219 protein-coding genes, 3 tRNA genes and 7 pseudogenes (1 of these 229 only partly in view) are annotated in these 224,718 nt (G+C 71.8%); 102 read left to right on the top strand and 127 right to left on the bottom strand.

Going from position 1 to position 224,718, the window contains the following annotated elements; translation table 11 throughout:
* The 10 genes from CHC05_RS15015 to CHC05_RS14970 form a co-directional block, all read left to right on the top strand.
* A protein-coding gene (locus CHC05_RS15015) for an inositol-3-phosphate synthase (protein ID WP_089249076.1) crosses the window boundary here: on the top strand, positions 1 to 176 show its 3' end. It extends 958 nt beyond the left edge of the window; the window shows 176 of its 1,134 coding nt (coding positions 959-1,134); its start codon lies beyond the left edge, outside the window; its stop codon occupies positions 174 to 176.
* Complete coding sequence (locus CHC05_RS15010; protein ID WP_089249074.1) at positions 176 to 1,036, top strand: SCO3242 family prenyltransferase; 861 nt, start codon at positions 176 to 178, stop codon at positions 1,034 to 1,036. Before CHC05_RS15015 ends, CHC05_RS15010 begins: the two co-directional genes overlap by 1 nt.
* Positions 1,033 to 1,875 carry a sugar phosphate isomerase/epimerase family protein gene (locus CHC05_RS15005; protein ID WP_089249072.1) on the top strand — a complete coding sequence of 281 codons (843 nt, stop codon included), beginning with the start codon at positions 1,033 to 1,035 and terminating at the stop codon, positions 1,873 to 1,875. Before CHC05_RS15010 ends, CHC05_RS15005 begins: the two co-directional genes overlap by 4 nt.
* Positions 1,872 to 2,477 carry an EboA domain-containing protein gene (locus CHC05_RS15000; RefSeq protein ID WP_089249070.1) on the top strand — a complete coding sequence of 202 codons (606 nt, stop codon included), beginning with the start codon at positions 1,872 to 1,874 and terminating at the stop codon, positions 2,475 to 2,477. Before CHC05_RS15005 ends, CHC05_RS15000 begins: the two co-directional genes overlap by 4 nt.
* Entirely contained in the window at positions 2,477 to 3,325 is an 849-nt protein-coding gene (locus CHC05_RS14995; RefSeq protein WP_089249068.1) for a TatD family hydrolase, read from the top strand. The genes CHC05_RS15000 and CHC05_RS14995 overlap by 1 nt, the downstream gene beginning before the upstream one ends.
* Positions 3,325 to 4,518, top strand: coding sequence for a metabolite traffic protein EboE (gene eboE, locus CHC05_RS14990; RefSeq protein ID WP_089249066.1), 1,194 nt, complete (start codon positions 3,325 to 3,327; stop codon positions 4,516 to 4,518). Before CHC05_RS14995 ends, eboE begins: the two co-directional genes overlap by 1 nt.
* Complete coding sequence (locus CHC05_RS14985; RefSeq protein WP_089249064.1) at positions 4,515 to 5,939, top strand: alkaline phosphatase family protein; 1,425 nt, start codon at positions 4,515 to 4,517, stop codon at positions 5,937 to 5,939. The genes eboE and CHC05_RS14985 overlap by 4 nt, the downstream gene beginning before the upstream one ends.
* Positions 5,940 to 5,969: 30 nt before the next feature.
* Positions 5,970 to 7,037 (top strand): polyprenyl synthetase family protein, encoded by a 1,068-nt coding sequence (locus CHC05_RS14980; protein WP_089249062.1) that lies wholly within the window; start codon positions 5,970 to 5,972, stop codon positions 7,035 to 7,037.
* A gap of 186 nt (positions 7,038 to 7,223) precedes the next feature.
* On the top strand, positions 7,224 to 10,052 hold the full coding sequence (locus CHC05_RS14975) for a carbohydrate-binding protein (protein WP_089249060.1): 2,829 nt from the start codon (positions 7,224 to 7,226) through the stop codon (positions 10,050 to 10,052).
* 55 nt (positions 10,053 to 10,107) lie between these two features.
* Positions 10,108 to 12,213: a ThuA domain-containing protein gene (locus CHC05_RS14970; protein ID WP_089249538.1), complete on the top strand. Its 2,106-nt coding sequence runs from the start codon at positions 10,108 to 10,110 to the stop codon at positions 12,211 to 12,213.
* Between the two features lie 99 nt (positions 12,214 to 12,312).
* On the opposite strand, the gene CHC05_RS14965 is transcribed toward CHC05_RS14970, so the two are convergent.
* The 3 genes from CHC05_RS14965 to CHC05_RS14960 form a co-directional block, all read right to left on the bottom strand.
* On the bottom strand, positions 12,313 to 13,488 hold the full coding sequence (locus tag CHC05_RS14965) for a sigma-70 domain-containing protein (protein ID WP_089249058.1): 1,176 nt from the start codon (positions 13,486 to 13,488) through the stop codon (positions 12,313 to 12,315).
* 372 nt (positions 13,489 to 13,860) lie between these two features.
* Positions 13,861 to 14,172: an MFS transporter gene (locus CHC05_RS42065; protein ID WP_218824552.1), complete on the bottom strand. Its 312-nt coding sequence runs from the start codon at positions 14,170 to 14,172 to the stop codon at positions 13,861 to 13,863.
* Entirely contained in the window at positions 14,166 to 15,080 is a 915-nt protein-coding gene (locus CHC05_RS14960) for an MFS transporter (RefSeq protein WP_218824551.1), read from the bottom strand. Before CHC05_RS14960 ends, CHC05_RS42065 begins: the two co-directional genes overlap by 7 nt.
* 70 nt (positions 15,081 to 15,150) lie before the next feature.
* Here CHC05_RS14960 and CHC05_RS14955 point away from each other — a divergent pair, with 70 nt between their 5' ends.
* Positions 15,151 to 15,609, top strand: coding sequence for a MarR family winged helix-turn-helix transcriptional regulator (locus CHC05_RS14955; RefSeq protein ID WP_089249056.1), 459 nt, complete (start codon positions 15,151 to 15,153; stop codon positions 15,607 to 15,609).
* 241 nt (positions 15,610 to 15,850) lie between these two features.
* On the opposite strand, the gene CHC05_RS14950 is transcribed toward CHC05_RS14955, so the two are convergent.
* Entirely contained in the window at positions 15,851 to 16,495 is a 645-nt protein-coding gene (locus tag CHC05_RS14950; protein WP_245870854.1) for a DUF559 domain-containing protein, read from the bottom strand.
* 432 nt (positions 16,496 to 16,927) lie between these two features.
* Complete coding sequence (locus tag CHC05_RS14945) at positions 16,928 to 17,842, bottom strand: ketopantoate reductase family protein (protein ID WP_179266193.1); 915 nt, start codon at positions 17,840 to 17,842, stop codon at positions 16,928 to 16,930.
* 74 nt (positions 17,843 to 17,916) lie between these two features.
* On the opposite strand from CHC05_RS14945, the gene CHC05_RS14940 reads away from it, so the two are divergent.
* Complete coding sequence (locus CHC05_RS14940) at positions 17,917 to 18,603, top strand: SMI1/KNR4 family protein (protein ID WP_144022600.1); 687 nt, start codon at positions 17,917 to 17,919, stop codon at positions 18,601 to 18,603.
* Between the two features lie 201 nt (positions 18,604 to 18,804).
* Entirely contained in the window at positions 18,805 to 19,812 is a 1,008-nt protein-coding gene (locus CHC05_RS14935; RefSeq protein ID WP_089249050.1) for a sugar phosphate isomerase/epimerase family protein, read from the top strand.
* Between the two features lie 61 nt (positions 19,813 to 19,873).
* On the opposite strand, the gene CHC05_RS14930 is transcribed toward CHC05_RS14935, so the two are convergent.
* Entirely contained in the window at positions 19,874 to 20,200 is a 327-nt protein-coding gene (locus tag CHC05_RS14930) for a hypothetical protein (protein ID WP_089249048.1), read from the bottom strand.
* Between the two features lie 267 nt (positions 20,201 to 20,467).
* Between CHC05_RS14930 and CHC05_RS14925 the strand changes: the two genes are divergently transcribed.
* Positions 20,468 to 20,543 (top strand) — tRNA-Asn (locus CHC05_RS14925).
* 5 nt (positions 20,544 to 20,548) lie between these two features.
* Here the strand turns inward: CHC05_RS14925 and CHC05_RS14920 are convergent.
* The 12 genes and pseudogenes from CHC05_RS14920 to CHC05_RS14870 form a co-directional block, all read right to left on the bottom strand.
* A complete protein-coding gene (locus CHC05_RS14920) occupies positions 20,549 to 22,408 on the bottom strand; it encodes a 1-deoxy-D-xylulose-5-phosphate synthase (RefSeq protein ID WP_089249046.1) in 1,860 nt (619 codons plus the stop codon).
* Between the two features lie 4 nt (positions 22,409 to 22,412).
* Positions 22,413 to 23,417: an adenosyl-hopene transferase HpnH gene (gene hpnH / locus CHC05_RS14915; protein ID WP_089249044.1), complete on the bottom strand. Its 1,005-nt coding sequence runs from the start codon at positions 23,415 to 23,417 to the stop codon at positions 22,413 to 22,415.
* Positions 23,418 to 23,420: 3 nt separating this feature from the next.
* On the bottom strand, positions 23,421 to 24,392 hold the full coding sequence (ispH, locus tag CHC05_RS43435) for a 4-hydroxy-3-methylbut-2-enyl diphosphate reductase (RefSeq protein ID WP_425426766.1): 972 nt from the start codon (positions 24,390 to 24,392) through the stop codon (positions 23,421 to 23,423).
* A 63-nt stretch (positions 24,393 to 24,455) separates the two neighbouring features.
* Positions 24,456 to 24,923: pseudogene (locus CHC05_RS43430) on the bottom strand (phosphorylase family protein); the annotation flags it as partial.
* Positions 24,920 to 26,851, bottom strand: coding sequence for a squalene--hopene cyclase (gene shc / locus CHC05_RS14905; RefSeq protein WP_089249040.1), 1,932 nt, complete (start codon positions 26,849 to 26,851; stop codon positions 24,920 to 24,922). The gene shc and the pseudogene CHC05_RS43430, both read right to left, overlap by 4 nt.
* 13 nt (positions 26,852 to 26,864) lie before the next feature.
* Positions 26,865 to 27,875, bottom strand: coding sequence for a polyprenyl synthetase family protein (locus CHC05_RS14900; protein ID WP_089249038.1), 1,011 nt, complete (start codon positions 27,873 to 27,875; stop codon positions 26,865 to 26,867).
* Positions 27,872 to 29,251, bottom strand: coding sequence for a hydroxysqualene dehydroxylase HpnE (gene hpnE / locus CHC05_RS14895; RefSeq protein ID WP_089249036.1), 1,380 nt, complete (start codon positions 29,249 to 29,251; stop codon positions 27,872 to 27,874). Before hpnE ends, CHC05_RS14900 begins: the two co-directional genes overlap by 4 nt.
* Positions 29,248 to 30,105, bottom strand: a complete 858-nt coding sequence (gene hpnD / locus CHC05_RS14890) for a presqualene diphosphate synthase HpnD (RefSeq protein ID WP_089249034.1) — start codon at positions 30,103 to 30,105, stop codon at positions 29,248 to 29,250. Before hpnD ends, hpnE begins: the two co-directional genes overlap by 4 nt.
* Positions 30,102 to 30,965: a squalene synthase HpnC gene (hpnC, locus tag CHC05_RS14885; RefSeq protein ID WP_179266192.1), complete on the bottom strand. Its 864-nt coding sequence runs from the start codon at positions 30,963 to 30,965 to the stop codon at positions 30,102 to 30,104. Before hpnC ends, hpnD begins: the two co-directional genes overlap by 4 nt.
* A gap of 127 nt (positions 30,966 to 31,092) precedes the next feature.
* Positions 31,093 to 33,228, bottom strand: a complete 2,136-nt coding sequence (locus CHC05_RS14880; protein WP_144022599.1) for a bifunctional phosphatase PAP2/O-acyltransferase family protein — start codon at positions 33,226 to 33,228, stop codon at positions 31,093 to 31,095.
* A gap of 70 nt (positions 33,229 to 33,298) precedes the next feature.
* Positions 33,299 to 34,261 carry a DMT family transporter gene (locus tag CHC05_RS14875; RefSeq protein ID WP_179266191.1) on the bottom strand — a complete coding sequence of 321 codons (963 nt, stop codon included), beginning with the start codon at positions 34,259 to 34,261 and terminating at the stop codon, positions 33,299 to 33,301.
* A gap of 69 nt (positions 34,262 to 34,330) precedes the next feature.
* Entirely contained in the window at positions 34,331 to 35,089 is a 759-nt protein-coding gene (locus CHC05_RS14870; RefSeq protein ID WP_089249028.1) for an SDR family NAD(P)-dependent oxidoreductase, read from the bottom strand.
* Between the two features lie 122 nt (positions 35,090 to 35,211).
* Between CHC05_RS14870 and CHC05_RS14865 the strand changes: the two genes are divergently transcribed.
* The gene (locus CHC05_RS14865; RefSeq protein WP_089249534.1) at positions 35,212 to 36,438 is read left to right on the top strand and encodes an NAD(P)/FAD-dependent oxidoreductase; all 1,227 of its coding nucleotides are present in this window, start codon (positions 35,212 to 35,214) and stop codon (positions 36,436 to 36,438) included.
* Here CHC05_RS14865 and CHC05_RS14860 read toward each other — a convergent pair.
* Genes CHC05_RS14860 through CHC05_RS14850 form a run of 3 tightly spaced genes read right to left on the bottom strand, consistent with a single transcriptional unit; the run spans position 36,419 to position 41,992 of the window.
* Positions 36,419 to 38,965 (bottom strand): ATP-binding protein, encoded by a 2,547-nt coding sequence (locus CHC05_RS14860; protein ID WP_144022598.1) that lies wholly within the window; start codon positions 38,963 to 38,965, stop codon positions 36,419 to 36,421. The two genes, CHC05_RS14865 and CHC05_RS14860, sit on opposite strands and share 20 nt — an antisense overlap.
* 5 nt (positions 38,966 to 38,970) lie before the next feature.
* Entirely contained in the window at positions 38,971 to 41,490 is a 2,520-nt protein-coding gene (locus CHC05_RS14855) for an ATP-binding protein (protein ID WP_089249024.1), read from the bottom strand.
* Positions 41,491 to 41,521: 31 nt separating this feature from the next.
* A complete protein-coding gene (locus CHC05_RS14850; protein WP_089249022.1) occupies positions 41,522 to 41,992 on the bottom strand; it encodes an MOSC domain-containing protein in 471 nt (156 codons plus the stop codon).
* A gap of 31 nt (positions 41,993 to 42,023) precedes the next feature.
* Here CHC05_RS14850 and CHC05_RS14845 point away from each other — a divergent pair, with 31 nt between their 5' ends.
* Positions 42,024 to 42,410 carry an ATP-binding protein gene (locus CHC05_RS14845; protein ID WP_218824550.1) on the top strand — a complete coding sequence of 129 codons (387 nt, stop codon included), beginning with the start codon at positions 42,024 to 42,026 and terminating at the stop codon, positions 42,408 to 42,410.
* Here CHC05_RS14845 and CHC05_RS14840 read toward each other — a convergent pair.
* Both CHC05_RS14840 and CHC05_RS14835 read right to left on the bottom strand, forming a co-directional pair.
* Positions 42,407 to 42,793 carry a VOC family protein gene (locus CHC05_RS14840; RefSeq protein ID WP_179266190.1) on the bottom strand — a complete coding sequence of 129 codons (387 nt, stop codon included), beginning with the start codon at positions 42,791 to 42,793 and terminating at the stop codon, positions 42,407 to 42,409. The two genes, CHC05_RS14845 and CHC05_RS14840, sit on opposite strands and share 4 nt — an antisense overlap.
* A gap of 9 nt (positions 42,794 to 42,802) precedes the next feature.
* A complete protein-coding gene (locus tag CHC05_RS14835; protein WP_089249020.1) occupies positions 42,803 to 43,375 on the bottom strand; it encodes a GNAT family N-acetyltransferase in 573 nt (190 codons plus the stop codon).
* A 119-nt stretch (positions 43,376 to 43,494) separates the two neighbouring features.
* Between CHC05_RS14835 and CHC05_RS14830 the strand changes: the two genes are divergently transcribed.
* Positions 43,495 to 43,764 (top strand): hypothetical protein, encoded by a 270-nt coding sequence (locus CHC05_RS14830; RefSeq protein WP_144022597.1) that lies wholly within the window; start codon positions 43,495 to 43,497, stop codon positions 43,762 to 43,764.
* Between the two features lie 12 nt (positions 43,765 to 43,776).
* A pseudogene (locus CHC05_RS14825) lies at positions 43,777 to 44,223 on the top strand (DUF5995 family protein); the annotation flags it as partial.
* Here CHC05_RS14825 and CHC05_RS14820 read toward each other — a convergent pair.
* Together CHC05_RS14820 and CHC05_RS14815 are read right to left on the bottom strand one after the other, a co-directional pair.
* A complete protein-coding gene (locus CHC05_RS14820; RefSeq protein ID WP_089249014.1) occupies positions 44,220 to 45,023 on the bottom strand; it encodes an ABC transporter permease in 804 nt (267 codons plus the stop codon). The pseudogene CHC05_RS14825 and the gene CHC05_RS14820 sit on opposite strands and share 4 nt — an antisense overlap.
* The gene (locus CHC05_RS14815; RefSeq protein ID WP_089249012.1) at positions 45,020 to 45,982 is read right to left on the bottom strand and encodes an ATP-binding cassette domain-containing protein; all 963 of its coding nucleotides are present in this window, start codon (positions 45,980 to 45,982) and stop codon (positions 45,020 to 45,022) included. The genes CHC05_RS14820 and CHC05_RS14815 overlap by 4 nt, the downstream gene beginning before the upstream one ends.
* Before the next feature lie 134 nt (positions 45,983 to 46,116).
* Here CHC05_RS14815 and CHC05_RS14810 point away from each other — a divergent pair, with 134 nt between their 5' ends.
* Both CHC05_RS14810 and CHC05_RS14805 read left to right on the top strand, forming a co-directional pair.
* Complete coding sequence (locus CHC05_RS14810) at positions 46,117 to 46,815, top strand: VOC family protein (protein ID WP_218824549.1); 699 nt, start codon at positions 46,117 to 46,119, stop codon at positions 46,813 to 46,815.
* A gap of 14 nt (positions 46,816 to 46,829) precedes the next feature.
* Positions 46,830 to 47,684: an NAD-dependent protein deacetylase gene (locus tag CHC05_RS14805; RefSeq protein ID WP_089249008.1), complete on the top strand. Its 855-nt coding sequence runs from the start codon at positions 46,830 to 46,832 to the stop codon at positions 47,682 to 47,684.
* Here CHC05_RS14805 and CHC05_RS14800 read toward each other — a convergent pair.
* Positions 47,657 to 48,274, bottom strand: coding sequence for a dihydrofolate reductase family protein (locus CHC05_RS14800; RefSeq protein ID WP_089249006.1), 618 nt, complete (start codon positions 48,272 to 48,274; stop codon positions 47,657 to 47,659). The genes CHC05_RS14805 and CHC05_RS14800 overlap by 28 nt on opposite strands.
* A gap of 108 nt (positions 48,275 to 48,382) precedes the next feature.
* Here CHC05_RS14800 and CHC05_RS14795 point away from each other — a divergent pair, with 108 nt between their 5' ends.
* Positions 48,383 to 49,120: an SDR family oxidoreductase gene (locus CHC05_RS14795; RefSeq protein ID WP_218824548.1), complete on the top strand. Its 738-nt coding sequence runs from the start codon at positions 48,383 to 48,385 to the stop codon at positions 49,118 to 49,120.
* On the opposite strand, the gene CHC05_RS14790 is transcribed toward CHC05_RS14795, so the two are convergent.
* On the bottom strand, positions 49,117 to 53,028 hold the full coding sequence (locus CHC05_RS14790) for a hypothetical protein (protein WP_089249002.1): 3,912 nt from the start codon (positions 53,026 to 53,028) through the stop codon (positions 49,117 to 49,119). The two genes, CHC05_RS14795 and CHC05_RS14790, sit on opposite strands and share 4 nt — an antisense overlap.
* A gap of 246 nt (positions 53,029 to 53,274) precedes the next feature.
* On the opposite strand from CHC05_RS14790, the gene CHC05_RS14785 reads away from it, so the two are divergent.
* The 3 genes from CHC05_RS14785 (at position 53,275) to CHC05_RS14775 (ending at position 58,897) form a co-directional block, all read left to right on the top strand.
* Positions 53,275 to 53,886 (top strand): hypothetical protein, encoded by a 612-nt coding sequence (locus CHC05_RS14785; RefSeq protein WP_089249000.1) that lies wholly within the window; start codon positions 53,275 to 53,277, stop codon positions 53,884 to 53,886.
* A gap of 5 nt (positions 53,887 to 53,891) precedes the next feature.
* Positions 53,892 to 58,349, top strand: a complete 4,458-nt coding sequence (locus tag CHC05_RS43275) for a helicase HerA domain-containing protein (protein WP_245870853.1) — start codon at positions 53,892 to 53,894, stop codon at positions 58,347 to 58,349.
* A gap of 474 nt (positions 58,350 to 58,823) precedes the next feature.
* A tRNA-Ile gene (locus CHC05_RS14775) sits at positions 58,824 to 58,897 on the top strand.
* 397 nt (positions 58,898 to 59,294) lie between these two features.
* On the opposite strand, the gene CHC05_RS14770 is transcribed toward CHC05_RS14775, so the two are convergent.
* The 5 genes from CHC05_RS14770 to CHC05_RS14750 are packed head-to-tail and all read right to left on the bottom strand — an operon-like array spanning position 59,295 to position 65,111.
* Positions 59,295 to 60,791 carry an aldehyde dehydrogenase (NADP(+)) gene (locus CHC05_RS14770; RefSeq protein ID WP_089248998.1) on the bottom strand — a complete coding sequence of 499 codons (1,497 nt, stop codon included), beginning with the start codon at positions 60,789 to 60,791 and terminating at the stop codon, positions 59,295 to 59,297.
* Positions 60,788 to 61,921 carry an L-talarate/galactarate dehydratase gene (locus CHC05_RS14765; protein WP_089248996.1) on the bottom strand — a complete coding sequence of 378 codons (1,134 nt, stop codon included), beginning with the start codon at positions 61,919 to 61,921 and terminating at the stop codon, positions 60,788 to 60,790. The genes CHC05_RS14770 and CHC05_RS14765 overlap by 4 nt, the downstream gene beginning before the upstream one ends.
* Positions 61,918 to 63,252: an enolase C-terminal domain-like protein gene (locus tag CHC05_RS14760; RefSeq protein ID WP_245870852.1), complete on the bottom strand. Its 1,335-nt coding sequence runs from the start codon at positions 63,250 to 63,252 to the stop codon at positions 61,918 to 61,920. The genes CHC05_RS14765 and CHC05_RS14760 overlap by 4 nt, the downstream gene beginning before the upstream one ends.
* Before the next feature lie 3 nt (positions 63,253 to 63,255).
* The gene (kdgD, locus tag CHC05_RS14755; protein WP_089248994.1) at positions 63,256 to 64,170 is read right to left on the bottom strand and encodes a 5-dehydro-4-deoxyglucarate dehydratase; all 915 of its coding nucleotides are present in this window, start codon (positions 64,168 to 64,170) and stop codon (positions 63,256 to 63,258) included.
* A 5-nt stretch (positions 64,171 to 64,175) separates the two neighbouring features.
* Positions 64,176 to 65,111 carry a LysR family transcriptional regulator gene (locus CHC05_RS14750; RefSeq protein WP_089249524.1) on the bottom strand — a complete coding sequence of 312 codons (936 nt, stop codon included), beginning with the start codon at positions 65,109 to 65,111 and terminating at the stop codon, positions 64,176 to 64,178.
* Between the two features lie 98 nt (positions 65,112 to 65,209).
* On the opposite strand from CHC05_RS14750, the gene CHC05_RS14745 reads away from it, so the two are divergent.
* The 4 genes from CHC05_RS14745 (at position 65,210) to CHC05_RS14730 (ending at position 68,994) form a co-directional block, all read left to right on the top strand.
* Positions 65,210 to 66,199 carry a tripartite tricarboxylate transporter substrate binding protein gene (locus CHC05_RS14745; RefSeq protein WP_089248992.1) on the top strand — a complete coding sequence of 330 codons (990 nt, stop codon included), beginning with the start codon at positions 65,210 to 65,212 and terminating at the stop codon, positions 66,197 to 66,199.
* Complete coding sequence (locus CHC05_RS14740; protein ID WP_218824547.1) at positions 66,196 to 66,696, top strand: tripartite tricarboxylate transporter TctB family protein; 501 nt, start codon at positions 66,196 to 66,198, stop codon at positions 66,694 to 66,696. The genes CHC05_RS14745 and CHC05_RS14740 overlap by 4 nt, the downstream gene beginning before the upstream one ends.
* Before the next feature lie 16 nt (positions 66,697 to 66,712).
* Complete coding sequence (locus CHC05_RS14735; protein WP_089248988.1) at positions 66,713 to 68,227, top strand: tripartite tricarboxylate transporter permease; 1,515 nt, start codon at positions 66,713 to 66,715, stop codon at positions 68,225 to 68,227.
* A 341-nt stretch (positions 68,228 to 68,568) separates the two neighbouring features.
* Entirely contained in the window at positions 68,569 to 68,994 is a 426-nt protein-coding gene (locus CHC05_RS14730; protein ID WP_089248986.1) for a hypothetical protein, read from the top strand.
* 22 nt (positions 68,995 to 69,016) lie between these two features.
* Here the strand turns inward: CHC05_RS14730 and CHC05_RS14725 are convergent, their stop codons facing one another.
* Complete coding sequence (locus CHC05_RS14725) at positions 69,017 to 69,496, bottom strand: DinB family protein (RefSeq protein WP_218824546.1); 480 nt, start codon at positions 69,494 to 69,496, stop codon at positions 69,017 to 69,019.
* 50 nt (positions 69,497 to 69,546) lie between these two features.
* Between CHC05_RS14725 and CHC05_RS14720 the strand changes: the two genes are divergently transcribed.
* From CHC05_RS14720 to CHC05_RS14710, 3 genes are read left to right on the top strand one after another with little or no spacing between them, the layout of a single operon-like run.
* Entirely contained in the window at positions 69,547 to 69,864 is a 318-nt protein-coding gene (locus tag CHC05_RS14720) for an ArsR/SmtB family transcription factor (RefSeq protein WP_089248984.1), read from the top strand.
* Positions 69,861 to 70,385, top strand: a complete 525-nt coding sequence (locus CHC05_RS14715) for an SRPBCC family protein (protein ID WP_089248982.1) — start codon at positions 69,861 to 69,863, stop codon at positions 70,383 to 70,385. Before CHC05_RS14720 ends, CHC05_RS14715 begins: the two co-directional genes overlap by 4 nt.
* A complete protein-coding gene (locus CHC05_RS14710; RefSeq protein WP_089248980.1) occupies positions 70,385 to 70,765 on the top strand; it encodes a VOC family protein in 381 nt (126 codons plus the stop codon). Before CHC05_RS14715 ends, CHC05_RS14710 begins: the two co-directional genes overlap by 1 nt.
* A gap of 82 nt (positions 70,766 to 70,847) precedes the next feature.
* Here the strand turns inward: CHC05_RS14710 and CHC05_RS14705 are convergent, their stop codons facing one another.
* Together CHC05_RS14705 and CHC05_RS14700 are read right to left on the bottom strand one after the other, a co-directional pair.
* Positions 70,848 to 71,387, bottom strand: a complete 540-nt coding sequence (locus tag CHC05_RS14705; protein ID WP_144022596.1) for a hypothetical protein — start codon at positions 71,385 to 71,387, stop codon at positions 70,848 to 70,850.
* 145 nt (positions 71,388 to 71,532) lie between these two features.
* A complete protein-coding gene (locus tag CHC05_RS14700) occupies positions 71,533 to 72,531 on the bottom strand; it encodes an ArsR/SmtB family transcription factor (RefSeq protein WP_089248976.1) in 999 nt (332 codons plus the stop codon).
* Positions 72,532 to 72,591: 60 nt separating this feature from the next.
* Here CHC05_RS14700 and CHC05_RS14695 point away from each other — a divergent pair, with 60 nt between their 5' ends.
* The gene (locus CHC05_RS14695) at positions 72,592 to 73,473 is read left to right on the top strand and encodes an oxidoreductase (protein ID WP_089248974.1); all 882 of its coding nucleotides are present in this window, start codon (positions 72,592 to 72,594) and stop codon (positions 73,471 to 73,473) included.
* 13 nt (positions 73,474 to 73,486) lie between these two features.
* Here CHC05_RS14695 and CHC05_RS14690 read toward each other — a convergent pair whose 3' ends face one another.
* From CHC05_RS14690 to CHC05_RS14660, 7 genes are all read right to left on the bottom strand, one after another.
* Positions 73,487 to 75,802 (bottom strand): transglycosylase domain-containing protein, encoded by a 2,316-nt coding sequence (locus CHC05_RS14690; RefSeq protein WP_245870851.1) that lies wholly within the window; start codon positions 75,800 to 75,802, stop codon positions 73,487 to 73,489.
* Positions 75,803 to 75,843: 41 nt separating this feature from the next.
* Complete coding sequence (locus tag CHC05_RS14685) at positions 75,844 to 76,635, bottom strand: ATP-binding cassette domain-containing protein (RefSeq protein WP_245870850.1); 792 nt, start codon at positions 76,633 to 76,635, stop codon at positions 75,844 to 75,846.
* Between the two features lie 38 nt (positions 76,636 to 76,673).
* Complete coding sequence (locus CHC05_RS14680; protein ID WP_245870849.1) at positions 76,674 to 77,600, bottom strand: ABC transporter permease; 927 nt, start codon at positions 77,598 to 77,600, stop codon at positions 76,674 to 76,676.
* 98 nt (positions 77,601 to 77,698) lie between these two features.
* A complete protein-coding gene (locus CHC05_RS14675; RefSeq protein ID WP_245870848.1) occupies positions 77,699 to 78,919 on the bottom strand; it encodes a substrate-binding domain-containing protein in 1,221 nt (406 codons plus the stop codon).
* Between the two features lie 107 nt (positions 78,920 to 79,026).
* Entirely contained in the window at positions 79,027 to 79,791 is a 765-nt protein-coding gene (locus CHC05_RS14670) for an SDR family NAD(P)-dependent oxidoreductase (RefSeq protein ID WP_089248966.1), read from the bottom strand.
* Between the two features lie 58 nt (positions 79,792 to 79,849).
* Positions 79,850 to 81,013 carry a GDSL-type esterase/lipase family protein gene (locus CHC05_RS14665; protein ID WP_089248964.1) on the bottom strand — a complete coding sequence of 388 codons (1,164 nt, stop codon included), beginning with the start codon at positions 81,011 to 81,013 and terminating at the stop codon, positions 79,850 to 79,852.
* The gene (locus tag CHC05_RS14660) at positions 81,010 to 81,603 is read right to left on the bottom strand and encodes a TetR/AcrR family transcriptional regulator (RefSeq protein WP_245870847.1); all 594 of its coding nucleotides are present in this window, start codon (positions 81,601 to 81,603) and stop codon (positions 81,010 to 81,012) included. The genes CHC05_RS14665 and CHC05_RS14660 overlap by 4 nt, the downstream gene beginning before the upstream one ends.
* A gap of 166 nt (positions 81,604 to 81,769) precedes the next feature.
* Between CHC05_RS14660 and CHC05_RS14655 the strand changes: the two genes are divergently transcribed.
* Positions 81,770 to 82,570, top strand: a complete 801-nt coding sequence (locus CHC05_RS14655) for a HoxN/HupN/NixA family nickel/cobalt transporter (RefSeq protein ID WP_089248962.1) — start codon at positions 81,770 to 81,772, stop codon at positions 82,568 to 82,570.
* Here the strand turns inward: CHC05_RS14655 and CHC05_RS14650 are convergent.
* From CHC05_RS14650 to CHC05_RS14625, 6 genes are read right to left on the bottom strand one after another with little or no spacing between them, the layout of a single operon-like run.
* Positions 82,469 to 83,023 (bottom strand): GNAT family N-acetyltransferase, encoded by a 555-nt coding sequence (locus CHC05_RS14650; protein WP_089248960.1) that lies wholly within the window; start codon positions 83,021 to 83,023, stop codon positions 82,469 to 82,471. The genes CHC05_RS14655 and CHC05_RS14650 overlap by 102 nt on opposite strands.
* A 59-nt stretch (positions 83,024 to 83,082) precedes the next feature.
* Positions 83,083 to 83,796: a copper homeostasis protein CutC gene (locus tag CHC05_RS14645; protein ID WP_089248958.1), complete on the bottom strand. Its 714-nt coding sequence runs from the start codon at positions 83,794 to 83,796 to the stop codon at positions 83,083 to 83,085.
* A gap of 8 nt (positions 83,797 to 83,804) precedes the next feature.
* A complete protein-coding gene (locus tag CHC05_RS14640; RefSeq protein ID WP_179266189.1) occupies positions 83,805 to 84,548 on the bottom strand; it encodes a helix-turn-helix domain-containing protein in 744 nt (247 codons plus the stop codon).
* Positions 84,549 to 84,579: 31 nt separating this feature from the next.
* On the bottom strand, positions 84,580 to 86,301 hold the full coding sequence (locus tag CHC05_RS14635) for a gluzincin family metallopeptidase (RefSeq protein WP_089248956.1): 1,722 nt from the start codon (positions 86,299 to 86,301) through the stop codon (positions 84,580 to 84,582).
* On the bottom strand, positions 86,298 to 86,714 hold the full coding sequence (locus tag CHC05_RS14630; protein WP_089248954.1) for a hypothetical protein: 417 nt from the start codon (positions 86,712 to 86,714) through the stop codon (positions 86,298 to 86,300). The genes CHC05_RS14635 and CHC05_RS14630 overlap by 4 nt, the downstream gene beginning before the upstream one ends.
* A gap of 34 nt (positions 86,715 to 86,748) precedes the next feature.
* Complete coding sequence (locus CHC05_RS14625; protein ID WP_089248952.1) at positions 86,749 to 88,074, bottom strand: hypothetical protein; 1,326 nt, start codon at positions 88,072 to 88,074, stop codon at positions 86,749 to 86,751.
* Between the two features lie 120 nt (positions 88,075 to 88,194).
* On the opposite strand from CHC05_RS14625, the gene CHC05_RS14620 reads away from it, so the two are divergent.
* The 3 genes and pseudogenes from CHC05_RS14620 to CHC05_RS14610 all read left to right on the top strand — a co-directional run bounded on the left by CHC05_RS14620 (position 88,195) and on the right by CHC05_RS14610 (position 91,644).
* Entirely contained in the window at positions 88,195 to 91,047 is a 2,853-nt protein-coding gene (locus CHC05_RS14620) for a hypothetical protein (protein WP_089248950.1), read from the top strand.
* A gap of 112 nt (positions 91,048 to 91,159) precedes the next feature.
* Positions 91,160 to 91,282, top strand: a pseudogene (locus CHC05_RS14615) (SigE family RNA polymerase sigma factor); the annotation flags it as partial.
* Positions 91,283 to 91,341: 59 nt separating this feature from the next.
* Positions 91,342 to 91,644 (top strand): hypothetical protein, encoded by a 303-nt coding sequence (locus CHC05_RS14610; RefSeq protein WP_089248948.1) that lies wholly within the window; start codon positions 91,342 to 91,344, stop codon positions 91,642 to 91,644.
* Here the strand turns inward: CHC05_RS14610 and CHC05_RS14605 are convergent.
* Genes CHC05_RS14605 through CHC05_RS14580 form a run of 6 tightly spaced genes read right to left on the bottom strand, consistent with a single transcriptional unit; the run spans position 91,641 to position 98,008 of the window.
* Positions 91,641 to 92,102, bottom strand: a complete 462-nt coding sequence (locus CHC05_RS14605) for a hypothetical protein (RefSeq protein WP_144022595.1) — start codon at positions 92,100 to 92,102, stop codon at positions 91,641 to 91,643. The genes CHC05_RS14610 and CHC05_RS14605 overlap by 4 nt on opposite strands.
* A gap of 10 nt (positions 92,103 to 92,112) precedes the next feature.
* Positions 92,113 to 93,648: a glycoside hydrolase family 13 protein gene (locus CHC05_RS14600; protein WP_089248944.1), complete on the bottom strand. Its 1,536-nt coding sequence runs from the start codon at positions 93,646 to 93,648 to the stop codon at positions 92,113 to 92,115.
* Positions 93,645 to 94,889 carry an ABC transporter ATP-binding protein gene (locus CHC05_RS14595; protein ID WP_089248942.1) on the bottom strand — a complete coding sequence of 415 codons (1,245 nt, stop codon included), beginning with the start codon at positions 94,887 to 94,889 and terminating at the stop codon, positions 93,645 to 93,647. The genes CHC05_RS14600 and CHC05_RS14595 overlap by 4 nt, the downstream gene beginning before the upstream one ends.
* Positions 94,890 to 94,901: 12 nt before the next feature.
* Positions 94,902 to 95,732, bottom strand: a complete 831-nt coding sequence (locus CHC05_RS14590) for a carbohydrate ABC transporter permease (RefSeq protein WP_089248940.1) — start codon at positions 95,730 to 95,732, stop codon at positions 94,902 to 94,904.
* On the bottom strand, positions 95,729 to 96,685 hold the full coding sequence (locus tag CHC05_RS14585; RefSeq protein ID WP_089248938.1) for a carbohydrate ABC transporter permease: 957 nt from the start codon (positions 96,683 to 96,685) through the stop codon (positions 95,729 to 95,731). The genes CHC05_RS14590 and CHC05_RS14585 overlap by 4 nt, the downstream gene beginning before the upstream one ends.
* A gap of 15 nt (positions 96,686 to 96,700) precedes the next feature.
* On the bottom strand, positions 96,701 to 98,008 hold the full coding sequence (locus CHC05_RS14580; RefSeq protein WP_179266188.1) for an extracellular solute-binding protein: 1,308 nt from the start codon (positions 98,006 to 98,008) through the stop codon (positions 96,701 to 96,703).
* A 136-nt stretch (positions 98,009 to 98,144) separates the two neighbouring features.
* On the opposite strand from CHC05_RS14580, the gene CHC05_RS14575 reads away from it, so the two are divergent.
* Complete coding sequence (locus CHC05_RS14575) at positions 98,145 to 99,161, top strand: LacI family DNA-binding transcriptional regulator (protein WP_089248934.1); 1,017 nt, start codon at positions 98,145 to 98,147, stop codon at positions 99,159 to 99,161.
* A 57-nt stretch (positions 99,162 to 99,218) separates the two neighbouring features.
* Here the strand turns inward: CHC05_RS14575 and CHC05_RS14570 are convergent, their stop codons facing one another.
* Positions 99,219 to 99,515: an antibiotic biosynthesis monooxygenase family protein gene (locus CHC05_RS14570; RefSeq protein WP_089248932.1), complete on the bottom strand. Its 297-nt coding sequence runs from the start codon at positions 99,513 to 99,515 to the stop codon at positions 99,219 to 99,221.
* A 5-nt stretch (positions 99,516 to 99,520) separates the two neighbouring features.
* Positions 99,521 to 99,910 carry a nuclear transport factor 2 family protein gene (locus CHC05_RS14565; protein ID WP_089248930.1) on the bottom strand — a complete coding sequence of 130 codons (390 nt, stop codon included), beginning with the start codon at positions 99,908 to 99,910 and terminating at the stop codon, positions 99,521 to 99,523.
* Between the two features lie 33 nt (positions 99,911 to 99,943).
* Between CHC05_RS14565 and CHC05_RS14560 the strand changes: the two are divergent.
* Both CHC05_RS14560 and CHC05_RS42470 read left to right on the top strand, forming a co-directional pair.
* Positions 99,944 to 100,876, top strand: a pseudogene (locus CHC05_RS14560) (RNA polymerase subunit sigma-70); the annotation flags it as partial.
* Positions 100,877 to 100,933: 57 nt separating this feature from the next.
* Positions 100,934 to 101,623, top strand: coding sequence for an MIP/aquaporin family protein (locus tag CHC05_RS42470; protein ID WP_089248926.1), 690 nt, complete (start codon positions 100,934 to 100,936; stop codon positions 101,621 to 101,623).
* Positions 101,624 to 101,764: 141 nt separating this feature from the next.
* Here the strand turns inward: CHC05_RS42470 and CHC05_RS14550 are convergent.
* The 6 genes and pseudogenes from CHC05_RS14550 to CHC05_RS14525 all read right to left on the bottom strand — a co-directional run.
* Positions 101,765 to 103,243 (bottom strand): annotated as a pseudogene (locus tag CHC05_RS14550) (alcohol dehydrogenase catalytic domain-containing protein); the annotation flags it as partial.
* Between the two features lie 71 nt (positions 103,244 to 103,314).
* On the bottom strand, positions 103,315 to 103,683 hold the full coding sequence (locus CHC05_RS41455; RefSeq protein WP_089248922.1) for a hypothetical protein: 369 nt from the start codon (positions 103,681 to 103,683) through the stop codon (positions 103,315 to 103,317).
* A gap of 95 nt (positions 103,684 to 103,778) precedes the next feature.
* Positions 103,779 to 106,223, bottom strand: coding sequence for a M14 family metallopeptidase (locus CHC05_RS14540; RefSeq protein ID WP_089248920.1), 2,445 nt, complete (start codon positions 106,221 to 106,223; stop codon positions 103,779 to 103,781).
* A 254-nt stretch (positions 106,224 to 106,477) separates the two neighbouring features.
* Entirely contained in the window at positions 106,478 to 107,353 is an 876-nt protein-coding gene (locus tag CHC05_RS14535) for an RNA polymerase sigma-70 factor (RefSeq protein ID WP_089248918.1), read from the bottom strand.
* Positions 107,354 to 107,368: 15 nt separating this feature from the next.
* Complete coding sequence (locus tag CHC05_RS14530) at positions 107,369 to 108,571, bottom strand: NAD(P)/FAD-dependent oxidoreductase (protein ID WP_089248916.1); 1,203 nt, start codon at positions 108,569 to 108,571, stop codon at positions 107,369 to 107,371.
* A gap of 132 nt (positions 108,572 to 108,703) precedes the next feature.
* Positions 108,704 to 112,369: a S8 family serine peptidase gene (locus CHC05_RS14525; protein WP_218824545.1), complete on the bottom strand. Its 3,666-nt coding sequence runs from the start codon at positions 112,367 to 112,369 to the stop codon at positions 108,704 to 108,706.
* 135 nt (positions 112,370 to 112,504) lie between these two features.
* On the opposite strand from CHC05_RS14525, the gene CHC05_RS14520 reads away from it, so the two are divergent.
* The 3 genes from CHC05_RS14520 (at position 112,505) to CHC05_RS14510 (ending at position 115,347) form a co-directional block, all read left to right on the top strand.
* A complete protein-coding gene (locus CHC05_RS14520) occupies positions 112,505 to 113,482 on the top strand; it encodes a helix-turn-helix domain-containing protein (protein ID WP_089248912.1) in 978 nt (325 codons plus the stop codon).
* Positions 113,483 to 113,708: 226 nt separating this feature from the next.
* Positions 113,709 to 114,359 (top strand): 5'-nucleotidase C-terminal domain-containing protein, encoded by a 651-nt coding sequence (locus tag CHC05_RS14515; protein ID WP_179266187.1) that lies wholly within the window; start codon positions 113,709 to 113,711, stop codon positions 114,357 to 114,359.
* A gap of 28 nt (positions 114,360 to 114,387) precedes the next feature.
* Positions 114,388 to 115,347 carry a metallophosphoesterase family protein gene (locus CHC05_RS14510; RefSeq protein ID WP_089248908.1) on the top strand — a complete coding sequence of 320 codons (960 nt, stop codon included), beginning with the start codon at positions 114,388 to 114,390 and terminating at the stop codon, positions 115,345 to 115,347.
* 59 nt (positions 115,348 to 115,406) lie between these two features.
* On the opposite strand, the pseudogene CHC05_RS14505 reads toward CHC05_RS14510, so the two are convergent.
* Both CHC05_RS14505 and CHC05_RS14500 read right to left on the bottom strand, forming a co-directional pair.
* A pseudogene (locus CHC05_RS14505) lies at positions 115,407 to 115,811 on the bottom strand (MOSC domain-containing protein); the annotation flags it as partial.
* A 77-nt stretch (positions 115,812 to 115,888) separates the two neighbouring features.
* Complete coding sequence (locus CHC05_RS14500) at positions 115,889 to 116,437, bottom strand: DUF6529 family protein (protein ID WP_089248904.1); 549 nt, start codon at positions 116,435 to 116,437, stop codon at positions 115,889 to 115,891.
* 109 nt (positions 116,438 to 116,546) lie between these two features.
* On the opposite strand from CHC05_RS14500, the gene CHC05_RS14495 reads away from it, so the two are divergent.
* Positions 116,547 to 117,587: a GDSL-type esterase/lipase family protein gene (locus CHC05_RS14495; RefSeq protein WP_089248902.1), complete on the top strand. Its 1,041-nt coding sequence runs from the start codon at positions 116,547 to 116,549 to the stop codon at positions 117,585 to 117,587.
* Here the strand turns inward: CHC05_RS14495 and CHC05_RS14490 are convergent.
* Complete coding sequence (locus CHC05_RS14490) at positions 117,582 to 118,478, bottom strand: helix-turn-helix transcriptional regulator (RefSeq protein ID WP_218824544.1); 897 nt, start codon at positions 118,476 to 118,478, stop codon at positions 117,582 to 117,584. The genes CHC05_RS14495 and CHC05_RS14490 overlap by 6 nt on opposite strands.
* A 66-nt stretch (positions 118,479 to 118,544) precedes the next feature.
* On the opposite strand from CHC05_RS14490, the gene CHC05_RS14485 reads away from it, so the two are divergent.
* Positions 118,545 to 118,826, top strand: coding sequence for a hypothetical protein (locus tag CHC05_RS14485; protein WP_089248900.1), 282 nt, complete (start codon positions 118,545 to 118,547; stop codon positions 118,824 to 118,826).
* Here the strand turns inward: CHC05_RS14485 and CHC05_RS14480 are convergent.
* On the bottom strand, positions 118,813 to 119,181 hold the full coding sequence (locus CHC05_RS14480; protein ID WP_089248898.1) for a YciI family protein: 369 nt from the start codon (positions 119,179 to 119,181) through the stop codon (positions 118,813 to 118,815). The genes CHC05_RS14485 and CHC05_RS14480 overlap by 14 nt on opposite strands.
* A 93-nt stretch (positions 119,182 to 119,274) precedes the next feature.
* On the opposite strand from CHC05_RS14480, the gene CHC05_RS14475 reads away from it, so the two are divergent.
* A complete protein-coding gene (locus CHC05_RS14475) occupies positions 119,275 to 120,312 on the top strand; it encodes a permease (RefSeq protein WP_179266186.1) in 1,038 nt (345 codons plus the stop codon).
* A complete protein-coding gene (locus CHC05_RS14470) occupies positions 120,309 to 121,046 on the top strand; it encodes a TIGR03943 family putative permease subunit (RefSeq protein ID WP_089248894.1) in 738 nt (245 codons plus the stop codon). The genes CHC05_RS14475 and CHC05_RS14470 overlap by 4 nt, the downstream gene beginning before the upstream one ends.
* 3 nt (positions 121,047 to 121,049) lie before the next feature.
* Here the strand turns inward: CHC05_RS14470 and CHC05_RS14465 are convergent, their stop codons facing one another.
* Complete coding sequence (locus tag CHC05_RS14465; RefSeq protein ID WP_144022594.1) at positions 121,050 to 122,165, bottom strand: hypothetical protein; 1,116 nt, start codon at positions 122,163 to 122,165, stop codon at positions 121,050 to 121,052.
* A 110-nt stretch (positions 122,166 to 122,275) separates the two neighbouring features.
* Between CHC05_RS14465 and CHC05_RS14460 the strand changes: the two genes are divergently transcribed.
* Positions 122,276 to 123,388, top strand: a complete 1,113-nt coding sequence (locus tag CHC05_RS14460; RefSeq protein ID WP_089248890.1) for a hypothetical protein — start codon at positions 122,276 to 122,278, stop codon at positions 123,386 to 123,388.
* 7 nt (positions 123,389 to 123,395) lie between these two features.
* Here the strand turns inward: CHC05_RS14460 and CHC05_RS14455 are convergent.
* Positions 123,396 to 123,689 (bottom strand): annotated as a pseudogene (locus CHC05_RS14455) (RidA family protein); the annotation flags it as partial.
* A 38-nt stretch (positions 123,690 to 123,727) separates the two neighbouring features.
* Here CHC05_RS14455 and CHC05_RS14450 point away from each other — a divergent pair.
* The 3 genes from CHC05_RS14450 to CHC05_RS14440 all read left to right on the top strand — a co-directional run bounded on the left by CHC05_RS14450 (position 123,728) and on the right by CHC05_RS14440 (position 125,999).
* Entirely contained in the window at positions 123,728 to 124,708 is a 981-nt protein-coding gene (locus tag CHC05_RS14450) for a helix-turn-helix transcriptional regulator (protein WP_089248888.1), read from the top strand.
* Positions 124,708 to 125,547 carry an EamA family transporter gene (locus CHC05_RS14445; RefSeq protein ID WP_245870846.1) on the top strand — a complete coding sequence of 280 codons (840 nt, stop codon included), beginning with the start codon at positions 124,708 to 124,710 and terminating at the stop codon, positions 125,545 to 125,547. The genes CHC05_RS14450 and CHC05_RS14445 overlap by 1 nt, the downstream gene beginning before the upstream one ends.
* 179 nt (positions 125,548 to 125,726) lie before the next feature.
* On the top strand, positions 125,727 to 125,999 hold the full coding sequence (locus CHC05_RS14440) for a hypothetical protein (protein ID WP_144022593.1): 273 nt from the start codon (positions 125,727 to 125,729) through the stop codon (positions 125,997 to 125,999).
* On the opposite strand, the gene CHC05_RS14435 is transcribed toward CHC05_RS14440, so the two are convergent.
* Entirely contained in the window at positions 125,941 to 126,480 is a 540-nt protein-coding gene (locus CHC05_RS14435; RefSeq protein ID WP_179266185.1) for a restriction endonuclease, read from the bottom strand. The genes CHC05_RS14440 and CHC05_RS14435 overlap by 59 nt on opposite strands.
* Before the next feature lie 169 nt (positions 126,481 to 126,649).
* Between CHC05_RS14435 and CHC05_RS14430 the strand changes: the two genes are divergently transcribed.
* Positions 126,650 to 127,555: an aminoglycoside phosphotransferase family protein gene (locus CHC05_RS14430; protein WP_089248882.1), complete on the top strand. Its 906-nt coding sequence runs from the start codon at positions 126,650 to 126,652 to the stop codon at positions 127,553 to 127,555.
* On the opposite strand, the gene CHC05_RS14425 is transcribed toward CHC05_RS14430, so the two are convergent.
* The 4 genes from CHC05_RS14425 to CHC05_RS14410 are packed head-to-tail and all read right to left on the bottom strand — an operon-like array spanning position 127,521 to position 130,403.
* Complete coding sequence (locus CHC05_RS14425; RefSeq protein ID WP_218824543.1) at positions 127,521 to 128,162, bottom strand: class I SAM-dependent methyltransferase; 642 nt, start codon at positions 128,160 to 128,162, stop codon at positions 127,521 to 127,523. The genes CHC05_RS14430 and CHC05_RS14425 overlap by 35 nt on opposite strands.
* The gene (locus CHC05_RS14420; protein WP_089248880.1) at positions 128,159 to 129,199 is read right to left on the bottom strand and encodes an alpha/beta fold hydrolase; all 1,041 of its coding nucleotides are present in this window, start codon (positions 129,197 to 129,199) and stop codon (positions 128,159 to 128,161) included. Before CHC05_RS14420 ends, CHC05_RS14425 begins: the two co-directional genes overlap by 4 nt.
* A 14-nt stretch (positions 129,200 to 129,213) precedes the next feature.
* A complete protein-coding gene (locus tag CHC05_RS14415; RefSeq protein WP_089248878.1) occupies positions 129,214 to 129,534 on the bottom strand; it encodes a GYD domain-containing protein in 321 nt (106 codons plus the stop codon).
* A 5-nt stretch (positions 129,535 to 129,539) separates the two neighbouring features.
* A complete protein-coding gene (locus CHC05_RS14410; protein WP_089248876.1) occupies positions 129,540 to 130,403 on the bottom strand; it encodes an alpha/beta fold hydrolase in 864 nt (287 codons plus the stop codon).
* A gap of 52 nt (positions 130,404 to 130,455) precedes the next feature.
* Between CHC05_RS14410 and CHC05_RS14405 the strand changes: the two genes are divergently transcribed.
* From CHC05_RS14405 to CHC05_RS14395, 3 genes are read left to right on the top strand one after another with little or no spacing between them, the layout of a single operon-like run.
* On the top strand, positions 130,456 to 130,785 hold the full coding sequence (locus tag CHC05_RS14405) for an ArsR/SmtB family transcription factor (protein ID WP_089248874.1): 330 nt from the start codon (positions 130,456 to 130,458) through the stop codon (positions 130,783 to 130,785).
* Complete coding sequence (locus tag CHC05_RS14400) at positions 130,785 to 131,438, top strand: cation efflux transmembrane domain-containing protein (protein WP_089248872.1); 654 nt, start codon at positions 130,785 to 130,787, stop codon at positions 131,436 to 131,438. Before CHC05_RS14405 ends, CHC05_RS14400 begins: the two co-directional genes overlap by 1 nt.
* A 21-nt stretch (positions 131,439 to 131,459) precedes the next feature.
* Entirely contained in the window at positions 131,460 to 132,086 is a 627-nt protein-coding gene (locus tag CHC05_RS14395) for a DUF305 domain-containing protein (protein WP_245870845.1), read from the top strand.
* Between the two features lie 3 nt (positions 132,087 to 132,089).
* On the opposite strand, the gene CHC05_RS14390 is transcribed toward CHC05_RS14395, so the two are convergent.
* The 3 genes from CHC05_RS14390 to CHC05_RS14380 all read right to left on the bottom strand — a co-directional run bounded on the left by CHC05_RS14390 (position 132,090) and on the right by CHC05_RS14380 (position 134,782).
* A complete protein-coding gene (locus tag CHC05_RS14390; protein ID WP_089248870.1) occupies positions 132,090 to 133,367 on the bottom strand; it encodes a glycosyltransferase in 1,278 nt (425 codons plus the stop codon).
* A gap of 115 nt (positions 133,368 to 133,482) precedes the next feature.
* Positions 133,483 to 134,028 carry a GNAT family N-acetyltransferase gene (locus CHC05_RS14385; protein WP_218824542.1) on the bottom strand — a complete coding sequence of 182 codons (546 nt, stop codon included), beginning with the start codon at positions 134,026 to 134,028 and terminating at the stop codon, positions 133,483 to 133,485.
* 49 nt (positions 134,029 to 134,077) lie between these two features.
* The gene (locus CHC05_RS14380) at positions 134,078 to 134,782 is read right to left on the bottom strand and encodes an alpha/beta fold hydrolase (RefSeq protein ID WP_089248866.1); all 705 of its coding nucleotides are present in this window, start codon (positions 134,780 to 134,782) and stop codon (positions 134,078 to 134,080) included.
* Between the two features lie 171 nt (positions 134,783 to 134,953).
* Between CHC05_RS14380 and CHC05_RS14375 the strand changes: the two genes are divergently transcribed.
* Positions 134,954 to 136,450: an AfsR/SARP family transcriptional regulator gene (locus CHC05_RS14375; protein WP_245870844.1), complete on the top strand. Its 1,497-nt coding sequence runs from the start codon at positions 134,954 to 134,956 to the stop codon at positions 136,448 to 136,450.
* Between the two features lie 11 nt (positions 136,451 to 136,461).
* On the opposite strand, the gene CHC05_RS14370 is transcribed toward CHC05_RS14375, so the two are convergent.
* Positions 136,462 to 139,485: an AAA family ATPase gene (locus tag CHC05_RS14370; RefSeq protein WP_245870843.1), complete on the bottom strand. Its 3,024-nt coding sequence runs from the start codon at positions 139,483 to 139,485 to the stop codon at positions 136,462 to 136,464.
* A gap of 186 nt (positions 139,486 to 139,671) precedes the next feature.
* On the opposite strand from CHC05_RS14370, the gene CHC05_RS14365 reads away from it, so the two are divergent.
* Positions 139,672 to 140,463: an alpha/beta fold hydrolase gene (locus CHC05_RS14365; protein ID WP_089248862.1), complete on the top strand. Its 792-nt coding sequence runs from the start codon at positions 139,672 to 139,674 to the stop codon at positions 140,461 to 140,463.
* 13 nt (positions 140,464 to 140,476) lie between these two features.
* Positions 140,477 to 140,986, top strand: coding sequence for a monooxygenase family protein (locus CHC05_RS14360; RefSeq protein WP_089248860.1), 510 nt, complete (start codon positions 140,477 to 140,479; stop codon positions 140,984 to 140,986).
* Here CHC05_RS14360 and CHC05_RS14355 read toward each other — a convergent pair.
* Entirely contained in the window at positions 140,983 to 141,288 is a 306-nt protein-coding gene (locus CHC05_RS14355; RefSeq protein ID WP_218824541.1) for a hypothetical protein, read from the bottom strand. The two genes, CHC05_RS14360 and CHC05_RS14355, sit on opposite strands and share 4 nt — an antisense overlap.
* A gap of 163 nt (positions 141,289 to 141,451) precedes the next feature.
* On the opposite strand from CHC05_RS14355, the gene CHC05_RS14350 reads away from it, so the two are divergent.
* Positions 141,452 to 141,892 carry a VOC family protein gene (locus CHC05_RS14350; protein WP_089248858.1) on the top strand — a complete coding sequence of 147 codons (441 nt, stop codon included), beginning with the start codon at positions 141,452 to 141,454 and terminating at the stop codon, positions 141,890 to 141,892.
* Here the strand turns inward: CHC05_RS14350 and CHC05_RS14345 are convergent.
* On the bottom strand, positions 141,861 to 143,102 hold the full coding sequence (locus CHC05_RS14345; RefSeq protein WP_089248856.1) for a beta-ketoacyl-[acyl-carrier-protein] synthase family protein: 1,242 nt from the start codon (positions 143,100 to 143,102) through the stop codon (positions 141,861 to 141,863). The two genes, CHC05_RS14350 and CHC05_RS14345, sit on opposite strands and share 32 nt — an antisense overlap.
* 26 nt (positions 143,103 to 143,128) lie before the next feature.
* Positions 143,129 to 143,803, bottom strand: a complete 675-nt coding sequence (locus CHC05_RS14340; protein WP_089248854.1) for a type 1 glutamine amidotransferase domain-containing protein — start codon at positions 143,801 to 143,803, stop codon at positions 143,129 to 143,131.
* A 111-nt stretch (positions 143,804 to 143,914) separates the two neighbouring features.
* Here CHC05_RS14340 and CHC05_RS14335 point away from each other — a divergent pair, with 111 nt between their 5' ends.
* Together CHC05_RS14335 and CHC05_RS14330 are read left to right on the top strand one after the other, a co-directional pair.
* Positions 143,915 to 144,409 carry a CGNR zinc finger domain-containing protein gene (locus CHC05_RS14335; protein ID WP_089248852.1) on the top strand — a complete coding sequence of 165 codons (495 nt, stop codon included), beginning with the start codon at positions 143,915 to 143,917 and terminating at the stop codon, positions 144,407 to 144,409.
* A 1-nt stretch (position 144,410) separates the two neighbouring features.
* Positions 144,411 to 144,695 (top strand): LysR family transcriptional regulator, encoded by a 285-nt coding sequence (locus CHC05_RS14330; RefSeq protein ID WP_089248850.1) that lies wholly within the window; start codon positions 144,411 to 144,413, stop codon positions 144,693 to 144,695.
* Here the strand turns inward: CHC05_RS14330 and CHC05_RS14325 are convergent.
* Positions 144,685 to 145,629, bottom strand: a complete 945-nt coding sequence (locus CHC05_RS14325; RefSeq protein WP_179266184.1) for a nucleoside hydrolase — start codon at positions 145,627 to 145,629, stop codon at positions 144,685 to 144,687. The two genes, CHC05_RS14330 and CHC05_RS14325, sit on opposite strands and share 11 nt — an antisense overlap.
* Before the next feature lie 122 nt (positions 145,630 to 145,751).
* Here CHC05_RS14325 and CHC05_RS14320 point away from each other — a divergent pair, with 122 nt between their 5' ends.
* Complete coding sequence (locus CHC05_RS14320) at positions 145,752 to 146,075, top strand: putative quinol monooxygenase (protein ID WP_089248848.1); 324 nt, start codon at positions 145,752 to 145,754, stop codon at positions 146,073 to 146,075.
* A gap of 1 nt (position 146,076) precedes the next feature.
* On the opposite strand, the gene nadE is transcribed toward CHC05_RS14320, so the two are convergent.
* The gene (gene nadE, locus CHC05_RS14315) at positions 146,077 to 146,907 is read right to left on the bottom strand and encodes an ammonia-dependent NAD(+) synthetase (protein ID WP_089249502.1); all 831 of its coding nucleotides are present in this window, start codon (positions 146,905 to 146,907) and stop codon (positions 146,077 to 146,079) included.
* Positions 146,908 to 146,997: 90 nt separating this feature from the next.
* Between nadE and CHC05_RS14310 the strand changes: the two genes are divergently transcribed.
* The 7 genes from CHC05_RS14310 (at position 146,998) to CHC05_RS14285 (ending at position 152,045) form a co-directional block, all read left to right on the top strand.
* Positions 146,998 to 147,525: a SigE family RNA polymerase sigma factor gene (locus CHC05_RS14310; RefSeq protein WP_089248846.1), complete on the top strand. Its 528-nt coding sequence runs from the start codon at positions 146,998 to 147,000 to the stop codon at positions 147,523 to 147,525.
* Complete coding sequence (locus tag CHC05_RS14305) at positions 147,522 to 148,625, top strand: lactonase family protein (protein ID WP_144022591.1); 1,104 nt, start codon at positions 147,522 to 147,524, stop codon at positions 148,623 to 148,625. Before CHC05_RS14310 ends, CHC05_RS14305 begins: the two co-directional genes overlap by 4 nt.
* Positions 148,626 to 148,841: 216 nt before the next feature.
* A complete protein-coding gene (locus tag CHC05_RS14300; protein ID WP_144022590.1) occupies positions 148,842 to 150,176 on the top strand; it encodes a hypothetical protein in 1,335 nt (444 codons plus the stop codon).
* Complete coding sequence (locus CHC05_RS14295; protein WP_144022589.1) at positions 150,140 to 150,544, top strand: hypothetical protein; 405 nt, start codon at positions 150,140 to 150,142, stop codon at positions 150,542 to 150,544. Before CHC05_RS14300 ends, CHC05_RS14295 begins: the two co-directional genes overlap by 37 nt.
* A gap of 27 nt (positions 150,545 to 150,571) precedes the next feature.
* On the top strand, positions 150,572 to 150,742 hold the full coding sequence (locus CHC05_RS41450; protein ID WP_179266182.1) for a hypothetical protein: 171 nt from the start codon (positions 150,572 to 150,574) through the stop codon (positions 150,740 to 150,742).
* Between the two features lie 20 nt (positions 150,743 to 150,762).
* On the top strand, positions 150,763 to 151,137 hold the full coding sequence (locus CHC05_RS14290) for a VOC family protein (RefSeq protein ID WP_089248838.1): 375 nt from the start codon (positions 150,763 to 150,765) through the stop codon (positions 151,135 to 151,137).
* An 83-nt stretch (positions 151,138 to 151,220) separates the two neighbouring features.
* Positions 151,221 to 152,045 carry a polysaccharide deacetylase family protein gene (locus CHC05_RS14285; protein ID WP_089248836.1) on the top strand — a complete coding sequence of 275 codons (825 nt, stop codon included), beginning with the start codon at positions 151,221 to 151,223 and terminating at the stop codon, positions 152,043 to 152,045.
* Here the strand turns inward: CHC05_RS14285 and CHC05_RS14280 are convergent.
* The 5 genes from CHC05_RS14280 to CHC05_RS14260 all read right to left on the bottom strand — a co-directional run bounded on the left by CHC05_RS14280 (position 152,036) and on the right by CHC05_RS14260 (position 155,051).
* Positions 152,036 to 152,338, bottom strand: coding sequence for a hypothetical protein (locus CHC05_RS14280; RefSeq protein WP_089248834.1), 303 nt, complete (start codon positions 152,336 to 152,338; stop codon positions 152,036 to 152,038). The two genes, CHC05_RS14285 and CHC05_RS14280, sit on opposite strands and share 10 nt — an antisense overlap.
* A 56-nt stretch (positions 152,339 to 152,394) precedes the next feature.
* The gene (locus tag CHC05_RS14275) at positions 152,395 to 153,000 is read right to left on the bottom strand and encodes a GNAT family N-acetyltransferase (RefSeq protein WP_245870842.1); all 606 of its coding nucleotides are present in this window, start codon (positions 152,998 to 153,000) and stop codon (positions 152,395 to 152,397) included.
* Positions 153,001 to 153,102: 102 nt separating this feature from the next.
* On the bottom strand, positions 153,103 to 154,014 hold the full coding sequence (locus CHC05_RS14270; protein WP_089248832.1) for an NAD(P)H-binding protein: 912 nt from the start codon (positions 154,012 to 154,014) through the stop codon (positions 153,103 to 153,105).
* A gap of 48 nt (positions 154,015 to 154,062) precedes the next feature.
* Positions 154,063 to 154,275 carry a helix-hairpin-helix domain-containing protein gene (locus CHC05_RS14265; RefSeq protein ID WP_089248830.1) on the bottom strand — a complete coding sequence of 71 codons (213 nt, stop codon included), beginning with the start codon at positions 154,273 to 154,275 and terminating at the stop codon, positions 154,063 to 154,065.
* Positions 154,272 to 155,051, bottom strand: coding sequence for a GntR family transcriptional regulator (locus tag CHC05_RS14260; RefSeq protein WP_089248827.1), 780 nt, complete (start codon positions 155,049 to 155,051; stop codon positions 154,272 to 154,274). Before CHC05_RS14260 ends, CHC05_RS14265 begins: the two co-directional genes overlap by 4 nt.
* 111 nt (positions 155,052 to 155,162) lie before the next feature.
* Here CHC05_RS14260 and CHC05_RS14255 point away from each other — a divergent pair, with 111 nt between their 5' ends.
* From CHC05_RS14255 to CHC05_RS14245, 3 genes are read left to right on the top strand one after another with little or no spacing between them, the layout of a single operon-like run.
* Entirely contained in the window at positions 155,163 to 156,254 is a 1,092-nt protein-coding gene (locus tag CHC05_RS14255) for a M20 family metallopeptidase (RefSeq protein ID WP_089248825.1), read from the top strand.
* Positions 156,247 to 156,444, top strand: coding sequence for a hypothetical protein (locus CHC05_RS14250; protein ID WP_089248823.1), 198 nt, complete (start codon positions 156,247 to 156,249; stop codon positions 156,442 to 156,444). The genes CHC05_RS14255 and CHC05_RS14250 overlap by 8 nt, the downstream gene beginning before the upstream one ends.
* A gap of 7 nt (positions 156,445 to 156,451) precedes the next feature.
* The gene (locus tag CHC05_RS14245; protein ID WP_089248821.1) at positions 156,452 to 157,021 is read left to right on the top strand and encodes a hypothetical protein; all 570 of its coding nucleotides are present in this window, start codon (positions 156,452 to 156,454) and stop codon (positions 157,019 to 157,021) included.
* A gap of 4 nt (positions 157,022 to 157,025) precedes the next feature.
* On the opposite strand, the gene CHC05_RS14240 is transcribed toward CHC05_RS14245, so the two are convergent.
* The gene (locus tag CHC05_RS14240) at positions 157,026 to 157,595 is read right to left on the bottom strand and encodes a DUF1349 domain-containing protein (RefSeq protein WP_089248819.1); all 570 of its coding nucleotides are present in this window, start codon (positions 157,593 to 157,595) and stop codon (positions 157,026 to 157,028) included.
* Between CHC05_RS14240 and CHC05_RS14235 the strand changes: the two genes are divergently transcribed.
* Positions 157,570 to 158,421 carry an SAM-dependent methyltransferase gene (locus CHC05_RS14235; protein WP_425426748.1) on the top strand — a complete coding sequence of 284 codons (852 nt, stop codon included), beginning with the start codon at positions 157,570 to 157,572 and terminating at the stop codon, positions 158,419 to 158,421. The two genes, CHC05_RS14240 and CHC05_RS14235, sit on opposite strands and share 26 nt — an antisense overlap.
* A 4-nt stretch (positions 158,422 to 158,425) precedes the next feature.
* Here the strand turns inward: CHC05_RS14235 and CHC05_RS14230 are convergent, their stop codons facing one another.
* From CHC05_RS14230 to CHC05_RS14215, 4 genes are all read right to left on the bottom strand, one after another.
* Positions 158,426 to 159,205 carry a hypothetical protein gene (locus CHC05_RS14230; RefSeq protein ID WP_144022588.1) on the bottom strand — a complete coding sequence of 260 codons (780 nt, stop codon included), beginning with the start codon at positions 159,203 to 159,205 and terminating at the stop codon, positions 158,426 to 158,428.
* Between the two features lie 40 nt (positions 159,206 to 159,245).
* A complete protein-coding gene (locus CHC05_RS14225; protein ID WP_089249498.1) occupies positions 159,246 to 159,698 on the bottom strand; it encodes a hypothetical protein in 453 nt (150 codons plus the stop codon).
* 62 nt (positions 159,699 to 159,760) lie between these two features.
* Positions 159,761 to 160,144: a VOC family protein gene (locus CHC05_RS14220; protein WP_218824540.1), complete on the bottom strand. Its 384-nt coding sequence runs from the start codon at positions 160,142 to 160,144 to the stop codon at positions 159,761 to 159,763.
* A 19-nt stretch (positions 160,145 to 160,163) separates the two neighbouring features.
* Entirely contained in the window at positions 160,164 to 160,694 is a 531-nt protein-coding gene (locus CHC05_RS14215; protein ID WP_089248811.1) for an O-methyltransferase, read from the bottom strand.
* On the opposite strand from CHC05_RS14215, the gene CHC05_RS14210 reads away from it, so the two are divergent.
* The 3 genes from CHC05_RS14210 (at position 160,693) to CHC05_RS14200 (ending at position 162,292) form a co-directional block, all read left to right on the top strand.
* Complete coding sequence (locus CHC05_RS14210) at positions 160,693 to 161,082, top strand: ArsR/SmtB family transcription factor (RefSeq protein WP_179266181.1); 390 nt, start codon at positions 160,693 to 160,695, stop codon at positions 161,080 to 161,082. The two genes, CHC05_RS14215 and CHC05_RS14210, sit on opposite strands and share 2 nt — an antisense overlap.
* A gap of 63 nt (positions 161,083 to 161,145) precedes the next feature.
* A complete protein-coding gene (locus CHC05_RS14205) occupies positions 161,146 to 161,928 on the top strand; it encodes an NAD(P)H-binding protein (protein ID WP_089248807.1) in 783 nt (260 codons plus the stop codon).
* A 91-nt stretch (positions 161,929 to 162,019) separates the two neighbouring features.
* Positions 162,020 to 162,292: a hypothetical protein gene (locus tag CHC05_RS14200; RefSeq protein WP_089248805.1), complete on the top strand. Its 273-nt coding sequence runs from the start codon at positions 162,020 to 162,022 to the stop codon at positions 162,290 to 162,292.
* Between the two features lie 7 nt (positions 162,293 to 162,299).
* On the opposite strand, the gene CHC05_RS14195 is transcribed toward CHC05_RS14200, so the two are convergent.
* Entirely contained in the window at positions 162,300 to 163,301 is a 1,002-nt protein-coding gene (locus CHC05_RS14195; protein WP_179266180.1) for an AraC family transcriptional regulator, read from the bottom strand.
* 99 nt (positions 163,302 to 163,400) lie between these two features.
* A complete protein-coding gene (locus tag CHC05_RS14190; protein WP_089248801.1) occupies positions 163,401 to 163,835 on the bottom strand; it encodes a hypothetical protein in 435 nt (144 codons plus the stop codon).
* Positions 163,836 to 164,222: 387 nt separating this feature from the next.
* Here CHC05_RS14190 and CHC05_RS14185 point away from each other — a divergent pair, with 387 nt between their 5' ends.
* The 3 genes from CHC05_RS14185 (at position 164,223) to CHC05_RS14175 (ending at position 165,949) form a co-directional block, all read left to right on the top strand.
* Positions 164,223 to 164,576: an STAS domain-containing protein gene (locus tag CHC05_RS14185; RefSeq protein ID WP_089248800.1), complete on the top strand. Its 354-nt coding sequence runs from the start codon at positions 164,223 to 164,225 to the stop codon at positions 164,574 to 164,576.
* Between the two features lie 86 nt (positions 164,577 to 164,662).
* Complete coding sequence (locus CHC05_RS14180) at positions 164,663 to 165,409, top strand: serine/threonine-protein kinase (protein ID WP_089248798.1); 747 nt, start codon at positions 164,663 to 164,665, stop codon at positions 165,407 to 165,409.
* A 9-nt stretch (positions 165,410 to 165,418) separates the two neighbouring features.
* Positions 165,419 to 165,949, top strand: a complete 531-nt coding sequence (locus CHC05_RS14175; protein ID WP_179266179.1) for an SRPBCC family protein — start codon at positions 165,419 to 165,421, stop codon at positions 165,947 to 165,949.
* Here CHC05_RS14175 and CHC05_RS14170 read toward each other — a convergent pair.
* On the bottom strand, positions 165,943 to 166,986 hold the full coding sequence (locus tag CHC05_RS14170) for a coiled-coil domain-containing protein (protein WP_089248796.1): 1,044 nt from the start codon (positions 166,984 to 166,986) through the stop codon (positions 165,943 to 165,945). The two genes, CHC05_RS14175 and CHC05_RS14170, sit on opposite strands and share 7 nt — an antisense overlap.
* A gap of 189 nt (positions 166,987 to 167,175) precedes the next feature.
* The gene (locus CHC05_RS14165; protein ID WP_089248794.1) at positions 167,176 to 168,084 is read right to left on the bottom strand and encodes a cation diffusion facilitator family transporter; all 909 of its coding nucleotides are present in this window, start codon (positions 168,082 to 168,084) and stop codon (positions 167,176 to 167,178) included.
* 188 nt (positions 168,085 to 168,272) lie between these two features.
* Here CHC05_RS14165 and CHC05_RS14160 point away from each other — a divergent pair, with 188 nt between their 5' ends.
* Complete coding sequence (locus CHC05_RS14160; RefSeq protein ID WP_089248792.1) at positions 168,273 to 168,806, top strand: barstar family protein; 534 nt, start codon at positions 168,273 to 168,275, stop codon at positions 168,804 to 168,806.
* A gap of 16 nt (positions 168,807 to 168,822) precedes the next feature.
* On the opposite strand, the gene CHC05_RS14155 is transcribed toward CHC05_RS14160, so the two are convergent.
* Positions 168,823 to 170,832: a copper-translocating P-type ATPase gene (locus CHC05_RS14155; RefSeq protein ID WP_089248790.1), complete on the bottom strand. Its 2,010-nt coding sequence runs from the start codon at positions 170,830 to 170,832 to the stop codon at positions 168,823 to 168,825.
* A 57-nt stretch (positions 170,833 to 170,889) separates the two neighbouring features.
* Between CHC05_RS14155 and CHC05_RS14150 the strand changes: the two genes are divergently transcribed.
* The 3 genes from CHC05_RS14150 (at position 170,890) to CHC05_RS14140 (ending at position 172,786) form a co-directional block, all read left to right on the top strand.
* Positions 170,890 to 171,207: a hypothetical protein gene (locus CHC05_RS14150; RefSeq protein ID WP_089248788.1), complete on the top strand. Its 318-nt coding sequence runs from the start codon at positions 170,890 to 170,892 to the stop codon at positions 171,205 to 171,207.
* A gap of 10 nt (positions 171,208 to 171,217) precedes the next feature.
* On the top strand, positions 171,218 to 171,793 hold the full coding sequence (locus tag CHC05_RS14145; RefSeq protein ID WP_089248786.1) for a YdeI/OmpD-associated family protein: 576 nt from the start codon (positions 171,218 to 171,220) through the stop codon (positions 171,791 to 171,793).
* Positions 171,794 to 171,862: 69 nt separating this feature from the next.
* Positions 171,863 to 172,786, top strand: a complete 924-nt coding sequence (locus CHC05_RS14140; protein WP_245870840.1) for an SMP-30/gluconolactonase/LRE family protein — start codon at positions 171,863 to 171,865, stop codon at positions 172,784 to 172,786.
* Here CHC05_RS14140 and CHC05_RS14135 read toward each other — a convergent pair.
* Positions 172,776 to 174,881 carry a HelD family protein gene (locus CHC05_RS14135; protein ID WP_089248782.1) on the bottom strand — a complete coding sequence of 702 codons (2,106 nt, stop codon included), beginning with the start codon at positions 174,879 to 174,881 and terminating at the stop codon, positions 172,776 to 172,778. The two genes, CHC05_RS14140 and CHC05_RS14135, sit on opposite strands and share 11 nt — an antisense overlap.
* Before the next feature lie 153 nt (positions 174,882 to 175,034).
* Here CHC05_RS14135 and CHC05_RS14130 point away from each other — a divergent pair, with 153 nt between their 5' ends.
* Positions 175,035 to 176,066, top strand: a complete 1,032-nt coding sequence (locus tag CHC05_RS14130) for a saccharopine dehydrogenase family protein (protein WP_218824539.1) — start codon at positions 175,035 to 175,037, stop codon at positions 176,064 to 176,066.
* 1 nt (position 176,067) lies between these two features.
* On the opposite strand, the gene CHC05_RS14125 is transcribed toward CHC05_RS14130, so the two are convergent.
* Positions 176,068 to 176,997, bottom strand: a complete 930-nt coding sequence (locus tag CHC05_RS14125) for an alpha/beta fold hydrolase (protein ID WP_089249496.1) — start codon at positions 176,995 to 176,997, stop codon at positions 176,068 to 176,070.
* Positions 176,998 to 177,254: 257 nt separating this feature from the next.
* Here CHC05_RS14125 and CHC05_RS14120 point away from each other — a divergent pair, with 257 nt between their 5' ends.
* Entirely contained in the window at positions 177,255 to 178,106 is an 852-nt protein-coding gene (locus CHC05_RS14120; protein WP_144022587.1) for a GNAT family N-acetyltransferase, read from the top strand.
* A 10-nt stretch (positions 178,107 to 178,116) separates the two neighbouring features.
* On the top strand, positions 178,117 to 179,238 hold the full coding sequence (gene menC / locus CHC05_RS14115; protein ID WP_089248776.1) for an o-succinylbenzoate synthase: 1,122 nt from the start codon (positions 178,117 to 178,119) through the stop codon (positions 179,236 to 179,238).
* Here the strand turns inward: menC and CHC05_RS14110 are convergent.
* The 7 genes from CHC05_RS14110 to CHC05_RS14080 form a co-directional block, all read right to left on the bottom strand.
* Positions 179,190 to 179,396: a hypothetical protein gene (locus CHC05_RS14110; RefSeq protein ID WP_089248774.1), complete on the bottom strand. Its 207-nt coding sequence runs from the start codon at positions 179,394 to 179,396 to the stop codon at positions 179,190 to 179,192. The two genes, menC and CHC05_RS14110, sit on opposite strands and share 49 nt — an antisense overlap.
* Positions 179,397 to 179,459: 63 nt before the next feature.
* On the bottom strand, positions 179,460 to 180,089 hold the full coding sequence (locus CHC05_RS14105; RefSeq protein ID WP_089248772.1) for a GNAT family N-acetyltransferase: 630 nt from the start codon (positions 180,087 to 180,089) through the stop codon (positions 179,460 to 179,462).
* A 37-nt stretch (positions 180,090 to 180,126) separates the two neighbouring features.
* Positions 180,127 to 180,549, bottom strand: a complete 423-nt coding sequence (locus CHC05_RS14100; protein ID WP_089248770.1) for a winged helix-turn-helix transcriptional regulator — start codon at positions 180,547 to 180,549, stop codon at positions 180,127 to 180,129.
* 27 nt (positions 180,550 to 180,576) lie between these two features.
* Entirely contained in the window at positions 180,577 to 182,886 is a 2,310-nt protein-coding gene (locus CHC05_RS14095) for a hypothetical protein (protein ID WP_089248768.1), read from the bottom strand.
* Entirely contained in the window at positions 182,883 to 183,905 is a 1,023-nt protein-coding gene (locus CHC05_RS14090; RefSeq protein ID WP_089248766.1) for a glycosyltransferase family 2 protein, read from the bottom strand. The genes CHC05_RS14095 and CHC05_RS14090 overlap by 4 nt, the downstream gene beginning before the upstream one ends.
* A 60-nt stretch (positions 183,906 to 183,965) precedes the next feature.
* Positions 183,966 to 185,681, bottom strand: coding sequence for a glycoside hydrolase family 3 protein (locus CHC05_RS14085; protein ID WP_089248764.1), 1,716 nt, complete (start codon positions 185,679 to 185,681; stop codon positions 183,966 to 183,968).
* A 152-nt stretch (positions 185,682 to 185,833) separates the two neighbouring features.
* Positions 185,834 to 186,325, bottom strand: coding sequence for a DUF3145 domain-containing protein (locus CHC05_RS14080; RefSeq protein ID WP_089248762.1), 492 nt, complete (start codon positions 186,323 to 186,325; stop codon positions 185,834 to 185,836).
* A 220-nt stretch (positions 186,326 to 186,545) separates the two neighbouring features.
* Here CHC05_RS14080 and CHC05_RS14075 point away from each other — a divergent pair, with 220 nt between their 5' ends.
* The 5 genes from CHC05_RS14075 to CHC05_RS14055 all read left to right on the top strand — a co-directional run bounded on the left by CHC05_RS14075 (position 186,546) and on the right by CHC05_RS14055 (position 189,988).
* Positions 186,546 to 186,875 carry a hypothetical protein gene (locus tag CHC05_RS14075; protein WP_089248760.1) on the top strand — a complete coding sequence of 110 codons (330 nt, stop codon included), beginning with the start codon at positions 186,546 to 186,548 and terminating at the stop codon, positions 186,873 to 186,875.
* A gap of 100 nt (positions 186,876 to 186,975) precedes the next feature.
* The gene (locus CHC05_RS14070; RefSeq protein WP_089248758.1) at positions 186,976 to 187,827 is read left to right on the top strand and encodes a class I SAM-dependent methyltransferase; all 852 of its coding nucleotides are present in this window, start codon (positions 186,976 to 186,978) and stop codon (positions 187,825 to 187,827) included.
* A 33-nt stretch (positions 187,828 to 187,860) separates the two neighbouring features.
* Positions 187,861 to 188,418, top strand: coding sequence for a TetR/AcrR family transcriptional regulator (locus CHC05_RS14065; protein ID WP_089248756.1), 558 nt, complete (start codon positions 187,861 to 187,863; stop codon positions 188,416 to 188,418).
* Positions 188,419 to 188,427: 9 nt separating this feature from the next.
* Positions 188,428 to 189,063 carry a DJ-1/PfpI family protein gene (locus CHC05_RS14060; protein ID WP_089248754.1) on the top strand — a complete coding sequence of 212 codons (636 nt, stop codon included), beginning with the start codon at positions 188,428 to 188,430 and terminating at the stop codon, positions 189,061 to 189,063.
* 22 nt (positions 189,064 to 189,085) lie between these two features.
* The gene (locus CHC05_RS14055) at positions 189,086 to 189,988 is read left to right on the top strand and encodes an ion transporter (RefSeq protein WP_089248752.1); all 903 of its coding nucleotides are present in this window, start codon (positions 189,086 to 189,088) and stop codon (positions 189,986 to 189,988) included.
* On the opposite strand, the gene CHC05_RS14050 is transcribed toward CHC05_RS14055, so the two are convergent.
* Genes CHC05_RS14050 through CHC05_RS14040 form a run of 3 tightly spaced genes read right to left on the bottom strand, consistent with a single transcriptional unit; the run spans position 189,961 to position 193,029 of the window.
* A complete protein-coding gene (locus CHC05_RS14050) occupies positions 189,961 to 191,673 on the bottom strand; it encodes an ATP-binding protein (protein ID WP_089248750.1) in 1,713 nt (570 codons plus the stop codon). The genes CHC05_RS14055 and CHC05_RS14050 overlap by 28 nt on opposite strands.
* Positions 191,674 to 191,687: 14 nt before the next feature.
* The gene (locus CHC05_RS14045; protein WP_089248748.1) at positions 191,688 to 192,317 is read right to left on the bottom strand and encodes a class I SAM-dependent methyltransferase; all 630 of its coding nucleotides are present in this window, start codon (positions 192,315 to 192,317) and stop codon (positions 191,688 to 191,690) included.
* A gap of 13 nt (positions 192,318 to 192,330) precedes the next feature.
* Positions 192,331 to 193,029, bottom strand: a complete 699-nt coding sequence (locus tag CHC05_RS14040) for a class I SAM-dependent methyltransferase (RefSeq protein ID WP_089248746.1) — start codon at positions 193,027 to 193,029, stop codon at positions 192,331 to 192,333.
* A gap of 66 nt (positions 193,030 to 193,095) precedes the next feature.
* On the opposite strand from CHC05_RS14040, the gene CHC05_RS14035 reads away from it, so the two are divergent.
* Positions 193,096 to 193,263 carry a hypothetical protein gene (locus CHC05_RS14035; protein WP_245870839.1) on the top strand — a complete coding sequence of 56 codons (168 nt, stop codon included), beginning with the start codon at positions 193,096 to 193,098 and terminating at the stop codon, positions 193,261 to 193,263.
* On the opposite strand, the gene CHC05_RS14030 is transcribed toward CHC05_RS14035, so the two are convergent.
* From CHC05_RS14030 to CHC05_RS14005, 6 genes are all read right to left on the bottom strand, one after another.
* Positions 193,260 to 194,666, bottom strand: coding sequence for an acyl-CoA carboxylase subunit beta (locus tag CHC05_RS14030; protein WP_089248744.1), 1,407 nt, complete (start codon positions 194,664 to 194,666; stop codon positions 193,260 to 193,262). The two genes, CHC05_RS14035 and CHC05_RS14030, sit on opposite strands and share 4 nt — an antisense overlap.
* A 42-nt stretch (positions 194,667 to 194,708) precedes the next feature.
* On the bottom strand, positions 194,709 to 195,935 hold the full coding sequence (fabF, locus tag CHC05_RS14025) for a beta-ketoacyl-ACP synthase II (protein ID WP_089248742.1): 1,227 nt from the start codon (positions 195,933 to 195,935) through the stop codon (positions 194,709 to 194,711).
* Position 195,936: 1 nt separating this feature from the next.
* Entirely contained in the window at positions 195,937 to 196,176 is a 240-nt protein-coding gene (locus tag CHC05_RS14020; protein ID WP_089248740.1) for an acyl carrier protein, read from the bottom strand.
* 56 nt (positions 196,177 to 196,232) lie between these two features.
* Positions 196,233 to 197,177: a beta-ketoacyl-ACP synthase III gene (locus CHC05_RS14015; RefSeq protein WP_089248738.1), complete on the bottom strand. Its 945-nt coding sequence runs from the start codon at positions 197,175 to 197,177 to the stop codon at positions 196,233 to 196,235.
* Entirely contained in the window at positions 197,174 to 198,343 is a 1,170-nt protein-coding gene (locus tag CHC05_RS14010) for an acyltransferase domain-containing protein (RefSeq protein ID WP_089248736.1), read from the bottom strand. The genes CHC05_RS14015 and CHC05_RS14010 overlap by 4 nt, the downstream gene beginning before the upstream one ends.
* 136 nt (positions 198,344 to 198,479) lie before the next feature.
* On the bottom strand, positions 198,480 to 199,673 hold the full coding sequence (locus tag CHC05_RS14005) for a helix-turn-helix domain-containing protein (protein ID WP_089248734.1): 1,194 nt from the start codon (positions 199,671 to 199,673) through the stop codon (positions 198,480 to 198,482).
* Positions 199,674 to 199,696: 23 nt separating this feature from the next.
* On the opposite strand from CHC05_RS14005, the gene CHC05_RS14000 reads away from it, so the two are divergent.
* Positions 199,697 to 200,329: a phosphatase PAP2 family protein gene (locus CHC05_RS14000; RefSeq protein WP_089248732.1), complete on the top strand. Its 633-nt coding sequence runs from the start codon at positions 199,697 to 199,699 to the stop codon at positions 200,327 to 200,329.
* 35 nt (positions 200,330 to 200,364) lie between these two features.
* On the opposite strand, the gene CHC05_RS13995 is transcribed toward CHC05_RS14000, so the two are convergent.
* The gene (locus tag CHC05_RS13995; protein ID WP_089248730.1) at positions 200,365 to 201,531 is read right to left on the bottom strand and encodes a sensor histidine kinase; all 1,167 of its coding nucleotides are present in this window, start codon (positions 201,529 to 201,531) and stop codon (positions 200,365 to 200,367) included.
* Between the two features lie 335 nt (positions 201,532 to 201,866).
* Here CHC05_RS13995 and CHC05_RS13990 point away from each other — a divergent pair, with 335 nt between their 5' ends.
* A complete protein-coding gene (locus CHC05_RS13990) occupies positions 201,867 to 202,418 on the top strand; it encodes a hypothetical protein (protein ID WP_089249492.1) in 552 nt (183 codons plus the stop codon).
* A 1,051-nt stretch (positions 202,419 to 203,469) separates the two neighbouring features.
* A complete protein-coding gene (locus CHC05_RS13975) occupies positions 203,470 to 204,027 on the top strand; it encodes a TetR/AcrR family transcriptional regulator (RefSeq protein ID WP_089248726.1) in 558 nt (185 codons plus the stop codon).
* Positions 204,028 to 204,178: 151 nt separating this feature from the next.
* Here the strand turns inward: CHC05_RS13975 and CHC05_RS13970 are convergent, their stop codons facing one another.
* The 5 genes from CHC05_RS13970 to CHC05_RS13950 all read right to left on the bottom strand — a co-directional run bounded on the left by CHC05_RS13970 (position 204,179) and on the right by CHC05_RS13950 (position 210,309).
* Positions 204,179 to 204,814, bottom strand: a complete 636-nt coding sequence (locus CHC05_RS13970; protein ID WP_245870838.1) for a hypothetical protein — start codon at positions 204,812 to 204,814, stop codon at positions 204,179 to 204,181.
* Between the two features lie 232 nt (positions 204,815 to 205,046).
* Entirely contained in the window at positions 205,047 to 206,453 is a 1,407-nt protein-coding gene (gene gltX, locus CHC05_RS13965) for a glutamate--tRNA ligase (protein WP_089248722.1), read from the bottom strand.
* 137 nt (positions 206,454 to 206,590) lie between these two features.
* Positions 206,591 to 207,868: an MFS transporter gene (locus CHC05_RS13960; RefSeq protein WP_089248720.1), complete on the bottom strand. Its 1,278-nt coding sequence runs from the start codon at positions 207,866 to 207,868 to the stop codon at positions 206,591 to 206,593.
* Complete coding sequence (locus CHC05_RS13955; protein WP_089248718.1) at positions 207,855 to 209,171, bottom strand: GH1 family beta-glucosidase; 1,317 nt, start codon at positions 209,169 to 209,171, stop codon at positions 207,855 to 207,857. The genes CHC05_RS13960 and CHC05_RS13955 overlap by 14 nt, the downstream gene beginning before the upstream one ends.
* A 70-nt stretch (positions 209,172 to 209,241) precedes the next feature.
* On the bottom strand, positions 209,242 to 210,309 hold the full coding sequence (locus CHC05_RS13950) for a winged helix DNA-binding domain-containing protein (RefSeq protein ID WP_144022586.1): 1,068 nt from the start codon (positions 210,307 to 210,309) through the stop codon (positions 209,242 to 209,244).
* A gap of 90 nt (positions 210,310 to 210,399) precedes the next feature.
* Here CHC05_RS13950 and CHC05_RS13945 point away from each other — a divergent pair, with 90 nt between their 5' ends.
* Both CHC05_RS13945 and CHC05_RS13940 read left to right on the top strand, forming a co-directional pair.
* Positions 210,400 to 210,822, top strand: a complete 423-nt coding sequence (locus tag CHC05_RS13945) for a hypothetical protein (protein ID WP_089248714.1) — start codon at positions 210,400 to 210,402, stop codon at positions 210,820 to 210,822.
* Between the two features lie 72 nt (positions 210,823 to 210,894).
* Complete coding sequence (locus CHC05_RS13940; RefSeq protein WP_089248712.1) at positions 210,895 to 211,479, top strand: gamma-glutamylcyclotransferase family protein; 585 nt, start codon at positions 210,895 to 210,897, stop codon at positions 211,477 to 211,479.
* Here CHC05_RS13940 and CHC05_RS13935 read toward each other — a convergent pair.
* Positions 211,464 to 212,255 (bottom strand): isocitrate lyase/PEP mutase family protein, encoded by a 792-nt coding sequence (locus CHC05_RS13935; RefSeq protein WP_089248710.1) that lies wholly within the window; start codon positions 212,253 to 212,255, stop codon positions 211,464 to 211,466. The two genes, CHC05_RS13940 and CHC05_RS13935, sit on opposite strands and share 16 nt — an antisense overlap.
* A gap of 100 nt (positions 212,256 to 212,355) precedes the next feature.
* Between CHC05_RS13935 and CHC05_RS13930 the strand changes: the two genes are divergently transcribed.
* Together CHC05_RS13930 and CHC05_RS40720 are read left to right on the top strand one after the other, a co-directional pair.
* Positions 212,356 to 212,652, top strand: a complete 297-nt coding sequence (locus tag CHC05_RS13930; RefSeq protein ID WP_144022584.1) for a hypothetical protein — start codon at positions 212,356 to 212,358, stop codon at positions 212,650 to 212,652.
* A gap of 231 nt (positions 212,653 to 212,883) precedes the next feature.
* Positions 212,884 to 213,111: a hypothetical protein gene (locus tag CHC05_RS40720; protein WP_144022583.1), complete on the top strand. Its 228-nt coding sequence runs from the start codon at positions 212,884 to 212,886 to the stop codon at positions 213,109 to 213,111.
* Positions 213,112 to 213,114: 3 nt separating this feature from the next.
* Here the strand turns inward: CHC05_RS40720 and CHC05_RS13925 are convergent, their stop codons facing one another.
* From CHC05_RS13925 to CHC05_RS13910, 4 genes are all read right to left on the bottom strand, one after another.
* Positions 213,115 to 214,494 carry a hypothetical protein gene (locus CHC05_RS13925; RefSeq protein ID WP_089248706.1) on the bottom strand — a complete coding sequence of 460 codons (1,380 nt, stop codon included), beginning with the start codon at positions 214,492 to 214,494 and terminating at the stop codon, positions 213,115 to 213,117.
* The gene (locus CHC05_RS13920; protein WP_089248704.1) at positions 214,488 to 214,991 is read right to left on the bottom strand and encodes a SigE family RNA polymerase sigma factor; all 504 of its coding nucleotides are present in this window, start codon (positions 214,989 to 214,991) and stop codon (positions 214,488 to 214,490) included. Before CHC05_RS13920 ends, CHC05_RS13925 begins: the two co-directional genes overlap by 7 nt.
* Positions 214,992 to 215,079: 88 nt before the next feature.
* On the bottom strand, positions 215,080 to 217,830 hold the full coding sequence (gene aceE / locus CHC05_RS13915; protein ID WP_089248702.1) for a pyruvate dehydrogenase (acetyl-transferring), homodimeric type: 2,751 nt from the start codon (positions 217,828 to 217,830) through the stop codon (positions 215,080 to 215,082).
* A 154-nt stretch (positions 217,831 to 217,984) separates the two neighbouring features.
* On the bottom strand, positions 217,985 to 218,392 hold the full coding sequence (locus CHC05_RS13910) for a YjbQ family protein (protein WP_089248700.1): 408 nt from the start codon (positions 218,390 to 218,392) through the stop codon (positions 217,985 to 217,987).
* 77 nt (positions 218,393 to 218,469) lie between these two features.
* Here CHC05_RS13910 and CHC05_RS13905 point away from each other — a divergent pair, with 77 nt between their 5' ends.
* From CHC05_RS13905 to CHC05_RS13890, 4 genes are all read left to right on the top strand, one after another.
* Positions 218,470 to 220,734, top strand: coding sequence for a thiamine pyrophosphate-dependent enzyme (locus CHC05_RS13905; RefSeq protein WP_425426747.1), 2,265 nt, complete (start codon positions 218,470 to 218,472; stop codon positions 220,732 to 220,734).
* Positions 220,735 to 220,898: 164 nt separating this feature from the next.
* Positions 220,899 to 221,333, top strand: coding sequence for a DUF3052 domain-containing protein (locus CHC05_RS13900; RefSeq protein ID WP_089248697.1), 435 nt, complete (start codon positions 220,899 to 220,901; stop codon positions 221,331 to 221,333).
* Positions 221,330 to 221,797 (top strand): peroxiredoxin, encoded by a 468-nt coding sequence (locus tag CHC05_RS13895; RefSeq protein ID WP_089248694.1) that lies wholly within the window; start codon positions 221,330 to 221,332, stop codon positions 221,795 to 221,797. The genes CHC05_RS13900 and CHC05_RS13895 overlap by 4 nt, the downstream gene beginning before the upstream one ends.
* Positions 221,798 to 221,831: 34 nt before the next feature.
* Positions 221,832 to 221,903 (top strand) — tRNA-Val (locus CHC05_RS13890).
* A 701-nt stretch (positions 221,904 to 222,604) separates the two neighbouring features.
* Here CHC05_RS13890 and CHC05_RS13885 read toward each other — a convergent pair.
* Positions 222,605 to 224,182, bottom strand: coding sequence for an AAA family ATPase (locus tag CHC05_RS13885; protein WP_342745645.1), 1,578 nt, complete (start codon positions 224,180 to 224,182; stop codon positions 222,605 to 222,607).
* Positions 224,183 to 224,718: the final 536 nt, after the last annotated feature.

Raw genomic sequence — 224,718 nt, 5'->3', positions numbered from 1 at the left:
TGGCCGCGCCGCTGATCCTCGACCTGGCCCGGCTGACCAGCGCCGCACACCGGGCCGGCCGGCAGGGACCCCTGACCGAGCTGGCCTTCTTCTTCAAGGACCCGATCGGCGACGTGCCGCACGGCCTGAGCGAGCAGTGGGACCTGCTGCGCACCTTCGTCGCCGGCCTGCGCTGATGCCGACCGTAAAGGATTACGCGGAGCTGGTCCGGGCACCCGCCGGGCTGTCCGTGCCCGGCGACGTGGTGGCCGGCGCGGCGGCGGCGGGCGCGCTCGGCGCCCGCACGCCCGCCCTGGCCGGCTCCTCGGTGCTGCTCTACTGGGCCGGCATGGCCGCCAACGACTGGGCCGACCGCGACCTCGACGCCAAGGAACGCCCGGAGCGACCGATTCCCAGCGGCCGCATCGCGCCAAGCCACGCGTTCGCGGTCGCGGCCGGACTGACCGCGGCGAGCCTCGCCGTCGCCCGGGCCGCCGGCGGACGGCGGGCGCTCACGGTCGCGGTCCCGCTCGCCGCCGCGGTCTGGGCGTACGACGTCAAAGCCAAGAACACCGCCGCCGGACCGGCCGTGATGGCCGCCTGCCGAGGGCTGGACGTGCTGCTCGGCGCCACCGGTGGCCGGACCGCCCGCGCAATACCGGCGGCCCTGGTGGTCGCCGCGCACACGTACACCGTCACCGAGCTGTCCCGCCGCGAGGTCTCCGGCGCCGACCCGCTGCTCCCGGTCGTCACCCTGGCCGGCACGGCGGCGGTGGCCGCCGCCGCGACCAGGCCGGGCCGGCAAAGAGGGTGGCGGGCACTGGTTCCGGCGGCGCTGGCCGCCTGGTACGCGGCCCGCTACGGCGCCGCCCAGGTCCGGGCCGTGGCCGACCCGTCGGCACCGGTGGTCCGCGCGGCCGTCGGCGCCGGCATCACCTCGCTGCCGGCCCTGCAGGGCGCGCTCGCCGCCGGAGCGGGTGCTCCGGCACCGGGTGCGCTGGTGGCCGCCGCCGCCCCGCTGGCCCGGGCGCTGACCCGGAGGGTGGCCGCGACATGAGGTTCGGCTACGGCACCAACGGCTTCGCCAACCACCGGCTCGACGACGCCCTCGCGGTGATCGCCGACCTCGGGTATGCGGGCGTCGCCCTCACCCTCGACCACGACCACCTCGACCCGTTCGCGCCGGGTCTGGCCGCCCGCACCGACGCCGTCGCCCGCCGCCTGGCCGACCTCGGCCTCGGCGTGATGATCGAGACCGGCGCCCGCTACCTGCTCGACCCCTGGCACAAGCACGCGCCGACGCTGCTGCACGACGAGCCGGAGCTCCGGCTCGAGTTCCTGCGGCGGGCCATCGCCATCGGTGCCGACCTGGGCGCCGAGGCGGTCTCGTTCTGGAGCGGCATCCGGCCACCCGGGGTCGACCCGGAGACGGCCTGGCAACGGCTCGTCGACGGCTGCGCGGCCACCGTGAAGACGGCCGAGGAACGGGGTGTCACGCTCGGCTTCGAGCCCGAACCGGGCATGTTCGTGGAGGACATCGCCGGCTGGCGCCGGCTGCACGCCGCGCTCGGCGCTCCCGCCGCGTTCGGCATCACCCTCGACATCGGACACTGCCGCTGCCTGGAGCCCGACCCGGTGCCGGACTGCGTCGCCGCGGTCGCCGACCACCTGGTCAACGTACAGATCGACGACATGCGCCGGGGTACGCACGAACATCTCGAGTTCGGCGAAGGGGAAATCGACTTCCCCCCGGTGCTGCGCGCCCTGGACGACGCCGGCTACACCGGTCTCGTCGCGGTCGAGCTGCCCCGGCACTCGCACGCGGCCCCGGACGTCGCCGCGCGCTCGATCGACTTCCTCCGCAACGCCGCCCACGCGCGAGAGGAGACGCGATGAAACCCGAAGAGTTGCGCGCCGCACTGGACCCGTCCGCGGTCGACTGGGTCGACGAGGCGATGCGCCAGGTGTGGGCAGACCCGGGTGCGATCGCCCGGCTGTTCCCACGAGCGGCCCGCGCCTGCGGGCGCGGGCCCATCAAAGATGGCTGGACCGCCGACGAGGCGGCCCGCGCCCTGCTGCTGGCCGCGCTGCCGGCCGACCGGGTCGCCGTCGAGGTGGACCGGCTCTACCGCTACGGCGACGCCAGCGAGAAACGGGCCGTGCTGCGCGCGCTGCCGTTGCTGCCGATCGGCGACGCGGGCGTGCCCCTGCTGCACGACGCGATCCGCACCAACGACACCCGCCTGGTCGGCGCCGCGCTCGGCGCCTACGCCGCGCACCTGGACGCCGCGACCTGGCGCCAGGCGGTGCTCAAGTGCGTGTTCATGGGTCTCCCGCTGTCCATCGTGGACCGGCTCGACGAGCGGGCCGACGAGGAGCTGCGGGTGATGCTCGCCGGGCTGGCGGAGGAACGGGCCGCCGCCGGGCGGCCGATGGCGGCCGACGCCACCGGGCTGCTGCACCGGTTGGCCGGCACCGCACTGCGGAAAGAGGCGTGATGCGAATCTTCGACCCCCACATCCACATGACCTCGCGTACGACCGACGACTACGAGCGGATGGCCGCCGCCGGCGTGCGGGCGCTGGTCGAGCCGGCGTTCTGGCTCGGCCAGCCGCGCACCTCGGTCGCCTCGTTCACCGACTACTTCGACTCGCTCGTCGGCTGGGAGCCGTTCCGGGCAGGCCAGTTCGGCATCCGCCACCACGCCACCATCGCCCTCAACCCGAAAGAGGCCAACGACCCGCGCTGCGCCGGCGTCCTCGACGTGCTGCCCCGCTACCTCGAGAAGGACGGCGTCGTCGCGGTCGGCGAGATCGGCTACGACTCGATGACGGCCGAGGAGGACCACGCGTTCGCGGCGCAGCTCGCCCTGGCCATCGAGCACGAGCTTCCGGCGCTGGTGCACACCCCGCACCGGGACAAGGCGCGCGGCACCGAGCGCACCATCAAGGTGGTCGCCGAGTCCGGCATCGAGCCCGGCCGGGTGGTCGTCGACCACCTCAACGAGGTGACCGTCGCGGCCGTCAAGGACTCCGGCAGCTGGGCGGGCTTCTCCATCTACCCCGACACCAAGATGTCGCCGCCGCGGATGGTGGAGATCCTCAAGCAGTTCGGCACGGAGCGGGTACTGGTCAACTCCGCCGCCGACTGGGGCAAGTCGGACCCGCTGCTGACCCGCGAGACGGCCGACCTGATGCTGGCCAGCGGGTTCAGCGACGACGACGTCGACCTCGTGTTCTGGCGCAACCCGGTGGCCTTCTACGGGCAGTCCGGCAAGCTCGACCTGGACGACATCGCGCCCGGCGCGTCGTTCGAGGGCAACTCGATCCTGCGCGGGGGCAGCTGATGCGGCTGCGCCACCGTGACGGTCAGACCGTCCATCTCAGCTACTGCACGAACGTGCACCCGGCGGAGGACTTCGCGGGCATCGTCGCGCAGCTCGACACGTACGCGGTCAAGGTGCGCGAGCGGCTCGGCGCCGATCTGCTCGGCCTCGGGCTGTGGCTGCCCGCGCCGGTCGCCGCCGAGCTGGCCGGCCGGGCCCGCCTGCGGCGCCAGCTCCGGGCCGAGCTGGACGCCCGCGGCCTGGAGGTCGTGACGCTCAACGGCTTCCCGTACCAGTCGTTCCATGCCCCGGTCGTCAAGCAGGCCGTCTACCACCCGGACTGGACGACGCCGGAGCGCCTGGAATACACCCTGGACCTGGCCCGGGTGCTGCTCGACCTGATGCCCGACGACGCCACCCGGGGCTCCATCTCCACCCTGCCGTTCGCCTGGCGCGAGCCCTGGGACCAGGGGCAGTCGGGCGCCGCCGAGCGCGTGCTGGAACGGCTGGCCACCGGCCTGGCCCGGATGGCCTGGGAGACCGGGCGCGCGGTCCGGGTGGCGTTCGAGCCGGAGCCGGGCTGCGTGGTCGAGTCGACCGAGCAGGCGGTGCGCCACCTGGCCCCGATCGACACCGACCGGATCGGCGTCTGCCTCGACCTGGCCCACCTGGCCTGTGCCTGGGAGGAGCCGGCCGAGGCGGTGGGCCGGCTCCGCGAAGCCGGGATCCCGGTGGTCAAGGTGCAGGTCTCCGCCGCGTTGGAGGCGGCCGACCCGGTCGCCGCCGCCGACACGCTGCGGGAGTACGTGGAGCCCCGCTTCCTGCACCAGACCCGCTGTGCCACCACGGCCACGGCCGCCGACCCCGCCGACCCGGCGAACGCGGCCGACGACCTCGACGAGGCACTCGACCGGGGCCTGTCGGGCGGCGCCTGGCGGGTGCACTACCACGTGCCCCTGCACGCCGAGCCCGTCCCGCCGCTGACCTCGACCGTGCCGGTGCTGAAGGCGGCCCTCGGTGAGCTGGTCGGCGGCGAGAAGGCCCTCTGCGACCACCTCGACGTCGAGACGTACACCTGGGGTGTGCTGCCCCCCGCCCGCCGGCCGGAGGGCGACGCGGCGCTGGCCGATGGCATCGCCGCCGAGCTGGCCTTCGCCCGGGACACCCTGGTGGGCCTGGGTCTCTCCGAGCACCGAAGCGAGGTCGCCGCATGAGTCCGACGCCACTGGTCGTCATCAACGTCGTGGGGCTGACGCCGCGGCTGCTCGAACGGATGCCGCGCCTGCGCGGGGTCGCCGAGCGCGGCTTCCAGGCCGAGCTCGGCACCGTGCTGCCCGCCGTCACCTGCTCGGCCCAGGCCACGTTCCTGACCGGCGAGCCGCCGTCCGGGCACGGCATCGTCGGCAACGGCTGGTACTTCCGCGACCTCGGCGAGGTGTTCCTCTGGCGGCAGCACCACGCGCTGATGGGCGGCGAGAAGGTCTGGCAGGCGGCCCGCCGCACCCACCCCGGCTACACGGTGGCCAACGTCTGCTGGTGGTACGCCATGGGCGCCGACGTCGACTGGACGGTCACGCCCCGGCCGATCTACTACGCCGACGGGCGCAAGGAGCCCGACTGCTACACGGATCCGCCGGAGCTGCACGACGAGCTCACCGCGACGCTCGGCGACTTCCCGCTGTTCACCTACTGGGGCCCGAACGCCGGCATCGCGAGCTCGCGCTGGATCCGCCGGGCCGCCGAGCAGTTGCTGGCCACGCACCTGCCCGACCTGACGCTGGTCTACCTGCCGCACCTGGACTACGACCTGCAGCGGTTCGGCCCGGGCGCACCGCAGGCGGCCGCGGCGGCCTCGGCCCTCGACGCCGAGATCGGCCCGCTGCTGGACGCCGCCGACCGGCGCGGCGCCACGGTCGTGGTCCTGTCCGAGTACGGCATCACCGACGTGTCCCGCCCGGTCGACGTCAACCGGCTGCTGCGGTCCGAAGGGCTGCTGCACGTCTACACCCAGGACGGCATGGAATACCTGGACCCGTGGACCTCGAAGGCGTTCGCGGTCGCCGACCACCAGGTGGCGCACGTGTACGTGAAGGACAAGACCGACCTGCCCGCCGTACGCAAGCTGTGTGAAGGCCTGTCCGGGGTGGCCGAGGTGCTCGACGCCGACGGCAAGGCGGCCGCCGGCCTCGACCACGAGCGGGCCGGCGAGCTCGTGCTCGTGGCCGAGCCGGACGCCTGGTTCACCTACTACTACTGGCTCGACGACAGCCGCGCGCCCGACTTCGCGCGGCTGGTGGAGATCCACCGCAAGCCGGGGTACGACCCGGCGGAGCTGTTCTTCGACCCGGAGAACCCGGGGAAGGCCAAGGGCCGCGCGGCGGTCGCGTTGGCCCGCAAGAAGCTCGGCATGCGCTACCTGATGAGCGTCGTCGGGCTCGACGCGGGCGCGCGGGCGGTCCGCGGCTCGCACGGCCGGCTGCCGGCGGACGCCGCCGACGCGCCGGTGCTCCTCTGCACCGACCCCGCCGCGGCGCGGGAACGGTTCGCCGCGACCGAAGTGAAAGACCTGTTGCTGCGGCTGGCCGGACTGACCTCGGCCAACGCCACGGCCGGCCCCGGGCCGGCGAACGACTGAAGTCGGCCTCCGGGCCGCCGAGGAGGAGTGATGACGGTCGACGTCCGCCCCATGGACGCCGCGGAGCTGCGCGCGCGGTTCGACGCCGAGCTGGCCGCTTTCCTGGAACGCCAGGATCCGGACTGGCCCGACGGCGCACCGCGTGGCGTCTTCACGACGCTGCACCGCTTCGTGCTCGCCGGCGGCAAGCGGCTCCGGCCGCTGTTCTGCTACTGGGGCTGGCGTTCGGCCGGCGGTGTCGACGGCGCACCGATCATCGCGGCCGCGGCGGCGCTGGAGCTCTTCCACGCGTTCGCCCTGATCCACGACGACATCATGGACGGCAGCGACCGCCGGCGCGGCGAGCCGTCGGTGCACCGGCTCTTCGCGGACCTGCACACCCGCTCGTCCTGGCGCGGCGACCCGGCCTCGTACGGGCGCAACACCGCGCTGCTCTGCGGTGACCTCTGCGCGGCCTGGGCCGACCAGATGTTCCACGAGTGCGGCCTCACTCCCGAGCAGGTGCACCAGGGGTACGGCGTGTTCGCCATCATGCGCACCGAGGTGATCGCCGGTCAGTACCTGGACCTGGTCTCCGGCGTCGGCGACGGCTCGGTGGCCAGCGCCCTGACCGTGATCCGGATGAAGGCCGCCCGCTACACGGTGACCCGCCCGCTGCAGATCGGTGCCGCGCTGGCCGGCGCCGGCCAGGAGGCCCTCGCGGCCCTGGCCGCGTTCGGCGACCCGCTCGGCGACGCGTTCCAGCTCCGCGACGACGTGCTCGGCGTGTTCGGCGACCCGGCCGTGACCGGCAAGTCGATCCTCGACGACCTGCGTGAGGGCAAGCCGACCGTGATGATGGCGCTGGCCCGGGGCAGTGCCGACCGGGAGCAGCAGCGCCGCCTGAAGGAGCTGTTCGGCAACCCGGACCTCGATCCCGACGGCGCCGCCGAGCTGCGGCAGGTCATCATCGACACCGGCGCGCTCAGCCGGATCGAGCAGATGATCAAGGTGCGCACGGACGCGGCGTTGGGTGCGTTGGCGGACGCCCCGGTCTCGGCGGAGGCGCTCCCGGTGCTCACCGCGCTCGCGGCCGAGGCCGTCGACCGGCAGCTCTGAGGCGACTTTTCGCCGTACCGGCGAAAGTGGAGCCATCTGCGACAGAAGCTATAGACACATGTCCCTGAACTAATTTACTGTGTCGACCACCGCGGTTTACAGAATTGGAATCCGCTACGGCACCAGGCGCGACGGCGCGCGCCCTGCCTGGCAAGAAAAGTCAGGAAGGGACTGTCCATGTCTCCAATGGACAAACGTCGCACGCCCCGCCGTCGGGCTGCCGCCTCAGCACTCTTGCTGGTGGCCGCCGCGCTCAGCGGGACCATCGCGAGCGCGCCGGCCGCACAGGCCCACACGATCAACGCCACCGACTTCCAGCAGGTGACCCTGGCCAAGGGCGTCGCCGAGATGGGCGAGCCGATGTCGCTCGCGGTGCTGCCGGACCGCTCGGTCCTGCACACCGCCCGCGGCGGCCAGCTCCGCCGCACCGACGCCAACGGCACCACCACCGTCATCGGCACGCTCCCCGTCTACACCCACGACGAGGAGGGCCTGCAGGGCGTCGGCGTCGACCCGGGCTTCGCCACCAACCGGTTCATCTACCTGTACTTCGCGCCTCCGCTGTCCACCCCGGCCGGCGACGCGCCCGCCACGGGCACGAGCTGGACCGCCTGGCAGGGCGTCAACCGCCTCGCGAGGTTCACCCTGAACGCCGACTGGACGCTCAACGCGGGCAGCCAGGTCACCGTCCTCGACGTGCCGGCCGACCGCGGCATCTGCTGCCACGTCGGCGGCGACATCGACTTCGACGCGGCCGGCAACCTCTACCTGTCGACCGGCGACGACAGCAACCCGTTCGACTCGGCCGGCTACGCGCCGATCGACGAACGGACCAACCGCAACCCGGCGTACGACGCGCAGCGCTCCGCGGGCAACACCAACGACCTGCGCGGCAAGCTCCTGCGGATCAAGGTGAACGCCAACGGGACGTACTCGATCCCGTCGGGCAACCTGTTCGCGGCGGGCACGGCCAACACCCGGCCGGAGATCTACGCGATGGGCTTCCGGAACCCGTTCCGGATCAGCGTCGACAAGGCCACCGGCGTGGTCTACGTCGGCGACTACGGCCCGGACGCCGGCTCGACCGACGCCAACCGCGGCCCGTCCGGCCAGGTCGAGTTCAACCGGGTCACCTCGCCAGGCAACTACGGCTGGCCGTACTGCACCGGCACCAACACCACCGCCGAAACGTACAACGAGTGGAACTTCTCGACCAACGCCACCGGCCCCAAGTACAACTGCTCCGGCGGCGCGACCAACAACTCGTTCCGCAACACCGGCCAGGGCACGCTGCCCGCCGCCCGGCCAGCCTGGATCAAGTACGGCGGCGACAGCGGCACCCCGAGCGAGTTCGGCGGCGGCTCCGAGTCGCCGATGGGTGGCCCGGTCTACCGCTACAACGCGTCGAACCCGTCCACCACGAAGTTCCCGCAGGCCTTCGAGGGCCAGTTCTTCGCCACCGAGTTCGGTCGGGGCTGGATCAAGCCGATCCACGTCAACACCGACGGCACCCGCGGCACGATCGACACCTTCCCCTGGGTCGGCAAGCAGGTGATGGACTCGGCGTTCGGGCCGGACGGCGCCTACTACGTGCTCGACTACGGCACCGGCTACTTCAACGGTGACGCCAACTCGGCGCTCTACCGCTTCGACTACGTGGCCGGCGGCAACCGCGCACCGACCGCCGTCGCCACCGCCCAGCCCACCTCGGGCCAGGCACCACTGACCGTCGCGTTCTCGTCGGCCGGCTCCACGGACCCAGACGGCGGCGCGCTGACCTACTCGTGGGCGTTCGGCGACGGCACCACGTCGACGGCCGCGAACCCCTCGAAGACGTACACCAGCAACGGCACGTACACCGCGACGCTGACCGTGCGTGACCCGCAGGGCGCGACCGGCACGGCGAGCGTGCAGATCGGCGTCGGCAACACCGCGCCGACCGTCAACATCACCATTCCGGGCAACGGCCAGCTCTTCAACTTCGGCGACACGATCCCGTTCACGATCAGCGCGAGCGACCCCGAGGACGGCACGATCAACTGCGCCAGGGCGAAGATGACGTACGTCCTTGGGCACGACCAGCACGGGCACCAGATCACGTCCGTCACCGGATGCTCCGGGTCGATCACCGTCCCGACCGACGGGGAGCACGACGCGGCGGCGAACATCTTCGCGATCTTCGACGCCGAGTACACCGACAACGGCGGGCTGACCACGCACAAGCAGTTCACCCTCCAGCCCAAGCACCGCCAGGCCGAGCACTACAAGGCGATGTCCGGCGTCTCGCTGATCACCAAGACCGGTGCCGAGGGCGGCCGGACGGTCGGCGACGTGCACAACGGCGACTGGATCTCGTTCGACCCGTACAAGATCAATAACGCCACCTCGGTGACCGCCCGGGTCTCCTCCGGCGGCGTCGGCGGCACCCTCCAGGTGCGCACGGGCTCGGCGACCGGCACGGTCCTCGGCTCGGTCGCGGTGCCCAACACGGGCAGCTGGGAGACGTTCACCAACGTCACCGCCAACCTGACCGGCCTGCCGGCCGGCACCACCACGCTCTACCTGACGTTCGCCGGCGGCACCGGGGCGCTGTTCGACCTGGACGCCTTCACGTTCAACACGTCGACGGGCGGCACCGGCACCGGGCCGGTCGTCGGCCTGGCCGGCAAGTGCCTCGACGTGCGCAACGGCGCCACCGCCGACGGCACCCAGATCCAGCTCTACACCTGCAACGGCACCGCCTCGCAAAGTTGGACCCGCACCGGTTCGACCCTGCGCGCGCTGGGCAAGTGTCTGGACGTGAGTGGTGCCGGCACCGCCGACGGCACGAAGATCCAGCTCTACACCTGCAACGGCACGGCGGCCCAGAACTGGTCCGTCGGCGCCAACAGCTCGCTGGTCAACGCCGGGTCGAGCAAGTGTGCCGACGTGAGTGGCAACAACTCGGCCGACAGCACGGTGGTCCACCTGTGGACCTGCAACGGAGCCGCGAACCAGCGGTGGACCCTGCCTTGACCCTGAATGCGGGGGCGTCCGCCCAGGCGCCCCCGCACCGTCCCTGGGAGTGCAGATGCGCAGACTCATCCGGACCGCCATCGGCGGGTTCGCCGCCGCGTTGGCCGTGATCGCCTGTACGGCACAGGCGGGGCCCGCCAGCGCCGCCGACGCCGCGTACGACGTGCTGGTCTTCTCGAAGACCGCCGGGTTCCGGCACGACGCGATCCCGGCCGGCATCCAGGCCATCCGTGACCTGGGCGCCGCCAACAACTTCACGGTCACCGCCACCGAGGACGCCAACACCTTCACCGCTTCGGGCCTGTCGCCGTACGAGGTGGTGGTGTTCCTCTCGACCACCGGTGACGTGCTCAACGCGACGCAGCAGACCGCGTTCGAGAACTACATCCGCTCCGGGCGCGGCTACGTCGGCGTGCACGCGGCGGCCGACACCGAGTACGACTGGGCCTGGTACGGCAACCTCGTCGGCGCGTACTTCAACTCGCACCCGGCGATCCAGCAGGCCAACATCAAGGTGGAGAACCGGGGCACGGCGGCGACCGCACACCTGCCGCAGACCTGGACGCGCACCGACGAGTGGTACAACTACCGCACCAACGTCCGGTCGACTGCGCGGGTGCTGGCCACCCTCGACGAGTCGTCGTACTCCGGCGGCGGCATGGGTGCCGACCACCCGATCACGTGGTGCAAGGCGTACGACGGCGGCCGGTCCTTCTACACCGGTCTCGGGCACACGCAGGCCTCGTACACGGAAGCCAACTTCCGCTCTCTCCTGCTGGGTGGCATCCGCTACGCGGCCTCCCGGACCGATGCCGACTGCCGGCCGGAGACGGGCTACACCGCTATCTACAATGGATCGACGACGGGTTGGTCGCAGGCCGGCCCGGGTTCGTTCACCAACACCGACGCCACGCTCAAGTCGACCGGCGGCATGGGCCTCTACTGGTACAGCGCCAAGCAGTACACGTCGTACTCGCTGAAGCTCGACTGGAAGATGGACGGCGACGACAACTCGGGCATCTTCATCGGGTTCCCGCCGTCGACGGACCCGTGGTCCGCGGTCGACAACGGCTACGAGATCCAGATCGACGCCACGGACGCGGCTGATCGAACCACTGGTTCGGTCTACACGTTCAAGTCGGCGGACATCGCCGCCCGAGATGCTGCTTTGAACCCGCCGGGGGAGTGGAACACCTACGAGCTCCTGGTCGAGGGCGAGCGGCTGCAGATCTTCCTGAACGGCGTGAAGATCAACGACTTCACCAACACGGTGCCGGCGCGGTCGCTGGCCGGGCACATCGGCCTCCAGAACCACGGCACGGGTGACGACGTGTCGTTCCGGAACGTCCGGATCAAGGAGCTGGGCACGCCGCCTTCGGGTGACGTCACGGTGCAGGCCGAGTCGTTCTCGTCGGCGTCCGGGGTGCAGGCGTTCACCAAGGCGGGGGCGAACAACGGGCAGACGCTGGGCTACATCGAGCCGGGCGACTGGGCTGCCTACAACGGTGTCAACGTCGGCGGTGCTACGTCCTTCCGGGCGCGGGTGGTCTCCGGTGGTGCGGGCGGCACGATCCAGGTCCGCAACGGGTCTACTACCGGCACTGTGCTGGGCACGGTCGCGGTGCCGAACACGGGTTCGTGGGACACGTACGCCAATGTCACTGGTTCGCTCTCGGGTGTGCCGTCGGGGACGGCCAACGTGTACCTGACGTTCACCGGCTCGGGCACCGGACTGTTCGATGTGGACGACTTCACGTTCGTCAAGTCGTCCACTCCGCCGACCGGCACCGGCCCGATCGTGGGCCTGGCCGGGAAGTGCCTGGACGTGCGCAACGGCGGCACGGCCGACGGCACGCAGATCCAGCTCTACACCTGCAACGGCACGGCGTCGCAGACCTGGACGCGCAACGGGTCGACCCTGCGGGCGCTGGGCAAGTGCCTGGACGTCAGCGGCAGCGGCACGGCCAACGGCACGAAGATCCAGCTCTGGACCTGCAACGGAAGCGGGGCACAGAGCTGGTCGGCCGGCGCCAACTCGTCGCTGGTCAACGCGAACTCCGCCAAGTGCGCGGACGTGAGCGGCAACAACTCCGCGGACAGCACCGTCGTCCACCTGTGGGCCTGCAACGGGGCCGCGAACCAGAGGTGGACGCTGCCGTAAGCCGCGGGGGCCGGCACGGGACGCCCACAACCCGTGCCGGTCACCGCCTCCACCCGACGCACCCTCCGCACCTGCCCTGCGGAGGGTGCGTCGCCTTGTTCAGACGGGTACGAGCTCGCGCGGGGCGAGGTCGCCCCGGGCGGACCGCAACCATGCCACCGCCCATTTGACCTTTGCGATCACGTCGTCCTCGGTCATCCCGGTGATCGTCGCGACTTCGCACGTCGGCAACTGATCTTCGTAATGGAGAAGCAGCAGCTCTTTGATCTCCGCGCCGAGCCGATCGACGAGTTCGCTGTCTTTGCCACTCCGCAGTTCGCTGGCCGAACCAACGTCCACGGCGTGGTGAAGGAGAAACTCGAGATTCTCGGAAACGGCCGCTTGGCTCGCGATGAGCGCGCGCGAGACCTCGCCGACAGTGGACTCGGGGATGTCGAGATAATGGGCGATCTCTGCTTCGGTTGGGCCTCGGCCGAACTCCTGAAGGAGAAAGTCCTCTGCCTCGCGAACCATGGGACCGTACTCGCGTAGCACGTTGCCCACGCCGGTCTGCATCTTGCCCCAGATGATTCCCCGGGCAAGCCCGCGGATACGCGCCCTGAGGTAGCCGGGAAAGAAGCCCCTGCGAGGATCGTGATTGCGTGCCGCGAGCACCAATCCCTCGCCCCAGATCTCCTCCGCCAACTCTGGCCTGCGAAATCGCCAGGCCACGGATTTTGCGATGTTTTCAGCCATGGGGGCACAATCGACGATGATCGAGTCCTCCATTGCCTTTCTTGTCGAGTCGCCGAACGGCAGGTGCTGGAATGTCAGGAAACGCTCTCGTAGCTCGGCTTCCAGGGCGTCAGGGCGTAGCTGCCAGAAGGCTTGCGTTACATCCGCAACTGAGAAGTCCGGCCGCAGGAAGACTCGCACGAACTTCTTGACAAGCAAGGTGTCCGGGAGTACGCCGTGCTCGATGTCTATTACATCTTGCGTCGCTACGCCCAGCTTGATCGCGAACTGGTCCCGATTTCGCCGTTCCATGATTCTGATGGCGACAAAGTAATCGGCGAAGCTCTCGTAGCATCCGGGATCTTTGGAACCGCTCCACCGGTAGCCGAGCTTTGGGGCGAGCTGATCGAAGCTAAGGCCGATGTTGGGTGCCTTTTCGAGCAGGTCAAGCAAGAAGGCTTTCGTCGGTACTCGCTTGCCTGCTTTGTATCGGGCGAGGGTGGTCGGTGCGTGTCCAGTGAGGCGAGCGACCTGCGGCGACGACATCCCCAGCTCGGACATGACAGCGTTCGTAATGATCTTTCCCGCCTGCCTGCGTGAGGTCCTTGGCGGAATGAGAGAGGCTTGTTGCCGTGGCATGCGCGAAAAGATATATGCACCGAGAGCGATGGGCTATCAAAAGTGAGGATGCAACCAATTTTGGCGTCGGCCGTTTCGTTCTGTGACGTGACAACGTTAGATATGGCCACCTTCGCCGTTTCGGAAACGCGAAGCTAATTCATTGCCCGGCTTGTCGCCCGTAAGTCTGCTGGTCGGGCTGAGACTGCGGCGTTCCTGGTGGGACGCTGTTCGCGTACCAAATGTGATACCAATTCAGAAAAGCGCACGGCGGCATTTCGTGACGCGGCAACCTTTAGCGAGCGAGCATCGCGTTCAGTGGTGTGCGGTGGCACCTGGCGTGGCGACCACGGTGGTGGCTCGCATGCGGTCCTGTCGTTCAAGGGCAGCCGACACGACCGCGAGCCCGAGGGCGCTCGCGACCAGGACGGCGCCGACCCAGTTGGGGGCCGTGTAGCCGAGGCCGGCGCCGATGACCAGGCCGCCGAGCCAGGCGGCGAGGGCGTTGCCGAGGTTGAAGGCGCCGATGTTGACGGCCGAGGCCAGCGTCGGGGCGCCGTGTGCCTGGTCGAGCACCCGTTTCTGCAGCGGCGGCACGGTTGCGAAGCCCAGCGCTCCGATCAGCACGATGGTCGCGGCGGCCGCGATCTGGTCGTGCGCGGTGAGGGTGAAGAGGCGAGGACGACGGCCAGGCCGCCCAGCGAGACGTAGAGCATGGGCATCAGCGCGCGGTCGGCGAAGCGGCCGCCGATCAGGTTGCCGGCGACCATGCCGAGGCCGAACAGGACCAGCAGCCAGGTGACGGACCCGTCATCGAATCCGGCTACCCGCGTCATCATCGGCGCGATGTAGGTGATGGCCGCGAAGACTCCGCCGAAGCCCAGCACCGTCATCGCCATGGCCAGCAGGACCTGGGTGTTCTTGAGGGCCGACAGCTCGTGCCGCAGGCGTACACCCTGGGGCTTGGGCACGTCGGGCACGAGGCGCGCGACACCGACGAGGCCGACCACCCCGATCGCCGCCACGATGCCGAAGGTGACGCGCCAGCCGGCCGACTGGCCGACGAGGGTGCCGAGCGGGACGCCGACGACGTTGGCGACGGTGAGGCCGGTGAACATCATCGCGATGGCACCGGCCTTCTTCTGGGGCGCGACCAGGGACGCGGCGACGACGGAGCCGATGCCGAAGAACGCACCGTGCGCGAGCGAGGCGACCATCCGGCCGATCAACATGACGGCGAAGGACGGCGCGCAGGCGGAGATCAGGTTGCCGGCGATGAACAGGCCCATCAGCAGCATGAGCATCCGCTTGCGGGGGATCTTGGTGCCGAGCACGGTCATCAGCGGCGCGCCGACTACGACACCGAGGGCGTAACCGGTCACGAGCAGGCCGGCGGTGGGGATCTCGACGCCGAAGCCGTGTGCGACCTGGGGCAGCAGACCCATGATCACGAATTCGGTGGTGCCGATCCCGAAGGCCCCGATCGCGAGGGCGAGGAGTGCGGGGGTCGAGCGCGGTGGTGGTGCACTTTGCATGCGCACGACCATAGTTGCACACGCGGGCTATCCGCAAACGCGGTATTTCGCGATGTTGTAATATATCCGGGTGACGGCGAAGGACCCCGCGCTGACGGCACTGGCCCAGGGCTGGTGCTCCCTCTCCCTGCTGCACGACAAGATCGAGGCGCACATCGAGCGCGCCCTGCAGGACGGACACGACCTCAGCGTCCGTGAATACTCGCTGCTCGACGTGCTCAGCCGACAGCACGACGGTGTCGGCGGTCACCTGCAGATGAAACAGGTCGCGGATGCGGTCGTGCTGAGCCAGAGCGCCACGACCCGGCTGGTCACCCGCCTGGAGAACCGCGGCCTGCTGGGGCGCTACCTGTGCCCGACAGACCGGCGAGGCATCTACACGAACGTGACCCCGGCCGGTCTTCTCCTACTGGCGGAGGCCCGCCCGACCAACGACGCGGCGCTGCACGAGGCCCTCGGCGAGGCGTCGGCGAACCCGGAGCTCGCGCCGCTGGTCGACGCGGTCAAGTCGCTGTACGCGCCCGCCTAGGGTGGGGCCGTTGGCCGTTACGCGGGGTCCGGTCACCGGTTTCGTTCGAGCTGGCGCACGCTTGATGCGACTGTCTTCGATGTGGTCGTGGTCGCCTTGATCATGTGCGCGAGATCTGGTCGGTGGTCCCAAAGCGGCGTGATCGTGTGTGGCTGGTCTGGGCGACACGCCGTAGCGGGACCAGATGAGATGCACCCGATCTTCGTAGGGTTGTGCCCGCACCTTGATGAGCCTCACCCGATCATGGACGGCCTCGCGCCTCGCGGTTGCCGAGGATCGTGAGAACCTCCCGCCGAACAGCGTCGGGCTCGCGGGTCAAGCGTGCATGACTGAACCGGACGACCAGAATCCCACGCGCGGCGAGCGCCGCGTCCCGGCGCAGGTCGATCTCCCGTTGCCTCGGCCCGCCATGCACGCTGGCGCCATCGAGCTCGAAGTTGACCCGCGTCGGTTCGTGGTAGACGTCGAGATAGGTGGTGTAGCTGTCGAGGCGAACCGGGACCTGCCGGGCGAAGGCCGGCATGCCGGCCGCAGTGAAAACATGGTCATCGCCCCAGATCTCCAACCCGCTGCGGCATCCGGCGGCGAGCTTGGCGAGCAACCGCCGAAGCTCGACCCGACCAGCGAGTTTTGGTGCCTCGGCCAGCGCGTCTCCGACCCGCTGTGCGGTAGTGAGCCGCCCGTTGACGGCGGTGATGACCGGGGCTCGCCGGCGGTCCGCAGGCAACCACGGCCAAGCGTCGACCAACGACCGCTCAAGTCGAGTAATCGTGAAACCGTCCCGCGCGACAGTCTGCGGCGGCTCGTTGCAGTGATGCACGATGAGCCAGCCCCGTGAGCGTGCGGCCGACTGCCGCCCGACCGTCACGTGCACGGTCTCGACCAATCCGCCGTCCAGGAGCCCGAAGACCGCCAACGCTGACGTGTGACTGAGGGCCCCACCCCCACCCTCCCCGCCGCGTTTGGGCGGTTGGTGCTGGCCGCTGGCGTAGGCCAGCGCGGCCCGGCGGCGTATCGCTGGGTCGTCGACCGATGACGACGTCGCGTACACGCCCGGCAGTAGCCGCACCAGGGCGCCGGTCCGTCGGCCGTCGTCAAGCGCCCACCGTGGCACCGACATGTCGTTCGGGGACCGCCAGCACACCACCCCGCCTCCTGCGGCGAGTGCCTTGGCCAGTGTCGGATTCACTGGGGACAGATTGGCGGCCAAGCCCCGTCACGGCAACCAACGCGGGATGAGGCTGTGGATAACCCACTGTTGTGGACAAAGTCTCCCGTGACCAACCCACGGCACTAGAGTGATTGCCCCGATGGGAGGTCAGCCGCCGAGGCCTCGTTGGTAGACCGCGAGGTTGACGGCGGTCGCCGCGAACAGAGGCGTGGGCACCGCCAGGTCGCGGGCCCGGGCCACCAGGTCGCCGATGATGGCGTCGTTCTCGACCCGGCGGCCGGCGCGCATGTCGCGGTAGACCGACGACGTGGTCGTCGCCCCGGCCGCGGTCACGGTGCCCAGCAGGTTCCGCGTCGCTTCGGGCCGGGGCGGGAAACCCGCCGCCGTCGCGACCCGGCCCGCCTCGTCGGCGATCGCGGTGGCGAAGTCCGCGCCGCCCGGCACCGCGTTGGCGTCGCCGATCGTGGCGCCGGCGAGGCAGTTCACCGCCGTGACCGAGGCGAGGAAGACCCACTTCTCCCACATCTCGGTCTCGATGCTGTCGGACACCTCGGAGTCGAAGCCGGCACCCGAGAGCGCCTCGTGCACATCGTCGACGCCCTGCGCCGGCGCGCCCGGCAGCGGGCCGTAGCGAAGCTGGCGCGGGCCACCGAGCCGCACGATCTCGCCGTCGTCGGTGAGCGTGGTGGCGACGTAACAGACCCCGCCGTACACCTTGACGCCGAAGTCCGCGACGAGCCGGTCGATGTGCGCGAGCCCGTTGAGGAACGGCACGATCGTCGTCCGCGGCCCGACGGCGGGGGAGAAGTCGCGGATCGCGCCGTCGAGGGTGAAGGCCTTCACGGCCAGGAACACGATGTCGTACGGGTCGGCGACCCGCTCGATCGTCGTCACGTCGACCCGCTCCGGCTCGCTGTCCGGCTCGCGGATCCGCAAGCCGTCGGCGGCGAGCGAAGCCGCGCGCCGCGGTCGGACCAGGAAGGTCACGTCCTTGCCGGCCTGCGCGAGCCGCGCGCCGAAGTACCCGCCGACCGCCCCGGCGCCGATGACCAGAATGCGCATATCGCCCCCCAAATGCCGCACTCCAGCCTAATCAGCGCGCCGACCCACGGCCGGCGTTGTGGGAGCATGCGTCGATGTTGGACGCGATGATCGACCGGCTGATCTCCGCCGGGGTCGAACACGTCGGCCCGCCGGTTGACGCGGCGGACCTGGCCCGCCACGGCCTGCCGGCCGACTACGCCGCGCTACTCGAACGGCTCAACGGCTGCACCGTCAACGCGGGCGCGGTCCGGCTGTTCGGTCTTCGCAGCGAACGGCATCTCGACCTGCGGGCCTGGAACGCACCCGACGGCTGGCGGTTCGCCTGGGACGACCGGGTCGAGCCCTTCCTCTGCATCGGCCAGCTGGCGCTCGGAGACCAGTACGCCCTGCGCCGCGGTCCGGCCGGCTACGCGCCCGAGGTATACCTGCTCGAAGCGGACCTCCTACGCCCGGAGGTCATCGCGGGCTCGTTCGCGGAGTTCGTCGCGCTCGAGCTCCTGTCCAACGCCGAGGCGCCGTACGACCCGGTGCTGATCGAGGCGGTCGCCCGGTTGGGTCCGATCGACCCGGCGTCGAACTGGGTCTACACCCCTTCGCTGGTCCTGGGAGGACCGGCGGACCTGGCCAACGTGATGGCGATGGACGCGTACACGGCGATGGTCATCAGCGGTGACGTCGCGCTCGCCGCGGAGTCCGCGCCGGAGGGTGCCCTCGTCGCAAAGGTCCTGCCCTGGTTCGACGAGCACGGGCGCTCGCGAATCCGGGTGGAGTTCGCGTAGGCGGCCCTTCCACGGTGTGTGCAACCGATCTAGAGTGAAGCTCGCAGCCGCGTACGCGGCCGGCGGCCGGGCGGGAGGCGCAACCCGCTCGGGCGTAACCGGCGGCCGAGCAGATCGCGGCAGCGACCACGACCGTCGGACGGTCTCCTCGCGTCTGTCCACCAGCAGGATCCCGGGTCACTCACAGGGAGAAGAAGGACAATGGCGCGTCCCATCACGCTCTTTACCGGTCAGTGGGCCGATCTGCCGTTCGAAGAGGTGTGTCAGTTGGCCTCCGACTGGGGGTATGACGGGCTCGAGATCGCCTGTTGGGGTGATCACTTCGACGTCGACAAGGCACTGAACGAAGACGGCTACGTCGACCGCAAGCGGGAGACCCTGGCCAAGCACAACCTGCAGGTTTTCGCGATCTCCAACCACCTCGTCGGCCAGGCGGTCTGTGACCACCCGATCGACGAGCGGCACCAGGACATCCTGCCGGCCCGCATCTGGGGTGACGGCGAGCCCGAGGGCGTCCGGCAGCGGGCCGCCGACGAGATCAAGGACACCGCACGGGCCGCGGCCAAGCTGGGCGTCAAGACCGTCGTCGGGTTCACCGGCTCCTCGATCTGGCACACCGTCGCCATGTTCCCGCCGGTGCCGGCCAGCATGATCGACAAGGGGTACGAGGACTTCGCCAACCGGTTCAACCCCATCCTCGACGTGTTCGACGAAGTGGGCGTGCGGTTCGCGCACGAGGTGCATCCCAGCGAGATCGCGTACGACTACTGGACCACCAAGCGCACCCTCGAGGCGATCGGCAACCGGCCGGCGTTCGGGCTCAACTGGGATCCGTCGCACTTCGTGTGGCAGGAGCTCGACCCGGTGAACTTCATCTTCGACTTCCAGGACCGGATCTACCACGTCGACTGCAAGGACGCCAAGGTACGCACGGGCGACGGCCGCCGCGGCCGGCTCAGCTCGCACCTGCCGTGGGCCGACCTGCGCCGCGGCTGGGACTTCGTCTCGACCGGGCACGGCGACGTGCCCTGGGAGGACTGCTTCCGGGCCCTGAACGCGATCGGGTACGACGGCCCGATCTCGATCGAGTGGGAGGACGCCGGCATGGACCGGCTCGTCGGTGCCCCCGAGGCGCTCGACTTCGTCCGCCGGCTCGCCTTCGACGCACCCAGCGCGGCCTTCGACGCCGCGTTCTCCAGCAAGGACTGACGACAGCGACAAGGGCCCCTCGCCAGCCGCGGCGAGGGGCCCTTGCGTGCTACCCACGCACTCAGGGCATGGGCTTGGTCGGTGACGCCGACGAGGACGAGGCCGACGACGAGGTCAGGCCGTTGGTCCCCGAGTGGCTGTGCCCGTGGTCGTGGCCGCTGCCCGAGCTCATCTTCTCGCCGAGCTTGGACTGGCTCAGCCGGTCCTTGCCCTCGGACATGAGCCGGTTGGCCTGGGCCTGGGCGGTGCCCTTGGCCTCCTGGACCGTCGGGTGATCCATCAGCTTGCGGGTCTGCGAGACGATCTCCTCGTACTTCTCCCGGCCCGCGCGGGCGCCCAGGACGAAGCCGGCGGCGAGTCCGCCGATGAACCATAGCTTTCCGCGCATTGCGGCTCCTTCCGTGTGCCGGACGCGTCGATCCGCGTGCACGGCGACGTTGCTGTCCCCGGTTACCTACCCATCGTGCTACCGACCCATGCGTCGGAAGCGCCATCTGACTAATTTGCCCTGTTTTCGAGGCCGGCGGGGCGGAACGCCCCCGAACCCGACAGCCGAGTGTGTCGTACCCCCACCCGATCCCCCTGAATCAGCCCGCATCCTGTAGTCTCGTACCGGTCGCGCAGCACGGGGCAACCCGCGAGGCAGACCAGACTTTCCCCTGTAGCTCAATTGGCAGAGCAGCCGGCTGTTAACCGGCAGGTTATTGGTTCGAGTCCAATCGGGGGAGCCACCTCATCACATCAGCGGCAGCTCCCGCCGCACCGCACCGGCGATGCTCGCAGCGTCCAGCCCGCGCGCCTTCAAGATCGAGCTCCGCGAGCCGTGTGCCAGGAAATGTTGTGGCAACGCCAGCGAGCGCACCGGTACCCGCACCCCGGCGCCACGCAACGCCCGCGACACCGCATCGCCGTAGCCGCCGTGCGCACCGCCGTCCTCGACCGTCACCACCAGCCGGTACGCCGCCGCGGCCGCGACCAGCTCCGGGTCCACCGGCAGCAGCCAGCGGGGGTCGGCCACGGTCACCGGCACGTCCAGCCGGTCGGCGGCCGCCATCGCCGCGGCACCGAGCGGACCGACAGCCAGCACGAGTACGCCGTCCGGCGCTGGATCCGGCCGCCCGGCAACCCCGGAAGCGGGAACCTGCCCGGACACCCGCCACCCGCCCGAGCTGTCCAAGCCCGAGCCGCTCTGCCACGTGCCGCCCGGTGCCGAAGCCGCTCGCTGAGCACCGGCCAGGCCCCAGCGCAGCACGTCCGCGCTGCCCAGCCGGCCCACGGCGGCCAGCGCCGGCCCGACGTCGGCCTTCGGGAAGCGCAGCGCCGCCGGGCCGCCCCGGTGCGCCACGGCCTCGCGCAGCAGCAGCCGCAGCTGGTCGCCGTCGCGCGGCGCCGCCACCCGCATCCCGGGCACCATGCCCAGCACCGACAGGTCCCACATCCCGTGGTGGGACGGCCCGTCGCTGCCCGTGATCCCCGCTCGGTCGAGCACGAACGTGACCGGCAGCCGGTGCAGCGCCACGTCCATCAGCACCTGGTCGAGCGCCCGGTTGAGGAACGTGGAGTAGATGCAGACCACCGGGTGCAGGCCGCCGGTGGCCAGCCCGGCCGCCGACGTCACCGCGTGCTGCTCGGCGATGCCCACGTCGAACGCCCGCTCGGGATAGGCGTCCGCGAACGCCTGCAACCCCGTCGGCCCGAGCATCGCGGCGCTGATCGCCACCACGTCCGGTCGCGCCGCGCCCAACGACACCATCTCGTCACTGAAGACCGACGTCCAGCTCGGCGCCGAAGACGGCGGTCCGGCCGGGCCGACCGTGTGCATCCGGTCGGCCTCGTCCTGCTCAGCCGGCGGGTGACCCAGGCCCTTGCGGGTCAGGCAGTGCACCACGGTCGGCGTCCCCAGCTTCCGGGCCTTGCGCAGTGCCACCTCGACCGCGGCCGTGTCGTGCCCGTCGACCGGGCCGAGATAGCCCAGCCCGAGCTGCTCGAACACCGACGCAGCGGCACCGTCCCGCAACGCGGCCAGGTGCCGGCCGATCGCTCCGGCGGTCGGCGCGTACGAGCGGCCGTTGTCGTTGAGCACGACCACCAGCGGCCGGTCCGGCGCGGCGCCGATGTTGTTGAGCGCCTCCCACGCCATGCCGCCCGTGAGCGACCCGTCGCCGACCACCGCCACCACGGCCCGGTCCGGCCGGCCACCGAGGGCGAACGCCTTGGCCAGCCCGTCGGCATACGACAGCGCCGTCGAGGCGTGCGAGTTCTCGACGATGTCGTGCGCGCTCTCCGACCGCGACGGGTAGCCCGACAGCCCGCCCTCCTGGCGAAGGCTGTCGAGCGCGGCCCAGCGGCCGGTGAGCATCTTGTGGACGTACGCCTGGTGCCCGGTGTCCCAGACGACCGCGTCGTGCGGCGAGTCGAACACCCGGTGCAGGGCGATGGTCAGCTCGACCACGCCCAGGTTGGGCCCGAGGTGCCCGCCGGTCCGCGAGACCGTCTCGATCAGCAGCGACCGGATCTCGAGGGCCAGGTCGGGCAGCGCCGACTCCGGCAGCGAACGCAGGTCCGCCGGGCAGTGGATGCGCGAAAGCAGGGACATCGCGTCACCGCCCGACAGCCGCCCGCATGGACTCCTTGAGGGATCCGAGTGTGGCGATCACCGCCGTGGGCTCGTACCCGCAGTGGGCCATGCAGTTGGCGCAGCGAGGGTCCTTGCCGCGTCCGAACGCGTCCCAGTCGGTCTCTTCGATGAGCTCCTTGTAGGTCGCAGCGTAGCCGTCGTCGAGCAGGTAGCAGGGCCGTTGCCAGCCCAGCAGCGAGTAGGACGGGATGCCCCACGCGGTGCAGGCCAGGTCCCGCTTGCCCTCCAGGAAGTCCAGGAAGATCGGCGAGTGGTTGAGCCGCCACTTGCGCCGCCGGCCGTTGGCGAAGGCCTTGGCGAACAGCTCGCGGGTCTCCGTGACGCCGAGCCAGTGCTCCTGGTCGGGTGCCTTCTGATACGCGTACGCCGGTGAGATCTGCATGTTGTCGACCTCGACCACGTCGTTGAGGTAGTCGAGGACGCCGATGACGTTCTGCGGCGAGTCGTTGCTGAAGAACGTCGTGTTGGTCATCACCCGGAAGCCGGCCGCCTTCGCCATCTTGATGGCCTCGATCGCGCCCTCGAAGCCGCCCTCCTTGTTGACTGACAGGTCGTGCCGGTCCTTGAGGCCGTCGACGTGCACCATCCACGAGAAGTTCCGGTGCGGCTTGAACTTGTGGAGGTGCTTGGGGATCAGCAGCGCGTTGGTGCACAAGAAGACGATCTTGTTGCGGTCGAGGAGCTGCCGGACGATCTCGTCGATCTGTTTGTGCATCAACGGTTCGCCGCCGGCGATGGAGACCATCGGGGCGCCGCTCTCCTCGATCGCGGCGACCGCCTGCTCGACGGGCATGCGCTTCTTGAGCACATCCGCCGGCTGCTCGATCTTGCCGCAACCCGCGCATTTCAGGTTGCACGCGAACAGCGGCTCGAGCTCGACGAGCAGCGGGAACTTCTCCCTGCGGAGCAGCTTCTGCTTGAGCAGGTAGCGGCCCAGCCGAACGGACTGCCGGAATGGCATGGCCATCGTTCAGCTCACCTCCTTGGGCAATGTGAAACGCAGGACTTCCGGATCCGTGGCCGGCTCCGCCACGGTGAGGGGTCCGAGTCCGCCGAGGCAGTCGACCAGTTCGTCGACCAGGGTGGGCGGCGCGGACGCGCCGGCGGTGACGCCGATGCGGCGTACCCCGGCGAGCAGGCGGAGGTCGACGTCGGCGGCGGAGTCGACGAGCCGGGCCGGCACGCCTTCCCGCTGCGCGACCTCGACCAGGCGGAGCGAGTTCGACGAGTTGGTGGAGCCGACCACGAGCAGCAGGTCGCAGCCCTCGGCGATCTCGCGCACGGCGCGCTGGCGGTTCGTGGTGGCGTAGCAGATGTCGTCGCTCTTGGGCGCCGCGATCGCGGGGAACCGCTCGCGCAGCACGTCGGCGATCGCGGTGGCCTCGTCGACGGCGAGCGTGGTCTGCATGGCGTACGCGACGTTGCCCGCGTCCCGCGGCACCACCCGCGCGGCGGCGGCGACGTCCTCGACGACGACCACGTCGGCCGGCGCCTCGCCCAGCGTGCCCTCGACCTCTTCGTGGTCGGCGTGCCCGATCAGGAAGACGGTCGCCTCGCGGGCGCTGTGCCGGCGCACCTCGGTGTGCACCTTGGTGACCAGCGGGCAGGTGGCGTCGACGACCCGCAGCCCGCGCGCCTCCGCCTCGGCCCGCACGGCGGGGGAGACCCCGTGCGCGGCGAACACCAGCACGCTGCCGAGCGGCACCTCGTCGACCTCCTCGACGAAGACCGCACCCCGGTCCTCCAGGTCACGCACGACGTGGGTGTTGTGCACGATCTGCCGGCGTACGTAGACCGGCGCGCCGAACTTGCCCAGCGCCCGGTCGACCACGTCGATCGCCCGCTCGACACCGGCGCAGAACGACCGCGGGTTGGCCAGCCGCACCTCGCGGGCGCCGGTCGCGTCGGCCCAGGCGTCGAGAGCGGGTGCGGCCGCCCGCAGCCGGCGCAGCGCACGGAGCCCGCGGCCGACGGTCCCGGGCCGCAGCAGCGGCTCGTTGGCGGTGTCGACCACGACGCGGACCACGGCGAACGGAGACTCGGTCGGCGCCAGCCAGATCGACTCGGTGTCGACGGCCAGCGCGCCCGTGGCGGCGAGCCGCGCGCGGGCCGCCCGGCCGGCGACCCGGTGCTCGGACGCGATCGGGCCGAGGTGCACGACCAGGCCGTGCCGGCGCAGGTCGGCGGCGAGCAGCGGGGCCGAGGGGCACTGCCGGACGCTGCCGTCGGGGCCGCGTACCTCGGTCGCCACCACGACGTCGCCGGGACGCACGCCCGGGCCGACGCCTCCGCCGACGCCGGCCACCAGCACCGGTCGCCTGCCGAGCCCGCCGGAGGCGCGGAACGCCGCCGCCGCCCGCCGGGGACCCATGCCGACCCGCAGCACGGCGGTGTGCGCGTCGCGCAGCGCGCGCCGCTCGACGCCGAGGGCGACACAGATGACCGGCGCGTGCCGGCGGGGCCCGGTGGTCATGACGTGACGTCCAGGAAGCGGCCGAGCGCCGTGATCGGGAAGACCAGCCGGTACAGGTGGTAGTTGATGTAGAAGTCGCCGGGGAAGCCCGTACCCGTGAAGTGGTCCTCGTCCCAGCCACCGTCGGCGCGCTGCGTGCTGATCAGGTGGTCGACGCCGGCCCGGGTCGCCGGGTGGTCGGTCTCGCCGGCGGCGAGCAGCGCGAGCAGCGCCCACGCGGTCTGCGACGGCGTCGACGCGCCCTTGCCGGCCCAGTTCTCCGGGTCCCGGTAGGAGCGCAGGTCCTCGCCCCAGCCACCGTCGGTGTTCTGGTGCGCGACCAGCCAGTGCACCGCGGCCCGGATCGCCGGCGCGCCCGCGTCGACGCCGGCCTCGACCAGCGCCGGCACGGCGGCGCCGGTGCCGTAGACGTAGTTGGCGCCCCAACGCCCGAACCACGAGCCGTCCGACTCCTGGTTGCGCAGCAGCCAGGTGACCCCCCGCTGAGTCACCGGGTCGCCGTGGCGTCCCTCGAGCGCGAGCATCTCCACCACGTGGGCGGTGACGTCGGCCGACGGCGGGTCGATGACCTCGCCGAAGTCGCAGAACGGCAGCTTGTTGGCCAGCGTGCGGGTGTTGTCGGCGTCGAACGCGCCCCAGCCGCCGTCCGTGGACTGCATGCCGACCGTCCACCCGACGCCGCGGCCGATCGCGCCCTCGATGTCGGCCCGCAGCGGGTCGTCGGCCGGCAGGCCGGCGGCGACGCGGCGCAGCGCCAGCACGATCTCGGCGGTGTCGTCGGTGTCCGGGTAGAGGTCGTTGGCGAACTCGAACGCCCAGCCGCCGGGCGCCAGGCCGGGCCGGCGCACCGCCCAGTCGCCGGGCACGGCGATCTCCTCCTGGAGCAGCCAGGACGACGCGCGGCGGACCGCCTCGTCGGTGGCCGGCACCCCGGCGTCGAGCATCGCGACGAGGGCGAGCGCGGTGTCCCAGACCGGTGACTGGCACGCCTCCAGCCGGCGCACCCAGCCCGCCTCGGTCTCCTCGCGGATGGTGAACGCGTCCAGCCCGGCGAAGCCGGCCTTGAGGGCGGGGTGGTCGAGCTGGTAGCCGAGCAGGTGCAGGGCGAGCAGCGAGTAGACCCACGGCGGCTGGATGCCGCCCCACGACCCGTCGGACTCCTGCCGGGCCAGGATCCACTCGGCTCCCCGCCGTTGGGCCAGCTCGCGCAGCGGCTTGAGCGCGTGCCGGCCGTAGAGCTTGAGCACACGGTCGGTGCGCTGGAAGAACCCGGTCCAGCTCCACAGCGGCGCCGCCGGCGCCGGCCGCGCGCCGGTGCGCAGCTCGTCGATGTCGAACGGCAGCGGGCGCACGGGCCGCAGGCTGCCGACGATGGTCAGCGGCACCACGGTCTGCCGGGCCCAGCACGCCCAGTCGTAGACGTTGAGCGGGAACCAGCGGGGCAGGAAGATCATCTCGGGTGGCAGCTCGGGCAGCTCGTCCCAGGACCACTGGCCGAACAGCGCCATCCAGATCCGGGTGAACACCCGGGTGCGCTCCAGCCCGCCCATCTCCAGGACGAACGCGCGGGCCTGCGCCATGTGGGGCGCGGAAGGGTCGTCGCCGGCCAGCTTGAGCACCACGTACGCCTCGACGGTGGTGGACAGGTCGCCGGGACCGCCGTGGAAGTTGGCCCAGGTGCCGTCGTCCCGTTGCTGCGAGCGGATCCACCGGGCGGCCTCGTCGGTCTCCCGCTCGGTGCGGATGCCGAGGAACTGCCGGAGCAGCAGGTCCTCGGCGTCCATCGTGACGTTGGTGGCCAGCTCGCCCTTCCACCAGCCGGCCTGATCCTGCCGGGCCCGCAGGTGGCCGACGGCGGCCGTCAGCGCCGCCGCGACCGACCGTGGCGGCTGGTCGAGCGCCTGGGTCCCGGCGACCGTGGTGGTCATCCTGTTGCCCCGCTCATGATTCCCGGTCCACGATGAACCTCCCGAGAGCCGTCAGTTCCGTCCGTGCTTCCTCGTCGATGTCGACGGTGGACAGTGCCTTCTCCGCCAGCGACATGCGTTCCCGCGCCTCGGAGAGCGCCCACTCCCGCCCGCCCGCCTTCTCCACCAGGTCGGCGGCCCGGCGCAGGGCCGCGTCGTCGGGCTCGGCCGGTGCGGCCAGCCAGGCGGCCAGCTCCGGGCCGTGGCGCGGGTCGCCGAGCGTGTAGCTGACCGGCAGCGTCTTCTTGCGCGAGCGCAGGTCCGAGAAGACCGGCTTGCCGGTGACCGCCGGGTCGCCCCAGATGCCCAGCACGTCGTCGACGAGCTGGAACGCGAGCCCGACCTGTGCGCCGAACGTCTTCAGCGCGGTCTCCACCGGCTCGGCCGCGCCGGCCAGCACCGCACCGATCGCGGCGCTGGCGGCGAGCAGCGAGCCGGTCTTGCCGCTGGCCATCTCGATGCACTCGTCGAGGGTCACGTCGTCGCGCGTCTCGAACGCCACGTCCTGCACCTGGCCGCGGGTCAGCTCGCGGGTGGTCGCGGCCAGCAGCAGCCCGGCGCGCGCCGCGGCCGGCGTGCCGGCCTCCAGCACGACCTCGTGCGCGAGCGCGAGCAGCGCGTCGCCGGTCAGGATCGCGGTGTCGCCGCCCCAGATGGCCCAGACCGTGCGCCGGTGCCGGCGTTCGACATCGCCGTCCATCAGGTCGTCGTGCAGCAGCGAGAAGTTGTGCACGAGCTCGACCGCGACCGCGCCGGGCAGCCCGATCCGGGCCGGTGCGCCGACCGCCTCGGCGGACAGCAACGCCAGCGCGGGCCGGATCGCCTTGCCGCCGTTGCCCACGCCGGGCGTGCCGTCGGCGGTGCACCAGCCCAGGTGGTAGGAGGCGGCCAATCGGCTGGCCGGGTCGAGTCGGGCGATCGCGGCGCGCAACGCCGGGAGCAGCTGCTCGCGGCTGCGGTCCAACGCGGGCAACGTCTGGGTCATGCCGGCACCCCCTGACACCTCTGCGGGCCGGCGCCAGCGGGACGCCCCCCGGCCCTCTTGTCTACAGTGGATGCATCAAGGGCGGCGGCCGCGGCCGTGTCGCCGCTCCGCGCGGCACCCTCCATAGTGGCCGGCCAGCCGGTGTCCGTCCATGCCCCGGCCAGGAACAGGCCCGGGACGGCGGTCACCGCGGACGGCCGGAACCGTTGCGAGCCCGGTGCGGCGCGGAACGTCGCCGTGCGCTCCCGGGTCACGAAGAAGTCGACGACGGTCGCCTCGGACAGCGCGGGGAACAGCGCTTCCAGGTCCGGGATCAGCAGCTCACGCAGCTCCGCGACCGGCAGGTCCACCAGGTCGCCGGCGGCTGACAGCGAGACCGCGAGGTACTGCCCGCTCGACAGCCCGCTGGACTCCGTGCGGTCGAAGACCCACTGGATCGGCGTGCCGACCCCCGCGACGAACGGCTCGGTCGTCACCGCGCGGTCGAGGACCAGGTGCACGTTGACGATCGGCGAGGCGCTCAGCCCGTCCGGGTCCAGGTCGAGGTCCGGCGCCAACCGGTGGGCGACCGGCGGTGGCACCGCCAGCACGACCTGGGCGGCGACGACCTCCTCGGCGTCGCGCAGGCGCAGCGTGAAGCACTCCTCGCCCCGCTCGATCGCGTCGACCTTCGTGCTGGTCAGCACCGTCGCACCGGCCTCGGCCAGCGCCCGTGCCGCCGCGTCGCCGTGCAGTTGGCGCAGGGGGACGGTGGACCAGCCGATGTCGGCCGCGTCGTTGTCGGTCAGCAGCCCGACCTGGAAGACCATCGCGGCCAGGGCCAGTGAGGCGTCGTCGGCCCGTACGTTCAACGTCGCCAGGCCGACCAGGTCCCACATCGCCCGGATGGTCTGGGCGTCCTGCCCCTGCTCGCGCAGCCAGTCGCCGAAGCTGCGCCCGTCCAGGGCCGGGTCACCGCGGTCCAGCGCCTTCATCGCCAGTGCCGCCTTGGTGAACCTGAGCCGCTGGACCGGGCTGAGCAGCCGGTAGCCGAGCAGCGCACCGCCGAGGTGCAGCGGCGCCGGCAGGTTGTTGCGGCGCAGCCGGGCGGCGCCGACACCGGGCTGGTGCACGGCGAAGTCGAGCCGGTCCTGCAGGTTGGTCTGCCCGGTCACACCGAGCCGGTCGAGCAGCGCGCGATAGGCCGTGCAGCAGCGCAGGAACACGTGCTGCCCGTTGTCGACGTCGAGCTCGCCGCGCCGGAACGAGTGGGTCAGCCCACCCAGCCACGGCTTGGTCTCGATCAGCGTCACCCGCCGGCCCGCGTCGGCCAACCGCAGTGCCGCGGTGATCCCGGCGAGCCCGCCCCCGACGACCGCGATGTCGGTGGTGGTCACGACGACACACCCGCCAGCGCGCGCACCGCCACGGACGCCTTCTGCCAACCGGACAGCGACAGCCGCCGGTCGTACACCAGCCGGGGGTTGGTCGCGATCTGCTCCAGCAGCCGACGGTAGATGCCGGACATGGCCGCCGCGCTCGCGGCGCTGCGGCGATCGAGCAGGGGCAGCAGGCGCAGGCCGCGCTCGTACCAGAGCCGGGCCCGCTCCGCCGCGAACGAGATGAACCGGGCGAGGCCTCCGTCGCGGTCGACCAGGTCGCCCTTGGCGTCCAGCGCGAGCCGCACCCCGAACCGGTGCAGGTCCTCGCTGGGCAGGTAGACGCGGTTGTTGGTCAGGTCCTCGCGGATGTCGCGCAGGATGTTGACCTGCTGCAGGGCGATGCCCAGCGCGTCGGCGTACTCGCTGGCCCGGGGGTCCGCTCGCGAGCCGAAGACGCCCAGGCAGAGCCGGCCCACCGAGCCGGCGACGCAGCGGCAGTAGTCGACGAGCTGCTCGAACGTGTCGTACCGGGTGCCGTTGAGGTCCATCTGCACGCCGTCGACGAGCTCGCCGAACGCGCCGACCGGCAACGGGAACCGCCGTGCGGTGTCGGCGACCGCGACCAGCACCGGGTCGGTGCTGCCGTCGATGTCGGACAGCTCGGCCTTGAGCCCGTTCAGCGCGACGGTCTTGTCGGGCAGGGCCAGGTCGCCGTCGCCGATGTCGTCGATCCGCCGGGCCAGGGCGTAGACCGCGCAGAGGCTGGTCCGCTTGGCCGGCGGCAGCAGCCGGATGCCGTAGTAGAAGTTGCGGGCCTCCGTGCGGGTGATGGCCTCGCAGGTCTCGTACGCGGTGGACAGCGCGGTCATCGCGACATCACCGCCGAGCCGAACGTCGCCGCGACGGCCTGGGCGAGGACGTCGCGTTTCGCGGGCCGTGGTGTTCGCGCGAGCACGTCCCATTCGGCGCGGCGCAACGCGTACAGCGTCGCCCGGCCGCCGGCGAGGTAGCCGGTGACCGCGAGCCGGCCCCAACCGCGCAACTGCCGGAGCAGCGGCAGGCCCTCGTCGAGCAGGGCGCCGGCCCGCTCGGCGTTGAAGGCCACGAGCTGGCGCACGGCCGGGGTGGCGCGCGGCGCGTCGAGGTCGGTGGGGCGCACCTGGAGCCGGTCGAGGTCTTCGAGAGGCAGGTAGATGCGGCCGTTGCGCCGGTCCTCGGCCACGTCCTGGCAGTGCTCGACGATCTGGAGCGCGGTGCACACCTTGTCGGACAGCTCTTCGAGCCGCGGCCCGGTGGCGCCGAAGACCCGCAGCACGATCCGGCCCACCGGGTCGGCCGACAGCCGGCAGTACGCGACCAGGTCGTCGAACGTGCCGTACGCCGTCTTCTCCTGGTCCTGGAGGTTGGCGGCGACCAGGTCGTGGAACGGTTTGGCGTCGAGTCCGCAGGTCAGCATGGTGGGGCGCAGGCGCTGGAGCACCGGATGACGTGGGGCGCCACCGCCGAACAGCGTGTCCAGGTCGGCGTCGAACTCGCGCAGCGCGGGCCGGCGGTCGCCGGGACCCTGGTCGCCGAGGTCGTCGATCACTCGCGCGACGTCGTACACGGCGAGCAGGTGCTGCCGGTGGCGGCGCGGGAGGATCCGCAGTGCCACCGGGAAGTTCTCGGCTTGCTCCTTGGCGCGCAGGTACGCGTCGCCGGCGCCGGCCGGGTCAGGGTGGGAGGTCATGCCAGCAATGCTGCCTGGTCGCGCGGCGACCCGGCGGGCGACCATGACGGTCGCGACCTCGCTCGATTGCTCCCCCTGTATCGAGCCCATCTTTTGGTGCTGCCCCCTCGTGGGTCTGGTGCGCCGGTTAGCTCATATCTTTACGGACAGGTATGCCCTCTTCGCGGAAAACAGGCCAGAACAGTCCAAATTCCTCGCTTGATCTACTAGGCGCGCCTGCCCCGGGCGGATCCGACCGCCGGGACAGCTCGTCGATGACCGCCACCATCGCGGTGGCGAGGCGGTGCGCGTCCGCGCCGAGAGCGGGGTCCACGGTGACCCCGATGTCCAGGCACCGGTCCCAGCCGGTGATGCCGACGGCCAGCGGCGCGCCGGGCGCGAGCGGCACCACGGGGTGCACCCAGTGGACAGCCCCGCCGGCCAGCCGGAACTCGCCGGTGGGGCCGACCATCGTGGAGACGATGCCCTCGAAGAAGCGCTTCCCGTAAACCATCCGGGCAAACCACCGCTGTGCCGGCGGCGGCAGGATGCCGGTGGCCGTGCCGATCACGAAGCTCGCGGCGATCGCGCGGGTGCCGGAGCGCAGCCGCCCGGTGCGCCGCGCGGTCTCCCGCAGGCGCTCGACCTCGTCGTCCGGGCCGAGCGGCAGGTCCATCAGCGCCGCCGAGGTGACCGTGCCGGCGCACCGGTCGCCGGGGCAGGGCAGGGTCAGCGGCACGCTCACCCGCACGTCGGTGGTGGCCGCCACCGTCGGCAGCACCCGCTTGAGCGCGCCGGCGCTCGCCGCCAGCAGCACGTCGCCGGCCCGCACGCCGTGCGCCCGGGCCACCTCGCGCACCACCGAGGTGGGCACGCGGGACATGCCGTAGTCGCGGTCCCGCGGCGCGCCGGAGGGCAGCCCGCGCCGGGCGCGCCCGTCACGGACGAGCTGGCCGATCCCGCGGGCCACGGCGCGGACACGCGCGACCACGCCGAGCGTGGGCAGGTCGGCCGCCGGTGGCTCCGGCACCGGCTCGAACAGCTGCCTGGCCGAGACGACCGGCGCCTGCCCGGCGGAGACCACGGGGTGCACGGTCAGCACCACGGCGACCTCGCCCGGCGTCACGCCGGTGACCGTCCACGCGCGCCACAGCGGACGATCGCGGGGCAGCGGGGTGCGCTCCAGGCCCGCGACGAACGCCGCCAGCGCGGCCGGGCCGCCCGGGCTGCCGTCGGGCCGGCGGAGGTCGCGCACCGGCAGGTGCCAGTCCCAGTCGAGGTCGCGGACGCGCACCCAGCGCGGCCGGCGCCAGAACGAGCCCTCGGCCACCCGGTGCCGGTAGCGGGGCAGGCGGTCGATCACACCCCGGAACCGCGCTCGCAGATCCGCCTGCACGGCGGGTGCGGTGCGGCCGTCGCGCAGGACGACCACATCGGACGCGTGCTGGGCGGCGCCGCTGGTGGTCTCCGCGTGCAGCGCGAACGCGTCGGCGGGCGACAGCCGCGGCCGCTTCTGGTTGGGCCGGTCGCTGACCAGCATCATCAGGCCGACGCAGAACAGCGTGACCAGGGCGCCGCCGACGGCGTCCAGAATGTAGTGGTTGGCCGTGGCCATGATCACGAAGGTCGTAAGCGAGACGTACAACAGGCACAGCGCCTTCACCCACCAGCGGCCGCTGAAGATGGAGCTGACCACGATGGTCACCCAGACCGCCCACCCGACGTGCAGCGACGGCATGGCGGCCAGGTGGTTGGCGTCCGCGGTCAGCGGCGAGCCCCACGAGCCGAAGGTGCCGCCGTCGGTGACGGTGTCGACGAAGCCCTCGCCGGGCAGCAGCCGGGGCGGCGCGGCCGGGTAGATCGCGAAGATCGAGATGGCGATCAGGTTGACCATGACGAACGTGCTGCGCGCCCAGCGGTACCAGGGCGACCGCGTCAGGTAGAGGAGGATCAACAAGCCGAACGAGGTGCCGACGTATCCGAACGCGTACTCGTAGTTGGCCACCACCGACAGCGTGTCGTGCGACGTCAGCCACTCGTTGAGCGCGCGCTCGACGTCGATGTGCAGGAACCGCTCGAGGTCGAGCAGGTCACGTCCGTGCGCCATCGCGATCGACTCGCGGAACATGCCTCCGCCGCGCGAGATGCCGACGTAGAGCACCACCACGGCGGCCACGATCGCCAGCTCGCGCACCAACCTCGGCCGCGGGCGCACAACGCGCACGTCGGCCAGGCCGTCCGGGGGTGTCCACGCGGGCGGCTCAGGCCCCTTCCTCAGGTGCACAGTTCCAGGTTGCGTCGCCGCCCCCGTCTCCCGTGCGGAAACGCCGACCTCGGCCGGTGCTTCCGCCGGATCAGTGGCTCGTCTGGGGCCGCGGGGGACCGTGTGGCCGGCCGGACCGCACCCCGGACTGTTCGTCCTCGTCGTCCCGCACGCTCGGGGAGTGCGCGAGACCGATCGCTCCCGCCGATATCAACACGGCCGCGATCGCGAGGGCTGTGAGCTGCGTCGCACTTTGCGGAAGTGTGACGTTGAACGCAAAGATGCCGATCAGGTAGCTGGCCACCGGATTCGTGATGTTCATCGCGGCGACCGCCGGAGGGAGCGAACCGGCCGCGAACGCGCCCTGTTCGAGCAGTAACCCGGTGATCGTCGAGACGGCCAGCGCGTAACCCGGCCAGTCCGTCGCGGTGGCCGCGATGCCCCGGCTGACCAGGTCCTCCACGGTCAGGCTGAGCGCCAGCGCGCTGTAGGCGAAGCACAGCCCGGCCGCGATCGCGATCAGGAACGAGTGCACGGCGGGCCGGCGGCCGGTGGCGGCGCCGATGATCAGCACCACCGCGACGGCGGTGATCAGGCCGGCCAGGATCGCCCAGCCGCGGTTGGCCTGGTCGGCGCGCGGCGCGACACCTCGCACGCTCAGGAACAGCGCCAGCCCGCCGCAGATCAGCGCGGCCGACACCAGGTCACGCCAGTCCGGCCGGCGGTGCCGCAGCGACAGCGACAGCGGCAGCGCGAACAGGAGCTGGGTGACCAGCAGCGGCTGGACCAGCGCGACGGAGCCGAAGTGCAGCGCGACGGCCTGGGCGCCGAAGCCGAGCAGGTTGGCGCACCAGCCGATCAACCAGAGCGGTTGCCGGAACAGCTTCCGGATCAGCCGGAGCAGCGAGATCACGACCACGCCGTGCTTGGGGGTGTCGGCCTCGCCCGGGTGGGCCGGTGCGTAGTCGGACTGGCGTGCCGCGTGTTGTTGGAGAGCGGCCGACGTGCCGAAGAGAAATGCCCCGAAAATCGCGAAGGTTACGGCCCAGGCCACACTCTGATCCCTACGTCCGGTTTATCGACGTTCCCCGGCTCCTTGGTCGAGCTTCGCACGGCGGCCGGGTCAGCTGCCGCCGAAGCGGCTGGCCAGGGCCCGGTACGCGCCCGGGAGAGTGTTCCGGACCGCCACCGGCAGCCGGAGCCAGGCGGGTCGGTAGAGCTCGGCGCCGCCGGCCATGATCAGCCCGACCAGGTCCCGGCCGACCGGTCCCGGGTCCAGCGGTGCCGGTCGCTGCCGGCCGTACGGGCGGCCCCGGCGCTCGAAGAACCGGGTGTTCACCACGCCGGGCACGAGCACACCGACGTCCACGCCGGTGCCCTTCAGCTCCAGCCGCAGGCTCTCGGCGAAGCCGTCCAGGCCGGCCTTGGTCGCCGCGTAGACCGCCTCGCCGGCGACCCCGGTGCGGCCGGCGATCGACGTGACGTAGGCGAGGTAGCCGGTGCCGCGCTGCCGCATCCCCGGCAGCAGCGCCCGGGTCAGCGCGATCGGTGCGGCCAGGTTCAGCACGAGCAACCGGTCGCGGTCGGAGTCGGCCATCTCCTCGAACGGACCGGCCCAGCCGGAACCGGCGCTGGCGACGAGGATGTCGACCCGTCCGGTGCGATCGAGCGCGCCGCGGGCCAACCGCTCCGCCTCGCCGGGGATGCTCAGGTCGGCGACCAGCGCGTGCCCGTCGAGCCGGGCGGCCAGTGCCTCGACGGCCGGCCGGTCGCGGCCGTGCACGATGACGTTGGCGCCCTCGGCGGCGAGGGCGAGCGCGGTGGCCCGCCCGATGCCCGACGACGCGCCGGTGACCAGGGCGACCGCACCCGAAATCCGCATCACCCCATCTTCGGGTACGACCGTCCACGACGGACGGAAACGCTGCGCGGCCAGTCGCGCGCCGGTAAGCTGCCGTTGCGTCGATTGAATGCGTCGATCCAGGGAGACCGATGCCCGCCAGTCTGCCCGCCTCCGCTGACGTGGTCATCGTCGGCGGCGGCCTTGCCGGCCTCGCCGCCGCGCGCCGGCTCGACCGGGCGGGCCTCGACTGGGTGCTGGTCGAGGGGGCCGACCGGCTCGGCGGCCGGGTCGCGACCGACGACGTCGACGGCTACCGGCTCGACCGCGGCTTCCAGGTGCTCAACACGGCGTACCCGAGGCTGTCCGCGCTCGTCGACCTCGCCGCTCTCGACCTGTGCCCGTTCACGCCCGGCGTGCTGGTCCGGCGCGGCCCGGAACTGGTGCGGCTGGCGGCGTCCCTGCGCCCAGGCGTGCTCGGCGCGTCCCTGGGCGCGGCCAGCCGGCTCGGCTCCCGCCTCGACCTGGTGCGGTTCGCCGCCCTCGTGGCCCGCTACGCGTCGCTGCCGCCGGCCCGGCTGCTCGACGCGCCCGAGACCACCGCCGAGGCGGCGCTGCGCCAGGCCGGCCTCTCCCACGCGTTCATCGAGGAGCTGGCCCGGCCGTTCCTGTCCGGCGTGTTCGCCGACCGTTCGCTGGAGACCTCCAGCCATGTGCTGGCGATGATCGTGCGCTCGTTCGCCCGCGGGCGCATCGCGGTGCCCGCGACCGGGATGGCCGCCCTGCCCGCCGGGGTGGCCGCGCCGCTGCCCGCCGAACGGCTGCACGTCGGCGCACCGGTCGGCGCGGTGGCGCCGGGCACCGTGTCGCTCGTGGACGGTCCGGTCGTGCGCGGCCGCGCCGTGCTGGTCGCGGCCGCGACCACCCTGCTGCCGGGCGTGCCGCTGCCGCGGATGCACGCGCTGACCACCTACTACCACTCGAGCGCCGACGCACCGCTCGGCGAGCCGACCCTGCTGCTCGACGGCGACCGCCGGGAGATCGTGGCCAACACGGTGGTGGTGTCGGCGGCGGCGCCGGGCTACGCGCCGCCCGGGCGGTCCCTGATCGCCACCTCGGTGGTCGGGCCGGCCGCCCCGCCCGAGCCGGTGGTGCGCGCCGAGCTCGCCCGCCTCTACGGGGTCGCCGTCGACGACTGGGACCACCTGCGGACCGCGTCGATCCCGGCCGCGCTGCCGGCCGCGCCGCCGCCGCAGGGCCGCCTCCGGGCGCCCGTCGCGCTGGGCGACGGCCTGTTCGTGGCCGGGGACCACCGCGACAGCCCGTCCATCCAGGGCGCCCTGGCCAGCGGCTGGCGCGCCGCCGGTGCCGTCATCGCGACGCTGCGCTAGCGACCGCCCGCTCGACTCCGAGCGCCTCGCCGTCCCGCCAGGCCGCGGCGTAGCGGGCCTCGCCCAGTGCGGCGCGCGCGGCCGCCGGGTCCAGCCCCATCGGCGGCCAGGGCGGCGCGAACGCCCGCATCCACATCTCGTTGGACGGGGTACGCAGGGCCTGCGCGGCGCCGGCCAGCCGGACGGCGGCCGTCAGGTCACCGTCCCGGCTGTCGATGTCGGCCACCGCCGCGAGGAAGGTGCTGAGCGCGGCCTCGTCGCCGGCATCGGCGGCCAGCGCCAGCGCGTCGACCAGGTGCCGGCGGGCGTCGGCCGGATCGTCCGCGGCGTTCGCGCACAGGGCCCACGTGTAGTGGGCGATCAACGCCGTGAACTGCTGCTGCCCGCGGCTCGCCAGGTCCAGCGCCACGCGCACCTTGTCCCAGGCCTCCGCCACCTCACCGGCGTGCAGCGCGATCAGCGCGAGCCGGCTGTGTACGAGGCTGTTCTGCCACTCCTCGCCCGACGTGATCGACAGTTCGCCCGCCTCGGTCAGGTAGCGGCGCGCCCGCTCCCACTCGCCGCACTGCGCGAGGAACTGGCCGTAGGTGCCCAGGACGACGGCGAGGGTGGCGTCGTCGCCGCTCGCGCGCACCACCGCGAGGGCCCGGCTGAGCAGCTCCTGGGCCACGTCGGGCTGGCCGGAGACGATCGCGGTGCCGCCGACGGCCAGCAGCACCCGGCCGAGGCCCCACTGGCTCAGCAGGTGTTGCCGGTCGAGGATCCGCCGCAGGTGCCGGCCGGCCTCGTCGATGTGCCCACGCCGCCACCAGAACGTCCAGGTGTCCCAGAGCAGGTGCAGGCTCGTGCCCGGATCGCCCTGGTCGACGAACCAGTCGACCGCGCCGTCGAGGTTGTCGTGCTCCCGCTCCAGGCGGTGCAGCCAGCCGGTTCCGTCCGCCCGGTTGAGGTACGCCTGCGCCTCGCGCCCCAGCCGCAGGAAGTGTTCCGCGTGCGCCTGGTGCGCGGCCGTCCAGTCGGTGCCGGCCCGCAGCCGTTCCAGCGCGTAGTCCCGGATCGTGTCGAGCATCGAGAACCGCGGCTGTCCGTCGGGAGTGGTGTCCCGCCGGACGAGCGTGGACTCGATCAACGCCTCCAGCAGGTCCAGCACGTCGCCGTCCGGGTGGGCGACCGCCTCGGCGGCTTCGAGGTCCCAGCCGCCGGCGAACACGGCCAACCGGTCGAACATCGCCCGCTCGTCGGCGCGCAGCAGGTGGTAGCTCCAGGTGATGGTGGCGCGCAGCGTGCGCTGCCGGTCCGGCAGGTCGCGCGGGCCGCCGGTGAGCAGCCCGAGCGCGTCGCCGAGATGCTCGACGATGGCGGCCGGGGACAGCACCCGCACCTTCGCCGCGGCCAGCACGATGGCCAGGGGCAGCCCCGCCAGCCGGCGGCTGATCTCGACCACGGCGCCGAGGTTGGCCGGGGTCAGCTCGAAGCCCGGTGCCGAGGCGCGGGCGGTCTCGACGAAGAGCCGCACGGCGGCGGAACCCGCGAGGGCCGCCGCCGGGTCGGTGACGTCGGTCGGGCCGGACAGCGGATGCACGGGGTAGACCCGCTCCTCGGCCAGCCGCAGCGAGGACCGGCTGGTGACCAGCGCGGTCACGGTCGGTGCCAGGCGCAGGATCTCGGCGATCAGCGGAGCGGCCTCGGCGAGCTGCTCGAAGTTGTCGATCACCAGCAGCAGGTGCTTGGTGCGCAGCCAGGACGCGACGTCGGTGATGGCCGGCGTGCCGCCGGAGGTGCGCACGCCGAGCCCGCGGGCCAGCGCCTCGCCGACCAGGTCCGGCGACCGCGCCGCGGATAGGTCGACGAAGCGCGCACCGTCGCGGAAGCGGTCCGCCAGCCGCTCGGCGGCGGCCACGGCGAGCCGGGTCTTGCCGATCCCGCCGCTGCCGGTGAGGGTCACCAGCGGGACGGTCTCGTCGGTCACCAGCGCGTCGAGGGCGGCCAGGTCGTCGTCGCGGCCGACGAGCCTGGTGCGGAACGCGGGCAGGCGGCCGGCGAACGGCTCCGTCACGGGCGGGTTCGCGGCCCGCTCGAACCGCTGGGAGAGCAGTCGCGCGAGGTCGTGCTCGACCTTCTCGCGCAGGTCGTCGGCCGTCCGGAACCGGCGGTACGAGACGGCGTCGGGCGGGAGCGCGGCGAGCATGGCCGCCAGCCGCGGGTCGCGGTGCTCCGCCGGCTCCTTGACGTAGAGCAGCCGGGGCATCGCCTCGGCCAGCGCGAGCTCGTCCTCGAGGCCGGAGATCCGCTCGCCGGGTGCGATCCAGCCGTAGCGCTCGCCGTACACGCCGACGAAGATCTGGCTCTGCTCCACGTACGCGCGGTACACCTCGCGTGGCGGGTGGGGCCTGGCCCCCTGCTCGAACATCACCGCGACCAGCCGCATCCGGTCCACCGCGGCGCGGACCGCGACCCGCTCGGCCGCCAGCTCGTCCAGGGTGGAGCTGACGAACACCCGGACCCGCTGGTCCGGGGTGAGGATCATCGGGCTCACCACGGCGCGGTCGCCTCGGCGACGGCGCGCTCGATGCCCAGCTCCTCGCCGGCCCGCCAGGCCTGGTCGTAGGCCTGCGCGCCGAGCCGGGACCGGACCGCGGCCCGGTCGAGGCCGGTCGCCGGCCACGGTGCCACGAAGGCCCGCATCCACATCTCGTTGGAGGGGGTACGCAAGGCCTGCGCCGCCGCGTCCAGCCGCACGGCCCGGTCCGGTTCGCGGCGGCTGTCGAGGTCGGCCAGCGCGCCGAGGAACTGGGCGACGGCGGCTTCGTCGCCGAACGCGGCGGCCACGGACAGCCCGTCGACGAGGCGCCGGCGGGCGTCGGCGTGGTCGCCCTGGTCGACGCACCAGACCGCCCAGGTGTACTGGGCGATCAGCTCGACGAACTGGTCCGACACCCTGCGCGCGACGTCGACCGCGCGGCGCAGGTGCGCCAGCGCCACGTCGTACTCGCGCTCGGCGATCTTCAGCCGCGCCACCCGGCTGTGGTAGAGGCCCTCCTGCCAGTCCTCGCCCTGCTCCCGGGCCTCGTCCAGGTAGGCCTTGGCGAGCGCGAAATCGCCGCGCTGTGCGGCGAACTGGCCGAGCGGACCCAGCGCGAACGCCGCACCCGGGCCGTCGCCGGCCGCCCGCAGCATCGGCAGCGCCCGCAGGAACAGCTCCTCGGCCCGCGTGTGCTGGCCGGACACGAACGCCATGATGCCGGCGGCGAGGACCGCCCGGGCGGTCTGCGGTTCGGTCAGCCGGTCGTGCTGGCCCAGGATCCGGTCGAGCTGCCGGCTCGCCTCCTCGATGTGCCCGCGGCGCCACCAGAAGGCCCAGGTGAACCAGATCATCCGCAGCGCCTCGGGCGTGCCGTCGCCGTCGAGGAACCAGTCCAGCGCCGCGACGACGTTCTGCCGCTCCAGCTCCAGCCGGCGCAGCCAGACCGGCCCGGCGGGGCGGTTGAGGTGCGGCTCGGCCGCCTGCGCGACCGTCAGGAAGTGCGCCGCGTGCGCCTGGTGCGCCGCGTGCCACGCCCCGCCGTCGCGCATCCGCTCGAGCGCGTACGTCCGGATCGTGTCGAGCATGAGGAAGCGGGCCTCGCCGTCGGGCAGGGGGTCCTGGCGCACCAGGGTGGACTCGACCAGCGCTTCCAGCAGCGGCAGCGGGTCGCCGGCGGGGTCGGCGACCGCCGTCAGGGCGTCGAGGTCCCACCCGCTGACGAAGACGCCGAGCCGGTCGAACAGCGCCCGCTCGTCGGCACCGAGCAGGCGGTAGCTCCAGGCGATGGTGTCGCGCAGCGTGCGCTGCCGGTCGGGCAGGTCGCGCGGTCCGCCGGTGAGCAGCCCGAGCTGGTCGTCGAGGTGCGCCACGATGGCGGCCGGGGACAGCACCCGTGCCCGCGCTGCCGCCAGGATGATGGCCAGCGGCAGCCCGTGCAGCCGGCGGGTGATCTCGACGACGGCGCCGGTGTTCTCCGGGGTCAGCGCGAAGCCGGGCGACGCGGCGCGGGCCGTGTCGACGAACAGCCGCACCGTCGCGGAGTCCGCCGGGTGGGTGGAGTCCTCGGACAGCGGCGGCACGTCGTAGACCCGCTCGCCGGCCAGGCGCAGCGGCGCCCGGCTGGTGACCAGCGCGGCGGCGTCGCGCGCGGTGCGCAGGACCTCGCCGATCACCGGTGCCGCCTCGGCGACGTGCTCGAAGTTGTCGACCACCAGCAGCAGGCGGCGGGTGCGCAGCCACACCGCGACGTCGGTGGCGGCCGGCACCGCGCCGGAGGTGCGCAGCCCGAGAGCGCGCGCGAGCGCGTCGCCCACGAGCCCCGGCGAGGTGACGGGGGAGAGGTCGACGAACCGGACCCCGTCCCGGAAGCGGTCGGCGACCCGCTCCGCGGCGGCCACCGCCAGCCTCGTCTTGCCGATGCCGCCCGGGCCGACCACGGAGACCAGCGATGCGCCGTCGGTCAGCAGCCCCGCCACGTCGGCCAGCTCTGCCTCCCGGCCGATCAGCGGGGTGCGGAAGGTGGGGAGCCGGCCGGGCTCGACGGGCGGTGGTGGGGTGGGTCCGGACCTGGTGAAGCGCTCCGACAGCAGCCCGGCCAGGTCGTGCTCGACCTGCCCGCGCAGCTCGGCGGGCGTGCCGAAGCGGCGGTACGAGCTCCCGGCGAGCAGGGCCGTCAGCCGCGGGTCGCGGTGCGGGGCCGGGTCCTTGACGTAGAGCAGGCGGGGCAGGTCGCCGGCGATCCGGAGCTCGTCCGCCAGGCCGGAGACCTCCTCGCCCGGTGCGGTCCAGCCGTAGCTCTCGCCGTACACGCCGACGAAGATCTGGCTCTGGCGCAGATAGGCGCGGTAGACGTCGCCGGGCGGGTGCGGGCGGGCGCTCTCGTCGAACATCACGGGCACCAGGCGCAACCGGAGCACGGCGTCCCGGACAGCGGCGCGTTCGGCCGCGAGCTCGGTCATGGTGGAGCTGACGAAGACCCGGACGCGCTGGTCAGGCGTGAGGATCGCCGGCCGATCGTGCGACGGCACCGAATCACCCCCCTTTCAGGATATAGGGGGATTATTCGATCGTGACCGTCACCGGGCCGACCCGCAGCGTGCCGTCGTCGAGCGGGCTGCAGCGGATCCCGCCGTGCCCCCGCAGGGCCTTGAACGCGCCCGGCCCGACGGTCACGTCCATCCAGGCGCACGGGTTCGCCCGGCGGCGCACCGCGAGCCGCACCGGGCCGCTGCCGGAGTCCAGGCGAAGGATCGAGCCGACCAGGTCGTCCACGGCGATGCCGGCCACCAGGATGTTGCGCCGGACCTGGGCCAGCCCGATGCCCGGAGGCAGGCTCTCGCGGGCGATCACGGTCACCGCGGCGTCCCGGTGTGCGGGCCGGCCGAAGTAGCGATCACCGACGATGCCCAGCCCCGCGCGGATCTCGACCTCGTCGACCAGCTCGCCGGGCGGCGCCGGCGCCGGGCCGTCGGCGGGACGGCCCTCGAACCGGTGTGCGGGCGAGGCCAGCAGTTCGACGATCTCCGGCATCCCACCGAGTCTGGCATGTGTCGGTGCCGGGGTGGGTATAACGCTGCTCGTGGACGCCGTGCGGTTGAGGTTCGAGCGGGGTACCGCCGCCGGCGTCGCCCGGCGCGCGGTGCGGGAGGCGCTCGACCGCTGGAAGCTGGCCCATCTGGCCGACGACGCCGTGCTGGTGACCACCGAGCTGATGCAGAACGTCGTGCGGCACACCCCGGACGGCGGCGAGCTGGTGGTGCGCCGCCACGGCGACGCGCTGCGGATCGAGGTCGCCGACACCAGCGCCGCCGAGCCCACCGTGCGGGCGCCCGACCCGGCCCGGGCCGGCGGGCGCGGCCTGCCCATCGTTGCCGCGGTCGCCCGCGCCTGGGGCACCCTGGCCCGCACCGGCAACCCCGGCAAGGTCGTCTGGGCCGAGCTGGCCTAGTTTTCGTCCTCGTCGAGCCAGAGGCAGAACGGGTGGCCGACCGGGTCGATCATGACGCGGACGTCGTCCTGCGGCTGGAACGCCGCGACCTTGGCGCCCTGCTGCTCCGCCCAGGCCACGGCCGCGGGCAGGTCGCGTACCGCGACGTCGAGGTGGACCTGCATCTGCTGCTCGCCGGCTCCGGCCGGCCAGACCGGCGGGACGTGGTCGGGTTCGAGCTGGAACGACAGCCCGATGCCGCCCCCGGGCGGCCGCAGGGTCGCCCACGTCGGCTCGTCGGCGCCGCGCTCCCAGCCGAGCAGGCGCTCGTAGAAGTCGCGCAGCGCGCCTGGGTCGGGAGCGTCGAGCACCATCCCGTTCGGACGCAGGTTCGGCCGGTCCATGGACGGACCCTAACCCCGCGCCCCGTGGTCCGCAGCCCAGGCGGCGCGGGTGAGCTCGTACGCGACGTCGCCCTGCTCGGATCCTTCGATCACGTCGGGCCAGTCGGTGTGGAACTGGTTGACGAACCGCAGCCCGACCTTCTCCAGCACTCGGCGCGACCCGGTGTTGACGGTCATCGTGTCGGCCACGACCAGGCGTACGCCCAGCTCCTCGAAGCCCTTGTCGACGACGGCCCGGGCTCCTTCCGTGGCGTAGCCCAGCCCCCACGCGGCGCGGCGCAGCCGGTAGCCGAGGTCGGCGACGTCCGGCCGCTCGGGATCGGTCGGCCGCAACGCGAACCAGCCGACGAACCGCCCGCCGGCCCGCTCCTCGGCCGCCCAGACCGCCCGCCCACCGCCGAACGCGGGATATCCGCGCAGCATCTCCGGCAGTGTCCGGTCGCGCGCCGCCGTGCGGCTGGCCGGCTTGCCGCCGTTGATGTAGCGCATCACCTCGGGATCGTCGACGAGCGCGAACAGCTCGTCGGCGTCGTCGTGGGTGACGTCGCGCAGCACGAGCCGCTCGGTGGTCAGGAACGCCATGACCGCGATGGTGCGCCCGTGGGCGCGTGGGCCGCGACGGGTTTTCGGCGCTGTCGGCTTGGCGTCTGCCCCGGGGCGCCGCCGGTGCGAGCATCGGTGCGTCGGAGAGGGGAGCGTCGATGTTCCGCAGAGCCGCCGCCGTCGTCACGGTGGCCACGCTGGGTGTGCTCGCCTCGGCCGGGCCGGCGCGGGCCGACCACGGCACCGCGCACACGATCGCCGAGATGACCGCGCACTACCGCGATCCCGGGCTGGAACCGCAGAACAAGCCGTTCGCGCTGCTCTACCTGCGCACGACCGAGGGGATGCGGGACGCCAACGCGGCGGGCGAGTTCTCGGCGCCGGAGTTCTGGGACCGGGAGGTGATCCCGACCTTCGCCGACTACTAGCTCGACGCGTACGCCGCCTGGGACCGGCACCGCCTCCGCGACGTCGACCCGGCCTGGCGGATCGCGTTCCGCGCGTCGCCGGAGCGGCTCACCTGCACCCAGTTGATCTACCTGGGCATCAGCGCGCACATCAACAACGACCTGGCGTTCATGATCGAGGACATGGGACCCCGCTACACGTACGCCGACCACCAGCACGTCGACGACGTGCTGGTGTTCCGGACCCGGCCGGTGGTCTACCCGGAGATCCAGCGGGACCTGTGCCCCGGCCTGTTCGGCGAGACGGTGCCGCCCACCGCAGACGTCGACATCTTCGCGTGGCGCGAGCTGGCCTGGGCGAACGGGCAGGCGCTGCGGGCCGCGCCGGACCGCCGGTCGCGCGAGGCGCTCGCGCGGGGGATCCGCGACCACGCCCGCGACAAGGCGCGCGAGATCCTCGACTGGCACCGCGCCGGCTAGCGGCTCGCCGCCCGGCGGTAGCGGGAGATCGACAGCGGCACGAAGATCACCAGGATCAGCAGGCACCAGCCGATCGCCAGCCAGATCGGGTGCTGGGCCGGGAAGCCCGTGCCGTTGGCCGCGCCGGCCGGCGCGTTGCCCCACAGCTCCCGCAGGGCGAGCACCACCGACGAGATCGGGTTCCACTCGGCGATCGGTCTCAGCGCCGACGGCAGCGACGAGGTCGGCACGAACGCGTTCGACAGGAAGGTCAGCGGGAACATCCAGATGAAGCCGGCGCTCTGGGCGACCTCGACCGACTTCACCGACAGCCCGATCACGGCCGAGATCCAGCTCATCGCGTACGCGAAGAGGAACAGGATCGCGAAACCGGCCACGCCCCGCAGGAACCCCTCGTTGATCCGCCAACCGACGATCACACCGGTGACCGACATGACGATCACCGTGAAGACGTTGTTGATCAGGTCGGAGGAGGTGCGCCCGAACAGCACGGCCCCGCGCGACATGGGCAGCGAGCGGAACCGGTCGACGATGCCCTTCTGCAGGTCGTCGGCGAGCCCGATGGCGGTGATGCCGGCGCCGAACGCGACCGTCTGCACGAAGATGCCGGGGATCAGGAACTCGCGGTAGTTGATGCCGGGCGTGGCGATCGCACCGCCGAACACGTACGCGAACAGCAGCACGAACATGATCGGCTGGATGGTCGAGAAGATCACCAGGTCCGGAACCCGCTTGATCTTCAGCAGGTTGCGCTTGGTGACGACCCAGCCGTCGCTGGCGGCCTCGAGCGCCGTGCTCATTGCGTACCCCCGGGTTGCTCTTCGGCGGGCTGTCCGGTGAGGGTGAGGAACACGTCGTCCAGCGTCGGCTTGCGGATCTCCAGGTTGGTCGGGGTGATCTCGGCGGCGTCCAGCTTGCGGACGGCCTCGACCAACGCCGCCGTGCCGCGCTCGATGTGCACCGTGACCTCGCGGGCCTGCTCGTCGATCTCGGGCTCGTCGACGCCGACCGACCGCAGCACGTCGGCGGCGGGCACGAGCTCGCTGCGGTCACCGACGGCGACGGCCAGCTTCTCGCCGCCCATCTGCCCCTTCAGCTCCGCCGCGGTGCCCTGGGCGATGGCCCGGCCGTGGTCGATCACCACGATGTCGTCGCAGAGCCGGTCGGCCTCCTCCAGGTACTGGGTGGTGAGCAGCAGGGTCGAGCCGGCCTTGACCAGGTCGCTGATCACGCCCCACATGCCGAGCCGGCTGCGCGGGTCGAGCCCCGTGGTCGGCTCGTCCAGGAAGATCACCGGCGGTTGTACGACCAGCGCACCGGCGAGGTCGAGCCGCCGCCGCATGCCGCCGGAGTACGTCTTGGCCGGCCGGTCCGCGGCGTCGGTGAGCTCGAACTGCTCGAGGAGCTCCTTGGCCCGCTGCCGGGCGCGCCGCTTGCCCAGGTGGTAGAGCCGGCCGACCATCTCCAGGTTCTCCTGGCCGGTCAGGTAGTCGTCGACGGCCGCGTACTGCCCGGAGACGCCGATGATCCGGCGCACCTTGTCGGGGTGGGCGCACACGTCGATGCCGCCGACCTCGCACCGCCCCGAGGTCGGGGTGATCAACGTGGTCAGCATGCGCACGGTCGTGGTCTTGCCGGCGCCGTTGGGCCCGAGCAGACCGAGCACGGTGCCCTCGGGCACGACGAGATCGAGTCCGACGACGGCCGTGACGGAGCCGTAGGTCTTCCCGAGCTGTTCGGCGATGATCGCGTTCGCCATTTGCCTACCGTAGCCGGACGAATGCCGCAAATCCGCTGGCTCTCTTGCTCTGCACCCATATACGCATCACCCTGCGCCAGGGGTGATGCGTATATGGGTGCAGAGCAAAGCCTGCTGACGGCACAATGGCCGCCGTGCCTGTCGCCGCCCTGCGGGACGTCTGTCTCGACGCCACCGATGCGCTGATGCTCGGCCGTTTCTGGTCGGCAGCCCTCGGCGCGGCCTTCCACGACAACGGCGACAAGTCGTCGCATCTGGAGTACATCCGGCCCGGTGACCTGAGCATGTGGGTCGACCCGGTGCCCGAGCCGCGGACCGGCAAGACCCGGGTCCACCTCGACCTGCGGCTGCCCACCGCCGACCCCGCGCCCCTGGTCGCGGCCGGTGCGACCGTGGTGCGCGAGCCCGCCGCCAAACGCCCGTGGTGGGTGCTGGCCGATCCGGACGGCAACGAGTTCTGCGCGTTCCCGCCTCGGCCCGGCGCCGCTCCGGCCACCGTCGAGGTCTACGAGCTCGTCGTCGACTGCGTCGATTCGGCCGCACAGGCGGCCTGGTGGGCCTCGGTCCTGGGCGGGCGGGTCGACGTCGGCGCCAGCGGGTCCTCCTCGGTCGTCGGAGCGGCCGGCGTTCCCTGGGAGCGCTGGGTCTTCTGCCCCGTGCCCGAGCGTAAGACGGTCAAGAACCGGATGCACTGGGACGTCAACCTCACCGCCGCCGACCCGGGTGCGCTGGTCGCGGCCGGCGCGCGCGTGCTCCGGGAGCCCGACGACACGATCTCCTGGTGGATCATGGTCGATCCCGAGGGCAACGAGTTCTGCGCCTTCGCTCCCTAGGGCACCATTGACGCGTGCCCGACCCGCTGTCCGCCTTGATCGACCTGGTGGCCGAAGGTGGCGTCGCCGTGCTGAGCGGCGCCGGCCTGTCCACCGAATCCGGCATTCCCGACTACCGTGGCCCGACCGGGTCAGCGCGGAAGTTCGCGCCGATGACCTACCAGACCTTCACGCGCGACACGGCGGCCCGGCAGCGGTACTGGGCGCGCAGCTACGTCGGCTGGCGGGTGATCGGCCGGGCGGCGCCCAACGCCGGCCACCGCGCGGTCGCCGGGCTCCAGCGGGCCGGGCTGGTCTCGGCCGTGCTCACCCAGAACGTCGACGGCCTGCACCAGGCGGCCGGCGCCCGCGACGTGGTCGAGCTGCACGGCAGCATCGACCGGGTCGTCTGCCTCGACTGCGGCCAGACCACCGGCCGGGCCGAGCTCGACGCGCGGCTGCGAGCGGCCAACCCCGCGTTCGCCGCCCTCGCCGCGGCGATCAACCCGGACGGGGACGCCGATCTCGACGACGCCGCCGTCGAGGCGTTTCGGCCCGTCGACTGTGCCCGCTGCCGGACCGGCGTGCTCAAGCCCGACGTCGTGTTCTTCGGCGAGACCGTGCCGGCCGAGCGGGTCGACCGCTGTTTCGCCTCGGTGGCCGAGGCCAGGGCGCTGCTGGTGCTCGGCTCGTCGTTGACGGTGATGTCCGGCCGCCGGTTCGTGTTGCGCGCGGCCAAGCTGGGCGTCCCGGTCGCGATCGTCAACCAGGGACCGACCCGCGGCGACGCGTACGCGGCCGTCAAGGTCGATGCCCCGCTCGGCACCGTCCTGCCGGCCCTGGGCGACGCGCTGACCCTGGCTCAGTCGGGCAGGTCGAACGAGCCGTAGACGGCCCGGCCGGTCGGCCGGTAGACGTTGATCACGATGCCCGTGGCGGTGGTCCGGTGGTGTACCAGCTCCAACCCGGTGGGCAGGCCCAGCACGTCGAAGAGCCGGGCACCGTCGCCGACCACCACTGGCATGGTCAACAGGCGGTACTCGTCGACCAGGTCGTGGGACATCAGGTAGCGGGCGAGCTCGCCGCTGCCGTGCACCTGCAGCTCGCGGCCCGGCCGCTGCTTGAGCGTGGCCACCACGTCGGCGACCTCGTCGACGATCACCGTGGCCGGCTCCCACTCGGCGACGGTCAGCGAGCGCGAGGCGACGTACTTGTGCAGCTTGTTGAGCCGGCCGGCGATCGGGTGGTCCGGGTCGGTCACCGTCGGCCAGTACGACGCGAAGATCTCGTAGGTGCGGCGGCCCAGCAGGAACGCCTCGGCCCGGTCGTACACCTCGCCCATGAAGGTGTTCATGTCCTCGTCGGCGTAGGGGACCATCCAGCCGCCCCGGGCGAAGCCCCCGGTGGTGTCCTCGGTCGGCGCGCCGGGCGCCTGCATGACCCCGTCCACGGAGAGGAGCGTGGTCAACGTCAGCTCCATCGCCATGCTCCTTCCGGTCGGGTTCGCTCCCTTCGACCCTATTCTTCGTCGCACCTGGTGACGGAGCTAACGCGGACCGTTTGGGCGGCGATGGGGGACAATTCGGTTATGGGCGTACTGGTCACGGGGGCCACCGGAAACCTGGGTCGGGTGGTGTGCGAGAAGCTGCGGGAGTCGGGTCACGATGTGCGGGCGCTGAGCCGGCGGCCGCAGCCCGGCCAGTCCGTCCGCGGCGACCTGCGCACGGGTGAGGGCATCCCGGCCGCCGTCGCGGGCGTCAGCACGGTCGTGCACCTGGCCACCGCGCCCCGGGGCGACGTCGAGGCGACGTCCCGGCTGATCGCGGCGATCGGCCCCGGCGACACGCACCTGGTCTACACCTCGATCGTCGGCGTCGACCGGATCCCGCTCGCGTACTACACCGCCAAGGCCGAGTGCGAGCGGCTGATCGAGACCTCCGGGCTGCCGTTCACGATCCAGCGGGCCACCCAGTTCCACACCCTGATGTTGCGCTGGTTCCACGTGCAGCGCCGGATCCCGATGCCGTTGGTGTTCGCGCCCAGGTGCGACTTCCAGCCGATAGACGTGCACGACGTCGCCGACCGCCTGGTCGAGCACATCGACGCCGGGCCGCGGGAGCGGGTGCCGGACATCGGCGGCCCCGAGGTGCGCTCGGCCCGCTCGCTGGCCCAGTCCTACCTGGACATGTCCGGCCGGCACCGCCGGGTCGTCGGCGTGTCCCTGCCCGGCCGGGTCTACTCCGCCTTCCATGCCGGCGACCACCTGACCCCCGACCACGCGAGCCGGGGCCGGACCTTCGACGAGTTCCTGGCAGAGCGGTTCTAGACGGCCAGACCCAGCAGGCCGCGGTCAAGACCGATGACCAACGTGCCCGCGGCGTACGCGCAGGACAGCGCACGATGGTGCACGGGGATCGCGCGTACGCAGCGGCCGGTGGCCGGATCCCAGAGCCGCACCGTGCGGTCGAGGCTGGTCGACGCGACCAGCTGCCGCCCGGGACCGACCGGCAGCGCGCAGACCCCGGTCACCGCTGCCGTGTGCCCGGCCAGCACGTGGTGGGGTCGCCCGTCGGCCGGGTGCCAGAGCCGGACCGTGCCGTCCGCGCCACCGGAGACCAGCAGGTCGCGCTCGTCGGCGGTGACGGTGCCGAGCGCGTCGACCGCGTCGGTGTGCGCGAGCTGCTGCCAGCGGGTGCCGCCGTCGAGGTCCCAGAGCCGGACCGTGCCGTCCTTGTCGGCGGAGGCCAGCAGCTCCCGGCCGCCGAGCCGCACCGTGGTCAGCGCCGTGACCCAGCTGCGGTGGCCGAGCAGCACCCCGTACGGCGACCCGTCGCGGGGGTTCCACAGCCGCACCGTGTCGTCGTCGGCGCCCGTCGCCAGCAGCACCAGGCCGCCCGCGTTGACCGCGCAGATGGCGTTGACCCGCTCGTGGTGGTCGGCGAGCTCCGGGCCGGGGCTGCCGTCGCGCAGGTCCCACAGCCGCACCAGGTGGTCGTCGCCGCCGGTGGCGAGCAGCGGCGCGTCCGCGTCGGGCACCGCGCAGACCGACGTCACCGCGCCCTCCCGGACCGGCAGGCGGGCCAGCGCGGCGCCGTTGGCCGGGTCCCAGATCCGCACGGTGCCGTCGGTGCCGGTGGACGCCACCGCCGTGCCGCCGCGGAACGGCACCGGGCGCACGGCCGCCACCGGGCCCAGCCGGCCGCCGGCCAGCACCGACTCGGCCTGCCGGGTGACCGGATCCCAGAGCCGCACCGTGCCGTCGTCGCCCGCGGTCGCCAGCAGGTCGCGGTCGCGGACCCGCAGCGCGCACACCGCGCGGATCCAGCTCACGTCGCCGCGTGGGCTCGGCCGGGGCTCCCCGCTGCGGGCGTCCCAGAGGTGCAGCACGCCGCTCTCGTCGGTGGCGGTGAGCACCACCGTGCCGTCGACCTCGACCGTGCACAGGTCGGTCAGCGGGCCGGCCTGCGGGTCGATCGAGCTGAGCAGGTCGCCGGTCAGCGGGTTCCACAGCCGGACCACGCCGTCGTAGCCGGCCGACGCCAGCGCCACGCCGCCCCCGGCCCGCACCGCGCACAGCGTCCTGGCCCAGCCGTCGTGCGCGACCACCGCGGTCGTACACGCGCCGGTCACCGGGTCCCACAGCGCGATCACGCCGTCGAAACCGGTCGCCGCGACGAGGCCGTGCGGCCCGACCGGCAGGTGGGTGACCGCGGTGGCCCAGCCGCCGAACCCGGTGAGGGTGTGCACGAGCGTCCCGTCGGCGGGATTCCAGATCCGCACCGTCCGGTCGTCGCCCGCCGAGGCCAGCAGCGTCGCCGCGCCGGGGACGGGCACCGCGCAGAGGTTGCGGACCCAGTCGGAATGGCCGGTCAGGGTACGCAGGTGCGCGCCCGTGCCCGCGTGCCAGACGCTGATGGTGCCGTCGTCGCCGGCCGTGGCGAGCAGCGTGCCGTCCTGGGTCTGCACCGCCCACACGCCGCGTACGCCGTCGGCATCTCCGGCCAGCACCCGCTCCACCCGGCCGGTCACCGGGTCCCAGATCCGGACGGTCCCGTCGGCTCCGGCCGAGGCGAGGAAGTCGCGCCCGCCCATCGGCACCGCGCAGACGTCGTACACGGCGTCGGAGTGTCCTTCTAGGACGGTGCGCTCGAGCCGGGGCGGGGTGTGTGCCCAGCGGGCCCGGTAGGCGGCGTCCTCCATGACGGGCGCGTTGCCCAGCCGGTCGAGCCGGTCGACGACCGAGAACAGCGCCGCCCGCTCGGCCGGCGGCGCGTAGGCGGCGAGCGGGGTCCGGCGCAGCAGCTGGACCCGGGCCTGGCCCTCGCGGGTGTCGGCCACCTCGGCGGCGGAGAGCAGGCCGGCGAGATGGGCGTGCAGCACGTACGCGTCGTCGTTGAGCAACGTGTCGACCAGGCCGGCCCGGTCCGCGTGCCGGGGCAGCATGCCGAGCAGATAGTCCGGCGCGGAGGCCCAGCCGGCCGCGTGGCCGTGCCGGACCCAGGCGTAGAGCAGGTCGCGCTCATCGTCGGCCCGTGCCGCCGTGTTCGCGCGGGCGGCCAGCAGCGCGTCGTCGAGCGCTTGGTGCCGCAGCCGGTAGACATCGTCGTGCTCTCCTTGGCCGTGCTCGACCAGGAACGTGGTGCGTTGCGCGAAGGTGGCCAGGTCGTCGTCAGTGACGCGGCCGCCGAGGGCCTCGATCGCCACCCGCCAGAGCCGCAGCGGCAGGCCGGGCGGTTCGGCGAAGGACAACGCGGTCAGGGCCAGCCGGGCCGAGGTGGCGCCGGCGGGGGAGACGCCGCCGAGGTAGGCGTCCAGCGCCTCGGCCACCGACGCGGTGGACGGGACCCGGTGCGGGTCGACCGGCACGGCGTCGTTGCGCCCGTGCGCACCGGCGACCAGGCCGGCGACGAGGAAGTTGCCGCCGGCCAGCGTGGCGATCCGGCGGGCCACGGGCTCGGCCCGCTCGGCGTCCGCGTACGGGTTGTCGGCGCGCCCCTTGCTCTCCAGCCGCAGGGTGGCCATCGCGTGCGCGGCGAGGTCGGCGACGTTGACGTGCTCGGCCGAGTCGAGGTCGACGACGTCCGCGGCCGCCCCGAACGCGCCCAGCAGGTCGCCCTGCGCATCGGCCGGGCGGGTGCCGACCACGACCCGCACACCGAGCAGGTCGCCCTGCTCCGCCAGCGGCACGAGCACCGTGCGGACGAGCTCCCGGGCCTGCGTGGGCGAGGCGGCCTCGTCGAGCGCGTCGATCACCAGGTTGAACCGGTCGGGCCGGGTGGCGAGCCGCTCGCGCAGGTGCGGCAGCAGGTCGCCGGGCACGGCCGGCAGTGCCGCCGACGCCGCGACAGCGATCTCGGTGGCCACCGCGAGGGCGTCCTTGCCGGCGGCGTGCACGGCGCAGGCGACGCTGCCCCTCGCCGCGGTGTCACCTGGGTCGAGCCGGGCCGCGGCGGCGTCGGCGGCGGTCACGAGCCGGCCGAGCACGGCCGACTTGCCGACCCCGGGCGCGCCGGTGACCAGCAGCAGCCGGCCGTCGGGGCCGGGCCGGTCGAGCCAGTCGCCGACCACCCGCAGCACGGCGGCGCGACCCCGGAACGCGTCGGTGCGGGTCCAGCCCCAGGCGGCGCCGGCCCGCTCGCCGGCCGCGTCGAGCCGCCACCTGGCCAGCGCGCCGAGCTTGAGATCCGGCAGCGCGTCGGCGAGACCCGCGGCGCGACCGTCACCGCCGGCCGGGCCCGCGGTGGCCGCCTGCACCACCAGCCCGACCACTGCCTGGTAGTCGGGGGACCACAGCGGCGCGCCGGCGAATCCCGGCGCCAGCCCGGTGCTGACGAGCCGGACCTGGCCGGTGTCGAACGCGTCGCCGACGGTGCCCCGCGTCTCGCGGCCGGCCGGGTCGTGGTCCGGGAAGCCGAACGACCACCAGGGGCGGCCGGTGAGCTTGTCGAGCGGGGCGATCCGCACCCGGGCTGGCCGCACCGACTCGGGCACCGGGCCGTCGAGCGCGAGCAGGGCGAGGTCGGAGTCGCTGCTGTGGACCACCTGGCGTACCCGAGTGCGACCGGGCCCGGCCAGCGGAAAGCCGACCCAGAGCTCGTCGCGCGGCCGGACCAGCTGGGCGCAGGTGAGCACCCGGTCGGGCGCGACGACCACGCCCGCACCGATCGGCGTGGGGCTCTCCGCCGACCCGTGGATCGCCACGACCCAGGGGAAGCTCGGCGGTGCGGCCCTCATCGCTCCTCCCCGCGCCCGGCCCTGCGTGAATGGCTATCGTGCCTGGCCGGGTCGTTACTAGGCAATATCGGCCCCCCGCCGGCTCGTCCGAACGGTCGCGATGACGTTGCTTTTGGCCAGGGCTAATGGAGATCCACACCCGACAGTGATGTCGGATATCGGAAAACCGCTGGTGGACCTTGCTAGCACGTTGGGCGGCTGGGGAGAATCGGCTCGGTCCGAGCCCGCCGCCGAAGGAGCCCTGGCATGCCCGACGAGAAGCCGGTCACCTTCGCGATGCGCTGCATGCTGGTCATCCTGATGGCCGAGGCCAGGGAGCTGCCCAACGCGCGGATCGCCGACCGGGGTCTCGACCTGAAGAAGGAATACCGGGACCGGCTGGCCGACCGTGGGTGGATCACGGTGCGCAAGGTCGGGCGGGGATACAGCCTCGAGCTGACCGAGTCCGGCTGGGCCGAGGCGATCGGGCAACTGTCCGCCGACCCGCCGGCGGGTGCCGGGGCCGGGGGCGCCGCCCTTTATACCGTGCTCAACCGGCTGCGTGGCTTTCTCGACCGGTCCGACCTGGCTGCCTCCGAGCTCTTCGCCCCGGCACCGGACGACATCGACGTGCGCATTCGCAAGGCGTACGCGGAGATCGCCGTCAGCGCCGGTGAGCTGGTGTCGCTCGCGGCCCTCCGCCCGCGGCTGACCGGCGCGGAGCGGCCCGGTGTCGACGCCGCGCTCGTCGCGCTGAGCAGCGCCCCCGACGTGCGGATCATCCCGGAATCCAACCAGAAGACGCTCTCGGCGGCCCAGCGCGACGCCGCCGTGCGGATCGGCAACCAGGACAGGCACCTGATCGCCATTGGTGTGTGAACCCCATGAATGAGGTCGAGCGCAGGGCACTCAAGGCACTCCGGTTCAACTGGGCGCCGACGCCCGACGACGTGTGGCGGCAGCCGTCGTTCCACGTCGAAGGGCTGCACCGGGACGCGCTCCGGGTGATCCTCGACGGCGTCGACGACGCCGACCGCAGCACCGACTCGAGCCCCGTCGGTGTCGCGGTGCTCGGCCAGCGCGGCAGCGGCAAGACCCATCTGCTCGGCTCGGCGCGCGAGCACGTACAGGCCGGTGGTGGGTATTTCTTCCTGGTCAGCCTGTTGGAGGCCAGCGCGTTCTGGCGCAGCACCGCACTGTCCATCCTGGACGGCCTCAACCGCGAGACGGCCGAGCGGGAGAGCCAGCTGCGGACCTTCCTGCGCCGGCTGGCCGACCTGATCGGCGCGCCGCGGGCGGTGCGCCGGGCGGTGACCGGCGAGGCCGAGCTGACCCGGCCGATCCTGGACGCGTTCGTCGACCTGCTGCGCAAGCACAACCGCCAGGTCGGCATCGACTGCCAGGACACGGCGCGGGCTCTCGTGCTCCAAGCGGCCGAGAAGCTGGGTGACCAGGACGTCGGCTACGAGTTCCTGTGCTCCAACGACGAGCTCGAGCCCGGCCAGCGGGCCGCCTGGGGGATGCGCCGGGCGCGGAGGTCCGCGCAGGAGATCGTCCGCGACGTCTCGCGGCTGCTGGCCCTGACCGGCCCTACCGTCATCGCCGTCGACCAGATCGACCTGCTGATCAACCAGGCGGCCAAGTCGCTCGACGGCGAGACCCGCCTGGAGTGGCGCGCCGCGCTGCTGCTGGAGCAGATCGCGGGCGGCCTGATGGCGCTGCGCGAGACCACCCGCCGCACGCTGTCGGTCGTCGCCTGCCTCGACGAGTCGTGGGCGCTGGTCAAGACCCAGGCCACCGACACCGTGCAGGACCGGTTCCGGGAGGCGGTGCAGCTCCGCCAGATCGGCACCGCGGAGCTCGGCCGGGAGCTGATCGCCCGGCGGTTCGCGGAGCCGTTCGCCGACCAGGGCTTCGTGCCGGCGTACCCGACCTGGCCCGTCCGGGCGTCGGCGTTCGTCGAGGCGGTCCAGTTCACGCCGCGCGAGCTGCTGCGCACGATCGACACGCACGTACGCGGGTGCCTGCGCGACGAGACCGTACGGGAGATGTCGCGCCTGGTGCACGACGCGGTGGCTGCTCCCGCGGGGCTCACGGAGGAACCGACCACGGACGACGAGCTCGCCGCGGTGGACGCCCGGTTCGCGGCGCTGCTCGGTGCCGCCGACCCTGCGGAGGCGCTCGACCCGGCCACCGAGGACGCTGCCGTGCCCGCGCTGCTCGAGGCGGGTCTGACCGCGTGGATCGGCGCGCGCGGGGGTTCGGGGGAGCTGTTCGGGCTCGACCCGCACCCGGGCAACAAGCCGGCCCTGCACGCGCGACTGCGGCGCAGCCTCGACGAACGCACCGAGGACGAAGAACATTGGGCGTTCCGGGTGATCGGCGCCCGCCACCCGATCGCGGCCCTCAACCGCATCCGCAACGCCAGCACGGCCGCGGGCCTGACCGAGGGCGTCGCGAAGCGCAAGCTGTTCTTCCTGCGCAACGAGCCGTGGTCGGGCGGTGCGCGGACGACCGAGGTGATCGAGACGTTCAGCCGGGCGGGCGGGCGCACGCTGGCGTTTCCGTCCAGCGACGTGGTCGTCCTGGTCGCGCTGCGGCAGTTGCTGCGTGAGCGCGGCTACGAGACCCTGCGGCCCTGGTTCGTCAGTCGGCGGCCGGCGGACCGGATCGCGTTCTTGGCCGAGGCACTGGCGGGCGCGGACGCGCCCGCTCCTACGCCGGCTGGCGCTCCGCCGGCTCCGGCTGTTTCCGCCGGTCCGGAGCGGTTTGGCCCGGAGCGGCTGGCTGGGCCCGCCGGTCCGGATCGGCCTGGTCCGGAGCGGCTGGCTGGGCCCGTGGGTTCGGATCGGCCGGCCGGTCCGCCGTCTGCGGTCAGTCGGGCGAGGCAGGCGGGGCTGTCCCTGGTGGGCGGCACGGCGGTGCCGGTCGCGTCAGCGACCGATGACAGCCCAGCGGTGCGCGGCCTGTCGGCGGTCCCGGATGCCCCGGAAGCGCCTGGTGGCGCTGGGGCGCCCGGCGGACCGGTCGTGCCCGGCGACGCCTCGGCGCCGGGTGGCCCGGCTGCGCCGGTCGATTCGGCCGTGCCTGGCGGCCCGGGGGTGCGCGGTGGCTCGGCGGTGCCGGGCGGCCCGGGAATGAGCGGTGGGCCGGCGGCGCGCGGTGGCCCGGCGGCGCCGGGCGGCCCTACGGTGCTGGACGGTTCTGCGGTGCCTGGCGGCGCGGCGGCGCAGGGCGGTTCGGCCGTGCCTGGCGGCCCGGCAGCGCCCGGGGGACCGGTCGTGCTGGGTGGGCCCGTGGTGCCTGGCGGCCCGGCGGCACGGGGTGGTTCGGCCGTGCCTGGCGGTCCGGCGGCGCAGGGCGGCTCGGCCGTGCCGGGTCACCCGGCGGCGCAGGGCGGCTCGGCTGTGCCTGGCGGACCGGCTGTGCCTGGTGCCCCGGGCGCGCATGGTGGGCCCGCGGTGCCCGGCGGGCCGGCGGCGTCAGATGGCCAGGCGGCTCCCGGTAGCTGGGCGGCGCGGGCCGGTGCGGCGGTTCCGGGCGACCCGGCTGGCTCCCGAACTCCGGACGAGCCGGCGGCTTCCGGCAGTTGGATGGCGCGCGCCGGTGCCTTTTTGCGAGGTGCGCCGGCGGTGCGGGACGGTTCGCCCCCACCGGACGAGCCTGCGGTTCCCGGTAGTTGGGCGGCGCGGGCCGGTGCGACCGCCCCGAGCGACCCGGCCGGCTCTCCTACGCCGGACGAGCCGGCGGCTCCCGGTAGCTGGGCGGCGCGCGCCGGTGCGGCTGCACGAGGTGTACCGGCGGCGCGGGACGGTTCGGACCCCACCGACGAGCCGGCGGTTCCGGGCAGTTGGGCGGCGCGGGCCAGTGCGACCGCGCCGAGCGGTCCGGGGGTGCGCGACGGCTCGGCCGCTCCAGGTGGGCCGGCGGCTCCGGGAAGCTGGGCGGCGCGGGACGGTGCGGCGGCGCACGGCGGACCGGTGGCGCCCGGTGGTCACGCGGCGGCGACGGTGGCGGGCGGGCCCGTCGACCCCGCGCCGACGCTGGCTACGGTGCGGCGGCTGCCGGTGCGCGTACCCCGTGAGGATCGGGATCCTGGTTCCGTGATGCTCGGGCAGTCGGTCCAGGACGGCCGGTCGGTGTCGGTCGAGCTGGCGGCGCTGCGTCGGCACGCGGCGATCTTCGCCGGGTCCGGGTCGGGGAAGACCGTGCTGATCCGGCGGCTGGTCGAGGAGTGCGCGCTGCGTGGCGTGTCGTCGATCGTGCTGGATCCCAACAACGACCTCGCGCGGCTCGGTGACCCGTGGCCCCAGCCGCCGGCCGCCTGGGACGAGCTCGAGGTCGCGCGGGCAGAGGCGTACCACCGGAGCACCGATGTCGTGGTCTGGACCCCGCGGCGGACCGCGGGGCGGCCGCTGAGCTTCCGGCCGCTGCCGGACTTCGCCGGCATCCTCGACGACCCGGACGCGTTCGCCGCCGGCGTCGACGCCGCGGTGGCCTCACTCGCGCCGCGGGCCAACGTCGACGGCGCGTCCACGAAGGCGCGCATCGGCAATGCGGTGTTGCGGGAGGCGCTGACCGCGTACGCCCGTGGTGGTGGCAGTGATCTTCGCGAGTTCGTCCTGTATCTCACCCGCCTGCCGGCGCGCGTCAGCCAGCTCGACAACGCGCCGAAGGTCGCCAACGAGCTCGGCCAACTGCTGCGCGCGACGATGGTCAGCGACCCGCTGTTCGGCGGTGACGGCGCCCCACTCGACCCGGGTGAGCTGCTGAAGCCGGCGCCGGGCTACCGGGCGAGGATCTCGGTGATCAGCTTCATCGGCCTGCCCGACGACGGTCAGCGGCAGAGCTTCGTCAACCAGCTACAGCTGGCCCTGTTCGCCTGGATCAAGCGCCACCCGGCCGGCGACCGCCCACTCGGCGGCCTGCTGGTGATGGACGAGGCGCAGACCCTGGCCCCGTCCGGCGCGATGACGGCGTGCACCCAGAGCACGCTGGCGCTGGCGTCGCAGGCCCGCAAGTACGGGCTCGGGCTCGTGTTCGCGACCCAGGCGCCGAAGGGCCTGCACAACCGGATACCCGGCAACGCGGCGACACAACTGTTCGGCCTGCTCAACAGCCCGACCCAGATCGAGGCGGCGAAGGAGATGGCGCGGGCCAAGGGCAGCGACATCTCCGACGTGGCGCGGCTGCGCCCGGGCGTCTTCTACGCCGCCGTCGACGGTGCCGGCTTCGCCAAGATGCGGGCGCCGCTGTGCCTGAGCCACCACCCGGCCAGCCCGCTCACCGTCGAAGAGGTCATCGCCCGCGCCCAGGACGTCGACGATGACGACGACGAGTAATTCGCTTTCCTGAGTGACGATTTCGATCTACATTTATTGACGTACGAGCGACCCCCAGACAACGACGGACAGGACGACACCATGATGCGGCCCGCGATCTACAAAGACGCAGACGCGAGTGGCTTGTGGCTGTGCCGACTCGCCCTGGATAGGTGGCCCAGCTAGCTCTGGCCAGCGCTGACGCCGCCTATCCCGACCCGGGACAGGCGGCTTTTTCGTTCCCGCTTCTCTTTCGCACGTGCCGGTGGCACGGCGCTATTCAGCATGCATTTCTTCGCTTTTTCACAGACGGGAGGCGTTCCCATGTTCCTCAACTCCCGCGCGGCGCGTCCCGGCTGGCCCGACGGCCCGCAGACGCTCAAGCCGCCGCGCTGACCCGCGCGGCGGGTGCGCCCGCACGGCGGGTCGCACCCGCCTCAGGTGGTCGCGAACGCCACACACGGGATACGATCCCGGCGCCGGTCCCGCCGGCGCGGGGCCGTAGCTCAGCCGGTTAGAGCAGGGGACTCATAATCCCTCGGTCGCGGGTTCGAGCCCCGCCGGCCCCACAAATCCCTGCCCAGACCCTGTCCGCTTCGCGGCCAGGGTCTGGGTGGGGATTTGTCATTCCTATTCCGGGGGCGACCCCCGGAGACCCCACGGTTCGGCGGGCGCGGTCCGCGTGGGCGCGAGGTAGACCCCAACGCTCGCGTTGGGTCTACCTCGCCTGCCGGCATCCGGGTCGTTGGTCGATGGATCAACTGCCTGCGGTCGCGGGTTCGAACCCCGCTGGCTCCACTACGTTTCGGCCAGGTCCTGTTCGCGGAAGGCGCGAACCGGATCTTGCCGATAGGTTCTGCCGCGCCGGTCACATCCTCGCGACTGGCCGCCGCGGAACAGTCCACCGAGCGCGGCTCGGACGGGCGGTGGAGGCAAGAACCCCGATGGTTGAGACGTCCTTGGCGGTCAGGCGCTGTCACCTCCGTTGGACGAGGCCGCGGCCAGGTGCAGGGTGCCGTCGACTCGGCGGGGTATGCCGTGGAAGTCGTCAGCGAGTTCGCGCGGGACCAGGTCCGCCGGAGCGTTCTGCCAGGCCATGGGACGGAGGAATCGGCGGATCGCGGTTGGGCCGACGGAGGTGTGCTGTGTGTTGGTGGCTGGCCATGGTCCGCCGTGGTGTTGTGCCCAGGCTACGGCGACGCCGGTTGGGTAGCCGTCGTAAACGATCCGCCCGGCTTTGGACTGGAGTTGCTGGCTTATCTCGCTCGGCAGGTCGATCTCATCCGGTCCACGGTGGATCGTGACGGTCAGGGACGGCGGAAGCTGCTCGATCGCGGCGAACAGGTCGTGATCGCCGGTGTAGCGCACGATGACCGTCACCGGGCCGAAACACTCCTCGGTGGTCTCCGGCGGGAGGTTCGCGGCGGTGGCCGTCAACACCAGCGCCATGCCCGAGACGGCCGCGGCGCCGAGGCGGACCGTGCCTCTCTCATAGGCGGCGGCGATGCCGCGGTTGAGCATGACCATGGGTGGCGTCGCCGCGACGGTGTCCTGGGCCGCCGCGACCAGAGCGTCGCCTTCAGGGCCGGCCGGGACGAATACGAGCCCAGGTTTGGTGCAGAACTGCCCTGCGCCCAGCGTGACGGACGCGGCGAGTTCCTTGCCGATGCGGGGTGCCCGGTCGGCTGCGGCGGCGGGCGTGACCACCATCGGGTTCAGGCTGCTGAGTTCGCCGTAGAACGGGATGGGATCGGGTCGGCGGTCGATGGCGGCGAGGAGGGCGCGGGCGCCGGCGGTGGACCCGGTGAATCCGGCCACTCGTACCGCCGGGTGGCTCACGAGGTCGATGCCGGCCTGGACGCCGTGGACGATGCTCAGGGTCGCGTCGGGAGCGCCGGCGCGTCGCGTCGCGGCGCGGAGTGTGTCGAAGCACAGCTGTGAGGTGGCTGGGTGTGAGCCGTGCGCTTTGATGATCACGGGGCAGCCCGCGGCGAGTGCCGAGGCGGTGTCGCCGCCGGGGACGGAGAACGCGAGGGGAAAGTTGCTCGCGCCGAAGACGGCGACGGGGCCAAGCGGTACGAGCATGCGGCGCAGATCGGGCTGGGGCCCCATCGGTGTGTCGCGGGCGTGGTCGATGATGGCTTCCAGATAACCGCCGTCGCACAGCACCCCTGCGAAGAGCCGCAGCTGGAATGTCGTGCGGTTCAGCTCTCCGTTCAGGCGCGTCGTGCCGAGTGCGGTCTCCCGGTCGGCGACGGCGACGATCTGGGCCCGGTGCGCCTCGAGAGCGTCGGCCATCCCGTGCAGCATTGCCGCGCGGCCGTCGCGGCCGAGACCGTCCAGTGCCGCGGCGGCGGCTGACGCGGCGCGGCAGGTTCGATCGACCTGCGCGGTCGTGGTCTCGCTGGCGACGATCTCGATCGTCTCGCCGGTGCGAGGGTCGACGCTCGCCACGTCTGTCATCGGATTCCCTCACGGATGTCGACCCGGTCGGTGGTCCAGGCACGGGCCTGGTCGCTGAGGGTGAACCCGAGTCCGGGACGGTCGGAGAGGTGGATGCGCCCGTCGCTGATCGTCAGCCGCTCGTTGAACAGCGGGTGGAGCCAGTCGAAGTGTTCCACCCACGGTTCCAGCGGGTACGCGGCGGCCAGGTGGACGTGGAGCTCCATGGCGAAGTGTGGCGCCAGGGTGAGGTGCTGCTGTTCGGCGACGGCCGCGAGCCGCTGGAACTGGGTGATGCCGCCCATGCGGGGCGCGTCGGGCTGGATCACGTCGACGGCGCGGTGGCGGATGAGCTCGTGGTGCTCGGCGACGCTGGTCAGCATCTCGCCTGACGCGATCGGCGTTTCCAGCGATCGGGCGAGGGCGGCGTGGCCCTCCGCGTCGTAGGCGTCGAGCGGTTCCTCGATCCAGACCAGGTCGAACTCGCCGAGTGCCCGGCCGGCGCGCCGGGCGCTGTGCCGGTCCCATTGCTGGTTGGCGTCGACCATGAGTGGCACTCCGTCGCCGAGGTGCTCCCGCAGGGCCCGGACCCGGGCGACGTCGACGGCCAGGGAAGGATGCCCAACTTTGATCTTTATTCCGTCGACACCCCGCGCACGGGAGGCGTCGGCGTTGTCCAGGACCTGGTCGATCGACTCGTGGAGGAACCCTCCGGAGGTGTCGTAGCAGCGCACCGAATCGCGGTACGCGCCCAACAGCTTCGCCAGCGGAAGCCCGGCCCGCTTGGCCTTGAGGTCCCACAGTCCAACGTCGATGGCGGCGATGGCCTGAGTCGCCACGCCGCCGCGCCCGACCGACGCGCCGGCCCAGACGAGCTTGGTCCAGAGCCGGCCGATGTCGCTGGGATCCTCGCCGACGAGCTCGGCGGCGATGTCCGCGGCATGGACGAACTGCGCTCGGCCGCCCGCGCGTTTGCTGTAGCCGAATCCGAGGCCGGCCAGGCCGTTCTGCGTGCGGATCTCGGCGAACAGGAACACGACTTCGGTCATCGGACGTTGCCGTCCGGTCAGGACCTTGGCGTCGCTGATCGCCTGCTTCAGCGGCAGTGTCACGGACGACAGCGTGAGCTCTGCGATCCGGTCGCCGTTCATGAGCGCTCCAGGCAGGGGCGTTTAGGGTCGAACTGCCAGCCAGGAACGAGGAACCGCATGGCCGCCGCGTCGTCGCGGGCGCCGAGGCCGTGCTCGAGGAAGAGCTCGTGGGCCGCGCGCAACGCCGCCGGGTCGAGCTCAATGCCCAGTCCAGGTTTGTTCGGTACGGCGATGTGCCCATTCTCGATGCGCAGCGGTTGGTGGGTCAGGCGTTGGCCGTCCTGCCAGATCCAGTGCGTGTCCAGCGCGGTGATCTCGCCGGGCGCGGCGGCACCGGCGTGGGTGAACATCGCCAGTGAGATGTCGAAGTGGTTGTTGGAGTGTGAACCCCAGGTGAGCCCGAAGTCGTGGCAGAGCTGAGCGACGCGGACGGAGCCGCGCATCGTCCAGAAGTGCGGGTCGGCGAGCGGGATGTCGACAGCGTTTCCGCGTACGGCGTGCGCGAGTTGCCGCCAGTCGGTGGCGATCATGTTGGTCGCGGTGCGCAGGCCCGTCGCGCGGCGGAACTCGGCCATGGTCTCGCGGCCGGACATCGCGCCTTCGGGACCGACCGGGTCCTCGGCGTACGCGAGCAGGTCACGTACTTCGGCACAGAGCCGCACCGCGTCCTTCAGGAGCCAGCCGCCGTTGGGGTCGATGGTGATCCGGGCCCGCGGGTAACGCGTGGCGAGCGCGCGGACGGCGGCGATCTCCTGCTCGCCGGGCAGTACGCCGCCTTTGAGCTTGAAGTCCGTGAACCCGTATCGAGCCTGTGCCGCCTCGGCGAGGGCGACGATGGATCCGGGAGTGAGGGCGGGCGCGCGGCGGAGCCTTTCCCAGTCGTCAGCGGGATGCGGCTCGGTGACGTACGGCAGATCGGTCCTGGTGTGGTCGCCGACGTAGAAGAGGTAGCCCAGGACCGGCACCGTGGTGCGCTGCTGGCCTTCGCCGAGCAGTTCGGCCACGGATACGCCCAGGTGCTGGCCGTGCAGGTCGAGCAGCGCGCATTCCAGGGCGGTCACGGCGTGCACGGTCACGCGTTGGTCGTACGTCTGCGTGCCCCGGCCGTGCGCGTCCTGGCTGGCGTACCGGGCGGCGATCCGGCGAAGCAGACTGGCGTAGCGGGCGATCGGTTGCCCGATGAGCGTTGCCCCGGCGGCCTCGATGGTGCGGCGGATCGGCTCGCCTCCGGGGACCTCACCGACACCCACGTTGCCGGCGCTGTCGGTCACGACCACGACGGTGCGGGTGAAGAACGGTCCGTGCGCGCCGCTGAGGTTCAGCAGCATGCTGTCGTGACCGGCCACTGGAACGACCTCGACGCGGGCGACGGTAGGTGCGTGGGGTCGCACCGGCTACCGCACCTTGTCGACGAGGGCGGTCAGGTCGGCGCGGTCGGCAGCGGTGAGGTCCGTGAGAGGCGGACGGACCGGGCCGCCGTCACGACCGACGGCGGTCAGCCCGGCTTTGACGATGGAGACGGCGTAGCCGCGGGCGCGGTCGCGCACGTCGAGGTAGGGGATGATGAAGTCGTTGAGCATCTGGTAGACGGCGGCGCGGTCCTGTGCGCGGACGGCGGCGAAGAAGCGCAGCGCGTACTCGGGCAGGAAGTTGTAGAGGGCCGAGGAGTAGGTGCTGACTCCGAGTTGGAGCAGCGGCAGTGCGAACGTCTCAGCGGTGGGCAGCCCGCCGATGTAGATGAGCCGGTCGCCGAGTTTCGCGTAGGTGCGGGTCATCCGCTCGATATCGCCGACGCCGTCCTTGAGCCCGACCAGGTTGGGGTTGCGGTCGGCGAGCTCGGCGACGGTGACGTCGTCGAGGACCGCGTTCGCCCGGCTGTAGACGATGATGCCGAGGTCGGTGGCCCGGCATACGGCGGTGACGTGCGCGATCAGGCCGGCCTGGGTCGCCTCCGTGAGGTACGGCGGCAGCAGCAGCAGGCCGGCGGCGCCCGCCTCCTGCGCGGCGACGGCCTGGGCCACCGCCTGTGCCGTGCTGCCGGTCGCCGGGGCGACAACGGGGACCCGGTCGCCGACCTCGCTGACCGCGGTGCGGACGACAGAGTCGATCTCGGTCGAGGTCAGCGAGAAGCCCTCGCCGGTGCCGCCGGCCGCGAAGAGGCCGGCCACGCCGAATCCCGCCTGCCACGCGAGGTGCTCACGATAACGCGGTTGGTCGAACTCGAGGCGGTCGTCGAAGTGCGTCACGGGAAAGGACAGCAGGCCGGTGGCGAGACGAGCGGCGAGCTCGGCGGGCGGTGTCAGCGTCACCCGATTTACGGTATGGACTCCGCACGATGCGTGTCCAAGAGTGTTTCCGCATCGAGCGATACCTTCCTTGCATCGAGGACCGCGAGTGCCCTGGCTAGAGCGGGGTTCTGTGAGTGCCGCGGCCAGAGCAGGTGCAGCTCCACCGGCTCTGGGATCGGAGTGGCCAGCGGCACGAACGTGACCCGCGGAATGCCGAGCAACGTTGCCGATGCCGGGACGAACGCGATGCCCCGCCCGGCGGATACCAACCAGAGCATGGTGAGGATCTGGCTGACGCTGTGCACCACGCGCTCCTGGGCGAGCGGGACCATGCTGACCACCAGGTCGTAGAAGTAACGGGCCTTCTGCTGAGAGTGGAAGATCAGCGGTTCGGCAGCCAGGTCGTCCGGCGTCGCCGGACGATCCAGCCCGGTCAGCCGGTGGCCGGCGGGCACCGCGAGCAGAAGCGCCTCGCGGTGCAGCCGCCGGGAGTCGAAGAGGTCGGCGTCGAACGGCGGCCGGGCCAGGCCGAGGTCGAGGTCCTCGGCAGCGAGAGCGGCAACCTGTTCGCGGGTGACCATCTCGTACAACTCGATACGCACCTCGGGTAGCTCCCGCTCGAGCTCGTTGAGCAGGCGGCCGAGGATGCCGAATGTCGATGCTGCCGTGAATCCGATCCGCACGAGGCCGCGGACACCCGAGGAAACCCGCTGCGCCAGATCGGGGGCGGCCTCGGCGATGGCCAGGATGCGCCGCGCCTCGCGCAGGAACGCCTCTCCGGCAGGCGTGAGTGCCACCCGCCGGTTGTCCCGTTCGAGGAGCTGCACGCCGATCGCGGCCTCCAGTTTCTGGATCTGTCGGCTCAGCGGAGGCTGCGTCATCCGCAGCCGGGCCGCCGCCCGTCCGAAGTGGAGCTCCTCGGCGACGGCGACCAGACCGCGGAGCTGCTCGAGCGTGTACACCATGCAAAAAAGGTATCAATCAATGCATTAAGAGAGTTGGACAGGCATAAATCCACGGTCATACGCTCGTGACCCGCCTCACATACAGGAGAAACACCATGCGTAGCAGGTTCTTGGGTGTCTCCATAGCCGTCGTCTTCGCGCTGAGCGCCTGTGGCGGCAACCTCGATGACAACCCGACAGAGGCCGGCTCGACGTTCCCGGAACGAGCGGTGACCGTGCTCGTCGGCCAGGACGCCGGCGGCAGCACCGACCTCATCGCTCGTGCCCTTGCCGACCCGGCCGCGGCCGATCTCAAACAGTCGGTCACCGTGCTGAACAAGGCCGGCGCCAACGGCGGCCTCGCGGCGAAGGAACTGGCCGGCGCCAAGGCCGACGGCTACTCGCTCATGGTCTTCAACGGCTCTCTCGCCTACATCACACCGCTGGCCGTCGCGCCCGGCGAAGCCGTCGACATCAACAACTACGAGGTCGTCACCGGCATCTCGCAGGACGACTACGTCCTGGTAGCCAGCCCGAAGACCGGGTTCAAGACGATGCAGGACATCGTCGCCGCCAAACGCTCGATCAAGTACGCGACCACCGGTGTCGGCACCGGCAGCCAGCTCAGCCAGGAGTTGCTGTTCGCCCAGGCCGGCGTGGACGCCACCGCGGTGCCCTTCAACGGCGGTTCGCCCGCGCTGACCGCGGTCCTCGGCGGGCAGGTCGATGTCGCGTCGGTGCAGCTCGGTGAGGCGCAGGCGCAGGTCAAGGCGGGCAAGGTCACGCCGATCGTGACCTTCGCCAGCCAACGTCCGACGTACCTGCCGGACACCCCCACGGCGAAGGAGTCCGGCTACGACGCGCTGGTGCAGCAGTCGCGGGCCATCGTGGCCCCGAAGGGCACGCCCCAGGACGTGCTCGACCGGCTGCGTGCGGCCTTCCAGAAGTCGTTCGCCGAGCAGGGCTACCAGGACTTCAACAGCCAGCGCATGCTCACCCCCAACGAGGTCGACGGCGCCACGCTGCTGAAGCAGTGGAACGAGTCGCTCACCACCTATAAGGGGCTTGTCGAAAAATACAAGATCGACTTGAGTGGCAAGGCGTGAGCACTCACACCGAGGATCCGCCGGTCACGGACGAGCCCGTCGAGCCGGATCGCCCCCCGGCCGCCGGACCGGTGACGAACCTGGTCATCGCCCTGATCGTCGTGGTCCTCGGTGGGGCCGCGCTGGCCGGCTCCCTGAGCCTAGGCGTGGGGACTCCCTCCGCGCCCGGGCCGGGCACCTGGCCGGCACTTGTCAGCACCGCCCTGGTCATCCTCGGTCTCGTGTTGGCCGCGCGCGCCCGGCGCACCGACGACGCTGAACGGTTCACCCGCGCCGGTTTGCTGGTCGTTGCCGCCGTCGCGAGCATGGCCGTCTTCGTCGCCGTCGTCGGCGAGATCGGCTTCGAGATCCCCACCGCACTGCTCGCATTCCTCTGGCTGCGCTTTCTCGGCCGCGAGTCGTGGCGTACCTCGACCGCCCTCAGCCTCCTCCTGACAATCGCGGCCTACCTGTTGTTCGTCGGTGCGCTCGACGTCACCATCCCGCACATGTTCTGACCACGGGAGCACAGTTTTGGACAGCCTGTCCCCGGTGCTCGACGGCTTCGCCGTCGTCCTCGAGCCGAAGAACCTGCTGTACTGCCTGATCGGTGTTCTCATCGGCATGCTGATCGGCGTGCTTCCCGGGCTCGGCCCGGCCGCCACCATCGCGATCCTGCTGCCGGTGACCTTCGGCCTCGAGCCCGTCACCTCGATCATCATGCTCGCCGGCATCTTCTACGGAGCCCAGTACGGCGGCACGATCACCTCCGTCCTGTTACGCCTGCCCGGCGAGGCGTCATCGGTGGTCACCGTCTTCGACGGCCACGCCATGGCCCGGCAGGGCCGGGCCGGCACCGCTCTCGGGATCGCGGCGATCGGGTCGTTCGTCGGCGGCACCCTCTCCATCGTGGCCCTGACCCTGGTAGCGCCGTTCGTCGCCGGGTTCGCCCTCGATTTCGGCCCACCCGAATATGCCGCCCTCGCGCTGCTGGGCATCATGCTCGTCGCGACCATCTCCAACGGCAGCAAGCTCAAGGCGCTGATCGCCGCGACGGTCGGCCTGCTGCTGGCCACCATCGGACGTGACGACTTCATCAGCGTCGAACGGTTCACCTTCGGCAGCCTGTCGCTCGCCGACGGGCTCGACTTCGTCCCGATCGCCATGGGCCTGTTCGGCCTGGGCGAGATCCTCTACAACCTCGAGCAACGCCATCGCGCCGCCCGGGCGCCCGCGGTCATCACCGACATCTGGCCCGGCAAGGCAGACCTGCGCCAGGCCAGCGGTGCGATCGGTCGCGGATCCGTGCTCGGCTTCCTGCTGGGCATCCTGCCCGGCGGGGGAGCCGTGCTGTCCTCCCTCGCCGCCTACGCCCTGGAGAAGCGCCGCTCACGGCATCCCGAGCGGTTCGGTCGCGGTGCGATCGAAGGTGTCGCGGCACCCGAAACCGCGAACAACGCCGCCGCCACGTCCTCGTTCATCCCGTTGCTGTCGCTGGGCATCCCCGCCAACGCCACGATGGCCGTCATCTTCGGTGCCCTGCTGATCCAGGGCATCACCCCCGGCCCCCAACTCGTCACGGAGCACCCCGACCTGTTCTGGGGCGTGGTCAACTCGATGTACGTCGGCAACGTACTCCTGCTGATCATGAGCCTGCCGCTTGTCGGGCTGTTCGTCAGGATCGTGCGGATACGCCCGACGATCCTCGCGCCGATCACGACCCTGATCACGCTGATCGGCGCGTACACGGTCCGCAACGACCTCTTCGACATCGGACTGGTCATCTTCTTCGGTGTCGTCGGCTACCTGATGAAGAAAGCCGGGTTCGATCCTGGCCCGCTGGTGCTCGCCTTCGTACTCGGCTCACTGCTGGAAACGGCCCTCCGACGCTCGCTGATTCTCTTCGACGGCAACCCGGCCGGCTTCTTCACCCGGCCCATCTCCGGCACGCTGCTCGCCTGCTTCCTCGTCGTCATCCTGATCCCCGCTGCCCGCGCGATGCTGCGGCAACACCGGGACCAAAGAGATCGAACGAGGGAATCGGCATGACGGTCCTCATCGGACACCCCCAACTCCCGACGGCGACCTGAGGCGCAGAATGGCTCGATGACAGTCCAGCCTGCCGATCCGCGGTTGCGGGTCGACGCCTTGCGCTGGGCGGACGTCGACCCAGGGCGGCATCCGTTCGACCGCGGCGCGGTGCTCGACGTGGTGCGTGCCGTGGCCCCCTCCGGCGGCGTGCCGGCACCCCACCGGTACGACCCCATCCGAGGCTTCGATCACACCTCGAGGATCTGGCCGAGATCTTTTCGCGGCACCTGCCCCTGCCCGCCGGCCCCCGCGCGGCATTCGCTGCCTGGGAGGCCACGACCGCGTCCCTGGTCGCGACGGTGGCGGCACCGTCCACCGCGGCGCGGGCGCCGAGGGTCTGGCCGCCGGTCCGCCCGGATGCCCGCACGACGTGGCGGCAGGTCCGGCAGGCGGCCCGGTGGGAGCACGCTGCCGAGCACGTCTCCGGGCCGGCGCGCACCGGACGCGACGGCATCGCCGAGCTGCTCTCGAAAGAGAGGTACGGCGCGGACCGCATCCTCGCCGCACTCGACCTGGCGCGCGCGGACGTGTCCGGAAGCGGCCCGCTCACCTTCGCGCGCCTCGAAGCGTGGCAGCGCGAGGTTCTCGCCGTCCTGGCCCGCGAAGACGTGGTGTTGGATCGGGCCGCACCCCTGCTGATGACTCGCTGGCCGGCGGCCGACCCCCATGACGCCGAAGCACTGGCCAAACTCGTCGCCGTGCTCATCAAGCAGACCCGTCGGTGACGGACGGCGGCTCGGCTGCTGGTCAGGTGTTCACCAGCCACTGTTGCCCGTCGATGAGCTCGCGGGCCGCGTCGAGGTGTCCGGCGTGGCAGGCCGTCTCGGTGATCACATGGAGCAGGACGTCCCCGACGTTGTGCAGGCGCCACTCACCCTCGGGAAAGGGCCACCAGACCAGGTCGGCATCCGAGGACGAGGCGGCGATGACGGCATCCGCCAACGAAGCCTCATGGCGATAGCGGTCGAGGACGTCGGCGGCCGGCAGCCCAGGATCCACCTGCCATGCGCTGGCTTGGCTGCCCACCTGGTCGATGACCGCCGGATCCCCAGCCACCACGGCACGGAACCACAGACGCTCCACCGACAGCGTGAGGTGCTGCACCATCCCCACGCAGCTCCACCCGGAGGGCAGCACGGGGCGCCGCAGCGCCTCGTCGCTCAGGCCTTCCACGGCACCCAGCACGTGGTTTCGCTGCCTCTGGAGGCACTGCATCAACGGCTTCACGGATCGAATGTAACCTTGCGGGTACGTACCCACAAGGTTACATTCGCATCATGGACGCTGTGTTGCACGCGCTGGCAGACGAGAGCCGGCGCACGGTTCTCGAGATTCTTCGCGACCACCCGACGATCGCGGGAGAGTTGGCCGAGGCTCTCCCGATCGCTCGCCCGGGCGTGTCCCGGCATCTTCGCGTGCTGCGGGAAGCCGGGCTGGTCGACGTACGCCAGGACGCGCAGCGCCGGATCTACACACTCCGCCCGCAGCCGCTCGTCGAGGTCGACGAGTGGCTGGGACCGTACCGCCGGCTCTGGGAGAACCGGCTCGACGCTCTTCATGCTGAGATCGCACGAGGAAAGAAGGCACGACGATGACCACGATCGCGACGATGCGAACGCTCGACGAGACCCGCGGAGCAGTCAGGGTCGAGGACCTTTACGACACGGACATCGGCGACCTCTGGCAGGCGTGTACGACGCCCGAGCGGCTGGCCCGCTGGATCGCCCGGGTCGACGGCGACCTGCGGGTCGGCGGCACGATCCAGGCCGTCTTCACGAGCAGCTGGACCGGTCCGGCGCGCATCGAGGTGTGCGATGCGCCCCACCACCTGCTGCTGACGACGGAGCCGGGCACGGACGACGAGGGGCAGATCGAGGCGTGGCTGACCGCGGAAGGCTCTAAGACCCGGCTGGTGGTCGAGGAGCGCGGCCTCGAGATGAGGCACCTCCCGTTCCATGCCTCCGGTTGGCGGGTCCACCTCGAGGATCTCGGTCGGTCGCTGGAGGTCGACGGCCCGGTCCATCCGGAGGGCTGGAGCTCCGATGCCGGAGCCCCCGGCTGGAAGGAACGCTGGGAAGAGCTCACGCCGGCGTACCAGCAGATGGAGATCGGTTGATGTCGGACCTGATCAGGCTCAGCGGGACGACGGTCAATGCGCCCGACGCGATCGCGCTCGCGCGGTTCTACGCCGAGATCACCGGCGGGGTCGCGAAGGGTGACGAGCACTGGGCGCTCGTCGAAGGGCCGAACGGCGACATCGGGTTCCAGCAGATCGCCGACTACCGGCCACCCACCTGGCCGGATGGCGAGGTGGGGATGCAGATGCACCTCGAGTTCTTCGTCGACGACCTGGTGGCGACCGGAGCGCGCGTGCTGGCCGCCGGCGCCACCCGATTCGAGCATCAACCCAACGCGGACCACTGCTTCGTGTACGCCGACCCGGCCGGGCATCCGTTCTGCCTGTCCATGTGGGGAGCCCCGAGAGTCGGCGACTGACTCAGCGGCGAGTTCTCGGCGCGCACGCGGCGCCGTACCCGGTGCTCGTGGTGACGCACCGGGTGCGGCCTGGCCTTCGTGGTCAGTAGATCTCGAGGTAGTAGGTCTGTTCCTCGTTCCGGTTGAAGTTGCCGGTGCTGTTCTGGTAGCGACCGAGGTAGAGGCGAACCGTGTACCTCGTGACGTACAGGCCCGAGCTGTTGATGAAGTGCCATTGCGGCGGAACCGTGCCGGAGTTGTTGAAGGCGTCCATCACCCTCCCGGGCTGGGGCCGGTACGCGTCGTTCGTGCAATGGCAGTTCTGGAAGATGTCCACCCAGACCCGGGCCCGGTAACCGTCCTCGTTGAGGTCCCAGACCTTCAGCTGGACGACGATCTCGTCCGCGCCGTTCTGTTGTCTCGCGGTGATCCCGATGTTCGGTCCGTCGGCCCAGCCCTGCATCGACGACCGCAGGCCGCTCGTTCCTGGGGGATAGGTCTGGTAGCCCACCCAACAGGCGATGGTGTTGATTGCCGTCCGACCGCATCTGTACTCGGCTGCCTGGGCCGGCACCGCCATGATGCCCATCAGCAGGGTCGCTAACGCGACCAGCACAATTACTGAACGCCCCCGTGGCTTCATACCGGCACGGTAAATCCAGGCATAAAGCGATGTCTATTGGGGTTCCGGCCGATGCCGCGGTGGCCGTCAGGACACGCCAGGTCGGAAGATCGGACGCTCGTCGTGGCCCACCGCGGCGGCCGCACGGGAGCGCGTCGGCCCGAGGTCAGCCGCCTTCGACGAGCACGTCCGCGGTCACGGTTCGCGCGTAGAGCACGAATCGGCCGTGGCGGTGGGCACTGACCAGCCCGGCATCGCGCAGCGTGGTCAGGTGCTGTGAGATGGCCGGGGCGGTCAGGCCGGTCCGCTCCGCCAGGTCCGTGGTGGTCGCCGGCAGTTCCAGCTCGCTCAGCAGCAACGCTCGCGTACGACCGAGGACGGTGGCGAGAGCGGGTGCGGCGCGCACCGATCTGCTCTCCCAGAGGGTGCCGGTGCCGCGGGCCGGATACGCCAGCTGCGGAGGATCGGGTGGGCGGATCAGCGTGTACGGGTCCGGGCCGGTGAACGCGGATGGGATGAGCAGCAGACCCGGACCGGATGTCGTCCGGTCGAGGGCGCGCTGACGGCGGGCCAGCCGGAGGGTGTCGTCGGTCCAGCGGACGGAGGCGTGCAGATCGTTGAAGAGGTGCCTCGTGCCGTGCTCGACCGCCTGCCTGGCCCGGTGTGCGATGTCGGCCTCCAGCACGGCTCGGATGCGGCCCCAGTACGGCGCGAGGGCGAGTTCCCAGTAACGCCGGATCTCTTCGACGACGTGCGGCAGCCGATGGTGGGGCTGGTCTCGTAACGCCCGTACGCGCGCGCTCGCTGATCCCTGCTCGACGCCGAGCCGGTCGAGGTCACGGCGTACCCGGTCCTCGGGTGTGTTCAGGATTCCGGACAGTTCCTGGTCCAGCGTCGCGCTCGGTCCGTCAGGTGCGGGATTGACGAAGTCGGGAACGTACCCGGACGAGGCGATCAGCTCGGCCAGCCAGCCGCGGTCCAGTCCCGCGGCAGCGACCCGAGGGCGGACCTGGTCCAGCCATCGCTGGTGCACCGGATGCGAGCCGCCCGATCGCAGCAACCGGAAGCTGGTGCCGACCTCCCACATCGGCGACACCGCGAAGCGCGTTTCGGCGAGGTCGCTCGCAGAGAACACCAACTCCGCCACGCGGTCCTCCGAGTGCATGAATTAAGCCCAGGCTTAATTCATTGTGCCGGACAAGCCATCGCCGAAATCATCTGGCCCATGACGACGGCACCTATCAGCGCAGCGCACTCGGGAACGTGGAATCTCGGCGGAGACCTCCCCGTCTCCCGGACCGGCTTCGGCGCCATGAAGCTGACCGGCTGGCCGCGCGGCGACCGACCCAGCCGGGAGACCGCTCTGGCGCTGCTACGCCGAGCCGTTGACCTAGGCGTACGCCATATCGACACCGCCCACTACTACGCGCGCGACGGCGTGGCGGCCAACGAGCTGATCCGTGCGGCGCTGTACCCGTACCCGGAGGACCTGGTCATCGTGACCAAGGTCGGTGCCCTGGTCGAGGGTTCCGACCTCGGCCGGCCGGCCGCGCTCAAGACCGGCCTGACGCGAGACGGCCTGCGCCGCGGTGTCGAGGCGAATCTGCGCTCCCTCGGGGTCGAGCGCCTTGACGTGGTCAACCTCCGGATGGGCGACCTCGCGCGTTCTTCGCTGTCTGAACCGCTGGAAACGCTGCTCGAGCTCCGCGAGCAGGGCCTCGTCCGCCACCTCGGCATCTCCAACGTCACCGCCGACGAGTTCAGGCTGGCGCGGGAGATCGCACCTATCGGCTGCGTCCAGAACCTCTACAACGTCTCGCAACGCGGCGACGACCCCCTGGTCGACGCGTGTGCCCGGCTCGGCATCGCGTACGTGCCTTTCTTCCCGATCGGCGGATTCAACCCCATCACGTCGGCGCGAGTGGAAGCGGTCGCCGCCCGGCACCGGGTGAGCACCGCACAGGTCGCCCTGGCCTGGCTGCTGGCTCGATCACCGAACATCCTGCTGATCCCCGGCACCGGGTCGCAGGCCCACCTGGAAGAGAACGTCGCCGCCGGTCGTCTGCGGATCGACACAGCGGACCTGGCGACGCTCGACGGCGCGTAACCCGGCGGGTGCTCTAGGGGACGACTTCCCTGGGTGGCGGCGGGGTGGTCGGAGGCGTGGATGGCGTCGGCTTCGGCGTCCTGGTCGGCTCGGGCTCGGGTGTGGGCTCGGTGGACGGCGTCGGGCGCGGCGTGTCCGCCGGCTCGGGGCCGGCGGTCGGTGGAGCCGGCGTTTCCGCGCTCGGCGGCGCGGACGGCGTCTCCCCGGGGAACGTGGGCTCCGCGAACCGGTAGTCGTCGGGGTCGAGCTCCATCGCCTTGGCCGCGTCCGCCATGAACTGCTGCCAGATCCGCCCTGGATGGCTCGCGCCGAACACGTCGTAGCCGCCGTCTTTCGTGCGCAGTGGCTTGCCGTCCTTGGTGCCCAGCCACACGGCCGCGGCGATCGCGCCGGTGTAGCCGACCATCCACGCGTGCTGGTTCTGCGTGGTGCTCTTTCCCGCCTGCCAGGTGCCGGTCTTGCCCGCGGCGTCCCAGCCCGGCACCTTCGCGGCCTCGACCCGGCGCAGGGTCCAGCTGAGCTGCCTGGCCTGTTCCGGGCTCAGTCCCACGTCCGTCCGCGTCAGCTGCTCCTCGTAGACCTTGTCGTCCCCTTTGGACACCGAGCGGACGAAGTGCGATCGTGCGCGCTGGCCGCCGGCCGCGAACGTCGCCATGCCGTTCGCGTGGTCCTGCACCGTGATGCCGTACTGGCCGATGCCGACCTCGGTGGAGAACCGGGACGCCGCGTCCGTCTCGCCCAGGTCGACCCGAACAGGTTCGGGCTTTCCCCGCTCGTTGGCCCACATCGACTCGACGCCGGCCTTGTGGGCCATGTCGATGACGGCGGGCACGCCGAGCTGCTCGGTGAGAGCGAAGTAGGTGGTGTTCAGCGACGCGACGGTCGCCTCCCAGAGCGTGCACTCCGGTTGGCACGCCGCACTGCCGGAGTTGCGGATCGGCCCGGCCGCGCTGTCCCGGGTGCGCCCGCTCTTCGGAAACTCCTTGGTCGCGGGGGAGTCGAACCGCTGCTTCGGCGAGATGTCCTGCCGCACCGCCTCCGCGAGGTCGTACACCTTGAAGGACGAGCCCGGCGGATGCTGCCCGAACCCGGCCGCGTTTCCCTCGTCGTCGTAGTACCACCCCGCGTAGTCGGCACCGAGGCCGTCGTCGCCGCCGTAGTACGCCAGCACCCGACCGCTGCCGGGTTCCACCGCCACCAGCGCGGACTGCCAGTTCGCGGGCTGTCCCCGTACCGCTTCGGGTGCTTTCTCGCCGCGGATGTTCGCGGCGGCCTCGGCCGCGTCCTGCGCCCGCTTGTCGACCGTCGTCACGATCCGGAAGCCGCCGTTGCGCACGTAGTCGAACGGGCGGTCCCGGAACGGCTCGGTGCCGCGCAACTCGCTCAGCACGTGGTTGACGACGAGCCCGGTGGGCCGGTCGAGGCCGGACTGACCGGCCCGGGGGTCGTAGTCCCGGACCGTGTCCGGGTAGGCGAGGTCCGCTCCCTCGGCCGCCGTCAGATAGCCGAGCGCGACCATCCCGTCGCGGATGTAGCGCCACCGGTCGATCGAGTTCTGGCGCGCCTTGTCGTTGCGCTTCGGGTCGTACCCGGGCTGTCCCTCGGGGTCGTCCGGGTTCGCCTCCGGTTGCTTGACCATCGCGGCCAGCACCGCGGCCTCCGAGAGCGTCAGCTGGCTCTCGCGTGGGGCGTCCTTGCGGGCCGTCTTGCCGAAGAACGCCTGCGCCGCCGCCTCGATGCCGTACGCGCCGCGGCCGAAGGGCACGGTGTTGAGGTAGAAGCCGAGGATCTCCTCTTTGCTGTGCTCGTCGGCCAGCTTCCAGGCCATGACGGCCTCGCGCAGCTTGCGGGAGTACGTGACCCCCTTCAGGTCAGCGGCGATCCGGGCGTACTGCTGGGTGATCGTCGAGGCGCCCTGCCGGTCACCGCCGGTGACGTTGTTCCACGCGGCGCGCATGACACCACGGAAGTCGATGCCGTCGTTCGTCCAGAACGTCCGGTCCTCGGCCGCCACGATGGCCTGCTTGACCGCGTCGTTCAGCTGCTCGTACGCCAGGATCGTGCGATTCTCGGTGCCGAGCTTCGCCATCGGCGTCTTCCCGTCGGCGTAGTAGAGCGTCGTCGACTCGGGCAGCACCAACTCGTCGGGCGGCGGCACGGTGTCGACGTAGAGTGCGCCGATCGCCGCGCCGCCACCGCACATGACCAGGAGCGCGGCTAGGCCGCCGACCAGCCACGTCCTGCGGCGCGACCGCTTGCCGGGGGCTTTGGCGGGTGGGCCGGTGGTGGTGCCGGCCGGCGCCACCGCGCCGCTGGGAGTCTGGGGCATCGCAGAGCGATACCCGCTCACGCCCTCCTCGAATCAGTTCGTCACGCGGAGGGCGCCAACCGTTTGGCGCCCGTCATGATCGCCACGCCTTCACCCATGTCGTGTGACTGCGGGGTGATCACTCCCGCCAGCGCACCCAGCCGCTGGATGTGGATGCGGTCCGCGACGTCCCACACGTGCGGCATGTTGTGGCTGATGAGGATGATCGACAGGCCGCCGTCCCGTAACTGTTTGATCATCTCGAGGACCATGCCTGACTCCTTGACCCCGAGGGCCGCCGTCGGCTCGTCGAGGACGACGACCTTGCTTCCGAACGCCGCGGCCCGGGCTACCGCGACGGCCTGGCGCTGGCCGCCGGACAGGGTCTCGACGGCCTGACGCATGTTCTGGATGGTCTGAATGCCGAGGCGCTGTACCGCCTCGCCGGCGCGGCGCTCCATGCCCTTCTTGTCGAGCATCCGGAAGACCGAGCCGAGCGGACCCTTTCGCCGCTCCTCGCGGGCGAGGTACAGATTGCTCGCGATGTCGAGGGCCGGTACGACGGCGAGCTGCTGGTACACCGTTTCGATGCCCGCCATTCGGGCGTCCTGGGGCTTCCTGAAGTGGACCGGTTGCCCGTTCATCAGGATCTCGCCGGAGTCGGGGATGTACGCCCCGGTGAGGCATTTGATCAGCGTGGACTTGCCGGCGCCGTTGTCACCGATGACGGCGAGGATCTCACCGGGGTAGAGATCGAGGTCCACCCCGTCCAGGCCGACGACCCGGCCGAAGGTGATGACGAGCTTGCGCGCCGACAGGATGGGCTGCTGGCTGTATATCGCCTCCTTGCCCACGGGAATGCCACCATGGGCGACCTCGAGATCTCGTGTGGTCATGCCTTGACCTTCCTGATCCATTGGTCGGCAGCGACGGCCACGATGATGAGGAACCCGGTCGCGAGCACGCGCCACTGCTGGTCGACGCCCATCTGGGACAATCCGAACTGGAGCGTCTGGACGATGAGAGCGCCGAGCAGGGTGCCGATCAGGACACCGCGGCCACCGAACAGGCTCGTGCCGCCGATGACGACAGCCGTGATGGACTGCAGGTTCGCATCGGGTACGGCGTTGGGCGTCGCGGCCCCGGCACGTCCGATGAGCTCCCAGGCAGCGATGGCGTAGATCAGCCCGGCGACGGTATAGACGGTGAGCAGGATCCGCTTGCTGGGCACACCGGAAAGGCGCGCGGACTCGGGGTCGTCACCCACGGCGTACACGTATCGGCCCCACGCCGTCTGCGACAGGGCGTAGCCGACGACGGCGTAGATGATCACCATCACGACGATGCCCCAGGTCAACCGGAAGCCTCCGATGGCGAAGCCCTCGCCGAGGACGTTGAGTAACCCGGGCAGGTGAGAGGCCTGAATGCTCTCACCGCCGGAGTACAGCAGGGCGATCGCGGTGTACACGCTGAGCGTGCCGAGCGTGACGATGAACGGCGGCAGGTTGATCCGGGTCACGAGGAGTCCGTTGAGCGCTCCGGCCGCCACGGCGAGCACGAATCCGATCAGCAGAGCCAGCAGGCCCGGCATGCCCCCGTCTCTGGCGAGCGAGGCCATGACCATCATCGTCAGCACCATGATGGCCCCGACCGACAGGTCGATGCCCGCCGTGAGAATGATCAGCGTCTGGCCGACCGCGAGCGTCGCGACGACGGCGGTCTGCTGGAGCAGGATGCCCATCGAGTTGGCGGTGAGGAACGTGGGCGTGGCGATGAAGAACGCCAGGAAGGCCACGAAGAGCAGAAAGAGCGGACTCAACCACGGCCGAGCGTGCAACTGGTGCTGGACGCGTTGAACGGGAGATTGCTGCCGCCGAGCGAACTCGGCGGCAGCAGACGTGACCGTACTACTCATGGTCAGTTACCCCAGCAGATCTTGGCGCCCTCGTCGGAGGAGATGCTGTCGACTCCGTCCACCTTCTTGTCGGTAACCAGCGCGACGCCGGTGTTGTAGAAGTCGAGGCCGGGCGAGGTGCTGGGCTTCTCACCACCGCGGGCAATCTTGGCGATGGCCTCCATGCCGAGGGTCGCCATCTTGAGCGGATACTGCTGGGCGGTCGCGCCGATGACGCCGCTCTTGACGCTCCCGACGCCGGCGCATCCACCATCCACGGAGACGATGATGGCCGTCTTGCCAGCGGCCTTCAGGCTGGCGTTCGCCCCGACGGCCGTCGGCTCGTTGATCGTGTACACGAGATTGATGTTGGGGTTCTTGGCGAGGCACCTCTCCATAGCGGACCGTCCACCATCCTCGGCGCCCTGCCCGGCCTCGTTGCAGACGATGGTGTACGTGCCACCCTTGCCACCCGTGTACTTGCCGCTCTTCGCTTCGTCGCCGTTCTTCTTCGGGTCGGCGACGTCGATGCCCACCCCCTCCAGGAAGCCCTGGTCGCGGTTGTAGTCCACCGACACGATCTTGTCGTTGAACAGGTCGAGCAGGGCGATGACCGCCGGCTTGCCGTCGAGTTGCGCGGCTGCCCACTGCCCGCCCAGCTTGCCGGCCTGACGATTGTCGGTGGCGAACGTGATGTCGACGGTGTCCGCCGGGTCCGGTGGGGTGTCCAGCGCGATGACGTACAGGCCCGCCTCCCGAGCCTTCGTCATGGCCGCGTTCACGCCATTGCTCATCGGGGTGATGAGGATGCCCTTGTCGCCGCGGGCGATGGCGTCTTCGATCGCGGTGATCTGGCCCTGGTCGTCACCCTCCTCCTTGCCCGAGGAGACGGTCAGCTTCACGTTGTTCTTCGTGGCGTCCTCCTTGGCGCCTTTCTGCATGGCGACGAAGAACGGGTTGGTGGAGTCCTTGGTGATGAGGCTGACGCCGATGGGCGCCTCGCCGCCCGCGCCCGGGCTGGCGGATTCGCCACGATTGCAGGCTGCGACGGTCACGGCGGTCGAGACCGCCGCGATGATGGCGATTGCCCGCCGGTAGGACGAGTTGGTGAAAGTCACGCGAGTCATGGTGGGGTCGCTCCCTCTCTCCGGCGGCCAGCAGGTCGCCGACTTGCCCCGGCGGCTGGCCCGGCCCGGGGCCGCCCTGGTTGCGCGACCAGCGGTGAAGGAGGAGGCCGGCTCCACTGCTGGACTGGTCACTACTGCCAGGCTGACCGTAGCTGCCAGGTGGCGAGCTGGTCCAGTGACGCCCGCCAATGAAGATCGCCTGGATCCCCTGTCACGGTTCTGGTTCAGACCGCGGTGTAGCCACCGTCGGCCACGAGGATCGAGCCGGTGATGAAGGAGGCCGCGTCGCTGGCGAGGAAGACGACGCTGGGGGCGATCTCCTCGGGGAGTGCGAAGCGTTGCTGTGGGCAGTCCTCGACCCAGTAGCGCTGGAACTCCGGCCGGTCGACGGGAGCCATATCGGTTTTGACGTATCCCGGTGCGACCGCGTTGACGCGGATGCCGTAGGGCGCCCATTCGACAGCGAGTGACTTGGTGAGGTGGTGGACGGCGGCTTTCGACGCGTTGTAGGCGGGCTGCCATTGTGGACGGTTGACGATGATGCCCGACATGCTGCCGATGTTGATGATCGAGCCCGAGCGGCGATCGCGCATGCCGGCGCCCACGGCGAGGGAGGTCTTCCAGAGCGCGCGTACGTTGAGGTCGAACACCTCGGCCCACTGCTGGTCGGTCACGTCGAAGGCGTCGGCGTGGTAGCAGACGCCGGCATTGTTGACGAGGATGTCGATGCGGCCGTCGAAGGCGCTCATCGCCTGGTCCGTCATGGCGGAGATCTGGCTGTCGTCGGTGATGTCGGCGGTGATGGCGACAAGGTCGAAGCCGGCTTTCCTCGCTTCGGCCGCGGCGGAGAGGTTCGCTTCTTCCCGCCGGCCGGAGATGGCCACCCGCGCGCCGGCTTGTGCCAGTCCGAGGGCGAACGCCTTGCCGAGTCCTTGGTTGCCGCCGGTGACGAGGGCGGTCTTGCCGTCGAGACTGAACAGGGGTGTCATGCGTGGAATCTTCCTCTGGCACCGGTCGAGCCGGGCCCCTCCACGGTGCTCTGTCCCGTCACCCGTTGCGGGCGAAGGCTCCCGTGTTCGCGAACGCCAGCCTTCCGAAACGCTTGGCCATGCGACGGTGCGCGGCAGCGTCCGGATGCAGCCGATCGGGGAGCGGCAGCTCCGCGAAGTCCGCCTCGCCGTAGAGCTCGAGCCCGTCCAGGTAGTGCAGGTGGGGATCACGAACGGCGCGCTCGGCCACGATCCGGGCGAGCTCGGCACGGATCGTTCGCAGCGTCAGCTTTCCGGCGGCCCGGTCGGCGGGGTCGCCGGTCGCGACGAACGTGACCTGGCCCTCGCGCAGGGCCTCGAGATCGAAGGCGCCGGGCCCGGGAGTGTCCTCGTGGATCGGGCAGTAGATCGGCGAGACCACGAGCAGCGGCGTAGCCGGGTGCCCGTCCCGGATCGTGTCGAGGAAGCCGTGCACGGCCGGGGTGAACGCCCGCATTCTCATCAGGTCGGTGTTCACCAGGTTGATGCCGATCTTGACGCTGATCAGGTCGGCGGCCGTGTCGCGCATGGTGCGGGCGGTGAAGGGGTCGAGCAGCGCACTGCCGCCCAGGCCCAGGTTGAGCAGTTCCACACCGCCTTGCGCCGCCGCCAGCGCCGGCCAGGTGGTGGACGGGCTCGCGGCGTTCGAGCCGTGGCTGATCGAGCTGCCGTGGTGCAGCCATACCGGGCGGTCAGCTGCCGTGACCGGGGTGACCGGGGCATCGGTGCGCAGAGCCACCAGGTCGGTGATCTCGTTGTACGGCAACCAGATCTCGACGTTCTTCTCGGTGCCCGGCAGGCCGGTGTACGACACCGTGCCGGCCGGTCCGATTTGGTGTTCGGCCTTCCCGGTGCTCACGTCGATGGTCACGACGTTGCCGCCGGGCACGCTGCTCTGCCCGGCCAGGCTGCCGTCGACGAGCAGGTCGTACCGGCCGGGCGGCTGGGCCGGCAGCCCGGTGTAGACCCGCCGGGTGGCCACGGCGTCGAGCTCGATCGCGGTCGCGGCGGTCCGGAAGCAGATCCGTACGCCCGACGCCTGGGCCTCGACCAGGTGCAGTTGCGGGTCGGGGCTCTGCGCGCGGGCCCAGCCTGGCAGGCGGTGCGGCCGCAGGCCGTGCGCGGTGCGTTCCCACTCGGCGGCGCCGCGCAGGAACTCGGCGGTTATCGGTGTGTTGATCATGACGCCACCTCGGGGGACGCGGCGGGCCAGTCGCGCAGCAGGGCGTCGAGGGCGTCCATGATCCGTTCCCAGGATTCCTGCGGGTCGGGCTCGCTGTGGTCGAAGCCGCCGGCCAGCTCGAGGCTGATGTAGCCGTGGAAGGTGCTGCCGATCAGCCGGACGGCGTGGACCTGGTCGGCCCCCGCCAGGCGGTAGTCGAGCAGGATCGCCCGCATCAGCTGCGCGTGCCGCGGTCCGGCGCTGCTGGCGGCGGTCTCCGGGTCCAGGCGCAGCCGGGCCGCCGCGTACCGGCCGGGATGCTCGCGGGCGTAGTCGCGGTAGACGGTGCCGAGAGCGATCAGGGCGTCCCGTCCGGCCCGGCCGGCCAGCGCCACGGCGCTGCGATCGGCCAGCTCCGCCAGGGCGTACAGCGTGATCCGGGTCTTGAGGTCGCGCGAGTTCCGGACATGCGAGTACAGACTCGGCACCTTGACGTCGAACCGCCGAGCGAGTGCGGAGACGGTGACGCCCTCGAAGCCGACCTCGTCGGCCAGTTCGGCGCCCGCCAGCACCAGACGCTCCGGCGTCACACCCGCTCGAGCCACGCTCACCACCCCACTTCCTAAGGCAACTATGCAGCAGCCTAAGGGGCTTAGGCAAATGGCCGGCGCGCGAATGTTCACGCGGCTGACCTTTGAAGATCACCTTCGGGGACCGGCACGGGTCGAGGGCGGTGGAGAGGATGAGCCGCCGCCGACGCCGACAGAAGGTCCCCGCATGAACGTGATCGCGCTGTCCGCCACCTCTGCGTCGGACCGGCTCCAGGACCTGATCCAGACGCCGGGCGTTCCGGCGGTTGCCTTCGTGCTGGCCTTCCTCGCCGGCGCGTGGCACGCCGTCACGCCCGGTCACGGCAAGACGCTGGCCGCCGCCTATCTGGCCGGATCCAAGGGACGCATCCGGGACGCCGCGTGGCTCGGCGGCTCCGTCGCGGTCATGCACACCATCTCGGTGCTGGTCATCGGTGTCGCGTGGACGTTCCTGTCGCTGTCCAAGGTCGTGCGGATGGAGCAGCTCACGACCTGGCTCCAGATCGCGGCCGGGGTGCTGGTGGTCGCCACCGGCATCTGGATGTTGCGCCGGCATCTGCGTGGCCACACCCACGATCACGGCCACACGCACGACCATGACCACGACCACGGGCACACCCACACCCACTCGCACGACCACCACCACCCCGAGCCGTCCAAGCGGCCCGGGCTGCTGCTGCTCGGCATCTCCGGCGGCCTCACCCCGTCACCGGCCGCGTTCCTGGTCCTGGCGACCGGACTGTTCCTCGGCCGCGGTGCCTTCGCCCTGCTGCTGGTCGTCACGTTCGGCATCGGGATGGCCGTCGTGCTGTTCGGAGTGGGCGTCCTGGCCGTCGCCGGCAGCTCCGTGCTCAGCCGCAGCGCGCGGTCGATCAGCACCCTGAAGCTAGCGAGCCGGGTCACGCCGATCCTGGCTGCCGGCGCGGTCACCATCTTCGGCGCGGGGTTGGTCACGGTCGCGGCCGTGCACCTGACGACCGTTACCTGACCGGGGTCGATCGAGGCTGAGGATCAGGCTGTAGTCCCGGAAGCCCAACGCGCGCCAGAACGCGAGGCCACGCTCGTTGTGCACGAGAGCGTCGAGCTTGACCGGCTTGTCACCCCACCCGTCGACCAGCGCGGCGAAGCCGACCCGGCCGAGGCCCTCGCGGCGGTGGTCGCGGCTGACGAAGAACTGCCGCACGTAGATGCCGTCCTCGTCGTCACGCCAGACGGCGTACGCGACCGGCAGCCCGTCGCGTTCGATGAGCGCCACGGCGTACTGGTCGCCGGAGACCCAACGCCGCATGCGCGCTTCGAGGTCGGCGTCGGTTGCCGTGCTGTGGTGGCGCTGGTCTTCGATGAGGTGCCTGTTCATCGCCGCGAGCAGACGGGCGTCGGCCGGCGCGGCCGGGCGGACGACAAGCGCGGAGCGGCACGCCGGCCGATCGGGTCGTTCCACGCCGTCAACTATCCGCTTGTTGCCAAAACTTTGCAACAACCACAATGCTGCAGCAGCACCTATGCGGTGCGGACCGCGCAGAGGGCGGCTACCTCGTCCGGGTCGGTTTCGAAATGGTTATAGCCCGGTGGGACGCCGGCCCCCGCGTAGGACACCTCGCCGGCTCGGGTCGAGCCCGTGGGGCGGCGGGGTGCCGCGTGCAGGTCCTCGACGCCGGTCGCCGCGAGGACCAGCGCCGCGTTGGCCGCCCGCACTCCGCCGCACGCCATCACGATGACGCTCGTCCGGGTGGCCAGGTCCTTGATCAGGGGCGCGCCGTCGAGGGCGGACCGGCGCCGGCCCGAGGTCAGCACCCGCGTGAAACCCAGGTCTGCCAACCGGTTTAGGGCCTGACGGGAGTCGGCGCTGACGTCGATGGCCCGGTGGAAGGTCGTCTCCAGGCCCTCGGCCGCGTCGACGAACCTGGCACAGTCGTCCGCGACCGTGCCGTCGCCGGCCAGCGCGCCGACGACCACGCCCGCCGCGCCCAGCCGCCGGGCGAGCGCGATGTCCCGGACGACGAGGTCCACCTCGTCGCGCGAGTAGTGGAAGTCGCCCGGTCGCGGCCGCACCAGGACGTGCACCTCGGCCAGCCCGGCGGCGGCCTCGATGAGCGCCGCGCTCGGGGTCAGGCCGCCGTCGGACAGGCCGGCGCACAGCTCGACGCGCGCGGCCCCGGCCCGGGCGGCGACCCGGACGCCGTCGAGCGACTCGACACTGATCTCTACACGCATGGAGGCCGCTAATACCGCTGCGCGTACCAGGTCGGTGGTTCGCCGAACATGCTCTTGAAGTCGCGGATGAAGTGGCCCTGGTCGGCATAGCCGAGGTCCGCCGCCAGCCCGGCCCAGTCGATCGCGCCGCCGTCGGCCATGCGCGCGGTCACCTCGTGCAGCCGGTAGCGCCGGATCACCCACTTCGGCCCGATGCCGACGTACTCCGCGAACAGCCGTTGCAGCCCCCGCACGCTCAGCCCGAGCTCGCCGGCGAGGCGTTCGACCCTCGTCACAGCATTGTCGCGCGCGATCAGCTCGACCGCGCCCGCCGCGAGGCGCACTGACGGGTCGTCGTCCGGCAGGTGGCGCAGCAGGAACGCCTCCACGGTCGCCACGTCGAGGGTCGTGGGCAGGTCCGGGCCGAACACCTCGGCGGCCGGGACGACGCGGTCGGTGATCGTCGAGACGGAGGCACCGAGGAACGGGCGGAAGCCGCCGGGCCGGAACGCGACACCGAAGACGTGGTCGCGGCCTTCCAAGACCTTGATCTGGTAGCCACTGCACACGCCGTTGACGTTCGCGCGGCCGGCGCCGAACGACACGTGCACGTTCGGGTACGGCACGATCTTCTGCCGGTACGGCTCGGCGTAGTCCCAGCGCGCCTCCCAGTACCGCTCGACCCACGGCGCGAGGGCCGGCGACGGGGCATGGAACGCGTGGCGCTGGTACCTGGTCCACGCGCTCCGCAGCTCACGAACGTCCCGCCCCACAGGGCAGAGTTTGGCATGGCCGGGCTCGGCGTCACGGAACGTCGTCGACGTCGGTCGGTCCGCTGTGCAGTAGAGCACCGCCGCCCGTGATGAGTTGGGCGCCTGCCACCTCGGTCAGCACGAGCTTGCCGGGGGCCGGTCGCGTGGTCAGCAGGCCGGCGCGTCGGGCCCAGCCCAGGAAGGCGTCCCGCTCGGCCCGTTGGTCGTCGAAACCGCCGCGGATGATGGTGTGCAGGCGACCGCCGCTCAGCCCTCCGTCGATCACGAGCGTCGCACCGCGGCGGACGATGCGCTCGCCGGCTGGCGCCGGACCGATGTGCTCCCGGCTGTGCCAGGCGACTTTGACCAGTAGCTCGGAGAATCCGGTGTACCACCCCTGGGCGAAAGCCGACGTGCTGGACAGCGTGCGCCGAAGGACCGTGAAGTCAGCGCCCTGGGGGATCCCGATCACCTCGCGGCGCCGGTCGACGAACGTGTGCGCGTAGGCGTCGTCCTCGACGAGCCGGCGCATCTCGTCGGCGCTGTACGGCGCCTCGCCGTGATCGACGGCGGTGCGTTCCCTGAACCTGAACCATTCGTAGGGCGCCTCGTCCAGGCCGTCACCCAGGTCGCCGGGACGGCCGACGATTCCTCGGCGAACCGCCTCCGCGACGAAGAAGTCGACCTCCGCACCGTACGGGTCCTCCATGAAGCCACCGGCGTTGCCGTCCTCGATCCACGCCGCGTGGACCAGGCACCGCAGGTAGTCGGCGAACGAGACCTCGGCGGGCGGCAGCAGGTCCAGTGCACGGAGAATCAGCCGCTGCAGCCGGCGCGAGGTCTGCGCCAGCATGAACCCCGAGTTGGAGAAGCCGAAGGCCGTTGCCCGCTCGTCCTGCATGCGCGCCATGCCGGCGTAGAGGAGACCCGACAGCACCTCGCTGAGCCGGTGCACGTCGACATCGGTCGTGTCGCCGGACGGACGCTCCAGCACATGGTCGTTCCACAGGTTCCGCAACGCCGCCTGGTGGCCGTTGCCGGCCAACGCCTGACCGAACTGCGGCGCGATCGCGCTGAACGCGGTGGAGTCGCCGATCAGGCCGCGGGTCCGCTCCAGCACCGTCGTCGTCAACGTCCCGCTGCGGAACGAGGTCAACACCGCGCACAGATCGGCCACCGCCTCGTGGATCGCGAGGGTCTGCGGCGTCATGGCGTCGTAGAGGAACGGCGCTATCCCGTCGATGATCGCGTGTGCGCACTCGTGGGCGACGATGTCCCGGGCGAGCGCGGTGTAGATCGTCTGAGTGCTGTCGACCGGGTGCGCGAAGTAGAAGAACCGCAGCTCCTGCGCCTCGCGGTCGTACAGCGCGTTGGGTCGGGGCCCGGCCCTCGGCAGAATGCGCAGGGGACGGCTCGGATCCCGCCACGTCAGCGCCCGTCCCAGCGCCCCGTCCGGATCGATGGTCCGCATGGTCTTGGCCACGGCGGCGAACACCGCCACCTGGATGAACTCCGGCGAGTACAGCTCGTACGGCTTCTCGAGCCGGAACCGGCCCATCCGGCGCCGCCCGGCCGGCGGTTCGAAGACGGCCGGTGGCGTGATCCGCCCCGTGCGCAGGTCGAGGTCGACGACGGTGATCCGCGGCGTCGACGGTCCGTCCGTGATCCAGGAGTCCTCCGGGACGATGAGGTGCATTCCCTCGACGGTCTTCGGTACGCCGTACACGCTGGCGGTCAGCGGGTCCTGGACCATCAACGGCAGATGCACCTTCATGACAACGCCAGACCGAGCTGCAGTACGTCGGCGATGCCCTCCTCGCAGGTGCGGACGGAGTGCGACCCGTCCGGCCCGACGACGATCACCACTCCGCGTGGCAGATCCGTCTCCTTGCGGATGGTCGGCGGCTGCGATCGGAGGTCGACGGTGCAGCCGTTGCGCAGGCGGCAGGCCACATAGCTGATCAGCCTGGCCAGGCCCGCCACTCCGCCCACCGCGACGACGGCGATGCCCACGATCATTTCCGGCGCCAGCGCCGCGCCACCGGGCCGCCGCACCACGGCACCGGCGAACTCCGCCGGGACGCCGGCCAGCATGGCCCGCTCCTCGTCGTCCAGCGCGGTGTCGCTCGACCACTCGACCGTCAGCGCCACCGGACCGCCGAACCGATCCTCCACGAACTGGCTCACCGGGGCCTCCTCGCTCCTTCCTGGAGTGTGGCCCCTACGGCGACCCGTCCGAAACCGGAAATCCGTCAGCGGGTTTGCGGTGCATGCGGTAGTGGAGCACCAGGAACGGCAGGCCGAAGACGCTGAAGGCATGCTCCGCCACCAGATCGCCGGCCGGGTTGACGTAGACGTCGAGCCGCTCCGCGAAACCGTGCACGCTCAACGCTGTCAACCGTCGGGTTTCCGCGTCGACGTAGGTCAGGTAGTGGCCGGGCTGGTCGCCCCGGCCGCGGCTGGTCAACGTCAGCCCGCCGTCGGCGCGGGGCCGGGGCTCCAGCGTCGCCGTGAAACTGGCCTGGGGCAACGGGAAGCCGACACTCACGTACCCCCTGCCCTCGTGTCGATAGGTCGTGTAGATGCCGACGTAGATCGGCTCGTCGGTGTCCGCGAACGACCGGATCCACCCCCGGACCTGGACCGTCCCGTCCTCGGGGCGCGTGATCGTGTCGATCCGGCTGAGGATCCCGCGTTGGGTCTCGCGCTGGTTCATCGGCACGTTGGCCTGGCCGAGCGGCCGCGCCACCAGCGTGCGGTAGAGCAGGTAGCCGGGACGCACCCACAGCCGCCACTCCGGCACGATGTCGAGGGTGAACCGGGTCGTGTGCTCGTAGAACTCCCGTACCCGCGGATCCACCTCGCCCGGCGCGAACGCCGGGCCGGCCAGGTCGTCCAGGCTGGCGACGATGCCGATGTCGGGCGTCGCGGGGTGGTAGTCGCCGCCGAGGACCGTCGCCAACTCGCGCACGTAGCCGGTGCCGACGTAGCGGGTGCGAGCCTCCAGCGGCACGACGAACGGCAGGTCCGCCGGATCGACGTCCTCGGCGAGCAGGCTCACCTGGGCGTCCCGGAAGACCAGAGCCGACGCGGCGCGGAAGACGACCACCGTGACGGCGGCGACCACCGCGACCGGCACGCCGCCCCAGATCGCACCCAGCGCCCAGCCGACGCCGGCGCCGAGCAGCGGGCCGAGCACGACCTTGTGCGGACGGATTCCCAGCAGTCCGACGAGCGCCCCGGCGAGCACGCCGACGACGATCGGGCCGAGCCCGGTCAGCCGTCCCACCAGCCAACCGAGCGGTGCGACCAGCGCGGCGCTCACGACGATGCGGGACCACAGCGCCGGTACCTCGTCGGGCTTCTGCAGGGTCCGGGCGACCACGTCGACGGCCGCGAGCGCCACGGCGCCGACCACCGTGCCGATGACGATCGCGGTGGTGCCCCAACCGGCCGTCAGGGCCGCGCCGCCGAGGGCGCCGATCGCGCCGGCGAACACGGCCGAGCCGCGCCGGTCCGGGCCTTTGCGCACACCCTCGTTTTCCATGCCCAAGGTCTACCCCATGCGCCAGTTCGGGCGCCTGCGGCACCCGCGCGGCATGGCATCGCGTCGATACGATGACGCGCGCTGGCGTCTACGGGGGCGCCGCACGGGGGAGGAACACGCATGAAACGCTTCAGGGCGCTGATACCGCTCATGGTCGTCGCCGTCACCGCCACTCTGGTAGCGGCCGGCTCTCCGGCCTCGGCCGCCGAGTCGTCCTACGTGCCGCTGACGAGCTGGGCCTATCTGGACTCGCGCAATCCCAACGGGAAGGTCGTCGACGCGGCGGTGCCGCCGCCGGTCGGCACGTCCCGCGACAGCGCCGGCCGCACGCACACCTACCGCTCCTACTTCACCTACGACCTGACCAAGCTGAAGGGCACGGTCGTCCACAGCTCGTTCCTGGCGACCAACGAGCTGACGGTCACCGACTGCTCCGTCACCACGACCATCGAGGTGTGGCGCACGGGCCCGGTCAGGGACAACACGAGCTGGCGGCGCCCGCCGGCCGAGCTCGAGAAGCTCCTGAGCACCGACCGGGGGGCTGGCGCGATCTACTGCCCGGGCTACCTGGGCTTCGACCTGGTGAGCACGCTCAACGCCGCCCTGGGCCGGCACGAGAAGAGCCTCACCCTGGAGTTCCGGGTGACCGCCGCGCAGGAGGCCGACGCCCGGACGGGTCGCACCTTCGAGCAGCCCGTTATCGGCGTGTTCGCCAACCATCCGCCCACGGTGACGAACCTCCGCCTCTATCCGGACCGCCCCTGCGGCACGCTGGCCAAGCCGTTGCCGGCCTCGCGCAACGCGGTGTTCACGGCCACCGCCCAGGACGCGGACGAGGGCGACCGCCCGACCGTCCTGCACGCGATCTGGCCGGTGGGCCACCCCGACCAGCGGCGCGAGTTCTACGCCTACAACAGCCCCGACCTGACCCAGTACGCGCACGGCACGGTCCTCGCCTGGCAGGCGCAGGCCCGCGACTCGTACGACGCGGGTCCGTGGAGCGCGACCTGCTATCTCGTGCTCGACCACCACGCCCCGGCGAACCCGCCGAAGGTGTCGTCGCGGACCTATCCCGAGGGCGACACCCCGGGCGGTGGCAACGGCATCGAGGGCACGTTCCGCTTCGACGGCGACGGCGACCGAGACGTGGTCGCCTTCAACTGGCGCGACGACATCGGGCACTCCGGGCAGGTCGCGGCCAAGCGGCCGGGTGGCTCGGCGATCCTGAAGTACACCCCGAATCGGTTCTACAGCAACCTCTACGTCGCGTCCGTCGACGCGGCGGGCAACCGCGGGCCCGAGAAGAACTACCAGTTCCGGGTTGACCAGACGGCGCCGTACGCCGAGGTGGCCGTCAACGGCGTCGGCCTGCCGAGCCTGATCAGCTTCACCGCGGCGAAGCCCGAGACCACCGCGTTCGGCTACCAGCTCGCCGGCGCCGCGGAGGTCCGCCTCCCGGCCGACGAGGGCAAGGCGACCGGTGAGATCACCTTTACCGCCTCGGGCGACGTCGCGGTGACCGTCCGGGCCTACGCCAAGAGCAAGCTGATCGGGCAGGAGACCCTGCAGCTCTGGGTCACCGACGCTCCCGGCGTCGAGTCGGCGGAGTTCAACCTGGACACCGACGCGATCGCGGGCAAGCAGGGCACGTTCCGGTTCACGCCGCACAACAGCGACGTCGTCTCCTACGAATACTTCCTCGACGACGAGTGGCAGACCATTCCGGCGGCGGCTGACGACACCGCCGTGCTGACGTGGACGGCGACGCCCGGCTGGCACTCGATGATCGTGCGGTCCGTGGGATCCGACGGCTCCCGGTCGCTGGACGCGAACCACATGTTCAACGTCATCGACACCCGTCCGACCGCGTACGCCAGCGATCTGGCCATCTGGCCGCGCCGGGACGGGGTCGGCGTTCCGTTGGGCATCCAGTTCGGCAGCCAGTTGCCCAACCTGACCGGTTTCGTCTACCGGTTCGAGGGCGGCGCCGAGCAGACCGTGCCCAGCGACGGCACCACGTACTCCAACATCACGGTCACCCCGACGCACTCCGGTGACAACACGGTGGTGGTCCAGGCGCTGCTGTCCGACGGCACGCGCTCGCCGGCCACCACGTACACGTTCGGCATCTGGAACGGTCCGGTGGTCACGTACGCGCCCGAGGGCAGTCCGACCGTCGGCCGGCCGCTGACGCTCACCTTCCGGCCGGGGCTGCCGAACGTCGCCTCGTACCGCTACACGGTGCCCGGCGCCGAGGAGCAGACGATCCCGGCCGGTGCCGACGGCACCGCGACGGTCACGTGGACGCCGGCCTCGTGGGGCGGCGAAGACGTGCGGGTCGCCAGCGTGGGTGCGGACGGCACCGAGTCGGACCAGCGGATCGCGCAGTTCATCGTGCGCGACAACAAGGTCAGCGTCTACAGCCCGTACGACTGGTCGCGGGTCGGGATCGGCTGGACCGGATACTTCTACTTCTCCACGCAGCTGTTCGGCGAGGTCACCGAGTATCTCTACCGGGTCAACGACGGCCCGGAGCAGACGCTGCCGGCCAGCACCGAGGGCACGTCGACGCTGGTGGCGGTGCCGTTCGACCGCAACGGCACCAACACGCTGCAGGTCCGGAGCCGCACGGCGGGCGGCGAGCTCTCGCCGGTGACGGACTACGAGTTCACGGTCGGCACCGCGCCCTACGTCGTGAGCGCCGAGTATCCGAACAACACCTGGGGCGGCGGCGCCGGTGTCACCGGCACCTTCGAGTTCAGCGGCGGCATGCCCGGCATCGTGTCCTTCTCGTGGCAGATCGACGACGGCCCGGCGACGTCCGTGCCGGCCGACAGCGACGGGAGGGCGTCGATCACCTGGACGCCGGCGCAGGACTTCGAGACGCACGTGCTGTCGGTGACCGGCCACAAGGCGGACGGCACCGCCACCGATCCCACCCGCTACAACATCTACGTCTTCAACGGCACCTGACGACCGCCGGGGGCCCCTTGGCGTTCTGGACGCCAGGGGGCCCCAACCTTTCCGGCTGATGCTCGTCTTGGCTATTAGGTGACCCCGATGGTCGCTTCGAGAGAAGGCGGACGTGGACGCTCCTGACTTCACAGCGTTCGTCCGGGCCCGGACGCCGGCGCTGCTGCGGTCGGCATATCTGCTCACCGGCGATCAGCACCTGGCCGAGGATCTCGTCCAGAGCGCCCTGGGGCGCGAGGCGGCGGATTCACCGGGCGACTGACGATCGCGGTACGGAACGCTGGCACCGTCGACGTGGCCCTGCTGGAGCTTCTGCTCGTCCTGCCGAGCCAGGTCCGGCCGGCGGGCGACGACTGGGGTGGCTGCGCCGTCCGCCCGAGCCCCGATCAGACATTGCTGGTGTGTGCCGTCGCCGGACCGGAGGCGAGGTCGGACACCTCGGTGACGTTCACCTTCGCCGCCGCGGGCAAGCCCGTGCCGGTCGACGATCCGGTCAACCTCGGCAACCACTACGTGACGATCTCGCAGGTGCCGCCGTTCGACGGGCAGGTCACCATCACCGGTCCGGAGGCCATCATCCCGATCACCGTGCCTTAGTCGCAGCCCATCGGCGGGTCGACCCGGGGCCACGCCTCGACCTGTCGAGGCCCCTGCCTGACCAGGTACGCCACCCGGTGCCGATCGCTGTCGGCGAGCCAGAGCTCCGTGTCGTCGCGCCGGTAGCCGGTGGAGCGCGCGTCGGACGGGAGCGTCGCGGCGCTCTGGAAGGCGTCGCGCAGGTCGGCCCGATCGAGCACGCCCTCGGGATCGCGAACGTACTGGGCGACCTTCGACTGGCCGGTCGGAGCCGAGTAGACAGGAAACGACAGCCGCAGGAACCGGGCCGCCTCCCAGTCGCATTGGCGGTCGCCATTGTGGGAGGAGATCACGTCGCTGCTCACGGCAGCGCCGTCGCGGGTCCACTGCTCGGCCGGCGAGTAGGGGGTCTCCTGCCGCGTACAACCCGACAGCAGCAGCAGGAAGAGGATCACGAGCCTCGGGGAGACACGACTCATGCCTCGGACCCTAGTCGCGGACCAGGTACCAGGCGGCCGTCGCTCCCGGCAGGGTTCCGTCGGCCGCCGGCACGCCGCTCGACAGGAGCGGCGACGCCGACGTGGGCACCACGGCCGGGGTGTCGCCGACGTTGACCACGCACAGGAAGTCGGTGCCGCGGCGGAAGGCGAGCACGTCCGCCGGTGCGGGCAGCCAGGTCAGGTCGCCCGACGCCAGGGCCGGGATGCTCCGGCGGTGCGCCAGGGCGGAGCGGTAGAGGCTCAGCATGGACCCGGGGTCGGCGGTCTGCCGCGCAACGGTCAGGGCCTCCCAGGCCCGCGGCTGCGGAAGCCAGCTCGCCGGCCCCGGGCCGAAACCCAGCGACTCCGACGCGCCCGACCACGGCAGCGGCACCCGGCAGCCGTCCCGCCCGGGTTCGGCGCCGGCGGTGCGGGTGAAGACCGGGTCCCGGCGCACGCCGTCGGGCAGGTCCTCGACCTCCGGCAGGCCCAGCTCCTCGCCCTGGTAGAGGTAGGCGCTGCCGGGAAGCGCGAGCATGAGCAGGGCGGCGGCGCCGGCGCGCCGGAGGCCAAGGGCGCCGCCGCCGTATCGGGTGACGTGGCGGACCACGTCATGGTTGGACAGCACCCAGGTCGGCGGGGCGCCCACCTGGTCGAGGGCCCGCATGCTGTCGTCGACCGCCGTTCGCAGCGCCGCCGCGTCGAACGGGGCCGTCAGGAAGGCGAAGTTGAACGCCGTGTGCAGCTCGTCGGGGCGCAGGTAGAGCGCGAGCCGCTCGACGCTCTGCACCCAGATCTCGCCGACGAAGACCCGGTCGCCCGGGTACGCGTCGACGATCCGGCGCCAGCCGCGGTAGACGTCGTGCACCTCGTCGAGGTCCCAATGTGGATGGACCGCCTCGGACTCGCTCACGTCCGGCATCGCCGGGTCCTTCGCCAGGCCGTGCGCGACGTCGATCCGGAAGCCGTCGACACCGCGGTCGAGCCAGAACCGCAGGATGTCGTGGAACTCCTCCCGCACCTCGGGCGCCGTCCAGTCGAGGTCGGGCTGCTCGGGCGCGAACAGGTGCAGGTACCACTGGCCGTCCGGCACGCGCGTCCAGGCGCGACCGCCGAAGTTGCTCGTCCAGTTGTTGGGTGGCCCGGCGCCGTGCCCGTCGCGGAACAGGTAGCGGGCGCGCGCCGGGTCGCCGGGCGCCGCCGCGAGCGCCGCCCGGAACCACGGGTGCTGCGACGACGTGTGGTTCGGCACGAGGTCGACGACGATCCGCAGGCCGAGCGCGTGCGCGTCGCGGATCAGCGCGTCCGCGTCGGCCAGCGTCCCGAACCGGGGGTCGACGTCGCGGTAGTCGGCCACGTCGTAGCCGTTGTCGGCCTGCGGCGACGGATAGAACGGGTTGAGCCACACCGCGTCGACGCCGAGCTCGCGCAGGTACGGCAGGCGGGACCGGACGCCCTCGAGGTCACCGATCCCGTCGCCGTCGGAGTCGGCGAAGCTCCACACGTAGACCTGGTAGATCACCGCATGGCGCCACCAAGGGGTCACCGTGCGGCCGCATCCGGCGCGTCTATCCGGTCCCGGAAGTCGTCCTGCTCCAGCCGCGCGAGGTCGGCCGCGGCGGCCTCGTCGCGCGTGAGGTTCTCACCGGTGCGCGGGTCGAACAGGTGCATCCGGCTCGTGTCGGCCCAGAACTCGCCCTCGTGGTTCTCGCGGAGCCGGCTCATCGCGTCGATCTTCACGATGAGCTGGCTGCGCAGGGCCTCGCTGTCGAGCTCGGCGGCCAGGTCGGCGAGCTGCTTGGCGACCTCCGCGTTGGCCTCGAACGGGATGTACGCGTACTGCGAGTCGCCCAGCCACTCGGTGACGTCGACCCGCGCCCGGAACACCTCGCCCTTCGCGCGCTTGGCGGGGTCGAGCAGGCGGGCGTCCTCGAAGTGGTCCGGCCGCATGCCGGCGATCAGCAGCTGCCCGTCGGCGACCTTGCCGGTCACGCCGGCCGGCAGGTCGAGCTCCAGGAACGGCAGTTGCAACCGTGAACCGGCGACGACGGCGGGCAGGAAGTTCATCGGCGGCGAGCCGATGAACCCGGCCACGAACATGTTGACCGGCTGCTCGTAGAGCTCGCGCGGGGAGGCGACCTGCTGGAGGAAGCCCCGGCGCAGCACGGCGACCCGGTCGCCGAGGGTCATCGCCTCCGTCTGGTCGTGCGTCACGTACACCGTGGTGGTGCCGAGCCTGCGCTGCATCCGGGAGATCTCGGTGCGCATCTGCCCGCGCAGCTTCGCGTCCAGGTTGGACAGTGGCTCGTCGAACAGGAACGCGTCGACGTGCCGGACGATCGCGCGGCCCATCGCCACCCGCTGACGCTGGCCGCCGGAGAGGTTGGCCGGCTTGCGGTCGAGGTGCTCGTTGAGCTCGAGCATCGCGGCCGCCTCCTTCACCCGGCGCTGGACCTCGTCCTCCGCGATGCGCTTCTGCAGCCGCAGGGGGAACGCGATGTTCTCGAACACGGTCAGGTGCGGATAGAGCGCGTAGTTCTGGAACACCATCGACAGGTTCCGGTCGCGCGGCGCCTTCTCGTTGACCCGGTTGCCGCCGATCACCATGTCGCCCGAGGTGATGTCCTCCAGGCCGACGATCATGCGGAGCAGGGTCGACTTGCCGCAGCCGGAGGGCCCGACCAGGATCATGAACTCGCCGTCCGCGATGTCGAGGCTGACGTCGTTGACCGCCTTGAAGCCGTCGCCGTACTCCTTGACGATGTTGCGCATCTCGATGGCTGCCATGCCGAGTTCCTTTCAGCCCTTGACGGCGCCGTTGGTGAGACCGGCGACGATCTTCCGTTGGAACAGCAGCACGAGCACGACCACCGGGATGGTGACGACCACGGCGGCGGCCGCGATGGGCGCGGTCGGCTGCGAGAACTGCGAAGCACCCTGGAAGAAGGCGAGCGCGGCGGGTACGGGCCGGGCGGCCTCGCTGGAGGTCAGGGTGATGCCGAAGACGAAGTCGTTCCAGACGGCGAAGAAGGTCAGGATCGCCGCGGTGAACACGCCCGGTGCGGCCAGCGGCACGATGACCCGCCGGAACGCCTGCCAGGCGGTGGCGCCGTCGACCTGGGCGGCCTGCTCCATCTCCCACGGGATCTCGCGGAAGAACGCGGCCAGGACGTAGACCGACAGCGGCAACGAGTACGACAGGTAGGGGATGATCAGGCCGAGCCAGGTGTCGTAGAGCCCGATGGTGCGCCACAGGTTGAACAGCGGGGTGGCGATCGCGATGACCGGGAAGACGGTGATCGCCAATGCGACGCCGAGCACCAGCCGCTTGCCCGGGAAGTTCAACCGCGAGATGGCGTACGCGGCCAGGGTGGCCAGGACCACCGAGATCGTCGTGGCGATCAGCGACATGCCGATCGAGTTGCGCAACGCCGTGGTGAACAGGTCGGAGGCGAAGACCGTGCGGTAGTTCTCCCAGCTCCACACCGTCGGCAGGAACGACTTGTTGGTGATGTCGTCGCCCTCCTTGAACGAGAGCGAGACGATCCAGAGCACCGGGATGATGGCGTACGCGATGATGAGGATCGCGCCGACGATCCAGAACACCTGGGTCCTGCGGCTGGTCTTCACTTGCGGTCACCCCTCTGCTGCGACAGGTCGGTCCGGAAGACCCTCACGAACATCACCGCGATGAGGACGACGAGAATCGCCAGGATCACGCTGACCGCCGAGCCGAGGCCGACCATCACGCGGCTGATCGTCTGCCGGTAGGCCAGGAACGACAGGGTCTCGGTGCCCTGCGCGCCGGCCGTCATGATGAAGATGCTGTCGAAGATCCGGAACGCGTCGAGCGTGCGGAACAGCAGCGCCACCATGATGGCGGCCTTCATGTTGGGCAGGATCACCCGTTTGACGCGCTGCCAGGCCGTGGCGCCGTCGACCTTCGCCGCCTCGAGGTAGTCGTCCGGGATCTGCGCCAGGCCGGCCAGCAGCAGCAGCGACATGAACGGCGTGGTCTTCCAGATCTCGGCGACGCAGACCGTGAACAGGGCGGACCAGGTGCCGCCGAACCAGTCGTAGTCACCGAGGCCGAACAGGCCGTTGACGAAGCCGTACGTGTTGCTGAATCCATAGGCCCAGGCGTACGCGGAGACGACCGTGATGATGCCGTACGGCACGAGGATCGCGGTGCGCAGCGCCGTGCGCAGGTAGAGCGCGCGGTGCATGACCATCGCGAGCGCGAAGCCGAGCACGAGCTCGGCCGAAACGGTCACCACGGTGATCAGCGACGTGACGCCGAACTGCTTCCAGAACAGCCCGTCGGTCAGGATCGTGGCGTAGTTGCCGAGACCGACGAAGTCGCGCCCCGCCGGATCGGTCAGGCGGTAGTCGAACAGCGACAGCCAGATCGCGTTGAGGATCGGGTATCCGGTGACCGCGACCATCGCGATGAACGCCGGGCCGGCCAGCAGCCAGCCGAGGTTCCGCTCCTTCCGGGCGCGGTCGGTGACGGGGGCCCGGCGGCGCTGCGGGCGGGTTCTGGTCGGCGCGCTCGGCGGTGCGGCGGGAATGGTCGTGCTCATGGCCGCTCCTAGCTCCTAGATCAGTCTCTCGTTGGACAGGACGGCTTCCAGAAGGTCGTTCGCCGCGCGCGGCGTGGTCTCGGGGGAGAGCGAGTCCGGCGGGTGGAAGGCTGTCTGGATCGCGCCGGTCACGTCGCCGTAGTACGGGCTGACGGGTCGCGGCGTCGCCGCGTCGAGGCCGGTGCGGATCTGGTCGGCCATCGGGAACTTGTCGCGGATCTCCGGGTCGTCGAAGACCGACCCGAGAGCGGCCGGGTTGCCCGCCGAGATCATGAACTCCTTCTGGCTCTGCTCGTTGGCCAGGCACCGGATGGCCTCGACGGCGAGGTCCTGCTTGCGGCTGAACGCGCTGATCGACAGGCCGAGCCCACCGGACGGGGACGCGCTCTCGGTGCCGGCGTCCACCCGGGGATAGGCGGCCCAGCCGACGTCGTCCTTGAAGTTCGCGGGCAGCGAGCCCTCTTCGATGCCGGCGTCCATGGCGGCCCAGACGTACGGCCAGTTGACCATGAACCCGCCGTTGCCGGCCTGGAACGCGGCGCGGGAGTCCTCCTCGCCGGCCGTGCTGAAACCGGCGGGTGCCGCCGGCGAGACGGCCAGCTCGTGCATGATCCGGGCGGCCGCCGCGCCGGCTGCACTGTCGAGCCCGGCCTTGACCTCGTTGGCCGGCACGTTCTCGGAGCCCTGTTGAAGTATCGAACCGCCGGCCGACGCGACCAGCGCGTTGACCCACACCATCAGGCTCTCGTTGCGGCGTCCCTGCGCGGCCACGGTGACGCCGGCGCGGGTCGCGCCCTCGATGAGCTGGTCCCAGGTGACCGGGCCGGTGGACGGGTCGACGCCGGCCTTCTGGAGGACGGACTTGCGGTACCAGAGGAGCTGGGTGTTGCCGTAGAGCGGCGCCGAGTAGAGCGTGTCGCGGAACGTCGACTGCTTGAGCGGGCCGTCGAGCACCCCGTCGGAGAACTCCTGCCGCTCGGGGCCGGTGAACGCGCGCAGGAAGCCGGCGTTGGCGAACTCCGCCATGAACGGCGGGTCGACGCTCACGATGTCCATCGAGCGGTCCTCCGCGGCCAGCCGGCGCAGCAACTGCTCCCGGCCGCCGGCCGCGTTGTTCGGCAGCCGCTGGATGTTGAAGGTGTATGCCCCGCCGGACTCGGTCGAGCAGCGCGCGGCCACGTCTTCCTGGGCCGCGTCGGCGATGTAGTAGGTCAGCGAGGTCGCGCCGCCCTCACCCCCGCCGCATCCCGTCAGGGCCGTGGCCGCGGTGAACAGGACGAGAGCGGAGCCGGTCAACCGCCGGTGCGGTCGTTGTCTGACCACGGTGCCGTCCCTTCTATGGGTCTGGAACCGCTTGCGGATATCAGCCTCAATGTGATCTGCGTCTCATGTCAATGGTCGCTTTGCGCAGTGTTTGCGTGCTCGGAAACGCTTCCAATCCTTTGTTACGCTGAGCGCCGTGGCTTCGCCCGAGAAAGTCAACATGGCCGATGTCGCCCGGCGCGCCGGCGTCTCGATGGCCACCGCGTCACGCGCCCTGAGCAACCACCCGCACGTGGCGTCGCAGACCCGCGCGCGCGTCCTGGCCGCCGCGGAGCAGCTGTCCTATGTGATCTCTCCGGAGGCGTCCCGCCTGGCCGGCGGCGTCACGGGCCGGGTCGCGGTGGTCGTGCCGCACATCGCACGCTGGTTCTTCGCGACGCTGCTGGAGGGCCTGGAGTGGGTGCTCCGGGACGCCGGCCTCGACGTGCTGCTCTACCACGTCGGCGACGCCACGGACCGGCGGGACTTCTTCCAGCGGCTGCCGGCGCGGCGCAAGGTCGACGCCGTGGTCGTGGTCGGCATGCCGATCCGCGACGAAGAGCGCGACCGGCTGGAGCTCATGGGCGTCCACATCGTCGCGGCCGGCGGCCAGGTCGAGAACTACCCGTACGTCGCCATCGACGACCTGTCCGCCGGCCGGCAGGCCGTCGACCACCTGCTGTTCCTGCGGCACCGCCGGATCGGCATGATCGCCGCGGTCGACCCGGCGGAGCCCGGCTGGCCGGCGACCCCGGGGCGCACCCTCGCTTACACGGCGGCGCTGGCCGAGGCCGGCCTGCCCGCCGACCCCGACCTGGTGGTCACCGTCCCGTGGGGAGGCCTGAGCGGTGCCGACGCGATGTCACGGCTGCTGAGCCTGCGCGACCCGCCGACCGCCGTCTACGCCCACTCGGACGAGGTGGCCTTGGGCGCCATCCGCACGCTGCGGCGCGCCGGCCTGCGGATCCCGGAGGACATGTCGGTGATCGGCATCGACGACCACCCGATGGCCGAGCTGGCCGACCTCACCACGATCGCCCAGCCGGTGCACGACCAGGGCCGACTCGCGGGCCGCCTGCTGCTGTCGCTGCTGGCGGGAGAGCCAGGAGGCGGTGGCGTGACGGTGCCGACCCACCTGGTCGTACGAGGCTCCACCGCGCCGCCGCGGGTTTGAGCTCGCGGCGCCGCGGCCGCCTCCGCCGCCCGTCGCGCTCGCGATCCTGGCGGGCGGTCAGGCGTTCTGGACCACCTCGAACTCCAGCAGGGTCGAGCCGGAGGCGACCGGCTTGGATCGGGCGCCCGCGTGAGCCTCCTTGGCCGGGCCGTTGGCCCACGCCTGGAAGGACTCCTCGCTGTCCCACTTCGTGTAGACGAAGTAGCGGGTCTCGCCCGACACCGGGCGCAGCAGCTCGAAGCCGAGGAAGCCCGGCTGGTTCTCCACCGCGTGCAGGCGGGCGGCGAACCGGCGCTCCAGCTCAGGGCCGGCGCCCTCGGGGACCTCGATCGCGTTGATCTTCACTACTGCCATGCGTCTCACGGTAGTCGGGGCGCTTCGCCCGCGGCCTGGCGGCGCCGGAACTCCTCGAACGGCAGCCGGTCGAAGACGAACCGGTTGTGGACGATCTTTCCGGCGCGGATCGTGACGCATTCGGCCGCCGGTGCGCTCGCGGCCGGGATCGTCTCCGTGTCGTACATGATCAGGGCCGTCGTCTCGTCCCCGAAGGCGGCGATCAGCTCCGCGCGGACGAGGAACTGCTCGGCGAACGGCCGCAGGAACTGGCGGTACGCCTCGATGCCCGTGAGCCGCCCGGCCGGGGCGTCGAGCACGACGTCGTCCGCGACGTAGGCCATCGCCGCGGCCAGGTCCTTGCTGGTCCACGCGCGGTGGTGGGACAGGGCGATCTGCAATGGTGAACTGGTCATGCCCGTAACGACACCGACGACCCGGAGAACGGAACGGCTGTGACGCAGGTCACGTTCGACGAGCTGGTGGCGACGCACCGGCGCGAGCTGTTGGTGCACTGCTACCGCCTCCTGGGCTCGGTGACGGACGCCGAAGACGTGCTCCAGGAGACGTTGCTGGCGGCCTGGCGCGGCCTGGACGCGTTCGAGGGGCGCGCGTCCGTGCGGTCCTGGCTCTACCGGATCGCCACGAACCGCTGCGTCAACGCGCTCCGGGACCGCGGCCGGCGGATCCCGGCCGAGCCGCGGCCGCCGTTCGAGCCGCCCGAGCCGAGCCGGCGCGGTCAGGTGACCTGGCTGCAGCCGTATCCGGACGACCTGCTCCCGGACACCGACCCCGGTCCCGAGGCGCGCTACACCGGCCGAGAGGCGATCGGGCTCGCGTTCGTCTCGGCGTTGCAGCGGCTCACGCCGCGGCAGGCGGCGGTGTTGGTGCTGTGCGACGTGCTGGGCTATCCGCTCGCGGCGGTCGCACCGATGCTCGACACGACACCGACCGCCGTCAAAGGCCTGCTCCAGCGGGCGCGCGGCGCGATCGAGCGACACCGCGACCCGGCCGGCGAGGCGCCGCCCGGCCCAGGGTCCACACAGGAGCGCCGGCTGGTCGACCGGTTCGCCGAAGCGTTCGCCGCCGACGACATCGACACCGTCGTCAGCCTGCTCACCGACGAGGCCTGGCTGGCGATGCCGCCGGCACCGCACGAGTACCACGGCCCAGCGGCGATCGCCGCGTTCCTGCGCGCCAGCGCCGCCTGGCGGGCCGGCCAGGGGCTCCGCGTCCGACTGGATCCGGCTCGCATGAACGGGCAGCCCGCGTTCGTGTCGCGACTCGTTGGCGATGCTTACGAACGACCCGGCGGGCTGATCGTGCTCACGCCCGCCGGCGACCGCGTACACGGGATGACCTTGTTCCTGCACGACATCTGAGCCAGCCAGTTCGACTTCTGGAACGACCGGTACGAGGGGCGCCGGCTCTTCTCGGAGGTGCTCGGGACGTTCTTCCTCGTGCTCGTGGCGGTCGGCGGCGGCATGGTCAACGCCCGCTTCGGCGGCGACGCCGTGCCCGCCGCCGCCCGGGTCGTCGCGCCGGCGCTGATGGTCAGCGCCGTCATCCTGTTCATGGGTACGGTCTCCGGCGCACACCTGAACCCGGCGGTCAGCGTGGCGTTCGCACTGCGCGGCGACTTCCCGTGGAAGCGCGTCCCCGCGTACATCGCCGCGCAGTTCGTCGGTGCCGTGCTCGCCACGCTGCTGTTGTGGGCGCTGATCGGCAAGCACGGCACCGCAGGCCTCACCCTGCCCGGCCCCGGCATCTCCACGACGACGGCGATGATCTGGGAACTGGTGCTGACCACCGGGCTGGTGAGCGTCATCCTCGGCACGGCGTCCGGCGCCCAGCAGATCGGCCCGCTGGCCGCCATCGGCGTCGGCAGCTACATCGCGCTGGCCGGCCTCTGGGGAGCGCCGGTCAGCGGTGCGTCGATGAACCCGGCCCGCTCACTCGGGCCCGAACTGGTGCTCACCCACTGGACGTCCTGGTGGGCGTACGTCGTCGGGCCGGTAGCGGGCGGCGCCGTCGCGGTCGGCTTCGCCCACGTGCTGCGCGGCCGCGGCGGCGGGCGCAGCGGCATCGACGCCGCCATGGGGACGCTCGGCTCGCACGCCCGAGGTTGAGCCCCGGAGCAGCTCCTCCTCGGCGGCCTGGGTCCAGTGGATGCGGTCCAGGCGGTCACCGACCTCGGGCAGCACGCCGCGAAGCTCGGTCAGCGCGGTCAGCGGCACCGACCCGCGCAGGTTCGGAAAGATGACCACCTTGCCGCCGAACCGCCCCTCGGCGACCGCCCGCAGTGCGTCGGGCGCCGCGTCCAGCCCGCCGATCGCGGCCACCGACCGGTTCGGCTGGACCGCGCCGCTCTCGATGCGGTCGCGGGCCTGGCACAGATCAGCGACCGACGACCCGCTCGTCCCGATGGCGCGTACGCCGCGGTGCGCGACCGCCGTCAGGTCCCACGCGCAGCGCGTGCCGCGGGGGAGCCCGGCGAACAGGTTGATCACTCCGCCGTTGGCGAGGTGCTCGAACGCGGTCTCGACCGCCGTCGCGGCCGGAGCCGTCACCACGATGTCGTCGAATCCGAGGCCGCCCGTCGCGTCGTTCAGCTTCTTCGCGAACGTCTCGGCGTCGCCGCACTCGCGCTCCGACAGGAACGAGAGCACGTCCGGCGCGATCCGGCCGAACCCCCGCGCCGCCCGCCCGCTGCGGTCGGTCGCCACGATGCTCGTGGGTCGCCCGTCCCGCTGGAGCGCGCGCCGCATGTGCATCCGACCCATCGGGCCGCCGGCACCGAGGACCCAGAGGCGTCCGCCGGGGAGAAGCTCGGTGCGGATCGGCGCGTACGCCGTCGCGAGGTCGCTCTGCGCGGTGCCGAAGAGAGCCAGGCCGTCGTAGTGCAGCCGCCCCACGTCGACCCGCACCGGCCGGGGGAGCGGCGCGGCGGTCACGAGCGCGCAGGTGCCGTGCGGCAGGAGCGCTTCGAGGGCGTCCTCGATCCGCTCGGGCTCGGGGCCGAGCACGACGACATCGTCAACGGCGTCCAGCGGCGCCCCGACGACGACCTCCACACCGGCGCCGTGCGCCCAGGCGCGCACCCGTCCCGCGAAGGTCGTGTCGCGGACGTCGAGGTGCACCCGGCGCGGGTGCCAGCCGGCCGCCTCGCCGAGCTCCATCCCGGCGCCGTCACCGGTCAGCCACACGGTGCCGCCCGCGCGCCAGGTGGTGCGGTACGTGACGGCGTAGGACGCCTCCACGCAGGCCCACGGCTCCGCCAGCGCGGCCTCGGCGTAGCCGGTTCTCGACCGGACGGGCACGAGGAAGGGCAGCATCTCCGGCCCGAGCACGGCGTACTGGGCGAGGCCGCCGGGCAGGTCGAACCCGTAGCCACGGGGGACCCCGCCCAGGGTCATGTTGCCCTGGACGACGAACCGGTCGCCGGGCGCGTAGCTGTCGCGCAGCTCGGGACCGACGAACGCCACCGTGAGGCTCACCTCGTGCCCGGGGACGACCGGGAACTCGCGTACCCGCGGATGGTCGAGCCCAAGCCGCGCGATCTTGGCATCGGACACACTCAAGCCGACGGCGTCGTGCCGCACGAGCAACTCGTCGCGCCCGGGCACGGGCAGCGGCTCGCTGACCGGCCCCTCCAGATCAGCCAGTCCTGGACCGGCCAGCCGCCACACCCGGTGGTCCGTGGGCAGCCCACCAGCCACCTTGCGGTAGTCATCGAGAAGATCCCCCATGCGCGGACGGTAGTTGATCCGGACGATCGGGGCCCCGGACCTCGGAAAATTGCGTTCGAACGTGTTCCACGCTATTCGGAGAAGTCGTCCGAGAAACGTTCGTCCGAATACCTCTGGCGCCAGTCCGTCATGAACCAGCCGCCGAGCCCGTCGTCGTCGAGGGCGGCCAGATCGACCACGCTGCCGTCGGACGTGCGAAGGCTCAGCGGCAGCGCGCCCTGGTCGATTCCGCGGTTCAGGAAATGGAAGATCACCTCGTCCACGATGTCCGGGATCGCCATGCGGATCGCGTCCCGGCCGGCCGCGTCCGTCGCGTCGAACCAGCGCCTTCCGACGGCGGTACGTGGGCCGGTGGTGAGGGCGTTGTCGCAACTCTGGATCGCCTCGTCGCGAACCGCGCGCATCAGTTGCCGCGCGAACTCCTGCAGGTCGTCGGACATGCGCTGATCCTTCCCGGGAGCGGCCCCGGTGGAAACGGCACCGCCGCCAGGACCATGGGCGGTCCTGGCGGCGGCTGTTCGTACCGCGGGTGCTCTTAGCGGATCGTGATCGTGGCCTTGCGGTAGTTCTTGCCGTTCTTGTCGGGGTCGTAGTTGCCCTCGACGTTGCCGGCGGCGTCGACCGAGAACCAGTGGAACGTGGTCGTCTCGGTCACGTGGAAGATCTGGCCCGGCTCGCGGAACTCCGTCGCCTCGTAGCGGGGCGACTCGAGCGTGGGCCGGCTGCCGTCGGTCGTGTAGTAGATCGTCGCGGGCTCGTTCGTCTCGAAGTGCACGTCGACCGGACGCGTGAACCGGCCACCGTTCGGGACGAGCGTGGACTTCGGGTCCTTCTTGTCCTTGCCCCAGTCCGCGGCCACCCGGAACATCTCCATGAGGCCGTTGGCGTACTCCATCGTCTCGGAGTGGCCGCTCACCAGGTTCGGGTCGCCCTCCCAGACCGGCTGGAACGAGCCGCCCTGCCAGTTGCCGGTGGCCGGGTTGTAGACCGAGCCGCCGACCTCCCAACCGAACGCGAAGATGCCGTACGTGTGGTAGAGGTCCTCACGCACGTTGCCGGCCGACGAGTAGAGCACGTCCGACGAGCCGCCGACGTTCTCCGGGGTGACAACCGTCTCGCGGTACGCCTTCACCTGCGACAGGATGCGACCGGCCGACTGCCAGTAGAACGCCTCGTCGCCCAGCGGCGGGCGCGGCGTCGTGATGCGGCCGTCCGCGATGTAGGCGCCCGGCTGCCAGAACAGCTGGCCGCCGTTGGAGTGCACCGACATCATGAACTTGATGTTCTGGTACTTCTCGACCAGCCAGATGATGTTCTTCGACTCCGGCTCGGACAGCTCCGCCGGACCCTGGTAGGTGCCGCTCGTGCAGCTCGCCGACGCGCCGTCGTAGCCGTCGAAGCCCGACCCGACCCGGTAGTTGCGGTTGAGGTCGACACCCCACGAGTCGCGGCGACCGGGGTCGGCGTCCGCGTCCGGGCAGTGGTTGGTCATGTTCTTCCGCTGCGAGGCGAAGTTGTAGAAGCTGTAGTTCGCCCCGTCCGGGTTGTTGGAGAGGATGAAGAAGACGTCGGTGTTGTTGACGATCTTCTTCGTCTCCTGGTCGGTCCGGTAGTTGCGGACCAGCCGCTCGGCCGCCTCCAGCGAGGCCGTCGCCGGCACCCACTCACGGGCGTGGTCCTGCGCCTGGATCAGGACGCCGGGCTTGCTGCCGTCGCGGTTCTTGCCGATCCGCAGGACCGGGATCGTCTTCGGACCGCGCGGCACCTCGCCCGCGGGCGCGCCGACGCGCTTCTGGTCGAGGGAGTCGGTCAGCCGCACCGGGCTGGCCGTCGCGGCGACGATGCCGGTGCCCGCGTTGGTGCGGTACGGGTGGGCCCGGTCGACGAGGCCCTGCGACTGGGTCTCCAGCGCCGTCGACACCTGCGCGGCCGTGCTGGCCAGTGCCCCGGCGGCGTCCTTGGCGAGCAGGACGCGGATGGCCTTGCCGGTCACCTCGACCCCGAGCGGCAGGTCCGCACCGGGCCGGTCGACGAACTCGACGGTGATGTCGTTGCCGCCCAGGTGACCCCACGCGGCCGAGCTCGCGACGACCGCCGACTGCCCGGTGCCACCGATCGTGGCCTGCGCCTTGCGCTGGTAGCCGTTGGTCCGGTTGGGCAGGTAGATGATGTCGGCGATGTCCGGGTACTGCTGGGCGATCTCCTCCGCACGGGCGTACAGCTGCTGCGGGTGCTTGTAGCCGTCGATGAAGTTGGACTGGTAGCCCGGGCGGTCCGTCAGCGGCGGAGGAGCGTCCTCGAGCCAGTCGGAGACCTTGCCGATGGCGACGCCGCCGGTCGAGCTGGTCACCCGGATCTCGTGCGGACGGGCGTCCAGCTTGAACAGGTTCCGGTGGAACATGTACTCGCCGGAGTCGATGAACCGGCTCATCGTGCGGGGGAAGCCCCAGTTGGTGCCCCGGCCCGAGTCGTTCTCGAGCTGCATGCCGACGACCGGGTCGGCCTGGGCGCCTTCGGTGGTGCGGGCCTCGACGTACAGGAAGCCCTGGCCCTTGGTGGTGAACCAGTCGGCGCGTACGACCCGGACGGTCTCCGCGTGGTTGAGGGTCTGGACGGACCGCGCGGCCGCGGCTGCCGCTATTCCACCGTCGGCGACTTCAGGCCACTCGAAGCCTTCGTTGTCTGCGAGGATCTTGACACCCATCGCCTCGAGCTTGGCGACGTCCGCGGGGGTCGCGAAGGCCTCACCCTCGATGCCGTTGGGCACCCGCTTCAGGCCGTGCTCGATGTCGAACCCGGCATCGTTGACCTTGTCGAGCAGCGCCGCGCCGGACAGCTCGATCTTGACCAGGCGCGCCTCGTCCTGGGCCTGCCCTGCCGCGGTCGTATCCGCACCGGCGGACGGTGATGCGTAAAGGACGCTGCTCGCCAGCAGGGCGGGCAGGGCGAGAAGTGCGATCCGCAGTCGTCTGCGTCGCATACTTCCTCCTTCTTTCTGCACGTGGTGGGGGGTCGAAGAAGGACCTCACCGCGGCACCGTCCAGGTACGACAAAGTCGCCTCGACACAAAGGATCGGGGCTGGCCGCGAGCGAGCTGGGTCCGATCAGCGTATGTGTATCTCTCGCTGCGACGACCACGCACGACGGATCTTGAGTATTACTTGAGCTGCCCGAGCGCCCTGTTCACGCGCCAGAAACGCCCCCGACGGAGCTGGTCGGTCCGAGCGTCCCGGCTCAGCGGCTGAGCGGGGTCGGGGACTCGACGCGCGTGAGCTTTTCCGGGTTGCGGACGTACCAGATGTCGGTGACGCGGCCGTTCTCGATGCCAAGGGCCGCCACTCCGTCGAGCTCGCCGTCCACACGGAACAGCAGCGCCGGGTTGCCGTTGATGACCGTCAGCTCGGTGGTGAGCGTGCCGCCGACCTTGCGCATGCTGCCCACGAAGAACCGGATCGCCTTCTCGGCTCCCACGACCGGGCGCGGTGCGGCGATCTTGATGCCGCCGCCGTCGCTGACCACGACCACGTTCGGGGCGAGCACGGCCATCAGCGCCTGCAGGTCGTTGGTCTCGACCGCGTGCTGGAACGCCTCCAGGGCCGCGCGGCGCTCCACCGGTGACACCTTGGCGCGGGGGCGGCGGGCGTCGACGTGGCGCCGGGCGCGGTGGGCGATCTGGCGTACCGTCGTCGGGCTCTTGTCGACCGCCTCCGCGATCTCGTCGTAGCTGACCTCGAACACCTCGCGCAGCACGAAGACCGCGCGCTCGGTCGGTGACAACGTCTCCAGGACGAGCATCATCGCCATCGACAGGCTCTCGGAGAGCTCGACGTCGTCGGACGCGGCGGTGTGCAGCGGCTCGGGCAGCCACGAACCGACGTACGCCTCCCGGCGCCTCTTCATGGTGCGGATGCGGTTGAGCGACTGGCGGGTGGTGATCCGGATCAGGTACGCGCGCTGGTCGCGTACCTGATCCAGATCGACCTTGACCCAGCGGAGCCAGGTCTCCTGCACTACGTCCTCCGCGTCGGCCGCGGATCCGAGGATCTCGTAGGCGACGGTGAACAGCAGGTTCCGGTGCGCGACGAAGGCATCGGTGGCCGGGTCACTCATCCGCACCCCTCGTCCTCATGCCGGCTGACCGGTGACCTCCGGGGAACCCTTGGCCCGGTCGCGCAGCACCTTGGCGCGCTGGCGGTCCTTGAACCAGAGGTTGAGCTTGCCGGGCCGGCGGGCCTCCTGCGACAGCTGCCAGACGGTGCTCTTGCACACGCCTTCCTTCAGCATCGCCATGCTCCGGCTGCCCAGGATGAACACCCCGGTCACGGTGTCGTCCCTTCGAGCGTACTGGACGACTCCACCGCCCCGGCCCAGGCTGATGCACTGCCCGAACAGCCCGACCTCGAAGCGCGCGGGCTGCTTGCCGGCGATCCGGCTCAGCACCGTCTCCGCGGCCTGCGGGCCGATCTGCATCGCGGACTGGCAGCTCATCCGCACCGGCAGGTTCGACGGCGCCGCCGAGTCTCCCGCCGCGATGATGCGGTCGTCGTCCACGCTGGTGAGGGTCTCGTCGGTGAGCATTCGACCGACGGCGTCCGTGCTCAGCCCGCTGCGGGCGGCCAGGTCCGGCACGCCGAAGCCGGCGGTCCAGATGGTGACGCCGCTGGGCAGGTCGCGGCCGTCGGCGAGCTGGACCGCGTCGCGGGTCACGCCCGTCACCGTCGCGCCCGCGCCTTCGACCAGGGTCACGCCGAGCTTGACGAGCCGGGCGGCGACCGCGCGACGCGTCTTAGGGTGCAGGTACGCCCCGAACACCCGTCCACACACGAGGGTGACGTGCCGGCCCAGCTCCGCCAGCTCGGACGCGGTCTCGATGCCGGTCGACCCGGCGCCGACGACCGTCACCGGGGCCGACGCCGCCGCGCCCGCGAAGACCGGACGCAGGCGTTGCGCGTCCTCCAGGGTGGAGATCGGGTACGCGTACTCCGCGGCACCGGGCACCGTCGGTTCGGCACTTCCGCTGCCCACGGCGTACACGAGGTAGTCGTAGGCGAGAGAGTCCCCGCCCGCCAGCGTCACGGTCCGCGCCGCCGGGTCGATCCGGGTGGCGGTGTCGACGACCAACCGCACGCCGCGGGCCAGGATCTGCTGGTAGTCGACGACCGCGTCGTCCGACCCGCCGACGAGCTGGTGCAGCCGGATCCGTTCGACGAACGCGGGCCGGGGATTGACCAGGGTCACGCGGACGTCGTCGCGCTCCGTCAGCCGGTTCGCCGCCATCACGCCGGCGTATCCGCCGCCGACCACGACGACATCGGTGTACTCAGCCATGTGGCTTCTCCTTCTCCGTCAGGGTGTGACCACGAGACACCGCTCGTTCGGCGGTCTGTGACTTTCAGTGGCCCAGGTCACTAACGCGGCCCGCCCCCGAGAAGGGGACGGGCCGCACGGAGGGGTGGAGGGTCAGCGGAGGCCGACGGCGCGGATGATCGTCTGGGTGACGGAGTTGCCGGTGGTGTCGGTGGCGCTGACCCGGAGGGAGGCGAACTGCGCCTTCTTCGGAGCGTTCCAGCGGTACGAGCCGTGGTGGCCCACGGAGAGCCGGGTCCAGGTCCGGCCGTCGTCGTAGGAGACCTCGACCCGGGGTGGGCGGGGCGTGCCACCGCCGCCGACCGACACCGGTGTCAGGCCGACGGAGACCGGGGCACGCGTCTCGGCGGTGACACCGAACGTCGAGTCGCGGCCCACGAACCCGTCGGAGGACGGGTCGACGGCGTAGCCGAGCTGCAGCAGCGGAAGCAGCTCCCGTTGGCCGGGGACCTTCGGGGCGGCCGAGGTGAAGGTCCAGGTCGTCGCGGTCGAGGAGGAGTAGGGGCTGAGGGCCGCATCCCGCTGGTTCGTGACGACGAGGCGGTACGGCAGCTTCCCGGAGCTGGGGGCCTTGGGATAGAAGGTGAGCCCGTTGTCGGACCGGCCGAGCTGGGTGTCGCCCTGGTAGAGCGTCACGGTCTGGCTCGCGTGCTGCTGGTCCGAGAGCGCGCCGACGTGGTCCGCGTTGCCGTACCCCGGGAAGTCGATCCGCATCTCGTCGTCCGTACGCGTGGGGCCGAGGTAGTTGTTGTTGAGGTACGGCCGCTGGATGGGCGTGAACCACTTGTCGCTCGACACGGAGCCGGCTTTGTAGGTCCGCCGGACGCCGTACTGGCCCAACTGCCCGTCGTAGACCTCGTGACCCCAGCGGTTCGCGCCGTCGGTGGTCACCCAGTCCGTGCGGCGCCCGCTGGCCGCCATGTCGACGTAGTTCCCGATGCCCCATTCCGTGTACGCCGGGAAGTCGTACCGCCATTCCTGACCGGAGCCGCCGGGCACGAGGCCGGCGAACGTCTGGTCGATGCGCGCGAGGTTCTTGCCGGACGCCTGCACGACCATGTTCCTGGGCACCTCGTTGTGCCAGGTGTGCGCGAGGTCGTAGAGGTAGGCCGGCGCCGGGTGTGACTCCACGCGCGCCGTCGCGTCGCGCCGCCGGGCCTGGGCGATCAGCTTCTCGCCCTCGTCGAGGCCCACGAGCGCCACGTCGAGCGCGTCCGTCCCGAACCACAGGCTCTCCCGGCCGGGCCGGTCGTTGGCCACGAGCAGCAGCTTGGCGCCCGCGTCGACCGCCGCCTGGGCGAGCACGTCCGGGGTCACCTCGTCGCTGCGCCGCACGACGACCGCCTTGCCCCGCGCCTTGATGCCCGCGTAGTCCGCCGGCGCACCGGCACCCGCGAAGACCAGCGGCAGGGTCCGGGTGCCCTCGGGGAGGGCGGCGACGGCCCGCTGCCGCGCGAGGTCGGTGTAGTCGGTGCCGCGGACGGACACCGCCAGCCCCGGCTGTTCCTTGCGCCACCGCGCACCGACCACGAAGTCGCCGTGCGTCACCTTGCCCTGCGGCTGGATCCACAGGCTGTCGACGGACATGCTGGCGAGCACGAAGTCGTGCATGCGGCCGTCCTCGTGGAGCATCCGCGAGTATTCGAGCCGCTGGTAGGTCGGGGTGCTGCGCTGCGGGGTGGTCTCGTCGACCAGCCGGACCTTGGCCGCGTCGAGGGTGACCGTCCGGTCGCCGTCGAGGGTGAAGTCGGGATCGCCGAGCAGCGCCAGCCCCATCGAGTTCGGGCCGTGCCGGCCGGGCACGGCCACGAAGCCGAGCGCCGAGTACTGGTCGTCCGGCGTGTAGAAGCTCGCCGAGCCGTCGATGGCGAGCAGGATCGGGTTCGGGTCGCCGGCCCGCAGCGCGATGACGAACGCCCACGCGGGTTGGCCCTTCGCGTCCTTGACGTCGATGGTCAGGCGGTGGGCCAGCGCGCCGACCGACACGGCGGTGTGTGCGGCGAGCGTGCCGTCGGGCCCGGTGGCCAGGATCTGGGCGCTGACGCCCACGGACCCGCGCGGCGCGTTCGTCGGGTCGATGGTCACGGTCGCGGTGGCGGTGCCGTGCGCGGGCACGGTGACTTTGCCGGTCGAGAGCTTGAACATCCCCGGTGGAGCGCCGGGGATCGACAGGGTGAGGGTCACGGGCGTCCCACCGAGATTGGTGTACGTCACCGGACGGTTGACCGGACCGGACGCGTCCTGCCCGGCGGAGGCGGTGGCCGTGGCGAAGACCCCGGCCCGGGCGGCGTTCGCCACGTCCACGCGGCCGCTGCCGGCCTGGAACGCGGTGTAGTCCGGCGTCTGCTTTGTGGTGCTGGTCAGCAGGTCCTTGAGCTGGGCGCCGGTGAGCTCGGGGTGCTTGGCGGCGAGCAGCGCGGCGGCGCCGACCACGTGCGGCGTGGCCATCGACGTGCCGCTCATCGTCAGGTAGGGGCCTTCCCCTTCGGACGTGTACTGCGACCGCGCGGCCAGGATGTCGACGCCAGGGGCGGTGACCTCCGGCTTCAGCGCGCCGTCGCCGACCCGCGGACCCTGGCTGGAGAACTCGGCGAGGCGGTCACCGCTGTCGACCGCGCCCACGGTGAGGGCGGCGTCGGCGGCACCGGGCGAGCTGACCGTGCCGGAGCCGGAGGTGTTGCCGGCCGCGATCACGAACAGCGCACCGGTCTGCGCGCTGAGCCGGTTGACGGCCTGCGACATCGGGTCCATGCCGTCGGACGGCTCCTGCGTACCCAGGCTCATGTTGATGATCTTGGCGTGCTGGTCGACCGCCGCCCACTCCATGCCCGCGAGGACCTGGGAGTCGGTGCCGGAACCGGAGTCGGCCAGCACCTTTCCGATGTGCAGTCGCGCCCCCGGCGCGACACCCTTCTCCGTGCCGCCCGACGCCGCGCCCGTGCCGGCGATGGTGGAGGCGACGTGGGTGCCGTGGCCGCGGACGTCCTTGACGTCCTCGCCGGGGATGAAGCTGCGGGTCTCGACGATGCGTCCCGCGAGGTCGGGGTGGCCCTCGTCCACGCCCGTGTCCAGCACCGCGACGTCGACACCCTGCCCGGTGTCGCCGCCGGCCCAGACCTCGGGCGCGCCGATCTGCGCGACCGACTCGGCCAGGTCCGGGTAGACCTTGCCGTCGAGCCAGATCTGCTCGATGCCGTTGGCGAACGCCGCCGTGGAGCTGGCGCTGCCCTTGAACGACGGCGTCCCGGCCGTCGCCGCCGCCCAGAAGTCGCGTGCCCGCGCGTGGTCCGTCGTGACGGCGGCGCCGTCGACGCTCGCCAGCGGCTGGACCAGCGTGGCGCCCGGCAGTGCGGCGTTCGCGCGGAACCCGGCCGATCCGCCGGCGTACGAGACGATCAGCGGCAGGTCGTCGCGGTGCGCGTCGTCGTACCCGGCGGCGATCAGGTCCGTGACGTTGAAGAGCCGGCGGTCCAGCACGCCCTTGCCGAGGTACGGCGCGGCCGCGGTCGGGAAGACGTAGACGTCACCGGCCGACTCCAGGATCCGCACGTCGGCGGGTCCGCCGTCCGGTCCCTTGACGGAGATCGTCCCTCCGCTGTCACCGGGGTCACCGGTCGCGTTCACCGTGACGACATCCCCGGTGATCAGAGTGAGGGTGTGGGTCGCGCGGCCTGAGCCGCCCGCTGCGGCCGACACCGGATCGGCGACCATAATGGAGCTGAGCGACGACGCGAGGCACGCGGCTGTCGCGACGGCCATGGCCCGACGTGTGCGTGAGGTTCTCAACGGCGGGGTTCCTTTCTGCGCAGGAGCTGGCCGAACACTGTCAGCCGTCGATCCCCGTCACAAGATCCGGATGTGGCTGCTTCCTGCCAGCTGGCACAATCTGGACCCATGGAGCTCGGGGTCCTGGGGTTGTCCGACGACGAGGAGCGGGTCTACGAGGCACTGGTCGCCCTGCCCGGCTCGACCGTCGCCGCCCTCGCCGACCACCTCTCGACCCCGTCGGACCCACTGGCCCGGACCCTCTCCGCCCTGACCGACAAACACCTCGTGGCCGGCAGCGGCAGCCCGACCCGCTACCTGGCGGCACCGCCGGACATCGCGATCAACCAGCTCGTTCTGCAGAGGGAGCGCGAGCTCAGCGCCGCGCGGGCCAAGGTGCACGCGTTGTCGGAGATCCACCGCAGCGCGCACCGGACGAGCCCGGAGCTGGTCATCGAGCAGCTGACGGACCGGCAGACGATAGCGGCGGCGGTCGCCCACCTGGAGTCGGAGGCGCTCCACCAGGTCCGCGTGTTCGACACACCGCCCTACTACGAGGTGCCCGGCGGCGCGGGCGCGGCCCGGAACACCGAGGCACAGATCGCCCGCCACAAGAACGACGGCGTCGCGCACCGCGTCATCTACAGCCTCGACGCCCTGACCTGGCCGCAGAAACTGGAGACCGACATCCTGCCGGCGGTACGCGGCGGCGAGGAGGCGCGCACCCGACGGACCCTGCCGATCAAACTGATCATCCGCGACGACCAGGACGCCCTGATCCCGTTCGACCTGAGCCGCAGCGGCCTCCAGGTCGCGTACCTCGTCCGGCGGTCGCCGTTGCTGACGGCGCTGGAGGCGTTGTTCGAGGGCGAGTGGGCCCAGGCGGCGCCGCTCGACGTGGCGCCGACCGGCCGCACCAAGCCGGACGAGGAGACCCGGTCACTGCTCGCGCTGATGATGGCGGGCCTGACCGACACAGCCATCGCGCGCGTCAACGGCTGGAGCACGCGCACGACGTACCGCCGACTCCAGGCGCTGATGACCGAACTGGGCGCATCGAGCCGCTTCCAGGCAGGCAGCCTGGCCGAACGCCGCGGTTGGCTCTGAGCGCAACGGCCGGGCGGCGAGCACGTGGATCTCGACGATGGGGGCCATCGCGACATGATCCCGGGTGGGCGCGCCGCCACGCCATGTTCATCGGGTCATCTTGTTCATGATCAAAAACATTCGTGAGGCCCTGTTGGGCTGGGTTCGATCGCCGGGGCCGCCGTCTCGGCGTCGTGTCTGAACCCTGAAGGGGGCATCCGTGGCCGTGGCGCATGTGGACCGGTCAGTGAGGGAGACGGTTGTCGGTGTGCTGGGCGGTCCGTTGACCCGCCGGCCGAACCCGGCCGGTGAGTCGACGCTCGGCGACGTGGTCGCCGACGCCTTGCAGACCGGTGCCAAGCCGTTCGACCTCAACGTGGCAACGCTCGTCGACCCCGCCGACCTGCGCGCCGACCTGGGCAGGAAGCATCCGGAGGTGACCGTCGGCGACGCGCTCGACGCGCTGCCGATGGACCTCGGCTCCAGCGTCGTGCGGCTCACCGGCGCCGAGCTCCACCAGGCGCTGGAGGCCCAGTTCGCCAAGCACGGCAGCGTGCTGCAGGTGTCCAGTCAGCTCGCGTACCAGTGGCGGGCCAAGCCTTTGAACGGCCTGCACGTCGACCCGGCCACCATCACGATCGGCGGCAAGGTCGTCGACCCCGCCGCCGGCTATGTGATCGCCGTCAGCGACGGGCTGCGCGACCGGGCCGACAAGCACGGCAAGGTCCGCAAGGGCAGCAACCCCGTCATCGCGGCCGCGCCGCTGATCGTCAAGGGGGTCACCGGCGTCGGTGGTGCGCACCCCGGGCCGCTGTTCGACAACCTGGCCGCCTACCTGGCGACCCGCAACCCGTTGCCCGTACCCGTGCTGAACCGCATCACCCTCGTCTCGCGCTGAGCGCGCCTGCCCCAGGAAGGACAAGGCCATGTGCAAGGAAAGTCCCGCGCTCAGCCGCCGCGCGTTGCTCGTCGGCGGAGGTGCCGCGGTGGCGGCGACCGCGTTCGGACCGGTGGTGCCGGCGTACGCCCACGACAAGCGGAAGCTGCGCCTGCATGTCCTCTCGGACGTGCACATCAGCGACCTCTACCCGGTCGCCATGTCGGACATGCGCGACTCCCTGGCCGACCTCGACGACGCGGCCCCGAAGGCGGACGCGCTCGTCATCATCGGTGACCTGACCGAGCTCGGGAAGCAGCACCACTACCCGCTGCTCGACCTGACGCTGAAGACGAGCGTCCGTCCGCCGCGGACGTACCTCGCGATCGGCAACCACGAGTACCACGGGAACGAGCCGGTCGACCTGATGCGGCAGCGGTTCCTCGACTACGCCGGGCGCGACAGCGTGTACTACGCGACGAGCCTGAAGGGGATCCCGTTCGTCTTCCTCGGCTCCGAGGGCATCCCGACCGGCGAGACCAGCGGTGGCACGGTGACCGCCCTGCTCAGCGACGCGCAGCTGGACTGGTTCGAGCGGACGTTGAAGACCGTGGCCCGCCCGGACCGGCCGACGTTCGTCTTCCTGCACCAGCCGCCGGAGATCACCACGCAGCGCGACCGGCTCGCGGCGATCCTGAGAAGCGCGCCGAACGTGGTGTTCTTCTACGGTCACCTGCACACCGACCTCAACTGGTTCGCCGCCGGGCCGGACCCGTCGCTGCTCGGCAACGACGAGGGCTACTGGCGCGTGCAGGCGCCGGCCACCACCTACATCAACCAGAAGACCCGCGACGCGAACGGCACCGTCGGCACCCTCTTCCAGGCCGACTGGAAGCAGGGCCTGGTGGTGGACGTCTACGACGACTCCGTGGTGGTCCGGGGCCGCGACACGTACCAGCGGGAGTGGATCGAGACCTTCCAGGTGGCCATCCCAGTGGCCAGGCGCTGAACCGGTCAGGCCGTTCCCGTGTCCGGCGGCACCACACGCCGGACACGGGAACGCCGCCGGGGCTCGGTGAGGTGCGCCTGGTACGCGACCGCGATCGTCACCCCGTGCGCCGGGCGGTCCGAAACGATCACCGGGTCGCCGGCGCAGATCGCACCAGGTTCGAGCACACGGAGGTACGCCCCGGGTCGCAGCGACCGGGCGAAGGTCTTGGCCCAGCGGGGCTCGCCCATCGCGCGCTGGAAGGCGAGGTCCGGGATGCGGCCAAATGTTGGCTCCAGGAGCAGGTGCGGGCCGACGCGCCACCGCTCGCCGATGACCGCGCCGTTGACGTCGACCTCCTCGGTGGTCAGGTGCTCGCCGAAGAGCCCGTCGGCCAACTTGCGACTCAGCCGCGCCTGCCACCAGTCGTAGTCCTCCCGGGCGTAAGCGTAGACGGGCCCCGGCGCGTGGATGGTCACGAGGCCCGAGGCGCCGCCGTCGACCGAGAGAATCCGACCCACGCCGGCAACGTAACCGCCCTCGACCGCCGTACGCGCGCGATTCATCTCGGCAGTCCGTACGTCGCGACGTACCAGAGCGCGCTGCTGGCGGTGGCGCCGACCACGGTGGCCAGCAGCAGGCCGGCGACCGCCGCGAGGGCCCAGCCGGGCAACCGTCGACTGTGGACCGTGAGGACCTTGGCCACGAACGCGCCGTAGACCATGCTGCCGAGGATGCTGTGCGTGAGGACGCGGGCGTCGTACGACTGGAAGCCCAACGCCCACAGGCACGCGGCCGCCACCGGCAGGCTCACCAGGAACGCCAGATAACCGCTGGTGCGGTGCAGCGGGCCCAGCCACGGCCGGGGGCGCGCGCCGAGCTTGCCGTACATCCACAGGGCGGTGCAGAGCTGGACCGCGGCCAGCAGGAGGACTCCTAGGCTGAACCAGACCTTCATCGCGTAGATGGACGGGAACGGTCGCTGCCACGGGACCTCGCCGGCGGGCTCGTGCACGCTGCCGAAAACCCCGAGCGCGACCGAGACGGCGGCACCGATCAGGAGCGGGACCAGGACGAGCGACGGCCGGGTACGCGGGGGAGCTACGGACACCGCCTCAGTATCTGCCGATCAACCCCCAAATCCGGATGAATCACCAGGGTACGAACTGGTCACACTTTTGGATCGTCCATTAATTGGACCAATGCGCTACAGTCACGTCATGATCTGGACCGCCGCGTTCCGCACCGGGGTGATGGACCCCCACGAAGAGCTGCATTTCGGTGAGCCGCGCGGCTTCGCCGACCAGACCGTGCGTCAGGTGCTGCACCTGGCCGGTGGCGGAGAAGCCTTCCGCGTACGCCTGACGAACCGCTTCGGTCGCACTCCGCTGACCGTCGGTGCCGCGACCGCCGCCGACGCGAAGCTCACCTTCGGCGGCGCCGGCCAGGTCGTCGTCCCGCCGGGTGAGGAGGTCGCCTCCGACCCGGTCGAGGTGCCCGTCACCGCCGGCGGCGACCTCAGAGTCGACCTCTACTTCCCGGAGCGGACAGATCTGGTCACCTACTCCCACCGACCGGCCGAGCTCGCGCGGATCATCGACAACGATGGCCGGATCGAGGCGGTGGAAGGCAGGTACGTCGTTTCCGGCGTCGACGTCCCCGCCCCGGCGGACACCATGATCGCCGCGGCCTTCGGCGACTCGTGGTTCGAAGGGGTGGGCACGACGCGCGGCGCGAACCACCGTTCCGTCGACTTCCTCAACCGGCGTCTCGCCAGCGGCTGGGTCGTCAACCTCGGCATCGCCGGCAACCGCCTGCTGCGCGACGGCGTCGGCGACCACGCCCTCGCGCGGTTCGACCGCGAGGTGCTCCCGATACCGGCGTTGACCCACGTGCTGGTGAACCTCGGCATCAACGACCTGGTCCTGCCGGGCATGCTGGGTGAGCCGCCCGCGAGCGCGGATGACCTGGTTGCCGGCTTCACCGCGCTGGCAGACAAGGCACACCGGGCCGGCCTGCGGATCGTCGTCGCCACCATCGGACCGTTCGGCGCGGCCGTCGACGTGCGCCGTCAGGTCAACGACTGGATCCGCACGGCCGGCGTCTTCGACGGCGTCGCCGACGTGGCCCACGCGGTCGCGGACCCCCGTCGTCCCGACCACATCAGGCGCGATTTCGACTCCGGCGACGGCATGCACCTCAACGATCTCGGTGCCCAAGCCATGGCCGACTCCTTCGACCTGCGGGATCTCACGCTATGAGGTGCCCGCCGCGCGGGACAGCAACGCGCGGCGGCTGCGGGTTCCCGTCTTGTCGAAGATGGATTTCAGGTGGTCCTGCACGGTGTTCTCGCTGAGGAACATCCGGGCCGCGATGGTACGGGTGTCCGCGCCGGTGCTCAGGTGCCGCAGCAGCTCGGACTCCCGTGCGGCGAGCCCACAGGCCCGGGCGAGCGGCGGCTGCCCGTCGACCCCGTTCTCGACGGCGACGAGCTGCGCGGCGACGTTGTAGGCGGCGGCCGGCACCGGTTCCCCCTCGCCGTCCGGCAGCAGCCGCGCCAGGTAGTCGGCCGTCCGTGGCGTCTGGCCGAGCACCCGCAGCCCGGCGTCGAGCAGCAGCATCACCGGGCCGGGTTCGCGTGTGCCGCTCGGGTCCCCGGCCTGGAAGCAGTCGGCGACGCACCGTCGCAGCTCGGGCGTGAGCAGCGCCGCGAGCTCGTCCAGGAACGCCAGCTCGAAGCCGGCGAACGTGCCGCCGAGCCGCCACAGGTCCAGGAACGCCCAGCAGCCGTAGCGGTCCCGGAACACCACCGATGCGACGTCGGTGACGCCGTGGGCGTGCAGCAGTTCCCGCCACACCAGGCTCGCCGCGGGCGTTTCTAGGCGGGCGGCCCCGGTCAGGGTGGTCCACCGGTTGACCTCGGTCAGGTACTTGAGCTGGATGAGCCGCGGCAGCTCGGGCATCAGCGCCGGCGGCACCGAGGCCAGCGGCGCCACCCCGACGGAGGTCTCGGGGTCGGTCAGCGGCCAGACGGCGGCGTCGAAGGGCACGACCCGGCCGAGCTCGGCCAGCGCGGCCGAGCGCAGCGCGCGTGACTCGGGCGCGGCGCCGGCGATTCGCCCCAACCGGTCGAGAGCCGCCGCAAGCGTCACGGGCCAACGGTAACCACCCAGATATCTGGGATATCTCCGTCGACACGGCAGAAATAGCGTCAGGGCATGCCGACAACGCTGCGGATCGAGCACCCGATCACCGACTACCAGACCTGGCGAGGCGCGTTCGACTCGTTCGCCGCGGCCCGCGAGCAGGCCGGAGTCCAACAGCACCGTGTCCTGCTTCCGGTCGACGACGAGCGGTACGTCACCGTCGACCTCGACTTCGCCACGGTCGAGGCGGCCCAGCGGTTCCTCGCGTTCCTCCAGACCACGGTGTGGTCCGACCCCGACCGCGCGCCCGCCCTGGTCGGCGCACCCCGTACCCGGATCCTCAGCTCGCCCTGAACCCGCGTTTCGTGGCCCCGCGGAAGCGGTGGACCTCCTGTGGCCAGCCGCAGGCCGTCGCGATCCGGCCCGCCCACAGCCGGGCCGTCTCCTCGTCGGGCACGTCGACGACGGCGAAGCCGCCGAGGTGCTCCTTGGACTCGACGAACGGGCCGTCGGTGAACAGCGGCGTGCCGCTGGACGGGTCGACGCTGAACACGGGGGCCTCGTCGTCGAGGCCGCCGGTGACGACCAGCACCCCGGCCTCCCGCATCTCGTCGACCAGCGCGCTGACCGTGCGGGCCTTCTCCTGGATCTGCTCGACCGTGTGGTCCGGCACCCACTCGTCGTTGAAGGCGATGAGGTACTCAGGCATGTCGGCTCCTTTTCTTCGGCTGATGACTCCACGAACGGCGGGGACCCGATCGGACAGCACCTCACGAGATATTTGTCCGCTACCGTGTCCGACGTGACGGCCCAGACCACGGAAGGGCACCACCACCCAGGTGCCCCCACCGGGGAGAGTGAACCACCGCCCGAGCGCCCTCGGCGCGTCTTCGGCGACCGCATCGGGTCGGTCGAGGTGCTCACCGCCGTGCTGGTGCTGCTCGTCGTGTTCCGCGGCCCGGTGTCCGGTGCCATCTCCAGCCCGCGGCTGCAGACCTGGACCACCGTGTTCGTGTCCGTGATGGTGCAGGCGGTGCCGTTCCTGGTGTTCGGCGTCGTGCTCTCCGCGGTGATCGCGGTGTTCGTGCCGCCCTCGTTCTGGGCCAAGGCCCTCCCGAGGCATCCCGCGCTGGCCGTGCCGGTGGCGTCCGTGGCCGGCGTGGTGCTGCCCGGCTGTGAGTGCGGGTCCGTGCCGATCGCCGGGTCGCTGATCCGGCGCGGCGTCACACCCGCCGCCGCGCTCGCGTTCCTGCTGGCCGCGCCGGCGATCAACCCGATCGTGCTGACCGCCACCGCGGTCGCGTTCCCGAACAACCCCGAGATGGTCGTCGCGCGTGGCGCCGCGAGCCTGGTCGTCGCGATGGTCATGGGCTGGCTCTGGCTGCGCCTCGGCAAGGCCGAGTGGATCCGGCTGCCGCGCCGCCACGACGAGGGCCTCGGCAAGCTGACCGCGTTCTGGGCGGCGGTGCGGCACGACGTGATCCACGCGGGCGGCTTCCTGGTCGTCGGCGCGATGGCCGCCGCCACGATCAACGTGGTGGTGCCGGAGCGGTGGCTGCTCACCCTCGCCGACAACCCGGTGCTGTCGGTCCTCGCGCTGGCGGTCCTGGCCGTGGTCCTGTCGATCTGCTCGGAGGCCGACGCGTTCGTCGCCGCGTCCCTGTCGCAGTTCTCGCTGACCTCGCGGCTGGTGTTCCTGGTGGTCGGCCCGATGGTCGACCTCAAGCTGATCTCCATGCAGACCGGCGTGTTCGGCCGGCGGTTCGCGACCCGGTTCTCGCCGGCCACGTTCATGGTCGCGGTGCTCGTCGCGGTCGGAGTGGGAGCGGTGATCCTGTGAACCGGCAAGCGCAAGGCGTCGTGCTGCTGCTCCTCGGCGGGGCGGTGCTCAAGGCCAGCCTGACCGACGTCTTCCTGCGGTACGTCAAGGAAGGCCTCCAGCCGTTCCTGATCGCGGCCGGCGCGGTGCTGGTCGTCGCCGCGGTCATGACCCTCGTCCACGACCTGCGCCAGCAGCTCGGAAAAGGACAGGCCAGGGACAGCGCCGACGACGGCCACGGGCACGACCACGACGGGCACGGGCCCGCCGTCGGATGGCTGCTCGTCCTGCCCGTCATCGGCCTGCTGCTCGTGGCGCCGCCGGCGCTGGGCTCGTTCGCGGCCGGCCAGGCCGGGACGGCGCTGTCGAGCCAGGCGATCTCCGACTACCCGCCCCTGCCGCCGGGCGACCCCGCCGAGATCAGCGTGCTGGAGTACGCGTCCCGCGCGGTCTACGACAACGGCACCTCGATCGGCGACCGCACGGTCAAGATGACCGGGTTCGTCAGCCCCGGTGCCGCCGGCGAGCTCATGCTCACGCGCATGATCCTGTCGTGCTGCGCGGCCGACGGCCGGCCGATCAAACTCGGCATGACCGGCGGCGCCCCCGTCGACCTGCCCGCGGACACCTGGATCGAGGTCACCGGGAAATACTCCGCCAAGGTCGGCACGGACGCGGTCAACGGAGAACAGATCCCGTACGTCGACGTGCAGACATGGGTACGGATCGACCCGCCGCGCAACCAGTACCAGTGACGACTACGCCAACGTCCGCAGGTCCAGGGCCGTCCACGACACCCGGTCCTCGAAACCGCTCGACCACCAGAGGAAACCGCCCCGGCACAGCACGCTGACCGCGTCGGCGGCGACCGTGACGGTCGTGCCCCGGGCGATGTCGTAGAGCGACAACGGGCGCCCCTGGAAGGTCGCCGACGCCGGGTCGAGGCCGGTCAGCACCTCGAAGCGGTCGAGGACGGCGACGTCGGTCAGCGGGAGACCCACGTCGGGGCCCGCCATCCTGCGGCGTTGCGTGCCGTCCACCCGCACCAGGTCGACCCGCCCGCCGCCGTTGTCGTCGTCCAGGATGATCGACCGGCACCACGTGGCGCCGCAGGACGGGAAGTCGGCCATGCCCGCCACGAACTCCCGGGTCTCGTGGCGCACGCGGTCCAGCAGCCGCACCCGGCCCCCGGCGACCGCGTCGATGCTGTCGACCAGCCACGGCCACGCGACCGGCGACCACATCCCGGGCACCGTCGTGGTGCGCGGGTCGCCGCCGTCGAGGACCACCGAGCGCAGCTCCGTCGACGGATCCGGGTCAGGACCGGGCACCGTCCAGTGCAGGCGGCCGTCGGCGATGGCCAGCTCGTATGCCGAGTCCGTCTGCCGCACGTCGCCGGCGTCCGCCACGATGCGGCGCGGTGCGCCTGCCGCGTCGGTGCCGATGACCCACATCGACGTCGTACGCCGGCCCTCCGCGTCTTCCGCCGACTCCGCCCAGGCCACCCAGCCCTGACCCGCGACGAAGCCGAAGAACTGCGGAGCGCTGTCGGCCGGCAGCCGCCGCAGCTCACGGGCGGGCTCGGCACCACGCACGACCACCAGCCGGATCACCAGGCCGTCGGCGCTGACCGCCTGGCCGATGGAGGTGTCGGCGGCCAGGAAGAACCCCGGCGTGTACGTCTCTCCGCCGGCCAGCGAACCCGACACCGAACCGCGGACCGCCTGCGGCCACACCGACCCGACACCGGCGGGCGCGGCGGCGTCCAGGGGTCGGTCGGGGGAGAGCGACAGCAGCCAGACCACCGCCACCAGGGCGGCGAACAACCCGGTCCAGCGCACCGGGCGACGACCCGTCGAGCCGTCAGCGACCACGCCGTGTCTCCCGTCCGTCGACGACGAACCCTATCGGCCCGCTCCGGGTCGCGCGCGCACGACGGCGGCCGGATCATCCGTGCGGTGGGGGCGCGGCTACGGTTGCTCGCGTGACGGGCGTGCGGCAACCGGGGCCACGGCCGGTGCGCAGCGTGGTCGCGCTGGTCGCCGCGCTGGCGGCGACCGGCCTGCTGGTGGCGCAGACCCCGGACGGGCCACCGCGGCCGGCGCCACCGCCGCCGTCGGTCTCGGCCGTCTGGCCCCAGGCCAAGCGCGCGGACACCCCGGGCGTGCTGGCCGGCGACGTTCCGTACATCCCCGCCTACTTCCTCGACGCGAGCGTGTCCGCTGGCACCGTCGTCGACCCCGACGGCAGGTCGGTGCGGCTCGTGCTGCGGGCGGCCGACGGCACGGTGCGGGAGCTGCGCCGACTGGATGCCGCGGTCGGCCCGCAGTTCGCGGCGTTCGTACGCGTGGCGAACGAGCTCGTGTGGGCGGAGCTGGTCAGCGGCCCCGACGGAGCGGCCCGCACCACGTTGTGGCGGGCGGACCTCTCCGGCGGGCCGCCGCGGAAGATCACCGACGACACCGGTCTGGCGACGTTCGACGGCGCCGACACCGACCTCGTCGTCAACGCCGGCCGGCTGTACTGGACGGCGGCGGCCACTGCGTCGGGCGGGGGACCCGCGACCGAGGTGCGGTCGGTGCCCGTCGAGGGCGGGCCGGTCCAGGTGCGCACCGAGCCCGGCGAGTGGTCGCTGTCGCGCTGGCCGTGGCTGGTGAGCCCGAGCAGCCGGAGTAAGGCCCAGCTCCGCGACCTCGACACCGGTCGGGTGGTCGACGTCGACGCCGGCCGCGACCGCCTGAGCCAGTGCGCACCGACCTGGTGCCGCCTGTACGTGCTGTCCGCCGACGGCCCGGCGCACAGCGACCTGATGCGCCCCGACGGGTCGGAGCGGCTGCGGGTCGCCGACGACGGCGCGACCGCCTCGATCACCGACGTGGTGCCACTGGACCGGTTCGAGGTGCTGTCAAAGGACTCCAGCGCGATCGGCGCCGCGATCGGCGGACAGGAGCTGCTCGTGTACGACCTCGAGACCAGGCGCCCGATCCTGGTCGCCGAGGCCGCGACGAGCGTGTCCTACCGGGCCGGCGTGCTGTGGTGGTCCACCAACGCCCTGGGTCGCACCTTGTGGCACACGCTGGATCTGCGCACAATCTGAGTCCGCGTCACCCGACGGCGGTGCCCTCGAGCTCGACGAGCAGGTCGGGCATGGCGAGCCGGCTCACCCCGAGCAGCGTGGTGGGTGGTGCGACGCCGGCGGCACCCAACCGTGCCGCGAGCACGCCGTAGTGCGCGAGGAGCAGGTCGACGTCGGTGGTGTAGACGGTGAGCCGGACGAGGTTCGCGAGCGTCATGCCGGCCGCGTCGAGCACGGCCGTGAGGTTGTCGAGGCTCAGCGTCAACTGGGCCGCCGGGTCACCGGCGTGCTGGGGGCGACCGTCGGCGCTCGTCGCGGTCTGGCCGGCCGAAACACGACATCCTCTGTCATCATTTTCGCGTGCGCGCCGACCGGTTGGTCTCGCTGGTGCTGCTGCTGCGCCAGCGCGGTCGACTGTCCGCGGCGACGCTGGCCAACGAGCTGGAGGTGTCCACCCGCACCGTGCTGCGCGACATCGAGGCGCTGTCCGCGGCCGGCGTTCCGGTCTACGCCGAACGCGGCCGGCACGGCGGGTTCGCGTTGCTGCCCGGCCTCCGGACCGAGCTCACCGGCCTGAACCACGACGAGGCGCTCGCCCTGCTCGTCGCCGGGTCGCGGCGCGGCGCCCAGGCGTTCGGTCTCGGCTCGGCGCTGGCCTCGGCCATGCTCAAGGTGGTCGACGCGCTGCCCGAGAGCCATCGCGACACCGCGGCGGGCGCCGTCGAACGGTTGCTCGTCGACCCGGAGACCGACCTGCTCGCGCGCCGCCAGGTCGCCGAGGAGGTGCCCGAGGCCATCGTGGCGGAGGTGCGGCGTGCGGTGTTCGCCGGACACAAGCTGCGCATCCACTACGCGGCCGCGGGCCAGCCCGCGGCGTGGCGCACGGTGGACCCGATCGGCCTGGTCACGGTGCGCGAGCAGGGCTACCTGCTGGCCAGCCGGGCCGGCGCGGACCGCACGTACCGCCTGTCGCGGGTCCTGGCCGCCGAGGAGCTCGCCGAACCCGCGGAGCGACCGGACCGCGTCGACCCGGGCCGGGCCTGGCAGGACCGCAGCACGCGCTTTCGCACCGGCGGCGACCAGGTCACGGTGCTGGTGCGGGTGCCGGCGGGACGGCGGGAGGACCTGGTCGGCACCGCGCTGGCGGTCCTGGCCGAGGAGACCGACGCGGACGGCCGGCTGCGGCTGGAGGTGACCTTCCAGGACGCCAGGCACGCGGAATGGGCCCTGTGGCAGCTCGCCGCGCACGCGGAAGTCCTCGCACCGCAATGGCTGCGCACCGCGCTGCACGACCGCGCCACCGCGATCGCCACCCGCTATGCGGCGCCGCAAGGCAACTGATGAAGGCGACGCCGACGATGCTGGTGCTGTTGTCGGTGTGCAGCGCTCAGGTCGGCGGCGCCCTCGCGCGCACCCTGTTCGACGACCTGGGCCCGCCCGGCGTACTCCTGCTGCGCCTGTCGATCGCGGCCCTGGTCTTCGCCGTCGCCACCCGTCCCCGGTTGCGGACCTGGTCGGCGGAGGCGTGGCGGGCCGTCGTGCTGCTGGGCCTGTTCTCCGCCGGCCTCAACCTGCTGACCTACCTGGCCCTGAGCATCGCGCCGCAGGGCGTGGTCGTCACCGCGTCATTCGTCGGGCCGCTGATGCTCTCGCTGGTGCAGACGCGGCGTCCGACCGACGCGGTCTGGGCGCTGATGGCCGGCACGGGCGTGGTCCTGCTCGGCCTCCGGGCCGGGATCGAGGTCCCACTGGCCGGGCTCGTGCTCGCGCTCGCGGCCGGCGCGTGCGGGGCCGGCTACATCATGTTCAGCGCCCGCGTGGGCAGCGCCGTGCCCGGCCTGAGCGGGCTCGCGGTCTCGTTCGCGGTCGGTGCGGCGGTCGTCCTGCCGTTCGGCTGGGCGGACGCCGGCGACGTGTTCAGCCGGCCGGGCCTGGTTCCGACCGTCGTCGCGGTCGCCGTGCTGTCGTCGGTCGTGCCCTACGCCCTCGAGCTGATCGCCCTGCGCCGCCTGCCGACACGGGTCTTCGCCGTGCTCATGAGCCTGCAACCGGCAGCGGCGGCGATCGCCGGCCTGCTCATCCTCGGCCAGCGTCTCGGGCCTGCCCTGATCACCGCGGTCGTCCTGGTTTCCGTGGCCAGTGTCGGCGTAACGCGCCGTGAACGGGGCGCCACGCAGTGATTGGCCACCTGGATATCCGCCACCTGGCGTATGTCTCGGTGGCTACCCGCCGACACGGGCGGATACCGCCTCCGCAATGTCAGCGAGGTATCCGTTATCTCGCCTGCCCTGAACCGCGAGGCTCGGTACGAGCGCCGGGCCGTGTCGAAGCGGCGCCCAAGGCGGAGAGGGTGGACCCGATGAGCAGCCTCGGACGGGGCGACGAGCATTTCCACTACAGCGACGGCTCACACCGCTGGATCGCGCCCGCGCACCTCGAGCAGGGCGTCTGGGAGGCCGGCATGCGCGCCCACCTGGGCCGCCACCTGATCACCATGGGCGGCAAGGAAGAGGTCGACAGCATCGACCTACCGCGGGCGTACGTGCCGCGGCAGCGCCGCGAGGCGGTGGACCCTAGCCTCGTCTCTGCACGTCGGCCCACCACGCCAGACGTGCGGAGTCCATCAGCATGACCCCGGCCGACAACGCCGCCTCCCGCACCGGTGCGGGCACCGCTCCGGCGGTGACCAGGACGGTCACGTCTCCGCGCCGCAGATAGCGGGCCGCGTCGGTAAAGCGGTACACGTCGGCGGCGTCGAGCGCCGTGGCGTCCTGGTGGCACCGCAGCAGCCAGCCGCGGCCGTCCGCGGCGATCCCGACCACGTCGGCGCCGACGCGCCCCATCGCCGGCCTGACCGCCACCTGGCGCCAACCGCCGGCCCGCATCAGCGCGGCGACGCGCCCGGCGAGGTGGCGGTCCGTCACCAGGGTGGCGCGAGCGGGTCGGCGCCGGGCCACGGCCCGCGCGCCGAGCACACCGGCGCAGACCGCGACGCCGAGCAGGACCAGCACGACGGTGTGCGTGCGGGCCACCTGGGCGCCGGCGACGACCGCCCCGACGACCGCGGTGCCGGCCGCCACGAACACCGAAGGGTCGCGGCCGCGGCCGGTCATGGAACCTCCAGGGATTTCGCGTCCCGTTAGCGGGTTTCTCATGACGGCGCTGGGTCTGACTTCCGAACCCGCGACGGGTTCGGTCACAGTGGCGCGACCGCGCCGGTTTCCCACCGGCTTCCAGCAGCCGTCAGTTTCGCTGGCCCGCAGTTTAGCGACGGGCGTTACCGTGACGCGCGTGGAGATCACCGCGGCGCTGGTCCAGGATCTCGTCCGCGAGCAGCACCCAGATCTGGCCGGACTCCCGGTGCGGTTGGGCGCGCGCGGCTGGGACAACCAACTGTGGCGGCTCGGCGACGACCTGGCCGTCCGCCTGCCGTGGACCACCGCCGGCGCGTTGCTGTGCAACGAATACCGCTGGCTGCCCGCGCTGGCGCCGCGCCTGCCCTTGCCGATCCCCGTCCCACAGCGCTTCGGCGAGCCGTCCCCGCGATTCCCGCGACCCTGGCTCGTCACCACCTGGGTGCCGGGCTCACCCGCCGACCTGCACCCCGTCACGCGTGAGGCCGACGCGGCCAGGTCCTTGGCGGCGTTCCTGACGGCCCTGCACCAACCCGCGCCGGCCGACGCGCCCGCCGGCCGGGAGCGCGGTGGGCCGTTGACCGACCGCGCCGAGGGGTTCGCCAACGGGTTGGCCTACGCCACCGAGCAGGGGCTGATCACCGACCCGGAGGCCGTGCGCGCCGTCTGGCACGACGCCGTTACCGCTCCGGCGTGGACCGGCCCGGCGCTGTGGCTGCACGCCGACCTGCACCCGGCGAACGTCCTCACCGCCGACGGCACCATCGCCGGCGTCGTCGACTTCGGCGACCTGTGCGCGGGGGACCCAGCGTACGACCTGTCCTCAGCCTGGCTTCTGCTGCCGGACGACGGCGTCGACCTGTGCTACGCGGAATACCAGCCGGATGCCGCCACCGTGCGCCGCGCCCGCGGTTGGGCGATGGCCCGCGTCCTGAGCGGCATCCTGATCGGCCACGACGGTGGGCCGGGCGGCAAGCCCACCTGGGCACCGCCCGCCTACGCCGCCCTGCGCCGCCTGCTCACGCGTACGCGATCCCCGCGATCTGGGTGTTGAAGGTGATGAACGGGCTGTGCAGCCGGTACGGCTCGATGTCGACCCGGGCGAAGCCGGCGGCTCGCAGCAGGCCGGCCAGGTCGCGCTCGCAGGAGCAGCCCTCGAAGGTCCACGCCCACGGCCGCCGCAGCAGCCGTTGGAGGGCGCGGGTGGGCGAGCCGGGCCGGGCCGCGACGTGTTCCACGAACCGGAACGTGCCGCCGGGCCGCAGGATGCGCCGGACCTCGGCCAGCACCGCGGCGGGGTCGGCCACCGTGCAGAGCACGAGCGACGAGATCACGCAGTCGGCGCTCCGGTCGGCGAGGCCGGTGTGCTCGGCCACCCGGTCGCGCAGGTCGAGCCGCACAGCGCGGCGCGCAGCGGCCGCCCGCAGCCGCCGGTGCATGGGCACGTTGGGTTCGATGGCGACGAGGGTCGAGCCCGGTCGCAGGTAACGGAGGTTGGCGCCCACGCCCGAGCCGAGCTCGACGACCGTCGGCGGCAGGTCCGCGAACACGCGCCGCTTGCGATGCCGCACGTTCCAGTCGATGTACGGGCCCAGCAGGCCGAAGAACGTCGCGTTGAAGGGTCCACGCGCGCGGTTCACCACGAAGCCGGTGTCAGTCACACGATCCACTCTGCGCCGCCCGCGGCCGGCGTGTCAGGCGTAGAACTACCCCACCACGCGGCGATCTGGGCGCGGGACCGGAAGCCCAGGCGCAACCGGATCCGTTCGACGTGTCCCTCGGCCGAGCGCTCGTCGATGCCGAGGCGCGCCGCGATCTCGCGATTCGTCAGCCCCTCGCTGACCAGCTGCGCCACCTCCCGTTGGCGGGCCGTCAGGCCGCTGCGCCGCCCGACCGGCAGGCCGAGGAACCGGCGGACCACCCGGACCAGCTCGTCCCGGTCACCCGCGTACGGAAGGTGCGACCGACCCGGCAGCAGCACCAGCCGGGCGTCGGCGATGCCGGCGGCGAAAGCCTCGGCCTGCGCGACGGGTGCCGCGCGGTCGCCGGTGCGGTGCACCACCAATGTGGACGCCCGCACCTGGTCGAGGCGGTCGCTGACGTCGAGCTCGTAGCTCAGTGCCAGCAGCTCCCGCGCGGTCGCGGCACTGGAGCACGCGCGCTGGTAGCGGGCGAGCCGCGCCCGCGTCGGGCGGTCCGCGTCGGGGGCGAAGAGGTCGGTCAGCACGTCTGAGCCCAGGCCCCAGTGCGCCTCGACCAGACCGAGGACATGGTCGCGTACGGCCGGCGGGGACAGGTCGGCACCGCGCACCCAGCCGCCGCAGAGCACCAGGCGCCGGACCGTGTCGGGATGGGCCGCGGCCCAGGCGACGGCCACCGGGGCACCCATCGACGTACCCATCAGGTCGAAGGGCTCGTCGATCGTCGCCGCGACCGCGGCCAGTTGTTCCAGCTCGAACGCCAGCGACGCCGGGCGGTCCACGGCCGGCGACAGTCCCGACCCGGCCCGGTCGTAGCGCACGAGCCGGCAGCCCTGCGCCAGCGACTCGTAGAGCGCCCGCTCGGCCGGGAGCTCCCAGCCCAGCTGGAGATGGGTGAGCCAGCCCATCACGTAGACCAACGGCCGGCCGGCACCGATCGAGGCGTAGGACAGGGCGGTGCCACCGGCCAACGCCACCCGGTCGATCCGTTGCCGCATCTACCCAGGGTGCGTCACGCGCCGGGTGCGCGGAAGTCGACCGCCGACCGGGCCGCCCGGTCGACCTCGTCGGGCGTCAGCAGGACCACGGTCCTGGTGTCCAGGGCGCCGCTCGCGCCGACGGCGATCGACAGGGCGGCCGCCGCCTTGTTGTCGGGCAGGTCGCAGATGATGTAGACGTCGTGGTCGCCGAAGCCGTAGTACATCGCCTCGACGCGACCGCCGACGCTTTCGGCCGCCTTGCGCGCGGCGTCGACCCGACCGCTGCCGCCGTCCTTGAGCAGCCCGCGGCGGCCCTCGGCGGTGTACGCCGCGGTGAACAGGAATTTCCCCATAAATCCTACGGTAGTAGGACCTCGTGCAGCCGGGCGGCGAACTCGGCCGGCTTGCCCGCGTAGCCGTACTCGCCGCCCAGGAAGCCACCGTGGTGGCTCGGGAACACGACGGCCTCCTGGCCGAGCAGCGCCGCCATGCCGAGGGCGGTCCGCGCGGTGTACGTACCCGCCGACTCCTCGCCGACCGCGACCACGACGCGGGTCGGCGCGGCCGTCAGCGCGGCCGCGTCCGGGCGGTAGTCGGTGACCGCCCACGAGGCCTGCGACAGCAGCGGATCGTCGCGGTTGCCGTCGTCCTCCGTGGACATGCCGAACATCGCCGGGTCGGGCTCCGGCTGCGCGAAGTACTCGTCGGTGAACTCGCCCTGCCACGAGGTCATCGCGATGAACGCGGCCATGCCCGCGCCGGTGCCCTTCGCCTGGTACGCCTCGTGGAAGCCGGCCCGGGCCCGCTCGGCGGCGGCCGCGTCGGGCAGCACCGCGTTGATCGGCGGCTCGTGCGCCACCAGCGTGGCGACGTCACCCGGATGGGTGGCGACCAGTTCGAGCCCGGTCACCGCGCCGCCGCTGCTGCCGAACACGTCGACCGGGCCCGCGCCGAGCGCCTCGATCAGCAGGTGCAGGTCGGCGGCCTGCTGCTGCGGCGTGTTGTCGGTGCGACCGTCGGTCCGGACGCTGCGGCCCAGCCCGCGCGGGTCGTAGGTGACGATCGTCCGCTCCGGGAAATGCCCGGCCAGCGCGGTGAAGCCGTCCGCCGTCATCGGCTGGCCGATCATCAGCAGCACGGGCCACCCGTCGGCGGGCGGCAGCGGGCCGCGCACGTCGTAGACCAGGTCGACGCCCGGCAGGGCAAGGGTGTGCGTCTCCATGCCAGAAGCCTAGTCATCGCGTGAGTACAGCGTCTGCTGTATCGTCCGTTCCATGGAGACGGTGACACACGGCCAGGTGCTCGCCCGTTTCGGGCACGCGCTGTCGGATCCGACGAGGGCGCGCCTGCTGCTGGCGTTGCGCGACGGCCCCGGCTATCCGGCGGAGCTGGCCGAGTTGGTGGGCACGAGCCGGCAGAACCTGTCCAACCATCTGTCGTGCCTGCGTGGCTGCGGCCTCGTCGTCGCGGTGCCCGAGGGCCGGCGCACCCGATACGAGCTCGCCGACCGGCGCCTGGCGCACGCCCTCGGCGACCTGCTCGGCCTGGTGCTGGCCGTCGACCCGGTCGCGTGTGCCGACAGCGCGGAGCGGGGCTGCTGCTGATGAGCGTCAGCCAGGCGGTGGCGCGGCGGGCGGTGCTGTCCCGGCGCGTGCGGCTGCTGGTGGCCGCGACGATCGCGTACAACGTGGTCGAGGCCGTAGTGGCGATCACCGCCGGCACCATGGCGTCGTCGACCGCGCTGATCGGCTTCGGGCTGGACTCGGTCATCGAGGTGTCGTCCGCGGCGGCGGTGGCGTGGCAGTTCGCCGGGCCCGACCCGGAGGCCCGCGAGAAGGTCGCGCTGCGGGTCATCGCGTTCTCGTTCTTCGCCCTCGCGGCGTACGTGACGGTCGAGTCGGTGCGGGCGCTGCTCGGCGGGGCCGAGGCACGGCACTCCAGCGTCGGCCTGGTCCTCGCGGCGGTGTCGCTGGTGGTCATGCCCTGGCTGTCGTACGCCCAGCGCCGCGCCGGCCGTGAGCTCGGCTCGCGGTCGGCGGTGGCGGACTCCAAGCAGACGCTGCTGTGCACCTACCTGTCCGCCGTGCTGCTGGTCGGCCTCGCGTTGAACAGCCTGTTCGGCTGGTCCTGGGCGGACCCGGTGGCGGCCCTGGCCATCGCGGCCGTCGCGGTCAAGGAAGGCCGCGAGGCCTGGCGCGGCGACGCCTGCTGCGCCGTCCCGGCCGCCGGCCCCGACTGTTCCTGCTGCCCGAGCTGACCGCCCCGATACCCTGCTCGCGTGGTCGATGACGACGTGCCCTCGAACAGCCGCCCGCGCCACCTCGTGCTGATCGCCCTCGCGGTCCTGCTGGCCGTCCTGGCCGGCGGCGTCGGTGGGTGGCTGCTCGCGCAGGACGGCCACGACGACGCCTCGGTCGAGGCCGGCTTCGCGCGCGACATGTCGTCGCACCACGCCCAGGCGGTCGAGATGGGCATGCTCGCCCACAGCCGGTCCGACGATCCGGACGTCCGCACGCTGGGCGGCGACATCGCGCTGACGCAGCACGGGCAGATCGGCATCATGCAGACCTGGTTGCGCGACTGGGACCTGTTGCCCACGGGCGAGCAACCCCGGATGGCCTGGATGAACCACGAGGGTCACGCCGCGGACGGCCCGATGCCCGGCATGGCCAGCCAGGAGGAGATGACCCGGCTCCGCGCGGCCAGCGGCCGGGACTTCGACGTCCTGTTCGGACAGCTCATGCTCCGCCACCACCTGGGCGGCATCGCGATGGCCGAAGCCGCCTTGGCCCAGAGCGACGACGAGGACGTGCGCTGGCTAGCCGAGAGCATGAAGTCGGGCCAGCAGTCCGAGCTCGGCGCCCTCACGCAACTCCTCGACCGCAAGGGCGCCAAACCGTTGTGAGCGTCAGCCGCCCAGCTCCTTGACCGTTCGCGCGATCTCGTCGAACGCGTCGTGTCTGGCGGCCGCGGCCCGTAGCTCGCGGGCGCGGGCGCGGAACTCGTCGTCGCCGAGCACCGTCTCCACCCCGGTCCGGATCTCCTCCGGGGTGGGGGTCTCCGTCACCAGGTTGATCGCCGCGCCGGTCCAGGCCAGCCGGGCCGCCACCTCGATCTTGTCCTCGCTCGCGCCGGCGATGACCAGCGGCACCCCGTAGCTCAGCGCCTTCAGCGACCCGCCGTAGCCGCCGTTCGTGACCAGCACGTCGGTGTGCGGCAGCAGCAGGTCGTGGGGCACGAACCTGGCCACGCGGGCGTTCGCCGGCACCTCCGACAGGACGACGTCGTCGCGGACGGTGGTGGCCACGACCAGGACGTCGAGGTCGGCGAGGGCCCGCAGGGTCGGCTCGATCAGCATTCCCGAGTCCCGGTTCGAGACGGTGCCCTGGGTGACCGCCACGACCCGCTCGGCCGCCAGCACGTCGCCCCACCACGGCGGGAGCTCGCCGGGGACCCCCGCCGGGTCGGGCGGCAGCATGCCGACGAACCGCAGCCCGGGCGGGGCGTCGCTGCGCGGGTACTCCACGTCGCTGATTGCGAGCTGGAGGAACCGGTCGGGCAGCGTGACGATCGCGTCCATCGGGAAGGGCATCAGCTCGGTGGCGCCCAGGTCGCGCAGGATCCGGGCCAGGAACTCGGTCGAGTTGGCGAACAGCGAGCCGACCATCCGGTTCTGGACGGCGTTGCGCGCGCGTCCCTCCGGCGAGCTGTCCGGCGGCAGGCCGAGCCCGAAGGGGGCCGTGTCGACGCTGTTCATCGAGAGCGGAACCACCCCGATGCCGACGTACGCGGCGGGCCTGATCCCGGGCGCACCGAGGCGCACGGGCCACTGGCCCATGAACGACTGGTCGGTGACGAGGACGGTCGGCTCGTCCGGCGCCTCGGCCAGCACCCGCTGGATCGTCGCGTGCTGCTCGGGAATGGGCCGGTAGAACACCTCGGTGAAGTCGAAGTCGAGTTGCTCCGGTCCCGGCGTCAGGTGCACCCGTCCGTCGTGCACCTCACGCTGGCGCTCCGGCCCGTAGGCCGCGATGCCGGAGAGCGCGACGAACCGGAGCCCCGCCTCCTCGACCTGGTCGCGGAACTCGGGTCCGGTCGCGAAGACGACGTCGTGACCACGCCGAGCCAGGTCCGCGGCGATGCGCCTGACCGGTGTGACGTGGCCGAACAGAGGAGTCGCCGCCACGATGATTCTTGGCATCGATTGCCCCCGCAAAATCGATCTATGTGCTGTCAAGATCCGTGCTTACGGGGGAATGTAGCCGAGCGACGTCACCGTCCGCTGCGTGAGCTAGGCCACCTCACTGCTCGGTCAGGGCGATGCGCACGTCGGGCGGCAGGGGCCGGTCGCTGTACAGGAGCCGGATCGCCGCCGGGTCCGGGTTGCCGGCGTCCGGGCCGCGCCAGACGCGGGTCAGGCCCAGCCGTTCGACCGAGCGCGCCGAGCGGTCGTTGCCTTCGAGCAGGTACGCGGTGACCGGAAGCTCGGCCCGTCGACGGCGGGCGGCGGCCAGCCCGGCCGCGCTGATCTCCTGCGCGTACCCGCGTCCCCACCAGGCCGGGCGCAGCCGGAAGCCGAGGTTCCACGCGACCTCGTAGCGGACGAAGCAGCCGCCGATCCCGACGAACTCGTCGCCGCTCCAGGCGGTCCAGATGCCGAGGCCGTCGCGGTCCCAGGCCGCTCGCCAGCTCTCGATCATCTCCGCGGTCCGCGCCGGGTCCTCGTGCCGGCTCAACGGGTCCGGGCCCCAGACCCGCTCGTCGGAGTAGAGGTCGAACAACCGGTCCAGGTCGGCCGGCGCCGGCAACCGCAGCACCAGCCGCTCGGTCGAGTCCACCACGCCCACGAACAACGATGATGGGCGACGGCGGCCGGCCCGGCCACCCGAATTCGCCCTAGGCGGTCTCGCGCACGGCCCGCTCGATGAACGCCGCCGTCGTGTCCGGCTGCGAGACGAACAGCAGGTGCGAGGCGCCCTCGACCACCTCGACGGTCGCCTCGGCGCGCGTGGCCATGAAGTGCTGCGCCTCCGGCGGGATGACCTGGTCGGCGCCGCTGATCAGGACGTAGCTCGGAATCGACCGCCAGGCCGGCGCACCGGCCGCCGGCTCGCCCAGCGCGGCACCGGACGCCGGCCGTTGCGCGACCGCGAGGAGCGCCGCCTCCGCCTCCGGCACGTCACCACCGAACCGGGCCGGGAACACCGCCGGGTCGAAGTAGAGGTCGACCTGGCCGTCCGGCAGCGGCACCGGCCGCAGCGAGTCGCCGACCGTGCTGCCCGGGAACTTGCCGGACAGGTCGGAGGCGCTCTCGCCCGCGTCGGGGATGAACGCGCCCAGGTAGACCAGCGCCCGCACCCGCTCGTGCCCGGCCGCCGCGCCGGTGATGACGCTGCCGCCGTACGAGTGACCGACCAGCACGATCGGCCCCTCGATGCTGTCCAGCAGCGCCCGGACCGCCGCCGCGTCGGACGCGAGGCCGCGCAGCGGGTTGGCCGCCGCGACCACGCGGTGTCCGGCGTCGAGTAGCCGCCGGCTGACGGCGTTGAAGCCGCTGCTGTCGGCGAACGCACCGTGTACGAGCACGATCGTGGGCACCATGGTCGAGTCCTCCTCTGTGCGACGGAACCGGACCGAACCGTACGGGTGCGTTGTGGACAACTACTGAAGTCGCGAGCGGCCGGGATCGGCCGCCCGGTTCAGCCGGCGTCAACAACTCCTCCACAGCCGTTCACTAGCGTCCCGATCATCGACGTCGAGAACCCACTCCGGTTGCAGATCCTGGGCCCGCTGCGCGTCTGGCGCGGGGAGGTCGAGCTCGACCCCGGCCCCCGCCAGCAACGCTGTCTGCTGGCCCTGCTGCTTGCCCACGAGGGCCGCCCGATCAGCATGGCCGACCTGGTCGACCTGATCTGGCGGGCCGACCCGCCGCACAGCGCCACGAACGTCGTCCACAAGTACGTCGGCGCCTTGCGTCGCCTGCTCGAACCCGACCTGCCGACCCGGACGGCCGGCTCGTACCTGACCCGACGTGACGCCGGATACCGCTTCACCGCCGGGCCGCAGACGCTCGACCTCGTGGCGTTCCGCCGGCTGGTCGCGCAGGCGAAGGAGCGCGTGCGCCAGGAACGGCCGCTCGACGCGCTCGACCACTACGTCAAGGCGCTGCGGCTCTGCCACGGGCCGGCCGGCGACACGCTGGCGGACAGCGCGGCGGCCACGGCCGCGTTCGCCGGCATCGACGGCGAGTTCTTCGACGCGGCCGTCGCCGCCGCCACGGTCGCGGTGCGGGCCGGCTGCCCCGCCCGGGTGCTGCCGCCGCTGCGGCTCGCCGCGCGGATGGGCCGCCTACACGAGCCGGTGCACGCCAGCCTGGTGACGACGCTGGCGGCGGCGGGCCGCCAGGCGGAGGCGCTGGAGGCCTACCGCGGCATCCGCGACCACCTCGCGGAGGAGCTCGGCATCGACCCGGGCCAGGAGCTGCGGCAGGCGCAGCGCCAGGTGTTGACCCAGGCCGTGGCCGTACCCGCGAAGGAGCACCGGCCACGCCCGGCCCAGTTGCCGCCCGACCAGCCCAGGTTCGTCGGGCGGACGCGCGAGCTGGCCGCCCTGCACGAGCTGGCGGCGGAGCTGCGTGACACCGGGCGGACCAGCCCACTGGTGGTCGCGGTGTACGGCATCGCAGGCGTCGGCAAGTCGACCCTCGTCACCCACTTCGCGCACCAGGTCGCGGACGTGTTCGCCGACGGCCAGCTCCACCTCGACCTGCGCGGGCGGGAGGGCGACGACGGCGGCCTCCCGGGCCCGGACGCCCTGCTGTCCATGGTGTACGCGCTGGGCCTGCCCAAGGTTCCGGACGCGTACGAGGCCCTGGTCGGCACGTACCGCAGCCTGACCGCCCGCAAGCGGATCCTGGTCATCCTGGACGACGCGCGCGACGCGGAACAGGTGCGGCCGTTGCTGCCGAGCGCCGCGGACAGCCTCGTCCTCGTCACCAGCCGGCGGCCCCTGATCGGTCTCGCTGCGGCCGACGGGGCCCGCCTGCTGCAGATCCAGGTGCCCGAGCTGGCCGAGGCCAGGGACATCCTCACCGCCCGGCTGGCCGTCCTGCCGGGCTGGCCGGCGGGGTTCGCCGATCTGGACACAGTGGACGAGATCGTGCAGCACTGCGGCCGGCTGCCGCTGACGCTGGCCCTTGTGGCCGCCGGGCTGAGCGTGCGGCCGACGCTGTCCCTCGCCTCGGTCGCCGCCGAGCTGCGCGATCAGTGACCGGCGCGCGATCAGTGCCGGGCCAGCAGGTCCTGCGCGCGGTCGGCGAACAGGTTGGCCTCGCGCTCGACGGACAGGGTGCGGGCCCGCTCGGCGGCCTCCCGGAACGGCATGCCACGGCCCTGCAACAGCCGGGCCCGCAGCAGCAGCACATGCCCTTCGGCGTAGCGCTGGTCGCAGCGGTCGAGGAGCACGTCGGCCCGGTCGAGCGCGGCGGCTGCCTCGTCGGTCATCCCGGCGGCCAGCCACATCTCGGCCAGCAACCCGTACCAGGTGGCCACGCCGGAGCGTGGTGGGTCGAGCAGCGTCGCGGCGATGATGTCCGCGGCCTCGGTCGCGGCGCCGGCCGGGTCGTCGCCGGTCACGGCGCGCGCCCAGCACAGGGCCAGCCGCTGGTAGCTGCCGAGGAAGACGAAGGTGCGCTCGGGGTCCATGGCGATGCCGCGCTTCGCCGCGCGCATCGCCCAGGCCGCGTCGCCGGCCAGTGCGGCGGCCGTCACGGAGAAGGCAGACCAGACCGCGATGACGTACGGGTCGTCGTCGGCCGCGGCCTCCATCCGGTCGAACAGCACCCGGGCGCCGGCCACGTCGCCGTGCAGCGCCGTCATCAGCGCGAGCATCACCGGCCAGAGCAGCCGCAGGTCGCGCCGGAGCGGGTCCTCGCCGCCGTGCGGCAGGTCGTCGAGGACCGTCGAGCTGGTGCCGCTCAGATACCGGAACGACTCGCCGATGTTGCCGACGTCCCACTGGTGGATGCCCCAGGCGTGCCGGCCGTACGCGCGCACGAGCGGGTCGCCGGACGCCTCGCCCTGGTCGAGCAGCCGACGGGCCAGCCGCCCGGCGTGGTCGAGCTGGATGCCCTGCGAGTACGCGGCCCAGCGGGAGAACAGGAAGTCGGCCGCCTCCCGCTCCCGGCCGAGCGCCCGGGCCAGCTGCTCGGCGCGCTCCAACAGGTCCAGCGCCGAACCGACGTACCCGGAACGCATGCCGCTGACCGCCGTCAACTGCGCCAGGGCGGCCAGCTCCAACTCCGCGAGGCCCGCCGTCCTGGCCACCTGCGCGGCCGCCCGGAGCTGCCGCTCGGCGGCCTCGAACGCCGACTTGGCCGCGGCCCGGCTGCCGGCGCGGACCAGCGCGTCGGCGGTGCGGGCCGGGTCGGCGAGCGGCCCGGCGGCCCAGAGGTGGTGGGCGAGGCGCTCGGCCACGGACTCGTCGTCGGTGCCCGCGAGGGCCTCCGCCACGCGCAGGTGCAACCGGGTGGCGCGGACCGGCGACGTCGCGCCGACGACCGACTCGCGCACCAGGTCGTGCGCGAAGCGGAACGAGAAGGGGTCGCCCGGCGCGGGCTCGAGCAATCCGAGGCCCTGCAAGGGCTCCAGCCGGTCGAGGCAGGTCTGCCCGTCGATCGCGGCGGCCCGGGCGAGCAGCCCGAGGTCGACGTCGCGGCCGACCAGCGCGGCCACCTGCAGCAGGCCCGCGGCGTCGTCGTCGAGGCCGGCCATCCGGTCCCGGACGACGTCGCGCACGGTGGACGGCACCCCGGCGCGGGCCGCGGCGTCCGCGGTGAGCACGCCGTCTCCGTCGCCGGCGAGGAGTCGGGAGAGCTCCCGGACGAAGAACGGGTTGCCGGCGGTACGCGCGTGGATGCTGCGCGCGGCGCCGGGGCCGGGTGCCTGGCCGGTCTCGCGGCGCACGAGCTCCGCCACCTCGTCGGCGCCGAGCGGGCCGAGCCTGATCCGCCGGTGGTGGGGGAGCCGGCTCGCACCGGCGAGCATCCGGGCGAGCTCCGAACCGGGCACCGGCGCGCGGTCACGGAGCGCGCCGAGCACGACGGTGGCACCGGGCAGCCGGGCCGCCAGGTGTCCGAACAGCCCGAGCGAGGCGACGTCGGCCCACTGGAGGTCGTCGAGCACGAGCACCAGCGGCCGCTCGGAGCGCACCTGCCCGACGAGGGCGACGACCCGTTCGAACAGGCGGAACTGGGCGCCGGTGTCGGGCAGCACGGGCGCGGAGACGACCCCGTCGCGCGGCTCCAGCAGGCGGCGGAGGTCGCCGGCGTGCCACCGCTCGCGGGCCGCCGGGGGCAGGCTGTCCAGCAGGGCGCCGACGACCTGCACCCAGGGCCACATCGCCGGTGTGCCATCACCCTGCAGGCAGCGGCCCCAGACGACGAGCGCGCCGAGGTGCTCGGCCTCCGCCGTGACCTCCTCCAGCAGCCGGGTCTTGCCGACCCCCGGCTCGCCCTCGACGACGGCGAGCCCCGTGCCGCCGGACAGCGCCGACCGCACCGCCTGGTGCAGCAGCGCGAGCTCCTCGGCCCGGCCGACCAGGCCGTCGCCGGCCGTCGCCGTGGGCTGGTGGAGGATCCGTTGCTGCGCGGCGAGCAACTCCGGGCCGGGGTCGATCCCGAGCTCGTCGGCGAGCCGGGCCCGGACCGCCGCGAACAGCGCGAGGGCCTCGGCCTGCTGGCCGGCCGCGGCCAGGGCGGTGACGAGCGCCGACTGGACGGGCTCGTGCAGCGGTGCCAGCCGGGCGGCGAGCTGGAGCGGACGCAACACGCGCCGGGGCTGGCCCAGCGACACGGCGAGCGCGGTCGCCGCCGCGCAGGCGTCGAAGAGCTCGCCGTCGAGCGCGGTGAACACGGACGTCGCGGTCGGGTGGGTGAGCCCGTCGCCGGCGGCACCCTGCCAGAGGTCGAGCGCCCGCGCGTAGTGGTCGAGCGCCTCGTCGCCGGACCGCGCGCGGGCCGACTCGACGAGCTCCCGGAACGCGCTGACGTCGAGCACGCCGGGCCCGGCCGCGAACAGGTAGCCGCCACCGCGCCGCTGCAGGTACGAGCCGACGCCCCGGGCCGGCAGCGCGGGCTCGAGCAACCGCCGCAGCGTACCCACGTATTTCTGGAGGATGTTGAGGGCCGAGGAGGGCACGTCGGCGCCCCAGATCAGCTCGATCAGCTCGGCGGTGCTGATCGGCCGGCCGGCCCTGGCCAGGAGCAGCGCGAGGAGATAAGCCTGCTGCCGAGGCCCGGTGTCCACTTCGACACCATCTCGCCAGACCCGCAAGGGCCCGAGAATTTGCAGACGCAGCCCTGCCACCAGCGCCTCCTGCACCCGTACGCGGTGGCGAGTCTACAGCGGGGAAGTCGCCGTTCAGTGATCGTCAACTAGCCGCTCGTACGGTGGGCCCGGTTGCCGAAAACGATATCGAGGGAGACGCATTCGATGACGACCACCCGACGCACGTTGCTGGCCGGATCCGTCGCGGCCGCCACGGGCGCTGTGCTCGGTGCTCCCGCGGCGCAGGCCCACGCGGGGCACAAGCCGAAGCCGACCGTCGTGCTGGTGCACGGCGCGTTCGCCGACGCCTCCGGCTGGAACGACGTCGCCGCGCGGCTCATCCGCGCCGGCTACCCGGTCGTCGCCCCGGCGAACCCGTTGCGGGGTGTCGCCTCCGACTCCGCCTACCTGGCCAGCGTCCTCGCGACGCTGAGCGGCCCGTTGGTGCTGGCGGCGCACTCGTACGGCGGGATCGTCATCACCAACGCCGCGACCGGCAACCCCGCGGTCAAGGCCCTCGTGTACGTGGCCGCGTTCGCCCCCGACCAGGGCGAGTCGCTGCTGGACGTGCAGGCGAAGTTCCCCGGCACCGAGCTGACCGAAGCGGCGCTGGACTTCCGCCCGTACGGCGAGGGTCACGTGGACGGCTACATCAAGCAGGAGGTGTTCCACGACGTCTTCGCCGGCGACCTGCGCACCTCGACGACCGACCTGATGTGGGCGACGCAGCGGCCCGCGGATGTGCGGACGCTGGGTGAGCCGTCCGGCGCGCCCGCGTGGAAGACCGTTCCTTCCTTCTATCTCGTCGCCCGGGATGACAAGGTGATCCCGGCGGCGACGCAGCGATTCATGGCGCAGCGGGCCGGGTCCCGCGTCCGCGAGGTCCGCGCCTCGCACGTCGCGATGATCTCGCAGCCCGCCGCGACCGCCGAGCTCATCGAACGCGCCACCCGCTGAAGGGAGCTGGAGAATGCCCACCAAAGTCACTCGGCAGACCGTCGACCTGTCCGCCTACCCGGACCTCCTGGTGCTCTATCTAGGCATGCGCGTGAACCACCTGTACGGCGTCCGGACCTTCTTCAGCTTCGGCCGCAAGATCAGCGAGTCGGTCGCCGGCAAGCCGGACGGGCTGTTGCTGCACGAGCCCGTGTACTACTCGATCTTCCCGATGAACATGGGCATGCGGCAGTACTGGCGCGACCTGCCGTCGCTGCTGGAGTTCGCGCGCTCGGAGCCGCACCGGCAGTGGTGGCTGGACTTCCTGCGCGACTCGGGCGGCACGGGCTTCTGGCACGAGACCTACTCGGTCAAGGGCGGCATGGAAGCGGTGTACGACGACGTGCCGAAACCGCTGGGCTTCGGCAAGTTCGCCGGCGTCCAACGCGCCCGCGGACCCATGTTCGGCTCGGCGGCCCGCCTGGGCCGGGGCGAGGTCGGCGGCCCGGCGGCCATCGGCGAGAACGAGCTCTACGAGAACTAGACGATTTCTCGCAGCACCCAGCGCCACTTGGCGATCTTTCGTACCCGGGTGAAGCCGTACCGCGTGTACAGCTCCTCCGGGCCGGTGTGCAGGTAGGCGCCGCGCTGCGGTGGCCGTTGCTCGGTCTGCTCCGGGTAGGCCTCGACGACACCGCCGCCGGCGTGCCTGATCTCGTCGAGGGCGCCGGCGACCGCGGCGGCGGCGACGCCCTTGCCACGGTCCTTGGAGTTCGTGAAGACGCACCCGATGCGCCAGTCCGGCAGCTCGTCCGCCCCTCGTACGCCGCGCGCATGCACCAGCAACCGCCCCACACGCCGTTGTTGGCCTCCACGAGCGCGGCGAAGTCGTCCCAGGTCTCCGGCGTGAGCATCCGCGTCGTCAGGGTCATGACCGCAGTATGTCGAGAACGGCCCCGCGGCTCCGTCCCGGAGTGAATGGTCGTCCGACGGCAGAGGAGACACCGGCATGGCGCTCAAGCGGATGGACAACGTCCTGATCGTGGTCGAGGACCTCGACGCGGTCATCGCGTTCTTCGTCGAGCTCGGGATGGAGCTGCAGGGCAAGGGGCCGGTCGAGGGTTCGTGGGTGGAGAGCGTCATCGGGGTCGAAGGCGTGCGGCAGGACGTCGCGATGTTGCGGACGCCCGACGGGCACGGCGGCATCGAGCTCGCGATGTTCCACACGCCCGAGGCGATCAGCCCTTCGCCGAGGGAGGCGCCGGCGAACACGCTCGGCATCCGCCGCGTCATGTTCGCCGTCGACGACATCGACGAGGTCGTCGGCCGCCTGCGCGCCCACGGCGCCGAGCTCGTGGGCGAGGTCGTGCGGTACGAAGACGTCTACCGGCTCTGCTACGTCCGCGGCCCGGAAGGGATCATCGTCGGGCTGGCCCAGGAGCTGGGGTGAGGACGAGCGCGCCGTTGTGGCCGCCGAAGCCGAAGCTGTTGGACAGCACCGGACCCGGCTCCCACGGCGTCGGCCGGCGCGCGACGTCGAGGTCCAGGGCCGGATCCTGGATGGCAAGGCCCTGCGTCGGCGGGATGACCCGCTCGCGCATGGTCAGGGCCACCGCGACCACCTCGACCGCACCGCTGGCGCCGAACGAGTGGCCGGTCACGCCCTTGACGCTGGTGACGATCGGCCGGGACGCGCCGAACACGCGGCGGATCGCCCGCGCCTCGACCGCGTCGCCCGGCGGGGTGCTCGTGCCGTGCGCGTTGACGTGGGTGACCTGGTCCGGTTCGAGGCCGGCGTCCGCGATGGCCTGCCGCATGCAGCGCTCGGCGCCCTCGCCGTCCGGTGCCGGCGCGGTCACGTGGTGGGCGTCGGCCGTCGACGCGGTGCCGGCGACGAGCAGATAGACGTGCGCGCCGCGGGCCAGCGCCGACTCGAGGGGCTCGAGGACGACGATGCCGCTCGCCTCCGCTGCCGCGAGCCCGTCCCGGTCGCGGTCGAAGGGCCGGCTGATGCCGCTGCCGCTCAGCGCCCGCATGGTGGTGAAGCCGGCGATGCAGGTCGGGGTCAGGCTCGAGTCCGCGCCGCCGGCCACCACCACGTCCGCCGCCCCGGAGCTGACCAGCCGCGCCCCGGCGGCGATCGCGTCGGTGCCGGCGGCGCACGCGGTGGTGACCGTGCTCGCGCTGCCCCGCAGGCCGTACCGGATGCTGAGCGCCGCCGCGGCCGCGTTCGGCATCGTCATCGGGATCACGTGCGGCGACACCCGCCGCTCGCCCGCCTCCCGGAGGACGCCGGCCTGCGTCTCCAGTGTGGACACACCGCCGATCCCGGTGCCGAGCACGACCGCCGCCCGGAGCGGGTCGCCCGGCACTGGCCGGCGCTCGGCGACGGCTTGCCCGTCGTGGGTGTCCGGCGGCAGCAGGCCCGCGTCCTCGAGCGCCTCGTCGGCGGCGGCGATCGCCAGTTGGGTCACGATGTCCGAGTTCCGGGCGACCTTGTGCGACATCCAGCGGCGCGGGTCGAAGTCGGCGACCCGCCGCACCCGGTCGGGTTCGGCGGGGGCCAGCAGACCGCGCCAGAAGGCGGTGGCGCCGATCCCGGCCGGCGACACCACCCCGACGCCCGTGACCGCGACGGTCCGGTTCAACAACGGCTTCATGCCCGCAGCCTAGTTCAATGACTGAACTACCTCGACAGCGCCTTCAGCAACGCCTCGCCGGCGGCCTCCGCCGACTGGGGGTTCTGGCCCGTGATCAGGTTGCCGTCGACCACGACGTACGAGCCGAAGGCCGGTCCGGCGCTGTGCACCGCGCCGGCCGCGCGCAGCCGCGACTCCAGCAGCCAGGGTGCGTTGGCCGCGAGGCCCACCTGCTCCTCCTCGGCGTCGCTGAATGAGGTCAGCTGCCGGCCACGGAACAGCCAGCCGCCGTCGGCGTCGCCGGCCGGCAGGAACGCGGCCAACCCGTGGCACAGCGCGGCCACGGTCTTGGTCGGGTCGGGCAGCATCGCCTCCAGGACGCGGGCGACGTCCGGGTCCACGGCCAGGTCCTGCATGGGGCCGTGGCCGCCGGGGATCAGCACGGCGTCGTAGTCGGCCGGATCGACGTCGGCCAGCCGCAGCGGCGACTCCAGCACGTCGCGAATGCCGTCGAGGTAGGGCCGCTGGGTGTCGTCGACGCTGATCTCGTCGGCGACCGGGACGCGGCCGCCCGGGGTGGCGATCGTGACCTGGATGCCGGCGTCGACCAGCGTGCGGTACGGGGTGGTGAACTCCTCGGCCCAGAAGCCGGTGGGGCGCTGGCTGCCGTCCTGCTGGGTCCAGAAGCGGGCACCGGACAGGACGATCAGAACGGATGACATGGGAGGTTTCTCCTTTGGTGCTGAGGGACGTTGCCACCGTAGGGGCGTAGCTGGTCACCTCGTTATGCTTCTTGGGCATCAGGTGGGGACCGACCGAGCTACGCTCCTAACGTGGAAAATTGCCCACCGGTCGTCTGCGAGGCCAGTGACCTGGTGCTCTCGTTCGTCAACGCCGAGTCGCTCGACGAGTGGCTGCCGGGCGCCGCGCCGTCCGATGTGGCGGCGGCCACGGAGCTTCGCGACAGCCTGGTCGTCCTGCTGCGCGAGCACTCCGGCTGCGCGCTCGACGAGGGCGCGGTGGCCGCGGCGGAAGGCCATCTGCGCCAGGTGGCGACGCGCTATCCGCTGGTCGCGGTGGTCGGCGCTGACGCGTGCGGGTTGGAGCCGGTCCACGGCGGCCCGTTCGGCACCTTCGCCCGGGTGCTGGGCGCGGTCACGGACCTCGCGTACCGGGGCGCGTGGCCGCGGACGAAGGTCTGCAAGAACGACACCTGCCACACCGGCTTCTTCGACAAGACCCGCAACACGTCCGGCCTCTACTGCAGCCCGGCCTGTTCGTCCCAGGCGTCGATGCGCGCCTACCGCAACCGCCGAAAGGCCGCCTGACGTGGACCTGCGCCATCTGCACACCTTCGTGGCCGTCGCCGAGGAACGCTCCTTCTCCCGCGCCGCCACCCGCCTGCGCGTCGCCCAGTCGGCGGTCTCCCGCACGGTCCAGGCCCTCGAACGCGACCTCGGCCGGCCGCTGTTCGAGCGCAGCCGGCACCACGTCGAGCTGACCAAGACCGGGCTCGCGACGCTCGACAGCGCCCGCGCCGCCCTGGCCGCGGCCGAGGCCGTCCGAGCGGCCGCACGGCAGACCTGCCCGTGCGCGTTGTCGCCTACGCCGTAGGCGCGCCCAGCCGGCGCACCGCGGTCATCAGCAGGTGCCAGAACGCCGGCACGTCCAGGCCCACCGCGACGTCGGCGTTCGGGGTGTCGCCGGTGCGGTGGTGCAGGTCCACGACCGTCGCGCCCCGGGTGTACGCGCCGGTCAGCTCGACGGCGACCGGGGCCGCGACGGTCCGGACGATCGACGCGTCGATGACGGTGGCCACCGCGATCGGGTCGTGCACCGGGGGATGCGGGAAGTCGAACTCCCGGAGGTAGGCGCTCGCGAAGAAGGTCATCAGCTCCGCGCAGACCGTGCCCAGGCGGGTGCCCAGGCCGCGGAAGTCGGCGATGACCCGCTCGGTCGCGAGGGCCTGGTGCGTGACGTTGAGCCCGATCATCGTGGTCGGCAGCCCGGACCGCAGCACGATGTCGGCGGCCTCGGGGTCGGTGACGATGTTGAACTCGCCGTACGGCGTCGTGTTGCCGCGTCCGGTCGAGCCACCCATGAAGACGATGCGGCGTACGCCCGGCGCGACCTCGGGGTGGCGGCGCAGGAGCAACGCGACGTTGGTCAGCGGCCCGAGCGCGATCAGCGTGACCGGCTCGGCCGACTCCGTGATCAGCCGCCGCATCAGCTCGACCGCGTGCACACCGGCGACGTCGGCGACCGGCAGGTCGAGGTCGGGGCCGTCGAGGCCGGACACGCCGTGGATGTACTCGGCGACGGAGAGGTCGCCGACCAGCGGCCGGTCACACCCGGCCGCGACCGGGACGCCGTCGACGCCGGCCAGCGCGAGCATCCGCAGGGCGTTGCGGGTCGTCTTGTCGAGCGTCTGGTTGCCCGCGACGGTGGTGACGCCCAGGACCCGCAGCCGCGGGTCGCCCACGGCCAGCAGCAGCGCCAGGGCGTCGTCGTGGCCGGGGTCGCAGTCGACGATCACGTTCTCGGTCACGCGGTCGACGATAGACCGGGGCGGCACGTGCGGCGGGTGCGGATCATTCTGCGACACTCACCAGGGCCCGGCGCGGGGAGAATGGGCGCGCACGGGGCCGAACGGCCACGAGGAGGCTTCGGATGATCTTCATTACCGCCAAGTTCCGGGTCAAGCCCGAGCACGCCGACCAGTGGCCGGCCATCTCGCGCGACTTCACCGAGGCGACCCGCGCCGAAGCCGGCTGCCTCTGGTTCGACTGGTCGCGCAGCCTCGACGACCCGACCGAGTACGTGCTGGTCGAGGCGTTCCGCGACGGCGACGCCGGCGCTGCCCACGTCGGGTCGGAGCACTTCGCGCAGGCGCAGAAGACGCTGCCGGCCTACCTGGCCGCGACGCCGAAGATCATCAACGCCACGGTGCCCCAGGACGACTGGTCGGCGCTCGGCGAGCTCGCGGTGGACTGACTCAGCTGCGCCACCAGTCGTCGTCGGGCGTCGCCGGCACGGTGCGCTTGTGCCGGGTCGCCCGGAAGACCGACTCCAACCGGGCCGCCACGTCGGCAGGGACGTCGAGGCCCTCGAGGTAGTCGTCGATCTCCGCGTAGCGCAGGCCCAGCGCCTCCTCGTCGGGCAGCGCGGGCCGGTCGTCCTCGAGGTCGGCGGTGGGCACCTTCTCCCAGACGCTGCGCGGCGCGCCGAGCTCGTTGAGCAGGGCCGCGCCCTGGCGCTTGGTCAGCCCGGTCAGCGGGGTCAGGTCGACGCCGCCGTCGCCGTACTTGGTGAAGAACCCCGTCACGGCCTCGGCCGCGTGGTCGGTGCCCACGACGAGCATGTTGAGCTGCCCGGCGATCGCGTACTGGGCGACCATGCGCTCGCGGGCCTTGATGTTGCCCCGCACGATGTCGCGCAGCTTCGCGTCGTCGCCCAGCGCCTCCGCCACCCCGGCCGCGACGGCGTCCGCGCTCGGCTTGACGTTGACCACGATCGACCGGTCGGGCCGGATGAACCGCAGCGCGGCCTGCGCGTCGTCCTCGTCGGCCTGCACCCCGTACGGCAGCCGGACCGCGACGAACGTGGCGTCCTGCCCCTCGGCCCGCGCCTCCTCGACGGCGAGCTGGCAGAGCCGGCCCGTCAGCGTGCTGTCCTGGCCGCCGCTGACCCCGAGCACGAAGCCGGTGGCCGGCGTCGACCGCAGGTACGCCTTGAGGAAGTCGACCCGCTGCCGGATCTCGGCCCGGGGATCGATGGTGTTCTTGACGCCGAGGTCGACGAGAATCTGCTGCCGTAGGTCCGTCACCGGCACACTGTACTGGCCTTCCACATTCGTACCGTCCGGCATGCAAGGTTCTTGGCTCGGCGGCTGTCTATGTCAGTGGAGGGAGCATCCATGGACGAGACAGCCGAGCGGGAGTTCACCGCGTTCGTCGTCGAACGCGGGCATCGCCTGCTCCGGGTCGCCTACGCGCTGACCGGCAACCAACAGGCGGCCGAGGACCTGCTGCAGACGGCGCTGGCCAAGACCGCACTCCACTGGTCGAGGGTCGAGCACGGCGCCGAGATGTACGTGCGGAAGATCCTGTACCACGACCACGTCTCGCGCTGGCGGAAGCTGCGGCGCCTGCGCGAGGTCCCGGTCGACGCGCTGCCGGACCACGGGGCCGGCGGCGACCTCTCCCGCCAGGTGGCGGACCGACTCGCCGTGCACAGCGCGCTGCTGCGGCTGCCGCCCCGGCAGCGGGCCGTGCTGGTGCTGCGCTATCTCGAGGACCTCAGCGAGAAACAGGTAGCCCAGGTGTTGGGCTGCTCCCCGGGCACCGTGGCCAGCCAGGCCTCCCGGGCCCTGGCCCGGCTCCGCGAGCTCGTCAACAGCCAGGGCCTGCTGGCATCCGACGCCGATCTGGAGGTCATGAAATGAGCGAGGAACGAGTGGCGGAAGCCCTGCGGCACCTCGGCGAGGACCTGCGCTACCGCAACCCGGCCGCTGCGGCGTTGCGGCAGGCGCGGCGCATGCGGGTGCGCCGCAACGTCGTCGGCGGCACCGGCGCAGCGTTGGCGATGGCGGCCGTGATCGCACCGTTCGCGTACGGCGGCTCCGGCGGCCAGCCGGCAACACCGGTCGCACTGCCCACGGCCACGCCCTCCGGCGCGACCACCGGATCGCCCACCCCGGCCCCCAGCACGCCGCCGCCCGCCGCCAAGCCCGCACCACGCGGCGCGGTCGCCTTGCCCGGCGGCGTCTACGTCGCCAGCGCGAGCAACGAGTCGGGCAGCCGGATCTACGACCCGAGGACCCACAAGTACCGGTCGTCGGGCTTCCCGAAGGCGTGGGCGTCCCCGAACGGGAAACTCGCCGTCGTCGCCGACGACAACGAGCGGTTGGGCATCCTCGACGTACGAAGTGACGACGTGCGGTGGATATCCGGTGCGCGGCTGGAGATCGGCAGTCCACAGTGGTCACGCGACAGCAAGCAGATCGCCTTCGCCGCGCCAGGTCCCAGCCAGGGAACGCTGAACATCGTCGTGGCGGACGCGGCCACCGCCAAGGCGAAGACCGTGAAGCGGTCCGTGCCCTGCGTGGAGCTCTGCCAGCCGACCTGGCTGCCCGGCGACTGGGAGGTCGAGCTCCCGGACGTGGAAGAGCCCACGACGGGGATGATCGCGTACTCGGTCGACGACGGCCGGGCCCGGCGGGAGCCGTTCCCGGGAGCGGTCCAGAGCAGCGCCGCCTGGTCGCCGGACGGACGGTTCGTCGTCGCGGAGACCGTCGACGAGCGAGGGTTCGCCGCGGTCGCCATCGTCGAACCCGCCAAGGGCGCTACGGTGGTCGATCTCCCCCGCACTCCCGGCGACGGGATCGAGGCCAGGAGTTTCGTCTGGGCCACCGCGGACCGGCTCGTCGCCGTGGCGAACACCGAGCTGGTCGTCTACTCGACCGAGGGCAAGATCGTGGACCGGGTCGCCCTACCGCCCGCCCTGCGCGGCGTCGAGAACTCCCTCGCCTTCGGCCGCCCGTGACGCCCAGGCGAAGCCGTCCGGGTCCGTGAAGGGCTTGGTGTCGCCGCTGAGGGTGAGTCGGTGTGAAGCCGGTGCCGTCGGCGGCGACGCCGGCGTCACACAGCGGCTTCGTCGCGGGCTTCAGCGTCGTGGCGTCGCCTGACCGGTCCGCGGAGCGGTTCGATCTGCCGTAACGGATGATCAATTTCTGCGGGCCACCCCGTACTGTGCCTCGTCGTGACAAACGGGGAACTGTCGCCGCCGCCGCGGCGGCGACGAGCTGTGCTGTTGGGTGTGGCGTTGGCCGTGGCGGCCCTGGCCGTGCCGGCCGTGATCGTGCTGCGCTCGGGAGGCGAGGAGCCCGCCGTGGCGGCGGCTCCCACGCCGTCCGCGAGCCCGTCGGCGTCGGCCTTCGTGGCCCGCTCGCCGGAGCCCGGCGACCCGCCGGAGATCGAGATGGCCTGGGCGGGGGAGCGGATCACCGAGCAGCTCGCGGTGCTGAACACCGCCATGCACAGCGGTGACCTGGCGAGGTTCGTGTCGGTCACGCAGGACAAGGGCGTCCGGGGCGAGCTCGAGCGCCGGTTCCGCTCGCTGCGCGCGATGCGGGTCAGCGGCTTCGAGCTGCGGATCGAGCGCGGCCCGTGGGTGCTGAAGACCGTCGACGGCCGGCCCGACTGGGGCGTGACGATCGCCGTCGACCACTGCTTCGTGGTGCCCGGCTGCGATCCGGAGAAGGTGTCGATCGACATGACGTGGCGGGAGACGCCCGCCGGCTTCCGGATGACCCGCATCTCCGCGGTCCAGCTCACCAAGAACACCCCGATGCCGTGGGAGGCGACCACGCTCGTCGCGGCGATCGGGAGTCGGGCGATGGTGGCGGCGCCGGCCGCGTACGCCTCCCGCGCCCGCTCGTTCCTCCCCGCCGCCGAGCGGGCCGCGAAGACCGCCGACAAGTACGTGCTGGGCCCGAAGCCGGACCGCTACATCGTCTATCTCGCCGGCGCCGCCGAGTGGAAGAAGTGGTTCGGCGGCGGCAACGCCGACTGGGTCGCCGGGATCGCCTTGCCGGTCACCACGAACCGGTCCGACATCGTGCTGCGGATCGACGCGGTCCCCGGTGGGTACGCCGAGGAGATCATGAAGCACGAGATGGGCCACGTGGCGACCCTGGCAGGCCGCGACTACCGCCTGATCTACGACTTCCGCTGGTGGCTGTCGGAGGGCGTGGCCGAGTACATCGAGTGGGACGGCCGCGGCCTGGGCGCCTACGACGGCCGGTCCGACGTGCGGCGGTTCATCCGGGAGAAGCGGTACGCCGGCGACCTCGACCAGCTCGGCCCCGGCGACAAGACGCCGGACTGGCAGGTCTCGGCGCACTACGGGCTCGGCTTCTACGCGACGCGGTGCATCGCCGACCAGTACGGCCACGCCAAGCTGATGGCCTTCACCGACGCGGTGCTGCGCGGCGGCCGCTCACCGGCCGACGAGTCCCCGACCAGCCTCGGCGCGCCATGGAAGACGGTGAGCAAGAAGTGCCTGGCCTACACGAAGAAGGCGGTTGGCGCCTAGCGGTGGTCGTGGCCGTCGCGCTGGTCGTCGGCTTCGTGACGGCCAGGCTCGGCGTCGACCCGCACACCGCCGAGACGGAGACCGTCACCGGCGTCGTGACGTGGTCGAACGAGGAGACCCGGTTGATCTTCTTCCAGCAGGACGGCGTGCCGCCCGGCAGCGAAGCCATCGTGTCGGTGACCGCCGACAACTGGCAGGACGCCGGCGGAATGATTTACACCGGCGGCCCGTACCCGACCTGCCTGGCGGGCGCGGACGGCGACCCGGTCTCCATGGACCGGCACCGGGTCGAGCTCCAGGTCATCCATCGAGCGATGAGCGCCGGCCCGGCCCAACACTTCGCGGTCCAGGTGCACTGCCTCGACTGACCCGGCAGCAGCTGCCATGATGCCGGGATGGAGGACCAAGAGATCGATGCCGATAACCCCGCGATGAGCCGTCGGGTCTTCTTCGGCCGCACGTTCGCGATCGCCGGTGGCACCGTCGGTCTGCTGAGCCTGACCGCCTGCCCGGGCGGCGACGACGGAGACGACGACGATGACGACGACGGCGGGGACGACGACTGAGGCACGTACGCTGACCGGCCATGGTGTCGTTCATCCGCAACGTGTCGTTCGACTGCGCCGATCCGTACGGCCTGGCGCGGTTCTGGAGTGAGGTCGTCGGCCACCCGCTGGATCCGGATTTCGCCGCCGGCGACACCGAGGTCGTCATCGAGCCGCCGGGCGGGCCCCGGCTGTACTTCCAGGCCGTGGCGGAGGCCAAGACCGTGAAGAACCGCGTGCACGTCTGCCTCCAGCCGGGTGACCGCGACCGCGACGCCGAGGTCGAGCGGCTGCACGCGCTCGGCGCGACGACCCTGGCCGACCACCGCACGCCGGACGGGGCCGGTTGGGTCGTCCTGTTGGACCCCGCCGGCAACGAGTTCTGCCTGACCCGGTCGGCCGCCGAGCGGGAGTGACCGGCCGGCTACGCCCGGTGGAAATGTGAATCCGGTGCACGTCGCTGACAAGTCCATGACATGAGACGGCTACGTTTCCCTGCGTGTCGTTCACACCCGCCACCCGGCTGCTCGCCGTGTTCACGGTCCTGCTGGCGCTGAGTGGCTGCACCGCGAAGCACCAGTCCGCGTTCGTCGCGCCGAGCCCCTCGACCTCGCCGACGCCGTCGATCACGCCGACCCAACAGCCGACACCGACCGCGAGCCCCAAGCCCAAGAGCCTCGAGTGGTACGTGGCCAAGGCGCCCGCGTACGAGCCGGTGCAGCCACACCCGGTGAAGCTGCCGACGAACGGGTCGCCGCCGTTCTGGCTGCGCGTGCCGACCCAGGACAAGGTCGCGTTCATCACCATCGACGACGGGGCGCTGGCCCGGCCGCCCGCCGTGCCCGACTTCATCCGGGACGCCCGCATCCCGGTCACGATGTTCCTGAACTCGCCGGCCGCGACGGAGTACACGCCCTATTTCAAGGCCATCGAGGCGGCGGGCGGCGTCGTGGAGAACCACACGATCCACCACACGTCGCTGCGCGGGAAGTCGTACGCGTACCAGCGGCAGGAGATCTGCGGCTCCGCCGACAAGCTGGAGCACCTGTTCGGCAAGCGCCCGACGCTGTTCCGCCCGCCGTTCGGCGACCACGACGACACCACGATCCGGGCGGCGAAAGACTGTGGAGCCAAGGCGCTCTTCTACTGGACCGAGACCGTCGACAAAGGAATCGTGCGCTACCAGACACCGGACAAGCGGGTGAAGGCCGGCGACGTGCTGCTGATGCACTTCCGGCCGCGGCTGATGGACGACCTGCTCGCCGCGCTGAAGGCGATCCACGCGGCCGGGCTCACCCCGGCGCTGCTCACCGACTACGTATGACGGCGGTCCGCCGCGACGTAGGACGCGGCCGCCGTGAGCGCCGCCACGGCCAGCACCGACGGCCAGGCGCCGATCTTCTTGGCCAGGGGGTGCGACAGACCGAAAGCGCCGAGGTACGTCGCCAGCAGCGCGCCGGTCACGGCGGGGCTTGTGTGCCGGGCCCACTCCCGGCCCGCGACCACCCCGCCGGCCGCGAGCACGGCGCCGCCGAGCGGCCGGATGCCGGTGCGCCGGGCGAGCTGCCAGCCGCCGATCAGGGACCCCGCGGTGACCGCGGCGGTGGGAATGCGCATATTTCGACCGTACCTCGCGGCGGGTGTGGCGGCCTGGGCCGCCACACCCGGCAGGCTCAGCGCGGGTCGCGCCACATCGGGTACAGCGACGGGCCGCCCGGCAGGTCGATCGTCGAGGGCATCCGCTGGAAGCCGAGGCGCTCGTACAGCGCGGCGTTGCGCAGGGTGCTGGCCTCCAGGTAGGCGGGCCGGCCGGCGGCGTCGAGCTCCGCGAGCCGGTGGCCGAGCAGCGCGGCGCCCACGCCGGTGCCCTGGTGGTCGGGGTGCACCGCGATGAACGGCAGGTAGGCGTGGCTGCGGTCGTGCGGGTGGTTGGCGACCATCAGGACGTCGAGCTCCGCGACCCGCTTGAGCGTCTCGCCGTCGAGCCCGGCCTCGAAGGCCGCGCCGAGGCCACCGTCGTCGTCGGACTCCGGCGCGTCGACGTCGACGTCGAGCCAGAGCGCGAGTCCCTTGTGCCCGTCGAGCGTGTCGGCCCGGCCACCGGCCAGCGCCAGGTCCACGAACGCGCCGAAGAACACCAGGTGGTGGTCCGGACGACGGTCCTCGTCCCGGAAGACCCACTCAGCGATCGGGTCGCCCATGAACGCCGCGGCGATGACGGACTTGAGGCCCGCCACGTCGGCCGCGGTGGCGGGGCGTACACGATGGTTCGTCGACACGTGTTCTCCTTGCGGTTCGGGTGGTGTCCGGCTTCGACAGCCGCGACGGCGAACGCTAGTGCGGCCAACGCCCAAAACGCAAAGAGCTTCCGACCGTCCCCACTAGACCTCGGGGAAGGTGTCGCGCAGGGCCGGTTCCAGGTCGCGGCCCGTGGTCGGCTCGATGAACAGTTCGGTCAGGAACAGGTCCGCGGCGTACGTGGGGTTGACGCCGGACTCCTTGCGGCCCAGGGCCTGTAGCGCGCCGCCCAGCCGCATCGAGGCGCGCGCCGCGGCACCCGGCAGGCGACGCACGCGGCGGGGCCGGCCGACCGCGGCGGCGATGCGCGCGACCATCTCGGCCCACGTCAGGTTCTCGTCGGCGACCGGGAGGTCCGCACCGCTGGCCTGCTCCAGCGCGTCGGCCGTGATCTCGGCCACGCTGCGCGCCGACACGGCGGCCGAGCCGCCGGCGGGCACCGCCAGAGGTGCGCGGGACCGGGCCCACCGGTCCAGCGGCGCGGACCAGTTGGGCAGCCGGTCACCGGCCCGGCCGAAGACGAACGGCAACTCCACGACGGCCACCGGCAGGTCCGGCCCGGCCGCGGCCCGTCCTTCGGCGGCCTGCTCGACCCGGCACCGGATGTACGTGTGCCGCTCCGGCAGCCGCCACTGGGGGTGCAGCCGGTCGTAGTAGGTGTAGTAGGAGCCCATCACCACGCCGCGGGTCAGGCGCTCCGCGCGGGCCGCGGTGAACAGCCGCACCACGGGATCCACGAGGTCGTGCCGGAACGCGGGATAGATCGGCTTGGGCAGCCCTCGCTGCTCGTCGGTGCGCGTGGCGTAGACCACACCGTCGTGCCCGGCGAGCAACCGGCGAAGCTCGTCCGGCGTCGCGGACTTCACGTCGAGCAGGTGGTCGATGCCCGGCGCGGCGGTCCGTGCCGCGGTCGCCACCTGGTGCCCGCGCCCGCGCAGCACCTCCGTGACATGGACACCGACCAGACCGCTTCCACCGACCACGAGAATGCGCACGCCGCATCGTCCACTGTCGACCCACCCGGTTGTCAACCGGCCCAGCACTCAGTCCGCGAAGGCGAGACCCCGTTCGGCCAGTGCCGCCGCCAGGATGGTGACCGCCTTCGGCCCGACCCCGTGCATCGCCAGCAGGTCGCGGCGGCTGTGCGTGGCGACCTGGGCCAGCGTCGTGATGCCGGCCTGGAGCAGGGCGCTGGTGGCCGGTCGGCCGATCGGGGGGAGGTCACCGATCCGGGCCGGGACGTCGCGCGTACTCATGCGGTCACGGTAGTGGGCCAGTGGCGTTCGAAGACGATTTTGTGGCGGTCGCCGGGCAGGACGTTGACCGCGCACTGCACGGGACGCCCGTCGGCCGTGTAGCCGGTGTCGTAGTGGACCGCGACGGGCGTGCCCGGGCCGAGCGACAGGCGGTGGATCTCCTCCGGGTTGGGCATCCGGACGAAGATCTCGTCGATGGCGTGGTGCTGCGGGTGGCCGAGCTCGGCCAGCACCTGGTCGGTGCCGCGGGGCAGGTAGGCCGGCGACATGATCTCGGAGTCCTTCACCAGGTCGAGCGGGAAGTGCGAGTCGTTGAGGTTGGTCGGCTCGCCGTTGATGAGCCGGACGCGGCGGCGGGCCACGATCGCGTCGCCCGGGTCGAGTCCCAGCCGCTGCGCCAGGTCCGGACCGGCCTGGATCAGCGAGACCTGGATGAGCTGGCTGGGCGTGCGTCCCTCGTCGACGATCTGCTGCGAGAAGCGGTCCATCGCGGGCGTCGCCGGCCGGGGCCGGGACTTCTGCTGGGGCCGGTAGACCATGTGCTCGCGGTCGCGCACGAAGTAGCCGTGCGGCCGCCGGGCGACGATCAGGCCGTCGGTGATCAGGACGCCGAGGCCGTTGCGCACGGTCTGGCGCACGACGCCGAACCGGGCGGCGATGTCGGCCTCCGTCGGCAGCCGGTCGCCGGGCGTCAGCTCGCCGGACCGGATCTGGTCGCGGTAGGTGGCCGCGATGCGCTGGTAGGCGGGTGCCCCCGCGCGCTGTTCCGCTGCCATGCCGCCACCCCTGTCCGTTAGATGTCTAGTCAATGTAGTCCAAGTATTGACGAGCGGTCGAGCGGGCTGTCAGTCTCAATTGTCTAGTCCATCTGGACCATAGGAGCCGCCATGACCGAACTCCGATCCCGTCGTGCCCGGATGGTCGACGACCTGGCCGAGCTGGTGTCCGTGGAGTCGCCGTCGACCGATGGCGCCGCCACGGCCGCCAGTGCCCGGGCGGTCGCCGACCTGGGCACCCGGCTGCTCGGCTCGCCACCGCAGCGGTCCGGCGCGCATCTCGTGTGGCAGCACGGCGCCACCCGGGTCCTGCTGCTCGGCCACCACGACACGGTGTGGCCCCTGGGCACGCTGTCCGCGTGGCCGTTCCGGGTCGACGGCGACCGCGCCACCGGGCCGGGCTGCTTCGACATGAAGGCCGGCCTGGTCCAGCTGTTCCACGCGCTGTCGGCGCTGCCGCGGCTCGACGGCGTCAGCGTAATCGTTAACGCCGACGAGGAGATCGGGTCGCCGACGTCACGGGTCCTCATCGAGCACGCCGCCCGCGGTGCGCACGCCGCCCTGGTGTGCGAGCCCAGCGCCGGCGGCGCGCTGAAGGTCGCCCGCAAGGGCGCCGCCCGCTATCACCTCGCGGTCGCCGGCCGCGCCGCGCACGCCGGCATCGAGCCGGAGTCCGGCGCGAACGCCGGCGTCGAGCTCGCCCACCAGGTGCTGGCGATCGCCGGCCTCGGCCGCGGCGACACCACCGTCACGCCGACGATGCTGACCGCCGGCACGAGCGAGAACAGCGTCCCGGCGGCGGCCCGGGTCGCGATCGACGTGCGCGCGTTCGACGACGCCGAGCTCGAGCGCGTGCACCGGGCGGTGCACGGGCTGCGGCCGGTCGGCGCGGGCACCACGCTCGCGGTGCGCGGGGGTGTGCACCGGCCCGCCATGCCTCCGTCGACGGCGGGCGCCGCCCTGCACCGGCTGACCCGCGACCTGGCCGCCCGCCTCGGTTTGCCCGCCCCGGCGGGCGTCGCGGTCGGCGGCGCCTCCGACGGCAACCTCACCGCGCACCTCGGCGTGCCGACCCTGGACGGCCTCGGCCCGGTCGGCGGCGGCGCGCACGCCGCGTCCGAATGGGTGGACCTGGCCGCGATGGCCGACCGCACCGACCTGCTCGCCGCCCTCGTCGCGCGGCTGGTCGGCGACGATGGCTGACATCGTGCGGTGGGTCGCGGGAGTCCTCGTCGTCCTCTTGGCGTTGCTCGCGCTGCACCTGGTCACCGCGCTGTTCCCACAGTGGCCGCTCTGGCTCTTCGGGCTCCTGGGCGGGATCTTCCTCGTCGCTCTGGTGGGGGCTCAGGCGCGCCCCACCGACCACGCGGGCGACGACGACTTCGAGGCATGATGCGGGGATGGACTACTACCTGCTGGGCGACGGCGTCCTCGTCGAGGAGTTCGTGCGCGCACCGGACCACTCGACGGTGGGCCTGCGCGGCGCGGTCTGGCGGGGGCATTGGTCGGCGTCGTCCGGCCTCGCGCTGCGTGCCGACCCGGAGTCGCTCGCGCGTCTGACGCCCACCGACCGTGCGGGCGGGGAGTCCGCGTACCGGCGGCTCGGTGGTGGGTCCCTGCCCGACGAGGCGGCGCTGCGATCACTCGCCGGCTACGAGCCGTTCCCGACCTCGGCGCCGTTGCGGTTGGGGCCGGCGGAGGCACCGGACGGGTTCCGCGAACGGCGGGTCTACCGGGTGCTGTTCGCGAAGGACCTGGCCATGGATCCGGGTCCGGAGCATAGCCGGCGCATCGGGGACGACCTCGTCAGCTGGACCCTGCGCCGCGTGGGCGGCATCGCTTGGGGCCTCGACGTCACGGTCCTGCTGGCGACGGACGCCGACCACGCCGTCGGGCCGCTGCTGCGCGAGCTGACGGAGACCGTACGCCGGCAGGGTCTGGTGCCCCTGACCACGGAACGCTTCAGCTGACGCGCTATTCGAGGCCCTCCCGGGAGATCGGCGGACCGATCCGGAAGCCGCGGAAGGTGGCCTCCAGGCCGGCCCGCGAGGGTGAGCACGCCATGACGCCGACACTCACGGTGGCGGGCAGGTCGAGGTGGCCCAGCCGCAGCAGCTGCCACGGGCCGTCGCCGCTGCGGCAGTGCACGGCGAGCGCGTCGTCGAAGCGGGTGACCCGCATGGCGACCTCGCCCGGCGGACCGGCGACGGGCGTGACCGAGAGGTCCGAGAACCCGCGGGTGTAGACCGTGCTCACCTGCACAGCGCCCGACGTCACCTCCAGGCCGGTCTTGAGCCAGTTGCGCTCGTCGGCCCGGACCATCATGCCGGCCTGGTCGAACAACGTCGTGTGCCCGGCCGACACGACGACTTCGGCGGTGAAGTCGCCGGTCGCCGGTTGGTGGAAGAAATGGCCGTTGTCGGTGGTCCAGCCGTAGAAGGTCGCGCGCCAGAAGTCCGTCTTCGACTCTGTCACGGCCCGCAGCACGTCGCCGTCCAGCGACCAGTCAGCCGGCTCGTTGAGCCACGTCATGTCCGTCAGCACCGGCCGAGCGTATCGGAGATCCTCTATGCTGTCCGGTGTGGACGAGCTGACCGCATTGGACACGAGCGTCGCGCACTCGGCGCGGCTGTGGAACTACCTGCTCGGCGGCACCGACAACTTCCCCGCGGACCGGGCGGCGGCCGAGCAGGTGCTGGCGTTCCTGCCGGAGCTCGTGCAGTCGGCGCGGTTCAACCGGGAGTTCCTCGGCCGGGCCGTCCGGCACCTGGCCGGCGAGGCCGGGGTGCGCCAGTTTCTCGACCTCGGCAGCGGCCTGCCGACCGCCGCCAACACCCACGAGGTCGCGCAGTCCGTGGCGCCCGACTGCCGGGTCGTCTACGTCGACCACGATCCGATGGTGCTGCTGCACGCCCGGGCGCTGCTGACCAGCGACCCGGCCGGCGCCACCGACTACCTGGAGGCCGACGTCCGCGATCCCGTGTCGGTCCTCGCCGCCGCCGACCGCACGCTCGACTTCGACCGCCCGGTCGCGGTGATGCTGCTGGGCATCCTCAACTTCGTCGTCGACGACGACCAGGCCCGGCAGATCGTGACCGCGCTGACCGCGGCGGTGCCGGTGGGCAGCTACCTGGTCGTCTCGCACCCCACCCGCGAGGTCAACCCCGAGGCGGTCGACCGCGCGGTGGCCATGTGGAACGACAGCGGCGCAGCCCCGATGGCGGTCCGCGACCCGGCCGACCTCGCCCGCTTCTTCGAGGGCTGGCAACTCCTCGAGCCTGGTCTGGTCACCTGCTCGCAATGGCGGCCGGGCGGCAACGACGAGACCCCGGTCTCCGAGTACGCCGCCGTGGCCCGCAAGAGCGCCTGAGCGCTCAGGGAGCGGCACGGGCCAGGCGGGCACAGGCCAGCACGGTCAGGACGGCGCCGACCAGCAGCGCCGCGACGACGCCGCCGGACTCGACGTCGGGTCCACCGTCGACGGCCACCGCGACGGCGTAGAACACGTCGCCGCGGGGTGGCTCCGGCCAGCTCCGCCAGGCCTCGTCGACCGTGAACCAGGTCAGCACGGCCAGCGGCGTCGTGCCCGCCGCGACGATCGCGACGGCGCCGTGCCGCCGCACCGCCCGCCGCACGAGCCAGACGTAGCCGCCGACGACGCACGCCACCTCCACGGCCGCGGTGATCGGGCCGACCAGAGCGACGATCAGCGGCAGCAGCACCAACGCCAGCAACGTGATCGGCACCACGGTCGCGGAGGCCGGGCCCAGGTGGCGCAGCCGCTCGCGCGGGAGCCGGCTGACCGCGCCGACCAGACAGCCGACGGCCAGCACGAGGCAACCCGCCACGGTGGCGTGCCACCAGAACTGCTGCCACTGCCAGCGCGGGTCCCGCACCGACACGAACAGGTCGTCGGTGCCGACCGGCCACCGCCACAGCAGGGCGAGGACGGCAGCGGCGCACAGCGTGAGCGCACCGCTGAGCAGCACGCGGGTCGCCCGGGGCACGCCCGGGTCGCGCAGCGCCGGATGCACCGCGGCCACCCCCAACGCGACGGCCGCACCGACCACCGCCATGTCGACGCTGCCGGCCGTCGCGGCAACGATCGCGACCAGCGCGGCGAGAGCCATCACGACCACGAACCGCAAAGACATCGGCACAGGCTAATGGCTTCTGCCCGCCCGGGCCTGCCGGTCAGGCGGTCTCCAGCGGCGCGGACGACCCACTGGCGAGTGCCTGCTCCACCCGGTCGAAGCCTTGCCGGATCAGCGTGCCGTAGTCGCCGTCGGGCAGGCTGTCGAGCAGGGCCCGCGCCGCATCGAGGTGGTGCGGGGCCACGTCCGCGTGGCCGAGCCGGCGGTGCACGTCGGCCAGGTTGAGGTGCAGGGACGGCAGCATCGCCTGGACCTGCCAGGACGCGTCGTGCTGCCGCGCCCGGTCGTCCGTCAGCACGGCGGCCGCGGCCAGCGCCCGCTCGTCCCAGCACAGCTCGTCCTCGGGGCTCTCCTGGAGGTCAGCCAGGTAGTGCGCGATCGTGCAACGGTGCAGCGGGTCGTCGGCCTGGCCCCAGAGGCGCGTCAGCGCATCCCTCGCCGCTGTCCTCTGCCCGGCCTGCCCCATTCTCACGGCCTCGGCGATGCCGGCCATCACGGTGTCTGTCACGGGGGCAGATCATGGGGCCTCGACCAGGTCGAGGGTCAAACCGACCCTCAGCCGTCGTCGCGGACGACGCAGAACGGGTGGCCGGCCGGGTCGATCAGCACCCGCACGTTGTCCTGGGGTTGGTGGTCGGCGAGCTTCGCTCCCTCGGCCACCGCCTCGGCGACCGCGGCGTCGAGGTCAGCGACCTGGAAGTCGAAGTGCATCATGGGCCGCTGGTCACCGTCGGCGGGCGGCCACACCGGCGGCCGGTAGCCGGTCGCCTGCTGGAACACCACGAAGGGCCCTTCGGGGGCGGTGGCCACGACCGCCGTCCCCGGTTCTTCGTGCACCACGGGCCAGCCGAGCAGCGTCGAGTAGAAGCGTGCCAACGCGGCGGGGTCGGGTGCCTCGACGGCGGTGCCCCACCACATTCCTGGCGTACGAGACAACATCCGGGCACTGTAGACCCGTTCACCGGCGGCGGGCGACGGTCACGCCGTCGCGGACCGGAAGCAGGACGGCCTCCACCCGGTCGTCGGTGGCGATGGTGGCGTTCAGGGAGCGGACGGCCGCCGTCTGCTCGTCGGACCGGTCCGGGTCGAGCACCCGGCCGCCGAGGAACATGTTGTCCAGCACGATCAGGCCGCCGGGACGCAGTCGGGCCACGATCTCGGCGTAGTAGGCGGGGTATTCGGGCTTGTGCGCGTCGACGAACGCGAAGTCGAGGTCGGCGTCGGCGGGCAGGGCGCGCAGGGTCTCGAGGGCCGGCGCCAGACGGAGATCGATGCGGTCGTCGACACCGGCGCGCGCCCAGAACGGGCGCCCGATCGACGTCCACTCCGCGCTCACGTCGCAGGCCAACAGCCGCCCACCCGGTGCCAGGCCGCGCGCGATGCACAGCGTCGAGTAGCCGGTGAAGACGCCGACCTCGACGGCCCGCCGGGCGTTGGTGAGCCGGGTCAGGATGGTCAGCAAGGCGCCCTGGTCGGGTGAGACCTGCATGCGGGCCGTTCCCGGCCGAGTGGTGACGATCCGAACGCCGCGGCAGTTCAAGGCCCTCGGCCACCCTCAGCGGCACCGCCTGTTGACGATGCTGCGCCAGCGACCGGCCACGCTCGGCCAGCTGGCCGCGGCCGTGGGCTCGCCGAAGGGCACGGTCGGCTACCACGTCAAGGTGCTCGTCGACGCCGGCCTCGTCCAGCACAGCGAGACCGAGCACACGATGCTCCGGCATGTGTGGTTGACGCCGGCGCGAGCCCGGGACCTGGTCGCCCGCCTCGAGGCGTGGGGACACGAGCCGGAGGACATCGACGACGACACGGCGACGGCGTACGGCATCCTGCTCAGCGTCTTCCGCGCCGACGTGCCGAAGTTGCCGCGGGAGCCGTGACCGGTCGCCGCGCAGCGCGAAACTCGGTGGCGCGGTCCGCCGGTGCGGTGTTCGCTGGCCGCCATGATCGTTGTTTGCGCGGCGTCGGGTGCGCTGGGTCGGTTGGTGGTCGCGGAACTGGTCGCCCGGGGTTCGCGGGTGGTGGCCGCCGTCCGCGACCCGGCTGTCGACCTGGTGGGTGCCGAGGTCCGGCACGGCGACTACGACGACCCGGTGAGCCTGCGGTCGGCGCTGTCCGGGGCCGAGCGGGTGCTGCTGATCTCCTCGCCCGAGCTCGCCACCGACCGGCGGGTCGCCCAGCACCGCGCGGTGATCGACGCGGCGGTCGCCGAGGGGGTACGCGCCGTCGCGTACACCAGCTTCCTCGGCGCCGACCGGGGCGGTGATCCGATGAACGCGGCGCACCACGAGACCGAGCGGGCGCTCGTCGCCAGCGGGTTGGGCCACACGATCCTGCGGCACCCGTTCTACACCGACGCCTTCGTCAACGCGGCCGTTGTCGGGTCCGGGGTGCTGCTCTCCGCCACCGGCGGGCGCGGCCTCAACACCGCGCTGCGGGCGGACCTGGCCGAGGCCGCGGTGAACGTGCTGACGGACGACAGCCACCTCGGCCGGGCGTACGACCTGACCGGTCCGCCGTGGACCTACCAGCAGCTCGCTGAGGTGCTGCGGGAAGCCGGCCGGCCGGTCGAGCACCGTGACTCTCCGGACGCGGTCCAGGGGCCGATGGGTTTCCTGATGGGGTTGGCCCGGGCCGGCAGGTTGGAACGCCAGACCGACGACCTGCGCCGGGTGCTCGGCCGCGAGCCGGCGACCCTGCGCCAGGTGGTGGAGCGGTTTCTCTAGGCGCGCGATCCGGATAACCCCGGCGTGAAGTGGATCGACGGACGACAGGCCCCGGCCTACAGTCCGTCGGATCTGGGGGAGGGACGCGTCCATGCAGGACCTCGAAGGTGACATGTTGCGGGCGGTGGCCGCGCTCAGCGGTGCGGTCGACTTTCTGCACCGCTACGACCGGCTGCAGGCCGCGCTCCGGATCGAAGCCGGCACGACGCCGTCGGCACTGACCACCACGGCGGAAGACGGCCTCGCGGCCGCGCACCGGGTTCTCGATACCCTCCGCTCACCCAACGGGCGCCCGGTGCGCGCCGAACCCTTCATCCCGGCCCAACGCACCTCCCGCGACCGCCTCGGCGACCCGGGGGAGTAGGAGGCGCTTATCGCCCGCGCAGGGTGGCTGACGGCGACTCGCCGTAGCGTTCGCGGTACGCCGCCGCGAAGCGGCCCAGGTGGCCGAAGCCCCACGCGTGCGCGATCGCGGCCACCGTGTCGCGCCCGGGCACCGGGTGGCGGAGCTCGTCGCGCGCGTAGCCCAGGCGAACGTGTTGCAGGTAGCCCATCGGTGAGAAGCCGACGTGCCGCCGGAAGCCCTCCTGCAGCGAGCGCGCCGAGACCCCGGCGATCCGGGCCAGCTCCGCGGTGGTGAAGGGATGGGTCGGGTCGGCCTCCATCACCTGGATGGCGCGGCGGACCGTGCGCGGGCGGACCGGGGGCGTGTCGGCGGTGAGCGCGTCCGCGTACTGGTGGTCGACCGCGTACAGCAGCCCGCCGAGCAGGCCCTGCGCATAGCGCTCCGCGACCAGCGGCTGGCGCAGCGCGCTGTGCGGGTTGGCGACCTCCGACCGCAGCAGGTTGATCATGCGGGACCAGGTCAGCCCGGCGCCGTGGGTCGTGTCGAAGCTCGCGCCGAACCGGATCGGGCCGCTCACCGGGCGGCCGAGCAGCGCCGCCAGCTCCGCCTCCAGCACCGCGCGGTCGAAGCGGATGCCGAGGCTGCGGCACTCGGCGGACCAGCGGCCGGCGTGCGCGCCGGCCCCGGGCCGGTAGACGGCGGCGCGGCGCGGGCTGGCGACGGTGATCGCGCCCCGGTGCTCGCTGCCGATCGCGCCGGCGATCGGCATGTTGACGTGGTACGCGTCGATCAGGTCGGCGCCGATGGCGACGTCGGCACCGAACTGGATGTCGCCGACGGTGACCGGGCCGAGCCGGACGATGTCGGCCGCGAGGGCCAGGGGCCGGGCGGTGTCGAGCAGGTCCAGGTCGACGTCGTAGTAGAACTCGGCGCAGAAGGCCCGCGCCTCGTCGAGGTCGCTGATGCGGAACGAGTGCGTCTCGATCGGCAACGGATCGCCACGCTGGGTAGTCGGCCCGTGACGCATGACCATGAGCATCGCTCGCGCAGAGTCGCACGTCAATCGGGCGCAGAGCGGGGTTGCCGGTCTAGCTGTTCGGCAACCCCGCGACTCCGCGTGCTGAGCTCAGCTCTCCAGGGTCGACTTCGCCCGGTCCGCGTCGACGAACTCGAGCTCCTCGACCCGGTCGCCCGGTTCCTCGTCGCTCATCCGGGCGATCGCCGCCCGGGACGCCGACCCGGCGGCCCAACCGATCGCCGCGCCGACCGCGGCGGCCGCGATCAGAAGCACCCAGGGGGTGGGCATCCGGCGACCGGCGAGCGCGTCGAACGCGAGACCGGCTCGCCGCCGGGCCTCACCGGCCGCGTCGCCGACGGCGCTCGCCGCGCCACCGACGGCACCGGCCGCACCGCTGACGGTGCTGCCGGCGTCACCGGCCAGGTCGGCGGTGCGCCGTCCCGCGTACCGCGCCGAGTCGACGAAGGCGTGCAGGTGGTCCCAGGCATCGTCACTGATCCGCTCGGCCCTGCTCCGGCGGTCCATGAGGTTGGTTCCGAACATCCCTGCTGTCCTCCTCGGTCGCCGAACCTGCCACTTCGGAGCGTCCGAAGCTTGTTGTGGTGAGTGCCCGCCGGTCGGCGCGCGCAAACCACGGAACGCGACCTGGGTCACAGTGGACGGTCCGCGTCGCCTCACTCAGTGTGACGGGCGCCACGTGCGGTAGGCTGGCTGCGGCCGAATTCGACATGTGTGTTCGGTTCACGCGAGTCGAAGGTCACATATTCCTATTTTTGCCGGCTATGCCGGTTTCGGAATACGAGAAAGGGGAAAGTACGCGGCCGCAAGGCTGGCGACCATGTGATGGATGCGAATACTCTCGGTCGCGGTCCGCGTACTGTCGAAAGGTCCCCTGGATGCGGACCGAGGTTCGAGCTCGGAGGTAGTTGCGTGAGTCTGTCGATCGTGACAACTCGGCGTGCCAACGGAGTCCTCGAGATTGCCCCCCGCGGTGAGATCGACGTCGACTCCGCCCACGAGGTCAAAGAGGCCATTGCCGCTGCGCTGACCGATGACCGCCCCAACCGGATCGAGCTCAACCTCCGGTTGGTGAGCTTCATCGACTCCGTCGGAATCAGTGCGATGGTGGCCGGCTTCCAGACCGCCGAGGTGAGTGGCGTCAAACTGGTGGTCACCGAGCCCAGTCGGTTCGTACACCGCCAACTCTGGGTCACCGGTCTGCTCGGCCTCTTCGGCGCGCCGGAGCCCTATCTCGGCGACCTCAACACGCCGGCGGGGGCTTGACCCTTATAGGCGGTTAAAGCCTTCCCGGCAACTCTTGTCCGGGCTCGTGCGATCCGGCAGAGTCCCGGATCGTGGCGTGTTTGCGGATGGGCACGACCATCCTCCGGCGGTACGTCCTGCTGGCCCCGATCGCGCGTGGCGGGGTGTCGACCGTCTACCACGGCTTCGACAGCCACTCCGCGCGCCCGCTGGCCGTCAAGGTCATCACGCCGGCGCACGCGGACACCGCCGGCCGCGAGGCCGAGCTCACCGAGCGGCTCCGCCATCCGAGCGTTCCCAAGGTGTACGACCACGGGAGGGCGCGGCTGCCGGACGGTTCCGTCGCCCCGTACGTCGTCCTCGAGCTGCTCGACGGCATCGCGCTGGCCGGCCGGCTGGTCGGCGGCGCGCTGCCGTGGCCCGAGGCGGTGCGGATCGCGGCGACCGTCGCGGACGTCCTGGCCGTGGCCCATCGCCGCGGCGTCGTGCACCGCGACGTGTCGGCCCGCAACGTGATGCTGACCCGGGCCGGCGCCAAGATGATCGACTTCGGGCTGGCCGGCCCCGCCGGCGCACCGGGACTGCCCGCCGACGACGTCTTCGCCCTCGGCGCGCTGCTGCTGAGAATGCTCACGGGGTGGCCCGAACAGCACGGCCCGCGCCCCGCGCCGGTGCTGACCGTGCCCGGCCTGCCCCGCGCCGTCGCCGAGCTGTGCCGGGCGGCCATGAGCCGCGCACCGGCCGACCGACCGGGCAGCGCGGACGTCGCCATCGGTCTATGGTCATCGATCATGCCGGCCACCGCTCCGCTGCCCCAAACCCTTCCCGCGCCGGCCCTGCATCGCCTCAACTAGGGGTCTGCCTTGGCGAAGACCGGCTCGTTCACCTACGACCTGCGCGCCGGCTGCACGGTGGCCGATGCGGTGGCGTTGCTCTCCGACTTCAGCCGGCACACCGAGCTCCATCCGTTCATCGTCAAGGTGACCGAGGTGTCGCCAGTGGACGGTGCGGTGCGCAGCTTCGTGATCAACGATCGGTTTCCGCTCGGTCCGTTCCACTTCACGACCACGTACACCGCCGACGTCATGGCGATCAACAGGATCGGCCCACCGGACGCACCGCACGAGCTCGTGACCGAGGTCGTCACCGTCGCCCGCCAGCGGCCCGGCACGACGCTGCGCAACTGGACCAAGATCTACCCGCTGTCCGACGGCGGCTGCCGGATCGACGTGCGGATCACGCTCACCGCGCCGAGCATCCTTTACGGGTACGCGTTCAAGCAGGCGCGGGCGGCCCACCACGCGCTGGCGGAGCGACTGGCGACGGTGCTGGACAACACATCAGGGGGCACGCCGGACGGCGTACCCCCTGATGGTTCTTCGGGACCTCAGTAGACGCTCAGGTGCACGTGGTTGGTGTGGTCGCTGGACGGGTCGCCGCCCGCGCCGCTGTAGGACTTCCAACCACTGCTGGGTAACCAGATCTGCCGGTACCAGATCACGTAGAGCACGGCGAGCCGGTCCGAGTTGCGGATGAAGTAGTTCGCCAGGTTCGTGCCGTACGTCTTGTCGCCACCGGTCGCGTCGCCCTCGAAGCCGTTCTTCGCGGCCGCGAAGTCGCACGCCCGGCCCTTCGGGTGCTCGCCGGAGCCCCCGCTGCGGTAGCACGACACGTAGCGCGTGAAGTTGGCCGCCTTGGCCTGGTTCAGCGCGTGCAGGGTGCGCGGGGTGATGCAGCCGTTGGCCGGGGTCGGGTCGTTGACGCTGCACGACTCGGTCGGGTAGCTGCCGTCGCTGTTGCGCTTGGTGGGTGTGGCGGTGGCACCGCCCGAACCGCCGGTGTTGCTGCCGGTGCCGCCGGACTGGGCCGCCCGCGCCGCGTCGGCCTTCTGCGCTTTGGCCGCGACGTCCAGCGCCCGCTCCGCCTGGTCCTTGCGGGCCTTCATCAACGCCACCTGGCGTTCCTGCTCGCGTACCTCCGTCCGGATCGCCGCCGTGGCCGCGGCCGCCTTCTCCTTCGACTGATCGAGGTCCTGGATCTCGCGCTGCTCGTTGGCGGCGACCATGCCGAGCGCGTTCGCCCGCTCCAGGAAGCGCTCCGGCGAGTCGGCGTTGATTAGTGCGGACATCGGGCCGAGCCGGCCGGTGCGGTACGCCGAGCGGCCGATCTCCGCGACCGTCTCGACGTGCGTGGCCAGGTCCTGCTCGATCGTCCGCAGGGCGGTCTCCTGCTCCTTCTGCTTGCCCTGCGACCGCTTCAGCGCGGTCTGGGCGTCCAGGAAGCCGCGGCTGGCCTTGTCGAGCTGGTCCCGCAGCTCCTCGGTGCCGCCCTCGTCGTACGGGTCCGCGTTGGCCGGCGCCAGCGGACCGACGAGCCCGAGCACCAGCCCGAACATCGCGACCGTGGCAACCCGGATCCATTGTCGTGTCATCTGGGTCGTCCTTCCGTCAGCCGCGACCGGGGTCGGGGTCTGTCGGTCGAAGATCGAGATGGAGGGTACCCACGAATGCCTACGGAGCGGGAGGTCCGTTAAAGAGGCATTGACGTAACTTGCCCGGATTTATTCGGGCAAATGGACGTCGAAGGTCACCAAAGTTAAGGCCGCGCTAAATACAAAGGGTCACCAGCGGGCGGTGTGGCAGTCGCCCGTCGAGGCGACCGGCTCCACCTGGAGCGTCGCGTGCTCGATGCCGAAGCCGTCGTGCAGCGTCTCCCGGGCGGCGGTCAGCACGGTCGCGACCTCGGCGTCGCCCTCGATGCCGAGGTGCGCGGAGGCCACCTCCATGCCCGAGGTCAGCGTCCAGACGTGCAGGTCGTGCACGTCGCACACGCCCGGCACCGCGCCGAGCGAGGAGCGCATCGCGGACACGTCGAGGTGCTCGGGAGCCGCCTGCACCAGGATCCGCAGCGCCTCGCGACCGAGCTTCCAGGTGCGCGGCAGGATGAACAGGCCGACGGCGACCGCGACCAGCGGGTCGACCAGGAACCAGCCGGTGGCCGCGATCACCCCCGCGCCGACCAGCACGCCGACCGAGCCGACCAGGTCGCCGAGCACCTCGAGATAGGCGCCCCGCACGTTGATGCTCTCCTTCGCGCCGCGGCGGAGCAGCGCGAACGCGACGATGTTGGCGACCAGGCCCAGCCCGGCGACGATCAGCATCGGCGTGGTGTTGACCTCGGGTGCGTCGCCGAACCGGCGGACGGCCGCCACGAGCACGTAGATCGCGACCCCGAACAGCAGCACCGCGTTGCCCAGGGCGGCCAGCACCTCCAGGCGGTAGAGGCCGAAGGTGCGCTGCGGGTCCCGCGCGGCCCGCCGGGCGGCGGTGATCGCGGCGAGGGCCATGCCGATGCCGAGGACGTCGGTGAACATGTGCCCGGCGTCCGAGAGCAGCGCGAGCGAGCCGGTGGCGAACGCGGTGATCGCCTCGACGACCATGAAGACCGCGAGCAGGCCGAAGGCGGCCCAGAGCCGCCCGCGGTGCTGAGCGCCCGCGTCGCGTACCCCGTGGTCGTGCCCTGCCCCCACCGGTCCTCCCGTCCGTTGACGCCGCTGCTCACTACAGTCTTATGCAAACATCGCTATGTATGCAAAGGTGACACCGGGAACCATTCCCATTGTCCGCCGGACGGGTCGCTCGTCATGGTTACCGGTGGGGCTCGGCGGGTCCCTGGGGTAGGTGCGGAGACTGACCGAACTGGCTAGCCTTTCCGATCATGGCGGCCTTCGATGCGGACACGGACCTGAGCCACGACCGGGCCTACCGGCTGATGGCGAACACCCCGGTGACGTTGTTCTGGCGCCGGGAGATCCTGGACGACACGACGGCGTGGCTGGCGGCACACGGCTACCAGGTCACGACGCTGGACGCGGCCGGGTGGTGGACCGAGGAGGACCTGCACCGCGCCGTCGCGGCCGCGCTGAGCTTTCCCGACTGCTACGGGCGCAACCTCGCCGCGCTCAACGACTGCATGCGCGACGTCGTCAACCAGCGGTACGGCTGGGCGGCCGGCACCACCGGGCTCGTGCTCGTCCTCACCGGCTACGACGCGTTCGCCAGGCACCGACCCCGCCACGCGCACGTCGTGCTCGACATCATGGCCGACCGCTCGCGCGCCGCCGCGCTGCTCGGCCGCCGCCTGATGTGCCTGGTGCAGAGCGACGACCGACAGATCACCTTCGAACCGGTCGGCGCCACGGCGGTCGGCTGGAACGAGGCCGAATGGCTCGACGCCAGCCGGGCTTCCTAGGCCCGCCGGAAGTCGGCTACGCGCCCTCCGGCGTCAGGCGGACGCGGCGCAACAGTTGCGCGTTGAGCGCCACCACGATCGTCGACGCGGACATCAGCACCGCGCCGATCGCGGGGCTGAGGGTGAGGCCGGCCCAGGCCAGCACGCCGGCCGCCAGCGGGATCGCCACGACGTTGTAGCCCGCCGCCCAGGACAGATTCTGGATCATCTTGCGGTACGCGGCGCGGGACAGCCGGATGACGCCGCTGACCCCGCGCGGGTCGGACGACGCCAGCACCACGCCCGCGGACTCGATCGCCACGTCGGTGCCGGCGCCGATCGCGATGCCGACGTCGGCGCGGGCCAGGGCCGGTGCGTCGTTGACGCCGTCGCCGACCATCGCCACCCGCAGGCCGCGCGCCTGCAGGTCGGCGACCGCGCGGTCCTTGTCGGCCGGCAGCACCTCGGCGAACACCTCGTCGATCCCGGGCCGGAAGCCCAGGTCGGCGGCCACCGCCTCGGCCACCGCGCGCGAGTCTCCGGTGATCATCGCGATCGTCCGTACGCCCTGGTCGCGCAGTTGCGCGATCGCCTCCCGGGCCTCGGGCCGCACCTCGTCCTCCAACGCGAACGCGCCGAGCACCTCGGGTGTCGCGCCCAACCGCAGCAGGTGCAGCACGGCTGCGCCGCGACCGGCCCAGCCGTCCGTCTGCTTGGTCAGCTCGGCCGGCACCGACACCGCCAGCTCGCGGAGCAACGCCGGCCCGCCCACGGCGTACGACGTGCCGTCGATGGTGGCCTGCACACCCCGGCCGGTCAGCGACCGGAAATCGCGAGCCGCGGCCGGGCTGCCGGCCGCCGTCACGATCGCCTTGGCCAGCGGGTGCTCGCTGTCGGCCTCGACGCCGCCGCCGAGCCGCAGCACCTCCTGCTCGGTGACGCCGTCGACGGCAGCCACCCCCGTGACCTTGTGCGCGCCCTTGGTCAGCGTGCCGGTCTTGTCGAACAGCACCGCGTCGACGGTGCGCATCCGCTCCAGCGCGAGCCGGTCCTTGACCAGGATGCCCGCGCGGGCCGACACGGCCGTGGACAGCGCGATGACCAGCGGGATGGCCAGCCCCAGGGCGTGCGGGCAGGCGATCACGAGGACCGTGATCGTGCGGACCACCGAGTCGTCCAGGTTGCCGGCGACCCACCACGCGAAGAAGGTGACCACCGCGACCCCGGCGGCGACGTAGAACAGCGCCGCGGCGAACCGGTCGGCCAGCACCTGCGCGCGGCCGCCGGAGGCCTGCGCCTGTGCGACGAGCCGCTGGATGCCGGCCAGCGCGGTGTCCGCGCCGACGGCGTCGATCCGCACACGGACCGCGGAGTCGGTGACCACCGTGCCGGCCACCACCCGGTCGCCCGGCTCGCGCGGCACCGGCCGGGACTCGCCGGTGATCATGGACTCGTCGACCTCGGCGGTGCCTTCGGTGAGCCGCCCGTCCGCGGGCACCCGGCCGCCCGGTCGCACCAGCACGACGTCGTCGAGCCGCAGCGCCGTCACCGGCACGGTCTCCACCCCGCCGTCGGTGATCCGCTCGGCGTCGTCGGGCAGCAGGGCCGCCAGCGCCGCGAGTGCCCCCTGCGCCTGGCCGATCGCCTTCATCTCCTGCCAGTGGCCGAGCAGCATGATGGTCACCAGCGCGGCGAGCTCCCACCAGAAGTCGAGGTCGAACGCCCCGGCCGCGGTCGCCAGCGAGGCACCGTAGGCCACGGTGATCGCCATCGCGATCAGCAGCATCATGCCGGGCGCCCGGTCGCGGACCTCGCGGACCGCGCCGACCAGGAACGGCCAGCCGCCGTAGAGGAAGACGACCGACGAGAGCACCGGGCCGATCCAGTCGATGCCCGGGAAGTCCAGCGAGTAGCCGAACCAGTCCATCACCATCTCGCTGGTCACGACGATGGGCACGGTCAGGGCCAGGGACAGCCAGAACTTGCGCCGGAACTGTTCCGGATCGTGTCCAGCGTGCTTGTCGTGGTGTGCGTGGTCTGCTGGCATGCGTCCACCATACCCCCAGGGGGTATATGTGCAAGCCGCTGTGCGACTATGCCGCGCATGTCCAACGAGCCGGTCGTCATGCAGGTCTACTGCCGCGTCGAGGTGCTGGTCCGCGATCCCGCCGCCGTGGCCGAACGGGCCGTCCGGGAGTTGACCGCGGCCGACATCGACTGGTCGGCGGAGCCCGACACGCTCGACGAGGCCGTGGCCGAGCTCCGGACGGACCTGCCACGGGCCCTGGGCAGCCTGCTCGATCCCGACCGGATGCTCGTCGACGTGTCCGGTGTGGAGTTCCGCGGCGGATACCTGTGGGTCGAGCCCGGCGCGCCGTCACCCCGGTTCCTGCCGGGCTTCGCCGACCCTGAGGAGCGGTAGCCTCGCGCGCATGGAGCCGATGACCTTTCGCGCGGTGGCCGACTGGGAGGCCTGGCTGGCCGACCACCACCACACCGCCGGCGAGGCGTGGCTGGCGATCGCGAAGAAGGGCGCCGCGACCCCGACGATCTCCGCGGCCGAGGCCGGTGACGTGGCGATCTGTTTCGGCTGGATCGACAGCCAGCGCCGCGGCCTGGACGCCGAGCATTTCCTCCAGCGTTACTCGCCTCGCCGCAAGGGCGCGCGCTGGTCACAGGTCAACGTGGACCGCGCCGAGGCGCTGATCGCCGCCGGCCGGATGCGGCCCGCCGGGTTCCGCCAGATCGAGACGGCCAAGAGCGACGGGCGCTGGGCCGCCGCCTACCCGCCACAGAGGGACGCGAAAACTCCCGATGACCTCGAAGCGGCCCTCGTGGACAATCCGGCCGCGGCCGCGCGGTTCGCCGCGCTCGACAAGACGGCCCGCTACTCGGTGATCCTCAAGCTGACCAGCGCGCCCAGCGCCGCCGCCCGGGCCAAGCGGCTCGCCGCGCTGACCGACCTGCTGGCCAGTGGCGAGCCCATCCCGCCGCCACAAGTTGGTTGAAGATTGAACCTCATCGACGCGACGTGCGTGCCTTCCTGAACGGACGTCACGTCGAGAGGAGACGCCATCGTGCGCCACCGAATCGCGCTGGGACTCACCGCGGTGCTTGCCGCCACCCTGCTCGGACCGGCCGGCACAGCCAACGCACACGACCGGAAACTCGAGACCACCATCGCGCTGCCGAACGGCTTCCAGCCGGAGGGCATCGCCATCGGCACGCTCCCGTACGCGTACTTCGGGTCCCGGGCGACCGGGGCCATCTACCGGGCCAGCCTCACCACCGGCCGGGGCGAGATCATCAACCCGGGCTTCGGCGCCGGATCGCTCGGGCTCAAGCTCGACCGGCAGGGCCGGCTCTTCGTCAGCGGCGCCGCGAGCGGTGACGGCCGGGTCGTCGACGCGCGCACCGGCGCCACGCTCAAGATCTGGAACTTCACCGACGGGACCAGCTTCGTCAACGACGTGATCCTGACGCGCGACGCCGCCTGGTTCACCGACTCGCAGAACCCCGTGCTCTACAAGGTGCCGTTCGGCCGCCACGGCAAGCTGGGCGACACGTTCGAGACCGTCCCGCTCACCGGCGACTTCGTGTTCACGCCGGGCGCCTTCAACACCAACGGCATCGACCGCACGCCGGACGGCCGGAACCTGCTGATCGTGCAGTCGAATACGGGCTTCCTGTTCGTGGTCGACCCGGACACCGGTGCCACCACCCAGGTCGACCTGGGCGGCGCGCTGATGACCAACGGTGACGGCATCTGGGTGGAGGGGCGCCGCCTCTACGTGGTGCAGAACCGCCTCAACCAGATCGCCGTCGTCGACCTCAACCGGTCCGGCACCCGGGGCAGCGTGGTCCGCACGATCACCAGCCCCGCGTTCGACGTGCCGACCACCATCGCCGCGTACGGCAAGCGGCTCTACCTGCCCAACGCCCGGTTCACCACCCCACCGACGCCGGACACGACCTACACCGCGGTCGCCGTCAGGCGCTGACCTCGACGGTCACCAACCGCTGGGTGGCGCGGGACAGGGCGACGTACAGCGTGCGCACGCCCGCCGCGCCACCCGCGCGGATCTCGCTCGGCGCGACCAGCACGACGGCGTCGTACTCCATGCCCTTGGCCTGCAGGCTGGTGACGACCTGGAGGCGCGGGTCGTCGAAGTCGGCCAGCCAGCCGGCGACCTCGCCTACCCGGGGGACCGCCGTGATCACGCCGACCGTGCCCTCGACCTCGCCGAGCTGCTCTTCGACCGCCTCGTGCACGGTCGCGGCCAGCGAACCGGCCGGCACCGTCAGCGCCACCGGCGGCACACCCGTCGACCGCACGGCGGTCGGCAGCGGCAGGTCCGGCGCGATCGTGCGGATCTCCGCCGCCGCCACCTCGAAGATCTCGGCCGAGTTCCGGTAGTTGGTCGTCAGTGTGTAGACGTTGCGCGCCCGCGAGCCCAGCGCCCGGTCCCGGGACTGGTCGAGCTCGGTCGGGTCGCCGGTCCACGCGGTCTGCGCGGGGTCACCGACCACGGTCCACGACGCCAGCCGGCCGCGCCGGCCCAGCATCCGCCACTGCATCGGCGAGACGTCCTGCGACTCGTCGACCACGACGTGCGCGTACTCCCGGTAGTCGTCCGGCCGGGCGGTGGCGGCGGCCCGGGCGGCCCGGGCCCGCTCGGTGGACGTGCTCAGCTCGTAGACGCCGCGCGCCACCTCGAACTGGTTGCGCTGCGCTCGTGAGGGCTGGGCCGGCCGGCCGAGCTGCGCGTCGAGCTCGTCGAGCAGGGCGACGTCGGCGATCGTCGGGTCCTCGGGGTGGAAGCTGCCGGTCAGCAGGCGCACCTCGGCCGGGGTCAACAGGCCGTCCGCGTACCGGCGCAGGCGCGCGGGATCCGCCAGCCAGGCCAGCACGTGGCGCGGGCGCAGCCGGGGCCACCACTCCTTGACGAAGGAGCGGAAGTCCTCGCGCCCCGCCAGTTCGCCCTCGAACTCGGCCTTCTTCAGCCCGGGGATCCGCTGCTCCTGGAGCTGGGCCCAGAGCGCGTCGAAGAGCCCATCGAAACCGACCCGGCGGACCTCGTTGCGGCGGGCGCCGCGGGGCAGCGCGCGGGTCCGGATCCGGTCGAGCTGGGCGCGGTCGAGCTGGAGCAGGGTGCCCCGGTAGAGCAGGCGCAGCGAGGTCGGGCCGTCCGGCACCGCGTCGTGGGAGGCCCGCTCGAGCACCCGGCGCATCCGCAACGAGCCCTTGACCGCCGCCACCGGGCCCGGGTCGCTGCGGGTCGCCGACCAGCCCGGCACCAGCGAGCCGAGCGACCGCAGGGTCGCCGACTCCTCGCCGAGGGACGGCAGCACCGACGCGATGTATTCGACGAACACCGTCGACGGGCCGACCACCAGGATGCCGCCGCCGGCGAACCGGTTGCGGTCCGAGTAGAGCAGGTACGCCGCCCGGTGCAGGGCCACTGCGGTCTTGCCGGTGCCGGGGCCGCCGGACACGACCGTGACGCCGCCGCCGGGGGAGCGGATCGCCTGGTCCTGCTCGCGCTGGATGGTGGCGACGATGTCGCGCATGCCGTGCCCGGTCGCCTTCGACAGCGAGGCGAGCAGGGCGCCGTCGCCGACCACCCGCATCTGCTCGGGCGCCGCCTCCGGGTCCAGCAGGTCGTCCTCGATGCCGGTCACCTTGACGCCGGACGACTGGATCATCCGGCGCCTGATCACGCCCCGCGGCTCGGCCGCCGTGGCCTGGTAGAACGCGGCCGCCGCGGGCGCGCGCCAGTCGACGACCATCGGCTGCGCGTCCTCGTCGCGTACGCCCAGCCGACCCACGTGGAAGCTGGCGCCGCCGTGCATGTCCAGCCGGCCGAAGACCAGCCCCTCGTGCTCGGCGTCGAGCAGGTAGCGGCGGCGGGCGGCGTGGAACACGAACGCGTCCCGCTCGACGAGCGCACCGAAGTTGCCGACCGAGGCCTGGCGGTAACCCTCCCGCTCGGCCTGGGCGGCCGCCCGGCGCAGCTCGTCGACCCGGGCGTACACCCGGTCCACGTGCTGCTGCTCGGTCGCGATCTCCTGCTGGAGCGTGGTGACGTCGGTCAAGCGGATGGCTCCTCGTGCGTGTGCTCGGTCGCAGGTCGTGCGACCAACCCGAACGAGAGTACGGGTCGCCGAGCCCGGACGAATCGGTAACCGGGTCGATGTGCGCCTACTCGCACCTCGATAGAATCGCCGTTGAGCCCTTAAGTTGATGCCGTGTCGCATCAACGATGGATGATCTACGGCGCCAACGGCTATACGGGTGACCTCACCGCCCGGTTGGCCGTCAGCCGCGGTGCCCGCCCGCTCCTCGCCGGCCGCAACGCCGCCGCCGTCCGTGCCCTCGCCGACGAGCTCGGCCTCGACCACGTGATCTTCGACCTGCGTGATCCGGTCGCTACCCGCCGTCACCTGGCCGACGTCGACGCCGTCGCGCACTGCGCCGGCCCCTTCGTGGCCACCGCCGGCCCGATGGTCGACGCCTGCCTCGACACCGGCACCCACTACCTCGACGTGACCGGCGAGCACCCGGTCTTCGAGGCCGTGCTGGCCCGGGACGCCGACGCCCGGGCGGCCGGGGTGGTGCTGCTCACCGGGGCCGGCTTCGACGTCGTGCCGACCGACTGCCTGGCCAACCTGCTGCACGCGGCGCTCCCCGACGCGACCGCGCTGGAGCTGGCCTTCGTCGCGCCCGGCGGGCTGAGCCGGGGCACGGCGACCACCGGCCTGTCGATGAACGCTCGCGGTGGTTGGCGGCGGATCGCGGGGACGTTGGTGTCGACGCCGATGGGCACTCCGGCGCGGGACGTGCCGTTCCCGACCAAGGTCCGCCGCGTCGGCGCCGTCCCGTGGGGCGACCTGGTCACCGCGCATCACTCGACCGGGATCGGCGACATCGTCGTCTACACCCGGGTGCCGGCGCCGAGCCTGCTGTCCCGGTTGATCCGGTTCGCGCCCGTCCGCGCGCTCGCCGCTAGGGCGATCAAGCGCCAGCCGCCCGGCCCGACGGCCGCCACCCGGGCCGCGACGACCTGCGAGGTGTGGGGCGAGGTGCGCAACGCGGCCGGCGAGGTCCGCACGGCGACGCTGACGGGCCCCAACGCGTACGACCTGACCGCCGACGCCCTGCACCGCGCGGTGGAGCACCTCCTGGCCGGCGCCGCCGAACCAGGCGCGCACACCCCGGCCACCGCCTTCGGCCCGGACTTCCTCACCCACCTCGACCGGGTGGTGGTGAAGGCGCCCTGACTCAGGCGGCCTGGAGGTCCGGGGCGTCCTGGGGGTTGCCCAGGGCGGCCCGGGTCACCTGGGCCAGCGCCGCCGTCACGATCGCGGGGCGCTCCAGCATCAGCATGTGGCCGGCGCCGGGGCAGACGGTGAGCTCGGCGTTGGGCAGGGCGGCGGCGATGGACACCGCGCAGGGCGGCGGCGTGAGCCGGTCCTGGTCGCCGACCAGCGCCGCCGCCGGCAGGTCGCCGAGGGCGGCCAGGGTGGTCAGGCGCTGCTGCTCGCCGACGGACGAGCGGAACGCGCCGATCGCCAGGAGCTGCGCCCGGGCCACGGCGGCGGTCGTCACGATCAGGTCCTCGGGCGTGCACCGGTCGCCGAACAGCAGCCAGCGCAGCGACGGGGCCAGCGCGCGGAGCACGTAGCGGTGCAGCCGCCAGGAGCCGCCGCGCGCGAGGATGCCGGCCCCGGTGGTCTCCGCGAGGCGGATGAGGCGGGTGATCCGCGGGGGGAGTCCGTACACCGTGTGGGTGTGTCCCTCGGCCGTGGTCGAGATGAACACGAGCCCGGCCACCCGCAGGGCGAAGAACCGGGGGTGGCCGTGCGCGAACTCCATGATCGTCATGCCGCCCAGCGAGTGGCCGGCGAGCACGATGGGGCCGGTGGGAGCGACCGCGGTGATCACCTCGGCCAGGTCGTCGCCGAGCTGGGCCAGGTTGGCGCCGGCCCGGGTGGTGCCGTCGGAGCGGCCGTGCCCGCGGGCGTCGTACGCCACGATCCGCACGGGGCTGCCGAGGGCCTCCTGGAGCCGCGTGAGCTGGCGGTGCCAGGTGCGGGTGTCCAGGGTCCACCCGTGCAGCAGGAAGACGGTGATGGGCGCGTCGTCGGCCCCGCTGATCTCGACGTGCAACCGCACGCCGTCTGGCAGCGTCACCGAGCTCCGCTGCGGCATGGTCACCTCCAAGGCCGAGGATTCCGCACCGACGTTCTTACCCACGCGCATACCGGGCAGTAACAATCATGCCTTAAGCTGCGTTCAGCTCGCTAGATCGAAGATCCGGTTTACGCCGTTTCGACGAAAGTGCGCCGGATGGGTGGCTCGGCCATGGGTGGCAACGTAAAGAAAACCATCAATTACCTACGGTAGCCTCGACACGAGGCCTGTTCACCTGTTGAAGTAAGGACTCGGTCTGCACAATGGGAGGCTGGGTGGACGAGCTGATCGCGGAGGCGAAAGAGGTCGCGACCGCCGCCGCGACCCGGCTGGGCATCACCGTGCGAGAGCTGCGCGAACCCGCCGCGCACGACGAGGCGGCACGGTTGTTCGGCAGGATCTGGCGCACGGACTCGCCCAACGAGCTGTTGGACGCGCGGATGATGCGCGCGCTGTCCTACGCCGGCAACTACGTGGTGGGCGCGTTCCGTGACGAGGAGATGATCGGAGCCGCGGTCGCCTTCTTCGGGCTCGACCACCTCCACTCGCACATCACCGGTGTCGACCCGGCGACGCAGAGTCGCGGTGCGGGGCACGCCATCAAGCTGCACCAGCGCGCCTGGGCGCTGGACCGGCGGATCGAGTCGGTGCACTGGACGTTCGACCCGCTCGTCCGTCGCAACGCCTACTTCAACCTGCACAAGCTCGGCGCCCGCGCGGTCAAATACCTGCCTGACTTCTACGGCGTGATGACCGACGGCATCAACGCCGGCGACGCCACCAGCGACCGCCTCTACATCCAGTGGGACGTCGCGTCGCCCGAGGCGATCGCGGCCGCGGCCGGCGACCCACGCGAGATCAACATGCAGGCGGTGTACGCCGCCGGCGCCGAGGTGGCGCTCGCCCGCGACGACTTCGGGCGGCCCAGCCCCGGCAAGGCGGTGCACGACGGCCGCCCGCTGCTGGTCGCCGTGCCCCTGGACATCGAGGTCCTGCGGGGCACCGACCCGCCGCTCGCGGTCGCCTGGCGGCGCGAGGTCGCCAACGCGCTCTGCGCGGCGTTCGACTCCGGATATCGCATCGCGGGGATGGCCCGCGATGGTTGGTACGTCATGGAAGCCGAGTAGAGGACAACCGTTGAACCTGCGTGGTCTCGAGCTCCGCCGCATCGCCCTGCCGTTGGTCAGCCCGTTCCGCACCTCCTTCGGCACCGAGACCGCACGCGACGTCCTGCTGGTCCGCGCGGCCGGCGACGGCGCCGAGGGCTGGGGCGAGTGCGTGGCCATGTCGGAGCCGCTCTACTCCAGCGAGCACGTCGACGGCGCCGCCGAGGTGATCCGCCGGTTCCTGCTGCCCGAGGTGGTCGCGCTGGCCAAGGCCGGCGAGCTGACCGTGCCCCGGCTCGAGTCGTCGCTCGAGCGGATCAAGGGCCACCCGATGGCCAAGGCGGCCGTGCTGACCGCGCTGCTCGACCTGTCGCTGCGGGAGTCGGGCACGTCCTTCGGCACCTACCTCGGCGCGGTCCGCCCGACCGTGCCGGCCGGTGTCTCGGTCGGCATCATGTCGTCGATCCCGGAGCTGCTCGACGCCGTCGACGGCTACCGCGCCCAGGGCTACGTGCGGATCAAGCTCAAGATCGAGCCGGGCTGGGACGTCGACGCGGTCCGCGCGGTCCGCGAGCGGTTCGGCGACGACCTGCTGCTCCAGGTGGACGCGAACACCGCGTACACGCTGGCCGACGCCCGGCATCTGGCCCGGCTCGACCCGTTCGACCTGCTGCTGATCGAGCAGCCGCTGCCGGAGGACGACCTGCGCGGGCACGCCGCGCTGGCCCGGCTCATCCGCACCCCGGTCTGCCTCGACGAGTCGATCACCTCGGCCCGGGCGGCCGCCGACGCGATCGCCCTCGGCGCCACGTCGGTGGTCAACGTCAAGCCCGGCCGGGTCGGCGGCTACCTGGAGGCCCGCCGCGTGCACGACGTGTGCGCGGCCAACGGCGTGCCGGTCTGGTGCGGCGGGATGCTCGAGACCGGTCTCGGCCGGGCGGCCAATGTGGCCCTGGCCGCGCTGCCCAACTTCACCCTCCCGGGCGACACGTCCGCGTCGGACCGCTACTTCGCCCGCGACATCACGGAGCCGTTCGTGCTGGACGACGCCGGGCACGTCGCGCTGCCGACCGGCCCGGGCCTGGGCGTGACACCGGACCTCGACTACCTGACCGAGATCACCACCGCGACGGAGTGGCTGCCGCTGTCCTGAGCCAGACCGCCGGCCCCGTCGTCGCGGCCGAGCGCGAGCGCGGCGAGCACGATGCCGGCGAGGCTGATCGCGATCGCCAGAGCGGCGATCACCAGCGCCACGGTGACCAGCACGCCGCGCTGCTCCGGGGGAGCGGCCGACCAGCGCGGAAGATTCACGCCCAGACGCTACGTCCTGGTTGGCATGCTAGGAATGCGCCTTTCGAGTGACATGCCGCCGGGTCAGTCTTCCCGGACGTACGCCGCCGCGAACTCGGACCGCACTGTCCAGCCGAGGGCGCCGTACAGCCGGCGGCCGTCGTCGGTGGCGAGCAGGATGCCGGTGCGCAGCCCGTCGCGTGCGGCCTGGTCGCTCAGCGCCGACATGACCGTGGTGCCCAGGCCCCGGCGTCGGTGGGCGGGCGCGGTCTCCACCCGGTCGACGACGCCGTACTCGCCGGCCGGCGCCAGGCGTCCGTAAGCCGCCGTGGCGCCGGTCGCGTCGACGACCGTCGCGACCACGACCTCGCCGTCCGTTGTAACTCGCGTCTCGTAGGGCGCCGGGGGTTTTCGAGTGCCCACCGTGAACGGGGCGGTCATCAGATATCCGGCGCTGTCGATCACCCAGGGGTCGGGCAGGGCACCGCGCAGGTGTCCGCTTACCTTGATCCAGGTTCCGGGCGCGCTGTGATCCCGGGCCAGCGACGCGAGCTCGTCGGCGTCCCAGGTGTGCAGCACGTACCTGACCCGGTGACCGGGCAGGCCCACGTCGGCTCGGAAGCCACCCGGGATGTCGACGGGATCGGGCACGCGGCGGGAGACCGCCCAGCCACGACCCCACGCGAGGACCAGCTCAGGCAAAGTTTCGATCACCGGCCCACACTATTGCAAGTCTTTGGCAATAAGACCGCTACCCCGCGTCGTACGCCATCCGGTTGCGGCGGATCTCCGCGTGGTTCGTGGCCGACCAGTCGGCCAGGGCCAGCACCGTCGACAGCAGCGAGGTGCCGAGCGGGGTCAGCTGGTATTCCACCCGTGGCGGCACTTCGGGATAGGCCGTGCGCTCGACCAGGCCGTCCCGCTTGAGCTGCTTGAGGGTCAGGGTCAGCATGCGCTGCGAGACGCCCGGGATGGCGTAGGCCAGGTCCGAGTAGCGGACCGCGCCGTCGGCCAGGGTGCCGATGACCAGGACGCTCCACTTGTCGCCGACCAGGTCGAGGATCTCGCGAATGAACGACGCGTTCTCGTCGTCCCAGCGGGCGCACGGGCCGGGCACCCGGCGGACGCTGGCCCGGGAGTTGCTCGGTCGGCGGCGGACCTCGTCTCGGCTCATCGCCCAAGACTAACCTTAAGTAAGAAATCAGCGCAGCTCGTAGACGGCCATCCGGTCGTTCGAGTAGCGCAGGTCCGCGAGCCCGGCCAGGTCCGGCGACTCCGGGCCTACCTGCCGGTCGGCCACCAGCCAACGGACCCCGTCGTCGGACCGCAGGGCGCTGAGCGACTGCGCCGTTGGCGCCGTGAACGCCGCGTCGTTGCGGGCCAGCAGGTCCGGGTCCCAGAACTCCCACGAGCCGGATTCGGACACCCGGGGCGCGAACGCCCAGCCCTCGACCAGCACCCGGCGCTCGGCGTACGCGGAGAGCCAGAACGACCGCGGGTCGCAGTAGCCATCGGTCGGCGCGTTGATGCAGTGCGCGTTGGTGGCCACCACGTCCGAGGGCGCACTGTGGTCACGCAGCCAGCGGGCCGCCTCGACCCGGGAGCGCGGCAGCGAGATCGTCGCGTACGCGCCGCCGTTCGAGAACCGCTCCGACTTGCGCATGTCCATGATCAGACCCGGGGCGCCGACCACCAGGATCGCGGTGAGCGCGACGATCCCGCCCCGTCCCCGCAGCGCGGGCCGCCAGCGGCTCAGCGCCGGCCACAGCGCGGCCAGCAGGAGGACGAGCGCGGCCAGCACCAGCGCCCAACGCAGCAGCGGCATCAGCGGGTCGAGCGGGCTCGGTGGCACGGACGCCTGCGCCGGGCCGGCCAGCTCGAACTGCGTCAGCACCAGCACCACCGCCAGCGCGAGAGCCTCGACGCCGAGGAAGATCCGGCCGGCCCGGGACAGCTTGGCGCGGTCGTACACCATCGCGTAGCCCCAGGCCGAGAGCAGCACCGCGAAGGTGAAGCCGGCGCGCGTGAAGTACTGGTTGCCGTCGCCGGGCTGCTTGACCATCAGGTAGATCAGCGGGCCACCGATGCCGCCGGCCAGCAGGAACACCTGGGTCGGCTCCAGCCGGCCCCGGCGCAGCCAGACCAGGGGCACGATGCCCGCCGCGCGGAGCTGCATGTTGACCAGGAACGCGAACCAGACCGGCAGCACGGCCAGCCACATCGGCCCGTCCGGCGGGGTCCAGAAGCGCTCGAAGCTCCACATCGGCTCGGGCGTCACGCCGTACGCCTGGAATCGGAACAGCACCGCCATCGCGAAGAGCTGCGCGGCGCCCGTCAGCACGCCCAGGGTCAGCAGCGTCCACGGGATCCGCCGCTGGGCCAGCAGCACGACCACGAAGGTCACCAGCAGCGCGACCGCGACCACCGGCAGCGAGCTCGCCTTGGCACCGCTGGAGGCGACCAGGAACAGGAACGCGAGCACGAACCCGCCCCGGGCCAGCTGACCCGTCAGCAGCGCGCAGACCACCCCGATCAGGGCGAGCAGCAGCACCCAGGAGTAGATCATCGACATGCCGTGCCAGATGACGAACGAGCTCTGGGTGCCGAACGGCATGGTGACCGGGTCGGTGAAGTTGGTCTCGCCGACCACGAAGAACAGCGCCGCCGCGACCGCGCCGACCAGCGCGCGCCCGCTGATCCGCCAGCCGACCACCGCCGTCAGCACGATCGCCAGCGCGCACAGGAACGGGATCGCGAGCCGCAGCGCGATCACCGGCAGGTCGATCCCGCCGATCATGCTGCTCGACGCCATGTGCGCGTAGCCGAACCAGTGGTAGAACAGCGGCTCGCCGGCCACCTGCGGCACGTGCAGCGGGAACTGGTGCTTGGCCTCGCCGGCCAGCGAGAGCTGGTAGGCCAGGTCGAGGTATTGGCGGGTGTCCTCGCCGGTCGGCAGGATCGGGTTCCGCTGCAGGAACGTCGACGACAGGTAGGTGGTGAAGAAGGCCACCGCGCCGCCGACCGCCCACGAGAAGCCCAGCGGAGCGGTCTTGGTGTAACGCGGCCGGAAGTGCCTCCGCAGCCTGGGGATCCCGGCGAACAGCGCCACCACGATCAGCGGCCAGGCCCACAGCAGGCCGCGGACGTCGAGCACCGAGACCAGCGTCCAGGCGGGTAGCTCGAGCACCAGGCCGACGGCGGTACCCATCGCGAGGTCGTCGAGCAGCGAGTGCGGCGTGCGGCGCAGCGCGCGATAGACGAGCGTGCCGGGCAGGGTGAGCGCGAGGCCCACGTAGAGCGCGTACTTCACCAAGTCGAGCGGCGAGGTGTCCGCGGCGAGCAGCACCGCCGCGACGTACACCAGCGTCGCCACGAAGGGCAGGAAACGCAGCAGGGGATACGCACGACGGGGCGCACCGGTTTCGGAGGAGACCGACTCGGCCGTGGCGGGATCGGCCGGCACCGGCGGCCGGGCGGCCGGAACGGCGGCGCCCTTCTCGGGGGCGGTCACCGGCGGCTGTCGGCCAGCACGGCCGGGTCGTCGTCGGCGGCGGGGCGCTGTTCCGGCGCGCCGCCGGGATCACCGCCGTCGCCCGGATCGCTGTCGCTCGCGATGAAGTAGGCGGGCCGCGCCTGCACCGCCGTGTAGATCCGCGCGACGTACTCCCCGAGCAGGCCCAGGCAGAGCAGTTGGACGGCACCGAGGAACAGCACCGCCACCAGGATCGACGGCCAGCCGGTGACGGTGCGGCCGGACGCGAACGCGACGATCACGGAGATCACCAGCAGCCCGCAGACCGCGACGCCGAGCAGGCCGAGCCAGGTCGCCACCCGCAGCGGGGCCGCGGAGAAGCTGGTCACGCTCTCGGCCGCGAGGGCCAGCATCCGGGACAGGGGATATTTGGTGCGCCCCGCCGCCCGTTCCGCGCGCAGGAAGCGCACCTCGCCGCTCGGGAAGCCAAGCCACGGCACGACGAGCCGGAGCACCGGGCTGCGCTCGGGCAGGTCGCGCAGCGCCTCGACGGCCGCCCGGCTGAGCAACCGGAAGTCGCCTGCCTGGGCCGGCACCTGCTTGCCGACGAGCTGCCGCATCAGCCGGTAGTACGCGCCGGCCGTCAGCCGCTTGAACGCCGTGTCGGAGCTGCGGTCACCGCGTACGCCGTAGACGATGTCCAGGCTCTCGGCCCGGGCCAGGGCGAGCATCTCGGGAATGATCTCGGGTGGGTCCTGCAGGTCGGCGTCGATGCTGACCACGTAGCTGCCGCGCGCCCGCAGCAGGCCCGCGATCAGCGCCGCCTGGTGGCCGCCGTTGCGGCGCAGCCGGATGACCCGCAGCTCGGGCCAGCGTTGCCGCAACCCGCTCAGGCCGGCCGCGGTGCCGTCGGTGCTCCCGTCGTCGACCGCGACCACCTCGTAGGGCTCGGTGAGCCCGTCGAGGGCCGCGCGCAGCCGCTCCGCGAGCAGCGGCAGCACGCTCTCCTCGTTGTACATCGGCACGACCACGGAGAGTGCCGGATCCTGCTGAGCCATCCCGCCCGTGCTCCTCCCGCGCTTCGAACGGGGGAACCGTATCAGGCGGGCCGGGGTAAATCAGCACACGCTACGGGGCAAACCGGGCACATCCACTGGTGACTTGCCGGTCGGCTTCTGCTTTCCGGCCAGCACCTGGGCGAGCGCCTTCAGCGCGTCGGGCGTCGACGAGTACGTGGCCAGCACGTTCGGCGACTTCGCCTTGCCGAGGACGTACGGCGTGTCCATCCCGACCGTCACGTCGGCCTTCGCGTTGAGGTCGCCCGTGCCGTCGCCGTAGCCGACCAGGTGCACGATCCGGCCACCGCTCGGCACGACCTGCACGCCGGCGCTCCGCAGCGCCTTCTCCAGGTTGGCCTTGCTGGTGTCCCGGCCGCCCGAGGTGGTCACCGTGACCGGACCCTTGATCGGCACACCGCACTGGCCGCGCAACTGGGTGACCGCCGCTGCGGCCAGGCCGCTGGCGACGTCCAGGTGCGACTTCGCCGCGAGCAGGTTCTGGTCGCCGGCCTGCGCGTCGGCCAGCGTGAACCGCAGCGTCAGGTCGCGGGTGGCCGCCTCGACCAGCCGGTCCTTCTTCAGCGTGCCGGTGTGCAGCCCGTCGAGCAGGCCCTGGTAGGCCTCGCCCACGTTCGGCGGCATCAGCAGCAGGTCGTTGCCGGCGTTGAGGGCGCGCACGGCGGCCTCGCCGGCCGGCCACTTCTCGGCCGGTGCCATGTTGAGCGCGTCGGTGACCACGACGCCCTTGAAGCCGAGCTCGCCGCGGAGCACGTCGACGAGCGCCTTGTGCGAGAACGACGCCGGCACCCCCGGGTCGATCGACTTCACGTCGAGGTGGCCGCTCATCACGAGCTGTGCCCCGGCGTCGATGCCGGCCTTGAACGGGGCCAGGTCGACCTTGTCGAGGTCGGCCTTGCTCTTGCCGATCACCGGCAGGTCGGTGTGCGAGTCCGACGGGGTGCTGCCGTGCCCGGGGAAGTGCTTGAGGGTGGCGGCCACGCCCGCGCCTTGGAGCCCGCGCACGGAGGCCGCCACCTGGTCGCTGACGGCCTTCGGGTCGGAGCCGAACGAGCGCGAGCCGATCACGCCGCCGTCGGCGGTGCCCAGCACGTCGGCGTCGGGCGCGAAGTCGACGTTGAGCCCCATCGCGCGCAGCTCGTCGCCGGCGACCTTCCAGCCCTGCTGCGTGGCGGCGGGGTTGCCGCCGGCGCCGACGGCCATCGCGCTCGGCAGCAGCGTCACGCCGGTCTTGATCCGGGTGACGACGCCGAACTCCTGGTCGGTGCCGATCAGGATGGGCGCCTCGCCGCCGGCCGCCTGCTGCAGCCCCGCGGTCAGCGCGGTGATCTGCTTGGGGTTGTCGACGTTGGTGGTGGCCTGGTTGGTCGACGTCGGGTCGTCGGCCGAGAAGCCGACCAGGATCAGCCCGCCCAGGTGGTACTTCTGGATCATCTGGGCCGGGGTGTCGACCTTGCCGAGCTTCTGGTTGCCCTGCGCGGACCCCGCGCTCACGTTGGTGGCCGAGGCGCCGTACGCGTAGGGCATCAGCACCTGGCCGGCGAGCTGCTCGTCGGAGAGCGTCTTGACCAGGGCCGCGGCGCGGCCGGCGGGATCCGCGGCCTGGCTCGGGCTGGCTGGCGCCGCCGTCGCGGACGGCGGTGACGAGGACGGTGCTGCCGCGCGGGGCGCCGGCTTGCCGCAGGCAGCGACGGCCACGAGGATCGCGGCGACCACAGCGGCGAAAAGCAACGCGAGGCGGCTCCGGGGGGAGGCCATCGAGCCATGATGGCCAGGTTCGCGCGCAATGAGCAAGTGAAGCTGGCGATGCGGTCGGTCCGGAATTCGCACGAACTGGCCGCCCCTGGACGCCCGTGGCCTGCGGTGGGTGGTTTCCCGGTCGTCCGAACGGCCCCGGTGGGGGACCGCGATCAGCCCACGCGGGTGAGCAGGGTCACCGGGGCGCCGTCGCCGGCGTACCGGTAGGGCTCGAGCTCGCCGTCCCACGCGGTGCCGAGCGCCTTGTCGAGGGCGTGCTGGAGTGCCTCCGGGGCGCGCGAGCTCGCCATGATGGCGCGCAGCCGGTCCTCGCCGAGCTGGATGTCACCGGCGGCGCCGGCCGTCGCCCGGAACAGCCCGCGGCCGGGCACGAACATGAAGCGCTCACCGTCACAACCCGGGCTGGGCTCCTCGGTGATCTCGAAACGGATCATGGGCCACTGCCTCAGGGCAGCAGCCAGCTCGGCGCCGGTCCCCGCCCGGCCGGTCCAGCTGCACTCGGTGCGTCGCGCGCCGGGGTCGACCGGCTGCGCTGTCCAGTGCAGTGTGACCGGCGCGGTGAGGACGCGCGCGATCGCCCACTCGACGTGTGGGCACACGGCGAGCGGGGTCGAGTGGACGTAAACGACGCCACGCGTTGGCACGGTGACCTCCCGAAGACCCGAGGTGCGTCTTCCCCTACGACCTCGCGCCACTCCGAGTAGTCAGCAATCATGATGACCCCTGTTGCCGATGTTGCGCCAGGGAATCGGAAAACTGGTTGGGACGATTGGTCCGGATGGCCGATCCGCGGCTGGTGCTACCCTTCACTGGGCCTCTCCGGTCCATTTCCCATGTACACGCGCCCTTGCAAGGAGTCCCCCCGTGGCGAGTAACACCTCCAAGACCGCGCGCGCGTCCGTCCGGGCTGGCCAGGCCGGGCAGGGTGGCGCACTGAGCGTGCTCGGCGAGTTCAAGTACCTCATCCCGCTCAACAACGGGAAGTTCGTCTACGTGCGCAACCTGACGAACGGCAAGACCAACCACCTCCGCACCGACTCCGACGCCTTCGTCGAGGAGATCAAGGTGCTGGCGGGCGCCGGCCACGCGGCCAAGATCCGCGTGGAGCTGGCCGGTCTGGCCGAGGCCTTCCCGGGCCACGGCTGGGACGTCACCGAGAAGCGCCTCGTCGACGCGGGCGTCTTCGAAGCCTGAGTGTCAACCGAAAGAGCGCCCCGCCCTCCGGGCCGGGGCGCTCTTTCGTGTCTCCAAAAACCATTCGCCGCGCCGGCTCGCTGATCACTAGCGTGCCCGCATGGCTTACCGGCACCCGGCCGCGTTCCTGCTCGGCATGGAAGGCCTGGCGCTGCTCCGGGCGTTCGCGGGCGAGTTCGACGCCGCCTTCGTCCAGGACCGGCTCACCGAGACGCGCGACATCCTGGCCGCCGCCGAATGCGGCGATCTCGGCCCGGCCGACGAGGTGGGCGAGACCGACACGGTCGCCGGCTACAGGAGCTGGTCGCGCACCTACGACGAGCCCGGCAACCCGCTGATCGACGTCGAGGAGCCGATCGTCCGGGAGATCGTCGGCGCGTTGCCCGCCGGGCGCGCGCTCGACGCCGCGTGCGGCACCGGACGGCACGCGGCCTTCCTCGCGTCCGGTGGCCACAGCGTCGTCGGGGTGGACAGCTCGCCCGACATGCTCGCGTACGCCCGCCGCGCCGCGCCCGCGGCCGAGTTCGTCCAGGGTGACCTGCGCGACCTGCCGGTGCCGGACGCCTCCGTCGACCTGGTCACCTGCGCGCTGGCCCTGACCCACCTGCCGGCGCTGGAGCCGGCGTTCGCCGAGTTCGCGCGGGTACTGCGACCGGGCGGCCACCTGGTCACCTCCGACATCCACTGGCAGTCGCTCTACCTGGGCGGCATCGCCTCCACGGTGGACGCCGCGGGTGTCGAGTCGCGGCTGCCGGCGAGCCGGTTCCGGCCGAGCGCCTACGTCACGGCTGCGGTGGGCGCGGGCTTCGCGGTGCGGGCCTGCCACGAGCCGCTCTGGCCGCACAGCACGACCGGCGGCGGCCCGTTCCTGCGGAAATGGGCCGCTGACGCGGTCGACGCGGCCTACGAGAACACCCCGGCCGCGATCGTCTGGCATTTCGAGAGGCGGTAGACAGTGTCTACGCGCCTCTGGTAGACACTGTCTATGACTGACGAGCCGCTGCGTGACCGCCTGGTGCGGGTCGGTGTCGAGCTGCTGGAGACCGACGGGCTGCCGGCCCTCACCCTGCGGGAGATCGCCCGGCGGGCCGGGGTGTCGCACGGCGCGCCCCGCCGCTACTTCCCGACGCATCTCGAGCTGCTGTCGGCCATCGCCCGCGAAGGGTTCGCCCAGCTCGCCGCCGCGGTTCGATCCGCGCCCGGCGACGACCCCCGCGCCCAGCTCGCCGCCCTCGCCCGCGGCTACCTGGCCTTCGCCCGGGCCAACCCCGGCATGTTCGAGCTGATGTTCCGGCACGACCTGCTCGCCAGCGGCCACCTCGGCCTGCGGGAGACGAGCTTGCCGCTGTTCGAGCGGCTGGTCGATCTGGTCGCCGCCGCAGGCACGCGCTCGGCGGCGCCGCCGAGCGTGGTGGCCGGCGCGCTCTGGGCCAACCTGCACGGCATCGCCCAGCTCCGCGCCTGGGGCAGCCTCCAGCTGGCCACCGGGGAGGACGACCCCGAGCCGCTCGTCTCCGCCGCACTCGACGCGTTCCTGACCTGAGGGAGACCCATGCAGATCGCCATCCTGTTGTACGACCGGTTCACCGCGCTCGACGCCGTCGGGCCGTACGACGTGCTCAGTCATCTCCCCGGAGCCGAGGTCGTCTTCGTCGCCGAGCGGCCCGGTCCGGTGACCAACGAGGTCGGTGGCCTGAGCCTGGTCGCCGGCGCCGCGCTGGACGACGTGACCAGGCCCGACGTGGTCGTGGTGCCGGGTGGTCCGGGCCAGACCGCCCACATGGGAGACGGCCCGATCCTGCGCTGGCCGCGCGCCGTCGACCGGCACACCACGTGGACGGCCTCGGTCTGCTCCGGCTCGTTGCTGCTCGCGGCGGCCGGCCTGCTGGCCGGCCGCACGGCCACGAGCCACTGGCTGGTCCGTGACCTGCTCGCCGACCACGGCGCGATCCCGCTCGCGGACCGTTACGTCTTCGACGGCAAGTACGTCACCGCCGCCGGCGTCTCGGCCGGCCTCGACATGGCGTTCGCCCTGGCCGGCCGCATCGCCGGCGACGGGGTGGCCCAGGTGATCCAGCTCGCCCACGAGTACGACCCGCGGCCCCCGTACACCTCCGGCAACCCGGACACCGCACCCCGGGCGATCGCCGACGCGGTGCTGGCCCGGCGCTCGGCCATCGTGTCCTGAGGGGACGCACTAAGCTTCGTTGATGTCGCCGCCCAAGATCCCTCGCCAGCGGACCGCACGCGAGGAGCGGTTCGCGCGGCGGTGCGCGGCGATCACCGACTCGCGGGTGTTCGATGTCGTCATCGTCGCGGTGATCGGGGCCAACGCCGTGGCGCTCGGGGTCGAGACCTATCCGCACCTCGGCGAGTTCCGGCCGCTGCTGGTCGCCCTGGAGTGGGTGTTCCGGGCCGTGTTCGTCGTCGAGATCGCGATCCGGCTCGGCGCGTACGATCGCCGCCCGCAGGACTTCTTCAAGCACGGCTGGAACGTCTTCGACTTCCTGGTCATCGCGGCCGCGTTCCTGCCGGGCCTGCACGACTCGACCGCGCTGCGGATCGTGCGCATCGCCCGCGTACTCCGGCTGGTCCGGTTCTCGCCCGGGTTGCGCACGATCGTCACCGCGCTGCTGCGCAGCCTGCCCGGTGTCGGCGGGTTCCTCGCTCTGGCGCTGGTCACCCTCTACGTCTACGGGATGGCCGGCTGGCTGATCTTCCACGACGAGTTCCCCGACCAGTACGGGACGCTCGGCCAGGCCGTGCTGACCCTGTTCGTGCTGCTGTCGCAGGAGACGCTGCCAGACCTGATCCAGCAGGGCCTGACGGTCTCGCCGTGGACGCTGGTCTACTACGTCAGCTATGTGCTGATCACCGCGAACCTGCTGCTCAACATCCTGATCGCGGTGATCGTCAACTCGATGGAGGAGGCGCGCCGGCTGGAGATCAGCGAGGGGATGGCCGACCGCGACGGCGACGGCGTGCCCGACGAGGTCGACCGGATCGCGGTCACCCAGCGGATCGACGACCTGCGGGCCGCGCTGGCCGAGCTCGAACGCGAGCTGCGCATCGAGCGTGACGACGATCAGGCCCGCCGGGCCCGATCCGGATAGGCCGCGCTCTGCTCGAAGAAGCGGACCCGGTCGGTGCACTCGAGCAGCACCTCGTTCCAGGTGCGCACGCGGACGCCGCCGCCGGTCCCGCCGACTTCCGAGGTGCCGACGACCAGCCAGACCTCCCAGTCGACCCGGATGCCGCGGTACCGGGTGTCGGCCGCGACCGCTTCCGCGTACGCCCGCAGCTGGGTCAGGTCCTTGGCACCCGCCTTGTCGGACCCGAGGACGACCAGGTGCTGGAGGCGTTCGTGCTCTCGGCGGGTCCGGGCGACCAGCAGGTCGGCGTCGGGTCCGGCGTGCCGGTCCAGGACCACGTCGAGGGTACGGTCGGCGGCCAGCAGCCCGTGCCGCTCGCCGAACACCCAGGCGTTGTCCGCCAGCACCGCCCGGAGCGGATCCGGCGAGGCGCCGTCCGCCGTGAGCCTCCGCAGCGCGGCGATCACCTCGAGGCGGTCGGCGACGGTGGTCGCGGCCCGGATCTCCCGGTCGGTCTCCCGCAGCACCCGGTCGAGCTGCGACCGGTCGTCGTCGGAGAGCTTGAAGATCGTGCCCAGCAGGTCGGCGACCCGGTCCGGCCGGGCGCGCAGCACCTCGCGCAACAACGCCAGGGTGGCCCGCCGCTGGTTGCCCCGCCGGGGGATGTGCCGGTGCACGGTGGTCGCGACGAGGTCGAACGTCTCCTGTTCGAGGCCACCGTCGCCGTTGTACGGGTAGTCGCCCGCGGTGCGCCACGACTCGACGACCTCCCGGCGGCGGTCGTCCGCCCTGCCCCGGAAATGCGCTCGCAGCTGCTCCCGCGCCGCCGCGACGAGCGCGGTGACCTCGCTGTCGTGCCCGTCGCCGAGGTGCACGTCACCCACGTGGTCGGCGGTGGCGTGCCACAGCACGTACGCGGTGAAGTCGAACCCGGGCGCCCGGATGCCGACGTCGACCGACCCGACGGGGATCCCGTGCTGGTCGCACAGGTGCAGCTCGCGGTCGACCGGCGACGACCACTCGATCACCTTGAGCGCGGCTTCCTCGCCGTCGGCGAAGCTCAGCGGGTAGACGGTGGTCCGCTGCACCGACGTGCGCGGGTCGACCGCCACGCCGTCGTAGACGACGGTGACCTCCGGGTACGCGGTCAGGTACGGCGCGAGCTCGGTGGTCAGGCGGCGGTGGTTGGCCCGCAGCGCCAGCCGGTCGAGCCGGGGCGACTGCTTGCCCCACGCCTCGACCAGGGTGCCGGTGGGGGAGCGGGTGGGCTCGCTGTCGCCGATCAGGAAGTCGTTGCGCGCCCCGGCGTGCGCGCTCACCTCGGTCCGGGACCGGCCGCCCACGCCGTCGGCCACGGTGGTCCAGCGCAGGTGGTCGCCGAGCGCGTACGCCCGGAGCCGTCCTTGCCCGTTGCTGCCGTGCAGGGTCCGCTGTTTGAGCAGCGTGCCGGCGGTCCACTTCTTCCAGGAGCCACCGATCCGGTCGAACGCGGCGGCCAGGGCCTCGGGAGCCATGCCGGTGCCGTCGTCGCGCACCGTCACCCGCTCGACCGCACCGAGCGGCGACCGGTGCAACACCACGTCGACCCGGGTCGCGTCCGCGTCGAGCGCGTTCCAGACCAGCTCCTTGACCGCGCCCAGCGGGTCGCTCAGGCGCGCCAGCCGTTGCACGTGGTCCTCGGCTGCCTCCAGATGCACACGGCGCATCACCGCATCGTGCTTTACGCCGCCGCGACGTGCAGGGGGGTGGCCATGCGCATCAGCCAGAAGCTGGACGGGACGCGGATGGCGTCGTCGACGACCTCGCCGCTCACGTCGGCGAAGGACTCGCGGGCCAGGGCCTCGAAGGCGGCCGGTTCGCGGACGTGCTCGCCGCGGTCGTTGTCGCTCATCCACTTCGACACCCGGCCCTGGCCCGGCGCGTAGCAGGTGTCGACCGCGATCACCCGCCCGCCGGGGGCGAGGGCCTGCGACGCGACCCGCAGCAGCGACCGCGAGTCCTCGTCGGAGAGGTGGTGCAGCAGGCCGAGCAGCAGCACCGCGTTGGCCGGCGGCAGCACACCCAGGTGCCGCTCGCCGAAGATCTCCGTGGAGAACGTCGCCCGCGGCGAGCCGTAGCGGGCCGAGGCGTGCGCGATGTACCGCTCCGACGTGTCGAAGCCGAAGTAGGTCACCGCCGGCAGCCGGTCGAAGTAGTACGCCGGTCCGCAGCCCACGTCGATCACCGTGTCGCCGTCGTGCAGGTCGAGTTCGGCCAGGCAGCGGTAGCGCAGGCGGTCGGAGCCGAGCGCCTTCTGCAGGGCCACGTACATCGTGACGTTGCCGAGCAGGTTCTTGAGCGGGGCCAGCACGGGGACGGGTCTCCTATTCGGGACGGTGGGCGCGCAGCATCAGCGAGACGCCGGGCAACGACTTCACCGGAAGATAGCGTTCGGTCGCCACCACCGCACGCAGGCCCAGGTTGACGGGGGCGGCGATGTCGTCGAGGTCGCTGCCGGTGGAGGTGCGCCGGCGCCAGGCCGCGATCGGGCGAAGCAGCACGTTCCAGCTCCACAGCTCGTCGACGACCAGCCCGGCCTTCTCGACGACCGCGCGCAGGCCTTCGCGGTCGTAGCGGCGGACGTGACCGACGGCCACGTCGTGTGCGGACCAGAGCTTCATGTCGGCGGGTACGGCCACCAGCAGCGTGCCACCCGGCCGCAGGACCCGGAAGATCTCCGCCGTGGCCTCGTGGTCCTCGTCGATGTGCTCCAGCACGTCAAACGCGGTCACCAGGTCGAGCGCACCCGTGCCGACCGGGAGCCGCCGGGCGTCGGCCCGCATCACCGACAGCCCGCGCTCGCGGGCCACCTCGGCACCCTCGGTGCTGTATTCGAGCGCCACCGGGCGCCAGCCGTGCGCGCGCAGCACGCGGGTGTTGCCACCGCCGGCCGCGCCGATGTCGAGCGCCGCGCCGGGAGCGCCGAGGCCTTTCAGCGCGCGGGCCAGCAGTGCCCGGCGCTCGGCGTACCACCAGTGGCGGTCCTCGAGCGCGGCCAGCTTGCGGATCTCGGTCGCTTCCACGGCACTCACCCTATTACGCCGCCCGGAAAAGCCTCCGCGGACAACGAGCGCGCTGACGGATCGGTTGTGATCTTCCACCACGGCCGGGCCGCGACCACGCTGCGTGGTGGCCGCGCCGCCGAGTTCCTGGCCGAGGTCGACGCCGACCCGCAGGGCGTGATGGCCCGGTGGACGGGCAACTACCGGCGGGGCAACGAGCGCATGGGCAAGAACCACCCGCGCAACAGGCGCTAGAGCGGGATGTTCCCGTGCCCGCCGCGCGCGGCCGGAGCGGCCGCCAGGGCCTCGGCCAGCCGGCGCCGGGTCTCGCCGGGCTCGAGCACGTCGTCGACGACGCCGATCTCCAGCGCCCGCTGCACGCCGCCGGCCTCCTTGATCTGCTGCTCGACGAGCTGGGCCCGCAGGGCCTCGCGCTCCTCGTGCGGCGCGGCGGCGAGCTTCTTGCGGTGCAGCACGTTGACGGCGGCCGACGCGCCCATCACCGCGATCTCCGCGTTGGGCCAGGCGAACACCGCGGTGGCGCCCAGCGAGCGGGAGTTCATCGCGATGTACGCGCCTCCATATGCCTTCCTGGTCACCAGCGTCACCCGGGGCACGACGGCCTCCGCGAACGCGTGCAGCAGCTTGGCGCCGCGGCGCACCACGCCGTCCCACTCCTGGCCGAGGCCGGGCAGGTAGCCCGGCACGTCGACCAGCACGACCAGCGGCACGCCCAGCGCGTCACACATCCGGACGAACCGGGCGGCCTTCTCAGCGCTGGCCGCGTCCAGGCAGCCGCCCAGCCGCAGCGGGTTGTTGGCGATCACGCCGACCGTGCGCCCGCCGAAGCGCCCCAGGGTCGTGACGACGTTCGGGGCCCACTTGGCGTGGAGCTCCACGCCGGGCTCGTCCAGCAGGGCGGAGACCACGGGCTTCACGTCGTACGCCCGGTTGGCCGCCTCCGGCATGGTGCCGGTCAGGTCGTGCGCGGGGTCGTCGACGGCGATGTCGGCCGGTGAGATCCGGCCCTGGTGGCCGAGCAGGGCGGCCAGCTTGCGCGCCTCGCCCAGCGCCGAGTCGTCGTCCTTGGTGGTCACGTGCACGACGCCGGAGCGCCGGCCGTGCGGCTCGGGGCCACCGAGGCGTTCCATGTCGACCTGCTCGCCCGTGACGCTGCGGACGACCTCGGGGCCGGTCACGAAGATCCGGCCGGCGCCGCTCATCACCACGACGTCGGTCAGCGCCGGCCCGTAGGCGGCACCGCCGGCCGCCGGGCCGAGCACCACGGAGATCTGCGGAATCCGGCCGGACGCCCGGACCATGGCCGCGAAGACCTGGCCGACCGCGTCGAGCGCGACCACGCCCTCGGCCAGCCGCGCGCCGCCAGAGTGCCAGAGCCCGAGCACCGGCACGCGCTCGGTGATGGCGGCGTCGATCGCACCGACGATGTGCCGGCAGCCCTCGCTGCCCATCGCGCCGCCCATCCGGGTGGCGTCCGTGGCGTACGCGATCGCCGGGGTTCCGTCGATCTCGCCGCGGGCGGCGAGCACGCCGGAGTCGTCGCGGGGTGCGACCAGGCGCAGGGTGCCTTGGTCGAACAGGGCCCTCAGCCGTACCTCCGGGTCCCGATAGTCCCCGGCCTGTTCATCGAGCGCCATGCTCCTGGTCACCGCAATCCCCCCGTTGGTGCGGCCCGATGATCACCCGCGGGTGAACACCAGTGCCACGTTGTGCCCACCGAAGCCGAACGAGTTGTTCAGCACCGCCGGAATGTCCAGCGGTCGCGCCTTGTGCGCGGCCACGTCCATGTCGAGCTTGTCGTCGGGGTCGTCGAGGTTGATCGTCGGCGGCACCACGCTGTCGCGGATGGCCAGGATCGACGCGATCGACTCCAACGCGCCGGCCGCGCCGAGCAGGTGCCCGGTCATCGACTTGGTCGCGGTGATCACAGGATGGTCCCCGAGCGCGGCGTGCAGTGCGGCGATCTCCGCGACGTCACCCACAGGGGTGGAGGTGGCGTGCGCGTTGACGTGGACGATGTCGCCCTTGGCGATGCCGGCGTCGGCGATCGCCTTGGCGATGGCGCGGATCGCGCCGCGGCCCTCCGGGTGCGGCTGGACGATGTCGTAGCCGTCGGAGGTGAGGCCGGCACCGGCGAGTCGGGCGTAGACGTGCGCGCCGCGCGCGGCGGCGTGGTCGGCACGCTCCAGCACGACGACCCCGGCGCCCTCCCCCAGCACGAAGCCGTCGCGGCCCTTGTCCCAGGGCCGGGACGCCCGCTCCGGGTCGTCGTTGCGGGTCGACATGGCCCGCATCGAGGCGAAACCGGCGATCGGCAGGGGGTGGATGACCGCCTCGGTGCCGCCGGCCACGACCACGTCGGCCCGGCCGGCGCGGATCATGTCGAGGCCGAGCGCGATCGCCTCGGCGCCGGTCGCGCAGGCGCTGGCGACCGAGTGGACGCCGGCCTGTGCGCCGAGCTCGAGCCCGACCCAGGCGGCCGGACCGTTCGGCATGAGCATCGGCACGGTGTGCGGGGAGACCCGGCGCGGCCCGGAGGCCTCCAGGATGTCGTCCTGGGCGAGCAGGGTGGTCGCACCCCCTATGCCCGACCCGATGCTGACCCCGAGCCGCTCCGGGTCGAGCCCGGTGTCGGCCAGGCCGGCGTCGGCCCAGGCCTCGTGCGCGGCGATCAGGGCGATCGCCTCGGACCGGTCGAGCCGGCGGAGCTTGACCCGGTCGATCTTCTCGGACGGCTCGACCGCGAGTTGCGCGGCGATCCGGACCGACAGTTGGCCGGCCCACTCCTGGGTGAGCGGACCCACCCCGGAGCGGCCGGCCAGCATGGCGTCCCAGGTCGACGCGACGTCCCCGCCGAGCGGGGTCGTCGCTCCGAGCCCGGTGACGACGACGTCGGTGCGACTCATGTCAGAGGTTCGACTCGATGTAGGTGACGGCGTCGCCCACGCTCTTGAGGTTCTGCACCTCGTTGTCGGGGATCTTGACGCCGAACTTCTCCTCGGCCGCCACGACGACCTCGACCATGGACAGCGAGTCGACGTCGAGGTCGTCGGTGAACGACTTCTCTTCGGCCACGTCGTCGGGGTTGACCCCGGCGACCTCTTCCAGGATCTCGGCCAGGCCCGACGTGATCTCGTCACGGGTCATTGGGTTTCTTTCCTTTCGGTTTTAACGCTCTCGGGTGGTGTTGATGTGTCTTGCGCTTACGGGCAGCGAACAACCTGCCCGGCGTACGTTAGGCCGCCGCCGAAACCGAACAGCAGGACGGGTGCGCCGGAGGGCACCTCGCGGCGCTCGATCAGCTTCGACAGGGCCAGCGGCACGCTCGCGGCCGACGTGTTGCCGGACTCGACGATGTCCTTGGCGACGACCGCCTGCGGCATGCCGAGCCGCTTGGCGATGCCGTCGATGATGCGGGCGTTGGCCTGGTGCGGCACGAACGCCGCGATCTCCTCGGGCGTGACGCCGGCCCGCTCGCAGGCCTGCAGCGCCAGGGGCGCGAGCGAGGTGGTCGCCCAGCGGAACACCGACTGGCCCTCCTGCTGGATGTACGGGCGCCAGCCCTCGATCCGGACGGCGTCGGACTTCTCCGGCACCGAGCCCCAGATGACCGGGCCGACGCCGGGCGCCTCGTCCTCGGCGGCCGCCGTGACCACTGCCGCGCCCGCGCCGTCGCCGAAGATGATGCAGGTCGAGCGGTCGGTCCAGTCGGTGAAGTCGGAGAGCTTCTCGGCGCCGATGACCAGGGCGTTGCGGGCCGCACCGGCGCGGATCGCGTGGTCGACGGTGCCCAGCGCGTACGAGAAGCCGGAGCACGCGGTGTTGATGTCGTAGGCGCCGGGGGCGTTGATGCCCAGCTTGGCGGCGACGCGGCAGGCCACGTTCGGGCTGCGGTCGACGGAGCTGCAGGTGGCGACCACGACGAGGTCGATGTCGGACGGGGTGAGGCCGGCGTTGGCGAGCGCCTTCTCGGCCGCGAACCCGGCCATGTCGGCGACCGTCTCGCTGTCGGCGATCCGGCGGGTGGCGATGCCGACCCGGTCGCGGATCCACTCGTCGTTGGTGTCGACGATCTGGGCCAGGTCGTCGTTGGTGAGCACCCGCGACGGCTGGTAGTGGCCGAAAGCGAGGATGCGGGAGCCTGTCATGCGGGATGTCCTCCGATGCGCGCGAGCGGCTGGCCCGGTGCGACCGGGTCGTCGTGATGGGCGAGCCATTCGGTCAGCAGGCCGTCACCGTGCGCGGCGACCTCGACCGGGCCCTGCCGAGTGGAGACGTGCCCGATGATCTGACCAGTACGTACGCTATCGCCTTCGGCCAGGCCGTCGACCGGGAGGAACAGGCCGGCGGTGCCGGCGACGACGACCCGGAACTGCGGACTGGGCTCGTGACTGGGCGCGGTGCCGTGGCGGGCGACCAGGTCGCGCGCGGCCGGCAGGTCGTCGGGCGTGTTGAGGGTCACGATCTCGATGCCGTTGGCCTTGAGCTCACGCTTGATCAGCCCGGCCAGGGTGCCCGCGGGCGGAAGCTCGATCACGGCGGTCACACCGAGGTCCGCGAGGGTACGCATGCACAGGTCCCACCGGACCGGCGCGGTGACCTGGCGCACCAGCCGCGTGAGCAGCTCGCGCCCGTGGGCGACGGCGGCGCCGTCGAGGTTCGACAGCAGGATCCGGGTCGGGTCGGCGGGGGTGATGCCGGCCGCGACGGCCGCGAGCGCCTGTTCGGCGGGGGCCATGAACGGGGTGTGGAAGGCGCCGGCCACCGACAGCGCGATGACCCGCGCCTTGGCCGGTGGTTCGGCGGCGAGCTTGGCCAGCGCGTCGATCGCGCCGGCGGCGACGACCTGGCCCGCACCGTTGCGGTTGGCCGGGTAGAGGCCGTGGGTCTCGATCGCGGCGAGCACCTCGGCGGGGTCGCCGCCGAGCACCGCGGACATGCCGGTGGGCTCCAACGCGCAGGCGGCGGCCATCTCGCGGCCGCGGACCCCGGCGAGCGTCACCGCGGCCTCGGCTGACAGCGCCCCGCCGAGCGTCGCGGCGCCGAGCTCGCCGACGCTGTGGCCCGCGACGACCGAGACGTCGTGCATCGGCAGCCGCTCGGCGGCGAGCAGCGCGGCGGCGACCAGGAGCGGCTGGGTGCGCGCCGTGTCCTTGATCTCGTCGGCGTCGGCCTGCGTGCCGAGGTGGACCAGGTCGACTCCGGAGAGTGCCGACCACCAACGGAGGCGGGCCTCGGCACCCGGGAGTTCGAGCCAGGGTGCGAGGAAACCGGGCTTCTGCGAGCCCTGGCCAGGAGAGAGTACGGCGAGCACGTTTACGACTCTGCGGGATACTCGTGGGTCATGTGGTTGCCGGCAGGCACCAAACCACACTATTGGTTTTGTATGGTTTCTACAATGAGTGGCGGCGATCACGTACGGTATAGCGCCATTTTTCCCAAACGAGCGTTCAGGCGTCCCCGGGCGGCGTGGAGCCACGCGGATCCAGCCGGCCGACGGTCAGCGCGATCCGCAACGCGAACAGGTCTCGTGGGGACAGTGGCGAGAAGCCGGTGACGTCGCCGATCCGCCGCAGCCGGTAACGCACGGTGTTCGGGTGCACGAACAGCGCCCGGGCCGCACTCTCCAGCACGCCGCCCGCCGCGAAGAACGCGTCCAGCGTCTCGATGAGCTCGCCGCCGGCGCGTACCAGCGCGCCGTAGACGTCTCGTCTCAGCGCCCGGCGGGCCGCGACGTCACCCGCGAGGGCCCGTTCCGGCAACAGCGCCGCGGCGGCCACCGGCCGGGGCGCGTCCGGCCAGGCCGGTGCAGCCCGGAATCCGGCCAGCGCCGCCCGGGCCGACTCGGTCGCCTCGTCCAGGCTGGCCACCGCCGGCCCGACCACGACCGGCCCGGTGCCGAAGCCGTCGAGCAGCTTCTCGGTCGCGTTGAGCGGGTCGGCCGCGCCGCCGAGCACCACGACCAGGCGGTCGCCGTGCACACCGCTGATCACCTCGACGCCGATCCGGCGGGCGGCCCGGTAGACGGTGTGCAGCACCGCCGCCACGTCGCCGCCGGGTGAACGCCCGACGGCCACCGCGACCGGCGGCGGGTCCGCCCAGCCGAGCGCGGCGGCCCGACTGGCCAGGGTGTCGGTCGAGTCACCGCGCAACAGCGCGTCGACCAGCAGCGCCTGGAGGCGGGCATCCCAGGAGCCGCGGGACTCGGCGGCGCGCGCGTAGACCCGGGCCGCGGAGAAGGCGATCTCCCGCGAGAACCGCAGCACCTCCTCGCGCAGGTCGCGTTCCTCGCCGGGCGCGGCCAACTGGCCGGCGTGCTCCTCGACGACGTCGATGGTGACCTGGATCAGGGCGACGGTCTGCTGGAGGCTGATGCTGCGGGCGAGGGCCCGCGGCGCGGCCGCGAACACCTCGTCGGAGACCTCGCGGGGCCGGGTCTGCGGACCCTGGCGCATGAACTCGACCAGCGACCGCACGCCGGCCTGGGCGACGAGCATCACCCAGGAGCGCTGGTCGGCCGGCAGCGCGCGGAACCACGCGAGGCTCTCGTCCATCCGGGCGATGCTGGCCGTGGCGAGGGCGCCCGCCGACCGCTCGATCCGGCGCAACGTCGCCGCGAGCCCGTCAGCGGTCTGGTCCTCCACGCGTACACCATAGGCTTGCCGGGATGCACCGCTCTCCCGCGCGCCCGCCGGCCGCCCTGCCCCTGGCCGCGCTGGCGGCCTTCGGGGTGCTGCTCGGCCTGGTGGCCGCCGACTGGCCGCCACTGGTCCGCTGGGACGACTCGGTCAGCGCGGCCTTGCGGTCGTTCGGTGCGGCCCGCCCGGTGCTGGTCGACTGGCTGCGGGCGCTGACCTCGCTGGCCGCCACGATCCCGTTCGTCGCCGTCGGGGCCGCCGCGACGCTGCTCTTCGCTGTCCGCCGGGAACGCCGTTCCGCGATCTTCTGCGCCCTGGTCACCGCGTCCGTCCCGATCGCCTGGGGCGTCATGCACTGGGCGCTGCGCAACCCACGCCCGGTCGACGGCTTCGTGGTGGTCCCGAGCTCGGGCTTCCCGAGCGGCCACACCAGCAACGCGGCCGCCTTCGCCCTGGCCGTGGTGCTCCTGGTCTGGCCCCGATCGACCCCCGCCACCCGCGCCGCGACCGTGCTCGCGGTGACGGCGTTCGCGCTGTTCATCGGGTTCACGCGGGTCGCGCTCCTCGCACACTGGCCGACCGACGTCATCGGCGGACTGCTGCTGGCCCTGGCCCTGGTCCCCATCGCCGCCCGGGTGACCAACCTGGGTCGAAGCGCCTGAGCGGGCCGGGCTGCGCCCGCGGGGGAGTCGCCGGCCTATGCCGCGTCGACCGGTAGGGCGGCGTGCACCCGCCACCGCGCGCCGGTCGCCGGGCCGGCGTCCAACTGCCCGCGCAGGAGGGCCACCCGCTCGCGCATGCCGATCAGCCCGGCGCCGGCACCGAGGTGGTCCAGCGGGCCTGGTTCGGCGACCGGGTTCTGCACCGTCAGCCGTACCTCCTCGGTGCCGTAGTCGACGGTCACGCTGGCCGTACCCGTGCCGTGTTTGAGGGCGTTGGTCAGTGATTCCTGGACGATCCGGTAGCCCGCCAGGTCCACACCCACCGGCAACGCCCGGGGTTCGCCGGTCGTGGTCAGCTCCACCGCCAGGCCGGCCGCCCGCGCGCCGCTGACCAGCCGGTCGACCTCGCTCAGCCCCGGCGTCACCGGGTCCTCCTCGGCGTCCGGGCCGCGCAGCACGTCGATCATCTGTCGCATCTCGCCGAGCCCCTGCACGCTGTTCTCCCGGATGACCCGCAGCGACTCCTGGACCTGGTCCGCCGACAGGTCGCGCACGCTCAGGGCCGCGGTCGCGTGGATCGCCACCACGCTGAGGTGGTTGGCGACCATGTCGTGCAGCTCGCGGGCCATCCGGGTGCGTTCGGCGACGACCGCCTGCCGCCGGTCGAGTTCGGCCACGCGGGCGGTCTGCTCGGCGCGGGACCGTTCCAATGCGGCCTGGTCGCGGTACTGGCGGACGCTCAGCCCCGTCAGGATCGGCAGGATCAGCACGAGGACGGCCGGGATGCCGAGCACCAGCCCGCGTACGTCGCCCGAGATCACCACGCCGACCACCGCGCTGGCGACCACCAGCACGATCGACACCTCCAGGGCCCGCCGCCAGAGCCGTTGGGGTCCGAAGACACAGGCGTCGTACAACACCTGGGTGTAGATCAGCAACGTGCCGAGCGACCCGCCGAGCGCCAGGTCGATCGTCACCGCGACGGTGCCGATCGCGAGGCTGGTTCGCGGTGCGCGTCGGCGCAGCGCGACGGCACCACTGGCCGCGATCATCGGCGGGTAGAGCAGCCAGTTGGCCTCGTCGGTGGCCCCGAGCCCGATCGTCTTGTACGCCCCCGACGCGATGATCAAAGTGCCCCCGGCCAGCGCGACGGCGGCCAGCAGCAGGTCGCGGCCGATCGAACCGCGCGGGGGAAGGCGCATCACGCCATCGATGCAACCACACCCGCGCCGCCACCTCGTCCACCTGCGAGCGGAGGCGCCTCCGCCCTGGGGATGAGGAGCGGTTCATCAGCGTCGGCGACGCGGCGCCTCAATTCTCGGGAAAACCTTCTCTCGGATACGCACGGCCGTGTCCCGGGCCTGGCGGTGTCTCGTGGATCGGGGCGGCACCGTGGCGGGCCCGGGCGACCGGCCGCACGCGGCGACCGGCCGGATCCAACGCCGGTGTTCGACGTGCCTCCGCGCACGCCCGGACGCCGCCCGGACCTCGCCGTGGCACCACCTTGATCCACGAGACACCACTGGGGGAGACCGACATGATCGTGGCGTTGATCGTGGCCAGCGAGATCGGCTTCTGGGTGCTGCTCGGCGCGGGCCTGGTCGCGCGTTATCTGCTGCGGCTACGCCGGCTCAGCACCGTCCTCTTGATCGGCTCGCCGGTGCTCGACCTGGTGCTGCTCGTGGCGACGGTCGTCGACCTGCGCCGGGGCGCGACGGCGGGCCCGTTCCACGGCCTGGCGGCGGTCTATCTCGGGTTCTCGGTGATGTTCGGGCACGCGATGATCCGCTGGGCGGACCAGCGGTTCGCGCACCGGTTCGCCGGCGGGCCGCCGCCCTGGAAGCCGCCTCGTGGTGGCTGGGCCCGCACCCGGTACGAGTGGCGCGAATGGGGTAAGGCTGTGGCCGCGTGCGCCATCTCGGCCGCTCTGCTCGGCGCCGGCATCCTCATGATCGGCGACGCGTCGCGTTCCGCGTCGTTGCTCGGCTGGCTGACCCGGATGGGTTGGGTAGCCGCGATCTGGTTCGTCGTCGGCCCCGCATGGGCGACACTCTTCCCGGGTCGGGCCAAAGAGGACGCGTTCCGTTGACGCAGCGAATCGCTGTAGTATGCAGCCAGTCACTCTGGCCCCGCGGGCGCGATTTTCGCTGCTCAGCCGATTAGGGTGTGGAAGCCTAGTGGGTCACCCGGTGGCGGCCGGGTGGCGAGACGGCGGAGAACAGGAGGCCGTGATGGCGCACGGGGAGGCCGATCCCGGCTGCGCCGACGCGGACAGCCAACCGCACATACCGGACGACTCCCGGCGCATAACGCCGGGCAGACCAGTCCGGCGAAGCTGTGCGGACCCGACGGCGGAACGCGTTCGCAAAGAACGTCCAGAAACCGACCCGACCGACGACCCACCACCCGACCACGAACCGGGCCCGATCCTCTTCGGCCGGGCCCCGGCCTGCCGCAGCGACCGCCCAGGCTGGGCGGGAGCGCACCGCCACGGCGCGGTCCGCCCACGCCGCCGAGCCTCGCGCCGGGAACGCCCACCAGACCGCTGGTGCTAGCCCCCACCCACCCCACCACCGACCAACCCCGCGTGCGCTAACCGGCAACATCGCGCCCCGACCCGCCGCGTCGCGGGTCCGCGGGACGCTGCGGGTTCCGCGTAGCGGTATGGGTCCGTGCAGGTCCGCGCGACGTTGCGGGCCGGCGCCGCGTTGCGGGTCCGCATGGCGTTGCCCGCCCGCGCGGGGTTGCTGGTCCGCGTGGCGTTGGCCGCCCGCGCCGGGTTGCGGGTCCGCGCTGGGTTGCGGGTCCGAGTGGTGGTGCCCGCCCGCGCGGGGTTGCCGCCCGCGTTGCGGGTCCGGGCTGCGTTGCCGCCCCCGTTGCGTTGCGGTCCGGGCTGCGTCGCCCGCCTTGTGTTCTCGCCGATCGGTTCGCTTCGCGGCATTTGGTGCGGCTCGCGGTGTGTTGACGCCGACCTGGAGGGCGGCGCGCTGCTCCGTTCGGCGTGTCGCCTGCGGCGCGCCGGGGCGGGCGCAGATCTAGGAAATTCGATGTAGTCGTGACTGCGATTGTTTACCTAGATCTGGCGACGGCGGGCGGTGGCGGCGGCATCGGGCGCGGGCGCAATGTAGATTTTGTCCGATATGGACGAGAAGCAGCGGGTGATCATCGACCAGGCGATCGCGATCGCCGACGAGTCGGGGATCGAGGCTGTGTCCATGCGGGCCGTGGGGCAGCGGTTGGGGCTCAGTCCGATGGCGATCTACCCCTACCTGCGGAGCAAGGGTGCCCTGCTGGACGGCATGGTCGAACGCATGCTCGGCGAGCTGTTGGCGGCCGCGCCGGGAACCGGTGACTGGCAGGACCGCCTGCGGGCCGTGTCGGCCGCGGTGCGGACGTTGGCGCGGCGCCATCCGGGCGCGTACCCGCTGATCGTCGCGCGGCCCGGTGCCACGGCGGAGTCCCGGCGGCTCGACGACCTGATCTCGGAGATCCTGCTCGCCGCCGGTGTGCCGGCCGCCGAGGTGCCTCGGCTCGAGCGGCTGCTCTCGACCCTGCTGCTCGGCTTCGCCAACTCCGAGGTCAACGGCCGTTTCGGCGCGGGACCACCGGACGGCGACTGGGACAGCGAGTTCGCCGCGGACCTCGACGACGAGATCCGCTTGATCGAGCAGATCATCGCCCGATCAGGCGCGGCCTAGAGGTCCTGTCGGGGCCGAGGTCCGGATTCGCTGGGCCCAGGCGCCGCCTGGCGGCATGGCGCCTACAAGCGGATACGACACCGGTGTCCGACCAAAGTCGCCGCTTACGCGGACGACGTGCCTCGGCTCGACCCCCGATGCGCTGCAGGGTCTAACGCGTGCGGTGCCTGATGATCAGGGCGACGCCGGCCACCATGAACGCGAGCACGAGCACCACGCCGCCGTTGAGCAGGACCAGGCGGCGTAGTTCGGACAGCAGCGTGTCGAGGTCGCGGCCTGTCGGCAGGGAGTCTTCGGGGATGACCCGCTCGCCGCCGCCGATGCCCCCGCTCATCACGTCGGGCTTCTGGGGGATCGGCGCGCCGGCGATGCGTAGGGCCTCGGACATGGTCATCCGGCCCAGGAACCACGCGGCCGTCGTCTTCTTCTTGTCGGGCTGCGCGGCCGGGCGGAAGGCCTTGGGGCCGCCCTTGGCCAGCGGGTACAGGTCGTAGGTGTAGCGCGGCTTGTCGTCGAAGCGCACCACGACGGTGAACTTGCGGCCCAGCGACGCCGGCTTCGGTGCGGCGATCTGGCCCGTCGTGCCGCCGAGGAAGCTGACCTCTTTGAGCAGGTCGGCGAAGAGCTGAGGCTTCTCGGTCGCGGTCACCGTGATGTCGGCCATGCCCTCAGAGGTGAGGGTCAGCCCCGTGGGCTTGGGCGCCTTCGGCGCCTGACCGGCCACAGTGGTGGCGAGCGCGGGCGAGGCCGCGCCGGTCGCGGCGAGCATGAAACCCGCGGCAACCACCAATAACAACCGTCTGAAAACCGATCGCCCCACCACCGTCCTCCTCGCCCCGTTCCGATGGCTGGCTGGTGCTTACTGCATAGACTCCGCGAGCGGCCCACAGGTTGCACACAACCGTCGGGTTATTTGCAGCTTTCTGCCATCTCGGTGACCCTCGCGGGGGACGCCGTCGTGATCATCGGCAGGCCGGCATCGTAACCGGCCCGCACAATGCCGTGGGGACCCGGTCCCGTCAGAGTTGGGCGCGGGCGGCGCTGATCCGGGCCAGCGTGCGCTCCCGGCCGAGCACCGCCAGCGACTCGAACAGCGGCAGGCCCACCGAACGGCCCGTAACCGCCACCCGGACGGGTGCCTGTGCCTTGCCGAGCTTGAGCCCGCGCGCCGCGCCGACCTCTTCGAGCGTGTTCTTCAACGTCTCGGCGTCCCACGAGGTGAGCGCCGAGTACGCGGCAACCGCGCCGTCGAGCAGGTCGGCCGCACCGTCCTTCATGGCCTTCGCCCACGCCGCCTCGTCGATGGCCGGCGAGGCCAGGAACAGGAAGTCCACGTTGGCCACGATCTCGCTGAGCACCGCCACCCGGGTCTGGGCGAACGGCGCCACCGCCGCGAACGCGGAGGCGTCGAACGAAGCCGGGTCCCACGGCGGAGCAGGGATCGTCGCCGTGCCGGTCAGCCACGGCTGGCAGGCAAGGATGAACTCGTCGACCGACAGCGCCCGGATGTATTCGCCGTTGAACGCCCGCAGCTTCTTCTCGTCGAAGAACGCGGGGGAGGGGTTGACGTCCTCCAGCCGGAACTCGTCCTCGATCACCGACCACGGCACGATCTCGCGGTCGTTGCTCGGCGCCCAGCCCAGCAGCATCAGGTAGTTGCGCATGGCGTCGGCGAGGTAGCCCTCGTCCCGGTACGCCTCCAGGGCCACCTTGTCGCGGCGCTTCGACAGCTTCTGCCGCTTCTCGTTGACCACCACCGGCACGTGGGCCCAGACCGGCGGCTTGACGCCCAGCGCGTCCCAGAGCAGCTGCTGCTTGGGGGTGTTGGGCAGGTGCTCCTCGGCGCGGATCACGTGGGTGATGCCCATGGTGATGTCGTCGACGACGTTGGCCAGCAGGAACACCGGCGAGCCGTCGGCCCGGGCGATCACGAAGTCTTCGATCTTCGCGTTCTCGAACGTGGGCTCGCCCCGGACCAGGTCGACGACCTTCGTCTCGCCCTCGTCCGGCGTGCGGAACCGCAGCGCCCGGCCCTCGCCCGGACCCAGCTCGCGGTCACGGCAGAAACCGTCATATCCGGAGTACGAGTTCCCGGTGCGCGCCTGCACCATCTCCCGCGTGCAGTCGCAGTAGTAGGCCCGGCCCGCGTCGTAGAGCCGGCCGGCGGCGGCCCGCTGCTCGTCGGCGTACGCCGACTGGAAGTACGGGCCCTCGTAGCTGCCCCGCTCGATGCCGAGCCAGTCGAGTGCGGAGAGGATGCCCTCGGTCCATTCCGGGCGGTTACGCGCGGCGTCGGTGTCTTCGACGCGCAGCACGAACACACCGCCGTGCTGCTTGGCGTAGATCCAGTCCTGCAGCGCCGTCCGGGCGCCGCCGACGTGGAACATTCCCGTCGGGGAGGGGGCGAATCGCACTCGTACCGTCACGCGCCAAGCCTACGGGCGACCCCCGACCAGCCCGCCACCAGGTTTCCGCCTTTGCTCTGCCTCCATATACGCATCACCCCAGGCGACGCGGCGATGCGCATATGGAAGCAGAGCAAGGGCGCGAAAAATGTCCGGTTCTAGGGGACCGAGCGGATCTTCCGCACCAGCACGCTGCCGAGCAGCGTCACGAGCGCCGTCGCCGCGTACAACGTGGGGTATCCGCCCAGGTAGACCACGATCCAGGCCGCGCAGAACGGACCCAGGGCCTGCGGTGCTGAGTTGGCGATGTTGATCACGCCGAGGTCCTGGCCCCGGCTCGTCGCCGCCGGCAGCACCTGGGTGATCAGCGCCGCGTCGACCGCCAGGTAGGCCCCGTAGCCGGCGCCGAGCAGCACCGCCGCGACCACCGCCGCCGTCCAGACCGGCCAGATCGCCAGGATGAGCGCGGCCACGGCCATGATCACGCCGGACCAGATCACGAAGACCTTGCGCCGGCCGGACCGGTCGGACAGGCGCCCCGCGTACACCGCCGTGGCCATCATCCCGGCCGTGTAGAGCAGGATCAGGATCAGCAGGCCGCCCTCGGGGTCGGCGTAGTGCACCCCGTCCTCGAGGAAGTAGAGCAGGTACAGCGTGCCGAGCGCGTTGCCGACCTGCACGAGGAAGCGGGTGCCCCAGGCCCACGCGAAATCCGGGTGGCGGCGCGGGCTGACCCACATGCCGCGCACGAGCGCACCCCACGAGAACGGTGGTCGGTGGTCGCGCGGCAGCGGGTCGTCGCCGGTGAGAAGTGCGAAGGGCAGCCCGAGCAGGAGTACGGCGACCGCCACCGCGACGTAGCCCGACATCGTGCCGGTGAACACCGTGGTGACCAGCACCGCGCCGATCACCAGGCCGAGCGCCTGCGGGATGCCGGCCCAGCCGGACACGCCGCCGCGCTGGTCGACCGGCACCCGGTCGGGGAGCGCGGCCGTCAACGCCGCCAGCATCGCGTTGAAGCAGGCCTGGGCGGCGACCCAGGCGAGCGTGACGCCGAGGATCGTCTGCTGTTGGGCCAGCGCCAGCAGTGACAGCGCGCCCAGCACCGCGCCGCCGACCGTCCAGACGTGCCGGCGCCCGAAGCGCCTGCCGCCGATGGTCAGCGTCGTCCGGTCGGAGAACGCGCCGGCGACCGGGTTGGCCACGATCGCGGCGAGCGCGCCGAAGCCCATCGCCCACGCCAGGGCCGTCTCCTTGTGGCCGGGTGCGATGTCGGCGACCTGGTTGGGCAGCAGGATCTGGATCGGCGTGAAGAAGGCCATCCAGACGCCGAGGTTGGCCGAGAAGAGCAGCGCGATCCAGCCTCGCCGGACCCGTACCGTCGGCTCGGCCAGCGCCGCAGGCAGGGCGGACGCCTCCGGGTCAACGGTGGTCACGGATGCGCTCCCGCAGCCATGCGAAGGAGCTCTTCGGCGTACGCGTCAAACTCTCGAAGTCGACGTGCACCAGCCCGAACCGCTTGGTGAACCCCTCGGCCCACTCCCAGTTGTCGAGCAGCGACCAGACGAAGTAGCCGCGCACGTCGACCCCGTCGGCCTGGGCGTCGCGCAGGGCGGCCAGGTGCCCGTCGAGATAGGCGATCCGGTCGGGGTCTTCGCAGGTGCCGTCGGCGGAGACCACGTCGTCGTACGCGCAGCCGCTCTCCGTGATGTAGATCGGCGGCAGCTGACGCCCGTAGCGACCGTGCAGCGTCACCAGCAGCTCGCGCAGTCCGTCCGGGGCCACCGGCCAGCCGAACGCCGTGGTCGGGTAGTCGTCCAGCGGCACCATCTCGAAGGGCAGCGGACTGCCGTCCTCCGGGCCGCGTACGCCGGTCGGGTTGTAGTAGTTGACGCCCAACGCGTCGATCGGCGTCGCGATCACGTCGAGGTCGCCGTCGCGGACGACCGACAGGTCGGCGGCGCCCTCGGGATAGCCGAGGCCGAGCAGCGGGTCGGTGAACACCCGGTTGTGCAGCGCGTCGTACGCGGCCGCGGCGGCCAGGTCGGCGGCGGAGCCCGGCACCGGCCGCGCGGGCGAGTAGTTGTTGGCGATCGCGACGGGACTGCCGGAGTGGTCGCGCAGCGCCGCCACCGCGAGCCCGTGCCCGAGCAGCTGGTGGTGCGCGACGGGGAACGCCTCGAACAGGAGTTGCTCGCCCGGCGCGTGGGTGCCCAGCGCGTAGCCGAGCGACATGTGCACGAACGGCTCGTTCAGCGTGATCCACATCCGCACCCGGTCGCCGAGCCGGCGCGAGACCAGGGCGGCGTACTCGCCGAAGCGGTGTGCGGTCTCGCGGTCGAGCCAGCCGCCGCGATCCTGGAGGGTCTGCGGAAGGTCCCAGTGGAAGAGCGTGGCGACCGGCGCGATGCCCGCGTCGAGCAGCTCGTCGACGAGCCGCTCGTAGTAGTCGAGCCCGGCGGCGTTGGCCGGCCCGATGCCGTCGGGTTGGACGCGGGGCCAGGCGACGGAGAACCGGTACGCGCCGACGCCGAGCTCCCGCATCAGCGCGATGTCCTCGGGAAAGCGGTGGTAGGAGTCGGTCGCTACCGCGCCGGTGGTCCCGTCGACGATACGGCCCGGTGTCGCGCTGAAGGTGTCCCAGATCGACGTGCCGCGGCCGTCTTCGGTGGTCGCGCCCTCGATCTGGTACGCGGAGGTGGACACTCCCCAGAGGAACCCGCCTGGCAGCTCCGGCATCAGCTTCCGCGCCTCCTAGGTAGCGTTACCGGCAGGTAAGCCGAAACTGGCTCGGACTGTAACCCCGGTCTCACCCGCCAGTCGAGAGGTTCGCGTCGATCAAGCTTTGGACCGTGCGGCGTACCGTCGCCGGGATCGTCCCGAACCAGGTGATCTCGCCTGTGTCGGGCTCCCAGACACCCCGCACCCACCCGTCGACGACGACGGTGGGCGAGATCCAACCCTGCGGCCGCGAGACGGCGGCCTTGTGCCCCGCGGCGCCGATCCGCTCGAGCTGCCGCGTGCTCCCGGTGATGTACGGGTCGAAGGCGGGCAGCAGCACCGCCCGCTGTGCTGCTTTTCTCGGCAGCTCTTTCAGGTGTGCTTCCGGCAGCCACATCGGTGTGCCGTCGACCTCGACCGGCGCGAGGCCCCCTTCGATTCGCCGGAACGACTTCTTCGCCAACGCCGGAGTCAGGTCGAACCAGCGGGCGAACTCCTCGGGGGTGGCCGGCCCGTACGCGCCGAGGTAGTCGGTGGCCAGCCGGTCGATCGCGGCCCCGGTCTCGACCGGCTCCCAGTCGCCGAGCCAGCGCCGGGGCGCGACGAAGGTGACGTTGCGTCCGCGCGGTGGCCCGGAGCAGAGCAGGCCCCGGAACGCGGCGGGCTTGAGGATCGTGCCGAAGCCCTGGGTCAGCCGGTCCTTGAGCTCTCGGTGCCCGGTGGCCGTGATGATCGCGTCGGCGAGCTCCTCGCGGGTGAGCGGCTCGTCGGTCAACACGTCCGGCAGCGCGGCCAGGAGGTCGGCCATCTGCGCGGCGGTCACGCTGTTGTACCTCAACCACGAGTTGGTCTTGTCCCGCGTCCGCGTCGACATCGCCGCCACCCAGTGCGGGAAGTCGTCGGCCGGCAGCAGGTGCAGGGTGCCGCGGGCGGCCCAGGTGCGGACGAGGGTGCGCTCGCCGTACAGCAGCGTGTCGAGCTGGTGGGTTCCGCCTGTGCGGAGATTGGTCGCGGTGACCGCCGAAGCGGCGACCTGGGCGTGCACCCCGACGACCCGGCGCGCAACGGCGACGGGATCGGCCGCCTTGTCGTCGGCGAGGTGATGCCGGCGCATCCGCCACCGGAGGACCTGGTCCCAGCTCAGTCGAGTAACCACTTGAACAGGTTACCGGCGATAAAGCCTTGGTAAAGCACTCGTTGCCAGAGTGCGGGCATCCGATCCGATCCGTCCTAACAGGAGGCCCGAGTGAAACGCAAAGTTCTGAGCGTCGGTCTGGTCGGCGTGCTGATCGCACTGTTGACGGCGGTCCTGACACCGACTGCGGCCCTGGCCGCCCCGACGCCGTCGACGTCGCCGAGGGTGATCCCGGAGCTCACGAACCAGATCGTCCCGCAATGCCCCACCGGGTACGCGTGCGCCGTGGTCTACCGCGACGGTCCGGGAATCGGTTTCCGGTACGTCTTCCGGTTCTACCACTACGGGACGTACAACCTGAGCAACTGGATCACCGGCGGCCAGGCGTTCAACATGCAGATGGACGACGCGTCGATGCGACTGCTGGGCCAGAACGGCGCCGAGATCGAGTGCATCCCGCCCAACGACCCAGACCCGGCGCTGGACTGGAACCCGGTCTGGAAGATCCAACTAAGCCCGACGCCCTGCTACTAGCACCGAGCCGGTGGGCCGGGTTCACCTCCCCGGCCCACGCGGCTGCGGTCACTGACCGTGCGATCATCGGTCGTGTATGCGATCTTCGGCTACGGCTCCCTCGCTCACCCGGACACGGTCCGGCAGGTGGGCGGGAACGCCGTTCGCGGTGAGAACTACTTCCTGGTCGGCCTCCACAACTGGAAGCGCGCGTGGACGGTCTGCACGGACAACACCGATCCGGCCCGGGCCGTCGCCTACTACCGGCCCGGGACGTCCGACCGCCTCGACGGCCAGGTGCTGTTCCTGAACCTCGACCGGGAGCCGGGATCGCGGACCCGCGGCGCCCTGGTGCTGGTCCCGCCTGACGTGCTGGGCCAACTCGACGAGCGCGAGAAGAACTACGACCGCGTCGACGTCACGGCGGACGTGGACCTCTCCGGTGTTCCCGACGACGTCAAGCCGGACGTCGTGTGGACCTACGTGGGCAAGGAATCAGCCGTCCGTGCCGCGCACCGCGGCGTCAGCCAGGGATCGGCGGTCATCTGGCGGCCGTATCTGGACCGACTGCGTGCAGACGACCTGATCGAGATTCCCGCCGGCGTACGGGTGGTCGAGCTCGACAGGCGCAAGTGGGGCGAGCCGACACATCCGTACGCCGATCACCCGCGTGAGTGACGTCCCATGAGCGCGTCGATCTCCGCGAAGCCCGTGCCCAGCGCGGCGTAGGTGCCTGTGGTGAGCAGCTCGCGGGCGGCGGTCTGGATCGCGGCGTACGCGGCCAGGGTGATCGCCGGCCCGACGCTGACCCGGGCGACGCCGAGGGCCGCGAGGTCGTCGATGGTGGGCGACCCGGGGCCGGCCATGACGTTCAGCGGAGCTTGGATCTCCTTGGCCAGCATGGCAACGGTCTCGGGGTCCGTCACGCCCGGGACGAAGATCCCGTCCGCGCCGGCGGCGACGTAGGCGGCGGCGCGGTCGATGGTCTCCTTCAGGCGGGTCGCGGGGTCGCCGACCTCACGCAGGTGGGTGTCGATGCGGGCGTTGAGGAACAGACCGCCCCCGGCCGCACGACGGGCGATCGCGATCCGCTCGGGGTGCGCCTGCACGCCGTCCTCGATGTTGACCCCGACCGCGCCCGCGTCAAGCACACCGCGGACCGTGCTGGCGAGATCGTCGTACCCGTCCTCGATGTCGGCGGTCACCGGCACCCGGACGGCGGCCACCACCCGGGCAACCACCTCGACGGCACGCTCGCGGCCGATGGACCCGTCGTCCCGTGAACCCACGGCCGCCCAGGCGACGCCAGCACTGGTGGTGGCGATGGCCGCCGCCCCGGCATCCTCGATCAACCGCGCGCTACCGGCATCCCACGCGTTGGGCAGGACCAACGGCCGCGCGGCGCGGTGCAGCGAGTCGAAGTGGCGGACCTGGTCGTGGTGCGAGTTCGTCATGCGCCCCAGCAAACCCGCTCGGCAGGCCGAGGTCCGGCGGAAATCGGACCTGAACGCCGGCGCCGGTGGTGGCTCGCGCGGCGCATCTACCCTCGTCGACATGAGGGGAACCTGGGTGGTGACCATCGTGTCGACGGTCGGGCTGTTGCTCGTCGTCGGTTTCCGCTCGGTCCGGCGGCGCGGCCGGGCTCGGCTGTCGGCCATGGAGCAGGCCCGCCGCGCCACCCGCGAGCTGCGCCGGGAGAACCGGGCGCTGCGGGGTGGGCGCGGGCGCGGCGACGGGGAGCATTTCTGGCGTACGAAGCTCGGCCGCTACGGCGACGAGCGGCACGGCGACGACGGCGGCGGCGGCGGCTTCTCGGACAGCGGCGGCGGTTCGGGCGGCGGCAGCGACTAGGTCTCGGCGTCCGTCGCCGGCGCGTCCGGGTTAGGCCTTGCGGCGCCGTCTCAAGAAGACGGCGATCGTGGCGAGGATGCCCAGGATGGTCCAGTCGCCGGCCACCGTGGCCTCGGGCACCGGTACCGTCCGCTTCGGCTCCATATCCGTACGGTAACGGTTGCCGTCAATGCGCGCGGTTTCTCGCACGCGGGCCGCTGAGAAAGTCGGCGCGTTCCTAGCGTCGAGCGCATGGACCAGCCAGCACGCCGCCCGCGTTGCCGGGCGATCACGCGCAAGGGGTTCCGCTGTCCCATCGGTCCGCGGCCGTCCGGGCTCTGCCACGTGCACGACCCGGCCGTGCAGTGCGGTGCGGCCACCCGGCGCGGGGGCCGCTGCGGCGTCGCCACCGGCGGTGGGCCCTGCCGGACCCACCGCCACGAGCACCATCCCGACCAGGCCACGCTGGAGCTGGGATGACCGTCACGGGACGACGCGGGTCCCCGGGGTGTCGCCCGGCAGGCGGGACATGGTGTTCTCGAACGGCGGCACGGGCGTGCTGCCCAGGACCGACCCGTCGGCAGCGTACGCCGTCACCGTCGCCCGCTGGTCCGGTGGCACGGTCGCCGTGCCGAAGCCTGCCGCGTCCAGCGCGACCGCCACCGGTGACCCGTCGCCGACCGTCACCGTCGCAGTCGCCGTGCCCGTCGGCGCCGACACCAGCACCCGGTCGGTCCGGTCGTCGCCGCCCTCGGCCCGCAGCCGCCAGCCGACCGGACGCACCGAGGCGCCCGCGGCCGGCAGCAGCAACCGCAGGTCCGTGCGGCTGCTCGTCTCCGAGCCATGGAAGGCGTAGGTGACCACCCCGCCACCCGCCGGCTGCACCGTGAGCAGCACGGCCGCCTGCCCGTTGACCGAGCCCGACCAGCGGACCCGGACCGTCGTGCCAACGGCCGGCAGTTGGCTGTCGGTCAACGCCAGCCGCACGAAGCTGGCGAGGACCGCGGGAGACGGCGCCGGCCCCCGCACGTCCCGCACCGCGTCGGTCAACAAGCCGGCCGACGGCTCGAACGGGTCCCCGCTCGCCGACGAGCCCCAGCCACCGGAGACGCCGCCCTCGTAGAGCACCGCCGAACCCCGGGTGACCCGGGCATCCAGCCCCGGCGGCAACGCCGCGGGCGGCAGCAGCACGACGCCTACCCCGCCCCCGTCCGACCTGGCCAGCTCCCGCCGCTCCACCACTCCCCGGGCCGTGTAGCGCGGGTCGCCGCTGATCGTCACCGTGGCGTCGGGCGGCCCGATCACCAGCGCGTACCCGCCGCGCTCACCGTCGACCTGGGTCATCGTCACCACTGGATTGGCGGCGGACTCGTTGCCGGAGTACCTCATCTCGGACGGCGCGGCTCCGGTCGGGCCGTCGTACCAGATCAGCTCCCAGCTCGTGACGAACCCGAACCGCAGGGGTACGAGCACGAGCGCCACCCGGCGGCCCGGCGCGTCGCTGGCGTACAGCACCTTGATCCGGTCGCGGCCGGCCACCGCCCAGAAGCCGTCCGGATCCTGCAGACCCGTCACCCGGTCACGGAACGCGGAAACCCACGTCGAGTCGGCGGTCAGCGAGCCCCGCGGCGGTGACGATGCCAGCGCGGACCAGGGCGACGCGAGCGCGATCGCAGGGGCCCATCCGGGCAGCGGCACCACGTTGGTTTGCACCCCGACCGCGGCGGCCACCACCACGGCCAGCGCGGTTCGCCGGACGCGGCGGTTCCGCCGGTGCAGCCGCTCGCGCCGCACGAACGCGGGCCACGGGTCCTCCGGCGGCGCGATCGCGGAAGCGGCCTGGCGCAGCGTCTCGGTCAGCATGGTTCCTCCTGCAGTTGGGCCGGCGCCTCGTCGGCGAAGTCGAGTCGCAGCCGGGCCAACCCGCGCGACGCCTGGCTCTTGACCGAGCCGATGGAACAGCCGAGGACGGTGGCGGTGTCCGCCTCGCTGAGGTCCTCGAAATAGCGGAGCACCAGGACCGCCTGGGTGCGTGGCGGCAGCCGCCGCAACGCGACGAGGAGCTGTTGGCGCTGCTCGATCTGGACGAACGCGTCCCCGCGCACGGGTGAGTCCGACGCGAGCAACGGCACCTCGAGCGGCCGGCGCCGCCGCCACCACGAGCTCGCCGTGTTGACCATGGCCCGGCGCACGTACACCGACGGCGTGTCGATCCGCTCCCAACGCCGGTGGGTCTTCTCCAGCGCCGCCTGCACCAGGTCCTCGGCCGTGCCGCGGTCGCCGGTCAGCAGGTAGGCGGTCCGCACCAGCGGCGCCCACTGGTCCCGGACGAACTGCCGGAACCCTTCGTCGTCATCCACGCGAGGTAGACGCCGCGTACGAGAGAAAGGTTGAGCAAAAAAAAGGGGGCGCCCCGCGGAAAGCGGGGCGCCCCTCAAAGAGAAAACCCTACGAGTCGCCGCCGGTCTCGCCCACGGGCGCGGCGTTGACGTCGTCGATCGCGTACTTGCGGGCCGCCTCGACCGGGATCGACGGTGCGACCTCGCCGCGGACCGCGAGCTGGCGCAGCGTCGCCACCGCCACCGACTCGGCGTCCACGTTGAAGTGGCGGCGCAGGGCGTGCCGGGTGTCGGACAGGCCGAAACCGTCGGTGCCCAGCGACGTGTAGTCGCCCGGGATCCAGCGCGAGATCAGGTCCGGCACGGCGCGCATGAAGTCGCTGACCGCGATGACCGGGCCGTCGGAACCCGCCAGCTTGCGCCGGATGTACGGGACCCGCGGCTCGCTGCCCGGGTGCAGCAGGTTGTATTCCTCGGCCTGCACCGCGTCGCGACGCAGCTCGGTCCAGGACGTCACCGACCACACGTCGGCGGCCACACCCCAGTCCTGGGCGAGCAGCTGCTGGGCCTTGAGCGCCCACTGCATGCCCGTACCCGAGGCCAGGATGTTGGCCTTGATCCCACCGCCGTCGACCGCCGGGGCGGGGGAGTAGCGGTAGATGCCCTTCAGCAGACCCTCGACGTCGAGGTCGACCGGCTCCACGGGCTGGAGGATCGGCTCGTTGTAGATGGTCATGTAGTAGAAGACGTTCTCCGCCTCCTCGCCGTACATCCGGTGCAGGCCGCGCTCGACGATGTGCGCCATCTCGAACGCGAACGCCGGGTCCCACGCCACGACGGCCGGGTTGGTCGCCGCGATCAGGTGGGAGTGGCCGTCCTCGTGCTGGAGGCCCTCACCGTTGAGCGTGGTCCGGCCGGCGGTGGCACCGAGGACGAAGCCGCGCGCCATCTGGTCGGCGGCGGCCCAGAAGCCGTCGCCGGTGCGCTGGAAGCCGAACATCGAGTAGAAGATGTACAGCGGGATCATCGGCTCGCCGTGCGTGGCGTACGAGGTGCCCGCCGCGGTGAACGAGGCCACGGAGCCCGCCTCGTTGATGCCCTCGTGCAGGATCTGGCCGCCCAGCGCCTCCTTGTAGGACAGGAACAGCTCCCGGTCGACCGGGGTGTAGTTCTGCCCGTGCGGCGAGTAGATCTTGGCGGTCGGGAAGAGCGAGTCCATGCCGAAGGTACGGGCCTCGTCCGGGATGATCGGCACCCAGCGCTTGCCGAACTCGCGGTCCTTCATGATGTCCTTGAGCAGGCGTACGAAGGCCATGGTGGTGGCGATCTTCTGCTTGCCGGACCCGCGCTTGACGTCGCCGAACCGCTCGCTGCCGGGGATCTGCAGCGGGATCACCTTGGTGTTGCGCGACGGCAGGTAGCCGCCGAGCGCACGCCGGCGCTCGTGCAGGTACTCCATCTCGTCGGACTTGTCCTCGGGACGGATGTACGGCGGCAGGTACGGGTTCTCCTCGAGCGCCTTGTCCGGGATGTCGAGGTAGAGCCGGTCGCGGAACGACTTGAGGTCGTCGAGCGTCAGCTTCTTCATCTGGTGGGTCGCGTTGCGGCCCTCGAACGAGGAGCCGAGCGTCCAGCCCTTGATCGTCTTGGCCAGGATGACCGTCGGCTGACCGGTGTGCTCGGTCGCCGCCTTGTAGGCCGCGTAGATCTTCCGGTAGTCGTGACCGCCGCGCTTGAGGTTCCAGATCTCGTCGTCGGTCATGCCTTCGACCATCTTGCGGGTACGCGGGTCACGGCCGAAGAAGTGCTCGCGGACGTACGCGCCGGACTCCGCCTTGTAGGTCTGGTAGTCGCCGTCCGGCGTGGTGTTCATGAGGTTGACCAGCGCACCGTCGGAGTCGGCGGCCAGCAGCGGGTCCCACTCGCGGCCCCAGACGACCTTGATGACGTTCCAGCCGGCACCCCGGAAGAACGCCTCGAGCTCCTGCATGACCTTGCCGTTGCCGCGGACCGGGCCGTCGAGCCGCTGCAGGTTGCAGTTGATCACGAAGGTCAGGTTGTCGAGCTCCTCGCGGGCCGCGACGCCGATCGCGCCGAGCGACTCGGGCTCGTCCATCTCGCCGTCGCCCAGGAACGCCCATACGTGCTGGTCGGAGGTGTCCTTGATGCCGCGGTTGTGCAGGTAGCGGTTGAACCGGGCCTGGTAGATCGCGTTCATGCCGCCGAGGCCCATGGAGACCGTCGGGAACTCCCAGAAGTCGGGCATGAGGCGCGGGTGCGGGTACGACGGCAGGCCGCCGCCCAGCCCGGCGTGCGAGAGCTCCTGGCGGAAGCCGTCGAGGCGCTCCTCGGACAGCCGGCCCTCCATGAACGCGCGCGCGTACATGCCGGGGGAGGCGTGGCCCTGGTAGAAGATGTGGTCGCCGCCGCCCGGGTGGCTCTTGCCCCGGAAGAAGTGGTTGAAGCCGACCTCGTAGAGCGCCGCGGCGCTGGCGTAGGTCGAGATGTGGCCGCCGACGCCGATCTCCGGACGCTGGGCGCGGTGCACGAGCATCGCGGCGTTCCAGCGGATGTAGGCACGGATCCGGCGCTCGACGAACTCGTCACCCGGGAACCAGGGCTCTCGCTCCGGCGGAATCGTATTGATGTAGTCGGTGGTGGTCAGCGGCGGGACGCCGACGTTGCGCTCACGAGCGCGCTCCAGCAACCGCAACATCACGTACCGGGCGCGCTTGGCGCCGCCCGCGTCGATGACTCCGTCGAGAGACTCGACCCACTCGGCGGTTTCCTCGGGGTCGATGTCCGGAAGCTGGCTCGGCAGGCCGTCACTGATCACCGGGCGCTTGCGTTCCGTAGCCACAGGCATTCCTCAGATTGTGGGGACGACTGACATTTCGGAGCCAAGTGTCCCGGGTGTGGGATTCGTCTCCAACGCCATACTGCCCCGTTTCTCATTCCGGCGTCACGTCGCGTACGGCCAGACGCGACACTCGACACACATACCAACCGGTAACTCACCCCGGAAGGAAGGAAAACCGGACCTGTCGGACAGCGTTGTCCCCGTTCGTGTCGACCAGGCAGATGGACTGCCAGGTGCCCAGGGCGAGCCGACCACGCAGGACCGGAATCGAGGCGTACGGGGCGATGAAGGCCGGCAGCACATGGTCGCGACCGTGTCCGGGGGAGCCGTGCCGGTGGCGCCAACGGCCGTCGGCCGGCAGGAAACCGTCGATCGCGGTCATCAGATCGGGGTCGTCGGAGCCGGAGCCGCTCTCGATGATCGCGATGCCGGCGGTGGCGTGGGGGACGAACACGTGGAGCAACCCGTCGCCCTCGCCGGAGACGAACTGCTGCGCCTCCGCGGTCACGTCGCGCACCGCCGGGCGGCGGCCCGTCTCGACCGTGATCACCTCACTCCGCATCCGGTCAATTCTAGGGATGATCCACGCGTTCCGTTGCCGTGTTCTGCGTGGCTGGTGGGGCAGGTGACTGGCAGTGAGTGGCTTGCGTCGGTAATGCTTTCGACGTGACCACGCCGCAAGATCTCGACGAACGGTTCCGGGCGGCGGTCGGTGCGCTGACGCCCGGCACCGCCGGCCTCCCCGAGGGGATGACGGCCGAGCGGGCGCGCGCCGTGTTCGACGCCCAGCTGACGAGCCGCCATCTCGACCTGGCCGCGCGCTGGCTGCGCAGCTTCGGCGAGGGCTTCTACACGATCGGGTCCTCCGGCCACGAGAGCAACGCGATCGTCGCGGCGGCGCTCCGGCACACCGACCCGGCCTTCCTGCACTACCGCTCCGGCGGGTTCTACGCCGCCCGGGTCGCCCAGGCCGAGGTCGGGGACCCGGTCGCCGAGACGGCCCGGGACGTGCTGCGCGGGGTGGTCGCCTCGACCAGCGAGCCGATCGCCGGCGGCCGGCACAAGGTGTTCGGCAACGCGGCGCACCACGTGGTGCCGACCACCTCGACGATCGCCTCGCACCTGCCCCGCGCGGTGGGTGCGGCGTTCGCGATCGAGCGGCTGCGCAAGGTCAACGGCAACGGCGGGTCCGACGCACCGTGGCCGGGCGACGCGGTCGTCGTGTGTTCGTTCGGCGACGCGTCGGTCAACCACGCGACGGCGACCGCCGCCCTGAACACCGCCGGCTGGATCGACCACACGGGGCTGCGGCTGCCGCTGCTGCTGGTCTGCGAGGACAACGGCATCGGGATCAGCGTGAAGTCCCCTTCGGGTTGGGTCGCGGCGACGCTGAAGGCCCGCCCGGGACTGCGCTACTTCGCGGCTTCCGGCGACGATCCGGCGGCCGCTTATGCCACCGCGGTCTCGGCCTCCGACCATGTGCGGCGCACCCGGAAGCCCGCCGTGCTGCACCTGTCGACCGTGCGCTTCATGGGGCACGCTGGCGCCGACGCCGAGGTGGCCTACCGTCCCGCCGCCGACCTCGAGCGCGACCTGACCCGCGACCCGGTGGTGGCGACCGCGCGGCTGCTGGTCACCTGCGGCCTGGCCACACCCGAGGAGATCCTCGCCCGGTACGACGAGGTCGGCTGGCAGGTCCGCAAGGTCGCCGAGGAGGTGCTGGGCGAGCCGAAGCTGACCACGCCCGCCGAGGTGGTGGCCACGCTGGCGCCCCGCCGGCCGGTCCGCGTCGCCCGTACCGTGGCGGATTTGTCGGTTCTCTCGGCTTCGGACCGGGCCGAGGCGTTCGGCGGCCGCCTGCCCGAGGACGCCGGCCCGTTCACCCTGGCCCAGACGATCAACTCGGCGCTCGCCGACGGAATGCTGGCCAACCCGAAGATGGCCCTGTTCGGCGAGGACGTGGCGCTCAAGGGCGGCGTGTACGGGGTGACCAAGGGCCTGCGCGAGCGGTTCGGCGCGACCCGGGTGTTCGACACGCTGCTCGACGAGACCTCGATCCTCGGCCTGGCCCTCGGCTCCGGCCTGGCCGGCATGCTGCCCGTGCCGGAGATCCAATACCTGGCCTACCTGCACAACGCCGAGGACCAGCTCCGCGGCGAGGCCGCCACCATCCAGTTCTTCTCGGGCGGCGCCTACCGCAACCCGATGGTCGTGCGGGTGGCCGGGCTCGCGTACCAGGAGGGCTTCGGGGGGCACTTCCACAACGACAACTCGGTGGCCGTGCTGCGCGACATCCCGGGCCTGGTCGTCGCGGTGCCGGCGCGGGCCGACGACGCGGCGCCGCTGCTGCGCACCTGCCTCGCGTCGGCCGCCGTCGACGGCAGCGTCTGCGTCTTCCTCGAGCCGATCGCCCTCTACCACACGCGTGACCTCTACGAAGAGGGCGACAACGAGTGGCTGGCGCCGTACCTGGGCCCGGAGTCCTGGTCCGAGGCGCACGTGCCGATCGGGCGCGCGCGGGTCTACAACGTGGGCTCGGCCGAGGACTTGACGATCATCACGTTCGGCAACGGGGTACGGATGTCCCTGCGCGTCGCGGCCCGGCTGGTCTCGGAGGGGATCGGCGCCCGGGTGGTGGACCTGCGCTGGCTCGCCCCGCTGCCGGTGGCCGATGTGATCCGGGAATCGTCGGCAACCGGACGCGTGCTTGTCGTGGACGAGACACGCCGGTCGGGCGGGGTCGGCGAGGGAGTTCTCGCAGCGCTGGTCGATGCCGGATATGTCGGATCTGTGAGTCGGATCGCATCAGTCGACTCGTTCGTCCCGCTGGGCCCGGCGGCCAGAGAAGTCCTGGTCGCAGAGGATGCCATCACTCAGGGTGCCCGAGCCCTTCTGGCACGGTAAGTTTCCCGGGGGACCCGAAAAGTCCGTGTCCCGCCGGGGTTGCCGCAGAATCGAGCCGGATCGGCAGAAAATCGAAACCGGATCGGTCGGTGCGCCACTTGCGCGCGAGCCGCCGACTGTGTGGACTTTGCGGGAACTGCAACGAATGAGGGAGGCACGCAACAGTGAGCGCGACCGCAGGTCAGGCCGCCGACGGCGTACGCAGCCTGGCGGACCGGTTCGGCATCGAGCCGGGGATGGTCGTCATGGAGATGGGGTACGACGACGACGTCGACCAGGATCTCCGCGACGCCCTGACCGACCGCTCCGGTGAGTTGGTCGACGAAGACACCGACGAGGTAGTCGACGCGGTGCTGCTGTGGTACCGCGACGGCGACGGCGACCTCTTCGAGATGCTCGTCGACGCACTCGGCCCGCTGGCCGGCAACGGCGTCGTCTGGCTACTGACGCCCAAAGCCGGCCGCGACGGGCACGTCGAGCCGAGCGAGATCACCGAACTGGCCCCGACCGCAGGTCTCCAGCAGACCTCCACGGTCAACGCCGGCAAGGACTGGAGTGCCGCCCGGCTCGTGGTGCCCCGCGGCTCCCGCAAGAAGTGATGCTCCAGGTCGGCACGCCGGCGCCGGACTTCACGCTCAAGGACCAGAACAACCAAGAGGTACGACTCTCGTCGTACCTCGGGTCAAGCTCGGTCCTGCTGGTGTTCTATCCGCTGGCCTTCTCGGGCACGTGCAGCGGCGAGATGGCGGCGCTGGAGGCGGCGCTGCCGTCCTTCGCCGCGCTGGGCGTGTCGGTGCTGACGGTGAGCGTGGACTCGTCGTACGCCCACAAGATCTGGCTGGAACGCGAGTCGTGGTCCATGCGGATGCTGGCCGACTTCTGGCCTCATGGGGCGGTGGCGTCGTCTTATGGGGTGTTCAACTCGGTGGCTGGGTTTGCAGACCGGGGGACCTTTCTGATCGACAAGGCTGGCGTGGTCAGGTGGGCCGAGCATGTGGGGCCGGGCTCGTCCCGGGACACGGCGGCGTGGTTGGCGGCGGCGAGCTCCCTGGACGACAGCTGACCGGCCCGCGGTCGGGTAAGCTACGGCCGATCCGGGGCGCGTAGCTCAGCGGAAGAGCACTCGCCTTACAAGCGAGGGGTCGCAGGTTCGAACCCTGCCGCGCCCACAAATCCCTGCCCCAGACCCGGACCGCTTCGCGGTCAGGGTCTGGGTGGGGATTTGTCATTCCTATACCGGGGGCGACCCCCGGAGACCCCACGTTCTAGTGGGGGCGGTCCGCGAGGCGCTGGGTAGACCCAACGTTTGCGTTGGGTCTACCCAGCGAGCCGGCATTGTGGCCGTCTCCGCACACCCAACCCAAAAACCGCCCTCCGGGGGTGGGCGCAGGTTCGAATCCTGCCGGCGGCACCAACCGCCTTTGGGCGGTCTAACAGCTAGAACGAAGCCTCGTAGCAGCGCAGATGCTGTCCAGGGCTTCACCGTTTGTACGGTCGAGAGCGGCTCTACGAGGCCGTCGTCGGTCGCCCCTTCCCAACCCGTTCCCAAGAGCCTGGCGTCGTCGCGGCCGTCAGCCAACCGTGAACGCGGCGGGCTCGCCTGACCTCCTAGGTATCTAACCGCCGTCCAAGGGCCGCATCCAGATGCAGGTCAAGGACAGGACGACAGGCCACTCTCACGATAGCGATCACGAGATCCGGTAACAGTACGAGAAATCCGGCACGGTTCGTCAACTGTTGCTAAACCGTCAGTGAGGTTCCTAGCCTTTACGTATAACTTGACCCATGAGATGCGGTCGACCCACTGTGGGGGTGGGTGCGCTCAAAAACACAGCAACTCCTTTACGCGCGGCCATGGAAAAGGTAACGCTCAAAGCTTGAGTTCGCGCGCGAGACGCGTGTACTGAGTCATTCCCTTCTTAATTAAAGGAGCCAGCGTCGAGACCAGGAACTCATACTCGGTGGAGCCAGGCTGCGTCATGGCAGGAAGGTTGTTCTTGGCGGCCCTGTATACGATCTTCAGTCGAGCCTTGTAGTCGTCTAAAGAAACGCCAGTCGGAGGATGCTGGTCCCTAGCGGCTAGAATATTAGACAGCGCGTCCTGGCGCTTGCCGGCATCGAGCTCGAACGACGCGCATAGCTTTTCGAGAACTTCGTCATCCAGCAGGTAATTTTCCAGTTCCCGTTGACGCCATACAATCGTACCTTCCGCTTCCAATGCGGCAATCTCATCAGGGGTCTTGCCATCTCGGTCGACGACTCTTCTGACTTCCGATCTAATTGCCTTGGACGCCTGGAGGGCGTGACCTATTCGCTTCACCTGGCCACTATTGCCGATTGATTGAAACTCGATCTCAGGGAAATCGTCCGAGAAAATTTTGGACAACACTCGTGAATCAAAAGCCTGCTTGTCAGGCGACGTAGCTGTTTCGATCGAACCTTCGACTAAGTAAACAATGTCGGGAGACACCAGGTCTGCGAGGTCTTCCAAGGACGTGCGGTGGATGCTCTGCCACAGGTGACGAGTCGGCTCGGACGGAACAAGATCTGGGTTGAAAGCGTCGGGAATGCCGTTGAAGTTGATAAAAGCCACCTCATCCGGCCGGCTCCGCGCGAGCTGTACGCCTCGCCGCATCATTGAAAGCGAGTGCGTTGCGATCACAATCTGTCCCTTGGGCGGTCCGATGCGGATCAATTCATCCAGAATCGTCGCCTGCACTCGTGAGTTAAGGTGGCTCTCCGGCTCATCGAGGAGGAAAATCGACTCCGGAAACTCTGCGCCGCGAAGGTGGGCATCCAGAAGAAGATCAAAAGCTGCCTTCTCGCCCGCCGAAAGGTTGACGTACGGAAAACTGCGAACGTGATTCTTAGAGAAATAAAAGGTTCCCCTGCCCTGGAACGGGTGACCGAGACTTTCAAGTTGGAGGTCGGGAAAGAGCCGATTAAAGCTCTCCGCAAGTGGATCAATAACCAACTTGTGGATCTGCTCCAGATCGTTGGTCTGGGTGCGGTCTCCTGCAATTTCCACCAAACTGCCCCAAAGTCTCGCGTAGTGTTGCGCCACGCCGCGATCTTCATCAATGGAGCGATTGACTTCCTTGCTGTCTTCCAAGCCGGGCATTGCACTAAGGCTTCCGACCGAAAATTGGCTCGTGTACCTGTAGGCGCTCCGATAATGAAAAAGCGCCTTGATTGCCCTAGTGTCTTTGGGCAAAGGCTCGTGAAACTCTATGTCGATGCCACTCGTTCGAGTGCGCCCTGGAGGCAGGTAGAACTGATCGTCCCAACCGCCTGCGCGACGCCCATGTTCGTGGTGCCAAAGCAACAGGGTGTCAAATATCGAGGACTTTCCACATCCATTGGGGCCCAGCAAGAAGATTAGCCGCGTTGACGGCGGGAGGTCGCGAATTCGGACGGATTCGAACCGCTTGATGGGACCGGTGGACACAATCGACTTGAGGTGCAATGGAGAAGCTCCGTACGTCGTTGGGCTTGCATCAACTGCGAGTCAGTCCAACGCTGCCGCCGTCGATACCTTAGCCAAATCGATCTTGGCGGTCGCGGCGCAAGCGGGGATTGCGCATTGACTATACCGGCGTTGCGATCCTTGCCCGGCGCGAACGCCGGCACAGCCACCGCGGCGGGCACGAAGGGCGACCGCCACCACATGTTGCGATCCTCGCCCGGCGCGAACGCCGGGCGCAGCGCGAGGGCCGCGCGGTGAGCGACGCCGACTGGAAGCCGTTGCGATACTCGCCCCGCGCGAACGCCGGGCGCAGCGACCTTGATCATGACCGTGCGGACGCGGCGCCCTTGTTGCGATCCTCGCCCGGCGCAAACGCCTGGCGCAGCTGGTTGTGCCGGCGGCCACGCCCGCGATCACGCGGGTGTTGCGATCCTCGCCCGGCGCGAACGGCGGGCGTAGCCGCCGGCCACCACGAGGACCAGCGACAGCACGTAGATGTTGCGATCCTCGCCCGGCGC

Source organism: Asanoa hainanensis (assembly GCF_900188485.1).
Taxonomy (GTDB): Bacteria; Actinomycetota; Actinomycetes; order Mycobacteriales; family Micromonosporaceae; genus Asanoa; species Asanoa hainanensis.
The sequence above is the reverse complement of the archived record's forward strand: the minus strand, read 5'-3'. Positions and strand labels throughout refer to the sequence as shown.

Bases quoted from the DNA above. Each gene is read 5' to 3' on its own strand.
- CHC05_RS14700 (WP_089248976.1), bottom strand. From the start codon at position 72,531: ATGCACTCGGAGGACCGCGTGGCGGAGTTGGTGTTCTCTGCGAGCGAC.
- CHC05_RS14125 (WP_089249496.1), bottom strand. From the start codon at position 176,997: ATGCCGCAGCGGAGCTCGGTGACGCTGCCAGACGGCGTGCGGTTGCAC.
- CHC05_RS40720 (WP_144022583.1), top strand. From the start codon at position 212,884: ATGGACCAGCCAGCACGCCGCCCGCGTTGCCGGGCGATCACGCGCAAG.
- CHC05_RS43275 (WP_245870853.1), top strand. From the start codon at position 53,892: ATGAATGAGGTCGAGCGCAGGGCACTCAAGGCACTCCGGTTCAACTGG.
- CHC05_RS14595 (WP_089248942.1), bottom strand. From the start codon at position 94,889: ATGGCAGCCATCGAGATGCGCAACATCGTCAAGGAGTACGGCGACGGC.
- CHC05_RS14195 (WP_179266180.1), bottom strand. From the start codon at position 163,301: ATGCGTCACGGGCCGACTACCCAGCGTGGCGATCCGTTGCCGATCGAG.
- CHC05_RS14410 (WP_089248876.1), bottom strand. From the start codon at position 130,403: ATGGAGACGCACACCCTTGCCCTGCCGGGCGTCGACCTGGTCTACGAC.
- CHC05_RS14495 (WP_089248902.1), top strand. From the start codon at position 116,547: ATGATCTGGACCGCCGCGTTCCGCACCGGGGTGATGGACCCCCACGAA.
- CHC05_RS13955 (WP_089248718.1), bottom strand. From the start codon at position 209,171: ATGCCGGAGCTGCCAGGCGGGTTCCTCTGGGGAGTGTCCACCTCCGCG.
- CHC05_RS14790 (WP_089249002.1), bottom strand. From the start codon at position 53,028: ATGAGGGCCGCACCGCCGAGCTTCCCCTGGGTCGTGGCGATCCACGGG.
- CHC05_RS14625 (WP_089248952.1), bottom strand. From the start codon at position 88,074: ATGGAAAACGAGGGTGTGCGCAAAGGCCCGGACCGGCGCGGCTCGGCC.
- CHC05_RS14715 (WP_089248982.1), top strand. From the start codon at position 69,861: ATGACCACGATCGCGACGATGCGAACGCTCGACGAGACCCGCGGAGCA.
- CHC05_RS14820 (WP_089249014.1), bottom strand. From the start codon at position 45,023: ATGAGCACGGCGCTCGAGGCCGCCAGCGACGGCTGGGTCGTCACCAAG.
- CHC05_RS14055 (WP_089248752.1), top strand. From the start codon at position 189,086: ATGTCGCCGCCCAAGATCCCTCGCCAGCGGACCGCACGCGAGGAGCGG.
- CHC05_RS14635 (WP_089248956.1), bottom strand. From the start codon at position 86,301: ATGAAGGTGCATCTGCCGTTGATGGTCCAGGACCCGCTGACCGCCAGC.
- CHC05_RS13925 (WP_089248706.1), bottom strand. From the start codon at position 214,494: ATGCTGACCGAGACGCTGCGCCAGGCCGCTTCCGCGATCGCGCCGCCG.
- CHC05_RS14155 (WP_089248790.1), bottom strand. From the start codon at position 170,832: ATGCCAGCAGACCACGCACACCACGACAAGCACGCTGGACACGATCCG.
- CHC05_RS14765 (WP_089248996.1), bottom strand. From the start codon at position 61,921: ATGAACGGCGACCGGATCGCAGAGCTCACGCTGTCGTCCGTGACACTG.
- CHC05_RS14245 (WP_089248821.1), top strand. From the start codon at position 156,452: ATGGACTACTACCTGCTGGGCGACGGCGTCCTCGTCGAGGAGTTCGTG.
- CHC05_RS14785 (WP_089249000.1), top strand. From the start codon at position 53,275: ATGCCCGACGAGAAGCCGGTCACCTTCGCGATGCGCTGCATGCTGGTC.
- CHC05_RS14030 (WP_089248744.1), bottom strand. From the start codon at position 194,666: ATGGCGCTCGATGAACAGGCCGGGGACTATCGGGACCCGGAGGTACGG.
- CHC05_RS14710 (WP_089248980.1), top strand. From the start codon at position 70,385: ATGTCGGACCTGATCAGGCTCAGCGGGACGACGGTCAATGCGCCCGAC.
- CHC05_RS14085 (WP_089248764.1), bottom strand. From the start codon at position 185,681: ATGGCCTCCCCCCGGAGCCGCCTCGCGTTGCTTTTCGCCGCTGTGGTC.
- CHC05_RS13935 (WP_089248710.1), bottom strand. From the start codon at position 212,255: ATGACGAACTCGCACCACGACCAGGTCCGCCACTTCGACTCGCTGCAC.
- CHC05_RS14160 (WP_089248792.1), top strand. From the start codon at position 168,273: ATGGCGGCCTTCGATGCGGACACGGACCTGAGCCACGACCGGGCCTAC.
- CHC05_RS15010 (WP_089249074.1), top strand. From the start codon at position 176: ATGCCGACCGTAAAGGATTACGCGGAGCTGGTCCGGGCACCCGCCGGG.
- CHC05_RS14665 (WP_089248964.1), bottom strand. From the start codon at position 81,013: ATGATCAACACACCGATAACCGCCGAGTTCCTGCGCGGCGCCGCCGAG.
- CHC05_RS14930 (WP_089249048.1), bottom strand. From the start codon at position 20,200: ATGCGCGGAAAGCTATGGTTCATCGGCGGACTCGCCGCCGGCTTCGTC.
- CHC05_RS14530 (WP_089248916.1), bottom strand. From the start codon at position 108,571: ATGGCTGAGTACACCGATGTCGTCGTGGTCGGCGGCGGATACGCCGGC.
- CHC05_RS14020 (WP_089248740.1), bottom strand. From the start codon at position 196,176: ATGACCCGTGACGAGATCACGTCGGGCCTGGCCGAGATCCTGGAAGAG.
- CHC05_RS13990 (WP_089249492.1), top strand. From the start codon at position 201,867: ATGATCGTGGCGTTGATCGTGGCCAGCGAGATCGGCTTCTGGGTGCTG.
- CHC05_RS14015 (WP_089248738.1), bottom strand. From the start codon at position 197,177: ATGACAGGCTCCCGCATCCTCGCTTTCGGCCACTACCAGCCGTCGCGG.
- hpnD (WP_089249034.1), bottom strand. From the start codon at position 30,105: ATGACCGCGCTGTCCACCGCGTACGAGACCTGCGAGGCCATCACCCGC.
- CHC05_RS14565 (WP_089248930.1), bottom strand. From the start codon at position 99,910: ATGACCAGTTCACCATTGCAGATCGCCCTGTCCCACCACCGCGCGTGG.
- CHC05_RS14860 (WP_144022598.1), bottom strand. From the start codon at position 38,965: ATGATCCTCACCCCGGACCAGCGGGTCCGGGTGTTCGTCAGCTCCACC.
- CHC05_RS14985 (WP_089249064.1), top strand. From the start codon at position 4,515: ATGAGTCCGACGCCACTGGTCGTCATCAACGTCGTGGGGCTGACGCCG.
- CHC05_RS14720 (WP_089248984.1), top strand. From the start codon at position 69,547: ATGGACGCTGTGTTGCACGCGCTGGCAGACGAGAGCCGGCGCACGGTT.
- CHC05_RS14485 (WP_089248900.1), top strand. From the start codon at position 118,545: ATGCCGACAACGCTGCGGATCGAGCACCCGATCACCGACTACCAGACC.
- CHC05_RS14380 (WP_089248866.1), bottom strand. From the start codon at position 134,782: ATGGTGCCCACGATCGTGCTCGTACACGGTGCGTTCGCCGACAGCAGC.
- CHC05_RS14940 (WP_144022600.1), top strand. From the start codon at position 17,917: ATGTTGGACGCGATGATCGACCGGCTGATCTCCGCCGGGGTCGAACAC.
- CHC05_RS14850 (WP_089249022.1), bottom strand. From the start codon at position 41,992: ATGCCGGAGATCGTCGAACTGCTGGCCTCGCCCGCACACCGGTTCGAG.
- CHC05_RS14435 (WP_179266185.1), bottom strand. From the start codon at position 126,480: ATGACCGGCCGCGGCCGCGACCCTTCGGTGTTCGTGGCGGCCGGCACC.
- CHC05_RS41455 (WP_089248922.1), bottom strand. From the start codon at position 103,683: ATGTCCGACGACCTGCAGGAGTTCGCGCGGCAACTGATGCGCGCGGTT.
- CHC05_RS14145 (WP_089248786.1), top strand. From the start codon at position 171,218: ATGGAGCCGATGACCTTTCGCGCGGTGGCCGACTGGGAGGCCTGGCTG.
- CHC05_RS14795 (WP_218824548.1), top strand. From the start codon at position 48,383: ATGGGCGTACTGGTCACGGGGGCCACCGGAAACCTGGGTCGGGTGGTG.
- CHC05_RS14655 (WP_089248962.1), top strand. From the start codon at position 81,770: ATGAACGTGATCGCGCTGTCCGCCACCTCTGCGTCGGACCGGCTCCAG.
- CHC05_RS14970 (WP_089249538.1), top strand. From the start codon at position 10,108: ATGCGCAGACTCATCCGGACCGCCATCGGCGGGTTCGCCGCCGCGTTG.
- CHC05_RS14980 (WP_089249062.1), top strand. From the start codon at position 5,970: ATGACGGTCGACGTCCGCCCCATGGACGCCGCGGAGCTGCGCGCGCGG.
- CHC05_RS14320 (WP_089248848.1), top strand. From the start codon at position 145,752: ATGATCTTCATTACCGCCAAGTTCCGGGTCAAGCCCGAGCACGCCGAC.
- CHC05_RS14205 (WP_089248807.1), top strand. From the start codon at position 161,146: ATGATCGTTGTTTGCGCGGCGTCGGGTGCGCTGGGTCGGTTGGTGGTC.
- CHC05_RS14670 (WP_089248966.1), bottom strand. From the start codon at position 79,791: ATGACACCCCTGTTCAGTCTCGACGGCAAGACCGCCCTCGTCACCGGC.
- CHC05_RS14065 (WP_089248756.1), top strand. From the start codon at position 187,861: ATGACTGACGAGCCGCTGCGTGACCGCCTGGTGCGGGTCGGTGTCGAG.
- CHC05_RS14255 (WP_089248825.1), top strand. From the start codon at position 155,163: ATGACCGAACTCCGATCCCGTCGTGCCCGGATGGTCGACGACCTGGCC.
- CHC05_RS15000 (WP_089249070.1), top strand. From the start codon at position 1,872: ATGAAACCCGAAGAGTTGCGCGCCGCACTGGACCCGTCCGCGGTCGAC.
- CHC05_RS14310 (WP_089248846.1), top strand. From the start codon at position 146,998: ATGGACGAGACAGCCGAGCGGGAGTTCACCGCGTTCGTCGTCGAACGC.
- CHC05_RS14920 (WP_089249046.1), bottom strand. From the start codon at position 22,408: ATGTCCCTGCTTTCGCGCATCCACTGCCCGGCGGACCTGCGTTCGCTG.
- CHC05_RS14290 (WP_089248838.1), top strand. From the start codon at position 150,763: ATGGTGTCGTTCATCCGCAACGTGTCGTTCGACTGCGCCGATCCGTAC.
- CHC05_RS13930 (WP_144022584.1), top strand. From the start codon at position 212,356: ATGAGGGGAACCTGGGTGGTGACCATCGTGTCGACGGTCGGGCTGTTG.
- CHC05_RS14400 (WP_089248872.1), top strand. From the start codon at position 130,785: ATGAGCGTCAGCCAGGCGGTGGCGCGGCGGGCGGTGCTGTCCCGGCGC.
- CHC05_RS14540 (WP_089248920.1), bottom strand. From the start codon at position 106,223: ATGCGACGCAGACGACTGCGGATCGCACTTCTCGCCCTGCCCGCCCTG.
- hpnC (WP_179266192.1), bottom strand. From the start codon at position 30,965: ATGACCTCCCACCCTGACCCGGCCGGCGCCGGCGACGCGTACCTGCGC.
- CHC05_RS14265 (WP_089248830.1), bottom strand. From the start codon at position 154,275: ATGAGTACGCGCGACGTCCCGGCCCGGATCGGTGACCTCCCCCCGATC.
- CHC05_RS14620 (WP_089248950.1), top strand. From the start codon at position 88,195: ATGAAACGCTTCAGGGCGCTGATACCGCTCATGGTCGTCGCCGTCACC.
- CHC05_RS14770 (WP_089248998.1), bottom strand. From the start codon at position 60,791: ATGACAGACGTGGCGAGCGTCGACCCTCGCACCGGCGAGACGATCGAG.
- CHC05_RS14870 (WP_089249028.1), bottom strand. From the start codon at position 35,089: ATGCGGATTTCGGGTGCGGTCGCCCTGGTCACCGGCGCGTCGTCGGGC.
- CHC05_RS14070 (WP_089248758.1), top strand. From the start codon at position 186,976: ATGGCTTACCGGCACCCGGCCGCGTTCCTGCTCGGCATGGAAGGCCTG.
- CHC05_RS14180 (WP_089248798.1), top strand. From the start codon at position 164,663: ATGGGCACGACCATCCTCCGGCGGTACGTCCTGCTGGCCCCGATCGCG.
- CHC05_RS14220 (WP_218824540.1), bottom strand. From the start codon at position 160,144: ATGTTGTCTCGTACGCCAGGAATGTGGTGGGGCACCGCCGTCGAGGCA.
- CHC05_RS14695 (WP_089248974.1), top strand. From the start codon at position 72,592: ATGACGACGGCACCTATCAGCGCAGCGCACTCGGGAACGTGGAATCTC.
- fabF (WP_089248742.1), bottom strand. From the start codon at position 195,935: ATGAGTCGCACCGACGTCGTCGTCACCGGGCTCGGAGCGACGACCCCG.
- CHC05_RS14960 (WP_218824551.1), bottom strand. From the start codon at position 15,080: ATGCAAAGTGCACCACCACCGCGCTCGACCCCCGCACTCCTCGCCCTC.
- CHC05_RS13975 (WP_089248726.1), top strand. From the start codon at position 203,470: ATGGACGAGAAGCAGCGGGTGATCATCGACCAGGCGATCGCGATCGCC.
- eboE (WP_089249066.1), top strand. From the start codon at position 3,325: ATGCGGCTGCGCCACCGTGACGGTCAGACCGTCCATCTCAGCTACTGC.
- CHC05_RS14150 (WP_089248788.1), top strand. From the start codon at position 170,890: ATGTCCAACGAGCCGGTCGTCATGCAGGTCTACTGCCGCGTCGAGGTG.
- CHC05_RS14415 (WP_089248878.1), bottom strand. From the start codon at position 129,534: ATGGGGAAATTCCTGTTCACCGCGGCGTACACCGCCGAGGGCCGCCGC.
- CHC05_RS14405 (WP_089248874.1), top strand. From the start codon at position 130,456: ATGGAGACGGTGACACACGGCCAGGTGCTCGCCCGTTTCGGGCACGCG.
- CHC05_RS14090 (WP_089248766.1), bottom strand. From the start codon at position 183,905: ATGGCTCAGCAGGATCCGGCACTCTCCGTGGTCGTGCCGATGTACAAC.
- CHC05_RS14210 (WP_179266181.1), top strand. From the start codon at position 160,693: ATGCGGGCCGTTCCCGGCCGAGTGGTGACGATCCGAACGCCGCGGCAG.
- CHC05_RS14815 (WP_089249012.1), bottom strand. From the start codon at position 45,982: ATGGCGAACGCGATCATCGCCGAACAGCTCGGGAAGACCTACGGCTCC.
- CHC05_RS14570 (WP_089248932.1), bottom strand. From the start codon at position 99,515: ATGGCAGTAGTGAAGATCAACGCGATCGAGGTCCCCGAGGGCGCCGGC.
- CHC05_RS14305 (WP_144022591.1), top strand. From the start codon at position 147,522: ATGAGCGAGGAACGAGTGGCGGAAGCCCTGCGGCACCTCGGCGAGGAC.
- CHC05_RS14100 (WP_089248770.1), bottom strand. From the start codon at position 180,549: ATGAGCCGAGACGAGGTCCGCCGCCGACCGAGCAACTCCCGGGCCAGC.
- CHC05_RS14520 (WP_089248912.1), top strand. From the start codon at position 112,505: ATGGAGCTCGGGGTCCTGGGGTTGTCCGACGACGAGGAGCGGGTCTAC.
- CHC05_RS14260 (WP_089248827.1), bottom strand. From the start codon at position 155,051: ATGGCAGCGGAACAGCGCGCGGGGGCACCCGCCTACCAGCGCATCGCG.
- CHC05_RS13995 (WP_089248730.1), bottom strand. From the start codon at position 201,531: ATGCGCCTTCCCCCGCGCGGTTCGATCGGCCGCGACCTGCTGCTGGCC.
- CHC05_RS14900 (WP_089249038.1), bottom strand. From the start codon at position 27,875: ATGACCCAGACGTTGCCCGCGTTGGACCGCAGCCGCGAGCAGCTGCTC.
- CHC05_RS14230 (WP_144022588.1), bottom strand. From the start codon at position 159,205: ATGTCTTTGCGGTTCGTGGTCGTGATGGCTCTCGCCGCGCTGGTCGCG.
- CHC05_RS14830 (WP_144022597.1), top strand. From the start codon at position 43,495: ATGTTCCGCAGAGCCGCCGCCGTCGTCACGGTGGCCACGCTGGGTGTG.
- CHC05_RS14705 (WP_144022596.1), bottom strand. From the start codon at position 71,387: ATGAAGCCACGGGGGCGTTCAGTAATTGTGCTGGTCGCGTTAGCGACC.
- CHC05_RS14420 (WP_089248880.1), bottom strand. From the start codon at position 129,199: ATGCGGCAACGGATCGACCGGGTGGCGTTGGCCGGTGGCACCGCCCTG.
- CHC05_RS14645 (WP_089248958.1), bottom strand. From the start codon at position 83,796: ATGCGTGTAGAGATCAGTGTCGAGTCGCTCGACGGCGTCCGGGTCGCC.
- CHC05_RS14000 (WP_089248732.1), top strand. From the start codon at position 199,697: ATGCACCGCTCTCCCGCGCGCCCGCCGGCCGCCCTGCCCCTGGCCGCG.
- CHC05_RS14480 (WP_089248898.1), bottom strand. From the start codon at position 119,181: ATGCCTGAGTACCTCATCGCCTTCAACGACGAGTGGGTGCCGGACCAC.
- CHC05_RS14445 (WP_245870846.1), top strand. From the start codon at position 124,708: ATGAAGGCGACGCCGACGATGCTGGTGCTGTTGTCGGTGTGCAGCGCT.
- CHC05_RS14535 (WP_089248918.1), bottom strand. From the start codon at position 107,353: ATGAGTGACCCGGCCACCGATGCCTTCGTCGCGCACCGGAACCTGCTG.
- CHC05_RS14440 (WP_144022593.1), top strand. From the start codon at position 125,727: ATGAGCAGCCTCGGACGGGGCGACGAGCATTTCCACTACAGCGACGGC.
- CHC05_RS14975 (WP_089249060.1), top strand. From the start codon at position 7,224: ATGGACAAACGTCGCACGCCCCGCCGTCGGGCTGCCGCCTCAGCACTC.
- CHC05_RS14190 (WP_089248801.1), bottom strand. From the start codon at position 163,835: ATGTTCGGAACCAACCTCATGGACCGCCGGAGCAGGGCCGAGCGGATC.
- CHC05_RS14215 (WP_089248811.1), bottom strand. From the start codon at position 160,694: ATGCAGGTCTCACCCGACCAGGGCGCCTTGCTGACCATCCTGACCCGG.
- hpnH (WP_089249044.1), bottom strand. From the start codon at position 23,417: ATGGCCATGCCATTCCGGCAGTCCGTTCGGCTGGGCCGCTACCTGCTC.
- CHC05_RS14835 (WP_089249020.1), bottom strand. From the start codon at position 43,375: ATGGCGTTCCTGACCACCGAGCGGCTCGTGCTGCGCGACGTCACCCAC.
- CHC05_RS14935 (WP_089249050.1), top strand. From the start codon at position 18,805: ATGGCGCGTCCCATCACGCTCTTTACCGGTCAGTGGGCCGATCTGCCG.
- CHC05_RS14225 (WP_089249498.1), bottom strand. From the start codon at position 159,698: ATGGCCGGCATCGCCGAGGCCGTGAGAATGGGGCAGGCCGGGCAGAGG.
- CHC05_RS14360 (WP_089248860.1), top strand. From the start codon at position 140,477: ATGCCCACCAAAGTCACTCGGCAGACCGTCGACCTGTCCGCCTACCCG.
- CHC05_RS14345 (WP_089248856.1), bottom strand. From the start codon at position 143,102: ATGAAGCCGTTGTTGAACCGGACCGTCGCGGTCACGGGCGTCGGGGTG.
- CHC05_RS14945 (WP_179266193.1), bottom strand. From the start codon at position 17,842: ATGCGCATTCTGGTCATCGGCGCCGGGGCGGTCGGCGGGTACTTCGGC.
- CHC05_RS14365 (WP_089248862.1), top strand. From the start codon at position 139,672: ATGACGACCACCCGACGCACGTTGCTGGCCGGATCCGTCGCGGCCGCC.
- CHC05_RS14525 (WP_218824545.1), bottom strand. From the start codon at position 112,369: ATGGCCGTCGCGACAGCCGCGTGCCTCGCGTCGTCGCTCAGCTCCATT.
- CHC05_RS14170 (WP_089248796.1), bottom strand. From the start codon at position 166,986: ATGACACGACAATGGATCCGGGTTGCCACGGTCGCGATGTTCGGGCTG.
- CHC05_RS14060 (WP_089248754.1), top strand. From the start codon at position 188,428: ATGCAGATCGCCATCCTGTTGTACGACCGGTTCACCGCGCTCGACGCC.
- CHC05_RS14050 (WP_089248750.1), bottom strand. From the start codon at position 191,673: ATGCGCCGTGTGCATCTGGAGGCAGCCGAGGACCACGTGCAACGGCTG.
- CHC05_RS41450 (WP_179266182.1), top strand. From the start codon at position 150,572: ATGGAGGACCAAGAGATCGATGCCGATAACCCCGCGATGAGCCGTCGG.
- CHC05_RS14995 (WP_089249068.1), top strand. From the start codon at position 2,477: ATGCGAATCTTCGACCCCCACATCCACATGACCTCGCGTACGACCGAC.
- CHC05_RS14250 (WP_089248823.1), top strand. From the start codon at position 156,247: ATGGCTGACATCGTGCGGTGGGTCGCGGGAGTCCTCGTCGTCCTCTTG.
- CHC05_RS14510 (WP_089248908.1), top strand. From the start codon at position 114,388: ATGTGCAAGGAAAGTCCCGCGCTCAGCCGCCGCGCGTTGCTCGTCGGC.
- CHC05_RS14690 (WP_245870851.1), bottom strand. From the start codon at position 75,802: ATGCCCCAGACTCCCAGCGGCGCGGTGGCGCCGGCCGGCACCACCACC.
- CHC05_RS14605 (WP_144022595.1), bottom strand. From the start codon at position 92,102: ATGAGTCGTGTCTCCCCGAGGCTCGTGATCCTCTTCCTGCTGCTGCTG.
- CHC05_RS14585 (WP_089248938.1), bottom strand. From the start codon at position 96,685: ATGAGCACGACCATTCCCGCCGCACCGCCGAGCGCGCCGACCAGAACC.
- CHC05_RS14800 (WP_089249006.1), bottom strand. From the start codon at position 48,274: ATGGAGCTGACGTTGACCACGCTCCTCTCCGTGGACGGGGTCATGCAG.
- CHC05_RS13910 (WP_089248700.1), bottom strand. From the start codon at position 218,392: ATGCGGAGTGAGGTGATCACGGTCGAGACGGGCCGCCGCCCGGCGGTG.
- shc (WP_089249040.1), bottom strand. From the start codon at position 26,851: ATGACCACCACGGTCGCCGGGACCCAGGCGCTCGACCAGCCGCCACGG.
- CHC05_RS14840 (WP_179266190.1), bottom strand. From the start codon at position 42,793: ATGGACCGGCCGAACCTGCGTCCGAACGGGATGGTGCTCGACGCTCCC.
- CHC05_RS14280 (WP_089248834.1), bottom strand. From the start codon at position 152,338: ATGCGCATTCCCACCGCCGCGGTCACCGCGGGGTCCCTGATCGGCGGC.
- CHC05_RS14200 (WP_089248805.1), top strand. From the start codon at position 162,020: ATGCAGGACCTCGAAGGTGACATGTTGCGGGCGGTGGCCGCGCTCAGC.
- CHC05_RS14350 (WP_089248858.1), top strand. From the start codon at position 141,452: ATGGCGCTCAAGCGGATGGACAACGTCCTGATCGTGGTCGAGGACCTC.
- CHC05_RS14965 (WP_089249058.1), bottom strand. From the start codon at position 13,488: ATGTCCGAGCTGGGGATGTCGTCGCCGCAGGTCGCTCGCCTCACTGGA.
- CHC05_RS15005 (WP_089249072.1), top strand. From the start codon at position 1,033: ATGAGGTTCGGCTACGGCACCAACGGCTTCGCCAACCACCGGCTCGAC.
- CHC05_RS14745 (WP_089248992.1), top strand. From the start codon at position 65,210: ATGCGTAGCAGGTTCTTGGGTGTCTCCATAGCCGTCGTCTTCGCGCTG.
- CHC05_RS14340 (WP_089248854.1), bottom strand. From the start codon at position 143,803: ATGTCATCCGTTCTGATCGTCCTGTCCGGTGCCCGCTTCTGGACCCAG.